The sequence below is a fragment of the Curtobacterium sp. Curtsp22 genome, assembly GCF_059492135.1.
The window spans coordinates 1,810,693-2,034,774 of the sequence record NZ_CP168519.1 but is presented as its reverse complement, the minus strand read 5'-3'; the positions used below and the strand labels follow the sequence as shown (position 1 = coordinate 2,034,774).

217 protein-coding genes, 1 tRNA gene and 2 pseudogenes (2 of these 220 cut by a window edge) are annotated in these 224,082 nt (G+C 71.7%); 131 read left to right on the top strand and 89 right to left on the bottom strand.

All coding sequences use genetic code 11. From position 1 onward, the window contains the following. From ACEN8D_RS09680 to ACEN8D_RS09670, 3 genes are all read right to left on the bottom strand, one after another. Nucleotides 1–46, bottom strand: the 5' portion of a protein-coding gene (locus ACEN8D_RS09680; protein ID WP_413398376.1) for a glycoside hydrolase family 15 protein. The gene continues 1,784 nt to the left of window position 1, outside the view; the window shows 46 of its 1,830 coding nt (coding positions 1–46); the start codon lies at nt 44–46; its stop codon lies off the left edge, out of view. Nucleotides 47–140: 94 nt separating this feature from the next. Beyond that, nucleotides 141–905, bottom strand: coding sequence for an alpha/beta fold hydrolase (locus tag ACEN8D_RS09675; RefSeq protein ID WP_309887083.1), 765 nt, complete (start codon nt 903–905; stop codon nt 141–143). Then, the gene (locus ACEN8D_RS09670; RefSeq protein ID WP_309778131.1) at nt 905–1,432 is read right to left on the bottom strand and encodes a phenolic acid decarboxylase; all 528 of its coding nucleotides are present in this window, start codon (nt 1,430–1,432) and stop codon (nt 905–907) included. Before ACEN8D_RS09670 ends, ACEN8D_RS09675 begins: the two co-directional genes overlap by 1 nt. Nucleotides 1,433–1,495: 63 nt before the next feature. Here ACEN8D_RS09670 and ACEN8D_RS09665 point away from each other — a divergent pair, with 63 nt between their 5' ends. The 5 genes and pseudogenes from ACEN8D_RS09665 to ACEN8D_RS09645 all read left to right on the top strand — a co-directional run bounded on the left by ACEN8D_RS09665 (nt 1,496) and on the right by ACEN8D_RS09645 (nt 6,578). Then, nucleotides 1,496–1,969: a MarR family winged helix-turn-helix transcriptional regulator gene (locus ACEN8D_RS09665; RefSeq protein WP_309778132.1), complete on the top strand. Its 474-nt coding sequence runs from the start codon at nt 1,496–1,498 to the stop codon at nt 1,967–1,969. A gap of 392 nt (nt 1,970–2,361) precedes the next feature. After that, nucleotides 2,362–3,528 (top strand): RtcB family protein, encoded by a 1,167-nt coding sequence (locus ACEN8D_RS09660; RefSeq protein ID WP_309778133.1) that lies wholly within the window; start codon nt 2,362–2,364, stop codon nt 3,526–3,528. 123 nt (nt 3,529–3,651) lie between these two features. Next, a complete protein-coding gene (locus tag ACEN8D_RS09655) occupies nt 3,652–4,485 on the top strand; it encodes a DUF1206 domain-containing protein (protein ID WP_309778134.1) in 834 nt (277 codons plus the stop codon). Between the two features lie 141 nt (nt 4,486–4,626). Next, nucleotides 4,627–5,409, top strand: a pseudogene (locus ACEN8D_RS09650) (SMP-30/gluconolactonase/LRE family protein); the annotation flags it as partial. An 89-nt stretch (nt 5,410–5,498) separates the two neighbouring features. After that, nucleotides 5,499–6,578: an alpha/beta fold hydrolase gene (locus ACEN8D_RS09645; RefSeq protein ID WP_309778136.1), complete on the top strand. Its 1,080-nt coding sequence runs from the start codon at nt 5,499–5,501 to the stop codon at nt 6,576–6,578. Between the two features lie 92 nt (nt 6,579–6,670). On the opposite strand, the gene ACEN8D_RS09640 is transcribed toward ACEN8D_RS09645, so the two are convergent. The 5 genes from ACEN8D_RS09640 to ACEN8D_RS09620 all read right to left on the bottom strand — a co-directional run bounded on the left by ACEN8D_RS09640 (nt 6,671) and on the right by ACEN8D_RS09620 (nt 10,491). After that, complete coding sequence (locus tag ACEN8D_RS09640; RefSeq protein ID WP_309778138.1) at nt 6,671–7,864, bottom strand: NAD(P)/FAD-dependent oxidoreductase; 1,194 nt, start codon at nt 7,862–7,864, stop codon at nt 6,671–6,673. An 8-nt stretch (nt 7,865–7,872) separates the two neighbouring features. Next, nucleotides 7,873–8,673: an SDR family NAD(P)-dependent oxidoreductase gene (locus ACEN8D_RS09635; protein WP_261646949.1), complete on the bottom strand. Its 801-nt coding sequence runs from the start codon at nt 8,671–8,673 to the stop codon at nt 7,873–7,875. A 10-nt stretch (nt 8,674–8,683) separates the two neighbouring features. Beyond that, on the bottom strand, nt 8,684–9,190 hold the full coding sequence (locus ACEN8D_RS09630) for a Dps family protein (RefSeq protein WP_144756919.1): 507 nt from the start codon (nt 9,188–9,190) through the stop codon (nt 8,684–8,686). A 92-nt stretch (nt 9,191–9,282) separates the two neighbouring features. Further along, nucleotides 9,283–9,795 carry a MarR family winged helix-turn-helix transcriptional regulator gene (locus ACEN8D_RS09625; protein WP_070417171.1) on the bottom strand — a complete coding sequence of 171 codons (513 nt, stop codon included), beginning with the start codon at nt 9,793–9,795 and terminating at the stop codon, nt 9,283–9,285. 138 nt (nt 9,796–9,933) lie between these two features. Continuing rightward, entirely contained in the window at nt 9,934–10,491 is a 558-nt protein-coding gene (locus ACEN8D_RS09620; RefSeq protein ID WP_413399137.1) for an NADPH-dependent FMN reductase, read from the bottom strand. Between the two features lie 103 nt (nt 10,492–10,594). Between ACEN8D_RS09620 and ACEN8D_RS09615 the strand changes: the two genes are divergently transcribed. The 7 genes from ACEN8D_RS09615 to ACEN8D_RS09585 all read left to right on the top strand — a co-directional run bounded on the left by ACEN8D_RS09615 (nt 10,595) and on the right by ACEN8D_RS09585 (nt 18,191). Beyond that, on the top strand, nt 10,595–12,232 hold the full coding sequence (locus ACEN8D_RS09615; RefSeq protein WP_413399138.1) for a glycoside hydrolase family 13 protein: 1,638 nt from the start codon (nt 10,595–10,597) through the stop codon (nt 12,230–12,232). Nucleotides 12,233–12,330: 98 nt separating this feature from the next. Next, nucleotides 12,331–14,298: a hypothetical protein gene (locus tag ACEN8D_RS09610; protein ID WP_495600995.1), complete on the top strand. Its 1,968-nt coding sequence runs from the start codon at nt 12,331–12,333 to the stop codon at nt 14,296–14,298. Nucleotides 14,299–14,405: 107 nt separating this feature from the next. Then, nucleotides 14,406–15,047: a DUF308 domain-containing protein gene (locus ACEN8D_RS09605; RefSeq protein WP_309778144.1), complete on the top strand. Its 642-nt coding sequence runs from the start codon at nt 14,406–14,408 to the stop codon at nt 15,045–15,047. After that, entirely contained in the window at nt 15,044–15,307 is a 264-nt protein-coding gene (locus ACEN8D_RS09600) for a hypothetical protein (protein WP_309778146.1), read from the top strand. Before ACEN8D_RS09605 ends, ACEN8D_RS09600 begins: the two co-directional genes overlap by 4 nt. A gap of 19 nt (nt 15,308–15,326) precedes the next feature. Then, nucleotides 15,327–16,775: a DHA2 family efflux MFS transporter permease subunit gene (locus tag ACEN8D_RS09595; protein ID WP_495601245.1), complete on the top strand. Its 1,449-nt coding sequence runs from the start codon at nt 15,327–15,329 to the stop codon at nt 16,773–16,775. A gap of 104 nt (nt 16,776–16,879) precedes the next feature. Continuing rightward, nucleotides 16,880–17,419 (top strand): RNA polymerase sigma factor, encoded by a 540-nt coding sequence (locus tag ACEN8D_RS09590; RefSeq protein WP_309888350.1) that lies wholly within the window; start codon nt 16,880–16,882, stop codon nt 17,417–17,419. After that, entirely contained in the window at nt 17,409–18,191 is a 783-nt protein-coding gene (locus tag ACEN8D_RS09585; protein ID WP_413398875.1) for a hypothetical protein, read from the top strand. The genes ACEN8D_RS09590 and ACEN8D_RS09585 overlap by 11 nt, the downstream gene beginning before the upstream one ends. 73 nt (nt 18,192–18,264) lie before the next feature. Here ACEN8D_RS09585 and ACEN8D_RS09580 read toward each other — a convergent pair whose 3' ends face one another. Then, complete coding sequence (locus ACEN8D_RS09580) at nt 18,265–19,194, bottom strand: LysR family transcriptional regulator (protein WP_309778155.1); 930 nt, start codon at nt 19,192–19,194, stop codon at nt 18,265–18,267. A gap of 48 nt (nt 19,195–19,242) precedes the next feature. Here ACEN8D_RS09580 and ACEN8D_RS09575 point away from each other — a divergent pair, with 48 nt between their 5' ends. Next, nucleotides 19,243–20,517 carry an MFS transporter gene (locus tag ACEN8D_RS09575; protein ID WP_413398876.1) on the top strand — a complete coding sequence of 425 codons (1,275 nt, stop codon included), beginning with the start codon at nt 19,243–19,245 and terminating at the stop codon, nt 20,515–20,517. A gap of 167 nt (nt 20,518–20,684) precedes the next feature. Beyond that, on the top strand, nt 20,685–21,296 hold the full coding sequence (locus ACEN8D_RS09570) for a hypothetical protein (RefSeq protein ID WP_309778159.1): 612 nt from the start codon (nt 20,685–20,687) through the stop codon (nt 21,294–21,296). 36 nt (nt 21,297–21,332) lie between these two features. Here the strand turns inward: ACEN8D_RS09570 and ACEN8D_RS09565 are convergent, their stop codons facing one another. Continuing rightward, the gene (locus ACEN8D_RS09565; RefSeq protein ID WP_413398877.1) at nt 21,333–22,253 is read right to left on the bottom strand and encodes a cation diffusion facilitator family transporter; all 921 of its coding nucleotides are present in this window, start codon (nt 22,251–22,253) and stop codon (nt 21,333–21,335) included. A 47-nt stretch (nt 22,254–22,300) separates the two neighbouring features. On the opposite strand from ACEN8D_RS09565, the gene ACEN8D_RS09560 reads away from it, so the two are divergent. Continuing rightward, complete coding sequence (locus tag ACEN8D_RS09560) at nt 22,301–22,966, top strand: DUF4166 domain-containing protein (protein WP_309778161.1); 666 nt, start codon at nt 22,301–22,303, stop codon at nt 22,964–22,966. 1 nt (nt 22,967) lies between these two features. Further along, a complete protein-coding gene (locus ACEN8D_RS09555; RefSeq protein WP_413398878.1) occupies nt 22,968–23,945 on the top strand; it encodes an epimerase in 978 nt (325 codons plus the stop codon). Here the strand turns inward: ACEN8D_RS09555 and ACEN8D_RS09550 are convergent. Continuing rightward, a complete protein-coding gene (locus ACEN8D_RS09550; protein WP_495600994.1) occupies nt 23,914–24,996 on the bottom strand; it encodes an EamA family transporter in 1,083 nt (360 codons plus the stop codon). The two genes, ACEN8D_RS09555 and ACEN8D_RS09550, sit on opposite strands and share 32 nt — an antisense overlap. 72 nt (nt 24,997–25,068) lie before the next feature. Between ACEN8D_RS09550 and ACEN8D_RS09545 the strand changes: the two genes are divergently transcribed. Further along, complete coding sequence (locus ACEN8D_RS09545; RefSeq protein WP_413399042.1) at nt 25,069–25,983, top strand: LysR family transcriptional regulator; 915 nt, start codon at nt 25,069–25,071, stop codon at nt 25,981–25,983. Nucleotides 25,984–26,097: 114 nt separating this feature from the next. Here ACEN8D_RS09545 and purB read toward each other — a convergent pair whose 3' ends face one another. From purB to ACEN8D_RS09530, 3 genes are all read right to left on the bottom strand, one after another. After that, a complete protein-coding gene (gene purB, locus ACEN8D_RS09540; RefSeq protein WP_070417158.1) occupies nt 26,098–27,483 on the bottom strand; it encodes an adenylosuccinate lyase in 1,386 nt (461 codons plus the stop codon). Next, nucleotides 27,480–27,992, bottom strand: a complete 513-nt coding sequence (locus ACEN8D_RS09535) for a low molecular weight protein-tyrosine-phosphatase (protein ID WP_070419277.1) — start codon at nt 27,990–27,992, stop codon at nt 27,480–27,482. The genes purB and ACEN8D_RS09535 overlap by 4 nt, the downstream gene beginning before the upstream one ends. 119 nt (nt 27,993–28,111) lie before the next feature. Further along, nucleotides 28,112–28,510 carry a phage holin family protein gene (locus ACEN8D_RS09530; protein ID WP_309778167.1) on the bottom strand — a complete coding sequence of 133 codons (399 nt, stop codon included), beginning with the start codon at nt 28,508–28,510 and terminating at the stop codon, nt 28,112–28,114. 71 nt (nt 28,511–28,581) lie between these two features. Here ACEN8D_RS09530 and ACEN8D_RS09525 point away from each other — a divergent pair, with 71 nt between their 5' ends. The 5 genes from ACEN8D_RS09525 (at nt 28,582) to ACEN8D_RS09505 (ending at nt 34,156) form a co-directional block, all read left to right on the top strand. Continuing rightward, nucleotides 28,582–29,661, top strand: a complete 1,080-nt coding sequence (locus ACEN8D_RS09525) for a histidinol-phosphate transaminase (RefSeq protein WP_413399041.1) — start codon at nt 28,582–28,584, stop codon at nt 29,659–29,661. 23 nt (nt 29,662–29,684) lie between these two features. Next, nucleotides 29,685–30,821 (top strand): thiamine pyrophosphate-dependent dehydrogenase E1 component subunit alpha, encoded by a 1,137-nt coding sequence (locus tag ACEN8D_RS09520; protein WP_071295537.1) that lies wholly within the window; start codon nt 29,685–29,687, stop codon nt 30,819–30,821. 86 nt (nt 30,822–30,907) lie between these two features. Beyond that, nucleotides 30,908–31,867, top strand: a complete 960-nt coding sequence (locus tag ACEN8D_RS09515) for an alpha-ketoacid dehydrogenase subunit beta (RefSeq protein ID WP_070419276.1) — start codon at nt 30,908–30,910, stop codon at nt 31,865–31,867. A gap of 41 nt (nt 31,868–31,908) precedes the next feature. Then, nucleotides 31,909–33,501, top strand: coding sequence for a dihydrolipoamide acetyltransferase family protein (locus ACEN8D_RS09510; RefSeq protein ID WP_495600993.1), 1,593 nt, complete (start codon nt 31,909–31,911; stop codon nt 33,499–33,501). Nucleotides 33,502–33,580: 79 nt separating this feature from the next. Continuing rightward, the gene (locus ACEN8D_RS09505; RefSeq protein ID WP_413399869.1) at nt 33,581–34,156 is read left to right on the top strand and encodes a GNAT family N-acetyltransferase; all 576 of its coding nucleotides are present in this window, start codon (nt 33,581–33,583) and stop codon (nt 34,154–34,156) included. Between the two features lie 40 nt (nt 34,157–34,196). Here the strand turns inward: ACEN8D_RS09505 and ACEN8D_RS09500 are convergent, their stop codons facing one another. The 5 genes from ACEN8D_RS09500 to ACEN8D_RS09480 all read right to left on the bottom strand — a co-directional run bounded on the left by ACEN8D_RS09500 (nt 34,197) and on the right by ACEN8D_RS09480 (nt 39,587). Continuing rightward, the gene (locus ACEN8D_RS09500; protein ID WP_309778173.1) at nt 34,197–34,358 is read right to left on the bottom strand and encodes a hypothetical protein; all 162 of its coding nucleotides are present in this window, start codon (nt 34,356–34,358) and stop codon (nt 34,197–34,199) included. Continuing rightward, a complete protein-coding gene (locus ACEN8D_RS09495; RefSeq protein WP_413461599.1) occupies nt 34,355–35,635 on the bottom strand; it encodes an alpha/beta hydrolase in 1,281 nt (426 codons plus the stop codon). Before ACEN8D_RS09495 ends, ACEN8D_RS09500 begins: the two co-directional genes overlap by 4 nt. Continuing rightward, entirely contained in the window at nt 35,632–37,671 is a 2,040-nt protein-coding gene (locus ACEN8D_RS09490; protein WP_413461600.1) for a bifunctional lysylphosphatidylglycerol flippase/synthetase MprF, read from the bottom strand. The genes ACEN8D_RS09495 and ACEN8D_RS09490 overlap by 4 nt, the downstream gene beginning before the upstream one ends. Before the next feature lie 97 nt (nt 37,672–37,768). Beyond that, on the bottom strand, nt 37,769–38,971 hold the full coding sequence (locus ACEN8D_RS09485) for a sensor histidine kinase (protein WP_309888372.1): 1,203 nt from the start codon (nt 38,969–38,971) through the stop codon (nt 37,769–37,771). After that, on the bottom strand, nt 38,964–39,587 hold the full coding sequence (locus ACEN8D_RS09480) for a response regulator (protein WP_413399449.1): 624 nt from the start codon (nt 39,585–39,587) through the stop codon (nt 38,964–38,966). Before ACEN8D_RS09480 ends, ACEN8D_RS09485 begins: the two co-directional genes overlap by 8 nt. Before the next feature lie 115 nt (nt 39,588–39,702). Here ACEN8D_RS09480 and ACEN8D_RS09475 point away from each other — a divergent pair, with 115 nt between their 5' ends. Beyond that, nucleotides 39,703–40,434 carry a GntR family transcriptional regulator gene (locus ACEN8D_RS09475; protein WP_309888379.1) on the top strand — a complete coding sequence of 244 codons (732 nt, stop codon included), beginning with the start codon at nt 39,703–39,705 and terminating at the stop codon, nt 40,432–40,434. A 93-nt stretch (nt 40,435–40,527) separates the two neighbouring features. Here the strand turns inward: ACEN8D_RS09475 and ACEN8D_RS09470 are convergent, their stop codons facing one another. After that, a complete protein-coding gene (locus ACEN8D_RS09470) occupies nt 40,528–40,980 on the bottom strand; it encodes a PTS sugar transporter subunit IIA (protein WP_070417149.1) in 453 nt (150 codons plus the stop codon). Then, entirely contained in the window at nt 40,977–41,213 is a 237-nt protein-coding gene (locus ACEN8D_RS09465; protein WP_022907163.1) for a PTS sugar transporter subunit IIB, read from the bottom strand. Before ACEN8D_RS09465 ends, ACEN8D_RS09470 begins: the two co-directional genes overlap by 4 nt. Nucleotides 41,214–41,391: 178 nt before the next feature. Between ACEN8D_RS09465 and ACEN8D_RS09460 the strand changes: the two genes are divergently transcribed. The 12 genes from ACEN8D_RS09460 (at nt 41,392) to ACEN8D_RS09405 (ending at nt 51,633) form a co-directional block, all read left to right on the top strand. Continuing rightward, a complete protein-coding gene (locus ACEN8D_RS09460; RefSeq protein ID WP_070417148.1) occupies nt 41,392–42,657 on the top strand; it encodes a PTS transporter subunit EIIC in 1,266 nt (421 codons plus the stop codon). 115 nt (nt 42,658–42,772) lie between these two features. Then, nucleotides 42,773–43,684 carry a metal ABC transporter solute-binding protein, Zn/Mn family gene (locus ACEN8D_RS09455; protein WP_261646419.1) on the top strand — a complete coding sequence of 304 codons (912 nt, stop codon included), beginning with the start codon at nt 42,773–42,775 and terminating at the stop codon, nt 43,682–43,684. Beyond that, nucleotides 43,681–44,562 carry a metal ABC transporter ATP-binding protein gene (locus tag ACEN8D_RS09450; protein ID WP_092384778.1) on the top strand — a complete coding sequence of 294 codons (882 nt, stop codon included), beginning with the start codon at nt 43,681–43,683 and terminating at the stop codon, nt 44,560–44,562. Before ACEN8D_RS09455 ends, ACEN8D_RS09450 begins: the two co-directional genes overlap by 4 nt. Beyond that, nucleotides 44,562–45,509 (top strand): metal ABC transporter permease, encoded by a 948-nt coding sequence (locus ACEN8D_RS09445; protein ID WP_071303398.1) that lies wholly within the window; start codon nt 44,562–44,564, stop codon nt 45,507–45,509. The genes ACEN8D_RS09450 and ACEN8D_RS09445 overlap by 1 nt, the downstream gene beginning before the upstream one ends. Then, entirely contained in the window at nt 45,506–45,919 is a 414-nt protein-coding gene (locus tag ACEN8D_RS09440; protein ID WP_070417146.1) for a Fur family transcriptional regulator, read from the top strand. The genes ACEN8D_RS09445 and ACEN8D_RS09440 overlap by 4 nt, the downstream gene beginning before the upstream one ends. A 10-nt stretch (nt 45,920–45,929) precedes the next feature. Further along, complete coding sequence (locus ACEN8D_RS09435) at nt 45,930–46,625, top strand: alpha/beta fold hydrolase (RefSeq protein WP_413399722.1); 696 nt, start codon at nt 45,930–45,932, stop codon at nt 46,623–46,625. 297 nt (nt 46,626–46,922) lie between these two features. Next, on the top strand, nt 46,923–47,159 hold the full coding sequence (gene rpmB, locus ACEN8D_RS09430) for a 50S ribosomal protein L28 (RefSeq protein ID WP_022903747.1): 237 nt from the start codon (nt 46,923–46,925) through the stop codon (nt 47,157–47,159). Next, a complete protein-coding gene (gene rpmG / locus ACEN8D_RS09425) occupies nt 47,159–47,329 on the top strand; it encodes a 50S ribosomal protein L33 (protein ID WP_022908193.1) in 171 nt (56 codons plus the stop codon). The genes rpmB and rpmG overlap by 1 nt, the downstream gene beginning before the upstream one ends. A gap of 2 nt (nt 47,330–47,331) precedes the next feature. After that, nucleotides 47,332–47,637, top strand: a complete 306-nt coding sequence (gene rpsN / locus ACEN8D_RS09420) for a 30S ribosomal protein S14 (protein ID WP_070417144.1) — start codon at nt 47,332–47,334, stop codon at nt 47,635–47,637. A 288-nt stretch (nt 47,638–47,925) separates the two neighbouring features. Further along, nucleotides 47,926–48,213: an HU family DNA-binding protein gene (locus ACEN8D_RS09415; RefSeq protein WP_022908191.1), complete on the top strand. Its 288-nt coding sequence runs from the start codon at nt 47,926–47,928 to the stop codon at nt 48,211–48,213. Nucleotides 48,214–48,379: 166 nt separating this feature from the next. Beyond that, nucleotides 48,380–50,314, top strand: a complete 1,935-nt coding sequence (locus ACEN8D_RS09410) for a bifunctional copper resistance protein CopD/cytochrome c oxidase assembly protein (protein WP_413399770.1) — start codon at nt 48,380–48,382, stop codon at nt 50,312–50,314. After that, nucleotides 50,311–51,633, top strand: a complete 1,323-nt coding sequence (locus ACEN8D_RS09405) for an ATP-dependent DNA helicase (RefSeq protein ID WP_309888390.1) — start codon at nt 50,311–50,313, stop codon at nt 51,631–51,633. Before ACEN8D_RS09410 ends, ACEN8D_RS09405 begins: the two co-directional genes overlap by 4 nt. Nucleotides 51,634–51,807: 174 nt before the next feature. Here the strand turns inward: ACEN8D_RS09405 and ACEN8D_RS09400 are convergent, their stop codons facing one another. Continuing rightward, nucleotides 51,808–52,260, bottom strand: coding sequence for a DUF4383 domain-containing protein (locus ACEN8D_RS09400; RefSeq protein WP_175473751.1), 453 nt, complete (start codon nt 52,258–52,260; stop codon nt 51,808–51,810). Nucleotides 52,261–52,600: 340 nt separating this feature from the next. Here ACEN8D_RS09400 and ACEN8D_RS09395 point away from each other — a divergent pair, with 340 nt between their 5' ends. The 4 genes from ACEN8D_RS09395 (at nt 52,601) to ACEN8D_RS09380 (ending at nt 58,101) form a co-directional block, all read left to right on the top strand. Continuing rightward, nucleotides 52,601–53,395 carry a phosphatase PAP2 family protein gene (locus ACEN8D_RS09395; RefSeq protein ID WP_181015154.1) on the top strand — a complete coding sequence of 265 codons (795 nt, stop codon included), beginning with the start codon at nt 52,601–52,603 and terminating at the stop codon, nt 53,393–53,395. A 96-nt stretch (nt 53,396–53,491) separates the two neighbouring features. After that, nucleotides 53,492–55,903, top strand: a complete 2,412-nt coding sequence (locus tag ACEN8D_RS09390; RefSeq protein WP_495600992.1) for a hypothetical protein — start codon at nt 53,492–53,494, stop codon at nt 55,901–55,903. Continuing rightward, entirely contained in the window at nt 55,900–56,856 is a 957-nt protein-coding gene (locus ACEN8D_RS09385; protein WP_413399910.1) for a DUF4436 family protein, read from the top strand. Before ACEN8D_RS09390 ends, ACEN8D_RS09385 begins: the two co-directional genes overlap by 4 nt. Nucleotides 56,857–56,961: 105 nt before the next feature. Beyond that, on the top strand, nt 56,962–58,101 hold the full coding sequence (locus tag ACEN8D_RS09380; protein WP_070417138.1) for an LLM class flavin-dependent oxidoreductase: 1,140 nt from the start codon (nt 56,962–56,964) through the stop codon (nt 58,099–58,101). 99 nt (nt 58,102–58,200) lie between these two features. On the opposite strand, the gene ACEN8D_RS09375 is transcribed toward ACEN8D_RS09380, so the two are convergent. Together ACEN8D_RS09375 and ACEN8D_RS09370 are read right to left on the bottom strand one after the other, a co-directional pair. Beyond that, nucleotides 58,201–58,590: a DMT family transporter gene (locus tag ACEN8D_RS09375; RefSeq protein WP_495600991.1), complete on the bottom strand. Its 390-nt coding sequence runs from the start codon at nt 58,588–58,590 to the stop codon at nt 58,201–58,203. A 1-nt stretch (nt 58,591) separates the two neighbouring features. Continuing rightward, nucleotides 58,592–58,906: a DMT family transporter gene (locus ACEN8D_RS09370; protein ID WP_413400303.1), complete on the bottom strand. Its 315-nt coding sequence runs from the start codon at nt 58,904–58,906 to the stop codon at nt 58,592–58,594. 97 nt (nt 58,907–59,003) lie between these two features. Here ACEN8D_RS09370 and ACEN8D_RS09365 point away from each other — a divergent pair, with 97 nt between their 5' ends. From ACEN8D_RS09365 to ACEN8D_RS09350, 4 genes are all read left to right on the top strand, one after another. Beyond that, nucleotides 59,004–59,582 carry a TetR/AcrR family transcriptional regulator gene (locus ACEN8D_RS09365; RefSeq protein WP_413400302.1) on the top strand — a complete coding sequence of 193 codons (579 nt, stop codon included), beginning with the start codon at nt 59,004–59,006 and terminating at the stop codon, nt 59,580–59,582. A gap of 72 nt (nt 59,583–59,654) precedes the next feature. Continuing rightward, nucleotides 59,655–60,686: a permease gene (locus tag ACEN8D_RS09360; RefSeq protein WP_413399193.1), complete on the top strand. Its 1,032-nt coding sequence runs from the start codon at nt 59,655–59,657 to the stop codon at nt 60,684–60,686. After that, nucleotides 60,673–61,452: a TIGR03943 family putative permease subunit gene (locus tag ACEN8D_RS09355; protein ID WP_309778200.1), complete on the top strand. Its 780-nt coding sequence runs from the start codon at nt 60,673–60,675 to the stop codon at nt 61,450–61,452. The genes ACEN8D_RS09360 and ACEN8D_RS09355 overlap by 14 nt, the downstream gene beginning before the upstream one ends. Continuing rightward, nucleotides 61,442–62,842, top strand: coding sequence for a lactonase family protein (locus ACEN8D_RS09350; RefSeq protein WP_413399194.1), 1,401 nt, complete (start codon nt 61,442–61,444; stop codon nt 62,840–62,842). The genes ACEN8D_RS09355 and ACEN8D_RS09350 overlap by 11 nt, the downstream gene beginning before the upstream one ends. Here ACEN8D_RS09350 and ACEN8D_RS09345 read toward each other — a convergent pair. The 9 genes from ACEN8D_RS09345 to ACEN8D_RS09305 all read right to left on the bottom strand — a co-directional run bounded on the left by ACEN8D_RS09345 (nt 62,839) and on the right by ACEN8D_RS09305 (nt 72,796). Next, nucleotides 62,839–63,798, bottom strand: a complete 960-nt coding sequence (locus ACEN8D_RS09345) for a helix-turn-helix transcriptional regulator (protein WP_309778204.1) — start codon at nt 63,796–63,798, stop codon at nt 62,839–62,841. The genes ACEN8D_RS09350 and ACEN8D_RS09345 overlap by 4 nt on opposite strands. Nucleotides 63,799–63,945: 147 nt before the next feature. After that, the gene (locus ACEN8D_RS09340) at nt 63,946–64,992 is read right to left on the bottom strand and encodes an NAD(P)-dependent alcohol dehydrogenase (RefSeq protein ID WP_413399195.1); all 1,047 of its coding nucleotides are present in this window, start codon (nt 64,990–64,992) and stop codon (nt 63,946–63,948) included. Nucleotides 64,993–65,143: 151 nt separating this feature from the next. Further along, entirely contained in the window at nt 65,144–66,259 is a 1,116-nt protein-coding gene (locus tag ACEN8D_RS09335) for a glycerate kinase (protein ID WP_413399196.1), read from the bottom strand. A gap of 38 nt (nt 66,260–66,297) precedes the next feature. Further along, complete coding sequence (locus ACEN8D_RS09330; protein ID WP_413461644.1) at nt 66,298–67,653, bottom strand: M20/M25/M40 family metallo-hydrolase; 1,356 nt, start codon at nt 67,651–67,653, stop codon at nt 66,298–66,300. Beyond that, on the bottom strand, nt 67,650–69,212 hold the full coding sequence (locus ACEN8D_RS09325) for an ABC transporter substrate-binding protein (protein ID WP_413399346.1): 1,563 nt from the start codon (nt 69,210–69,212) through the stop codon (nt 67,650–67,652). The genes ACEN8D_RS09330 and ACEN8D_RS09325 overlap by 4 nt, the downstream gene beginning before the upstream one ends. Next, nucleotides 69,209–70,339 (bottom strand): FAD-dependent oxidoreductase, encoded by a 1,131-nt coding sequence (locus tag ACEN8D_RS09320; protein WP_413399347.1) that lies wholly within the window; start codon nt 70,337–70,339, stop codon nt 69,209–69,211. Before ACEN8D_RS09320 ends, ACEN8D_RS09325 begins: the two co-directional genes overlap by 4 nt. Next, nucleotides 70,336–71,604, bottom strand: coding sequence for an NAD(P)/FAD-dependent oxidoreductase (locus ACEN8D_RS09315; protein ID WP_413399348.1), 1,269 nt, complete (start codon nt 71,602–71,604; stop codon nt 70,336–70,338). Before ACEN8D_RS09315 ends, ACEN8D_RS09320 begins: the two co-directional genes overlap by 4 nt. Nucleotides 71,605–71,673: 69 nt before the next feature. Next, nucleotides 71,674–72,633: a class A beta-lactamase gene (bla, locus tag ACEN8D_RS09310; protein ID WP_413399349.1), complete on the bottom strand. Its 960-nt coding sequence runs from the start codon at nt 72,631–72,633 to the stop codon at nt 71,674–71,676. A 92-nt stretch (nt 72,634–72,725) separates the two neighbouring features. Beyond that, a tRNA-Gly gene (locus tag ACEN8D_RS09305) sits at nt 72,726–72,796 on the bottom strand. A gap of 209 nt (nt 72,797–73,005) precedes the next feature. On the opposite strand from ACEN8D_RS09305, the gene ACEN8D_RS09300 reads away from it, so the two are divergent. Together ACEN8D_RS09300 and ACEN8D_RS09295 are read left to right on the top strand one after the other, a co-directional pair. Further along, nucleotides 73,006–74,073, top strand: a complete 1,068-nt coding sequence (locus tag ACEN8D_RS09300; RefSeq protein WP_413399008.1) for a DUF6177 family protein — start codon at nt 73,006–73,008, stop codon at nt 74,071–74,073. Further along, nucleotides 74,063–74,410 (top strand): hypothetical protein, encoded by a 348-nt coding sequence (locus ACEN8D_RS09295; protein ID WP_070417120.1) that lies wholly within the window; start codon nt 74,063–74,065, stop codon nt 74,408–74,410. The genes ACEN8D_RS09300 and ACEN8D_RS09295 overlap by 11 nt, the downstream gene beginning before the upstream one ends. Nucleotides 74,411–74,447: 37 nt before the next feature. On the opposite strand, the gene ACEN8D_RS09290 is transcribed toward ACEN8D_RS09295, so the two are convergent. Further along, nucleotides 74,448–76,493: a bifunctional copper resistance protein CopD/cytochrome c oxidase assembly protein gene (locus ACEN8D_RS09290; RefSeq protein ID WP_413399009.1), complete on the bottom strand. Its 2,046-nt coding sequence runs from the start codon at nt 76,491–76,493 to the stop codon at nt 74,448–74,450. Nucleotides 76,494–76,575: 82 nt separating this feature from the next. Continuing rightward, nucleotides 76,576–77,667, bottom strand: a complete 1,092-nt coding sequence (locus tag ACEN8D_RS09285) for a GNAT family N-acetyltransferase (RefSeq protein ID WP_413399010.1) — start codon at nt 77,665–77,667, stop codon at nt 76,576–76,578. 88 nt (nt 77,668–77,755) lie between these two features. Here ACEN8D_RS09285 and dcd point away from each other — a divergent pair, with 88 nt between their 5' ends. Then, nucleotides 77,756–78,343: a dCTP deaminase gene (dcd, locus tag ACEN8D_RS09280; RefSeq protein WP_070417116.1), complete on the top strand. Its 588-nt coding sequence runs from the start codon at nt 77,756–77,758 to the stop codon at nt 78,341–78,343. Between the two features lie 25 nt (nt 78,344–78,368). Here the strand turns inward: dcd and ACEN8D_RS09275 are convergent, their stop codons facing one another. Beyond that, nucleotides 78,369–79,112 carry a hypothetical protein gene (locus tag ACEN8D_RS09275; protein WP_309778223.1) on the bottom strand — a complete coding sequence of 248 codons (744 nt, stop codon included), beginning with the start codon at nt 79,110–79,112 and terminating at the stop codon, nt 78,369–78,371. 5 nt (nt 79,113–79,117) lie between these two features. Continuing rightward, the gene (locus ACEN8D_RS09270; RefSeq protein WP_309778225.1) at nt 79,118–80,119 is read right to left on the bottom strand and encodes a hypothetical protein; all 1,002 of its coding nucleotides are present in this window, start codon (nt 80,117–80,119) and stop codon (nt 79,118–79,120) included. A 154-nt stretch (nt 80,120–80,273) separates the two neighbouring features. Between ACEN8D_RS09270 and ACEN8D_RS09265 the strand changes: the two genes are divergently transcribed. Both ACEN8D_RS09265 and ACEN8D_RS09260 read left to right on the top strand, forming a co-directional pair. Next, nucleotides 80,274–80,789: an XRE family transcriptional regulator gene (locus ACEN8D_RS09265; RefSeq protein WP_083403123.1), complete on the top strand. Its 516-nt coding sequence runs from the start codon at nt 80,274–80,276 to the stop codon at nt 80,787–80,789. Continuing rightward, the gene (locus ACEN8D_RS09260; RefSeq protein WP_413399011.1) at nt 80,786–81,163 is read left to right on the top strand and encodes a HepT-like ribonuclease domain-containing protein; all 378 of its coding nucleotides are present in this window, start codon (nt 80,786–80,788) and stop codon (nt 81,161–81,163) included. The genes ACEN8D_RS09265 and ACEN8D_RS09260 overlap by 4 nt, the downstream gene beginning before the upstream one ends. Nucleotides 81,164–81,285: 122 nt before the next feature. Here the strand turns inward: ACEN8D_RS09260 and ACEN8D_RS09255 are convergent, their stop codons facing one another. The 6 genes from ACEN8D_RS09255 to idi form a co-directional block, all read right to left on the bottom strand. Further along, nucleotides 81,286–82,392 carry a substrate-binding domain-containing protein gene (locus ACEN8D_RS09255; protein WP_309778232.1) on the bottom strand — a complete coding sequence of 369 codons (1,107 nt, stop codon included), beginning with the start codon at nt 82,390–82,392 and terminating at the stop codon, nt 81,286–81,288. A 78-nt stretch (nt 82,393–82,470) separates the two neighbouring features. Next, nucleotides 82,471–83,763 (bottom strand): multiple monosaccharide ABC transporter permease, encoded by a 1,293-nt coding sequence (gene mmsB, locus ACEN8D_RS09250; protein ID WP_309888430.1) that lies wholly within the window; start codon nt 83,761–83,763, stop codon nt 82,471–82,473. Continuing rightward, complete coding sequence (mmsA, locus tag ACEN8D_RS09245; RefSeq protein ID WP_413399641.1) at nt 83,760–85,283, bottom strand: multiple monosaccharide ABC transporter ATP-binding protein; 1,524 nt, start codon at nt 85,281–85,283, stop codon at nt 83,760–83,762. The genes mmsB and mmsA overlap by 4 nt, the downstream gene beginning before the upstream one ends. Nucleotides 85,284–85,718: 435 nt before the next feature. Next, the gene (locus ACEN8D_RS09240; RefSeq protein WP_070417111.1) at nt 85,719–86,741 is read right to left on the bottom strand and encodes a LacI family DNA-binding transcriptional regulator; all 1,023 of its coding nucleotides are present in this window, start codon (nt 86,739–86,741) and stop codon (nt 85,719–85,721) included. A gap of 130 nt (nt 86,742–86,871) precedes the next feature. After that, complete coding sequence (locus ACEN8D_RS09235; protein WP_070417110.1) at nt 86,872–87,921, bottom strand: magnesium and cobalt transport protein CorA; 1,050 nt, start codon at nt 87,919–87,921, stop codon at nt 86,872–86,874. 284 nt (nt 87,922–88,205) lie between these two features. Continuing rightward, entirely contained in the window at nt 88,206–88,748 is a 543-nt protein-coding gene (gene idi / locus ACEN8D_RS09230; RefSeq protein ID WP_413399653.1) for an isopentenyl-diphosphate Delta-isomerase, read from the bottom strand. Between the two features lie 21 nt (nt 88,749–88,769). Here idi and ACEN8D_RS09225 point away from each other — a divergent pair, with 21 nt between their 5' ends. From ACEN8D_RS09225 to ACEN8D_RS09175, 11 genes are all read left to right on the top strand, one after another. After that, on the top strand, nt 88,770–89,828 hold the full coding sequence (locus ACEN8D_RS09225) for a polyprenyl synthetase family protein (RefSeq protein ID WP_413399654.1): 1,059 nt from the start codon (nt 88,770–88,772) through the stop codon (nt 89,826–89,828). After that, nucleotides 89,825–90,757: a phytoene/squalene synthase family protein gene (locus ACEN8D_RS09220; RefSeq protein WP_413461512.1), complete on the top strand. Its 933-nt coding sequence runs from the start codon at nt 89,825–89,827 to the stop codon at nt 90,755–90,757. Before ACEN8D_RS09225 ends, ACEN8D_RS09220 begins: the two co-directional genes overlap by 4 nt. After that, entirely contained in the window at nt 90,754–92,379 is a 1,626-nt protein-coding gene (gene crtI, locus ACEN8D_RS09215) for a phytoene desaturase family protein (RefSeq protein WP_413399587.1), read from the top strand. Before ACEN8D_RS09220 ends, crtI begins: the two co-directional genes overlap by 4 nt. Next, nucleotides 92,379–92,720 (top strand): lycopene cyclase domain-containing protein, encoded by a 342-nt coding sequence (locus tag ACEN8D_RS09210; protein ID WP_413399588.1) that lies wholly within the window; start codon nt 92,379–92,381, stop codon nt 92,718–92,720. The genes crtI and ACEN8D_RS09210 overlap by 1 nt, the downstream gene beginning before the upstream one ends. Beyond that, nucleotides 92,717–93,097 (top strand): lycopene cyclase domain-containing protein, encoded by a 381-nt coding sequence (locus tag ACEN8D_RS09205; RefSeq protein WP_336698061.1) that lies wholly within the window; start codon nt 92,717–92,719, stop codon nt 93,095–93,097. Before ACEN8D_RS09210 ends, ACEN8D_RS09205 begins: the two co-directional genes overlap by 4 nt. After that, nucleotides 93,094–94,020 carry a prenyltransferase gene (locus tag ACEN8D_RS09200; RefSeq protein WP_070417104.1) on the top strand — a complete coding sequence of 309 codons (927 nt, stop codon included), beginning with the start codon at nt 93,094–93,096 and terminating at the stop codon, nt 94,018–94,020. The genes ACEN8D_RS09205 and ACEN8D_RS09200 overlap by 4 nt, the downstream gene beginning before the upstream one ends. 70 nt (nt 94,021–94,090) lie before the next feature. Then, nucleotides 94,091–95,134: a Gfo/Idh/MocA family protein gene (locus ACEN8D_RS09195; RefSeq protein WP_070417103.1), complete on the top strand. Its 1,044-nt coding sequence runs from the start codon at nt 94,091–94,093 to the stop codon at nt 95,132–95,134. Nucleotides 95,135–95,320: 186 nt separating this feature from the next. Next, nucleotides 95,321–95,839, top strand: a complete 519-nt coding sequence (locus ACEN8D_RS09190) for a hypothetical protein (RefSeq protein ID WP_070417102.1) — start codon at nt 95,321–95,323, stop codon at nt 95,837–95,839. 4 nt (nt 95,840–95,843) lie between these two features. Further along, nucleotides 95,844–96,875, top strand: coding sequence for a YihY/virulence factor BrkB family protein (locus ACEN8D_RS09185; protein ID WP_413399484.1), 1,032 nt, complete (start codon nt 95,844–95,846; stop codon nt 96,873–96,875). A 36-nt stretch (nt 96,876–96,911) separates the two neighbouring features. Then, entirely contained in the window at nt 96,912–97,400 is a 489-nt protein-coding gene (locus tag ACEN8D_RS09180) for a DedA family protein (protein ID WP_413399486.1), read from the top strand. Between the two features lie 106 nt (nt 97,401–97,506). Beyond that, entirely contained in the window at nt 97,507–98,202 is a 696-nt protein-coding gene (locus tag ACEN8D_RS09175; protein WP_092384992.1) for an SDR family oxidoreductase, read from the top strand. Nucleotides 98,203–98,224: 22 nt separating this feature from the next. On the opposite strand, the gene ACEN8D_RS09170 is transcribed toward ACEN8D_RS09175, so the two are convergent. Further along, complete coding sequence (locus tag ACEN8D_RS09170) at nt 98,225–99,793, bottom strand: ABC-F family ATP-binding cassette domain-containing protein (protein ID WP_413399487.1); 1,569 nt, start codon at nt 99,791–99,793, stop codon at nt 98,225–98,227. A 288-nt stretch (nt 99,794–100,081) separates the two neighbouring features. Here ACEN8D_RS09170 and ACEN8D_RS09165 point away from each other — a divergent pair, with 288 nt between their 5' ends. Further along, entirely contained in the window at nt 100,082–100,501 is a 420-nt protein-coding gene (locus tag ACEN8D_RS09165) for a DUF3151 domain-containing protein (RefSeq protein ID WP_071294394.1), read from the top strand. Nucleotides 100,502–100,683: 182 nt separating this feature from the next. On the opposite strand, the gene ACEN8D_RS09160 is transcribed toward ACEN8D_RS09165, so the two are convergent. The 5 genes from ACEN8D_RS09160 to ACEN8D_RS09140 form a co-directional block, all read right to left on the bottom strand. Then, nucleotides 100,684–102,648 carry an Ig-like domain-containing protein gene (locus tag ACEN8D_RS09160; RefSeq protein ID WP_495600990.1) on the bottom strand — a complete coding sequence of 655 codons (1,965 nt, stop codon included), beginning with the start codon at nt 102,646–102,648 and terminating at the stop codon, nt 100,684–100,686. Between the two features lie 90 nt (nt 102,649–102,738). Then, on the bottom strand, nt 102,739–105,753 hold the full coding sequence (locus ACEN8D_RS09155) for a glycoside hydrolase family 2 TIM barrel-domain containing protein (RefSeq protein WP_413398904.1): 3,015 nt from the start codon (nt 105,751–105,753) through the stop codon (nt 102,739–102,741). Further along, the gene (locus tag ACEN8D_RS09150; RefSeq protein WP_092384698.1) at nt 105,750–106,685 is read right to left on the bottom strand and encodes a carbohydrate ABC transporter permease; all 936 of its coding nucleotides are present in this window, start codon (nt 106,683–106,685) and stop codon (nt 105,750–105,752) included. Before ACEN8D_RS09150 ends, ACEN8D_RS09155 begins: the two co-directional genes overlap by 4 nt. Continuing rightward, on the bottom strand, nt 106,682–107,779 hold the full coding sequence (locus tag ACEN8D_RS09145; RefSeq protein WP_309888451.1) for a carbohydrate ABC transporter permease: 1,098 nt from the start codon (nt 107,777–107,779) through the stop codon (nt 106,682–106,684). Before ACEN8D_RS09145 ends, ACEN8D_RS09150 begins: the two co-directional genes overlap by 4 nt. Next, on the bottom strand, nt 107,776–109,140 hold the full coding sequence (locus ACEN8D_RS09140) for an extracellular solute-binding protein (RefSeq protein ID WP_071303434.1): 1,365 nt from the start codon (nt 109,138–109,140) through the stop codon (nt 107,776–107,778). Before ACEN8D_RS09140 ends, ACEN8D_RS09145 begins: the two co-directional genes overlap by 4 nt. 193 nt (nt 109,141–109,333) lie before the next feature. Between ACEN8D_RS09140 and ACEN8D_RS09135 the strand changes: the two genes are divergently transcribed. Then, nucleotides 109,334–110,497, top strand: a complete 1,164-nt coding sequence (locus ACEN8D_RS09135; protein WP_413461613.1) for a baeRF2 domain-containing protein — start codon at nt 109,334–109,336, stop codon at nt 110,495–110,497. Nucleotides 110,498–110,565: 68 nt separating this feature from the next. Here ACEN8D_RS09135 and ACEN8D_RS09130 read toward each other — a convergent pair whose 3' ends face one another. Further along, nucleotides 110,566–111,711, bottom strand: coding sequence for an MFS transporter (locus ACEN8D_RS09130; RefSeq protein ID WP_413461570.1), 1,146 nt, complete (start codon nt 111,709–111,711; stop codon nt 110,566–110,568). 107 nt (nt 111,712–111,818) lie between these two features. Between ACEN8D_RS09130 and ACEN8D_RS09125 the strand changes: the two genes are divergently transcribed. Beyond that, nucleotides 111,819–112,520: a GntR family transcriptional regulator gene (locus ACEN8D_RS09125; protein WP_254790679.1), complete on the top strand. Its 702-nt coding sequence runs from the start codon at nt 111,819–111,821 to the stop codon at nt 112,518–112,520. 81 nt (nt 112,521–112,601) lie between these two features. Here ACEN8D_RS09125 and ACEN8D_RS09120 read toward each other — a convergent pair whose 3' ends face one another. Next, nucleotides 112,602–112,757 (bottom strand): hypothetical protein, encoded by a 156-nt coding sequence (locus tag ACEN8D_RS09120; protein ID WP_156794780.1) that lies wholly within the window; start codon nt 112,755–112,757, stop codon nt 112,602–112,604. Between the two features lie 208 nt (nt 112,758–112,965). On the opposite strand from ACEN8D_RS09120, the gene ACEN8D_RS09115 reads away from it, so the two are divergent. From ACEN8D_RS09115 to ACEN8D_RS09085, 7 genes are all read left to right on the top strand, one after another. Continuing rightward, entirely contained in the window at nt 112,966–114,072 is a 1,107-nt protein-coding gene (locus tag ACEN8D_RS09115) for a LacI family DNA-binding transcriptional regulator (RefSeq protein ID WP_070417092.1), read from the top strand. A gap of 118 nt (nt 114,073–114,190) precedes the next feature. Then, nucleotides 114,191–115,921 (top strand): ABC transporter substrate-binding protein, encoded by a 1,731-nt coding sequence (locus ACEN8D_RS09110; RefSeq protein ID WP_413398951.1) that lies wholly within the window; start codon nt 114,191–114,193, stop codon nt 115,919–115,921. Next, nucleotides 115,918–116,898, top strand: coding sequence for an ABC transporter permease (locus ACEN8D_RS09105; protein ID WP_070417091.1), 981 nt, complete (start codon nt 115,918–115,920; stop codon nt 116,896–116,898). The genes ACEN8D_RS09110 and ACEN8D_RS09105 overlap by 4 nt, the downstream gene beginning before the upstream one ends. Beyond that, nucleotides 116,895–117,827 (top strand): ABC transporter permease, encoded by a 933-nt coding sequence (locus tag ACEN8D_RS09100; RefSeq protein ID WP_413398952.1) that lies wholly within the window; start codon nt 116,895–116,897, stop codon nt 117,825–117,827. The genes ACEN8D_RS09105 and ACEN8D_RS09100 overlap by 4 nt, the downstream gene beginning before the upstream one ends. Continuing rightward, nucleotides 117,824–119,611, top strand: a complete 1,788-nt coding sequence (locus tag ACEN8D_RS09095) for an ABC transporter ATP-binding protein (RefSeq protein ID WP_309778256.1) — start codon at nt 117,824–117,826, stop codon at nt 119,609–119,611. Before ACEN8D_RS09100 ends, ACEN8D_RS09095 begins: the two co-directional genes overlap by 4 nt. Continuing rightward, a complete protein-coding gene (locus ACEN8D_RS09090; RefSeq protein WP_309778258.1) occupies nt 119,608–120,480 on the top strand; it encodes an alpha/beta fold hydrolase in 873 nt (290 codons plus the stop codon). Before ACEN8D_RS09095 ends, ACEN8D_RS09090 begins: the two co-directional genes overlap by 4 nt. 8 nt (nt 120,481–120,488) lie before the next feature. Next, nucleotides 120,489–121,676, top strand: coding sequence for a glycoside hydrolase family 1 protein (locus ACEN8D_RS09085; RefSeq protein WP_396127751.1), 1,188 nt, complete (start codon nt 120,489–120,491; stop codon nt 121,674–121,676). 62 nt (nt 121,677–121,738) lie between these two features. Here ACEN8D_RS09085 and ACEN8D_RS09080 read toward each other — a convergent pair whose 3' ends face one another. Then, the gene (locus tag ACEN8D_RS09080) at nt 121,739–122,635 is read right to left on the bottom strand and encodes an ankyrin repeat domain-containing protein (protein WP_413398631.1); all 897 of its coding nucleotides are present in this window, start codon (nt 122,633–122,635) and stop codon (nt 121,739–121,741) included. Nucleotides 122,636–122,675: 40 nt separating this feature from the next. Here ACEN8D_RS09080 and ACEN8D_RS09075 point away from each other — a divergent pair, with 40 nt between their 5' ends. The 4 genes from ACEN8D_RS09075 (at nt 122,676) to ACEN8D_RS09060 (ending at nt 127,696) form a co-directional block, all read left to right on the top strand. Further along, the gene (locus ACEN8D_RS09075; RefSeq protein WP_413398630.1) at nt 122,676–123,593 is read left to right on the top strand and encodes a hypothetical protein; all 918 of its coding nucleotides are present in this window, start codon (nt 122,676–122,678) and stop codon (nt 123,591–123,593) included. Between the two features lie 50 nt (nt 123,594–123,643). Next, complete coding sequence (locus ACEN8D_RS09070; protein ID WP_413398629.1) at nt 123,644–124,927, top strand: O-antigen ligase family protein; 1,284 nt, start codon at nt 123,644–123,646, stop codon at nt 124,925–124,927. After that, nucleotides 124,924–126,234 (top strand): oligosaccharide flippase family protein, encoded by a 1,311-nt coding sequence (locus ACEN8D_RS09065; RefSeq protein WP_413398628.1) that lies wholly within the window; start codon nt 124,924–124,926, stop codon nt 126,232–126,234. The genes ACEN8D_RS09070 and ACEN8D_RS09065 overlap by 4 nt, the downstream gene beginning before the upstream one ends. A gap of 283 nt (nt 126,235–126,517) precedes the next feature. Further along, nucleotides 126,518–127,696, top strand: a complete 1,179-nt coding sequence (locus tag ACEN8D_RS09060; RefSeq protein WP_309887051.1) for a right-handed parallel beta-helix repeat-containing protein — start codon at nt 126,518–126,520, stop codon at nt 127,694–127,696. Between the two features lie 67 nt (nt 127,697–127,763). Here the strand turns inward: ACEN8D_RS09060 and ACEN8D_RS09055 are convergent, their stop codons facing one another. Beyond that, a complete protein-coding gene (locus ACEN8D_RS09055; RefSeq protein ID WP_309778267.1) occupies nt 127,764–129,260 on the bottom strand; it encodes a tyrosine-protein kinase domain-containing protein in 1,497 nt (498 codons plus the stop codon). A 90-nt stretch (nt 129,261–129,350) separates the two neighbouring features. Here ACEN8D_RS09055 and ACEN8D_RS09050 point away from each other — a divergent pair, with 90 nt between their 5' ends. Further along, nucleotides 129,351–131,354, top strand: a complete 2,004-nt coding sequence (locus tag ACEN8D_RS09050) for an acyltransferase family protein (protein ID WP_309778269.1) — start codon at nt 129,351–129,353, stop codon at nt 131,352–131,354. Between the two features lie 6 nt (nt 131,355–131,360). On the opposite strand, the gene ACEN8D_RS09045 is transcribed toward ACEN8D_RS09050, so the two are convergent. From ACEN8D_RS09045 to dnaK, 5 genes are all read right to left on the bottom strand, one after another. Continuing rightward, complete coding sequence (locus ACEN8D_RS09045) at nt 131,361–132,503, bottom strand: class I SAM-dependent methyltransferase (protein WP_309778270.1); 1,143 nt, start codon at nt 132,501–132,503, stop codon at nt 131,361–131,363. 35 nt (nt 132,504–132,538) lie between these two features. Then, nucleotides 132,539–132,949, bottom strand: a complete 411-nt coding sequence (locus tag ACEN8D_RS09040; RefSeq protein ID WP_309780405.1) for a heat shock protein transcriptional repressor HspR — start codon at nt 132,947–132,949, stop codon at nt 132,539–132,541. Nucleotides 132,950–133,075: 126 nt separating this feature from the next. After that, nucleotides 133,076–134,080 carry a DnaJ C-terminal domain-containing protein gene (locus ACEN8D_RS09035; protein WP_309778271.1) on the bottom strand — a complete coding sequence of 335 codons (1,005 nt, stop codon included), beginning with the start codon at nt 134,078–134,080 and terminating at the stop codon, nt 133,076–133,078. Nucleotides 134,081–134,103: 23 nt separating this feature from the next. Next, nucleotides 134,104–134,754 (bottom strand): nucleotide exchange factor GrpE, encoded by a 651-nt coding sequence (locus tag ACEN8D_RS09030; RefSeq protein ID WP_309778273.1) that lies wholly within the window; start codon nt 134,752–134,754, stop codon nt 134,104–134,106. A 2-nt stretch (nt 134,755–134,756) separates the two neighbouring features. Then, a complete protein-coding gene (gene dnaK, locus ACEN8D_RS09025; RefSeq protein WP_413399444.1) occupies nt 134,757–136,616 on the bottom strand; it encodes a molecular chaperone DnaK in 1,860 nt (619 codons plus the stop codon). Between the two features lie 284 nt (nt 136,617–136,900). On the opposite strand from dnaK, the gene ACEN8D_RS09020 reads away from it, so the two are divergent. The 3 genes from ACEN8D_RS09020 (at nt 136,901) to ACEN8D_RS09010 (ending at nt 139,887) form a co-directional block, all read left to right on the top strand. Beyond that, nucleotides 136,901–138,868: an Ig-like domain-containing protein gene (locus tag ACEN8D_RS09020; protein WP_413399445.1), complete on the top strand. Its 1,968-nt coding sequence runs from the start codon at nt 136,901–136,903 to the stop codon at nt 138,866–138,868. Beyond that, complete coding sequence (locus ACEN8D_RS09015; protein ID WP_413399446.1) at nt 138,810–139,310, top strand: Ig-like domain-containing protein; 501 nt, start codon at nt 138,810–138,812, stop codon at nt 139,308–139,310. The genes ACEN8D_RS09020 and ACEN8D_RS09015 overlap by 59 nt, the downstream gene beginning before the upstream one ends. A 106-nt stretch (nt 139,311–139,416) precedes the next feature. Further along, nucleotides 139,417–139,887: a DUF3060 domain-containing protein gene (locus tag ACEN8D_RS09010; protein WP_309778275.1), complete on the top strand. Its 471-nt coding sequence runs from the start codon at nt 139,417–139,419 to the stop codon at nt 139,885–139,887. Nucleotides 139,888–139,942: 55 nt separating this feature from the next. On the opposite strand, the gene ACEN8D_RS09005 is transcribed toward ACEN8D_RS09010, so the two are convergent. Then, nucleotides 139,943–140,773, bottom strand: a complete 831-nt coding sequence (locus tag ACEN8D_RS09005) for an aldo/keto reductase (RefSeq protein ID WP_309778277.1) — start codon at nt 140,771–140,773, stop codon at nt 139,943–139,945. Nucleotides 140,774–140,855: 82 nt separating this feature from the next. After that, nucleotides 140,856–141,254 (bottom strand): pilus assembly protein CpaE, encoded by a 399-nt coding sequence (locus tag ACEN8D_RS09000; protein WP_413398860.1) that lies wholly within the window; start codon nt 141,252–141,254, stop codon nt 140,856–140,858. A gap of 218 nt (nt 141,255–141,472) precedes the next feature. Between ACEN8D_RS09000 and ACEN8D_RS08995 the strand changes: the two genes are divergently transcribed. From ACEN8D_RS08995 to ACEN8D_RS08930, 14 genes are all read left to right on the top strand, one after another. Next, complete coding sequence (locus tag ACEN8D_RS08995) at nt 141,473–144,220, top strand: glycoside hydrolase family 2 protein (RefSeq protein WP_413398861.1); 2,748 nt, start codon at nt 141,473–141,475, stop codon at nt 144,218–144,220. A 110-nt stretch (nt 144,221–144,330) separates the two neighbouring features. Next, nucleotides 144,331–145,818: a sugar transferase gene (locus tag ACEN8D_RS08990; protein ID WP_309778283.1), complete on the top strand. Its 1,488-nt coding sequence runs from the start codon at nt 144,331–144,333 to the stop codon at nt 145,816–145,818. 205 nt (nt 145,819–146,023) lie between these two features. Beyond that, nucleotides 146,024–146,299, top strand: a complete 276-nt coding sequence (gene tatA, locus ACEN8D_RS08985) for a twin-arginine translocase TatA/TatE family subunit (protein WP_413398862.1) — start codon at nt 146,024–146,026, stop codon at nt 146,297–146,299. Nucleotides 146,300–146,429: 130 nt separating this feature from the next. After that, on the top strand, nt 146,430–147,848 hold the full coding sequence (locus ACEN8D_RS08980; RefSeq protein ID WP_413398863.1) for an MFS transporter: 1,419 nt from the start codon (nt 146,430–146,432) through the stop codon (nt 147,846–147,848). 48 nt (nt 147,849–147,896) lie between these two features. Next, nucleotides 147,897–150,065, top strand: a complete 2,169-nt coding sequence (locus ACEN8D_RS08975) for an ATP-dependent Clp protease ATP-binding subunit (protein ID WP_083403134.1) — start codon at nt 147,897–147,899, stop codon at nt 150,063–150,065. Nucleotides 150,066–150,148: 83 nt separating this feature from the next. Continuing rightward, the gene (locus tag ACEN8D_RS08970; RefSeq protein WP_309778289.1) at nt 150,149–150,703 is read left to right on the top strand and encodes a DUF2231 domain-containing protein; all 555 of its coding nucleotides are present in this window, start codon (nt 150,149–150,151) and stop codon (nt 150,701–150,703) included. A 199-nt stretch (nt 150,704–150,902) separates the two neighbouring features. Next, on the top strand, nt 150,903–152,228 hold the full coding sequence (locus tag ACEN8D_RS08965; RefSeq protein WP_413399693.1) for a sugar ABC transporter substrate-binding protein: 1,326 nt from the start codon (nt 150,903–150,905) through the stop codon (nt 152,226–152,228). 4 nt (nt 152,229–152,232) lie between these two features. After that, nucleotides 152,233–153,243, top strand: a complete 1,011-nt coding sequence (locus tag ACEN8D_RS08960; RefSeq protein WP_309887060.1) for a carbohydrate ABC transporter permease — start codon at nt 152,233–152,235, stop codon at nt 153,241–153,243. A 131-nt stretch (nt 153,244–153,374) separates the two neighbouring features. Continuing rightward, the gene (locus tag ACEN8D_RS08955; protein ID WP_254791852.1) at nt 153,375–154,178 is read left to right on the top strand and encodes a carbohydrate ABC transporter permease; all 804 of its coding nucleotides are present in this window, start codon (nt 153,375–153,377) and stop codon (nt 154,176–154,178) included. A gap of 364 nt (nt 154,179–154,542) precedes the next feature. Continuing rightward, entirely contained in the window at nt 154,543–155,331 is a 789-nt protein-coding gene (locus ACEN8D_RS08950; protein WP_309778292.1) for a DeoR/GlpR family DNA-binding transcription regulator, read from the top strand. Continuing rightward, entirely contained in the window at nt 155,328–156,350 is a 1,023-nt protein-coding gene (locus tag ACEN8D_RS08945) for a 1-phosphofructokinase family hexose kinase (protein ID WP_495601239.1), read from the top strand. Before ACEN8D_RS08950 ends, ACEN8D_RS08945 begins: the two co-directional genes overlap by 4 nt. Nucleotides 156,351–156,418: 68 nt before the next feature. Continuing rightward, nucleotides 156,419–158,566 (top strand): PTS fructose transporter subunit IIABC, encoded by a 2,148-nt coding sequence (locus ACEN8D_RS08940; protein ID WP_413461849.1) that lies wholly within the window; start codon nt 156,419–156,421, stop codon nt 158,564–158,566. A 102-nt stretch (nt 158,567–158,668) separates the two neighbouring features. Continuing rightward, nucleotides 158,669–159,520, top strand: coding sequence for a hypothetical protein (locus ACEN8D_RS08935; RefSeq protein WP_413400279.1), 852 nt, complete (start codon nt 158,669–158,671; stop codon nt 159,518–159,520). Between the two features lie 15 nt (nt 159,521–159,535). Then, a complete protein-coding gene (locus ACEN8D_RS08930) occupies nt 159,536–160,225 on the top strand; it encodes a hypothetical protein (RefSeq protein ID WP_495601238.1) in 690 nt (229 codons plus the stop codon). Nucleotides 160,226–160,271: 46 nt separating this feature from the next. Here ACEN8D_RS08930 and ACEN8D_RS08925 read toward each other — a convergent pair whose 3' ends face one another. Further along, complete coding sequence (locus ACEN8D_RS08925; protein ID WP_413399966.1) at nt 160,272–161,984, bottom strand: beta-N-acetylhexosaminidase; 1,713 nt, start codon at nt 161,982–161,984, stop codon at nt 160,272–160,274. A gap of 36 nt (nt 161,985–162,020) precedes the next feature. Between ACEN8D_RS08925 and ACEN8D_RS08920 the strand changes: the two genes are divergently transcribed. Both ACEN8D_RS08920 and ACEN8D_RS08915 read left to right on the top strand, forming a co-directional pair. Next, a complete protein-coding gene (locus ACEN8D_RS08920) occupies nt 162,021–163,163 on the top strand; it encodes an ROK family transcriptional regulator (protein ID WP_495601237.1) in 1,143 nt (380 codons plus the stop codon). A gap of 51 nt (nt 163,164–163,214) precedes the next feature. Beyond that, nucleotides 163,215–163,964, top strand: coding sequence for a DedA family protein (locus ACEN8D_RS08915; protein ID WP_254790685.1), 750 nt, complete (start codon nt 163,215–163,217; stop codon nt 163,962–163,964). A gap of 4 nt (nt 163,965–163,968) precedes the next feature. On the opposite strand, the gene ACEN8D_RS08910 is transcribed toward ACEN8D_RS08915, so the two are convergent. Beyond that, a complete protein-coding gene (locus ACEN8D_RS08910) occupies nt 163,969–164,172 on the bottom strand; it encodes a hypervirulence associated TUDOR domain-containing protein (protein WP_413398686.1) in 204 nt (67 codons plus the stop codon). A 199-nt stretch (nt 164,173–164,371) separates the two neighbouring features. Here ACEN8D_RS08910 and ACEN8D_RS08905 point away from each other — a divergent pair, with 199 nt between their 5' ends. Together ACEN8D_RS08905 and ACEN8D_RS08900 are read left to right on the top strand one after the other, a co-directional pair. Then, on the top strand, nt 164,372–165,424 hold the full coding sequence (locus tag ACEN8D_RS08905; RefSeq protein ID WP_413398685.1) for a serine/threonine-protein kinase: 1,053 nt from the start codon (nt 164,372–164,374) through the stop codon (nt 165,422–165,424). Between the two features lie 76 nt (nt 165,425–165,500). After that, nucleotides 165,501–166,124, top strand: coding sequence for a phosphoribosylanthranilate isomerase (locus tag ACEN8D_RS08900; protein ID WP_070417063.1), 624 nt, complete (start codon nt 165,501–165,503; stop codon nt 166,122–166,124). A gap of 62 nt (nt 166,125–166,186) precedes the next feature. On the opposite strand, the gene ACEN8D_RS08895 is transcribed toward ACEN8D_RS08900, so the two are convergent. The 3 genes from ACEN8D_RS08895 to ACEN8D_RS08885 all read right to left on the bottom strand — a co-directional run bounded on the left by ACEN8D_RS08895 (nt 166,187) and on the right by ACEN8D_RS08885 (nt 168,136). Next, nucleotides 166,187–166,945, bottom strand: coding sequence for an HAD-IIB family hydrolase (locus tag ACEN8D_RS08895; RefSeq protein ID WP_071294424.1), 759 nt, complete (start codon nt 166,943–166,945; stop codon nt 166,187–166,189). 80 nt (nt 166,946–167,025) lie between these two features. Next, on the bottom strand, nt 167,026–167,460 hold the full coding sequence (locus ACEN8D_RS08890) for an acyl-CoA thioesterase (protein WP_083295084.1): 435 nt from the start codon (nt 167,458–167,460) through the stop codon (nt 167,026–167,028). A 79-nt stretch (nt 167,461–167,539) separates the two neighbouring features. Continuing rightward, nucleotides 167,540–168,136 (bottom strand): nitroreductase family protein, encoded by a 597-nt coding sequence (locus ACEN8D_RS08885; protein WP_070417061.1) that lies wholly within the window; start codon nt 168,134–168,136, stop codon nt 167,540–167,542. A 73-nt stretch (nt 168,137–168,209) separates the two neighbouring features. Here ACEN8D_RS08885 and ACEN8D_RS08880 point away from each other — a divergent pair, with 73 nt between their 5' ends. Together ACEN8D_RS08880 and ACEN8D_RS08875 are read left to right on the top strand one after the other, a co-directional pair. Then, nucleotides 168,210–169,133 (top strand): AEC family transporter, encoded by a 924-nt coding sequence (locus tag ACEN8D_RS08880; RefSeq protein WP_071294426.1) that lies wholly within the window; start codon nt 168,210–168,212, stop codon nt 169,131–169,133. A 62-nt stretch (nt 169,134–169,195) separates the two neighbouring features. After that, a complete protein-coding gene (locus ACEN8D_RS08875; protein WP_070417060.1) occupies nt 169,196–169,603 on the top strand; it encodes a four-helix bundle copper-binding protein in 408 nt (135 codons plus the stop codon). A gap of 4 nt (nt 169,604–169,607) precedes the next feature. Here the strand turns inward: ACEN8D_RS08875 and ACEN8D_RS08870 are convergent, their stop codons facing one another. Together ACEN8D_RS08870 and ACEN8D_RS08865 are read right to left on the bottom strand one after the other, a co-directional pair. After that, nucleotides 169,608–169,865 carry a hypothetical protein gene (locus ACEN8D_RS08870; RefSeq protein WP_070417059.1) on the bottom strand — a complete coding sequence of 86 codons (258 nt, stop codon included), beginning with the start codon at nt 169,863–169,865 and terminating at the stop codon, nt 169,608–169,610. 96 nt (nt 169,866–169,961) lie between these two features. After that, nucleotides 169,962–170,798 (bottom strand): exodeoxyribonuclease III, encoded by an 837-nt coding sequence (locus ACEN8D_RS08865; RefSeq protein ID WP_309778307.1) that lies wholly within the window; start codon nt 170,796–170,798, stop codon nt 169,962–169,964. A gap of 120 nt (nt 170,799–170,918) precedes the next feature. Here ACEN8D_RS08865 and ACEN8D_RS08860 point away from each other — a divergent pair, with 120 nt between their 5' ends. The 6 genes from ACEN8D_RS08860 to ACEN8D_RS08835 are packed head-to-tail and all read left to right on the top strand — an operon-like array spanning nt 170,919 to nt 173,990. Next, the gene (locus tag ACEN8D_RS08860; protein ID WP_413398684.1) at nt 170,919–171,365 is read left to right on the top strand and encodes an Asp23/Gls24 family envelope stress response protein; all 447 of its coding nucleotides are present in this window, start codon (nt 170,919–170,921) and stop codon (nt 171,363–171,365) included. Continuing rightward, the gene (locus tag ACEN8D_RS08855) at nt 171,362–171,553 is read left to right on the top strand and encodes a hypothetical protein (protein ID WP_070417057.1); all 192 of its coding nucleotides are present in this window, start codon (nt 171,362–171,364) and stop codon (nt 171,551–171,553) included. The genes ACEN8D_RS08860 and ACEN8D_RS08855 overlap by 4 nt, the downstream gene beginning before the upstream one ends. Then, nucleotides 171,550–171,918, top strand: coding sequence for a hypothetical protein (locus ACEN8D_RS08850; protein WP_402716170.1), 369 nt, complete (start codon nt 171,550–171,552; stop codon nt 171,916–171,918). The genes ACEN8D_RS08855 and ACEN8D_RS08850 overlap by 4 nt, the downstream gene beginning before the upstream one ends. Beyond that, nucleotides 171,915–172,523: a hypothetical protein gene (locus ACEN8D_RS08845; protein ID WP_413398683.1), complete on the top strand. Its 609-nt coding sequence runs from the start codon at nt 171,915–171,917 to the stop codon at nt 172,521–172,523. The genes ACEN8D_RS08850 and ACEN8D_RS08845 overlap by 4 nt, the downstream gene beginning before the upstream one ends. Further along, nucleotides 172,520–173,113: an Asp23/Gls24 family envelope stress response protein gene (locus tag ACEN8D_RS08840; protein ID WP_309778312.1), complete on the top strand. Its 594-nt coding sequence runs from the start codon at nt 172,520–172,522 to the stop codon at nt 173,111–173,113. Before ACEN8D_RS08845 ends, ACEN8D_RS08840 begins: the two co-directional genes overlap by 4 nt. 7 nt (nt 173,114–173,120) lie before the next feature. Next, nucleotides 173,121–173,990: a phosphotransferase gene (locus tag ACEN8D_RS08835; protein ID WP_413398682.1), complete on the top strand. Its 870-nt coding sequence runs from the start codon at nt 173,121–173,123 to the stop codon at nt 173,988–173,990. Here the strand turns inward: ACEN8D_RS08835 and ACEN8D_RS08830 are convergent. Together ACEN8D_RS08830 and ACEN8D_RS08825 are read right to left on the bottom strand one after the other, a co-directional pair. Further along, nucleotides 173,987–175,324 carry a peptidoglycan DD-metalloendopeptidase family protein gene (locus ACEN8D_RS08830; RefSeq protein ID WP_309778316.1) on the bottom strand — a complete coding sequence of 446 codons (1,338 nt, stop codon included), beginning with the start codon at nt 175,322–175,324 and terminating at the stop codon, nt 173,987–173,989. The two genes, ACEN8D_RS08835 and ACEN8D_RS08830, sit on opposite strands and share 4 nt — an antisense overlap. 77 nt (nt 175,325–175,401) lie before the next feature. Beyond that, nucleotides 175,402–177,069 carry a hypothetical protein gene (locus ACEN8D_RS08825; protein ID WP_495601236.1) on the bottom strand — a complete coding sequence of 556 codons (1,668 nt, stop codon included), beginning with the start codon at nt 177,067–177,069 and terminating at the stop codon, nt 175,402–175,404. An 87-nt stretch (nt 177,070–177,156) separates the two neighbouring features. Between ACEN8D_RS08825 and pyrE the strand changes: the two genes are divergently transcribed. Together pyrE and ACEN8D_RS08815 are read left to right on the top strand one after the other, a co-directional pair. Further along, nucleotides 177,157–177,708, top strand: a complete 552-nt coding sequence (gene pyrE, locus ACEN8D_RS08820; RefSeq protein WP_022905654.1) for an orotate phosphoribosyltransferase — start codon at nt 177,157–177,159, stop codon at nt 177,706–177,708. Further along, the gene (locus ACEN8D_RS08815) at nt 177,705–179,879 is read left to right on the top strand and encodes a hypothetical protein (RefSeq protein ID WP_495601235.1); all 2,175 of its coding nucleotides are present in this window, start codon (nt 177,705–177,707) and stop codon (nt 179,877–179,879) included. Before pyrE ends, ACEN8D_RS08815 begins: the two co-directional genes overlap by 4 nt. A gap of 83 nt (nt 179,880–179,962) precedes the next feature. On the opposite strand, the gene ACEN8D_RS08810 is transcribed toward ACEN8D_RS08815, so the two are convergent. Beyond that, nucleotides 179,963–180,916, bottom strand: a complete 954-nt coding sequence (locus ACEN8D_RS08810) for an aldo/keto reductase (protein WP_413400189.1) — start codon at nt 180,914–180,916, stop codon at nt 179,963–179,965. A 105-nt stretch (nt 180,917–181,021) separates the two neighbouring features. Here ACEN8D_RS08810 and ACEN8D_RS08805 point away from each other — a divergent pair, with 105 nt between their 5' ends. Continuing rightward, nucleotides 181,022–181,666 carry a HEAT repeat domain-containing protein gene (locus ACEN8D_RS08805; protein ID WP_413461899.1) on the top strand — a complete coding sequence of 215 codons (645 nt, stop codon included), beginning with the start codon at nt 181,022–181,024 and terminating at the stop codon, nt 181,664–181,666. Nucleotides 181,667–182,104: 438 nt separating this feature from the next. Next, complete coding sequence (locus ACEN8D_RS08800) at nt 182,105–183,397, top strand: sodium/calcium exchanger protein (RefSeq protein ID WP_254791855.1); 1,293 nt, start codon at nt 182,105–182,107, stop codon at nt 183,395–183,397. A gap of 298 nt (nt 183,398–183,695) precedes the next feature. Here ACEN8D_RS08800 and ACEN8D_RS08795 read toward each other — a convergent pair whose 3' ends face one another. Beyond that, complete coding sequence (locus ACEN8D_RS08795; protein WP_309778327.1) at nt 183,696–184,385, bottom strand: metal-dependent transcriptional regulator; 690 nt, start codon at nt 184,383–184,385, stop codon at nt 183,696–183,698. A gap of 22 nt (nt 184,386–184,407) precedes the next feature. On the opposite strand from ACEN8D_RS08795, the gene ACEN8D_RS08790 reads away from it, so the two are divergent. From ACEN8D_RS08790 to ACEN8D_RS08780, 3 genes are all read left to right on the top strand, one after another. Next, entirely contained in the window at nt 184,408–185,295 is an 888-nt protein-coding gene (locus tag ACEN8D_RS08790; protein WP_413399794.1) for a CPBP family intramembrane glutamic endopeptidase, read from the top strand. A 173-nt stretch (nt 185,296–185,468) separates the two neighbouring features. Next, the gene (locus ACEN8D_RS08785; RefSeq protein ID WP_413399793.1) at nt 185,469–187,265 is read left to right on the top strand and encodes a phosphatase PAP2 family protein; all 1,797 of its coding nucleotides are present in this window, start codon (nt 185,469–185,471) and stop codon (nt 187,263–187,265) included. A 78-nt stretch (nt 187,266–187,343) separates the two neighbouring features. Beyond that, nucleotides 187,344–188,210, top strand: a complete 867-nt coding sequence (locus tag ACEN8D_RS08780) for a L,D-transpeptidase (RefSeq protein WP_495601234.1) — start codon at nt 187,344–187,346, stop codon at nt 188,208–188,210. A gap of 18 nt (nt 188,211–188,228) precedes the next feature. Here the strand turns inward: ACEN8D_RS08780 and ACEN8D_RS08775 are convergent, their stop codons facing one another. Both ACEN8D_RS08775 and ACEN8D_RS08770 read right to left on the bottom strand, forming a co-directional pair. Continuing rightward, nucleotides 188,229–189,023 carry a methyltransferase domain-containing protein gene (locus tag ACEN8D_RS08775; protein ID WP_413398545.1) on the bottom strand — a complete coding sequence of 265 codons (795 nt, stop codon included), beginning with the start codon at nt 189,021–189,023 and terminating at the stop codon, nt 188,229–188,231. 2 nt (nt 189,024–189,025) lie between these two features. Further along, a complete protein-coding gene (locus tag ACEN8D_RS08770; RefSeq protein ID WP_070417042.1) occupies nt 189,026–189,823 on the bottom strand; it encodes an HAD-IIA family hydrolase in 798 nt (265 codons plus the stop codon). A 178-nt stretch (nt 189,824–190,001) separates the two neighbouring features. Here ACEN8D_RS08770 and ACEN8D_RS08765 point away from each other — a divergent pair, with 178 nt between their 5' ends. Both ACEN8D_RS08765 and ACEN8D_RS08760 read left to right on the top strand, forming a co-directional pair. Then, a complete protein-coding gene (locus ACEN8D_RS08765) occupies nt 190,002–190,679 on the top strand; it encodes a TetR/AcrR family transcriptional regulator C-terminal domain-containing protein (RefSeq protein WP_413398544.1) in 678 nt (225 codons plus the stop codon). A 28-nt stretch (nt 190,680–190,707) separates the two neighbouring features. Beyond that, nucleotides 190,708–191,373: a TrmH family RNA methyltransferase gene (locus ACEN8D_RS08760; RefSeq protein WP_413398543.1), complete on the top strand. Its 666-nt coding sequence runs from the start codon at nt 190,708–190,710 to the stop codon at nt 191,371–191,373. A 71-nt stretch (nt 191,374–191,444) separates the two neighbouring features. Here ACEN8D_RS08760 and ACEN8D_RS08755 read toward each other — a convergent pair whose 3' ends face one another. Beyond that, entirely contained in the window at nt 191,445–192,443 is a 999-nt protein-coding gene (locus tag ACEN8D_RS08755) for a LacI family DNA-binding transcriptional regulator (RefSeq protein ID WP_254789380.1), read from the bottom strand. 74 nt (nt 192,444–192,517) lie between these two features. Between ACEN8D_RS08755 and ACEN8D_RS08750 the strand changes: the two genes are divergently transcribed. Then, nucleotides 192,518–193,321, top strand: coding sequence for an NAD-dependent epimerase/dehydratase family protein (locus tag ACEN8D_RS08750; RefSeq protein ID WP_413398980.1), 804 nt, complete (start codon nt 192,518–192,520; stop codon nt 193,319–193,321). Between the two features lie 12 nt (nt 193,322–193,333). Here ACEN8D_RS08750 and ACEN8D_RS08745 read toward each other — a convergent pair whose 3' ends face one another. The 3 genes from ACEN8D_RS08745 to ACEN8D_RS08735 are packed head-to-tail and all read right to left on the bottom strand — an operon-like array spanning nt 193,334 to nt 196,763. Beyond that, the gene (locus ACEN8D_RS08745) at nt 193,334–195,403 is read right to left on the bottom strand and encodes a YhgE/Pip family protein (RefSeq protein WP_413398979.1); all 2,070 of its coding nucleotides are present in this window, start codon (nt 195,401–195,403) and stop codon (nt 193,334–193,336) included. Then, the gene (locus tag ACEN8D_RS08740; RefSeq protein WP_413398978.1) at nt 195,400–196,098 is read right to left on the bottom strand and encodes a hypothetical protein; all 699 of its coding nucleotides are present in this window, start codon (nt 196,096–196,098) and stop codon (nt 195,400–195,402) included. The genes ACEN8D_RS08745 and ACEN8D_RS08740 overlap by 4 nt, the downstream gene beginning before the upstream one ends. Further along, a complete protein-coding gene (locus ACEN8D_RS08735) occupies nt 196,095–196,763 on the bottom strand; it encodes a TetR/AcrR family transcriptional regulator (RefSeq protein ID WP_413398977.1) in 669 nt (222 codons plus the stop codon). Before ACEN8D_RS08735 ends, ACEN8D_RS08740 begins: the two co-directional genes overlap by 4 nt. 161 nt (nt 196,764–196,924) lie before the next feature. On the opposite strand from ACEN8D_RS08735, the gene ACEN8D_RS08730 reads away from it, so the two are divergent. The 8 genes from ACEN8D_RS08730 (at nt 196,925) to ACEN8D_RS08695 (ending at nt 205,130) form a co-directional block, all read left to right on the top strand. Then, nucleotides 196,925–200,578, top strand: coding sequence for a S8 family serine peptidase (locus tag ACEN8D_RS08730; protein ID WP_413398976.1), 3,654 nt, complete (start codon nt 196,925–196,927; stop codon nt 200,576–200,578). A gap of 108 nt (nt 200,579–200,686) precedes the next feature. Continuing rightward, nucleotides 200,687–200,857 carry a hypothetical protein gene (locus tag ACEN8D_RS08725; protein ID WP_156794772.1) on the top strand — a complete coding sequence of 57 codons (171 nt, stop codon included), beginning with the start codon at nt 200,687–200,689 and terminating at the stop codon, nt 200,855–200,857. 109 nt (nt 200,858–200,966) lie between these two features. Further along, complete coding sequence (locus ACEN8D_RS08720) at nt 200,967–201,377, top strand: hypothetical protein (protein ID WP_402736234.1); 411 nt, start codon at nt 200,967–200,969, stop codon at nt 201,375–201,377. Nucleotides 201,378–201,462: 85 nt separating this feature from the next. After that, the gene (locus tag ACEN8D_RS08715; protein ID WP_070417034.1) at nt 201,463–202,761 is read left to right on the top strand and encodes an adenylosuccinate synthase; all 1,299 of its coding nucleotides are present in this window, start codon (nt 201,463–201,465) and stop codon (nt 202,759–202,761) included. A 2-nt stretch (nt 202,762–202,763) separates the two neighbouring features. Continuing rightward, entirely contained in the window at nt 202,764–203,321 is a 558-nt protein-coding gene (locus ACEN8D_RS08710) for an arsenate reductase/protein-tyrosine-phosphatase family protein (RefSeq protein WP_495601233.1), read from the top strand. 361 nt (nt 203,322–203,682) lie between these two features. Beyond that, nucleotides 203,683–204,012 carry a hypothetical protein gene (locus ACEN8D_RS08705; RefSeq protein ID WP_070417032.1) on the top strand — a complete coding sequence of 110 codons (330 nt, stop codon included), beginning with the start codon at nt 203,683–203,685 and terminating at the stop codon, nt 204,010–204,012. A gap of 80 nt (nt 204,013–204,092) precedes the next feature. Then, entirely contained in the window at nt 204,093–204,437 is a 345-nt protein-coding gene (locus ACEN8D_RS08700; RefSeq protein ID WP_071294452.1) for a hypothetical protein, read from the top strand. 111 nt (nt 204,438–204,548) lie between these two features. Then, the gene (locus ACEN8D_RS08695) at nt 204,549–205,130 is read left to right on the top strand and encodes a hypothetical protein (protein WP_309889590.1); all 582 of its coding nucleotides are present in this window, start codon (nt 204,549–204,551) and stop codon (nt 205,128–205,130) included. Between the two features lie 9 nt (nt 205,131–205,139). Here ACEN8D_RS08695 and ACEN8D_RS08690 read toward each other — a convergent pair whose 3' ends face one another. From ACEN8D_RS08690 to ACEN8D_RS08680, 3 genes are read right to left on the bottom strand one after another with little or no spacing between them, the layout of a single operon-like run. Further along, on the bottom strand, nt 205,140–205,880 hold the full coding sequence (locus tag ACEN8D_RS08690) for an SOS response-associated peptidase (RefSeq protein WP_413398150.1): 741 nt from the start codon (nt 205,878–205,880) through the stop codon (nt 205,140–205,142). Between the two features lie 49 nt (nt 205,881–205,929). After that, on the bottom strand, nt 205,930–206,652 hold the full coding sequence (locus ACEN8D_RS08685; protein WP_413398151.1) for a hypothetical protein: 723 nt from the start codon (nt 206,650–206,652) through the stop codon (nt 205,930–205,932). After that, nucleotides 206,645–207,310, bottom strand: coding sequence for a hypothetical protein (locus tag ACEN8D_RS08680; RefSeq protein WP_413398153.1), 666 nt, complete (start codon nt 207,308–207,310; stop codon nt 206,645–206,647). Before ACEN8D_RS08680 ends, ACEN8D_RS08685 begins: the two co-directional genes overlap by 8 nt. A 135-nt stretch (nt 207,311–207,445) precedes the next feature. On the opposite strand from ACEN8D_RS08680, the gene ACEN8D_RS08675 reads away from it, so the two are divergent. From ACEN8D_RS08675 to ACEN8D_RS08665, 3 genes are read left to right on the top strand one after another with little or no spacing between them, the layout of a single operon-like run. Then, nucleotides 207,446–207,871 carry an organic hydroperoxide resistance protein gene (locus ACEN8D_RS08675; protein WP_413398154.1) on the top strand — a complete coding sequence of 142 codons (426 nt, stop codon included), beginning with the start codon at nt 207,446–207,448 and terminating at the stop codon, nt 207,869–207,871. Nucleotides 207,872–207,881: 10 nt separating this feature from the next. Then, nucleotides 207,882–208,268 carry a YchJ family protein gene (locus ACEN8D_RS08670; RefSeq protein WP_071294503.1) on the top strand — a complete coding sequence of 129 codons (387 nt, stop codon included), beginning with the start codon at nt 207,882–207,884 and terminating at the stop codon, nt 208,266–208,268. Between the two features lie 29 nt (nt 208,269–208,297). Continuing rightward, entirely contained in the window at nt 208,298–209,251 is a 954-nt protein-coding gene (locus tag ACEN8D_RS08665; RefSeq protein ID WP_413398155.1) for an SDR family NAD(P)-dependent oxidoreductase, read from the top strand. Between the two features lie 7 nt (nt 209,252–209,258). Here the strand turns inward: ACEN8D_RS08665 and ACEN8D_RS08660 are convergent, their stop codons facing one another. After that, complete coding sequence (locus tag ACEN8D_RS08660) at nt 209,259–210,122, bottom strand: shikimate dehydrogenase family protein (protein ID WP_413398156.1); 864 nt, start codon at nt 210,120–210,122, stop codon at nt 209,259–209,261. 59 nt (nt 210,123–210,181) lie between these two features. Here ACEN8D_RS08660 and ACEN8D_RS08655 point away from each other — a divergent pair, with 59 nt between their 5' ends. After that, complete coding sequence (locus ACEN8D_RS08655) at nt 210,182–211,189, top strand: iron-siderophore ABC transporter substrate-binding protein (RefSeq protein WP_413398157.1); 1,008 nt, start codon at nt 210,182–210,184, stop codon at nt 211,187–211,189. Nucleotides 211,190–211,318: 129 nt separating this feature from the next. Here the strand turns inward: ACEN8D_RS08655 and ACEN8D_RS08650 are convergent, their stop codons facing one another. Continuing rightward, nucleotides 211,319–211,723 (bottom strand): DUF1304 domain-containing protein, encoded by a 405-nt coding sequence (locus ACEN8D_RS08650; RefSeq protein WP_083295407.1) that lies wholly within the window; start codon nt 211,721–211,723, stop codon nt 211,319–211,321. 112 nt (nt 211,724–211,835) lie between these two features. Between ACEN8D_RS08650 and ACEN8D_RS08645 the strand changes: the two genes are divergently transcribed. The 3 genes from ACEN8D_RS08645 to ACEN8D_RS08635 are packed head-to-tail and all read left to right on the top strand — an operon-like array spanning nt 211,836 to nt 213,683. Next, nucleotides 211,836–212,159, top strand: a complete 324-nt coding sequence (locus ACEN8D_RS08645) for a chorismate mutase (protein ID WP_070417024.1) — start codon at nt 211,836–211,838, stop codon at nt 212,157–212,159. After that, entirely contained in the window at nt 212,156–213,259 is a 1,104-nt protein-coding gene (locus ACEN8D_RS08640) for a lactonase family protein (protein WP_413398159.1), read from the top strand. Before ACEN8D_RS08645 ends, ACEN8D_RS08640 begins: the two co-directional genes overlap by 4 nt. Beyond that, a complete protein-coding gene (locus tag ACEN8D_RS08635; RefSeq protein ID WP_413398160.1) occupies nt 213,183–213,683 on the top strand; it encodes a GNAT family N-acetyltransferase in 501 nt (166 codons plus the stop codon). Before ACEN8D_RS08640 ends, ACEN8D_RS08635 begins: the two co-directional genes overlap by 77 nt. Before the next feature lie 12 nt (nt 213,684–213,695). Here the strand turns inward: ACEN8D_RS08635 and ACEN8D_RS08630 are convergent, their stop codons facing one another. From ACEN8D_RS08630 to purS, 4 genes are read right to left on the bottom strand one after another with little or no spacing between them, the layout of a single operon-like run. After that, on the bottom strand, nt 213,696–214,616 hold the full coding sequence (locus ACEN8D_RS08630) for a 2-hydroxyacid dehydrogenase (protein WP_413398162.1): 921 nt from the start codon (nt 214,614–214,616) through the stop codon (nt 213,696–213,698). 40 nt (nt 214,617–214,656) lie between these two features. Further along, nucleotides 214,657–217,038, bottom strand: a complete 2,382-nt coding sequence (gene purL / locus ACEN8D_RS08625) for a phosphoribosylformylglycinamidine synthase subunit PurL (RefSeq protein ID WP_413398163.1) — start codon at nt 217,036–217,038, stop codon at nt 214,657–214,659. 47 nt (nt 217,039–217,085) lie between these two features. Then, nucleotides 217,086–217,781: a phosphoribosylformylglycinamidine synthase subunit PurQ gene (gene purQ / locus ACEN8D_RS08620; protein WP_031263015.1), complete on the bottom strand. Its 696-nt coding sequence runs from the start codon at nt 217,779–217,781 to the stop codon at nt 217,086–217,088. 5 nt (nt 217,782–217,786) lie between these two features. Continuing rightward, nucleotides 217,787–218,038 carry a phosphoribosylformylglycinamidine synthase subunit PurS gene (gene purS / locus ACEN8D_RS08615; RefSeq protein ID WP_070417019.1) on the bottom strand — a complete coding sequence of 84 codons (252 nt, stop codon included), beginning with the start codon at nt 218,036–218,038 and terminating at the stop codon, nt 217,787–217,789. Nucleotides 218,039–218,182: 144 nt separating this feature from the next. Between purS and ACEN8D_RS08610 the strand changes: the two genes are divergently transcribed. Next, on the top strand, nt 218,183–218,797 hold the full coding sequence (locus ACEN8D_RS08610) for a PadR family transcriptional regulator (protein ID WP_309889617.1): 615 nt from the start codon (nt 218,183–218,185) through the stop codon (nt 218,795–218,797). Beyond that, on the top strand, nt 218,794–220,434 hold the full coding sequence (locus tag ACEN8D_RS08605) for a DHA2 family efflux MFS transporter permease subunit (protein WP_413398165.1): 1,641 nt from the start codon (nt 218,794–218,796) through the stop codon (nt 220,432–220,434). The genes ACEN8D_RS08610 and ACEN8D_RS08605 overlap by 4 nt, the downstream gene beginning before the upstream one ends. 224 nt (nt 220,435–220,658) lie before the next feature. Here the strand turns inward: ACEN8D_RS08605 and ACEN8D_RS08600 are convergent, their stop codons facing one another. The 3 genes and pseudogenes from ACEN8D_RS08600 to ACEN8D_RS08590 form a co-directional block, all read right to left on the bottom strand. Further along, entirely contained in the window at nt 220,659–221,585 is a 927-nt protein-coding gene (locus tag ACEN8D_RS08600) for a cytochrome c oxidase assembly protein (RefSeq protein ID WP_413398167.1), read from the bottom strand. 35 nt (nt 221,586–221,620) lie between these two features. Next, nucleotides 221,621–222,928: an acyltransferase family protein gene (locus ACEN8D_RS08595; protein WP_413398168.1), complete on the bottom strand. Its 1,308-nt coding sequence runs from the start codon at nt 222,926–222,928 to the stop codon at nt 221,621–221,623. A 186-nt stretch (nt 222,929–223,114) separates the two neighbouring features. Further along, nucleotides 223,115–223,915: pseudogene (locus ACEN8D_RS08590) on the bottom strand (aquaporin). Between the two features lie 83 nt (nt 223,916–223,998). Between ACEN8D_RS08590 and ACEN8D_RS08585 the strand changes: the two are divergent. Next, on the top strand, nt 223,999–224,082 hold the 5' portion of the coding sequence (locus ACEN8D_RS08585; protein ID WP_309778395.1) for a Fur family transcriptional regulator. Its footprint extends 360 nt past the window's final position; the window shows 84 of its 444 coding nt (coding positions 1–84); its start codon is at nt 223,999–224,001; its stop codon lies beyond the right edge, outside the window.

The following is a 224,082-nucleotide window of genomic DNA, read 5'->3' as shown; positions in this document are numbered from 1 at the left end:
CCTCGTGGTCGATCACGTCAGGGGTGTCTCGGGTCCGCTCGGTCATGGTCCCAGCCTGCCCGCGCCCTGGGCCCGACCATCAGGCGGGCGTACCCCGCTGTGGAGGACGCCCGCCGTTCCTCCAGGCTGTGGAGGAGCCGTCAGCGGGCGCCGCCCGTCGAGGCGACCAGGTGGTCGAGCAACGTCCGTCGCCACGGGACGGACGACCAGCCGTGGTCGGCGCCCTCCACCGCAGTGAACGTCGCCCCGGGGAGCACCTCGCCGTAGCGCTGCCCGTACCGGACGGGGACGATCTGGTCCGCGGTGCCGTGCAGGACCTCGGCGGGACCGGTGTAGCGGTCGATCGTCGCGTACACGTCGAGGCCGGCCGTCACCTCGTCGATGAACGCCGTGCCGAGGGCCATGCCGCCGAAGTCGAACCAGCCCTGTTCCCGTGCCCGGGCGAGCGGCTGGCCCTGGATCCGGTCGTGCCGTGCGATGTCGTCCACGACGACACCGGCCGGTGACCACAGGGTCAGCGTCGCGACGAGTTCCGGCACGCGTGCGGCCGCCATGGCGGACTCCACCGCCCCGAGGCTGTGCGCCACGACGTGCACGGGCCCGGCCGCGTCCGCCGCGAGCGTGCGGATCATCGCGACGACCTGGTCGACCTCGTCGCCGATGGTGATGTCGGCGAAGTCGCCGTCGCTCGTCCCGTGCCCGAGCCGGCTGTACGACCGGACCGTGGAGCCGTGCTCGGCCAGGGTGCGCGCGGTCTGCACGAACAGCTGCTGTCCGCCGGTGTCCGTGCTGCCGAAGCCGTGCACGAGCAGGGCCGCGGAGCCGTTCCGCGCGACGGTGCCGAGCTGCCAGCCGCGGAGGGTGCGACCGCCGTGCCCGAGCGTCACCGGGGCGAACGCGCGCATCAGTTGGACCGGTCGGCGAAGCCTGCGGGCAGGTCGCCGGGCGCGGTGTCGACGACAGTCTCGTCGTCCTCGCCGACGTGCTCGAACAGGGTGATGTGCGCGAACTCGGGCACGACGTAGATCGGGTAGGTGGGCCCCTGGTCGCGGTACTCGCGCATGCGGTCGAGGTGGTCGTTCTGGAACAGCACCGTCTTGCTGCCGTCCTCCTCGACCCAGTGCGGGAAGAAGATCGTGCCGTGCAGGACCCGCTCACCGGGGACGACCGTGACGACGACGCTGGTGCCGGTCGGTTCGTTCCAGGACACCTTGTAGACGCCCGCGGTGAGTGCGACGAGGTCGACCTGCTGGTCCTTCACCCATCGTCCGCCGACCATGCCGGAGTGGATGCGGTAGTCGATCGTCGTCGCGTTCTTGACGTACATCTCGTACTGCCACCCGTTGGCGTACGTGTAGATGAAACGGTGCCCGACGATGCCGGAGAGGTCCTGTTCGGGGACGGGGTGTTCGACGCTGGTGGTGATGTCCATGGTTCGAGTTTGCTCCCGAACAGCGTTTGTTGCAAGCGCATTTCCGATGACTACCCTGGGAGTGTGGACGAGCAACCGGACGACCCCGACCTGCCCCGGGTGGCGCGGCGGTTGAGCGCGGAGATCGGCCCGTTCCGTCGGACACTGCTCGCCACGGCCCGCCGCTCGGTGGCCCTGCCCGACATCCCCGACGCGCAGATCGAGGTGCTCCGGCGTCTGGGGGAGGACGGGTGGTCGAGTCCCACCGCGCTGGGCCGGTCGCTCGGGCTCGCGCGCTCGACGGTGAGCAACCTCGTCCAGGCGATGGAGCGGGACGGTCTGGTCGAGCGTCGTCTCGCGCGTGGTGACGGGCGGAGTACCGAGGTCGGGTTGACCGGCCTCGCCGAACGCCGCCTCGCGGACTACGACGCATCCGCCGAGCGGGTCCTCGTCGACGCGATGGACGCGCTCTCCGAGGGCGACCGGCGAGCGCTCGTGGCGGCCGTGCCGGCACTCGAGCGCCTGCGAGCACGACTCGACGAGCGCGGGGGCGCCTGACCCCCCCCGACCACCGGGTCCAGCGCATCCCGGGCGTGTCGCGCTTGTGCACCCCGGGCGTGTCGCACTACTGTCGTCCTCCTGCCCATCGGCAGGACCGCCCGTCCCGGGCACCACCGGAAGGACCGCGCGTGCGCACCGTGCAGCACCACGAACAGCGAGTCGAGCTCCAGCTCGACACGCTCGCCGTGCTGCCCGAACAGCGCAACCAGCAGCAGTCCGACCGCTATCCCGCGTAGGCACGCGACGTCACCCGACGCCCCGTGCCCACCCGGCCCGGGGCGTCCTCTCCACGACGCTGCCCTCCGAACGCCACGCCTCGTGGTGCCGGACGGCAGCAGGACCCCGCTCCGGACCGTCACCGAAGACCGTCACGAAAGCGAGACGAAGCAATGGAGAAGATCACCGACCGGCTGCTGAGCTGGGCCTCGATGCTCGAGGAGAACACCGAGCAGCAGGCCCGCACGACCGCTCGCATGCCGTTCGTGTTCCCGCACCTGGCCCTCATGCCGGACGCCCACCTGGGCCTCGGCGCCACCGTCGGGTCGGTCATCCCGACCCTCGGCGCGGTCATGCCGGCAGCCGTCGGCGTGGACATCGGCTGCGGCATGATCGCGGTCCGGACCCAGTTCACCGAGGCCGACCTGCCCGACGACCTGCAGGAGCTGCGCGAGCAGATCGAGCGGGCGATCCCGCTGTCGGCCGGTGCGTCGAACCGGAAGATCGTCGCCACGGCCGAGCCCCGGATCGCGGAGCTCGAGACCATGGCCGAGGCAGCCGGGTTCGACCCCGCGGGAGCGCACGGCGGCTGGCGCAACCAGCTCGGCACGCTCGGGTCCGGCAACCACTTCATCGAGGTGTCCCTCGACGAGGCGGACCGCGTCTGGCTGTTCCTGCACTCCGGGTCGCGGGGTGTCGGCAACAAGATCGCCCAGCGACACATCGCGGTCGCCAAGAAGGCCATGCAGCGCTGGTGGATCGAGCTGCCCGACCCCGACCTGGCGTACCTGGTCGAGGGGACCCCGGAGTTCGACCGGTACATCGCCGAGCTGCGGTGGGCCCAGCACTTCGCGCTCCTCAACCGCGAGGAGATGATGGACCGCGTCGTGCGGCAGCTGTCCGAGGCCGTCGGCACGCCCGTCGACGAGCAGGAGCGGATCAACTGCCACCACAACTTCACGCAGCGCGAGACGCACTGGGGGAAGTCGGTGTGGGTCTCCCGCAAGGGCGCGATCCAGGCGCGGGCCGGGCAGCCCGGGCTCATCCCCGGGTCGATGGGCACCGCGTCGTACGTCGTCGAGGGGCTCGGCAACAAGCCGTCGCTCGAGTCGTCGCCGCACGGTGCCGGTCGGCTGTTCTCGCGGAGCGCCGCCCGGCGGACGTTCACGCACGACCAGCTGCGCGAGGCGATGGTCGGCATCGAGTACCGCGACACGGACGCGTTCCTCGACGAGATCCCGGCGGCGTACAAGCCGATCGACCAGGTCATGGCCGACGCCTCGGAGCTCGTGTCGATCCGGCACACGCTGCGGCAGGTCGTCAACGTGAAGGGCGACTGACGTCGCCGCCACGCAGGGTCGGGAGGCGCGGTGCGGGCCCGCACCGCGCCTCCCGTCTGCCAGATGGCCGGGTGTCACCGCCCGTGCCGGACACGGCCCGTTCCGTCGGGCACGCTCGATGGCGTGAGTGAACAGGCGGAACAGGCGGCCCGGAAGACCGGTCGTGGAGCGAAGCGCGTGGCCGACAGCCGGTGGTTCGAGCTGACGGCACGCGCCGGGTTCGTCGGCAGCGGCATCGTGCACCTGCTGATCGGCTACCTGGCGATCCTGCTCGGCGTCGGCAACGCGTCGTCGGGCAGCGAGACCGACCAGTCGGGTGCGCTGCAGCAGCTCGCCGCGGTCCCCGGCGGGGTCGTCCTGCTCTGGGTCATGGCCGTCGGTTGTGCTGCGCTGACGATCCGGCTGGTGCTCGAAGCCGTGGTCGGTGGGAGGACGGACAGCGCCCGCGCCTGGGGCAACCGCTTGAAGAACGTCGGGAAGGCCGTGGTCTACGGGGTCATCGCGTACTCCGCGGCGTCCTACGCGGTCGGAGCCGGCACGAGTTCGAGCGGGTCCTCGCGGAGTGCTGCCGCGAAGGCGCTCGCGACGCCCGGCGGCGTGTTCCTCCTGCTGCTCGTCGCCGCGGTGGCCGTCGCGATCGGCGTCGGCCTCGTGGTGATCGGCTGCCGCCGCTCGTTCTGGAAGCAGCTCGTGCGCCCGCGCCAGCCGCTCGAACGCGTCGTCACCGTGCTCGGCGTCGTGGGGTACGTGCTGAAGGGGATCGCCGTGGTGGTCGTCGGCGTGCTCATCGCGGTCGCTGCCTTCCGGAGCGACCCCGACCAGGCGACCGGACTGGACGGGGCGTTCGACGCCCTCCGCTCGATGCCGGGCGGGGCGGTCGTGCTCGTCGCCGTCGGCATCGGGTTCGTGGCCTTCGGCGTCTACAGCTTCTTCCGCGCCCGCTACGCTCGCCTCTGACACGGACACGGTGGACGCGCACGGAGGCGGCACCGGTAGACCGGTGTCATGAGCAGCAGCGCGACGACCGGACCCGTGACCGTCTTCTCCGACGCCGGAGCCGTCCTCGCGGAGAGCATCGTGTAGGACCCCGGGACGAACGAGCTGCGGTGGGTCGACATCACCCTCGGCACCCTCACCACCGCGGACGCCCACGGCACGGTCACGTCCACCGTGCAGCTGCCGCCCCCGCTCGCGAGCTTCCAGCCCCGCGCGGGCGGTGGCTTCGTCGCGGCCCTCGGCGACTCCGTCGTCGTGACGGACGCTCAGGGCGTCGTCGAGCGTGAGATCGCCCGGGTCGAGCACGCCACGGCCGGCCTCCGGTTCAACGAGGGCAAGTGCGACCCGTTCGGCCGGTTCCTCGTCGGCAGCATGAACCTCACCACGGGGGAGCCGGACGGTGCCCTGTACTCGATCGAGCCGGACGGCACCACGAGACTCCTCCGCGGCGGCTTCGGCGTGACGAACGGCATCGAGTGGTCGGAGGACGGCACGGTCATGTACGTCACGGACACGAGCGCGTCGACGATCTACCGCGGGTCGTACGGCCCCGACGGGGAGCTCGGCGAGCTCGAGCCGTTCGTCGTCGGGTCCGCGCACGACGGGCTGGTCCGCGACGACGAGGGCTGCTCGTGGAGCGCGGTCTACGGCGGCGGTCGGGTCGAGCGGTACGGTCCGGACGGATCGCACCTCGAGACCGTCGAGCTCCCGGTGTCGAACGTGACGTCGGTGGCGTTCGGCGGCCCGGACATGTCGACGCTGTTCGTCGCCTCGGCGCGGGAGAACCTCACCGAGGAGCAGCTCGTCGCGCACCCGCACTCCGGTGCCGTCCTCGCGGTGCCGACGCGGGTGCACGGGTTCCCCGCGAACACCTTCAGCGGCTGACGGGGCGCCGACGGCGGGATCGGGGGCACCGCGGGTATCCTGGGCGATCGCCCGAACCGAGGAGCGACGCCCGACCCGAGGAGACCGAAGTGGACGACGAGCACACGGACGCGACACCGGACCCCGCGAAGCGACTGGACGAGGCCGAGAACGCCGACGTCACGGTCGAGGTCGACCGGGTCGCGGTCGACGGCACGTACGTGCGCGTCAGCTCCGTCGGCGAACCCGGCGACCGCGCCTTCCTGCTCGTCGCGGGGCTCGGCATCGCCGCCACGTACTACGAGCGGCTCGCCCCGCACCTCAACGAGAACGGCCCCGTGCACGCCCTCGACCTGCCCGGCTTCGCCGGTGTCCCGCGCTTCCGCGGGAAGGTCTCGATCGAGCGGTACGCCGACGCGGTCGAGAAGGTCATCGACGACCTCCGACTCGTCGACCCGGTGCTCGTCGGCCACTCGATGGGCACCCAGGTCGTGACCGAGGTGGCAGCGCGTCGTCCGGAGATCTCCGACCTGGTGCTCATCAGCCCGGTGGTCGACTCGCACGCGCGCACGGTCCGGCAGTCGGCGTTCCGGTTCCTCCGGTCCACGTTGCACGAGCCGGCAGCCGTCCGCTGGCACGGCATCACGGCGTACGCCCTGTGCGGCTGGCACTGGTTCTCGAAGGTGTTGCCGCGGATGATCGCCTTCCCGATCGAGGAGCGCGCCGCCCACGTGCAGGCACGGACGCTCATCGTGCGCGGCGAGCACGACGCGATGGTCCCGCGGGACTGGGTGCGCCGGCTCGCCCGCGTGTTCCCGTACGCGGTGCTGCGCGAGGTCGTCGACGGCGCGCACTCGGTGATGCACGCGCAGGCGGACGCGGTCGCCCAGCTCGCCGTGGACCACGTGGCCGGACGGCTCCCCGACCGCGGGGTGTCCTCGCTCCAGCGCGTCCGCGACGACTCGACGGCGTCGGACCTGTCCCGGCTCGGCCCCCGCGAGGCCTGGCTGCTCGTCAAGTCGCGCTTCGTCGAACTGCTCGGCATGGCGAAGAACGACGACGAGACGCTCGAGGCGGCGAAGTCGGCGCACGCGGTCGCGATGGCGGACGGCGACGACCTGCCGGTCGACCCGGCGGATCGCCGCGAGATCGTCGACGAGGTGGCTCCGGAGACCCGCAAGGCGGGCTGATCCCGCGGACCGGCCCGCGGACGGACGCGACCGACCGGAGGCGCGGTGCCGGTCTCGTGGACCGGCACCGCGCCTCCAGGGTGGACGCGACGCTACGGCGTGATGCGCCCGATCAGCATGTCCGGCGTGAGCGCGTGGGCATCGGCGAGGACCTTGCGGGCCTCGTCGGTCTTGTCCCAGACGTTCCAGAGCAGGACGCCGCGCACGAGGTCGTCGTCGTCGAGGTAGTAGACGACACCTGTGACGGTCGGTTCCTGCCAGTCCTCGACCGTGCGCAGCTTCGTGGTGACCTGCCCGACCGCCTCGTACCCCATGTCGAAGACGTCGGAGTAGAACATCGGCGTGTGGTCGTACGTCTCGTCGGCGTCGGCGAGGTTGCGCCCCGCCTGCCGGCCCTGCTGCTGGGCGTTGTCGACGTGCTCGACCCGGCGCGTGCCGAGGATCCGGTCGGGGTACTCGGCGACGTCGCCGGCGGCGAACACCGAGTCGTCGTCGGTGAGGAGCGTCGAGGACACGACGATGCCGTCCCGCACGGTGAGTCCGGCGTCCGCGGCGAGGCGGGTGGCCGGTTCGATGCCGAGTCCGACCACGACCGCGTCGGCGGACACCTCGGACCCGTCGTCGAGGGTCAGCGTGACGCCACCCTCGTGCTCGGTCCCGTGGTCGACGCGGCGCCCGAGCCGGAGCTCCACGCCGTGGTCGACGAAGCGCTGCTGGAACGCCCGGGCGAGGTCCTCCGGGAACATCCGGCCGCCGACGACCTCGTCCGGGTCGACGAGCGTCACCCGGGCGCCGTTCTGCACGACGCCGGCCGCGATCTCGGTGCCGATGTACCCGCCACCGACGACGGCCACGTGGGCCCCGGCGTCGGCGAGCTCACGGAGGCGTCGGTAGTCGGTGGCGCTCCGGTAGTCGAGCACCCGGTCGGACGGCGACAGCCCGGGGAGCCCACGGGGCGTGCCGCCGGTCGCGAGGAGCAGCCGCTCGTAGCCGTGGGTCTGCCCGTCCGAGGTCGTGACGGTCTTCGCCGCGCGGTCGATCGCCGTCACCGCGGTGCCGAGCACGAACGTCGCGCCGGTCTCCTCGGTGTGCAGGTCGACCTTCTCGTCCCAGCTGAAGTCCGGGTCGGTCCACAGCTTCTTCGAGAGCGCCGGCCGGGCGTACGGCCGGTCGACGTCCTCGCTGATGATGCCGATCGAGCCGTCGGCATCGAGTTCGCGGACACCGCGGGCAGCGGCGTCGGCGACCATCCCGCCGCCGACGACGAGGTAGCGGAAGTCGGTCATGGCGTCTCCTAGATCGTTGCGACCGAGCCGGAGTCGACCCGGTAGTTCGAGCCGTTCACGAAGCTGGCGAGGTCGGAGCAGAGGAACGCGATGACGTTCGCGACCTCCTCCGGCTCGCCGCGACGCTGCAGCTCCATGTACGGGCGCTCGTCGTCGAGGAACGACGCGATCGCCTCGTCGAAGGTCTGGCCGGTCTCCTCGGCGCGCTTCTTCATCATCGCGTCGGTCATCGGCGTGTGGATGAACGCCGGCGACACGGTGTTCACGAGCAGGCCCTCCTTCGCGTAGGTGCGGGAGAGGCCCTTCGCGAAGGACAGCACCCCGGCCTTGGCCGCGCAGTAGGGGAGCTCGTCGTCGTACGGCTGCGACGCGTCCTCGGACACGAGGTAGACGATGCGACCCCAGCCGCCCTGGCGCAGGTCGCCGATGAACTCACGCGTGATCCGCACCGGCCCCATCAGGTCGACGTCGATGGTGTCGAGCCATCCCTGTTCGTCGATCTCGTGGAACAGGCCCTGGGCGCCCGTGACGCCGGAGGACTGCACGAGGATGTCGATCTCGCCGACGGCGTCGCGCACCCTGGTGTGCAGGTCGGCCAGGCTCGCGGCACTCGTGACGTCCGCGGCGAAGGCGTGCAGCCTGCCGTACGGCGCCTCGAGCTGATCGGCGCTGTTGTCGAGCTGCGACTGGTCGAGGTCCGACACGACCACGGTCGCACCCTCCGCGAGGAGGATGCGAGCCGTGTTCCAGCCGATGCCGGAGTCCGCGCCGAAGACCAGGGCGGTCTTGCCCTGGATCCCGAGGTCCACCTGGTGGCCGCTACGCGTGCGCCGAGGCGTCCGCGACCGCGGGCGTGGTGGCCGAGGCGAGCGGGGTGCTCGGTGCGCGGTTCTCGGCCGAGACCATCCACGCGAGCTGCTCGAGGCGCTCGATGAAGCCGTGCAGCAGGTCGGCCGTCGTCGGGTCTTCCTCGTCGACCTCGTCGTGGACGTCGCGCATGGTGCCGGTCGCCTGGTAGAGGCGGAGCGTCACCTGGTCGATGGCGTCGTGCGTGGTGATCTCGCCCTCGGGGAACTGGTCGAGGTGGCTCGACGCCGCGACGGTGCTCGAGCGGCCGTCCGGGACCGCGTACAGGGCGCGCATGCGCTCGGCGGTGTCGTCGGCGAACTCACGGGCGGCGTCGACGATCTCGTCGAGCTGGAGGTGGAGGTCCCGGAAGTTGGTCCCGAGGATGTTCCAGTGGGCCTGCTTGCCCTGGACGTGCAGGTCGATGAGGTCCACGAGGACCGCCTGGAGGTTCTTGGCGAGCTTGTCCGATGCGTGCATGATCGGTTCCTTCCGCGTTGGTGGCCGGTACCACACCGGTCTACGCGGTGCGGCAGGACGTCCGCTCAGAGGACGCGTCCCCCGTGGTCCGATCAGTGCGTGACGGCGGGGTCGACCTGGTCGACGGCGGAGCGCATCTGCTCGAGGAACACGGCGACGACGCGGGCGTCCTCGGGGGAGAGTCCCTCGGCGATGCCCATCATCCGGCGGTGCATGATGCCGAGGGTCGCGCGGACCTCTTCGTCGGTCTCGGTGGTCGGGGTGATCACGAGGGCGCGGCGGTCGGTCGGGTGCGGGTCGCGGCGGACGTGGTTCGACTTGACGAGGCGATCGATGAGGATCGTGGTCGAGGCGGACGAGATCTTGAGGTACGCCGCCAGGTCCTTCGGCTTCACGGTGCGCCCGGCGCGCTGCGCCTGCAACAGGAAGCGCACCGCGAGCAGGTCGGTCTCGCCCATGCCCATCGAGTCGCGGGTGCGTCGACGCATCGCGGTCTCGGCGGCGCGGTACCGGCGGAGGGCGTTCAGGACGGTGACGCCCCGCTGGGTCGCGTCGTCATCGGGGAACCAGTACCCGGACGCTTCCGTGATCTCCTGCGTGGACATGGCGTTCAGGGTAGCCCGTCTCGTTGCTAGAGCGTCTAGGGATCTCACGGGATGCGGTCTCCCGCACCCGTGGACGGATGGGAGGCGCGGTGCGGGCCCGCACCGCGCCTCCCGTCCGTCGTCACGTGCGTGACGTCGTCAGGCTGCGGCCTGCTCCTCGGTCGCCTCGGCGAGCGCGGTGAGGGCGCCCTGGACGAGCGTGGTGACCTCGGCGTCCTCGCGCGGGTGGGCCTCGGCGAACCGGACCACCGACTGCGGGATGGCGACCTTGACGTCCTCGAGGACCTTCGCGCCGGCGATCCCGGCGACCTTGCGGGCGTCGTCGTGGGCCCAGACGCCGCCGAACTGGCCGAAGGCCGAGCCGATGACGGCGAGCGGCTTGCCGGACAGCGGCGAGGCGCCGAACGGACGCGAACCCCAGTCCAGCGCGTTCTTCAGGACGGCCGGGATGGTGCCGTTGTACTCGGGGGTGACGAGCAGGACGGCGTCGGCGGCGGCCACCGCGTCGCGGAAGGCGACGGCCGAGGCGGGCGGGGTGTCGCCGTCGATGTCCTCGTTGTAGAAGGGCAGGTCGACGATGCCGTCGAAGGTCGTCAGCTCGATGCCCTCCGGGGCGTGGTGCGCAGCCGCCTCGGCGAGCTTGCGGTTGATGGACTCGGCGCGGAGGCTGCCGACGAGGGCGAGGACGTTCGTCATCGGGGATCCTTACTGGTTCTGTGACGGAAAGGTGTCATCGACAACCAATGCGTGCGCGTGGACCCCTATTCCCGGTCCGGTGGATCGTCGGTACGTTGGCGACGTGAGCACGCTTCGGACGCCGGCCAGCACGCCCCGCACGACCGACCCGGACTGGTGGCGGAACGCCGTCGTCTACCAGGTCTACCCACGGAGCTTCGCGGACACGGACGCCGATGGCCTCGGCGACCTCGCGGGCGTGACGAGCCGCGTGCCCTACCTGGCGTCGCTCGGCGTCGACGCGGTCTGGCTGTCGCCGTTCTTCCCCTCCCCGCTGGCGGACGGCGGCTACGACGTCGCCGACTACCGGGACGTCGACGACCGCCTGGGCACACTCGACGACTTCGACGCACTGGTCCGTGCGCTCCACGAGCACGACATCCGGCTGATCGCGGACATCGTCCCGAACCACACCTCGGACGAGCACGCGTGGTTCCGTGCCGCGCTCGCCGCGGCCCCGGGTTCGCCGGAACGCGCTCGGTACGTGTTCCGGGACGGTGCCGGTGCCGACGGGTCGCTCCCGCCGAGCGACTGGGTGTCGAACTTCGGCGGCAGCGCCTGGACCCGCCTGCCCGACGGCCAGTGGTACCTGCACCTGTTCGCCCCCGAGCAGCCGGACCTCGACTGGTCGAACCCGGAGGTCCGTGCCGACTTCGAGGACACGCTGCGCTTCTGGTCCGACCGCGGGGTCGACGGCTTCCGGGTGGACGTCGCGCACGGCCTGGCGAAGGACCTGTCGACCCCGTACCGTCCGTCCGACGAGCACCACCTGCCGCTCGACGGCTCCGATCCGCTCTACGACCGCGACGAGGTGCACGAGATCTTCGCGGCGTGGCGCCGGGTGCTCGACGAGTACGACCCACCACGAGCCGCCGTGGCGGAGGCCTGGGCGCCCGCGCCGCGCCGCGTGCTCTACGCCCGGCCGACCGAGCTCGGGCAGGCGTTCAACTTCGACCTGCTCGAGGCGCCGTTCGACGCCGCGGCGTTCCGGGGCATCATCGAGCGGAACCTGTCGGCGTCGGCGCAGTCCGGGGCGTCGAGCACGTGGGTGCTGTCGAACCACGACGTCGTCCGGCACGCGACCCGCTACGGCCTGCCGGACGGCACGGACACCGACGCGTGGCTCCTGACCGACGGCACGACACCGTCGCTCGATCGTGCGCGGGGGCTCCGGCGGGCGCGGGCGGCGACGCTGCTGATGCTGGCGCTGCCCGGTTCGTCGTACGTCTACCAGGGCGAGGAGCTCGGGCTGCAGGAGGCAGCGGCGATCCCGCACGAGGCGCTGCAGGACCCGAAGTGGATCCGCACCGGGCACACCGTCAAGGGGCGGGACGGGTGTCGCGTGCCGATCCCCTGGACGACGTCCGGGCCGTCGTTCGGGTTCGGGGCGGTCGCACCGCACCTGCCGCAACCGGCCGACTTCGGGGCGTCCTCGGTCGAGGCGGAGGACGGCGACCCCGCGTCGACCCTCTCCCTCTACCGCGCGGCGACCGCCGCCCGACGGGACCTGCAGCGGGGCGAGGACCTCGCGTGGATCGAGGCGCCGGACGGGATCGTGGCGTTCGCGCGGCACGACGGGTGGCGTTCCGTCACGAACTTCGGGACCGAGCCGGTGCGGCTGCCCGCCGGCGAGGTCGTCGTGTCGTCCGGTCCGCTCGGCGACGGGGTGCTCCCCGGGGAGACCACCGTCTGGCTGCGCTGAGCCGGACTCTTCCTCCACAGCCAGGAGGCGCGGGGACGCGTTCCACAGATCGGCCGACGCCCGCCTGACGGGGACCCTCCGGTCGCGACGATCGGGGCATGACAGCTCCCAACACCCCGCCGGGCGGTCGACCGCCCGCCAGGTCACGCCGGCTCCGCCGCGTCGCGGCCGTCGCGTCCGTCCTGACCGTGCTCGGTGTCCTCGCGGCACCCGGCCTCGTGCCGTCCGCCTCCTCGGCCGACGAGCTCGCCTTCCCCTACGAGAACCAGTTCGCCACCGCTGCCGGCGGCGCCCTGCACGGCGACGCGGCGATCGTCGACGGTCGGCTCCGGCTGACCGACGACGTCAAGGACCAGGCGGGGGCGTGGTCGATGCACGACACGTTCCCGTCCGACCTCGGGCTCGAGATCGAGTTCAGCTACGCGATGTACCGCGACGTCGACGACCCGGGTGCCGACGGCCTGCTGCTCTTCCTCGCGGACGGCGCGGCCGAGCAGGGCGTCGGGTCGTTCGGCGCCGGGCTCGGCTACGCGTGCCGGCGCGAGGCGTCCCAGGGCGGTGGCCTGTCCTGCGACCTGCCCGGGGTCCCCGGCGGCTTCGCCGGCATCGCGGTGGACCACTACGGCAACTTCTCGACGCCGATCAACTACTCCGGACCCGGGGCGCGGCCGGACACCGTGTCGATCCGCGGCTCCGGCGACGGGGTGCTCGGCTACCGCTGGGTCGGCGCGGCCCCCGCTCCCGGTGGCACGGAGACCGCCGGGGCGACGCTCCGGAAGGTCCGCGTGACCCTGCTCCCCGGGGACGCCGGGGAACTCGCGGTCACCGTCCGGCTGCAGGACGGGGACCGGATGCGGACCGTGCTCGACCGGGTCCCCCTGCACGGCGACGGCCAGGCACCGCTGCCGAGCACGCTCCGCCTCGGGTTCGCGGGGGCGACGGGCAGCCACGTCAACGTGCACGAAGTCGACGCCCTGCGCGTCTGGACGCCGACGGACGTCACCGTCACACACGACCTCGCGCCGAGCGTCCCGGCGGGTGCCGACGTCGAGTACACGGTGACCGCTCGGAACGCCGGCGTGAACGCGTCGGACCCGAGCGCGCTCGAGGTCGACGTGCCCGACGCCCTGCGCGACGTCACGTGGACCTGCGCGGCGGCCGCTGGGTCGTCGTGCGGGACCGAGTCGGGCGCCGGCGACGTCGCCACCGATCTCGGCCTGCCGCGCAACGGGACGGCCACGGTGACGATCAGCGGCCGCACCGCCGACGACGCGGAGGGCACGCTCGAGAGCGTCGCCACGATCCGACCGGCGCCCCGGACCGCCGACACGAACGAGGACGACAACACCTCGGCGGCGAGCACCACGGTCGCCGCCCGGGTGGACGCGCACGTCGAGACGGACAAGTCCGTGTCCCCCTCGACGGCGGTCGAGCCCGGTGACGAGGTCGAGTACACGATCACCGCCCGCAACCGGGGCCCGGGTACCGCCGAGGACGTCGGGGCGGTCGACGAACTGCCGAGCGCGATGCGGTTCGTCGGGTCGCCGGACGACTGCACGGCCGAGGGGCAGGACGTGACCTGTCGCTCCGGTGCCGCGCTCGCCGCGGGGGAGACCGTGTCGTTCCGAGTCCGGGCGCAGCTCGACCCGGCGTACTCCGGGGACGGGTCGGACGTGGTGAACGTTGCGACCGCGACGTCGCCGAGCGATCCGGACGGCGGCGACCCCTCGCCGGGCGTCGGGATCGTGGTGGTCCCCGGCGGCGGCGGTGGTGACGGCGGCGACGGCGGCTCCGACGGGCCGGGTGACGGCGGGGACGCTGACCCGGGCCCGCGCGACCGGACGCCCGACGGCCGCGGGGCCCGTCCCGCCGGGGACGGTGGAGACGGCGGGGACGCCGGGCCGGCTCGGACCGGAGCGCTCGCCTACACCGGCACGGAGGACCTCGGCGTGGTCGCGGCGGTGGCCGCCGTCGGTGTTGCGGCCGGGGCGACGTGCTGGTGGCTCGCGCGGCGGCGTGCGCGCCGACGTTCGGCGGAAGACGAGGTCGGGTCGACGCCCCGCTGACGCCTGCTGGTTCGAGCATCCTCAGCGGCCGATCGCCCCGCGCGGTCGGCCGCTGCACCGTGCGGCGGTAGGATCGAACCACGATCCGCATGCCCGAAAGAGGTCTCGTGTCCGACTCCGTGGACGACTCCGGCCAGCGCGCGCGGTACTGGCCGATCCCCGTCCTCCGGGCCGTGCCAGCCGCGATCGTGGCCATCGTCATCACCTTCTCGTCCAACCACGCGGCGGGCTACGGCCTGCTGCTGTTCGGTGGGTTCGCGGCGGTGGACGGACTCGTGCTGCTGCTCGCGGGGACGACGCGGCTCCCGGCGGACGGACGGTCGCGCCGGACGACCCTCCTGCAGGCGGTGATCACCCTCGTCGCCGCGGTCGCCGCGTTCGCGTGCAACGGCCTCGGCCTGCCGGCGTTCATCGCGGTCGTCGTCGCCTTCGCCGTCCTCACCGGGGCGTTCGAGCTCACGCAGGGGCTCCGCGCCCGTGGGCGTTCGCCGTTCGCGCGCGACTGGACGACCGTCGGCGGCCTGACGCTGCTGCTCGCCATCGCCTTCCTGGTGACGCCGCCCGACTACTCGCAGGAGCTCGGCGGTGTCGAGCGGGTCACCGGCACGCTGGACGCCTCGATCGTCCTCGTCGGCCTGCTCGGCGCCTACCTCGCCATCACCGCGGTCTTCCACGTGATCGCCGGCCTCTCGCACAAGTGGGGAACGGCGGCCCCGGCCGCAACCCCGGACGGAGCACCACACGCATGACCACCCCCAGCCGTCGCGACCGCCTGCGCCCGGTCGAGCTCCTCGGGATCTCCGCGATCGTTGCGGTCTTCACCGGGCTCGTCGTGCTGCTCGCCACGCGTGAGCTCCAGCTCGCCGCGATCTTCCTCGGCATCGCGTTCATCGTCGTCGTGGTCGTCCTCGCGATGCTGCAGCTCGCGTCGACGAGCGACCAGGACGACAACGACATGCTCGGTGGTCACAAGGCCCCGGGTGAAGGAGACGGCAACGACTTCCACTGAGTCGGAGGCCGCCCCCGCGGTGCCGTCACGGCGGCCGTTCCAGGGCGACCCGGGCCTGCCGCACCGGTACCGGCACCGGTACCTCATCCTCGCGGTCTGTTGCATGAGCCTGTTCATCGTCTCGATGGACGCCACCGTGGTGAACGTCGCCCTGCCCTCGATCGGGCGTGAACTCGGCAGCTCGATCTCCGGGCTGCAGTGGACGATCGACGCCTACACGCTCGTCCTCGCCAGCCTGCTGCTGCTCTCCGGCTCCACCGCCGACCGCATCGGCCGCCGCACCACCTTCCAGATCGGGCTCGCGCTCTTCACGGTCGGGTCGCTGCTCTGCTCGCTCGCGCCCGGCGTGGGCTGGCTCGTCGTCTTCCGCATGGTCCAGGCGGTGGGCGGTTCGATGATGAACCCGGTCGCGATGTCGATCATCACCGCCACCTTCGACGACGCGAAGGAGCGTGCCCGTGCCGTCGGCGTCTGGGGTGCCGTCGTCGGTGTGTCGATGGGGCTCGGTCCGCTGGTCGGCGGCGCGCTGACCGACACCGTCGGCTGGCGCGCGATCTTCTGGATCAACGTGCCGATCGGCATCGCGGCGATCGTGCTGACGTTCCTGTTCGTCCCCGAGTCGAAGTCGCCGGAGCCCCGACGGCTCGACCCCGTCGGCCAGGTGCTCGTCATCGTGCTCCTGGCGACGCTCGTCGGCGGGCTCATCGAGGGGCCGCGGCTCGGCTGGACGTCACCGGCCGCCCTCGGGCTGTTCGTCCTCGCCGCGGCGTCCCTCGTCGTGCTCGTCGCCGTCGAGCGCCGTCGCCGCGAACCGCTCATCGACGTCCGGTTCTTCCGGAGCATCCCGTTCTCGGCCGCGGTCGTCACCGCGATCGGCGCGTTCGGCGCCAACGGGGCGTTCCTCTTCCTCAACGCGCTCTACCTGCAGGAGGTCCGGGGCATGTCGCCGTTCCAGGCCGGCCTGTGGACGCTGCCCGCCGCGGTCGCCACGATGCTCGTCTCGCCGCTCTCCGGGCGTCTCGTCGGCTCGATCGGCACCCGGGTCCCGCTCGTCCTCGCCGGCATCGGCGTCGGCGGCGCCGGGGCGATCCTCACGACGATCGACGCCACGACACCGATGTGGGTGCTCGTCGTCGCCTTCGTGCTGTTCGGGTTCGGGTTCGGCATGGTGAACGCGCCGATCACGAACACGGCCGTCTCGGGCATGCCCCGCGCGCAGTCCGGGTCCGCCGCGGCCGTCGCGTCCACGAGCCGGCAGACGGGGGTGTCGCTCGGGGTCGCACTCGCCGGCACCGTGACCGGCGCGAGTGCGGTCGCGACCGTCGGCGCCGAGTTCGCCGTGGCCACGCACGCGATGTGGTGGATCGTCGTCGGCGTCGGTGTGGGGATCGTCCTCGTCGGGTACCTGTCGACCTCGGCTGCGGCGAAGCGCTCGGTCGCCGGCATCGCGCACCTGCTCGACGCCTGAACCGCTCGGGCGACCGACACGCCCGGGATCACGTTTTCGCCACGGTCCTGTCACGATCGCGCGTGCAGCCGACACCTCTGGAGTGAAGGAGGTGGGATGTGGACGTGACGACCGGCACCGACACGGACGAGGCGATCGTCCGTGCGATGGCACGGGGCGACAAGAGTGCGCTCGCCCGGGCGTTCGACCGGTACGCCGCGACCCTCACCCGCTACGCCTGGGCACTCGTCGACGACCGCCAGGACGTCGAGGAGATCGTGCAGGACGCCTTCTTGACGCTCTGGCAGCGTGCCGAGACCCTCGAGCTGCCCGCGGACACGATGCTCCCGTGGCTGCTCGTCGTGTGCCGGAACCACGCGTTCAACACCGGCCGGAAGCAGGCCCGCCGTCGCGCCGACGAGCTCCCCGAGCAGCTCGCCGCACCCGACGACCACGCCGAGGCCCGTGAGCGCCTCCGCTGGGTCCGCGACGAGATCGCCGCGCTGCCCGAGACCGACCGACGCATCTGCGAACTGTGCCTCCTCGAGGGGCACTCCTACGCCGAGGCCGCCGAGATGCTGGGCCTCAGCGTCGGTGCGGTCACCCAGCGGGTCTCCCGATCCCGACGCCGACTCAAGAAGGTGGTGATGCACGATGAACACTGAGCCCCCCGAGGGAGACGACCTGCAGCGCATGCTCGTCTCGATGAAGCAGAACGTCCTCGAACGTGCCACCCCGCGTCCGAAGCGGCGTCGGTTCCGTCCGGGCATCGCGCTCGGCGTCATCGGCCTGCTGGCGATCGGCACCGCAACGGGCGCCGTGGCCCTGTCGCTGTCGCAGCAGGAGTCGCCCGTCGCCGCACCCACCCGGACGCAGCAGCCGGAGCCGTCGCCCTCCGCGACGACCCCGACGTCCGCGCCGATCACCCAGCGCCCGACACCGCGTCCGACCCCGAAGCCGGTCAACACGACGGCGACGATCCCGACCGACTGCCGTGCGCTCGTCCCGGCGTCCGACTACGACCGGTTCTTCGGCGACGTCCCATTGCAGCGGGTGCTCCCGGTCGCGGAAGGGCTGCCCGCTGAAGCGACGCCTCCGCCGGTGGCGGGTAACGGTTCGGGACTGCCGGAGACCGACCTGTACTGCCTGTGGCGTGATCCGGCTGCGGACATCACCGGGCTCGCCGTGACGATGGGGCACGGCACGCCGGAGGAGCTCGCGAACGGAGAGCGCAGCTACTACCAGGGGTGGTCGCCGACGTGCGAGGAGTCCGACGGCATCCGGATCTGCCGGCAGACCAGGCTCGATCCGCAGTACGGCACGGACTGGAGCAGAACCCGCTACGTCCGCGGCGACACCTGGTTGGAGATCGGCCAGACCAACTTCCCGACCGACAACCTGCTGGGTGCGATCGTCGGGGAGATCTGGGGGGACTGACGGCCTGGAGGCGCGTGGCGGGGACGACCCGCGCCTCCAGTCCGTCGGTGGGGTACGACCGGAATCCGGCCGCTCAGCCCGGCTGCGTAGCGACGTCGACGCGCGCCGCCACGATGTCGCGCGCCAGCGTGCGCACCGCGCGGTTCGGCTCCGGACTCGTCCGCATCGCGAGCCCGATGCGCAGGGGATCGACCTCGTCCTCGAGCTCGAGCACCGCACCGTCGTGGCGCACCCCGGAGTCCGGGACGACGCCGACACCGAGGCCGGCCGACGCGAACCGGATCACCGCGGGCATGTCGTTCATCTCCGCGACGATCCGCCGCCGGATCCCGAGCCGCTCCAGCGCGGTGTCGAGGATGATCCGGTTGCCGAAGCCGTGCGCCGTGTCGATGAACGGCTCGTCGGCGAGCTCCGCGAGCGAGACCGAGCGACGACCGGCGAACCGGTGGTCGGCGGCGGTGAAGACCCGGAACGGCATCTCTCGGAGCGGCGCCACCTCGACCCCGGCCGGGACCGCCGGGAGGCCCGTGTAGGCGATGTCCAGCCGCCCGGCGACCAGGTCCTGCACGAGCCCGGTCGTCCCGGAGGGCGAGGTCATGAGCTCCACCGCGACCAGCGGGTGCCGCTGCCGGAACCGTCGCAGCACGCCCGTGAGGTCGACGATGTCCATGCTCGTGAAGATGCCGAGCCGGACCCGTCCCCGCAGGTCGGCGTCGTCGACGGTCGCGAGGTCGTGCATCCGGTCGAGGGACTCCAGCACGGCGCGGGCGTGGGGGAGCAGGTCCTCACCAGCGGTCGTCAGCACGAGGTGCCGTCCGGTGCGGTCGAACAGCCGGACCCCGAAGCTCCGCTCGAGTGACGCGATCCCCGCGGACACCGTGGACTGCGCCGCCCAGAGCCGTTCGGCGGCGCGGGTGACGCTGCCCTCGGCGGCGACGGTGACGAACTGTTCGAGCAGGCGGGTCTCCACCGGCTCAGTATCGATCAGGTCGATGGACGTCATCAAGAGGATCCGTTGGACTCGATGGGTGTTCGGCGGGACGATCGGAGCATGTCAACCGCCACCGCATCCGCTCCCACGTCGTCGACCGCCGCCACCGCGAGCGAGCGCGTCGCCGCCCCGCGCGGACGACGAGCGCACACGCGCCGTCGGCACGGCGTCGGGTTCTGGGCCGTGGCGTTCGCGTTCCTCGCGGTGATGGCGTTCGCGACCGTGCCCGCACCGCTCTACGTCATCTACCAGGCACGCGACGGCTTCCCGACCTTCACGACGACCGTGGTCTTCGCGGCGTACGGCGTGGGTGTCGTCGGCTCCCTGTACCTCGCCGGACACCTCAGCGACGTGCACGGACGGCGCCCGCTCATCCTCGTGTCGGTGGCGCTCGAGCTCGTCGCAGCGGTGCTCTTCCTGCTCTGGAACGACGTCAGCGGCCTCATCGTCGCCCGGCTCGTGACCGGCCTCGGGGTCGGGCTCCTGACGGCGACGGCGACCGCGCACCTCGGCGAGCTGCGGGTCCGGGCGACGGGCTCGCAGTCGTCGGCCGGTGGGGCGGGCGTGGTCGCGGGGGTCGTGAACCTCGGCGGGCTGTCGCTCGGCGCCCTCGTCGGTGGAGCGCTCGCGGAGTTCGTCGGGCAGCCGCTCATGGTGCCCTACGTCGTGTTCGTCGTGGCGTTGGCCGTCGCGTTCGTGGTGGTGCTCGCCGCCCCGGAGACCGTCGACCGTCCCACGTCGCCCGTGCCCTACCGCCCGCAGCGACTGCAGGCACCGGAGGGGCAGGCCGGCGCGTTCTGGACCGCCGGCACCGCCGCGTTCGCCGCGCTCGCGGTGCAGGGACTCTTCACCTCGGTCGCGCCGACGTTCCTCGGGACGACCTTCCACGTGACCGACCGCCTCGCCGCCGGAGCCACCACGTTCGGGGTGTTCGCCGCGAGCGCGGTGTCGCAGATCGTCTTCGCCCGGCTGTCGCAGCGGGCGCAGATCCGTCTCGGGATGGTCCTGCTCGTCGGTGGCCTGGTCGTCCTGGCCGGTGCCGCGGTGGTGCTGCAGGTCGCCGGGTTCATCGGTGGCGGGGTCGTCGCGGGAGCCGGCGTCGGGCTGCTGTTCCGCGCGTCGATCGGCAGCGCGGGCGCCCTCGTCGGCCCGGAACGTCGCGGCGGTGTCCTCGCCGCGACCTTCCTCATCGCCTACGCCGGGCTGACCGTGCCGGTGGTGGCGGTCGGCGCCGCGCTCCTCGTGCTGCCGACGCTGCCCGTGCTGCTCGGGTACGTCGTGTTCGTGGTCGTACTGGCCGTCGTCGCCGGCACCCGCCTGGCGGCGCGGGCCTGAGCGCTGGTCCGCGTCCCGCGCGTCGGCCGCGTTGCGCGTTCGGCCACGTCGAACCACGTTTCCGACATCGCACCACCGCTGGGGCGCGGTGCGATGTCGGGAACGTGGTTCGACTGCGTCCCGCGGCCGGTCCAGGAGGCGCGACACCCGTCCGGCATACTGGGCGCGTGTCCCAGAAGCGCAACCGTTCCGTCATCACCGGCGTCGCCGCCGTGCTGGCCGCCGGCCTCGTGGCCGGTGGCGTCGCACTGACGGCGCAGCGCGGTGCGGACGACCCGGTGCTCGGGGGCACGGCGGCCAGCGTCGTCCCGAGCGCGACCGCCGGCGGGGACGCGACGAAGGACGGCACGGTGACGATCACCCGCACCGGCCCGGACCTGCCCGGCGACGCCGTCCTCGCCCGCTGCGACACGAGCACCCGCGAGACCGTGGCCCGGTACGACACCGAGGCGCTCGGCACGGTCGTGCTGCAGTGCGGGAACTCCGGCCAGGGCTACGAGCACATCCGCGTCCGCCACACCGCGGACTGGGAGGACGTCGTGACCGGCCACGGCTCCCGGGACTGGGACGACGCCATGCTCACCGCGGTGCAGTCCGCCCTCGAGGCACCGGCGACCGGGTACCCGCAGGACGCCGGCGACGGCAAGGTCTGCTTCGCCGCTCCCGTGCGGTTCGACGACGGGTCCCGCCCCGCGGCCGAGCCGTTCGTCCGCGTGATCGTGTCGGCCACCACCGACCGCGTGATCACGGCGTTCCCCACGAGCGACGGCGGCTGCTGACCTCGTCCCCGGCGACGGTGGCGCGCCGGGCACCGCCTAGGCGTGCACCTCGTGCTCGTGCCGCCGGTGCGACGCCGGCTCCAGCTGGAACGTCGAGTGCTCCACGGGGAGGTCGAAGTGCTCCGCCACGCACTGCTGCAGCTCGTCGAGGATCCGCGGGGCGTGCGCCGTCGAGAAGCACTCGTCGTCCACCACCACGTGCGCGGTCAGGTTCGGCACCCCGGTCGCCACGAGGGTCGCGTGCAGGTCGTGCACGGCGATGACGTGGTCGAGCTCGAGGATGTGCCCCCGGACGTCGTCGAGGTCGAGCCCCGGGGGCGTCGACTCGAGCAGGACGTTGGCGGTCTCGCGCAGCAGCCGGATGGCCCGCGGCAGGATGAGCAGCCCGATCAGGATCGCCGCGACCGAGTCGGCACGCTCCCACCCGGTCAGCATGAGGACGACCGCGGCGGCGATGACCGCGACGGAGCCGAGGGTGTCGTTGAGGACCTCGAGCCGGGCGGCCCGCGAGGTGAACCCCTCGCCGGAGGCCCGCAGCAGCACGGCGTACGCCACGAGGTTGCCGACGAGGCCGATGATCCCGAACACGAGCAGCGGACCGGAGTGGATCTCGGCCGGCACGAACAGCCGCTGGATCGCCGAGATGATCACGTAGACGCCGACGGCGAGCAGGATCGCCGCCTGCGCCGTGGCCCCGAGCACCTCGGCACGCTGGAAGCCCCACGTGCGCTGCGCGGTCGGCGAGCGTCGTGCGAGCCGCGTCGCCACGAGGCCGATGCCGAGCCCGCCGGTGTCGACGACCATGTGCCCGGCGTCGACGAGCAGGGCGAGCGATCCGGTCACGACGGCACCGACGACCTCCGCCAGCAGGATCGTCGCCGAGATGCAGAACGCGATGAGCAGTGCGCGCTCGGACGCGTGCCCGTGCGAGTGCCCTGCTCCGTGGTCGTGTCCCATGCGCATCATCGTAGGGATCCGTACCGACGACATGCCAGGATCGGGACGTGACCCGGTCGCCCTACGAGCTGTCCACACCGCCCGACGTGCTGGCCCGGTTGCACCCGCGACTGTCGACGTACTTCGGTGCGGTCCCGCCCGGACACGTCGGCCGTGGCGAGGGCGTCTTCGACGTCGTCGGCACACCCCGCCGCTGGCTCTGGCCGGTGCTCGCGTGGTTCGCCCGCGACGCCGTCATGTTCCCGGTCTGGGAACGGGACGTCCCCTTCACGGTCGAGAACCGCCCGGCTCGCGTCGGTCGCGGGCCGGCGGTCCAGGAGGGTCGGGTCGCCGTCCGCGCGCACCGCACCTTCCGCTTCCGTTCCGGCACCCGAACGATGGTCGACGCCATCACCGCCGGACCCGACGGGCTCGTCGACCACCTCGGTCGCCGTGGGCGCGTCAGCGCCCTGCTCCGGGCCGAGGTCGACGCGCACGGCCCGGACGCGGGCGCCCTGCGCCTGGTCTCCACCCGTGTGTCGTTCCGTGCGCTGGGACGCGAGGTGCGCCTCCCGAGCCGCATCGCACCGCGTGTGACGCTCGTGGAACGATTCGATGACGATGCCGACCAGCAGCGCGTGTCCCTGGTGCTCTCGGCCCCGCTGGTCGGCACGCTGTACCGGTACGAGGGGGCGTTCCGGTACGAGATCGCGCCGGACACAGGACGGGGATGAGATGAGCGACCACAAGGGCCGCGCCGTGATCGCGGGGGCGAGCGGTTTCGTCGGGCAGTACCTGCAGGACGCCTTCCGCGACGAGGGCTACGAGGTCGTCACGATCGGCCGCACCGGGGACGCCGTGTGGGGCAACACCATGCGGATCCGGGAGCTCGTGGACGGGGCCGCACTCGTCGTGAACATGGCCGGCAAGAGCGTCAACTGCCGGTACGGGCGCCGGAACCGGGCGGAGATCATCCGCTCCCGGGTCGACACCACGCTCGAACTGGCCGAGGCGATCCGCACGAGCGAGCACCCGCCGCCGCTGTGGGTGAACGCCTCGACGGCGACGATCTACCGGCACGCCGACGACCGCCCTCAGGACGAGGCGACCGGGGAACTCGGCGAGGGGTTCTCGGTGTCCGTGGCGACCGCGTGGGAGGACGCCCTGTCCGCGATCGACCTGCCCGGCACCCGCCGCGTGGCGCTCCGGATGGCGATCGTGTTCGGCGACGGCAGCGCCCTCGTGCCGTTGCTCCGGCTGGCGCAGGCGGGACTCGGCGGGCCGCAGTACGACGGCCCGTGGTTCCCGACGCGCTCCCGGCTCCGTGCCGGCACCTACCACGTGAACCGGCACACCCGGGGCCGGCAGCGGTTCAGCTGGGTGCACATCGCGGACGTCCTCGGGGCGATCCGCTTCGTCCGCGACCACGAGGACATCGACGGCGCGGTCAACGTGTCCAGCCCGAACCCGTCGGACAACCGCACCGTGATGGCCACCATCCGGGACGCCGTCGGGCGACGCTTCGGGATCCCGACGTGGCGGTGGATGCTCGAGCTCGGGTCGTTCGCGATCCGGACCGAGACCGAGCTCGTGCTGAAGAGCCGGTGGGTGGTGCCGACGCGCCTGGTCGAGGCCGGGTACGAGTTCCGCTACCCGCACCTGCGCGGCGCACTCGCCGGGATCATCGCGGAGCGTCGGCAGCACCGGGGCTGAGCGCCGGCGTCCGCGTCGGCGTTGGCGGGGGCGGGGGCGGGTCGCCGAGGTCGCTCGAACTGCCGCCCAGCCCGTCGGCGGGCGGCACGTCGTGCGACCTCGGCGGAGCGTCCGCGGCGTGTGGTGCGACCTCGACCGGTGACGACGCCGGGCGGGACCGCGCGGGACGGACCCGTGCCGGCCGGTCCCGTGCCGGGCGGGACGACCACAGCACGGCGGCCACGACGACGACCCCGGCCGCGATCTCCACCACGTCCGGCACCTCCCCGAACGCCACCCACGAGGCGAACACCCCGACCACGGGCACGAGCATCGAGAACGGCGCGACGGTGCTCGACGGGTACGCCGCCATCAGCCGCGACCAGATGCCGTAGCCGACGAGGGTCGCCACCAGCACGATGTAGAGCAGCCCGAGGTCCGCCGGCAGCGCCTCCGCGGTGAACGCCGTCCCGAGCGCGTTCCCGATGCGCGACGGCCCCTCGACCACGAACGACAGGACGGCCATCGGCACCGGCGGCACGATCGACCACCACAGCGTCAGGTGCAGCGGGTTGGCCGCCCCGGCCCGACGGGTCGCGACGTTGCCGATCGCCCACCCGAGCGCCCCGCACAGCGCGAGCACGACGGGCAGCAGCGCCGCCGCCTGCGCCCGGTGCACGGCGATCGCCGCCAGCGCCGCTACCGCAATCGTGACCCCGATCACCTGCCGGCCGGTGAGCCGCTCGCGCAGGAACACCCCGGCGAGCACCACCGTGAACGGCGCCGACGCCTGCAGGACGAGCGACGCCAGCCCGGACGGAAGCCCCGCGGCCATGCCGAGGTACAGGAACGCGAACTGCAGGACCCCGAGCCCGAAGCCGACGAGCAGGAGCCGGCCGAACGGGATCCTCGGGCGCGGGACGAGCAGCACGGTCGGGACCGCGAGCAGCGTGAACCGCAGCGCGGCGAGCAGGAACGGCGGGAAGTGCTCGAGGGCGAGGGCCGTCGCGGGGAAGTTGAGCCCCCACACGACGGCGACGACCACGGCGAGGAGACGGTCACGGGTGCGCACGGGTCGATCGTGACCCAGCCGCACCGTTCAGCACCAGCGAAGAGTTCCGTACCGACGTTGTAGGCTCCCTGAATGGTCGGCTTCGACGTGCAGCTCCTCACCGTCCTCCGCGAACTCGCCGAGCGGGGGAGCGTCACCGCCGTCGCCGAGGCCACCCACCGCACGCCCAGCGCCGTCTCGCAGCAGCTCCAGACCCTGCAGCGCCAGGTCGGCGTCCCCCTCGTCGAACGGGTCGGCCGCGGGGTCCGGCTCACCGAGCACGGCCGGGTGCTCGCCGGGCTGGCGAGCGGCGTCGCGACGGCGATCGCCACGGTGGACGCAGCGTGGCAGGAGCACCTCGGCGGCGCGACCGGGCGGGTGGACCTCGCCGTGTTCCCGTCGGCCGCGGAACTCCTGCTGCCCGGCCTCCTCACCCGGATGCGCGAGCACCCCGGCATCGACCTGGTGCTCGTCGACGTCGACGTCAGCGAGGACGCGTTCGGCCCCCTCGCCGCCGACCACGACGTCGTCATCGGGCACCGGCCGGACGGCGCCCCACCGGCCGGCCGGGAGGCGCTCGAGACCGTCCCGCTCCTCCGCGAGCCGCTCGACGTCGCGCTCCCACTCGACCACCGGCTGGCCGCCCGTGAGCGCGTCCGCATCGACGACGTCGTCGGAGAGTCCTGGATCGGGGTGCCGGAGGGCTACCCGATCGACCGGGTGCTCACGGCCATGGCGGCGGCGACGGACACGCCGCCGAGCGTCGGCTTCCGGACGATCCACCTGCCCGTCATCGAGAACCTCGTCGCCGCCGGACACGGGGTGGCGCTCGTGCCGCGGTACACCTCGGGGACCCGGGCGCCCGGTCGCTTCCACCTCGCCGAGCTCGCCGACGTCCGCGCGGGGCGGCGGATCGAGGCGCTCGTCCGGCCGGACCGTGCGGTCCGCCCCGTGGTCCGGACGGTCCTGGAGGCGCTGGTCGCCGAGGCCCTGGACGTCACCACCTGAGGCGGTGACGCCGCCGGCGGGGCCGACCCGCGCCTCCAGGCCGACGCTTGAATGGCCGGGTCCCTGCTCGGGACCCGACCATGTCTGCTCACGAAGCGAGCGCCGCGCGGCGCGTTACACGTCGAGGTGGTCGACGAGCTCGTCGGCGAGGCCCGTGTAGGTCGCCGGGGTGAGGTTCGTCAGCCGGGCCTTCGCGCCGGACGAGATGTCCAGGCCGTTCACGAACGCGACGAGCTCCGCCTGCCCGATGCGCTTCCCGCGCGTGAGCTCCTTGAGCATCGCGTAGGGGTCCTCGATGTTCGACTGTCCGGCGGTGACCTCGGCGCGGATGACCGTCTGGATGGCCTCGGCGAGCACCTCCCAGTTGCGGTCGAGGTCCTCGGCGAGACGCACCTCGTTCACGGCGATCTCACCCAGGCCACGGCGCAGGTTGTCGAGCGCGAGCAGCGAGTGCCCGAACGCGACGCCGATGTTCCGCTGCGTGGTCGAGTCGGTGAGGTCACGCTGGAGCCGCGACGTCACGAGCGTCTCGGACAGCGTGGAGAACAGCGCCGACGAGATCTCGAGGTTCGCCTCGGCGTTCTCGAACCGGATCGGGTTGATCTTGTGCGGCATCGTCGACGAGCCCGTGGCACCCGCCACCGGGATCTGCGTGAAGTACCCCATCGAGATGTAGGTCCACACGTCGGTCGCGAGGTTGTGCAGGATCCGGTTCGCGTGGCGCACCCGGTCGTACAGCTCGGCCTGCCAGTCGTGCGACTCGATCTGCGTCGTGAGGGGGTTCCAGGTGAGCCCGAGACCCTCGACGAACTCGCGGGAGAGTGCCGGCCAGTCGGCCTCGGGGTCGGCCGCGAGGTGCGCCGAGAACGTGCCGGTCGCGCCGGAGAACTTGCCGAGGTACTCGCCGCCCTCGATCTGGGACAGCACGCGCTCGAGGCGGTACACGACCACGGCGAGCTCCTTGCCGAGCGTCGTCGGCGTCGCCGGCTGCCCGTGCGTGTGCGAGAGCATCGGGACGCTCTTCAGCTCGTCGGCGAGCTCGCGGAGCCTCGCCACGACAGCGCGGTACGCCGGCAGCCACACCTGGTCGACGGTGTCGCGGACGGTCAGCGCGTACGAGAGGTTGTTGACGTCCTCGCTCGTCGCGGCGAAGTGCGTGAGCTCGGCGATCGCGTCGAGCCCGAGCTCGGACAGACGACGACGGACGAAGTACTCGACCGCCTTGACGTCGTGCCGCGTCGTGGCCTCGATCTCGGCGAGTTCGGCGATCTGCTCCTGGCCGAAGGTCTCCACGACCCGGCGGAGCGCGGCCTTGTCGTCGACGCTGAGCGGCGACGTGGTGAACATCGCGTGGTCGGTCAGGAAGATGAGCCACTCGACCTCGACCACGATGCGCGCGCGGTTGAGCCCCGCCTCGGAGAGGTGCTCGCCCACCGTGTGCACGATCGGGTAGTAGCGCCCGTCGAGCGGGCTGATCGGCTGCGGGGGAAGGGGGGTCATGGGGCTCCCTGACGGACTGCCGGCTCGAGTTGGCGGAAGAGCGCCCGGCAGGCCCGTTCGACGGTCGAGAGCACTCGGTCGAACTCGTGCCGGTCCGCGTAGTACGGATCCGGTACGTCGGTCTGCTGGGGCCAGGCGTCGTCGTACCGCAACAGGAGCGTCACCTTCGCGGCGTCGTCCATGGTCGGTGCCCACGAGCGCAGGATGCGTTCGTGGGAGCGGTCGAGTGCGACCACCAGATCGAGGTCCGGGAACCGGTCCGGATCGAACTGACGGGCGCGATGCCTGCTGCCATCGTATCCGCGCGCTGCGAGTGCTGCGATCGTGCGCTCGTCGGCGGGCTCGCCGACGTGCCAGTCGCCGGTGCCGGCGGACTCGACCTGGAACCGGTCGGCCATGCCGGCGTCCGCCGCGAGCTGGGCGAAGACGATGCCGGCCATGGGGGAGCGGCAGATGTTGCCGCTGCAGACGAACGAGACCCGGAAGGGGGCGTCGGCGTCCGGGGTCATGGGGACATCATGGCGCAGGGAGCGTCCGTCCGCGACGCTGCTGCTGTCGGGAGGCGCGGTGCCGGTCCGGTCGTCGGCCCACCCCGACGGGGTGCTCGCCGACGGGTCGTCGGCCAGCGTCACGCGCGCGGGCGGTTCAGCACCGGCCGCACGAACAGCCCGATCAGCCACGCGAACACCGCGAGCACGAAGGCGCCGACGATGCCCCAGCCGAACGACTCGACCTGCAGCCCGAAGCCGAAGGCGTCCGAGATCCCGGCGACGATGAGCAGCAGGATCGCGTTCACGACGAACGAGATGAGCCCGAGCGTGAGGATGTAGATCGGGAAGGCCACGATCCGGATCAGCGTGCCGATGACCGCGTTCACGAGGCCGAACACGAACGCCACGAGCAGGTAGGTGAGCACGGTGGCCGTGGTGCCGCCGTCGCCGAAGGGCGTGACGGAGACGCCGCTGACGATCAGCGTGGTGAGCCAGAGGGCGACGGCGTTGACGACGAGGCGGACGAGGAATCGCATGCGTCCATGATGCCCTCCGGCACCCGGATGGGCACCGCATCGCCGTTCTCCCGGCCGGGTAGCCTGATCCCGTGACTGACGAGCGCGTGCACATCCGGCCCGAGATCGCCGTTCTCCCCGCCTACAAGCAGGGGCGCCAGGCCGCGGCCGACGCCTTCAAGCTGTCGAGCAACGAGAACCCGTTCCCGCCGCTGCCCGGCGTCGTCGAGGCCGTGCAGGCGCAGACCGCGTTCAACCGCTACCCCGACGCCACCGCCCTCGCCGTCCGGGCCGTGCTCGCGAACCGCTTCGGCACCACCGTCGACGAGGTCCACGTCGCCCCCGGCAGCGTCGCGATCCTCCACGAACTCGCCAGGGCCACCTCCGGCCCCGGCGACGAGATCGTCTACGCGTGGCGTTCCTTCGAGGCCTACCCGGGCGTCGTCACGGTCGCCGGCGCCACGAGCGTGCAGGTGCAGAACCGACCCGACGGCGGTCACGACCTCGATGCGATGGCCGCCGCGGTCACGGAGCGCACCCGCCTCGTGATCGTCTGCACGCCGAACAACCCGACCGGCCCGATCGTGACCGGCACGGAGTTCGAGGCGTTCATGGCGCAGGTGCCCGCCACCGTGCTCGTGGTCCTCGACGAGGCCTACGCCGAGTTCGTCACCGAGCCGACCGCCGTCCGTGGTGCACCACTGCTCGAGCGGTACCCGAACCTCGTCGTGCTCCGCACCTTCTCGAAGGCCTACGGGCTGGCCGGACTCCGTGTCGGGTACGCCCTCGGCCCGGCGTACGTGCTCGATGCCGTACGCGCCTGCGCCATCCCGCTCTCGGTCACGGCGCAGGGCCAGGCGGCGGCGCTCGCGAGCCTCGAGCGCGAGTCCGAACTGCTCGAGCGCGTGTCCGAGATCGCTGTCCTGCGGGACCACGTCGTCACGTCGCTCCGCGAGCAGGGCTGGGACGTACCCGACGCCCAGGGCAACTTCGTGTGGCTGCCGACCGGCGAGCTGACGGCGCACGCGACGGAGCGCTTCGAGCAGGCCAGCATCATCGTCCGGGCCTTCGGGAACGAGGGCATCCGCATCTCGATCGGGGAGCACGAGGCTGTGGGAACGCTCCTCGAAACGGCACGGTCGCTTGTGGGGGACCTCCAGGCAGCCGAGTAGTCGCTGCCGCTACGCTGGCCCGCATGTCATTCCGCGCCGCGGCCCCCGCGACGACCACCGTCCGGCTCCTCGACCCCGAGGGCCGGTTCGTGGAGACCGACGAGAACGCCGAGTTCGCCGCCGCCGCGCGGGCGATCCCGGACGAGACCCTGCTGGCGATGCACCGCCGGATGGTCCTCACCCGTCGGTTCGACCACGCCGGTCACAACCTCCAGCGCACCGGTCAGCTCGGCCTCTGGGTGCCGAGCCACGGGCAGGAAGCCGCACAGACCGGTTCCGCCTTCGCCCTCCGTGCGCAGGACCACGTCTTCCCGTCCTACCGCGAGCACGCGGTCACGATGCACCGCGGCGTCGAGCCGATGGAGATCATCGCGATGTACCGCGGCCAGACGCACGGCGGGTGGGACCCGGACGAGCGCGGCAACACCCACATCTCCACCCTGGTGATCGGCTCGCAGACCCTGCACGCCACCGGGTACGCGCTCGGGCAGAAGCTCGACGGCGACGTCGGCACGGGTGACCCCGACCGCGACGCGTGCTCGATCGTCTACTTCGGCGACGGCGCGACGAGCCAGGGCGACGTGAACGAGGCGTACGTGTTCTCGGCCTCGACGAAGGCCCCCGTCGTCTTCTTCCTGCAGAACAACCACTGGGCGATCTCGGTACCGGTGTCGGTGCAGTCGCCGACCCCGCTCGTCGACCGTCCGCGCGGCTTCGGGATCCCGAGCGTCCTCATCGACGGCAACGACATCCTCGCCTCCTACACGGCCTCGGTCGTCGCCACCGACCACGCCCGCAGCGGCCAGGGCCCGGCGTTCATCGAGGCCGACACGTACCGCATCGGCGCGCACACGAGCTCCGACGACCCGAGCCGCTACCGCGCCGAGGGCGAGCTCGAGGACTGGGTCCGCCGCGACCCGATCGTCCGGTCCGAGGCGTACCTGCGCTCCAAGGGCGCGACCGACGAGCAGTTCGCCGCGTTCGACGAAGAGGGCGAGGACATCGCCGCCGACGTCCGCCGTCGCACCGTGGCCCTGACACCGCCGTCCGTCGACGTCATGTTCGACAACGTCTACCGCGAGCCGCACCCACTGATCGCCGAGCAGAAGGCCTGGCTCGAACAGTACGAGGCCGGCTTCGAAGGGGGCGCCCACGCATGAGCACCACCGAGCAGCTCTTCGACTACACCCTGCGCTCCCACCCGGGCGCCGGTGAGGTCCCGAGCGACCCCACCCCGACCCTGACGATGGCCAAGGCGCTCAACGCCGGGCTCGCCGCCGCGATGCAGGCGGACGACAAGGTCCTGCTGATGGGCGAGGACATCGGCGCACTCGGCGGTGTGTTCCGCATCACCGAGGGCCTGCAGGAGAAGTTCGGCCCCGAGCGCGTGCGGGACACCCCGCTCGCCGAGGCCGGCATCATCGGCACCGCGATCGGTCTGGCCCTGCGCGGCTACCGCCCGGTCGTCGAGATCCAGTTCGACGGCTTCGTCTGGCCGGGCTTCGACCAGATCACCTCGCAGCTCGCGAAGATGGCGAACCGGCTGCCGGCGCACATGTCGCTGCCCGTCGTCATCCGCATCCCCTACGGCGGCCACATCGGTGCCGTGGAGCACCACCAGGAGTCGCCCGAGGCGTACTTCGCGCACACCCCTGGTCTCCGTGTGGTCAGCCCGAGCACGCCGAACGACGCCTACTGGATGATCCAGGAAGCAGTGGCCTCGAAGGACCCCGTCGTCTTCCTCGAGCCGAAGTCGCGCTACTGGCCGAAGGGTCAGGTGGACCTCGTCGACGGGCACGTCCCGATGCACACCACGCGCGTCGCCCGCACCGGCACCGAGGTCACCCTCGTCGGCCACGGTGCGATGGTCGCCACGCTCATGCAGGCGGCGGAGATCGCCGAGGGCGAGGGCACGAGCTGCGAGGTCATCGACCTCCGCTCGATCTCGCCGATCGACTGGGAGCCGCTCCTGGCGTCGGTCCGGAAGACCGGTCGTCTCGTCATCGCGCAAGAGGCCTCCGGCTTCGTCAGCGTCGGCAGCGAGATCGCCGCGACCGTCGCCGAGAAGGCGTTCTACACGATGCAGGCACCGCCCCTCCGGGTCTCCGGGTTCGACGTCCCGTTCCCGGTGTCGAAGCTGGAGCACCTGCACCTGCCGGACGCCGACCGCGTCCTCGAGGCCGTCGACCGCGCCCTCGCCTACTGACCTCCCTGTCCGAGCTCGACCAGAACGCCGAAGGAGCCGTAGTGGCCGTCGCCGAATTCCCCCTGCCCGACGTGGGTGAAGGCCTCACCGAGGCCGAGATCGTGCAGTGGCGCGTCGCGATCGGGGACGAGATCGCCGTCGACCAGGTCCTCGTCGAGATCGAGACGGCGAAGTCCCTCGTCGAGCTCCCGTCGCCGTTCTCCGGCACCGTCACCGGCCTGCTCGTCTCCGAGGGCGACACCGTCGAGGTCGGCAAGCCGATCATCCGCGTGGAGTCCGACGCGCAGGTCGCGTCCGGTGCGGCGGTCGCCGGCCCAGGAGGCGCGGCACACGTCGCCCAGAGCGTCCCGACCTCGCCGGACGTCACCGCCACCCCGCCGGCACCGGCCGCGCCCGCCGCCCCGGTCGCGCAGACCCCCGCCGCACCCGCTCCGGTGAGTGCGCCGACCCCGCCGCGGGCCGCCACGGCGCCCGCCACCGCTCCCGCGCAGCCCGCAGCCGCACCCGCCCAGCCGGTCGCCGTCGACGCTTCCGTCGTCGGCACGGACGAGTCCTCCGGCGCCGTCCTCGTCGGCTACGGCTCCGCGACCTCGTCGCCGTCCCGCCGGAAGCCGGGCGCCCGCCGGGCCGCAGCGCTCGCGGCCGAGGCGAGCCGCGCCTCCAGTGCCGACGCCGCAGCTGCCGCCGAAGCCGCCACCGACCCCGGTGAGGAGACCACCGCCGAAGCCATCTCCGCGCAGGGCTCCGGCTCGGCGCGCAAGCTCGGTGTGGCGACCAACGTCCTGGCGAAGCCGCCGATCCGGAAGCTCGCCAAGGACCTCGGCGTCGAGCTGAGCGAGATTGTCGCGACCGGCCTCGCGGGCGAGGTCACCCGCGACGACGTCATCCGGCACGCGAAGCAGGCCAGCGTCTTCCGCAACATCGAGACGCCCGAGTGGGGCGACGTCCGCAGCGAGACGATCCCGGTCAAGGGCGTCCGCAAGGCCATCGCGACCGCGATGACCACGTCGGCGTTCACCGCACCGCACGTCTCGCTGTTCGTCGACGTGGACGCCACCCGCACGATGGAGTTCGTCAAGCGGCTGAAGTCCTCGCCGACGTTCGCGGGCGTGAAGGTGTCGCCGCTGCTCCTCGTGGCGAAGGCCGTGATCTGGGCGGTCCGCCGCAACCGTTCGGTGAACTCCACCTGGACCGACCGCGAGATCATCGTCCACCACTTCGTGAACCTCGGCATCGCCGCGGCCACCCCGCGCGGCCTCATCGTGCCGAACATCAAGGACGCGCAGGACATGTCCCTGCTCGAGCTCGCCCAGGCCCTCGAGCAGCTCACCCTGACCGCCCGCGACGGCAAGACCACGCCGGCGCAGATGGCGAACGGCACGGTGTCGATCACGAACATCGGCGTGTTCGGCATGGACACCGGTACCCCGATCCTCAACCCGGGTGAGGTCGCGATCGTGGCGATGGGCACGATCAAGCCGAAGCCGTGGGTCGTCGACGGCGAGGTCCGGTCGCGCATGGTGACGACGATCGGCGCGTCGTTCGACCACCGGGTCGTCGACGGCGACGTGGCGTCCCGCTTCGTGCACGACGTGGCCTCGGTGCTCGAGGAGCCGGCGCTGCTGCTCGACTGACCGCCACCGCCGTTGCGGACTCCCGCATTCGTCGCGTGGTGTTCACACGGATGTCGGTGGGCGGCGGGATGATCGAGGCATGGTCCACCAGCTCCTGATGCCCTCGCAGGAGATCCGAACGGATCGCCTCCTGCTCACCCCGCTCTCACCGGCGGACATCGACGACGTGCATGCGGTCTTCTCCGACGCCCGGACGTGGACCCACCTCCCCGCGGGACGGCACGCGGTGCGGGCCTCGACGGTCGACCTCGTCCAGCGCAAGATCGGCGGTCGGGCACGACACGGGCTCGGCTCGTGGGCGGTCCGCGCCGCGGTCGACCACGCGTTCCTCGGTGTCGGCGGCGTGGACATGACCGCGGCCGGGGTGTGGAACCTCGGCTACCGGTTGGCACCGGCGGCGTGGGGCAACGGCTACGCGACGGAGATAGCGCTCGCGGCGGTGGCTGCGGCGGCGGACGTCGCTCCCGACGTCGCGGTCACCGGGCGGGTGCTGACGAACAACCCCGCCTCGGCGGCCGTGCTCGACCGCGCGGGGCTGCAGCTGGTGTGGCAGGGCTCGACGTCGTCGACGCTGCCGGACGGTGTCGAGCGGCAGGTCTGGGCCGACCGGGCGCTGTCGCGGACGCAGCGGGCCTGGCTCGTCGCGAACGCCTGACCCGCACCGGCAAGGAGCCCGACGGCCCCGAGTGCACCGGTCAGGAGCCCAACGGCCCCGAGCCGTCGTCCCCGGTCGCGAGGGCAGCAGCACCCACGCAGAGCAGCAGGAGCACCGCGGCGAGCGGCGCCACCGCGACCGGCCCCACCGTCAGCAGCAGCACCGCGACGAGGGCGACCACCGCCAGCACGACGGGCCTCACCCGAGGGCCCCGAACAGGGCGTCGGCCTCGTGCGGCAGCTCCGTGCGCAGCGACCACTGCACGGTGTTCCAGTCGTGCCCGCTCCCCGGCGCGAACGCGACCACGGTGTCCGCGCCGGCCGCCCGGGCCGCACTGCCGAGTGCCCGGGCGTTCCGACTGAACTGATGGTCGGCGGACCCGGCCGTGAGCCAGAGCGCGTGCCCGCCGAGGCCGTTCGCCCGCATCTGCGCGATCGGGGCGGCGGCCTTCCAGCGGGCCACCGACCCACCGAACGCCTGGTCGGCGCTGTGCCGCGGGTTCTGGTCGATCGGCTGCAGTTCGCTGGAGATCGCCAGCGCGGCGCCGAACGACCCCGGGTCGGCGGTGACGAACTGCATCGCGCAGGTCGCCCCCTGCGAGAACCCGACGAGGCCCCAGGCGTGCCGGTCCGGCGTCGCCGGGAGGTGCGCTGCGATCCAGGCGGGCACGTCCTCGGTGACGTAGGTCGCGGACTTCCCGAGCGTCGAGTCGACGCACATCGGGTTCCGACCGGGAGCCGACAGCTGGTCGACGGACACGACGATCGGTGCCGATCCGTGATGCGCGGCCGCGTAGGCGTCGAGCACGGTCCCCATCTGCCCGGCGGTGAACATGTCGCTCGGCGCCCCGGGCTGCCCGGCGAACGCGAGGACGACCGGCAGGCGTGCCGGGTCCCGGACGAGCGCGGCCGGCGGCAGGTAGACGACGGCGGGGCGGGCCGGGAAGCCGGAGCGGGTCCCGGGGATGTCCACCGTCCGGACCTCGCCGTGCGCCGGGAGCGCCGCTGCCGGAGCCGCGTGCAGGTCGAGCGCCGGGTACGGGTCGCTCTGCACCACGGTGCCGAGGGTCGGGTACTTGGCGAACTCGACGTTCACCCCGAGTGCGGGGACGAGCAGCGCCGCCGGGACGAGCACGGCGGCGAGCACCCGGCGTCCGCGACCGCCCTGCACGATGCCGGTGACCGCCAGGGCGAGTGCGGCGGTGGCGATCGCGACCCACATCCGCGTGACCGGACTCAGGGCGACGCCGAACAGGTTCAGGACGTCGCTCAGGACCCAGCAGACGAGGAGCACGGCGACGGCGGCCCCGACGGCGACCACGGCGCGCAGCCGGACGGCACGCCAGGCGGACCCGGACCGGGTGTGCCGGAGAGCGGGCAGCAGCACCGCGACGGCGAGCACCGCGAACGCGATGTCCACCGGGACGAGCTTCGACGGCGCCTGCAGCTGGGTGGCGAGCAGCCACTCGGTCGGACTCACGAGCGCGCCGCACCCGCGGCACGGGCCTCGGCCACCGCTCGGGCGTCCGCCGCCGCACGGTGCGCCTGCCGGAGCGCCCACAGGTGCTTCGGGCGCAGGCCCGGCACGTACGCCGACGCCAGGGCCCGGGCGACCCGCGGCACGTGCAACGGCGTCGGGACGACCAACCACAGGGACTCGTGCCGCGCGCCGAACTTCTCCTTGAAGCGCTGCAGCGACCGGAACCCGTACACCGGCTCGAGCACGCGGGCGAGGAGCACCGACCCACGGACGACCAGCGACCGGGCCCCGGCGTGGGCGGCCAGCGGCGTGCCGGAGAGGCTGATCGTGGTGAGGCCGGCCTCGCGGGCACGGAGCGCCGTCCGGGCGATGAGGAACTCCATCACCCCGGGCATCCCGTCGTCACCGCGGCGCATGACGTCGAGCGTGTAGCCGGTCAGCGCTCCCCGCTCGTGGACGGGCAGCCAGCTCGTGACCGCGGTGACGTGCCCGTCGGCGTCGACGGCGAGCATGAGCCGGACGTCCGGGTCGTCGAGCTCGCGGAACCCACCGAGCGTGAAGCCCATCTCCGGCAGACGCCGATCGGCGGCCCACCGCGTGCAGATCGCCTCGACCTCGGCACGACGGCCGGCGTCGAGCGCGTCGAGGGTGGTCCACTCGTCGCGGAGGCCCTCGCGGTCGGCCCGGTTCGACGCGGTCCGGAGGTCCTGCCGCTTCTTGCCGCGCAGGTCGAACGTCGTCACGTCGAGCACGCACTCGACGCCCACCGGCAGCGCGGTCCACCCCTCGGCACCGAGGATCGCGCGGACGGGTTCGTGGACGCTCGTGAATGCGGGCACCCAGCCGTTGCGCTCGCAGAACGTGGTGAAGCCGGCGAGGACATCGGCGCGGTCGGCGGTGGCGCACGCCGGGTCCGAGACGGCGAGGGCGACCTCGCCGCGCACCCGGTAGGCCACGGCGCCGCGTCCGTCCGGGTGGGTCCAGGCTGCGTTCCCGCGCCAGGTGCCCATGTGCCCGAGGGTCCCGGCGTCGCCGTCGCGGAGCATCTCGACGAGGTCGTCACGGCGGGCACCGGCTGCCCGGAACCGCGCCCGGACGAGCCGCGGTCGGAGGAGGAGTACGGCGAGCATCACGGCGGCTGGGACGATCCACGCGCCGAGCAGGGTGACCTGCCACTCGATCGCGTCGAGCCCGAGCCCCTGCCACTGCACCGCGTCGTCCTTGACCGGCTCGATGAGGAAGACGTCGGCGAGCACGACCGTGAGCGTCAGGAGCACGCCGATCGCCAGGGCGATGCCCGTCCGGCGACCGCGGTGCACGAGCCAGGCGGCCAGGAGCAGCAGCACGCCGACGACGACCACGGAACGGTCCGGCATCGCGTCGGCGAACGGCGAGAGCACGCCGTCCGGGTCCGGCACGATCGGGGTCACCAGGGTGCCGGCACCGAGCGCGATGAGGGCGCTCACCACGACCGTCCGTGCGGTGACGCGGGTGGTGCGGCTCTGGGGCCTGGAGGCGCGGCGCACGATCCACGCGCCGGCTGCGGTCCCGAGCAGGGTCGCCAGTGCGCGGGCCAGGTCCGACCCGTGGCCCGCGAAGAGCACGAGGGTCAGCACCACGGTCCAGAGCGCGGCGCGCGTCCGCCAGCGGCGCTGCGCGGGCATCGCCGCCGACGCGGCCCCGAGCAACGCGGCGGCGACGACGGAGGGGGCGAAGAGCGGCTGTCCGACGGCGAACTCGGCGTGTGCCTCGCCCAGCGCCGATCCGATCGTGACGGTGAGGAGGGTCGCGAGGACCCCGAGCAGCGGCGCGCCGACCCCGATCACGAGGGTCCGGAGCGATCCGAGGGAGCGCTCGGCGAGGACGGTCGTCAGGACCACCGCCACGAGGGCGAGGCACGCGACGGGCGGGTGGTGCGGGAAGTCCGGCTCGGAGTGGGCCATCCGCGCGGTCACGACGAGCGCGACCGCGACCACCGCCACGGCGACGGAGACGGGGGATCGACGGAGTCGTCCGAGGAGCGCTGCTGGTGCCACGGTCCCATCCCAGCCGATCGCCCCCGCCGGGGCATCGCTCCACGGCGTGAACCGCGATGGCCGATCGGCCAGGACGGGCTGGCTCCGAGGATGACCGTCAGACCGCCCGGGCAGCCGGCACGTGCTCCACCGGCAGCCGCAGGTGCAGTGCGAACCCGTCGTCCGGCTGCGGGCCCGACTCCATGCTGCCGCCGAGGAGCGACGCCCGCTCCCCGAGTCCGATCAGGCCGAGCCCGGACCCCGGCAGTTCGAGGCGTTCGGAACGCGCCGGGCCGTTCACGACGTCGACGAGGACGTGCTCGCCGTGGATCCGGCCACTCACCCGGACGGTCGCGTCGGGGGCGTGCTTGCGGACGTTCGTCAGCCCCTCCTGCACGAACCGGTAGACCGCGCGCTGGAGCGGCTGGGCGAGGGTGTCCGGCAGGTCGACGGTCGTGCTCGTCTCGAGCCCGCTCTCCGCGATGAGCCGGGGGAGGTCGGTGAGCACCGGCTGGGGCGCGATCTCGCGGTCGGTGCCGCCGGAGGCGCGGAGCACCTGCACCATCTCGCGGAGCTCCTGCAGGGTGACCACGCACAGCTGCCGGATCGTCCGGGCGAACCCGCGCTCGGCCTCGTCGCGGCCGGCCATCTGCATCGCACCGGCCTGCACCGCGATGAGGGTCACCTGGTGCGAGACGACGTCGTGCATCTCCCGCGCGAGCAGCGCCCGCTCGCGGGACAGGGCGACGGCCGCGGCCTGCCGGCGTTCGTCCTCGCGGGCCCGGCGGGACTCGACGAGCTGGTCGGTCAGCCGCGCACGGGTCTGCACGAGCAGCCCGACGGCGAGCGGTCCGAGCGCGAAGATGAGCGCGTAGACGACGGAGACGACGATCTCGTCGAGGGTCTGCGGCGGCCCGACGAACCCGCTGAAGCCGACGAACTGCACCAGAGCGGCGAGGAGCATCAGCCACCGGCGGCTCGTGCGCTCCCCGAGGGTGAACAGCGCCACGCTCGCCGCCACCACCGCGGAACCGACGAACAACCCGGGCACCGTCAGGGCGAACGCGAGCACGGGGAAGCGACGACGGAGCAACAGGGCGGCGGCCGCGAGCAGCGACAACCACGTCTCGAGGGCGGTCGCCCCGGAGATGTCGAGCACGGCGTCCGCGACGGCGGCGGCGATGAACAGGGCGTCGACCAGCCACCACGGTGCACGGTGGGTGCGCGCCCACCGCAGGCCGACGTCGACGAGGCGGTCGAGCCTCCCGTCGGTCGCCGCGAGCACCCGCCGGACGCGCCCCGACCGCTGCGTGTCAGCCATCCAGGAGTCCCGCCTCGGCCGCGCGCAGCGCGAGCTGGACGCGCGTCGGGACGCCGAACGCGGCGAGCAGCGACCGGATGTCCTCCTTGACGGTCCCGGTGCTCACGCCGAGCCGTCGGCCGATGTCCGGGTTGCTGACGCCGTCCGCGACGAGCCGGAGCACCGCGTGCTCGCGCTCGCTGACGGACGGCGCGGGAGCCGCCGGACGTGCCGCGAACAGCCGGGTCCGATCGACGCCCGGTGCCAGCACGACCCCGCCGTGGGCGAGGACCCGGACGTACTCGGCCAGGCCCTCGGGGTCGGTGTCCTTGAGCAGGAAGCCGGCGGCGCCGAGCTCCATCGCCCGGCCGACGTACTCGTCGGTGTCGAAGGTCGTGAGCATCGCGACCGCCGGTGGTTCGGGGAAGGCCTGCAGCTCGCGGAGGACCTCGAGGCCGTTCACCCGCGGCATCCGCACGTCGAGGAGCACGACGTCGGGCGCGTGCGACCGGATGACCTGCACGGCGTCCACGTCCCCGGTGGTGGCGACGACGTCGATGTCCGGCGCGGCGCCGAGGATCAGCTCGAAGCCGTAGCGGACGAGCGTCTCGTCGTCGACGATCACCACGGTTGTCACGGGCGTCATCTTGTCATGCACGTTGGCGTTCCGAGGGGGACTCGCTACTGTGTCAGGCACTGGTCATGTCCGCGCATGACCACCCGCACGACCAGCGACGGAGCACGAGGACCGCATGACGAGCCGGATCACCGAGGGTGCCGAACCGAAGCACCAGCAGCTGCGGCGCATCCTCCTCGAGCTCGCCACGGTCCGGCTCGCACCCGGGGCGGCGATCCCGTCGGAACGCCAGCTCATCGCCGAGTACGGGGTGTCCCGGATCACCGTGCGCGAGGCCCTCGGTCAGCTCGTGAACGAGGGCTACCTCGAACGCGTGCGCGGCAAGGGCACCTTCGTGGCGCACCGCCCCGTGCAGTCGACGCTGCACCTGGCGTCCTTCACCGAGGAGATGCGGGCGATGGGGCACGTGCCGACGACCGTCGTGCTCGTGCGCGAGGAGCGGGTCCCGCCGTCCGACACCGCCGCGGCCCTGCGACTCGACCCCGACGTCGCGGCCTTCCACGTGAAGCGCCTGCGCATGGCCGACGGGGCGCCGGTGTCGATCGACGACGCCTGGCTCGTCGCGGACGCGTTCCCCGGGTTGCTCGAGCACGACCTATCGGGGTCGGTCTACTCGATCATCGCGACCGAGTACGGCACGCCGATCGACCGCGCGCAGCAGACCGTGGCGGCGAACCCGGCGGCGGACGACGTGGCGACGCTGCTCGGCACGAAGACCGGGGCGCCGCTGCTGGAGTTCGACCGGGTGTCGTACGCGGGGGAGCGCCCCGTCGAACACACGCGGAGCTGGTACCGCTCGGACCGCTACCGGGTCCAGATGGAGGTCACGGCGCACGCGGTCGCGTAGCCGACCGCCGAGACTCGGCCCGGCGGACACATCCGCGACCGATCGGGCCCGAAAGTGTCCGCGGAGCCGAGTCTCGCGGCAGGGTGTTGCGTGCTACGCCTCGAACAGGGTGTCGCCGTCGCGCACCGTGGTGCCGACCGCGTCCTGCGCGATCGAGTCCGGCGCGGAGCCGAGCACGACGACCGGGCAGATCGGCGAGTAGCCGGCGGCCGAGATCACCGAGGGGGTGAACCGGACGACCGGGTCGCCCGCGACGACCGTGTCACCCTCGGCCGCGATGAGCTCGAAGCCCTCGCCCGAGAGCTTCACGGTGTCGATGCCCACGTGCACGAGCACGTCGGTGCCCGCGGCACCCTGCAGCGCGAACGCGTGCGGGTGCAGCTTCACGATCGTGCCGTCGACCGGCGCGACCGCCGTGACGGCACCCTCGACCCCGGTCGGGTCCACCGCGACGCCGGCGCCGACGAGCTGCCCGGCGAACACCGGGTCCGGCACGTCGGCGAGCGAGACGACCGGGCCCTGGAACGGGGTCCGGACGGCGGTCACAGCTCGTCCTGGATGTCCTGCGCGAGGTTGTCGGCGATCGGGCCGACGATGACCTGCCAGCCCGTGCCGCCACCGACGACGGCCTGCGCGCCGGCGGCCTTCAGTGCGTCCTTGTCGACGAGGTCCCCGTCCTCGACCTCGACGCGCAGGCGCGTGATGCAGCCCTCGACCTCGTCGATGTTCTCGGCGCCACCCAGCGCGGCGATGATGTCAGCGGCCTTGATGTCAGCCATCGTTTCCTCCTCGTTACGAAAACGCGTGCCGGGTTGACAGGCGTGTGGTCGCGGTTCAGACTACGGAACTGGTCATGACCGGACAGGACCGGACCTGGCGACACCGCCGAGGTTACCTGCGCTGACTGTACGACTCAACTCACCCCGACAGCTCCACCCAACGACGAGAGGACCTCCGATGAGCACCACCACTGCCACGGATGTGCCGGAGAAGAAGACCCCGAAGAAGCAGTCGCGCGTCTTCGCCAACGCCCAGCGCCTCGGCCGGAGCCTGCTCCTGCCGATCGCGGTCATGCCGGCAGCGGGCATCCTGCTCCGCCTCGGCCAGGCCGACATGCTCGGAGCGATCCCCGGCTTCGAGAAGGGCGCGACGATCATCGCCGCCGCCGGCAACGGTGTCTTCACCTGGCTGCCGCTGCTCTTCGCCGTCGGCATCGCGATCGGCTGGGCGAAGAAGTCGGACGGCACCACGGCGCTCGCCGCGGTCGTCGGCTACATGGTCATGTACCAGGTGTTCGCGGCCATGTCCCCGATCGTGCTCGACGGCGTGAAGGACGCGAACGGCAACCAGGCCACGATCAACTTCGGTGTCCTCGGCGGCATCGTGATGGGGCTCGTGTCGGCGTTCCTGTGGGAGAAGTTCCACCGGACGAAGATGCCCGACTTCCTCGGCTTCTTCTCCGGGCGCCGCCTGGTGCCGATCCTCACCGCGGTCGCCGGTCTCCTCATCGCCGTCGTGATGTCGTTCTTCTACCGGTACTTCGACATCGCCCTGACCGCTGCCGGCCAGGCCGTGGCGGACAACGCCGTCATCGGCGGTGGCATCTTCGGGTTCGTCAACCGCATGCTCATCCCGATCGGGCTGCACCAGCTGCTGAACTTCTTCCCGTGGTTCCAGCTCGGCAGCTTCACCACCGGCGGCACGACCTACCACGGCGACATCGCCCGGTTCCTCGCCGGCGACCCGACCGCCGGCATCTTCCAGACCGGCTTCTTCCCGATCATGATGTTCGCCCTGCCGGCCGGTGCCCTGGCGATCTGGCGCAACGCCAAGCCGCAGAACCGCAAGCTTGTCGGCGGCATCATGCTCTCGGCCGCGCTCACCTCGTTCGTGACCGGCATCACCGAGCCCCTCGAGTACTCGTTCATGTTCGTCGCGTTCCCGCTCTACATCATCCACGCGGTGCTCACGGGTACCTCGCTGGCGCTGGTGAACGCGCTCGGGATCCACGACGGCTTCTCGTTCTCGGCCGGCGCGATCGACTTCGTGCTGAACTTCGGCAAGGCGGACGGAGCCATCTGGCTCATCCCGATCGGCCTCGGCTACGCGGTGATCTACTACTTCCTGTTCAGTTTCGTGATCAAGAAGTGGAACCTCCGCACGCCCGGGCGTGAGGACGACACGATCGCGGAGAACACGATCGAGGCGGCCACGAAGCCGTAGTCGTCACCACCTGACGGACTGGAGGCGCGGTGCCGGCTGGCACCGCGCCTCCCGTCCGTCATCCGGCTGATACTGGTTTTGACAACCGTTATCAACTAGCCCTACGCTCGTCGACATGCACAACCGTCTCCTCGCCCTGCCGCTCGTCGCCGGCGCCGCCGCGCTCGCCCTGACGGGCTGCGCGACGTCCTCCGCCTCCGGCGACGCCTCGGGCGACGGCACCGTCCGGGTCGTCGCCTCCACCAACGTCTACGGCTCGATCGTCGAGGCGATCGGCGGCGACCACGTCTCCGTCACGAGCATCCTGGACGACCCGTCGCAGGACCCCCACTCGTTCGAGTCGAGCGCCACGACACAGCTCGCGGTGTCCAAGGCCGACCTCCTCATCGAGAACGGCGGCGGGTACGACGACTTCATGACGACCCTCGCCGACGCGTCCAGCACGAAGGCGGACACGATCAACGTCGTCGAGCTCTCCGGTCTCGACAAGGGTGGCGACGCCGAGTTCAACGAGCACGTGTTCTACAGCTACCCGACGATGGTGAAGCTCGCCGACGACGTGGCGAAGCGCCTCGGCGACCTCGACCGGGCGGACGCGGACACCTTCACGAAGAACGCAGACGCGCTGACGACGAAGCTCGAGGGGCTCGAGGCGAAGACGGCCGAGCTCGAGAAGACGTACGGCGGCGAGAAGGTCGCGTACACCGAGCCGGTCCCGGGGTACCTCTTCGACGCGATCGGCCTCGACAACGTCACGCCGGACGCCTTCTCCGAGGCGATCGAGGAAGGCGACGACGTGCCGCCGGCGGCGCTCAACGACACGCTCAAGCTGTTCACGAACAAGACCGTGAAGCTCCTCGCCTACAACGACCAGACCTCCAGCCCGGAGACGGAGGAGGTCAAGAAGGCCGCCGACGAGAACGGCGTCCCGGTCGTCGGTGTCACGGAGACGCTCCCGAAGGGGGAGGATTACGTCTCGTGGCAGCAGGCGAACATCGACCAGGTGCAGGCGGCGCTCCAGAAGTGACGACCGTCTCCCACCCGACGACCGAGCGGACCGCCACTGCCCCGGGCAGTGGCGGTTCCGCCGTGCTCGAACTCCGCGACGCCGGGCTGTCGTACGGCTCCCGTGCACTCTGGTCGCACCTCGACCTCGACCTGGCGCCGGGCGAGTTCGTCGCGGTGCTCGGGCCGAACGGGGCGGGCAAGACCTCGCTCCTCCGCACGGTCCTCGGGCAGCAGCGGCTGACGAGCGGCACGATGTCGTTCCTCGGCCAGCCCGTCCGGCGCGGGCACCGCAAGATCGGGTACATCCCACAGCAGCGCCTGATGGACGCTGGCACCCCGCTCCGGGCGCGGGACATGATCGCGCAGGGCGTGACCGGCTCCCGGTGGGGCATCAAGCCCGCGAGCCGTGCCGAACGGTCCCGGGTCGATCGCATCCTCGACGAGGTCGGGGCCACCGCGTTCGCGGACGCTCCGGTCGCCGAGCTGTCCGGCGGCGAGCAGCAGCGCACCCGCGTCGGGCAGGCCATCGCCGCCGACCCCGCGCTGCTCCTCTGCGACGAGCCGCTCATCTCGCTCGACCTCCGGCACCAGCGCGGCGTCACCGAGCTCATCGACCGGCAGCGTCGGCAGCAGGACGCTGCCGTGCTGTTCGTCACCCACGACGTGAACCCGATCCTCGACGTCGTCGACCGGGTGCTCTACATCGCCGGCGGGCGGTTCCGGATCGGATCCCCCGACGAGGTCCTCCGCACGGACGTGCTCTCCGACCTGTACGGCACCCCCGTCGACGTCGTCCGCACGATGGGGCGGATCGTCATCGTGGGCGCGAACGACGCGCACGACCACCACTGCGACGCGGACCCGAACGCCGTGACGCCGGACGACGGGCGGATCTGATGGACATCTGGTCGCAGGTCTTCTCCTTCCAGGACTACGGCGAGCTCGTCGTGCTCGTGCAGAACTCGATCTGGGCCGGCGCGGTGCTCGGCATCGTCGGCGGGCTCATCGGGCCGTTCGTCGTCGCCCGGAACATGCCCTTCGCCGTGCACGGCATCTCGGAGCTCTCGTTCGCGGGCGCCTCGGCATCGCTGCTGCTCGGGGTGAACGTGGTGACCGGGTCGCTCGTCGGGTCGGTGATCGCGGCGCTGCTCATCGGGCTGCTCGGGTCGAGGGCGCGGGACCGCAACTCGATCATCGCCGTGCTCATGCCGTTCGGCCTCGGCCTCGGCATCCTCTGCCTCGCGCTCTACAAGGGCCGCGCCGCGAACAAGTTCGGCCTGCTCACCGGGCAGATCGTCTCGGTCGACAACCCACAGCTGACGTTCCTCGTCGTCGTCGCCGCGATCGTCGTCGTGACGCTGCTCGTGATCTGGCGCCCGCTGATGTTCTCGTCGGTCGACCCGGACGTGGCCGCCGCCGCCGGGGTGCCGGTCCGGACGCTGGCGCTCGTGTTCATGCTCGTGCTCGGACTCGCGACCGCGGTGTCGGTGCAGATCGTCGGCGCGCTGCTCGTGCTCTCGCTGCTCGTCACCCCCGCGGCCGCTGCCCTGCGCCTCAGCTCCCACCCGGTCGTCGTCCCGGTCCTGTCGACGGTGTTCGCCGTCGTCTCGGTCGTCGGCGGCATCCTGCTCGCCCTCGGCGGGGGGCTCCCCATCAGCCCGTACGTCACGACGATCTCGTTCGTGATCTGGGTGGTCTGCCGGATCGTCGGCGGACGCAAGGACAAGCGCGGACGCGACCGGATCGTGCGCCGTGACCAGCGTGACGGAGGCGCACCGCGCCTCCAGGCCGACGATGCGGACCACCGGTCCGCCGCCGGCCGGAAGGAAGGAGCGACCGCATGAACGCCGTGCAGAAGCCGAAGCGGAACACGTGGCAGCGCGAAGCGGTGCGCACCGCGTTGTCCAGCACCGAGGGGTTCGTCAGCGCGCAGGCGTTGCACCAGCACCTGCGGGACGACGGCTCCACGATCGGACTCGCGACCGTCTACCGGGCGCTCTCCGACCTGGCGACCGAGGGCGACGCCGACTCGCTGCAGCAGGACGGCGAGTCGCTGTACCGCGCGTGCACGACCGACGCGCACCACCACCACCTGATCTGCCGGAACTGCGGCCGCACGGTCGAGATCGAGGCGGACCCGGTGGAGCGATGGGCGCAGGAGGTCGCGGCGGCGAACGGGTTCACGAACGCCAGCCACGTGGTGGACATCTTCGGGGAGTGCGCGTCCTGCACGGCCGCACGCACCGGCGCGTAGTCTCCGCCTCATGCACGTGATCCTGGTGCCCGGCTTCTGGCTCGACGCGAGCGCCTGGGACGAGGTGGCCCCGGTGCTCCGAGCCTCGGGCCACTCGGTCGAGGCGATCACCCGCGACGGCGACACGCTCGACGAGCAGGTGGCCGCCCTGGTCGACAAGCTCGACGACGTCGCGACGCCGGACGAGCCCGTGGTGCTGGCGGGACACTCCGGCGCGGGGCCGATCGCGTACATGGCCGCCGACCAGCGGCCCTCGCTCGTCGCGCACCTGCTCTACGTCGACACCTTCCCGGGGCCCGAGGGCAGCTGCGTCAACGACGAGCTGCCCGTGGTGGACGGTGTCGTGCCGCTGCCCTCGTGGGACGTGTGGGAGCCGGCGACCGTGCGGGGGATGACACCGGCACTGCGGTCGGAGTTCGAGCACCGCGCGATCCCGGAGCCCGCTGCGGTGCCGTCCGACCGGTTCCACTACGCCGACGGCGCGCGGCACACGATCCCGGCGACGGTGATCACGTGCGAGATCCCGGCGGCGGACCTCGCGACGATGGTGGCCGACCACCAGGCCTGGGCAGCGGAGCTCGTGGCGACGGAGGAGCTCGCGATCCTCGGGCTCGAGACGGGGCACTGGCCGATGTTCACGGCGCCGCGGGAGCTCGGCGAGCTCATGGTGCAGGCGCTGGCGCCGAGGCCGGCCGAGGCGCCGTAGCGCGGGGCGCGCCTCCAGAGCGACCCACGCAGCTGCGGCAGTTTGCGACACGCCCGGTCGTCGCGTACGCTTGACCCTTGGTTCTCCGCGTCCGCGTGGCGAGCCCAGTTGTTCCAAGCCCTCCGACCGTCGCGTACGCCGCGGTCGCGCGGTGTCCACGGCCCCTTCGACAGGGATCGCGGGCCTGGGCGGTGCGCACAACCCCCTCGCTCCGTCGCTCGGCGACGCAGCGCGTGCGCGCCAGGCAAGTGACCTTGGGTGCGGCCGTCCGGTCGCACGGTACCTCAGGAGGAAACCATGGCAGCAGTGTGCCAGGTGACCGGAGCCACCCCCGGCTTCGGACACAACATCTCGCACTCGCACCGCCGGACGAAGCGTCGCTTCGACCCGAACGTGCAGAAGAAGACGTACTACGTGCCCTCGCTTCGTCGTAACGTCACGCTCACGCTCAGCGCGAAGGGCATCAAGGTGATCGACGCACGCGGCATCGAGTCCGTCGTCAAGGATCTCCTCGCCCGTGGGGAGAAGATCTGATGGCCAAGAAGGGTCAGGACGTTCGTCCGATCATCAAGCTCCGCTCCACGGCGGGCACCGGGTTCACCTACGTGACCAAGAAGAACCGTCGCAACAACCCGGACCGCCTCGTGCTCAAGAAGTACGACCCGGTGATCCGCAAGCACGTCGACTTCCGTGAGGAGCGCTAAGCATGGCGAAGAAGAGCAAGATCGCGAAGAACAACCAGCGCGCCGAGATCATCGCGCGCTACGCCGAGCGTCGTCTCGAGCTGAAGAAGGCCCTCGTGGACCCGAACGGCTCCGACGAGTCGCGTGAGGCCGCCCGCGTCGGCCTGCAGAAGCTCCCGCGCGACGCGTCGCCGGTCCGCTACCGCAACCGCGACGCCATCGACGGTCGCCCCCGTGGCCACCTCGGTGAGTTCGGCATCAGCCGTGTCCGCTTCCGCGACATGGCCCACCGTGGCGAGCTGCCGGGCATCACGAAGAGCTCCTGGTAAGCACCAGCTTCCGCGGACGCCCCGTCACCCCAGTGGTGGCGGGGCGTCCGCCGTTCCCGTGCCGTTTCGGGGGACATCTTCGTCACATCGGTCACTTCTGCCCCTCCAGTACCCCGACAACCCCGGAAATCCGGGCGAGTCGGCAGGTTTCGTCCCTGGTGGCTGGTACGTTCGACTCCGGTTCCGCAGGGTCTCGCGCCCACCGGCACCGTGGCACGGAGCACCCGCTCCGGGCGCCGGACGAGAAGTCGTCCGACCGATACTGCAAGAAGTCCGAGGAGGACATCCATGGCTGACAAGTCCCTGAACCGCACCGAGCTCGTCGCTGCCGTCGCCGCTGAGTCCGGCCAGAGCCAGGCCACCGTCAACGGCGTCGTCGACGCGCTCTTCTCCGTCGTCTCCGGCTCGGTCGCCGACGGCACCAAGGTCACGATCCCCGGTTGGATCGCCTTCGAGAAGACCCACCGTGCCGCCCGCACCGGCCGCAACCCGCAGACCGGCGAGGCCATCGAGATCGCCGCGAGCGACTCGGTCAAGGTCAGCGCCGGCTCGAAGCTCAAGGCTGCCGTCAAGTAAGACTGCTCCCGCGCCACGAAAGGGACGGCTTCGGCCGTCCCTTTCGTCGTTCCCGGCCTGCGATGGGTCCGTGGTCGGTCCTCCACATCCAGGAGGCGCGGATCGCCCTCCACAGGTCGCCCCGCTCGATTCCGTGGCCGGGTGGGGCAGCGCCTAGGCTTGACGGGTGAATCGGATCGCGCGCATCGCCGGCCCCGCCGTGCTGCTGCTCGTCGGGTTCGTGTCACTCCTCGTCGCCCTCGTCATCGGGGGCGGCGCGAACGCCGCGCTCATCGCCGACCCCGGCGCCGTCGTCCGGTTCGGCTTGCCGATCGCCCGACTGGTGGTCGACCTCTCCGCCGCGGCCGCGATCGGTGGTCTCGCGCTCGCGACCGTCGGGCTGTCCCGCACCGCGCCCGAGTGGAACCGCGCGATCGACGTGGCCGCCGGTGCGGCGGGTGTCTGGACCGTGTCGTCGGCCGTCACGACGTTCTTCACCTTCCTCAGCGTCGCCGGCTCGAGGATCAGCATCGACGAGCAGTTCGGGCAGTCGATGGGGGTGTTCCTCACGGGGACGGACCTCGGCCTCGCCTGGCTCGTCACCGTCCTCGTCGCCGCGGCCGTCACGGTGCTGTGCTTCGCCGTGCGCTCCCGCGGGATGGTCGCCCTGACCGCGGGCGTCGCCATGATCGGGCTCGTCCCGCTCGCCCAGCAGGGGCACGCCGCGGGCACGGCGAGCCACGACGCGGCCGTCACCGCACTCGGGCTGCACCTGGTCGGCGCCGCGCTCTGGGTCGGCGGACTCGTGATGCTCGTGCTGTTGCGCCCGGTGATCGACGGCGACCGCCTGCCCGTCGTCGTCGGGCGCTACTCGAGCATCGCGCTCGGGTGCTTCGTGCTCGTCGCCGTGTCCGGTGTGGCCTCGGCGCAGATCCGGGTCGGGGCGCTCTCGAACCTCTTCACCGCGTACGGGGTCCTGGTGCTCGTGAAGATCGCGGCCATCGTCGCGATGGGTGTGCTCGGGGTCGTGCAGCGTCGACGGGCGATCCGTGCGCTCGGCACCGCCCGCGAGCGCCGTCGTCCGTTCTGGTTCCTCGTCGTGGCGGAGCTCGCCGTGATGGGCGTCGCCAGCGGGTTCGCCGCGGCGCTCGGCCGCACCGCGACCCCCGTCGACCAGGTCGCGCTGAGCAAGACCACGAACCCGTCGCCGGCCGAGCTGCTGACCGACGACGCCCTGCCGCACGCGCCGGGTGCCTGGGGATGGCTGACGGCGTGGAACATCGACCTGTTCTGGCTGATGGCCGCTGTCCTGCTCGCAGCGACCTACACCGCCGGCATCGTCCGCCTGCGTCGCGCCGGTGTGCGCTGGCCCGTGCGTCGGACGGTCGCCGCCGGCATCGCGATCGTGTCGCTCGTCGTCGCGACCTCGGGCTCGCTGCACACCTACGACCGCTTCCTCGTGTCCGCCAACGTCGGGTCGCACGTGCTCCTCGGGCTCGTCGTGCCGGCGCTCGTCTGGGCGTCGGCACCCGTGCAGCTCATCCGTGCCGCCGTGCACCCCCGCCACGACGGCAGCACCGGTGTCCGCGAGTGGACGGGCGTCCTGGTCGACAACCCGGCGGTGCGGTACCTCGTGCAGCCGTTCCCGGCGTTCCTGTTCCTGGCGGCGGCGTGGTGGGCGTTCTTCGTGACCGACGCACTCCGGTGGTCGGTCAGCGACTCGACCGGCCGCACCGTCATCGACGTCGGGTTCCTGCTCGTCGGGCTCCTCGCCGTCCCCACCCTGCTCACGCCGATCGCGGTCGGCGCCCGGCGCGCTTCGATGCCCGCGGCGCTCGTCCGGATCGCCGGGGCGGTGGTCGTCGCGGCCGGCCTGGTGTCGATCGGCATCGCGATGCGCGGGCCGCTCGGGCTCCTGCAGGCGTCGTGGTTCGGTGCGATGGGCCGGACGTGGGGACCCGATCCGCTCGTCGACCAGGCCCGGGCGGGCGCGCTGCTCGTGGTCGCCGGTGTCGCCGTCGTCGTGACCGTCGTCGTGGTGGTGCTGGTCCGGGTGCGCCGTGCCGTGGCGGAGCCCGCCGTCGACGGACCGCGCAGCGACGACCGGGTGGCGACCCGATGAGCGTCGAGCTCAGTGCCGAGCAGCGGGCCGTCTTCGAGTACATCGAGCACACCCGCGACCACGTGTTCATCACCGGGCGTGCGGGCACGGGCAAGTCGACGCTCCTGAACCACCTGTCGTGGAACACCGAGAAGCAGGTCGTGATCTGCGCGCCGACCGGTGTCGCGGCGCTGAACGTCGGTGGGCAGACGATCCACTCGCTCTTCCGCCTGCCGATCGGGCTCATCGCCGACGCCGAACTCCGGCAGGGGCCCGACACCCGCAAGCTCCTCAACACGATCGACACCCTCGTGATCGACGAGGTCTCGATGGTGAACGCCGACCTCCTCGACGCCATGGACCGCTCGCTGCGCAAGGCCCGCGGGCGTCAGTTCGAGGCGTTCGGCGGCGTGCAGGTGGTCATGTTCGGCGACCCGTACCAGCTGCCGCCGGTGCCGGGCGACGGGGACGAGCGCGCGTACTTCACCGACCACTACCGCTCGATGTGGTTCTTCGACGCCAAGGTCTGGCTCGAGGCGGAGCTCAACATCGTCGAGCTCGCGACCGTCCACCGGCAGCGCGACGACGCCTTCGCCGCGATGCTGACGGCCGTGCGGCACGGGCGGGTGACGGCCGACGTCGCCGGGCAGCTCAACGCGGCGGGCGCCCGACCCGCTCCGGACGACGCGATCACCCTGGCGACCCGGAACGACACCGTGGCGCGCATCAACAAGGCCGCACTCGACCGGCTGCCCGGCAAGGTGCGGACCGCGCGGGCCGACGTCAACGGTGACTTCGGCGGACGGAACTTCCCGGCGGACGAAGCTCTCGAGTTGAAACCCGGCGCGCACGTGATGTTCCTGCGCAACGACCCCGACCAGCGCTGGGTGAACGGCACCCTCGGGGTCGTGCAGACGATCCGCGACACCGTGTGGGTGGACGTCGACGGGGAGTCGTTCGAGGTCCAGCCGTCGGTGTGGGAGAAGTTCAAGTACTCCTACGACGCCGACAAGAAGGAACTCAAGAAGGACACCGTCGGCGAGTTCCAGCAGTTCCCGCTCCGGCTCGCGTGGGCGGTGACGATCCACAAGTCGCAGGGCAGCACCTACGACCGGGCGGTGGTCGACCTCGGCAACCGGGTGTTCAGCGCCGGGCAGACGTACGTGGCGCTGTCACGGCTGACCTCGCTCGAGGGGCTGTACCTCACGCGTCCGCTGCGGCCGCAGGACATCATCGTGGACCTCGACGTCCGGCGGTTCATGTCCGAGGCGCCGCGGGTGGTGGCGACGGAGCTCGAGGCGGCTCCCGCTCCCGCCCCGGACGCCGACGGCGGCGACTGACCCGCCCCCGCGCGACGGCCTAGGCGCGCGACGGCCGGGACGTGCGACGGCGCGGGCGCGCGGCGGCGCGGGCGTGCGGCGGCCCGGGCGCGCGGCGGCCCGGGCGTGCGACGGCACGGACGCACGACGCCCCGCCGGCCACGAGGGGCGGGCGGGGCGTCGGGACGCGCTGGATCAGGCCCGGGCGGTGTCCGCACGCAGCGCGCGGAGGTTCTCCTTGTCGGCGCCGAACGCCGTGAGGAGCAGGATGACACCGACGATCGCGTGGAAGACGTTGTCGGTCGTGTTGAGCGCGAACACGTTCGCCGAGGTGTTCACGAACACGAAGCCGTAGACCGCCAGCACGACGAGGACGGCGCCCACGAGGACGTTCGCGTTCCGCGACCCGATCGTGTTGCCGAGCCCGACGATGAGCAGCACGGCCGCGAGCAGGACCCACAGCAGTGCCAGCGGCGGGTTGACGCCGAACGCGTTCCAGAGCATGCCGCCCTTGCGGCTGAAGAAGCCGGGGTCGCCGTCGGCGGCGAAGAAGAACCCGAGGATGCCCCAGATGAGGAGCAGCGCGCCCACGGTGAGCGCGAGACCGCGGTTCGGGGAAGCGGTGATGCTCGGTTCCTTGATGGCCACTTCGGTTTCCTCCTCGTACGCAGCCGACGCCGTGTACGTCGGTCCGGCGATGCGCGCCGGTGCGTTCGCCCGCGCGCGGCCGGTCGGTGCGTTGCCGGATCCGAAGGTCGCTGTCCCGCGGTTCCCAGGCTCCGACCGGCGTCCCAACGGTATCGTGTCGGACCCCGACCGTCCGAATCGCACGCGCGTGAACAGGCGTGCGACGACACCGACGACCAGCACCCCGAGGAGGACCAGCCCGGTGACCCGAACGCCCGAACGCAGCGCACCCGAGTCGCGTGGACCGAGCGTCTCACGGCGGTTGCGGTGGGGACTGTTGTCGGCTCTGGGGTTCGTGATCGTGCCTCTCGTCTACGCGGTGGCGGTGCTGACGCCGGTGGGGCAGCGGGTCGAGGACGCCGCACTCGGCGGAGTCCGGGAATCTGACCTGTTCTCGTCGGACACTGCCCTGAACGTCATCTCGGTACCGGTGATCCTGTTGCTCGTGGTCGTGATCGCCGCCGTCGCGCTCGCTCGGCGCCGGCTCGCAGTGGGGCTCGGAGCCGGTGTCGTCGTGCTCGCTTCGGCGGCCACCTCGACGCTCGTCAAGCGTATCGCCGAGCGCCCGGAGATCGCCCAGTCGACCACGCCGAACTCGTTCCCGTCCGGTCACGCCACGATCGCCCTCGCCGCCCTGTTCGCCGTGCTCATGGTCACGCCGCGTCGGTTCCGCCCGCTCGTCGTGATCGTCGGCGCCGCCTACGCGGTCTTCGTCGCGAACCAGACCGTGGTCTACGGCTGGCACCGGGTCAGCGACATCATCGGCGCGTGCGCGATCGCGCTCTTCTGGGTCGGGGCCGTGCGGGCGTTCGGACCACGGGTCGACCGTGGCGCGCGGGGCGACCGCGACGGCCACCGCGGTCCGCGTCGGTTGGTGACCTGGGTCCTCCTCGTCGCCACCGGGGTGACGTTCCTGGTCGGTGTCGCGGCGCTCGTGTACGGCATCTCGGGCGGGGCACACGACCACGGTGCGATCCTCGTCGCGGGCCGGATGGCGTCGAGCGCGAGCGTGCTGGCCGTCGTGACGATCGTGTGGATCGCCGACGGCATGCACCACGCGGCACGGACGGACTCCGAGGCGCTCCCGGGCCGGTAGCCATCGCATCCTCAAGGGTTACAGGCCTGTAACGCCTCCGGACCGGACGACCGTTGTCCGACTAGCGTCGTCCACACGCCGGCCTCGGGAGCCGGCGTGGACGGGGAACACATGCGGGTGGAGCACACCCCGACGCGGGCACGTCGGGTCCGTGGCACCGTGGCCGCTGCCCTCGGGGCGCTCCTCGTCGCCACCGGGGTGCTCGTCCCCGCGACCTCCGCATCCGCCATGGTCCAGGTCCCGAACGGGCCGGCCGACGAAGGAACACCCGGTGGTACCGCCACGGCGATCGTGCAGAACCAGTCCGCCAGCACCGGGACCTGGACGATCACCGCGCCGCCCAACACGACGATCACGGCTGCGCAGTCGGTCCCCGCACCCGGGCTCGGACAGTTCACCTGCGTGCCCACGAACGGCGGGACGCAGGCGGCGTGCGGCGCCAGCACGTGGGGCACCGGCAACCAGGTCGCCATCACGATGACGATCGATCCGGCTTCGCCGCTCGGGACCGTCGCCGGTTTGTCCGAGATCAGCCCGTTCGAGGCAGCCGCGCCCTACTCGATCACGGTCGTCGCGCCCCCGGCCCCCGCTGCCCCCACCATCACCGCCCCGCCCGCGGGCGACGAGTCGATCGCGACGCAGCCGACGATCACCGGCACGAAGGTGGCCGGTGCGGCGGACACGACGGGAACGACCCTCGCGGCCACGATCGACGGCGAGCCGCTGTGCACGGTCGACCCGGCGACGACCCCGGACTGGTCGTGCACGCCGACCGAGCCGCTCGCGGTCGGAGAGCACACCATCAGCGCGACGCAGACGGACCGCTTCGGGCAGGTCTCCCCGGCGGTGACGAGCACGTTCACCGTCCTGGCGCCGGCCGGCCTCAGCGTGACCCAGGCCGGTGCGACGCAGCTCTACGCGGGCTTCCCGGCGATCCGGACGGTCACACTGGCCAACACCGGCGAGGGCGAGGCGAGAGGCGTCCTCCTCACCGCCGACACCGGCGGCCTGCAGGTCCCCGTGTGCGAGCTCGACGACGCCACGATCGACTGCGCCGGCCTCGCCGCCGGGGTCGACCTCGGCACGATCGCTCCCGGCGACCGGCACGTCCTCCGGCTGACGGTCGCCGCCCGGTCCGGGACCGTCCCCGCGTCGGCGTTCACCATCACAGCCCGGGCGTCCTCCATCACCGCGGCCGTCTCGCCCGTCGAGTCCGGCAGCACCGTCCGCACGATCGCTCCCGGAGCGCCGGTGATCACCGCCCCGGGCAACCGCACGTCGACGACGGACCGCACACCCGAGGTCCGTGGCCGCGGCGTGATCCCGAACGCGGTGGTGACCGTCCGGCAGGGCGGGACCGTGGTCTGCACGGCCACCGCGACGCGGGCCACCTCCTTCGCCTGCACGCCGGAGCGCGCATTCGCCCTCGGTGCGGTCGCCCTGACGGCGACCCAGACGTACGGGGGCGTCGAGTCCGCGCGCGCGTCGACCGCCTTCACCGTGACGGTCGCGACACCGTCCCCTCCAGGAGGCGCGGGTGGCCTCCCCGGCACCGGCGGCGGTTCCACGGGCGGTCCCGGCGGCGCTGGTGGCGGGACCGCGCCGACCGCGCCGAGCACGCCCGGCAGCCCGAGTACGGGAGCCGGGAGCGGTTCCGGCACCGGCCAGGGGGTCGGGTCGGGAGACGTGGGCGGCAGCACCGGCCCGTCGTCGTCGCCTTCGACCACACCGCCCGCGCCGGGGGAGAGCGCCGGCAACGGCAACGGCAACGGCAGCGGGGGCGGCGGCGGCACCGGCGGTGCTGGCGTGGGCAGCGGCGGCACGGACGACGGTCCCCTCGCGATGGACCTCCGCTTCGGCACGCAGCGCATCGTGCCCGGCACCGCGGCCGACATGCGGGGCACGCTCGGCCCGAACGCCTCCGGGGCGACCGTCGCGATCACGTTCGAGGCCCGGATCACCCCCGGCATGGTCTACCGGAACGTGAACGTCGAGGTCGACGACTCCCTGCTCGACTGCACCGTCGCCACGAGCTCGTTCTCGTGCATGATCCCGCTCGACCCCGGGCAGCAGGCGGATGTTGACGTCCGGGTGTACGCCGACCCGGTGAACGCGCCGGACACCGCCGTCCAGCAGATCTCGCTCGCGTCGAACCGGGCGTCGCAGTCCAATGCGATGACGGTGACCACAGCCGTCGCGAAGGGCGAGACCGAGGCGTCGCAGCTGGCCGACCAGATCACGACCTTCAACGCCACGGAGTTCCCCGGCGCGATGGTGCCGCTCCTCGCGATGCTGCTCTTCGCGCTCGCCGCGACCGTCGTCGGCCGGCGGGCGACGAGCGGCCCCGCCGTAGCGGCGACCGCCTCGCCGACCGGGGCCGGTCCGTCGGACCCGAGCCGCGCCTCCAGTCCGACCGCCGCACCGAACGGTCCGACCGCCGCACCGAACGGCCCCGCCACCGACCCGAGCCGACCCGCCACCGACCCACCGTCCGGGAGCAACCGATGACCCACACGACCGACGCACCGCCCGACGCACCCGGCGCACCCGGCGCTCCGACCGCGAAGCGCACCCGCAGGAACCCCGCGCCGGTCATCCTGCTCGTGGCGGTGGTCGTCCTGGCCGTCTACTACGTCGTGATCGGCCTCTCCGGAGCGCTCAAGACGACGACCGCCGTCCCGGTGAGCGGGTCGAACAGCCAGTCCGGCGACTACATGACCCTGCGGATGAGCGTGCAGGACGTCGACCTCTCGAACCGGGTGATGCAGGCGAACGTCCTGCCGATCCCGCACGGCTCGTTCGAGGGCGAGAAGGCCGGTGAGATCTCGCAGCCGCTCCGCATCGAGGTCTCGAGCGGCGGGGTGACGACGAGCGTCGTGACGTTCCCGGGGCAGTCGGTGGTGGACGCGACCTCGTTGACGCTGACGCTCGACCGTGGCGACACCTCGTACCCGTTCGACCAGCCGTTCGCGAACTTCCAGCTGAGCGTGCAGGACGACGACTCCGGGGACGCCGTGCCGTTCGAGGTCGACATGTCGAACTCCGCCCGGCCGTGGGTGATGAACGCCGAGCGGAGCGCCGCCGAGGTGCAGAGCGACCGCACCCTCGTCCCGATGCAGATCGACGGGCACCGAGACACCCTGAGCGTCGTGATCGTGTCGTTCTACATCATGGCGATCCTCTTCACGACGCTGATGGCCGTCGTGACGATCGGCAGCGCGATCCTCCGGCGGAAGCTCGAGTTCGCGAACGTGATCTGGCTGAGCGCCACGCTGCTGTCGTTCCCGGCGCTCCGGTCGGCGATGCCCGGCGCCCCGCCGATCGGGACGACGCTCGACTTCGTCTTCCTCTTCCCCTGCCTGGCGCTGGTGGCGATCATGTTCGTGTGGACCGGCGCGTACATGCTGTGGCGGGAGTCGAAGGTGCTGCGGAACCGCGTGCTGGACGACGACGCCGCGTAGTCGCCGCTGGCGGGAATGCCTCGGCCTGCGCTACGTTGTACCGAGCAAGTCGATGCAAACGCATCGAAATCGCAGGCGGAGGGACTCCGCGGAAGGCGGCGCATCATGCAGTTCGGCATCTTCACGGTCAGTGACGTCACGACCGACCCGGTCACCGGCCGGACCCCCGACGACACCCAGCGGGTCCGCGACATCCTGACGATCGCCGAGCACGCCGACCAGGCCGGACTCGACGTCTTCGCCACCGGTGAGCACCACAACCCGCCGTTCGTCGCCTCGAGCCCGACGACGATGCTCGGCTACCTCGCCGGACGCACGAAGCACATCACACTCTCGACGTCGACGACCCTCATCACCACGAACGACCCGGTGCGCATCGCCGAGGAGTACGCGATGCTCCAGGTCATCTCCGACGGCCGCATGGACCTCATGATGGGCCGCGGCAACACCGGGCCGGTCTACCCGTGGTTCGGGCAGGACATCCGCCAGGGCGTCAACCTCGCGATCGAGAACTACGCGCTCGTCCGCCAGCTCTGGGAGAACGACGTCGTCAACTGGCAGGGCAAGTTCCGGACGCCGCTGCAGGGCTTCACCTCGACGCCGCGTCCGCTCGACGGTGTCGCGCCCTTCGTGTGGCACGGGTCGATCCGCACGCCGGAGATCGCGGAGCAGGCCGCCTACTACGGCGACGGATTCCTCCACAACAACATCTTCTGGCCGATCCAGCACACCGAGCAGATGGTGGGCCTGTACCGCCAGCGCTTCGAGCACTACGGGCACGGCCGCGCCGACCAGGCGATCGTGGGACTCGGTGGCCAGTTCTTCGCGCGGAAGAACTCGCAGGACGCCATCGACGAGTTCCGCCCGTACTTCGACAACGCCCCGGTCTACGGGCACGGCCCCTCGATGGAGGACTTCACCGAGCAGACCCCGCTCACGGTCGGTTCGCCGCAGCAGGTGATCGACCGGTACGCCGCCATGAAGGACCACGTCGGGCACTACCAGCGCCAGCTGTTCCTCGTCGACCACGCCGGGCTGCCGCTCAAGACGGTGCTCGAGCAGATCGACATCCTGGCCGAGGACATCGTCCCCGAGCTGCGGAAGATCAACGAGGAGGGCCGCCCGGAAGGCGTCCCCTCGAACCCGCCGTCGCACGCCGACCGCGTGGCCGCGGCGATGGCCGCCGGCACCCTGGGCAGCGACCACGTCGCCGCCGAGGACGAGTGGACGGGTGCGTCCGTCTGATCGCGTGACCGCTTGACGGACTGGAGGCGCGGTGCCAGCTGGCACCGCGCCTCGAGTCCGTCTCGGGTCGCCACCCACCTCGCCGTCGCGAGTCTCGGGCTACCGGACAGAACTCGCGCGTTCCTCGCGCGGAAGTGTCCGCGGGGCCGAGCCTCGCGGGTTGGTAGCGGCGCGCGCTGGGACGAGCTTCAGGCCGACCACGCAGCCGACGATCCCGGCGATGAGCAGCAGGCGGAGTGCGGTCACGGGCTCCGCGCCGGTGGCCATTCCCCAGAGGACCGTGAGGGCCGCTCCGGTCCCCGTCCACACCGCGTAGGCGGTGCTGATCGGGATGTGCTCGAGCACGTACCCGAAGGCCCCGAGGCTCACCACGATGGTGATCGCGAAGACGATCGTCGGACGGAGCTCGGTGAAGCCGTCGCTCGCACCGAGGGCGGTGGCCCACACGGTCTCGAGCGCGGCGCTGACGAACAGGACGATCCACGGCACCTCAGCTCACCACCTTCAGGCCGACGACGCAGGCGACGAGCCCGAGCACGAGGGCGATCCGGGCGATGGACGCGGCCTCCTGCCGGCGGAGGATCGCGACGATCACGGTGAGCGATGCGCCGATGCCGACCCAGACCGCGTAGGCGGTGCCGACCGGGATCTCCTTCATGGCGAACGCCAGCCCCACCATGCTGAGTGCCATGCCGACGACGAACACGACCGTCGGTACGACCTTCTTGAAGCCGTTCGATGCGCTCAGTGCAGTGGCCCACACTGCCTCGAGCACGCCCGACAGGACGAGGACTGTCCACGCCACGACGGTCTCCCTTCGATCTCGATCCGCAAGTCGCACGACTGTGCGACAGCGAACTCCACGGTAGCACGAACTCGTACGACTGTGCGAGTATTGGCCCGTGGCCAGGAGCATCGACATCGAGGAACGACGTCGCTCCGTGTCCGAGGCGGCGTGGCGGGTCCTCGCCCGTGACGGCCTCGGCGCGTTGAGCGTGCGGAACGTCGCGGCCGAGGCCGGGCTGCCGCCGAGCACCGTCCGCTACGTCTTCCCGACGCAGTCGAGCCTGCGCGAGCACACCATCACGCTCGTGTTCGACCGCACCCGGGAACGGATCGCCGCGATCCCCGACGGGCTGCCGACCCGCGAGCGCGCGCACCAGCTCCTGCTCGAGCTGCTGCCCCTCGACGACGAGCGGGTCATCGAGCTCGAGGTGTACCTGGCGCTCGCGAACGCGGCCCTCACGGACGCCGAACTGCGGCCGGCGCTCGACCTGGTCGTGGTCGAGATGCGGGAGTGGAGCGAGGAGGTGCTCGAGCTCGTGGGCGTCCCGGCGGCCGACCGCGAGTACGAGGCCCGCCGGCTGCACGCGCTGATCGACGGGCTCGCGATGCACCTCGTGCGGCTCGCCCCGGGGGAGTCCGGCGACTGGGCGATCGACGTGCTCGACCGGCACCTCGACGGGCTCGCGCGGCGCTGAGCGCGGGACGGCGCGCGCCCAGCGCCGCCGCGCCACCACCCCGGCGCACCGCGCGTCGCCTATCCTTGCCCGGTGACGACGACCACGCCGCCGCAGCAGCGCCCCACCGCCGCGTCCCGCTCCCGGAGCCTCACCGGCCCCGGGCTGGTGCTGCTCGCCGTCGCCGTGCTCCTCGGGATCCGCCTGCTCTCGCCGGCCGTCGGCACCGCGGGTCTGCCCGACGTCGTGCAGGACTTTCTCACGCTCGCGATCAGCGTCGTCGTCGAGTCCCTGCCGTTCGTGGTGCTCGGCATCCTGCTGTCCATCGTCGTCGAGGTGTGGGTCCCCGTCGGCGCGCTCGAGAAGGTCCTGCCGCAGCGCCCGATCCCGCGCCGGGCCGTGATCTCCCTGATCGGCATGCTCTTCCCGGTGTGCGAGTGCGGGAACGTGCCCCTCGCCCGCGGCCTCATGATGCGCGGCTTCACGCCCGCCGAGGCCGTCACCTTCCTCGTCGCCGCCCCGATCCTCAACCCGCTCGTGATCATCAGCACCGCCCAGGCGTTCGGGTGGTCCGGCTGGATCCTGCCCGTGCGCATCGTCGGCGGCTTCGTCATCGCGAACCTCGTCGGCTGGATCGTCGCCGCGCACCGTCGTCCGACCGAGCTGCTGCTGCCCGCGTTCGAGGCCCGCTGCCGAGCGGCTGTCGGCGCCCCTCGGTCCCGGAACCGCTGGCGGGACAGCGCTGCGCAGTTCGGCGGCGAGACCGCGACGATGATGCCCGCGCTGTTCGTCGGCGCCGGGCTCGCCGCAGCGATCCAGGTCGCCGTGCCCCGGTCCACGCTCGTGTCGATCGGCGCGAACCCGGTGCTCTCCGTTGTGGCGATGATGCTCCTCGCGATGACGGTCTCCCTGTGCTCGAACGTCGACGCCTTCTTCGCGCTGTCCTTCGCGTCGACGTTCCTCCCCGGGTCGATCACCGCGTTCCTCATCATCGGGCCGATCATCGACGTGAAGATGATCGCCCTGCTCCGGACGACGTTCCGTGCGCGCTTCCTGGTGCTGCTCGCCGTCGTCTGCGTCCTGTTCGCCGCGACCGTCGGGTTGGTGATGAATGTCCTCGTCTGAGTCCCGCCTGTCGTCGTCCCTCGGCCTCGGGTCCGTGCTCGCGGTGGCGCTGTGCACGCTGTGGCTCGCCCTCGCCGGACACCTCGACCTGTACATCAACCCGCGCTACTCGGTCTTCACGGTCGTGCTCGCGGCCGTCGCGGTGCCCGCGTCGATCGCCGGCCTGGTGGTGACCGCGCGCGGACACGGGCACGATCACGACGAGGGGCACGACCACCGCCCAGGAGGCGCGGCTCGGCGCACACGGATCGTCCTCAGCGGCGTGGCCGCCCTCGTCACCGTCGGGGTCACCGCCGCCATGCTGGTCCTGCCCCCGACGACGCTGTCCGCACGCACGGCACAGCAGCGGAGCGTCGACTCGGCGACCCTGTCGAACGCCACCGGGTCCCAGGCCGCGGTGTCCCTGCTCGGCAGCACCTCGGTCGACACCTCCGAGTACGGCGTCAAGGACTGGGCCGCCCTCATCCGGCAGACGACCGACACCACGTCGCTCGTCGGCAAGCGGGTCGACCTGACGGGCTTCGTCGTCCCGGGCGCGGACGGTTCCTTCACCCTCACCCGGTTCGTGATCAGCTGCTGCGCGGTGGACGCCCAACCCGTCGGGATCGGGGTCGACACCGACGGGACGGTCCCGGCCCAGGGTGCATGGGTCCGGGTCCGCGGAGCGCTCGCCGCCAACCCGGACCAGTCCGCCGACGCCCGCATCGTCATCCGCGCCGCCACGGTGCGGGGCGTCGAGCAGCCCGAGGACCCGTATGAGTACTGAGCTGCGAGAACGCCCCCGGAACCGCTTCCGCCGTCGACTCGTCGCGACCGTGCTGGTGTTCGTCGTCGTCGGCACCGCGGCCGCGGTCGTCGGGTCGCAGCAGGGCCCACGGCTGCGCGACGTGTCGTACGACGCCTCCGGCCTGGTGTCCCGACCGGCACAGCGCGTGATCCTCACCGCGAACCAGGCGATCGAGCGCGTGTCGGCGCAGGACGTCCGGGTCAGTCCGGCAGCGGCGCACACCGTGACGTCGAGCGGCAACACCATCGCGGTCGAGTTCACCGGACCCCTGGCCTACGACCGCTCGTACGAGATCTCGGTCGCGGGCGTCCGGGCGCCGGGGCAGCGCGCGACCGCCGACCTCCGCACCTCGATCCGCACGGGCACCACGGACGTGCTCGCGCTGGTCCCGGGTGGCGCCGGCGGGAAGGACCGCATCGTCCGCCGGTCCCTCGACGCCGGGGGAGCGACCACCGTGTACGAGGGCACCGGCATCTCGGAGTACGTCCGCCTCGGCCGGTCGCTCGTCGTGGTGAGCGGCACGGACGCCGGGTCGTCGGTCGACATCGTGCCGCTCGCCGGCGGGGTGCAGGACGAGGACCTCCCGGTCGAGCACCTGACGCTCCCGACCGCCGAGGGACGCGTCACGGCCCTGCACGCCGCCGACGACGGCGCCTCGTTCGGCTTCGAGTACGCCGACACGTCCACCGGTCAGTCGCGCAACGTCGGGCTCTACGTCGTCGACATGACCGGCACCCACCTGCCGACGGCGATCGACGCGAGCGGGAAGCCGAGGACGGGGGCGGTCCCGATGAGCGTCGGGCAGTGGGCCTACGTGCCCCGCACGGAGAGCGCCCTCGTCCGCACCGGCAGCGACGACCTCGTGCTCGTCGACATGAGCGGGCGGACCGACCCCGTCCGGCTGGGGAGCGCCACGTACCTGCACGGCTTCGTCGGCACCGGCACCACGGCGGTGGTCGAGACCGGCACGGGGATCGTCCGCCTCGACCTGACCGACGGGAAGCGCACCGAGCTGCGGGCACCGGCCGGCAGCACCGACGCGGCGTACCTCGGCCGGATCGCCCCGCTCACCGACGACGGCTACCTGCGCGTGGTGGGCGACGTGCGTGCCGACGGGACACTCGCGCAACGCATCGTGCGCGTGGAGGGGAGCCGCGCCTCCAGGCTGCCCGTCTCCGTCCCCGACGACGCGAGCGTCACGGCCGTCTGCCCGTCCCCGAACGGGCAGTTCGTCGCCGTGGCGACGAAGTCGGCCGGCGGTGTGCTCGTGAGCATCGTCGACGCGGCGTCCGGCGCACTCGAGGCGAGCGTCGTCGCCGGGTCCGTGGACTGGTGCACGGCGCTGCCGTCCGGCGACGAGGTCGGTTAGCGGCGGAGCGTCTGCTTCGGGTACTCCCCGAACCGACGCAGGTACTCGCCCGAGAAGCGGCCCATGTGCGTGAAACCCCACCGGGCGGCGACATCCGCGACGGAGACCTGACCGACGTGGGAGGCCACGAGGTCCTCGTGGGCGCGACGGAGGCGGACCTCTCGCAGGTACTGCATCGGCGACCGGTCCAGGGTGCGTTGGAACGCCTCCTGCAGCCCGCGGACGCTGAGGTCGGAAGCCCGTGCGAGGTCCGACACCGTCAACGGCTCGTGCGCGTGGGCGTGCAGGTACTCGACGGCCGCCCGGATGCGTGCGTTGCGGTGCTGTCCCCATCCCGCCGGGACCGCCTCGGCGCGGAAACGGTACAGGTCGAGGAGCGCCGACGCGACCCCGCGCTGCGCCTCGTGCCAGGCGAGCGACTCGTTCCCCGACGTGCGCAGTGCCTGCACGGACTGCGCGACCGCTCGGCGCCACTCGGCGATCGCCGCGGGCGTCGGCGGCGTCGTCCGGTCGAAGTCGACCGTGCGGTCGACGAGGTACCGCTCCGACGCGACGTCGAGCACGAGGTCACGGTCGAGGTGCACGAGCCGCTGGTCCCAGTCGCGGTAGTCCATGTCGAAGCGTCGCTCGATCGGGAACAGTGTCGGGACACCGTGCTGCAGGCGGATCTCGTCGCGGCCGACGTCGATGGACGCGGAGCCGCTGTCGATCCACTGGACGACGACCTCGCCCTCGACGGCGACGTCCCCGCGGAGCGATCCGTGCATCTGTGACCGTCGGATGCTCATCCGCTCGTCGCCGATCCCGACGTAGCGGTACCAGTAGTCGCCGTCGGTGCGGCCGGAGTGCCAAGCACGGCCGGCGTACATGCCGGCGAGGTCGGCGACAGCGGTGTCGGTGTCCGTCCCGGCGACGGACACGAGGGATGCGGGGCCCTCCTCCGCCGTGCTGCTCATGCATCGAGTCTGGCGTGAACGGCTGTCCCCGGCCCGTCAGCTGCGCCAGCCGGACGACCGGCTCGCGTTGTGGGGACAGACCGCTGGACGCACGGGAGGCGCGGTGCCAGCTGGCACCGCGCCTCCCGTCGCGTTGGTGGTCGCGTACTAGGCGAGCGTCGCCGCGTCGATCACGAAGCGGTAGCGGACGTCCGAGCTGAGGACGCGCTCGTAGGCCTCGTTGATCTGGTCGGCGCTGATGAGCTCGGTCTCCGGCAGGATGTCGTGCTCGGCGCAGAAGTCGAGCATTTCCTGGGTCTCACGGATGCCGCCGATCGCGGACCCGGCCCAGCTCAGCCGGCGGGGGATCAGGGCGAACGCCGGGACCTCGAGCGGCTCGGACGGTGCGCCGACGTTGACGAGGGTGCCGTCGACCTTGAGGAGGCCGAGGTAGGCGCCCATCGGGATCTTCGCGGAGACCGTGTTGATGATCAGCTCGAAGGAGCTCGCGAGCTTCTCGAACGTCTCCGGGTCCTTCGTCGCGTAGTGGGCCTTCGCGCCGAAGCGGAGCGAGTCCTCCTGCTTGGAGGTGGTCTGCGACAGGACGGTGACCTCGGCGCCGAGTGCGACGGCGATCTTCACGGCCATGTGGCCGAGCCCGCCCATGCCGATCACGGCGACCTTCGAGCCGGGGCCGACGCCCCAGTGGTGCAGCGGCGAGTAGGTGGTGATGCCGGCGCACAGCAGCGGTGCGACCTTCTCGATGTCGAGCGACTCGGGGACGCGGAGGACGAAGTCCTCGTTCACGACGACGGCCTGCGAGTAGCCGCCCTGGGTGATGCTGCCGTCGGCGGGGTCGACGCCGGCGTAGGTCTGGATGTTGCCCTTGAGGCAGTACTGCTCCTCGCCCTTGACGCAGTTCTCGCACTCGCCGCAGGAGTTCACCATGCAGCCGACGCCGACGCGGTCGCCGACCTGGTGCTTGGTGACGTTCTCCCCGACGGAGGTGACGTGGCCGACGATCTCATGGCCGACGACCTGCGGGTACTGGATCTCGCCCCACTCGCCGCGGACGGTGTGGATGTCCGAGTGGCAGATGCCGGCGTAGGCGATGTCGATCTCGACGTCGTTCGGGCCGACGTCGCGACGGGTGATGGTGGTCTTGACGAGCGGCTCGGTGGCCGACGGTGCGGCGTACGCGTTGACGGTGCGCATGGTCTCCTCGTGGGTGGTGCGTCCGGGCCGGTTCCGGCCCTCCACCAGTGTGGTGGAGCGCGCCATCGGGTGGGAGGTCCCGTTGGGGCACCCCTGCACGGAATGCGGGCGTGTCGCGCGCGGGCGCCGGGCTCGCCGGGCTCGCCGTGCGTCAGGCCAGGCGGGCGAGTCGCTGGCCGGCGATCCGGGCGAAGCGCAGCGGGTCGGCGAGGGCATCGTCCGGCTCGCCCGTCGTCTGCGTGGCCAGCACGGTGAGCGAGGCGGCAGCGTCGAAGTCGTCGAGCGCGGCTTCGATCGCCCCGGCCACGAGCATCGCCCGGGCACCCGGTGCGTGCGTCGACGCGAGGGTCCGCACCACGCTCGGCACCTTGCCGGCCGCGGACTGCCCGTCGTACCGGCCCTCGCCGGTGATCACGACGTCGGCGCCGTCGAGGAGCGCCGGCAGTCCGAGGACCTCGGCGACGGCGGCCGCTCCGCCCGCCAGCGTCGCACCCCAGGCGAGCAGTCCGAACCCGACTCCGCCGGCCGCTCCGGCGCCGGGGGTCGTCGGGTCGACGTCGGGGAAGCAGCGCGCCCAGTCGGCCAGCCGGGCGTCGAAGGCGGCGATCCGTTCCGGTGCGATGCCCTTCTGCGGGCCGAACACCGCCGCGGCGCCGGTCGGTCCGAGCAGGGGCGAGGTCACGTCGGTCAGCACGACGGCGCCGTGCTCCGGCAGCCGGCGCATCCACGTGGTGTCGACGCCGGTGACGTCGTCGAGCAGCTCGGCACCCTGACGCGGTCGCGGCGGGTGTTCGGGGACCGCGGGATCGATATGGATGAGTGCTCCCAGCCCGATCAGGGCGTCGGCACCGCCGTCGGTCGAGGCGCTGCCGCCGATGCCGAGCACGAGCCCGGTCGCGCCGTCGTCGAGGGCGGCGGCGATCGCCTCGCCGAAGCCCCGGCTCGTCGCGGTGTCGGGCAGCGGCTCGGACAGCAGGGGGAGCCCGCTCGTGGCGGCGAGCTCGACCACGGCGCGGCCGTCGGGCAGCTGCAGCCAGTGCGTGTCGACGGGGGTGCCGGCGGGGCCGGTGACGGTGATCGGCACCCGGACGGTCAGCGGGATCGCCGTCTCGAAGGCATCGAGCGTGCCCTCGCCGCCGTCCGCCATCGGTGCCAGGACGACCTCGTCGCCCGGACGTTCGGCGAGCCAGCCGTCGCGCACGGCCGCTGCGATCTCGGCCGCCGTCGCGGTCCCCTTGAACGAGTCCGGAGCCACCACGATGCGCACGGCACCACCGTAGCGGACGGCCCGCGCGCCGCACGGGGTCAGGGGGTGGTCAGCGAGGTGAGGAAGAGCGCCTCGGCCAGGGCCAGGTGCTCGATCTCGGACGGGTCGACGCTCTCGTCCGGGCCGTGCACGTTCGCCGCCGGCTCGGACACCCCGGCCAGGATCACCTCGACGTCCGGGATCGCCCGCTCGAGCGTCGCGCACAGCGGGATCGAGCCGCCGCCGCCGAGCGACCCGACCGGGGCCCCGTCGTACGCTTCCGAGAGCGCCGCGCGGAACGTCGCCGACGACGGACCGCCCTCGGCACGGAACCCGGCGCCCACCCCGGTGACCCGAGCCGTCACCTCGACGCCGGCCGGTGCGCGACGCAGCAGGTGCGCGACGAGCAGCTCGCCGGCCGCCGCGGGGTCGACACCCGGCGGCACGCGGAGGTTCAGCGCGGCACCGGCGGTCGCCTGCACGGACGGCGAGGACCCCGCGACCGCCGGGGCGTCGATGCCCACGACCGTGAGGGCCGGCCGTGCCCAGACCTGGGACGCCGGATCCGCCGAGCCGATCGGCACCGCGCCGTCGAGCAGCCCGGCGTCGGCGGCGAACCGGTCGGCGTCGTACGGCAGGCCGTCCCAGGTCTGCGAGGCGTCGAGGCCGTCCACCGTGGTGTCGCCGGCCTCGTCCCGGAGCGTGGCGAGGAGCGCGACCAGCACCGCGATCGCGTCCGGCGCCGCCCCGCCGAACATCCCGGAGTGCACGGTGCCCCGCAGCGCGCGGACCCGGAGCTCGACGAACGCCGTGCCCCGGAGCGTCGTCACGAGCGCCGGCACCCCGGCCGCGGCGTTCCCGGCGTCCATCACGACGGCGGTGTCCACGTGCCGGAAGTCGGCGGCGTGCGACGACACGTACTGCTCGAGGCCGTCGGTGCCCTGCTCCTCCGAGCCCTCGACGACCACGACGAGCCCGACCGGGAACGCCCCGTGCACGTCGAGCAGCGCCCGGAGTGCCACGAGGTGCGTGACGATCCCGCCCTTGCAGTCCGCCGCGCCGCGGCCGTACAGCCGCCCGTCCCGCGGTGTCAGGGTCCACGGATCGCTCGTCCAGGCCGCGAGGTCACCCGCGGGCTGCACGTCGTGGTGCGCGTAGAGCAGCACCGTCGGTGCCCCGGCCGGCGCGGGGTGGGTCGCGATGACCGCCTGCGAGCCGTCCGCGGTGGTGGCGAGTCGCGCCTCCAGGCCGAGGTCGCCGAACGCGACACGCACGGCCTCCGCGACCCGGTGACAGTCGTCGAGCGACTGCACGGCGGGGTCGTGGACCGACGGGATCGCGACGAGCGCGGCGAGGTCGTCGAGCCCGGCGGGCATGCGGGCGCGGACGGCGGCGCGCAGCGGGGAGCTGCTCACGAGCGCCCGATCTCCCAGATCCGGAACTCGCCGGACGCGTCGACCGACTTCGACAGCCCGGTCAGCGACCCCTGCCCGATGACGTTCTCCTGCCCGGCGAGCAGCGGGATGAGCGGCACCGACTCGGCGGTGTCCTGCTGGATCTGCTCGATCTGCTGCTTCCGCTGGGCCGCGTCCGGCTCGACGGCCTGCGACGCGACGAGGCCGTTCACCGTGGCGTCGTCGAAGTGGTTCGCGAGCAGGTTCACGTCGGTCGCGCCGTAGGCCGGGGTCAGGTACGACGAGGCGTCCGGGTAGTCCTGGAAGAAGCCGAGCTGGAACACGGGGTACTCGCCCTTGCCGACGTTCCCGACGTAGGTGTCCCAGCTGGCCGACTGCAGGTCGACCGTGAACAGGCCGGTGTCCTCGAGCTGCTGCTGGATGAGCGCGTACTCGTCGTCGGAGCCCGAGCCGTAGTGGTCGGTCGTGTACTCGATCGGCAGCCGCACCGGAGTGGTCACGCCGGCATCACGCAGGATCGACTTCGCGTCGGCGCCGTCGTACGCGTCCTCGAACGTCTCTGTGGCGCCCTGGAACCCGTTCGGCACGATCGAGTACGCCGGGGTGTAGGTGCCCTGGTAGACGTCCTTCGCGATCGCCTCGCGGTCGATCGTCGCCGCGACGGCCTGCCGGATCGCCTGCTTCTGCGCGGCGTCCTTCCCGGGCATCGTCTGCAGGTTGAACGCCAGGAACCGGACCTCGCCGGAGTCGCCGTGCACGGTCTGCAGCGAGTCGTCCGAGGACAGCGACGTCACCTCGGTCGGGGTGAGCTGGCGGTAGGCGACGTCGGCGTCGCCCTTCTGCACGGCGAGCTTGAGGTCCGCGGACTTCGTGTACTGCTTGATCGTCACGCTCTTCGTGGCCGGCGCGTCGCCGTCGTACCGGGTGTTCGCGGTGAGGGCGATCGTCGCACCGCCGTCCGCGGCGTCCTGCAGCGCGTAGGGCCCGGAGCCCACCACCCCGTCGTTCGCGTGCACCTTCGTCGCGGAGAACACCTTCGAGTCCACGATCGCCCCCGCCATGCTCGCGAGCACGTACGGGAACGTCTGGTCGTCCGCCTGCTTCAGGGTGAACGTCACGGTGCTGCCCGACGCCGACACGGACGCCATGTTGGCCAGCAGCGAGCCCGGGCCGTTCGTCGACCCGAGGGACACCTGGCGCTCGAACGAGAACACCACGTCCTTGGCGGTCAGGTCGTCGCCGTTCGAGAACGTGAGGCCGTCCCGGATCTCGCACACGTAGTGCGTGCCGTCGGTGAAGTCGCAGGACTTCGCGACCTCGGGGCTGGTCGTGGTCTTCCCGGCGGGGTAGGTGAGCAGGTGCTGGTAGAGCTGCGTCTGCACCGTGTAGCTCCCGCGGTCCCAGGCGCCGGCCGGGTCGAGGGACGTCACGACGTCGGTGGTGCCGACGACGAGCCCGTCGACGGCGTCCGTGCCGGACGAGCCGGTGGACGCGCAACCGGTGAGCACGGCGGCGGCGGTGGCGGTGAGCGCGATGGCGCTGAGGAGTCGGGTCGTCATGGTCCTGAGGGAGTGGGGTGGTGCTTCGAGAGGGAGAAGCGGGCCGGGGGTGGTGGCCCGTCGGTCGCGAGGTCGGCGATCATGTCGCCGAGCAACGGAGCGAACTTGAAGCCGTGGCCGGAGAACCCGGTCGCGACCGTGACCGGACCTCGACGGTCGATCACGAAGTCCTCGTCGGGGGAGTTGTCGTACAGGCAGCTGATGAACGTCGGCTTCGTCGCGTCGACCCCCGGCACGTACCGGGCGACGTACGCCTGCAGGCGCTCGGCCTCGGCGGGCACGGGGGTGAAGTCGCGGTGGTCGGGGTCGACCACGGGGCCGGTGCCGTGGAACCCGACCTTGACGCCCTCGCCCGGGGTGAGCAGCCCGTACACGTCGTCGCCGTCGGCCCAGTGCACGAAGCTCGGCCAGGCCTCGTCCGGCAGGTGGCTGGGGAAGTGGGCGGGCTGCTCCTGCGTGACACGGAGGGCCGGGAGGCGCGCCCCGCGTTCCGCGAGCAGGTCGCCCACCAGCGTGGGTGCCCACGACCCCACGGCCGCGATCACCGAGGACGTGCGGTGGGTGGACCCGTCGGACAGCGCCACCGTCACCTCGTCGCCGTGGTCCTCGAGCCCGGTGACCCGGGTGTCGAAGCGGAGGTCGGCGAGCCCCGTGCGGTCGGCCAGTGTGAGGAACACCTCGATCGCGCGGTCGGACCGGATCCGCCCCGCGGTCGCGTGCGTCAGGACGTGCCTCTCGAACGCGATGCCCGGCCAGCGCGCGGCGGCGGCGTCCGGGCTGAGGGTCTCGTGGGGGATGCCGGCGTCCGCGAGCGCCGTGGCGATGGCGTCGACGACCTCGGGCCGCCCGTGGTCGACGGCGCCCGTGCGGACGATCAGCTCCTCGCCCGCCGCGGCCTCGAGCGCCTCCCACAGGGCGAGCGCCCGGGTGGTCAGTGCGACGTACTCGGCATCGGCGTAGCCCTGCCGGAAGATCCGGGTGGCGCCGTGCGACGACCCCCGGTGGTGCCCCCGCTCGTGCTGCTCGACGAGCACGACGCGCTCGCCGCGGAGCGTGAGGGCGTACGCGGTGGCGGCACCGACGACCCCGCCGCCGATCACGACGTGCGTCGTCGCCCGGTTGCTCATGCCGTCGCTCCGGCTCGTCGGGCATCGGCCTCGCGTCGGGCCGGCATCATCGCGACGACGTCGGCCTCGCTCGGTGCACGGGCCGGGAAGCGTGCGGGGTCGTACCGGCTCGCGTCGCCGAGGGTGGTCGTCCCCGTGACGCTCAGCTCGGCGGCGATCCGGCCGAGACCGGGGCCGTGGGTGACGCCGGACTCGTTGTCCCCGCCGGCCACCACGAGCCCGGCGAGCTCGGGGACCGGGCCGACGATGAAGTTCCGGTCCACGGTCATCGACACCACGCCCTGCGTCGGGGTCTCGTCCGCTCCGAGCACGCTCGCCGCCGCTGGGAGGAGCCGCGCGACGATCGGGTGCACGGAGGTCCGCATGGCGTCGAGCAGGTCCGTCCGGACCGGGCGGCGCGCGGGATCGGTGCCCCGGTCCGCGCCACCGACGTGCAGCGCCTCGTACCCGCTCCCGGCGCCGTAGGTCAGGCCCCCGCGGTGCTCCCGGATCCAGAGCCCCTCGAGCTCGGGGAGCATCAGGGTCGGCAGCGTGCCCGGCAGGCCGAACGGCTTCGTGACGAGGCGACTCGCGACCACACGCACCGTCGGGAGCTCGCGACCGAGGGGCGCGAGCAGGGCGTTCGTCCAGCTGCCGGCGGCGAGGACGACCCGCGCGGCGTCGATGACCTCGCCACCCGCGGTCCGGACGCCCGTGACGGAGCCGTCCCGCGCCTCCAGGCCCGCGACCGCGGTGTGCTCACGGATCGCGACGCCCTTCGCACGCAGCTCACCGACCAGCGCGGCGGCCGTGTCGGGCGCGCTGATCTGGATGCCGTCCGGGTGCAGGAAGCCGGCCGTCACGGCCGACGGGTCGAGTCCGGGGACGAGGTCGGCCGCCTCGGCCGGGCTGAGCGTCCGCGCACCGGCGGGCCGCAGTGGGTGGTCCTCGAACGGCGGGATGTGGTCCGCGCGGCCCTGTTCGGTGACCGTCAACCAGACGTTCCCGTTGCGGCGGTAGCCCGTCGGACCGTGGCCGGACTCGGCCAGCCGCCGGTAGAAGTCGATGCCGTACTGCTCGACGTCGCGTTCGGACTCGTTCCAGTACCAGGCGTACCCGGCCGCCCACTGTCCCACGAACCCGGCGCCGGCGGTCGTCGTGCCACCGGCGGCGGGGCCGCTGTCGACGAGGACGACGCGCTGCCCGAGGTCGGCGAGGTGCCACGCGGTGCTCAGACCGATGATGCCGGCGCCGACGACGACCGTGGGGGAGTCGGGGGAGGACATGACCAGATCGTAGTTGCCCGGTGTCCCCGACAGGTGTCGTGCATGACGCCGTGTGACGCCGGGCGGCCGTCAGCCGTCGAACGCGTCGAGCACCGCTGCGGCGGACCGAGCGACGAGGGCGTCGTCGTAGGCGGTGTCGGGGGCGTTGCGGGTCGTGAGGACGGCGATGACGATCGGGCCGCCGTCCGGCCGGGTCACGCGTGCGACGTCGTTCCGGATGCCGCCCGCGCCGCCGGACTTGTCGACCACCGTCCAGCCGTCGGGAGCGCCTGCACGGACGAGGGTGTCGCCGGTGGTGTTGCCGCTCATCCAGTGCTCGAGCAGCGCGGTGTCGGAGCGTCCGAGCGTCCGGCCGTCGAGCACCGTGGCGAGCGTCGCCGCGAACGCCGCCGGGGTCGTGGTGTCCTCGGTGCTGCCGGGCTCGATCGTGTTGAGGGCCGGTTCGTCGTGCACGACCTCGGTGGTGCGGTCCCCGAGCTCCGCCAGTGCTCGGTCCAGCCCAGCGGGGCCACCGATGCGGTCGAGGACGAGGTTCAGGGCCAGGTTGTCGCTCTGCCGGACCGCGGCCTCGGCGAGCTGGGCGAGCGTCAGGCCGTCGGCGACGTGCTCGCTCGTGACGGGGGAGTGGCCGGCGGCGGTGGCGTCCGCCGCACTCCAGCGCACCCGCTCGTCCCGGTCGGTGCCGTGCACCGCGCGGAGGAACTGCGCCGCCGCGAACGCCTTGAGGGTCGACGCGTAGCCGAAGCGGCGGTCGCCGTTGTACGCGACAGTCTCGCCGGTGGTGGTGTCGGTCGCGACGACGCCGACCGTGGCGTCGTACTCCCGCTCGAGGTCGGCGAGGGTGCGGGCGACGGCAGCCCGGTCGGCGGCGGCGATGGTCGGGGTCGGCGAGGGCATCGGCGTCGGTGACGACGTGGGTGCGCGCGTCGGTGACGGTGCCGTCGCGGTGGTGCCCGGGCTCCCGCCGCTGCAGCCGGTCAGGGCGAGTGCGGCGACGATGCCGGCGACGAGTCGGGCGGTGGCGCGCATGGCAGCACTCTCGCGTGCGGTCCTGGACGGTGCCCGCACGCTCCGGGGCCACACGCAGAAGGGCCGCCCGGTCGGGCGGCCCTTCGTGTCGGAGCGAGTGACGGGAATCGAACCCGCGCTACCAGCTTGGGAAGCTGGAGTTCTACCATTGAACTACACTCGCGCACCCCGCTCAGCGGGACGTCGCAAGCCTAGCGGATTCTGCGCTGGACGCCAGCCGAGTGTCCGCCGAGCCAGGTGCTGCCGACCCGCACCGCGCCTCCTGGCCGGACCCGTGTCTCCGCTGTGAGCCGGTCCGTCTGACGGACAGGTGTCGCCCCCGTGTGTACCGTCCAGGTGGATCGAGCGACAGCGAACCCGAGGAGGACCCGGATGGTCAGACATCCCCTCATCGACGACGTGGTCGGCCCCGCGATCGTGGTCGACTCGGCCTCGCCGGTGGTGTGGCTGACCGAGGCGCTCGCCTCCCTGCTCCGTCGGGCATCCGAGTCCGGACGCTTCGTCGTCCTCCGCACCGGGCCCGGCTCCGCGCTCACACCGGCGCTCCGGCACGCCCTCGGCGCGTACGGGGCCGCGTGGGCCGTCACCGATCCCGACGGCACGCTCCGCGACGGACGGACCGGCGTCGCAGCCTCCCGCATCGAGGACTTCGTGCACCGCGGCCCCGAGCTCGTCGGCACGCCCTCGCCGGAGCACCCCGTCGCGCGCGACTCGGTGCGGCAGATCAGCATCGACCTCACGCTGCGCCACCACGCCGAACGCGCGATCGACATCGGGTCCGCGATCGAGGCCCTGTGCAAGACGGTCGGCACCTGCCCGACGCGCTGGGGCACCGCCGAACCGCTCACCGTGCCGTGGGACCGCTGGGTCGTCACGCAGTACGCCAAGCACGAGGCCCCGGCGGTGTCGACGTCGTACGCCGTGGGCGAGGGCTTCTCGGCGACGATGACCGCGCACCTGCTCGACGGCGTGGTCGTCGAGACGATGTCCGCCGTGCTCACGATCCCCGAGGACGGCGCCGACCAGACGCTCGCGCCGCGGCTCCTCGACGCCGTGCACCGCGTCGCCGAGGACGTCGAACCCGTCTTCGGTGTGGTGATGCAGCGTCGTGGCGATGCCGACCACCTCGTCCGTGCCGTCTCGCACGGCGAACCCGCTCCGCTGGCGGTCGTGGTCGGGCCCGAGGCGACCGAGTTCCTCGACCGGGACGGCGTGTGGCCCCCGCCGCGCACGACCACCTCGACGTTCGGTGGCGGCGGTCTCGTCGTGCGATTCGACGACGGCTGGGAAGCGCTCGAAGCGTTCCTCGATCGCATCGACGAGGACCGGTTCCTGCAGCTCGTCGGTGGTGCCCCGCTCGACCCGGCGCACGACGAGGGCACGCTGGACGGCCACGTCGGGGACGGTTCGCACGTGTTCGGCGGTCACCGTGCCCCGTGACGTCACCCTGCTCTGCCGCGGGCCGGTGGAGACGCGCGACGTCGCCGAGGCGCTGCTCCTGCACGACGAGTCCTGGGGTGTCCGGGCGCTCGACGACGGCCCGATGATGCAGGTCTGCCGGGACGCCACGCACCCCGTGATCACGGTGCTCGCGGTGCGGCGCGTGGACGCCCTCGACGAGGTCGAGCGGATCCTGCCGGACGCCCCGACGCTGTCGACGCCGCTGTGGTGGGTGGACACCGTGACGCCCGAGGGGGCGGACGGCGAGTCCGGGATCTCCGCCGCGCTCGAGGCCGCGATGGACCTCGACGCGGTCTGCATCGTCCACGGCGACTGAGCGGGCGCCGCGCGGCGCCGCGTCGCGCCGCGCCGCGTCAGTCGCGGTCGTGCATCGCGGCGAGGCGCTCGTTGTACGCCTTGAGGTCTGCGTCCCCGTCTCGCTCCGCCTTGCGGTCGAGGCGCTTCGCGTCCCGGGTGTCCGACTTCACCCAGTTGCGCACGACGAGCAGCGCGACGAACACCATCGGCAGCTCGGACGCACCCCACGCGATCCCGCCGCCGGTGTGCTGGTCGGCCAGGAGCGCGGCGTCGTTCGTCTGTCCGAGCGCGTGGAACCAGTCGATCGCGAAGACCGACTCCGACGTCATCACGGCGACGCCGAAGAACGCGTGGAACGCCAGGGTCGCGAGCAGGGCGATGATGAGGATCGGGTACTGCGGCCGCTTCGGGCCCGGGTCGACGCCGATGAACACCCAGAAGAACAGGTACCCGCTGAAGACGAAGTGCACGACCATCGCCACGTGCCACTCGTGCGACTGCATGGCGTACTGGTACGCGGGCGTGAAGTAGAACACCACGAGGGACCCGGCGAAGATCACCCCGGCGACGGCCGGCTTCGCGAGGAACTGCATGTACCGCGAGTGCGTGAAGAGCATGAGCCACTCACGGGCACCGCGCGAGCCGTCGTTCCGCACCGGCAGGGTCCGCAGCGCGAGGAGCACGGGGCCACCGAGCACGAGCGGCAGCGGCACGAACATCATCAGCAGCATGTGCTGGATCATGTGCGACGAGAAGTGGATCATGCCGTAGACCGCCGGGCCCGCCGAGGTCGTCCAGATGAACAGCGCGCACCCGAGCAGCCACGCGATCGTGCGTCCGACGGGCCACTTGTCCCCGCGCTTCCGGAGCTTCCGGACGGCGAGCAGGTACCAGCCGGCCCCGACGACCGCGAGCGCCAGCCACACCCAGTCGATGTGCCACTGGGTCAGGTAGGTCTGCACGGTCTGCGCGGGCGGGTACGGGAACCCGATGAGTCCGGAGCGGGTGTCGTCCCCGGTCTCCGGCGTCTGCGGGATCGGCGGCTGCGAGCGGGAGACGGCGACGGAGACCCCGATGGCGATCGCCATGAACACGATCTCGGCGAGGGCGAATCGCACGAACACGCGGCGGTCGAGCGGCGCGCGGAGGAGCCCCGGCACGAGCCGCCGGCGCTGGACGACCCCGGCGAGCCCGAGCAGCACGAGGATCATGGCCTTGACCGTGATGAGCCACCCGTAGGTCGTCGTGAACAGGTCGAGCGGGCCGGTCAGTCGGAGCGACGCGTTCACGATGCCCGAGAACGCGACCGCGGCGAACGCCCACCCCGCGAGCGTCGAGTACCGCGACACGACCCGCCCGGTGGCGCCCTTCGTCCGGGTGCGCAGGACGAGCACGGCGACGAGGCCACCGGCCCAGACGCACACGGCGACGAGGTGGACCGCGAGCGAGTTCACCGCGTTCGCGTGCTCGAGCGACCCGGCCGCGTGCCCGGACAGGGCGAGCGGCAGCAGCGCGAACAGCCCGGCGACCGTCGCCACCGCGAGCGTCGTCACCCGGGTGGCGAACGCGGCGACCACGGTCGCGACGAGGATCGCCACGGCCGACACCACGAGCGCCTGCCCGATCTCGACCTGGAACGCGAAGAGGGTGAAGTTCCGCGCGAACACCGGGTTCGTCAGTGGGACGCCGAGGGTGTTCGCGCCCGTCAGCACGATGCTCACCACGGCCGCGAGGAACCACACCGAACCCGTCGCGGCAGCCCAGCGCGCGGCGCGGTGCTGCACGCTCGACATCGCCCGGTGGTCCTTCTTCTGCGCCGGGAGTGCGAACGCCGCGACGACGAGCAGGCCGATCGTCAGTGCCGCCATGGTGTCGTGCACGACGCGCGCGACGGGCAGTCCGTACTCGACGAGGTCGCCGGCGGACACCAGTTGCTGGTTCGCGGTGAAGGCGCCGGTGAGCGTCATCCCGAGGATCGAGCACGCCACCGCGAGCGGGACGGCGACGACGAGGACCGTCGCGACGGTGGACGTGCGCGCGGTGACGGGCGCCGATTCCGGCGCCGCGCCTCCTGGCTGGGTTTCGGGTGACGTGACGGTCATGACCGTCCAATCGTAGGCGTGTGGGCCTGGAGGCGCGGCGTGCGTCGCGCGCACCGGCTGCGGCCCGCCTCAGGTCGCGTCGTCAGACGCGGCGCTCCCAGATGCCCTCGCTCCTGACGCCCACGAACCCGACGGCCTCGTTGACGTCGAGCATCGGGCGGTTCTCCTCGGCGTTGAACGTGATGATCGAGGGTCGCCCCGGGAAGTCCTGCTCGACGCGTTCGATCCCGGCCACCTTGAGCAGCCATCCGAGCCGGTGCCCGCGGTGCTCCCGGAGCACGAGGGTGTCGCCCTGCATGACCGGCTGGTGCACCGCGTCCGGCACTGCCAGCTGCGTGAAACCGGCCAAGGTGGTCGTCGGGAGGTGTTCGACCGCGACCGTGACCATCGTGCGCGGCGAGCGTTGCAGCTGCGCCTCGTGCTCCTGCAGGCGCTCGCGCGTCCAGACGTCCTCCGGCTCCTCCATGTCGCCCTCGGGGGCGTCGGTGCTCATCCGGGTCTCGAGCAGCGCGATGCCGTCGAGCCACTGCTCCGGCGTCGGCCCGGCCCACGCGTGCACCCGGTAGTCGGGCCCGGCGGCGGCCGCTGCCCGGTCGTGGAGCTCGCGCACCACGGAGTGGTCGGCCGGCAGTGCCAGGCGACTGATCCGGTTGACCTGCCCGAAGCGCCAGCCGCGCCCGCTGAGGAACCGTGCGCCGGCTTCGTCCTCGGGCACGGCGCCGTGGCCGGTGGGCGGGACGAGGTACCCCGGTCCGGACGCAGGCCCGACCTGCCGTGACACCGCGTACGTCTTCCACTGGGTGCGACCGTCGTCGCGGGCGATGCCCTCGAGGTGCTCGGCCAGCAGCGTGCCGATGCCCCGCCGCTGGTGGTCCGGCGCGACGGCGACCGCGATCCAGCAGTTCGGGGTCCCCGGTGCCTGCTTGGTGTCGTAGGAGCCGGCGGCCACCACCTCGCCGTCGGGATCGCGCACGACGAAGAGGCGACTCGGTGCCTCGGGGTCGAGCAGGTACGGCAGCTGTTCCTCGGGCGTCCAGAGGATCTCGGGCAACCGGGTGACGGCGACCTCGGCGGCGTTCTGCACGCGGACCCAGTCGCGGAAGGCCTGCACCGTCACGGCGTCGTCGTCCATGGTGGCGGGCACGTCGAGTTCGTGCACGGTGTACGCGGTCATGTCGGTTCCTCCTGGCCGTGTGACGCCGCCCGACGCTGGGCAGCCTCGCAGCTTACCGGTGCCGTTCCGCTGCCGCTAGGCTCGTCGCGTGCTGCTCTCCGACCGCGACATCACCGCCCAGCTGGCCGAGGGCCGGATCGGCCTCGACCCGTACGACGCCTCGCTCGTCCAGCCGTCGAGCATCGACGTCCGGCTCGACAAGTTCTTCCGGTTGTTCGACAACCACAAGTACCCGCACATCGATCCGGCGGTCGACCAGCCCGACCTGACCCGGCTGGTCGAGACCGACCCGGACGAGGCGTTCGTCCTGCACCCGGGGGAATTCGTGCTCGGGTCGACGTACGAGGTCGTCACGCTGCCCGACGACATCGCGGCACGGCTCGAGGGCAAGAGCTCGCTCGGGCGCCTCGGCCTCCTGACCCACTCCACGGCCGGCTTCATCGACCCGGGCTTCTCCGGGCACGTCACCCTCGAGCTCTCGAACGTGGCGACCCTGCCGATCAAGCTCTGGCCGGGCATGAAGATCGGCCAGCTCTGCTTCTTCCAGCTGTCGAGCCCGGCCGACAAGCCGTACGGCTCCGCCGAGTACCAGTCGCGGTACCAGGGGCAGCGCGGTCCGACGCCGTCGCGCTCGGCGCAGAACTTCCTTCGGACGGACGTCTCCCGCCGCTCCTGACCGGCACCCGGGTGGACGTCGGACGTCAGACCACCGCGACGTACTCCCGGATCAGCGCAACGAAGCGTGGCCCGGCGATCCCGGAGTCCGCGAATCGTGCATCGGCCGGCCTGATGCTCCGGAGGGTTCGTGCGGTGTCCAGCCGGCGCCCGCTCACCGGTTCGGTGTCGAGGGCCCACCCGCCGACGGCGGCGGCACCGTGTGCATGACGGATCTCCAGCAGGTGCCCGAGGTCTGCGAGGTCCTTCGTGGAGCGGCGCGAAGCCCAGGCGTACGTCTTGAGGATCGTCGCCATCTCGACGGTCGGGACCCGGGCCACGAAGCGCTCTTCGCGACCGTGGGTGTCGACCACGGTCGTGTCGACCTCGATCGGGTCCTGTGCGAGGACAACGTCGAGGCCGGGACTCGCGTCGAAGTGCCGCCCGCCGAGGTGCCGTGGGCGAAAGCGTCCGTCGAGCGACTCCACGAGCAGGTCGATCGTTCGGCCGTCCCGCTCGAACCGGTTTCCGGCGGTTGCCCGGTACCCGTCGGCGAGCAGCCTGTCGACCACGTCACCGCGGGCCGCGATCTCAGTGCTCACGCCCGCGTCAGCGTCGACGGTCCGCCGCGCCGCGAGGCCGTCGACCGGGAACGCTGTCAGGAGCAGTCCGACCATGTGGCCTCCGACGATGCGCGCGGCGCTGCGATCGGCGATCGCGCGTACTGCGTCACCGAGCGAGGCGAAAGCGAGTTCGTCGGCGACCGAGGTGCACGGGACCACCACGCTCACACGGATCACCGTTCGTCCCGCCCGTCGAGCGTGACGCGGCGCAGTGCCAAGACCGCGTCGTCGCGGTCGGGACCCCGGGAGTTGGCGACCTCCCATGCCGTGACCAGCGGATCCGTGAGCGTCGGTGCGCCGTGCGGGTCCCAGGCTCGAGCGGTCGCGAAGACGGTGGGATCTGCGGGGACGACCACCGCGAGCGTCTCGTCACCGGGTGGTGCCGTGGTGAAGCGTGCCGCGAGGTCGAGGTCGGCCTCGCTGTAGAGGACCGCGACGACCGGGCGACGAACCGGCGCGAGGGTGTCGGCGGCCGAGTCGCCGGAGACGAGCACCGAACGTGACTCGGAGCGCGCTGCCTCGACTGCCCGCTGCCGCTGGAGGTCGAGCGCGGCCACGCTCGTCCAGCGTCGGCGTACCCCCGACGGGCCCGGGTACGCCGACAGGAACTCGTCCCACAGTGCTGAGGCATCACGACCGACCCATCCTCCGGCCGTTCGCTCCACGCCGAGGCTGTGCAACGCGGGCAGGGCGAGCGCGATCGCCTGCTGGGTGACGCCCGTCTCGCTCGCGAGTTCGGACTGTGTTCGCGGAGCGCCGGTGCGCACGAGCGCTCGCATCAGCGCGAACCGTCCCCAGGGCGTGCGGCCGCGTGAGCCACGCACCGGGGCCGGAACGGGCGTCCGCGACCACTCGGTGCCGTCGATCAGTACGGCACCTTGGTCGACGGCCGCGACGATCACCCGCGAGTCAGCGAGCGCGATCGCGCGGAGGGAGGCGGTCGATCGTGGAACGACGTACAGCAGCGCTTCAGCCGCCATCGCGCCTCGGCCGAGAGTGCCCAGCTCACGCATCACGCGCGCCGGGGTCGGAGGGGTGTCGAGCGCCCGGATGAGCACGTGGCGGAGCCCCTGCCGAGACGTCAGACTGGCGGTCCGTGACGAGGTCGCACGGACGGAGAGGTCCAGGTCGGGCGCAACTGTCTCGAGCAGCTCGAGGCCTCGCACGACGTCCATGGCGTGATCGTACAAGCAAAGCGGACGTCGAGAGGAAAAACTTGTATTCGGCGTAACGCGGCCCGCGATATCGCCCGACGCAATCTCCTGGACGCGGCACTCCGAATCGCAGGATGTGCGTAAAGAAATGTCGCATTCTGTGTATCGTGGCCGCATGTCCGCAGTACTCCCACGACCCGCGCCGCCAGTGTCGGCAGCCGGGCTCATCCGGGACGCCCGCCTCCGCGCCGAACTCACCCAGGTGCAGCTCGCCGACCGCGCCGGCGTCACGCAGAGCGTCATCAGCACCTACGAGAACGGACGCCGCGAGCCGTCCCTCGCCGCACTGCAGCGGCTCCTGCTCGCAGCGGGGTTCACGGCCGCGATCGACCTGCACCCCGTCGAGGAACCGCCGCCCCTCCGCGAACGGGTGATGGCCGCACGGCGGGAACTCGTCGCGATCGTGCAGCGCCTCGGTGGCCGCAACCCCCGGCTCTTCGGCAGCGTGGCCCGGGGCGAGGACGGCCCGGCGAGCGACGTCGACCTGATGGTGGACCTCGACCCCGGGCTCGGCATCTTCGCGCTCATGCGGATCCAGGACGAGGCGGAACAGCTCCTCGGCGTGCGGGTGGACGTGGTGGACGCCGCCGGCATGGGCGCCGACGCCGTCCGGGACGCGGTGCCGCTGTGAGCCGCGACGTCGGGGACCGGCTCGACGACGTGATCCGTGCCTGCGGGGTGATCCGTGCCTACGTCGACGACGACGCACTGCCGGAGGGCCTCGTGTACGACGCGGTCCGGATGCGACTGGTCGAGATCGGCGAGGCGGTCCGGATGCTCCCGAGCGCGGTGACGTCGACCGAGCCGAGCATCCCGTGGTCGCGGGTGTCGCTCCTCGGCGAACGCCTCACCCGGCGGTACTTCGACACGACGCCGGCCGTCGTGTTCGGGACGGCCCGGGTGGACGTGCCGTCGCTCTGCGAGGCGGTCCACCGCCTGCGCGCCGCGCACGCAGCGCGCGGTGACCGTCGGGGCGCGGCAAGGGCAGTGGACTTGACGCAGTGACGGACGGGAGGCGCGGGTCGGCCCCGGACCGCGCCTCCCGTCCGACCGTGGCCCCGCCGCGAACGCGGGACGGCCCCGTCTCGCCGGAGCGAGACGGGGCCGTCGTCGTGTGATCGGGGAGATCAGCCCTTCTTGGCGAGTGCCTCGAGGGTGTCGTTGCCCTTGTAGGCCTCGACGGCGTTCTCCTTGGTCACGAGGATCGGGGTGAGCTCGATCGCCGGGACCGTCTTGACGCCGTTGTAGTTGTTCGTCTTGTCGATCTTGGTGTCGGGCTTGTTGCCCTTCGAGAGGTCGGACACCAGGTCGATGGCGGCCTGGGCCTCCTCGGTGGTGTTCTTGTAGATCGTCGAGTACTGCGTGCCCTGCATGATGAGCGGGATCGACGCGGTCTCCGAGTCCTGGCCGGTGACGACCGGGTTCGGCTTGCCGGCGGCCTTCGTCGCGGTCAGGATCGCACGGGCGAGGGTGTCGTTCGGCGACAGGACGCCGTCGAGCTTGGTGTCACCCGAGTAGTACTGCGACAGCAGGTCGGTCATGCGGGACTGGGCGTTCTGCGCGAGCCAACCCTTGGTCTGGACCTTCTGGAAGGTCTCCTGGCCGGACGTGACCTTGACGGTGCCGTCCTTGATCTTCGGCTCGAGGACGTTCATCGCACCGTTGAAGAACACGGTGGCGTTCGCGTCGTCCGCCGAACCGGCGAACAGCTCGATGTTGTAGGGGCCGTCACCCTTCTCGGCCTTGAGGCCGTCGAGGAGTGCCTGCGCCTGCAGCTGGCCGACCTTGTAGTTGTTGAACGCCACGTAGTAGTCGACGTTCTTGGTGTTCAGGATGTTGCGGTCCCAGGCGATGACGGTGACGCCCTTCGCCTTGGCGGCCTTGACCTGCGAGCCGAGCTGCGAACCGTCGGCGGCACCGATGATGACGACCTTGGCGCCCTTGGTGACCATGCCCGAGATCTGCGACTGCTGGTCCGGGACGGGGTTGCCGGCGTTGGCGTACTGGATGTCGGCCTTGAAGCCGGCGTCCTCGATCGACTTCTCGAACGCGGCGCCCGCGAGCACCCAGTTCTGCGACGTCTTGGCCGGCAGGGCGACGCCGATGAGGTCGCCCTTCTTGATCTCGGTGCTCGAGCCCGAGTCCGAGCCGGAGGTGCCGCGAGCCGAGCAGCCGCTGAGGGCGAGGCCCGCGACGAGCGCCAGGCCGATGCCGGCGATGAGCTTCTTGCGCATGTGAGTGCTTTCTCTTCGTTGAGGGGTGGTGCTGTGGTGAGGGGTTCGTGCGCCCCGGTCGCCCGGGGCGCCACGTCTTTACTGGGTGTTGACCTTCTCCGGCTGGTCCTGGATGGACTGCGGTTGCTGGGCCGCCACCGTGTTCTGCTCGGTGTCCTTCTTCTGGAACTGCCGCATCATGCCGCCGATGAGCGACGGGCGGCCCTGGGACTTCGAGTAGACGTCGAAGGCGACCGCGACGAGGAGGACGAGACCACGGATGATCTGCACCTTGTTCGACTCGATGCCCATGAGCTGGAGGCCGTTGGACAGGAGCGCCATCACGAGGCCACCGATGATCGACCCGGAGATCGTGCCGATGCCACCCGCGACCGCGGCGCCACCGACGAACACGGCGGCGATCGCGTCGAGCTCCCAGCCGGTGCCGTCAGCCGGACCCGAGGCGTTCGAGTAGCCGACGAACACCATGCCGGCGACCGCGGCGAGCACGGACATGTTCGCCATGACGAAGAAGTTGACCTTGCGGGCGCTGACACCGGAGAGCACCGCGGCGCTCGCGTTGCCACCGACCGCGTAGACCTGGCGACCGAAGATCGTGTTCTTCGTGATGAAGCCGTAGATGATCGTGAGGACACCGAGGATGATCGCGACGATCGGGATCGACGTACCGACGGGGCCGGCGCCGAACAGGTAGGTCGCGACGAGCGTGACGGCGACGAGGACGCCCGTGCGGACGATCGACACCCACAGCGGCGGGACCTCGGCCTGCATCTTCTTGCGGCGGGAGCGGCCGCGGGCCTCGATGACGATCAGGGCGATGATCGTGGCCAGACCGATGAGCAGCGTGCCGTTGGAGTACCCGAAGTCCGGGCCGAAGTCACCGAGGTAGCCGGCGCCGATGGCGTTGTACGAGTCCGGGGTCGGCACCGAGGTCGACTGACCGATGATCTGGTTCGCACCGCGGAAGATGAGCTGACCGGCGAGCGTCACGATGAACGCGGGGACCCGGACGAACGCCACCCAGAAGCCCTGCCAGGCACCGACGAGGGCACCGACGGCCAGGCCGAGGATGATCGCGGCCCACGCCGGCCAGTGCCACACGGACATCGACTGCGCGACGATGATGCCGACGAACGCCGCGACCGAACCGACCGACAGGTCGATGTGGCCGGCGATGATCACCATCACCATCCCCAGCGCGAGGATGAGGATGTAGGAGTACTGCAGGAACAGGTTGATGACGTTCGTCGGCTCGAGGATCAGGCCCTTGGTCGTGATCGAGAAGAAGATCACGATCGCGATCAACGCGATGATCATGCCGTACTGGCCGATGCTGTTGCCCTTGCCGAACAGCAGTTTCAGGTTCTTCATGAGACGAGAGCGCCCTTCCGCGCGGAGGTCATGCTGCGCATGAGCGTTTCTGGATCGGCCTGTTCCGAGGGGATGTCGGCCGTGATCTGGCCCTCGAAGATCGTGTAGATCCGGTCGGAGAGGCCGAGGAGTTCGGGGAGCTCGGAGGAGATGAGGATGATGCCCTTCCCCGCGGCTGCGAGCTGCTGGATGATGCCGTAGATCTCGAACTTGGCGCCCACGTCGATGCCGCGAGTCGGTTCGTCGAGGATGAGGATGTCCGGGTCGGTGAACATCCACTTCGACAGGACGACCTTCTGCTGGTTGCCGCCGGAGAGCTTGCCGACGTTCTCCTCGACGGTCGGCACCTTCGTGCGGAGCAGCTTCCGGTACTTCTCGGCGACGTTGTACTCCTCGAGGGAGTCCACGACGCCGGCCTTCGAGATCTTCTGGAGGTCGGCGGCGACGGTCGACCGCTTGACGGTGTCGAGCAGGTTGAGGCCGAGCGCCTTGCGGTCCTCGGAGACGTAGCCGATGCCGTGCTCGATCGCCTGCTGGACGTTGGTGACCTTGATCTCCTCGCCGTCCTTGATGATCTGGCCGCCGAGCCAGGTGCCGTAGGAGCGGCCGAAGATGCTCATCGCGAGCTCGGTGCGGCCGGCGCCCATCAGACCCGCGAAGCCGACGATCTCGCCGCGCTTCACGTGGAAGTTCGAGCCCTTGCAGACCAGGCGCGAGGAGTCGAGCGGGTGCTGGACGGTCCAGTCGCGGACCTCGAAGAACGTCTCACCGATCTTCGGGGTGCGGTCCGGGAAGCGGCTCTCGAGCGACCGGCCGACCATGCCGCGGATGATGCGGTCCTCGTTGACGCCGTCGCCCTTGACGTTCAGCGTCTCGATGGTCTTGCCGTCGCGGATGATCGTGATCTCGTCGGCGATCTGCTCGATCTCGTTCAGCTTGTGGCTGATGATGATGCTCGAGATGCCCTTGGCCTTCAGCCCGACGATGAGGTCGAGGAGGTGCTGCGAGTCGTTCTCGTTGAGCGCCGCGGTCGGCTCGTCGAGGATGAGGAGCTTGACGTCCTTGTGCAGGGCCTTGGCGATCTCGACGAGCTGCTGCTTGCCGACGCCGATGTTCTTGATCTGCGTGTCCGGGTCGTCGGCGAGGCCGACGCGGGCGAGCAGGTCCTGTGCACGGAGCTGGGCGCTCGTCCAGTCGATGACGCCGAACTTGCCCGGCTCGTTGCCGAGGAACAGGTTCTCGGTGATCGAGAGCTCCGGGATCAGCGCGAGCTCCTGGTGGATGATCACGATGCCGGACTGCTCGGACTGCTTGATGTCCTTGAACCGGACCTCTTCGCCCTCGAAGACGATCTCGCCGTCGTAGGTGCCGTACGGGTAGACGCCGGACAGGACCTTCATGAGGGTCGACTTGCCGGCGCCGTTCTCGCCGCAGATCGCGTGGATCTCGCCGGCACGGACGCTGAGCGAGACGTCGGACAGCGCCTTGACACCAGGGAACTCCTTGGTGATCGAGCGCATCTCGAGGATCGTCTCGGGTGCGGTGATCGACCGGGTCTCGAGGCCGGTGTCGATCGGGGTTGACGCCACGGTGCATCTCCTTCTGCCGCTGCGATGCGGCAGTCCTTCGGGTGGTTCTGCGAGCGGCAGCGAAGGCACAGGAGGTCTGTGTGGACTTCGTTGTCGCGTCCGGAGATCCGCGTCGTGACGGTCATGTGACCGTTCACATCGGCGGAACGGAGGTAATACTACGCACGCGATCGGCGCGCCTGTCAATTCGGTTTGGTCGCGTTTGTGTAACGGGCCGCGTGATCTGGCGGAACCGGGCACCGCACGTCCCCCGCGTTGGGGTACCCGGGTGGGTCGATGACGGCCTGGAGGCGCGGGGCGGCGCCGCCCCGCGCCTCCCGTCCGCGCACGGGCGCGCCCACCCCGCGCGGCCGGGCGGCGCTGCGCTCAGCGCTTGCGCGGGGCGCCCGTGGAACCGCGCACCACGAGCTGGGGCACGATGTCGATCGGCCGCAGGACGGCGTCGTCGTCGCCGGGCAGGAGCAGGTCCACGCACCGTCGGCCGAGTTCGGCGAAGTCCACCTGCACGGTCGTGAGCGGCGGCCAGAAGTGCTTCGCCTCGGGGATGTCGTCGTAGCCGACCACCGACAGGTCCCCGGGCACGTCGAGGCCGTACGAGCGCGCGGCGTGCACCACCCCGAGCGCCATCGCGTCGTTCGAGCAGAAGATCGCGGTGCAGTCCCGCCAGCGCAGGAGCTCCCGGCCGGCGTGGTACCCGAAGTCGGCGGACCAGTCGCCCAGGATCGGCGGGACGACGGGCATGTCGCGGTCGGACATCTCGCGCAGGAAGCCCTGCATCCGGGCGTCCGCCTCGATCCAGTCCTGGGGTCCGGCGATGTGCCGGACGTACTCGTGCCCGAGGTCGAGCAGGTGCGCCGTCGCGAGCCGGGCGCCCTCCATCTGGTCGACCCAGAGTGCGGTCGGGTCCTCGCCGACGCTCGAGCGCATCGTGACGTACGGCGTCCGGATCCCGAGCTCCTCGATGAGGTCGAACACCCGCTGCTGCGGCGCGATGACCACGATCCCCTCGACGTCCTGGTCGAGCAGGTGCCCGAGGCCGTCGCGGACGGCGGTGTCGGTCGGCTCGGCGATGTTCGCCGTCGTCACGGAGTACCCGCGGCTGACCGCGGCGTCCTCGATCGCCTGCATCGTCACGGCCGGCCCGTAGTGCGAGCGCTGCGCGGTGAGCACACCGATCGTCCGCGTCCGGCTGGTGACCAGTGCCCGTGCGGCACGGTTCGGCCGGTACTGCAGCTGCTCCATCGCCGCGAGGACACGGTCGCGGGTCTCGGCCCGGATCGCGTCCGAGTTGTTGAGCACCCGAGACACCGTCTGGTGGGACACACCGGCAACCCGCGCGACGTCGCGGATGCTGGGCGACCGCGGTTGCTGTGCCCGCGTCGACGCCATTGCTACTCGTTTCCTGCCCGGGGCCGTGGCACGCCCATGTGCACGTTCACATTCCGAGCCAGATCATTATGCACGCCTCGAGCGTCCACGCCAGCTGAGCCGTCGCTGCCTGGCCGGGTACAGGACGTGCCTAGAGCCAGTTGCGCTTGCGGAAGATCGCCCAGAGCACGCCCATCAGGGCGAGCATCCCGAGGATCGCGACCGGGTAGCCGTACCGCCAGTGGAGCTCGGGCATGTGGTCGAAGTTCATCCCGTAGACCCCCGCGATGAGTCCCGGGGCGAAGAGGATCGCGGCCCACGAGGAGATCTTCTTGACCTCCTCGCCCTGCCGGTGTGCGGCGCGTGCGAGCTGGCGGCTCTCCTCGCCCTGCGCGAGGCTGGCGCTCGTCATGCGGCGCATCGCCTCGTTCTGCTCCTGCGACACCAGGGTCGCGTGCAGCGTCAGGGCGTTCTCGAGCAGGGCCCGGAACGAGTCCACCCGCTCGGTGACCCGCAGTGCGTGGTCGAGCACGTTCCGCAGGCGGTGCTGGACCTCGTCGTCGACGCCGTACTTGTCGGCGCCGCGGAGCAGCCCCTTCACCATCGCGGGCACCGGCTTCGTGGCGCGCTGGAAGGCCAGGACCTCGCTGAGGAGCTGGTAGATCCGCTTCGAGACGCCGGGGTCGACCTGCCCGGCGAACAGCTGGTCCTCGATGGCGTCGACGTGGTCCTGCAGGATCTCGACCACGGGGGCGTAGCCGTCGACGACCTCGTCGAGCACGGCGGCGGTGACGGCTTCGGAGCCCCGGGCGAGGAACTCCGGGTCGGCCTCGACCCGGGCACGGAGCGCCGCCAGGTCGGGACGCTCGGCGTGCCGGACGCTCACCACGAACCGGTCGCCGACGAACAGGTGCACCTCGCCGAACTCGACGGTCTCGGCCGTGGTGTCGAACCACGCGGGCCGGAGCACGAGGAAGAGCGTGTCGCCGTACCGCTCGAGCTTCGCGCGCTGGTGTCCCTTGCGGGCGTCCTCGACCGCGTTCTCGTGCAGGTCGAACTCGGTCGCGACGGCCTCGAGCTCGGTGTCGTCGGGGCGGAAGAGCCCGATCCAGGCGAGGTCGCCCCCGGTGGCGAGCGACAGGGTCGACGGCGACCCGACGCGACGTCCCTCGACGTAGATCGCGTTGTCGATCAGTGCCATGTGCGTGCTCCTCTCGGGAGCAGGCAGGCGCGAAGTGACCCCGGAGTGTTCCGGGGGAGGGGTTGCTCAGCGAACGGGCTCGGCGACGACCGTCAGGGGCGGCCGGCCCGATCGAGGATGGTCACCCGACATCGCGCCTCACCTGCCCTTCTGCTGGTCCGTCGGCCGCGGTGCGCAGCCTCGTGGCCACACCCGTGACCGACGCTCGACCCTACTCCGTCGGGTCGGCGGAGCCAAGTGAACGAACGCTCACACACCGCTGCCTCGGCGGCCCGCGGTGGGGGTCAGCGGGTGATGTGCAGACCGGCCGTCGCGAGCTCGGTGAGCTGCCACCCGAGCCACGGGCTCCACGCGAACGGGGCACCGGCGACCGACTCCCGCAACGCGGCCTCGGAGACCCAGGCGTACTCGGCGACCTCGTCGTCGGCCGGAGCCGGCACGTCGTCCGTGACCGCGCGGAAGACCGGGCAGACCTCGTTCTCGACGATCCCGGAGGCGTCCACCGCGCGGTACCGGAAGTCGGGCAGCACGAGCTCGACGTCACGGACGGTGATGCCGAGTTCACGCGCGGCCCGTCGGGCGATCGCGTCCTCGAACGACTCGTCCGGTCCGGGGTGGCCGCAGAAGGTGTTCGTCCACACCCCGGGCCACGTCTTCTTGGACAGCGCGCGACGGGTCACCAGGACGTCGCCGTCGGTGTTCCGCACGTGGCACGAGAAGGCCAGGTGGAGGGGCGTGTGGTCGGTGTGCACCGTGAACTTGTCCGCCGTGCCGATCGGGGTACGGTCATCGGCCAGGAGCACCACGGATTCAGGGAAAGTCGTCATCTGCATCGATAGGTTAGGCCAATGAGCGAGGAAGCGGCCACCGTGGCGCACATCGACCTCGCGCTCGTCGACGACTGCCTCGAGCGCTTCTTCGCCGTGTCGTCGGCTCGCGCCGAGCGGTACGGACGACCATCGGGGGAACTCTGGCGAGTGCTCCGCAAGGCGAGCATGGGCGGGAAGCGGTTCCGCCCGCGCATGGTCCTCACCGCGTACACGGGTCTCGGCGGCACCGACCTGCACGCGGCAGCGCACGTCGGCGCAGCGTACGAGCTGCTGCACACCGCGCTCGTCGTGCACGACGACGTCATCGACCGCGACTGGTCGCGCCGCGGGCAGCCGAACGTCGCCGGGTCCTTCCGCGACACCGGGACGACGGGCGGTCTGCCGCTGCCCACCGCGGAGCACCGCGGCATGAGCGCCGCGGTCATCGCGGGTGACCTCGCCCTCGCCGGAGCGCCCCGGTTCATCGAGTCCGCCGGCGTGACGGGCGACCGCCGGGCACGCCTGCTCGAGCTCCTCGACGAGGCCGTGTTCGCCAGCGCTGCCGGCGAGATGACCGACGTCGACCTCGCGCTCGGCGTGATGCCGACCGTGGACGAGGTCCTGCAGATGGAGCGTGCGAAGACGAGCGTCTACTCGTTCGAGGCGCCGCTGCAGTCCGGCGCGGTCCTGGCCGGTGCTGCCGAACCGATCGTCGAGGCGCTCGGCGCCTTCGGTCGCGAGATCGGGATCGCCTACCAGATCGTCGACGACCTGCTGGGGGTCTTCGGGGACGAGGGCACGACGGGCAAGACCGTGCTCGGGGACCTGCGCGAGGGCAAGCGCACCATGCTGATCGCCCACGCCGCGACCACCGATTGCTGGCCGGACATCGCGCCGTACCTGGGCGACCCGGACCTCAGCGAGGAGCGCGCGGCCGAACTCCGTGCGACCCTGGTCACCTGCGGTGCTCGAGCCGCCGCCGAAGCGCGGATCGCCGAGCACACCGCTCTCGCCCGTGCCGAGCTCGCCGGACTGCCGTACGACCTCGCCGACCGCCTGGAGACCCTCGTGACCGAACTCGTGGAGCGCGCCCGGTGAGCCACAGCCGAACGGAGCCGCGTCCCTCGACCCGGCTCCCGCTGTACGACGCCACGGCCGAGGCCGCCTCGGGCGTCGTCATCGACCGGTACTCGACGTCCTTCGGGCTCGCGAGCCGGCTGCTCACGAAGGACACGCGCGAGCACATCCGCAACGTGTACGCCCTCGTCCGGGTCGCCGACGAGGTCGTCGACGGACCCGCGACCGAGGCCGGACTCGACCAGGACCTCGCCCGGACCGTCCTCGACGAGCTCGAGGCCGACACCGAGCGGGCGATCGCGCTCGGCTTCTCCGTCAACCCGGTGGTGCACGCGTTCGCCCGGACCGCCCGCGTCACCGGGTTCGGCCCGGAGCTCACGCGGCCGTTCTTCGCCTCGATGCGGATGGACCTCGAGCGGACCGAGCACGACCAGGAGTCCTTCGACCGCTACGTCTACGGTTCGGCCGAGGTCGTGGGCCTGATGTGCCTGCGCGCGTTCGTCCACCGCGCCGGTCGGCCGACGTTCGACGGCACCGTGCTCGTCGACGGCGCCCGGGCGCTCGGTGCCGCGTTCCAGAAGGTGAACTTCCTGCGCGACCTGCACGCCGACTTCGAGGTGCTGGGCCGCTCCTACTTCCCGGGGGTCGACATCCGCAGCTTCGACGAGGCGACGAAGGAACGACTGGTCGCCGACGTCCAGTCGGACCTCGACCTGGCCGCCCGCACCGTCCGGCTGCTGCCGGCCGACGCGCGGAACGCCGTCGGTCTCGCGCACGCGCTCTTCCAGGAGCTCAACGACCGCATCGCCGCCACGCCGGCCGACCGTCTGGTCACCACCCGGGTGCGCGTGCCGAACCCGGTGAAGGCGCGCCTCGCCGCGCAGGTGCTCGCCGGACGTGCGCCGCTGCGGTCGCGCGCGACCCACCACCGGACGGGAGGCACGGCGTGACCCCGCCCCGCGCCTCCGGTCAGCAGGCCCCCGTCTCCAAGCGGAAGGTGCCCGCCCGACGCGCCGTCGTCATCGGCGGCGGCATCAGCGGACTCGCGTCCGCCGCGCTGCTCGCGCGGGACGGCTTCGCGGTGACCGTGCTCGAGCAGCGCGGGCAGCTCGGCGGCCGCGCCGGGTCGTGGGAGCAGGACGGCTTCCGGTTCGACACCGGTCCGTCCTGGTACCTCATGCCCGAGGTGTTCGACCACTTCTTCCAGCTGCTCGGCACCTCGGCGGACGCCGAACTCGACCTCGAGAAGCTCGACCCCGGGTACCGCGTGTACAGCGAGGGACACGACGACCCGATCGACCTCCGGGCCGACAGGGAAGCGAACATCGCCCTGTTCGAGTCCGTCGAACCGGGCGCCGGCCGGCGGATGCGGAAGTACCTGGCCTCGTCCGAGGACACCTACGCGATGGCGATCCGCCGGTTCCTCTACACGACCTTCCAGGACCTCACGAAGCTCGCGGCCCCGGACGTCCTCCGACGGCTGCCGAAGCTCGCGCGCCTCCTCATCGAGCCGCTCTCCACCTTCGCCGAGTCCGCGGTCAAGGACCGCCGCCTGTGGCAGGTCCTCGGCTACCCGGCGGTCTTCCTCGGCACGAGCCCGTACGCGGCGCCGAGCATGTACCACCTCATGAGCCACCTCGACCTCGCCGACGGGGTGCTCTACCCGAAGGGCGGCATCACCGAGGTCATCTCCGCCGTCGAACGCGTCGCCCGCCGTGAGGGCGCGAAGATCATCGCCGGCGCCAAGGTCGAGCGGATCGTCGTCGAGGACGGCCACGTCACCGGTGTCGTCCACCGCGACCGCGCGGGTGCGCAGCACACGGCGCCCGCCGACCTCGTGGTGAGCGCCGCCGACCTCCGGCACACCGAGCTGCAGCTGCTCGACGCGGAGCACCGCACGTACCCCGCAGCACACTGGGCGAAGCGCGACCCGGGGCCGAGCGCCGTGCTCGTCTACCTCGGCGTCGACGGGCCCGTGCCGGGGCTGCTGCACCACACGCTGGTGTTCACCGAGGACTGGAAGGCGAACTTCGGTGCGATCTTCGGCGCCGACCGGCACGTCCCCGACCCGGCGTCGATCTACGTCTGCGCTCCGTCGGAGACCGACGCCTCGGTCGCCCCGCGGGGATCGAGCAACCTGTTCATCCTCGTGCCGCTGCCCGCCGACCTGTCGATCGGCAAGGGCGGCATCGACGGTGCCGGGGACTACGAGGTCGAGCGGATCGCCGACCGCGCCATCGACGTCGTCGCGGAGCGTGCCGGGGTGCCGGACCTCCGCGACCGGATCCGGGTCCGCCGGACGATCGGTCCCCGGGACTTCGCCGACGACTACAACGCCTGGAGCGGCTCGATGCTCGGGCCGGCGCACACCCTGAAGCAGAGCGCGTTCTTCCGCGAGAAGAACGCCTCGGCCAAGGTCGACGGGCTCTACTACGCCGGTGCCTCGACGATCCCGGGCATCGGGTTGCCGATGTGCCTGATCAGCGCCGAGGTGCTCCTCAAGCGCATCCACGGGGACACCAGCACCGAACCGCTCCCGGCACCGCTCCGGCGGCCCGGCGCCACTGACTGATGCCCGGGCTCTACCTCGCCGGGCTGCTGGTGTCGCTCGTCGGCATGACCGTCCTCGACGCCCGGCTGCACCTGTTCTTCTGGCGGGCGCCGTGGCGGGCGGCGGCCGTGATGGTCGTCGGCGTCGCGTTCTTCATGCTGTGGGACGTGCTCGGGGTCGCCCTCGGCATCTTCTTCATCGGGCCGCAGACCCTGCTGACGGGGGTCCTCCTCGCGCCGGACGTCCCGCTCGAGGAGCTCTTCTTCCTCCTGCTGCTCTGCTACACGACCATGAACCTGGTCGGCTTCGTGCAGCCCCTCGTCGCGCGGGGCCTGCGGCGGGACGAGCGGAGCCGATCGTGACCGGCTCCGGCGCGTACGCCCTGCTCGCACTGCCGTTCTTCGCCGCGGTCGCGGTGGTCGCCGTCGCCGCCGGGATCGTCGCCGCACGACGTGCTCGTGCCCGGGGCCGCCGCGCACCGACCGGCCGACGCATCGCCCTCGTGACCGGGCTCGTCGCCGGCATCGCGCTGCTCGTCATGACGATCGTGTTCGACAACGTCATCGTGACGCTGCGGATCGTGGCGTACGACCCGGCGCTCATCAGTGGTGCGAAGATCGGGGCGATCCCGGTCGAGGACCTCGCGTACTCGATCGCCGCGATCGTGCTGCTCCCCAGCCTGTGGGTCCTGTTCGACCGACCCACCCGGCCATCCCACGAAGAGGAACCGACCCGATGAACGCGAGCACCGCCTCCAGGCCGTCGACCCTGCGCGCCCTGTTCGTGTCGTCCCGGCCGATCAGCTGGGTGAACACCGCCTACCCGTTCGGCGCCGCGTACCTGCTCGGCAGCGGGGTCGGCGTCGAGGGCGGCGGCGGGTTCTCGCTCGTCGCGTTCCTCGTCGGCGTCGTGTACTTCCTCGTGCCCTACAACCTGGCGATGTACGGCATCAACGACGTCTTCGACTACGAGTCCGACCTGCGGAACCCGCGCAAGGGCGGGGTCGAGGGTGCCCTGCTCGACAAGAGCGTGCACCGCACCACGCTGTGGGCCGTCGTCGTCACGAACGTGCCGTTCCTGGTCGCGCTCGTCGTGCTCGGCGCGGTGTCCGGCAACGGGCCGTGGTCGTGGCTCGTCCTCGCGATCAGCGTGTTCGCCGTCATCGCCTACTCGGCACCGGGGCTGCGCTTCAAGGAGAAGCCGTTCCTCGACTCGCTCACGTCGAGCACCCACTTCGTGTCGCCGGCGATCTACGGCCTGGCGCTCGCCGGCCCGCACTGGACCGGGCAGCTCGTCGCCGTGTGCGTGGCGTTCTTCCTGTGGGGCGTGGCGTCGCACGCGTTCGGTGCCGTGCAGGACGTCCTCGCCGACCGGGCCGGTGGGATCGGCTCCGTGGCGACCGTCATCGGTGCCCGCGCCACCGTGCGCCTGGCGTTCGTGGCGTACCTCGTCGCCGGTGTCGCACTGCTGTTCTCGGCGTTCCCTGGTCCGATCGCCGCGATCGTCGTCGTGCCGTACGCCCTCAACGTGCTGCCGTGGTGGAACGTCACCGACGCGGGCGCCGAGTCCGCGAACGCCGGGTGGAAGCGGTTCCTCTGGATCAACTACCTCGCCGGGTTCATCGTGACGATGGCACTCATCGCGTACGCGTTCACGCACTGACCCGTGCCCTGACAGACTGGACGCACGCGCCGCGGGAGTCGTGGGGCGTCAGCCACGAAGGAGTGCACGCATGACGGTCCGGATCATCCACGTCGGTCTCGGAGGGTGGGGCGGCAACTGGGCCCGCACCGCCATCCCGGAGGTCACCGAAGTGGAGGTGGTCGGGATCGTCGACCCGGTCCCGGCGACACTGGACGCCGTGCGGTCGGACCTCGGCCTGCCGGAGTCGGCGGCGTTCGCGTCCCTCACCGAGGCGCTCGCCGGGGTCGAAGCCGATGCCGTCGTGATCACCGCCCCCGCCGTGACGCACGTGCCGCTCGCCCTCGAGGCGCTCGAGGCCGGCAAGCACGTCCTCGTCGAGAAGCCCTTCGCCAACACCACGGACGAGGCCGTCACCGCAGTCCGTCGAGCCGAGGAGCTCGGGCTCGTGCTGCAGGTCAGCCAGAACTACCGCTGGTACCCGGCGCCCCGGGTCGTGCAGGACCTGCTCGCCGCGAGCACCGTCGGCGAGCTCTCGGCGATCAACGTCGACTTCCGGCAGTGGGACAACGACCTCGCGTTCGAGGAGCACCCGCACTACCGGTTCCCGCACGCGATGATCAACGACATGGCGATCCACCACTTCGACCTCCTCCGGATGATCACCGGTCGCGAGGCCGTCCGCGTGTTCGCGAAGTCGTCGTACCCGTCGTACAGCAAGTACCAGGACGAAGCCGTCGCCTCGATGATCATCGAGCTCGACGACGGCCTCGTGGTCAGCTACCGCGGCAGCTGGCTCTCGCGCGGCCCCCGGACGGCCTGGGCGGGCGAGTGGAGCATCCAGGGCGAGGACGGCGAACTGTGGTTCACGAGCCGCTCGGGGGAGCCGAACGCGGTGGCCGGGGACCGCGTGACGGTCCGCCGGACGCAGGACGACGAGGCCGAGGCGGTCGAGCTGCCGACGATGGCGCACACCGACCGGCAGGGCGGGCTGCAGGCGTTCGCGCGCTCAGTGTCCGGTGGTCCCGCGCCGGCGACGAGCGGTCGCGACAACCTGCGGAGCCTCGCGTTGATGGAGGCGGCGGGCCGCTCCGCGGCGTCCGGCCTGCCCGAGGACGTCGTCGTCCCGTCCTGACGCCCGGCGGTCCGGCCACGGGTCGGTCGCTCCGGCGGCACGGACTGGAGGCGCGGTGCGGGCCCGACCCGCGCCTCCAGGCCGCCGTCCGGTCGCGCCCACCGCACGCCGCCGGCCGCGTCCACCGTGCGCGGGACACGCCCGGGGCTGGACACGACCCCGGCCCGAGCGTGTACGAAATGGGGAATGGCCAAGGACAGTCTCCCCGAGCTCGAACTCGCGAACGTCCGCACACGTGAGGGCATCACGGACACCGTGACCGAGATCCGTCGTCGTGCGGACATCCCGGCGCGCACCCGCCTGGCGATCGCGAAGACCAAGCAGCGCTGGCACCGCGACCCCACCCCGCTCGTGGCGATGGGCGTGACCGCTGCAGCGGGTGTCGCGGCGATCGTCGTCGGCATCGCGATCCGCAACAACCCCGCCGGGCACCTCGCCGAGCCGCCCGCGTCGTCGGCCTTCACCGCGCTGCTGCCGTTCGGGGCCCGTGGTGGCGACGGCCCGGGCGCCGCCGAGCAGAGCCAGCCCGGACGCAAGGGGCGGAAGGCCCGCGCGAAGGCCGCCGAGGAGTCGCTCGAACGCGACCCGCAGCACCGCGCACGCGTCAAGCAGCGTGCCGGCATCGCCGCGGTCCAGCGCCGGGCGACGAAGAACCGCAAGCAGGCCGCCAAGCGTTCGAAGCAGGCGCTGAAGGCGAGGGGGTAGTCCCGTGGCACGCGAGCAGCACAAGCCCGACGCCGACGACCCGCGCAAGCCCGACAGCCCGGCGGACCTCACCAAGCCCACGCTGGTCTACACGCTGAAGAAGACGCTCCGCGAGTTCTCCAGCGACCAGTGCACCGACCTCGCCGCGAGCCTGACGTACTACACCGTGCTCGCGCTGTTCCCCGGTCTGCTGGCCGTCGTGTCGATCCTCGGGCTCGTGTCCGACCCGAAGAAGACGATCGACACGCTGCTCGACCTCGTGAACAACATCGGGGGCGAACAGGTCGTCAGCCTGCTCCGGGACCCCATCGAGGGACTCGTCCGCTCGCCCGCTGCGCCGATCACGTTCATCGTCGGTGTCGTCGGTGCGCTCTGGTCGGCCTCCGGGTACGTCGGCGCGTTCGGCCGCGCGATGAACCGGATCTACAACGTCCGCGAGGGGCGTCCGATCTGGAAGCTCCGCCCGACCATGCTCGGCGTCACGCTCTTCACCGTCGTCCTGCTCGTCCTCGGGCTGCTCGCGCTCGTGTCCGGCCCGCTCGCCCGCAGCTTCGGCGACGTGATCGGCCTCGGCGACGCCGCCGCGACCGTCCTGAGCATCGTGCAGTGGCCGATCCTGCTCGTCATCGCGATCATCGTCGTCGCAGTGCTCTACTACTGGGCGCCGAACGTCAAGCAGCCGAAGTTCCGGTGGGTCAGCGGTGGATCGATCCTCGCCATCCTGATCCTCATCGTCGCCAGCGTCGGGTTCGGCTTCTACGTCGGGAACTTCTCGAACTACAACGCCACGTACGGATCCCTCGGTGGGGTGATCGTCTTCCTGCTGTGGGTGTGGATCACGAACAACGCGCTGCTCTTCGGCGCGGAGTTCGACGCCGAGCTCGAGCGTGGACGGCAGCTGCAGGCCGGTATCCGCGCCGAGGAGGACATCCAGCTCCCCGAACGCGACACCCGGCAGATCGAGAAGCAGGACGAGAAGCGCGCGCAGGACGTCCTGGACGGCATCAAGATCCGCGAGGACGCCGACCGCCGCTGACGGGACATTCCCGGTCGGGGTCGCTACGGTTCGCCCGTGCCGTCCTTCCTCGAGGGGCTCCCGTTCTGGTGGCTGGTCCTCGCGCTCTTCGTCGTGGTGCTCTGCCGCGCGCAGGCGACCTACTGGCTGGCACGGCTCGCGGTCACCGGCGCGGCGCGGTCCCGCTGGGGCCGCTGGCTCGACTCTGCGGCGGTCCGTCGGGGTTCGGCGCTGCTCGACCGCTGGGGGCTTCCCGTCGTCGCGGTCAGCTTCCTCACCGTGGGGCTGCAGACGATCATGAACGCGGCCGCCGGCATCGCCCGGGTGCCGTGGTGGCGGTACACGATCGCGATGGTCCCGGGCTGCGTGGCGTGGGCGTTCGTGTACGCGACGGTGGGGATCGCGCTGTTCTGGGCGGTGCTCGCGGCGTTCGCGGGGTCGCCGTGGGGCGTGATCGTGCTCGTCGTGCTGGCGGCGGCCGCCTCGGTCGCCGTGTGGACGGTCCGGCGTCGTCGCCGGCTCGCCGCGGACACGTCCCGGGTCTGACGGCCAGGAGGCGCGGTGTCGGCCCGCCCCGCGGCCGTCGTCCGGTTCTCCACAGTCCAGGAGGCGCGGTGCCAGCTCGCCCCGCGGCTTCCGTAGGGTGGTGCGCATGACCGACACCGCGCCTCCCGTCCGTCCGACCGCACTCGTCACGGGCGCGACCCGTGGGATCGGCCGGGCCATCGCGCTCGACCTGGGACGCACGCACCACGTGCTCGTCGGCGGCCGGACCGCCGCCGCCGTGGACGCGCTCGTCGCCGAGCTGCCCAGCGCGTCGCCGTTCGTGGGCGACCTCGGCGCGGGCGAGTTCCCGCCGCTGCCGGAGCGCCTCGACGTCCTCGTGCACTCCGCCGGGGTCGAGCAGGGCACGACCGTCGCGGACACCCCGCGCGAGGTGTGGGAGCAGGTCTTCGCCACGAACGTGTTCGCGGTCGCCGAGCTGACGCGGCTCGCCCTCCCGGCCCTCCGCGCGGCGCGGGGCATCGTCGTGCCGATCAACAGCGGGTCTGGGTTCCACTCCGGCCCGGGCGGCGGGGTGTACGCGGCGTCGAAGTTCGCGCTGCGGGCGTTCGCCGACGCCCTGCGGGAAGAGGAACGGGCGAACGGCGTCCGGGTGTCGAGCGTGCACCCGGGCCGGACGGACTCGGACATGCAGCGGGCGCTGACCGAGAAGCTCGGCGAGGACTACGACACCGACTACTACCTCGCGCCCTCGGACGTGGCCGACGCCGTCCGGACCGTGGTCGACCTGCCGGAGCGGGGCACGATCGAGTCGCTGGCGATCCGGCCGACGCGGCGGCGCTGACCCGCTGCGGCCAGGGGGCGGGTCAGCGCAGCTCGATCCTCGTGGTGAGGTCGAGGCGGTCGAGGAACGTCTCGTCGTGACTGACCAGGACGAGGGCTCCCCGGTAGGCCCGAAGCGCGTCCACGAGCTGGTCGACACTCGTCAGGTCGAGGTCGTTCGTCGGCTCGTCGAGCACCAGCAGCTGCGGCGGCGGATCCGCGAGCACGAGGCTCGCCAGCGCCACCCGGAACCGCTCCCCGCCCGAGAGCGCGCCAGCCGGGCGGTCGACGGTGTCCCCGCGGACCAGGAACTTCGCCAGCCGGTTCCGCACCTCGGCCGGCGGGACGTGCGGGGCATCCCGCCGGACGTTCTCGAGCACCGACAGCGCGTCGTCGAGTGAGTCCTTCCGCTGCGGCAGGTAGCCGATGCGGTCGACGTGCGGGACCGCAGTCGTGTCGGGCAACGGGTGCGCCCGCGCGCCGGGGACCCCGACGAGCTGCTCGAGCAGCGTCGTCTTGCCGACGCCGTTGTCCCCGGCGATCGCGATGCGCTCCGGACCCTGCACGATCGTCGCCCGCCCGCGCAGCGTGATGGTCGCGATCTGCCGCGACGCCGGCACGTCCGGGTCGGGGAGCGTCACGTGGATGGACTCGTCCGCGCGCAGCCGTCCCTCGGCCTCGCGCTTGGTGGCGAGCGCGGCGGCCTCGTCCTCGGCGTACCCGGTACGGAGCCGCCCGGCGGTCTGTTCGCCGCGCTTCCGCATCTCGTTCGCGAAGATCTTCGGCATCCCCTCGGCGGCCTTCACCCCGGACCGGGCCCGACGGGCGATCTTCGTCTCGGCCTCGATGCGCTGCCGCTTCTCGGTGCGGTGTCGCTGCTCGGCGACCCGGACCTCGCGTTCGACGGCGGCCTGCTGCACCGCGAGGTGCTCCTCGAAGGCGCTGAAGGTCCCGCCGAACACGGTCATGCCGCCCGCGCGGAGCTCGGCGACCTCGTCGACGTGTTCCAGGAGCTCGCGATCGTGGCTGACGACGACGAGGGTGCCCGGCCAGTCGTCGACCATGTCGAGCAACATGCTTCGCGCACGGCGGTCGAGGTTGTTCGTCGGCTCGTCGAGGAACGCGATCGGGAGCCCCCGCAGCCGGATGCCGGCGACCGCCACGAGGACGGCCTGGCCTCCGGACAGGGTGCTCACCGGACGCTCGAGGTCGGCGCCGAGGCCGATGCCGTCGAGCGCCGCAGCCGTACGTTCCTCGAGGTCCCAGTCGTCGCCCACGGCGTCGAAGTGCTCCGGAGCGGCGTCACCGCCGAGGATCGCGCGGAGGGCCGTCAGGGTCGGACGGATGCGCAGGAGGTCGGCGACCGCGTCGTCGTTCTGCGGTTGCAGGCGTTGCGGCAGGTGGTCGACGGGGCCGGATGTCGTGATGGTGCCCGACGTGGGGTGGAGCCGACCCGTGACCAGCCGGACGAGGGTCGACTTGCCGGCACCGTTCCTCCCGACCAGGCCGGTCCGGCCACGGCCGAAGGCGGTGGTGAGGTGGCTCAGCGCGACGGTGCCGTCGGGCCAGGCGAAACTGAGGTCGTTCAGGACGACGGACGGATTGATGGGCATACGGGTGCCTCCCCGGTGGTCGATGCTGGGCGCACGACACCGGACCCGCCACGGGAGGGCGGAGCGCCCGACGGGGCGCGACGACCACGGTGTCAGCGCGAGGGCTGAGCAGATCCGGTGATCGACAGCAATTCGTCCACTTCCGTCGGGGAGCCCTGCGTGACCGCCACCCGCACCGCCGGTCGGTCGTCCCGCACCGGTGGCCTCGCGATGACGACGAGGACCCGCCCACGGTACGCCGGGAGTCTCGCGCCGCGCAAGGCCCTCGAGCCGTGACAGGCTGGGGGCATGCCGGAGAACCTGCTGCCGAACCCGACCGCGAACCCCGAGACGCTCTTGCCCGCCGAGCCGGAGGTGACCGCCGCCCTCGCCGCCGACGCCCCCGTCGCGAGCGTCGTCGTGTCGCACCCGGCGTCGAGCCTGGCGTGGGCACTACTCGCCGACGAGGCGTGGGAGCGTGGGGCGACCCTCGAGTCCTACGCCTACGCGCGGGTGGGGTACCACCGTGGGCTCGATGCGCTGCGGAAGGCGGGCTGGCGCGGCGCCGGGCCGGTGCCGTGGTCGCACGAGCCGAACCGGGGCGTGCTGCGGGCGCTGTTCGCGTTGCGGCGGGCGGCTTCGGCGATCGAGGAGCCGGGCGAGCCCGAGCGGCTGACGGAGTTCCTCGATGCGTCCGACCCGGCCGCGATCCCGGCGCTGAGCGCGTAGGGCGCCCCGCGCCCCGCGCCCCGCGGCCCGCGCGCTCGCGCGCTCGCGCTGGCGCGCCCGGCCGTCGCACAACGAAAGTCATCTCGAACCACGCTTCCGCCTGGTTCGAGGTGACTTCCGTTGTGCGAGCCGCGCCGCCTCGCGGCGAGCCGCCGGCGGCTAGCGCGCGACCGCGGCCGCGGCTAGCGCGCGACCGCGGTCGCGCCGCGCCGCCGCGCGAGCAGCACCCACGCACCCGCGGCGAGCAGCAGTGCCGCCACGGCCCCGGTGACGAGGACGGCCGGCCCGGACACGCCCGTGTACGCCAGCACGCCCCGCGCGCTCGCCCGCTCGGCCACGGCGTCGGACGCTCCGCGGCCACCAGCGCCTGAGGCACCGCCCGGCCCCGCGCCCGAGCCGGCCCCCGGTCCCGCGCCGCCGCCCGGGCCCGTGCCCGGGCCCGGCGTCGGCGGTACGACCACCGACTCGACCGGCTCCACGACGACCCGGACGACCGCCAGCACGGTCTGCCCCGCGTGCGTCGTCACCTGGTACCGCACTGCCGTCGCCGGTCCGGAGAACGACGACTCCGGGGTGAACGTCACCTGCACGCCCTCGACCGTCCAGACGCCCTCGCCGGGGACGCGGAGCCGCTTGCCGTCCGCCGAGAGCTCCGCCCCCTCGATCCCGTCGCCGCTCAAGCGCAGGGAGTCCGGGTCCGCCGAGCTCCCGTCGAGCGGGTCGTTCCCGAGGACGTCGATCGTCACCGGCTCGCCCTGCTTCGTCGTGCCCTCGTCGTCGACCGCGACGGCCTCGGGCAGGACGACCTCGAACGCGGTCCGGTCGGCGTTGTTCGACAGCTCGACGTCGGTCACCGAACCGTCGAGCGCGATCGCGGGGCGGGCTGCGTCGAGACGGTCGGTCGTGAAGTCCGTGACGCTCTCGACGGGCATCGTGTGGAGGCCGGAGCGGGTCGTCACCGGCACCGTCCCCCGCACCGCGATCGTGACCGCACCACCGGGCGGGCCCGACCAGTCGGCGGCGACCGCACCCTGTCCCGCAGCGGCGCCGCACGTCGCTCCGGCCTCCGCACGGCACGTCCACCGCACGTCCGTCAGCGGCAGTCCCTCGGTCACCGCCACCGTGCGCGCGACGGCGTCGACCGCTCCGCCGATCGTCGCCGGCCCGTCGTTCACCGACCGCAGCTCGAACGTGACGTCCTCGCCGGGGGTGACCGGCGCGTTCGTCAGCGTGTGGGCGGTCGTGACGACGTCGGTCGGCTGCGTCGCCCGCAGGTTGCGGATCTCGTGGAACTGCGTCCGGCCCCCGGTCGATGCGCTGAAGCCGAACCGCACCTGTTCCGGCAGCGCCGTGGCGGGGAGGTCGGCGCTGACGACCTCGCGCAGCTCGCCCGCGTCGGCGCCGGGGGCGGTCGGCTCGGACATCGCGACGAGCACCCGTATCCCGCCGGCGTCGGTCGGCAGCAGATCGATCTGCACGTGGCGGTGCGTGGCCGCCTCGGCCGTGGTCTCGCGGTCTTCGAGGAACCCGTCGCCGAGGTCCCCGGTGGTCGCGAGGACGGGGTAGCACTCGCGCTCCGGACCCCGGACGGTGATCGCGTTCGGGACGACGTCGGGACGCGCGAAGTTGCCGAACCGGTCGAACCCGATCCCGACCACCCCGCCGTCGAGGCCTTCCTCGCAGGGACGGGTGCCGTCGTGGTAGCCGAGGCCGGCACCGGCCGGACCGATCGCGTCGAGCGAGACGGCGGCGTCCTGCAGGAAGAACCCGATCCCGTCCGCGTACCCGGTGTCCGTCGTGCTCCACATCCGCTGATCGAACTCGACCGTCAGGCCGTGGCTCGAGTCGTAGGGCGACTCGTTGTACACGGCGGAACTCACCCGTTTCGTGTCGTCGATCAGCCGCAGCCACCGTCCGGCGGCGCCGTGGTCGACGATCGCCGCCTGTCCGTCGTCCGTCGCGATCCGGGTCCAGCCGGCCGGCATCGTCGTGCCGACCGGCAGTCCGACGAAGGGGTCGGTGACCGGGAACGGCGCGACCGCGTGCGCGGGGGACGTCGTGGCGACCGCGGTCGCGAAGCCGCCGCCGACCACCACGAAGGCGGTCAGGGCGGCACTCGCGACGGCGCGCCTGGGAGTGATGTGCATGGGGTCCTCTCTGCTGGTGGAGAAGACCCTTCCGGACGCCCGACGAAGGCACAAGGAATATGTATCAGATATACGACTTCCGGGCTGCGCTCAGCCGAGCACGACGCTCCACGAGAACGCCTGCGGCCAGAGCTGGTGCTCCGGCAGCACGTCGAGGCCGCACGCACGCGACCCCAGGCCGTGCTGCGCGGCGTCGAGGTACAGGTACAGGTGCTCCGACACCGGCAGCTCGTAGGGGTGCATCGCGCGACCGATCTGCTGCGCGGTCCACGGCGACAGGGTGAACCCCGCACGGTGCGAGCCGACGGTCGACACGGTGAACGGCCCGACCGACAGCTCGCGCAGCGACGGCCGGTGCCCGGTCTCCTGCGGCATCGAGTACTCGACGCCGAGCGACCGCACCGGTGCCGAGAAGCGTCCGACGCGGGCGGCGTGCGACGAGTCGGCGTACGACTCGAGCGGCCCCGTGCCGAACCACGACGCGTCCGAGTCGGCCAGGGACGCTGGCAGGTCGAACCGCACCCCGATCCGTGGCCACGTGACGTCCCACGCGCCGAACGGCACCGCGTCGGTCTGCAGCAGCAGCCCGGCGTCGGTCAGGGCCCAGCGGTGCGTGACGTCGACGCCCCAGCCGCTGTTCGCCGCCGCGACGCGGACCCGCTGCTCGAGCCCGGAGTCCGTCCGCGACACCGACACGAGCCGGTGCGTGAGCCGGTCCAAACCGCGTTCGCGCCAGCGTGTGGCCGACGGGGGAGCGTCCGGGTCGCCCACGCCGTGCGTCAGCACCGGGTCGGCCGTCTCGTACCCGCCCTGCGACGCGAGACTGTCGTTGTCGGTCGGTGCCCGCCACAGCTCGAGCCGCGGCCCGGCCACCTCGTGCCCCTTCCAGGACACCAGGTCACCGCGGGCCGAGAACGTCCCGTCCCCGAGTCGGTCGCCGTCCCACCCCTGACCGGAGGCCCGTGGCACGTCCGCCTCGCGCGATGCGACGAGCGTCTGGGTGCGTGCCAGGACGTGGCCGGTGTCCGCCCACGCGGTCGGCCCCGCCAGTTCCGCCGTGACGTCGAACCACAGCTCGTCACCGGGGGCGAGCGCCGCGGTCGCGGCCTCGAGCACCTCGTCGGGCACCGGCACCGTGGCGGACGACCGCGCCGCGACGACACCGGGCGTGAACCGGCCCTCGTGCTCCACGACGCCGTTCCGGGACAGCGTCCAGTGGAACCGGAGTCCCGCGGTCGAGGCCGAGTGGTACCGGTTCTCGATGAGCACGGTGGTGTCCGACGCGGACAGCCGGATCGGTGCCACGACGGCCGCGAACTCGGCCAGCCCCGGCGTCGGGGTGTCGTCCGGCAGCACCAGGCCGTCCATCACGAAGTTGCCGTCGTGGACGACCTCGTGGAAGTCGCCGCCGTACGCGTGGTAGGGCCGTCCGTCCGGGGTGTGGGCGAGCAGCCCGTGGTCCCGCCACTCCCACACGAACCCACCGTGCAGGCGCGGGTACTTGTCCACGAGGGCCTCGTACTCGGCGATCTGGCCGGGTCCGTTGCCCATCGCGTGCACGTACTCGCAGTGGATGAACGGCTTCGACCGCTGGCGAGCCGCCTCGGCCGGGCCGCAGCCGAGCAGGGGCGTTGCCGGACCGCCGCCGATCGACTCGGTCTCCTGCAGCGACGGGTACATGCGGGAGTACACGTCGGTGTAGGCGCCGGTGTAGTCGCCCTCGTAGTGGACCGGACGTTCGTCGTCGCGGTCATGTACCCACTGCGACATCGCGGCGAGGTTGCGGCCGGTCCCGGACTCGTTGCCGAGCGACCACATCACGATCGACGCGTGGTTCTTGTCGCGCTCGACGGTCCGCGCGATGCGGTCGAGGTACGCCTCGCGCCAGGCCGGGTCGTCCGACGGGTTGCCGACCCAGCTGGTGAAGATGAACCCGTGCGTCTCGAGGTCGCACTCCAGGATCACCCAGAAGCCCAGCTCGTCGGCGAGGTCGAGCACGCGGGGGTGGGGCGGGTAGTGCGACGTCCGGATGGCGTTGACGTTGTTCCGCTTCATGAGCGCCATGTCGGCGCGTGCGTGCTCCTCGTCGAACACCCGACCGCGCACGGGGTGGGTCTCGTGCCGGTTCACGCCGTGGAACACCACGCGCTCGCCGTTCACCAGGAACCGATCGCCCTCGATCGACACGGTGCGGAAGCCGAGCCGCAGCGACACGGTCTCACCACCGGCGCTCCCACCGGCTGCGGTCCCGGTGGACAGCGTCGCGTCGTACAGCGTCGGGAGCTCGGCGCTCCACGGCTCGACTCCCTCGACGGTGATCGGTCCGACCTCGTCGGCGGACGCCCACGAGACGTCGACGCCGAGCGCGGGCACCGTGAAGCGCACCGGGAACGCAGCATCGACGGTCGGGAACGAGATCGTCCCCGTGCCGGTCGACGGTCGGCCGGACGCTGCCGTGCCCGCGGTCGCGGCGGATCCGAGCGTCGAGGTCCACCCGGCGCGGACGAACACGTCGTCGATCGGGGCGGTCGGCCGCGCCAGCAGCGTGACGTCGCGGAAGATCCCGGGCAGCCACCACTGGTCCTGGTCCTCGAGGTACGAGGCCGCCGACCACTGGTGCACGCGGACGCGGACCTCGTTCGACCCCTGTCGCAGTACGGACGTGACGTCGAACTCCGTCGCGAGCCGCGACCCGGTCGACCATCCGATGAGGACGCCGTTCACCCACACCCGGAAGTGCGACTCCACCCCGTCGAACCGGAGCAGCACCCGGGCCGCGGCGTCGAAGGACATCGGGACGTCGAAGGTGCGGCGGTAGTCGCCGGTCGGGTTCTCCTCCGGCGGGTGCGGCGGGTCGATCGGGAAGGGGTACTGCAGGTTCGTGTAGCTCGGCGCGCCGTGCCCGTGCAGCACCCAGTGCGCCGGCACCGGGATCGTGCCCCACTCGTCCTCCGGCCCCGGTTCGGGGACGTCCGCGACGGGCGACCACCGGAAGTCCCACTCCCCGCTCAACGACAGGGCGGGGGCGTCCGTGTGCAGCCAGGCCCGCGGGGCCAGCCGGGTGTCCGAACCGGGGGTGGTGGAGGAGAGTGCGGCGATGGTCAACCCTTGACCGATCCTTCCGTGAGGCCCCCGCGCCAGAAGCGCTGCAGGACGATGATGGCGATGACGAGCGGGATGACCGAGACGAGCACCCCGCCGGTGGTGAGCTGGTAGAACTCCGGCAGCCGGTCCACCTGCGAGCGCCAGTTGTTGAGTCCCAGTGTGATCGGGTAGAGCTTCTGGTCGGCCAGCATGATGAGCGGCAGGAAGAAGTTGTTCCAGATGCCGACGACCTGGAACAGGAACACGGTGACGAGTGCCGGCGTCATCTGCCGGAGCACGATCGTGTGGAAGATCCGGAGCTCGCCGGCCCCGTCGATGCGTGCCTGCTCGAGGAGTGCCGTGTCCACCGACGCCGCGGCGTACACCCGGCAGAGGAACAGGCCGAACGGCGAGACGAGGCTCGGGATGAGCACGCTCCAGTACGTGTCGGTCAGGCCCAGCGTCGAGAACAGCAGGAACAGCGGCAGGGCCGTCGCCGTCCCCGGCACGAGCACGCCGCCGAGGATCGTGCCGAACACGAGCTGCCGACCCCGGAACTCGTACTTCGCGAGTGCGTAGCCACCCGCCGCGGCGAAGTACGTCGCGAGGACGGCGCCGACGCCCGAGTACAGGATGCTGTTCGCGATCCAGCGGACGAAGATGCCGCCGTCGTACGTGAACACCTGCTGGAGGTTGCTGAACAGCGCGAAGTCGCCGCCGAACCAGAACCCGTTCGTGGCGAACAGTGCGCCGGTGGTCTTCGTCGCGGCGATGATCACCCAGTACAGCGGGACGAGGAAGTAGATCGCGACGATCACGAGGATGCCCGTCACCACGATCTGCGACTTGCCGGATCGGTCGAGCTTGCGGCGCTGGTGCGCCGAGATCGACGTGGTGTCCACCGGGACCGCGGTCTTCGCGGTGGCCGGCGCTTCGATGGCTTCGCTGCTCATGCGTCCGCCCCCTTCGTGACGGTGGTGCCGTGGTCCGGACCGGATCGGCCCTGGAGGCGCGGTGCGGCCTGGGTGGTGACCGTCCCGGCCGACGCGACGCGCGTCTGGAGCGCGACCCGCGCCTCCTGGCCGTCCCGCTTCGCCCGCTTGCGGCGATCCCGCTCGTCCTTCGGCGGACGGTTCGTCAACGCGAGGAACGCGAACGACAGGATGAACGCGGCCAGGGCGATGATGACCGCCTGCGCACTCGCGACGCCGTACTCGTTGAACGCGAACGCGTTCGTGTAGGCGGCGTAGTTCGGCGTGTACTCGGTGTCGATCGCGGGGGCGACCGTGGACAGGATCTGCGGCTCCGCGAAGAGCTGCAGCGTGCCGATGATCGAGAACACCGTCGTGAGCACGAGTGCCGGCGCGATGAGCGGGATCTGGATCCGCCACGCGACCTGGAACGCGTTCGCGCCGTCGACCTTGGCGGCCTCGTAGACCTCGCCGGGGATGGACTTCAGCTGCGCCACGATGATGAGCATGTTGTAGCCGGTGTACGTCCACGTGACGATGTTCGCGATCGACCAGAGCACGCTGTTCGCGCCGAGGAAGTCCGGCTGGAGCCCGATCCCCTGCAGCAGCGACACGATCGGCGACAGGCCCGGCACGTACAGGAACGACCACAGGATCGTCGCGATGACGCCGGGGACGCCGTACGGCATGAAGTAGATCGCACGGAAGAAGCCCGGCCAGCGGGCGCTCGCCGACTCGAGCAGCAGCGCGAGGATCGTGCACGCGATGATCATCACCGGGACCTGCACGATGCCGAACAGCAGCATGCGGCCGATCGAGGCGACGAAGCCGGCGTCCTGCAGGGCGATCGCGTAGTTGTCGAACCCGGCGAACCTGCCGACGACGCCGTCCTCGCCGAAGAGCCCCTCGCGGTCGACGGTCGTGAACGACTGGAACAGCGCGCTGATGATCGGGATGATGAACGTCAGCACGAACAGGGCGAGGAAGGGTGCGAGCAGGATCCACGGGGCGCGCTTCTGGGCGACCGTGGCCTTCGTGCTCGTGCGGAAGCCGTTCTTCGGCTGCGTCGTGGTCATCGTGCCGTCCTCACGCTGAGGCCCTTGTCCTTGAAGGACTGGACGATCTCCTTCTGGGCGAGCTCCACCGCGTCGGTGAGCTTCAGCCCACTCGTGAGCTTGCGGCGGAACTGGTTCTGCAGACTCGTGAACGCCGACTGCGTCACGGGCGACCAGGACCACTCGACGTTCTGCTCCTTGGCGGCGGGGACGAAGACGTCCTCGTTGTAGTTCTGCCCGGAGAACCACTTGCTCGGCTGCTCGCGCTGTGCCCCGATGTAGTCCTTCGCGGGCGACCACCCGATGCCGCAGTACTTGATCATCGCGTCGATGCCCTCCTTGGAGGTGGTCATCCACGTGATGAACTCGAGCGCTTCCTTCGGGTGCTTCGCGTTGGCGAGCACCGCGGCCGTCGAACCGCCGATCGCGCTCGACCCGAACCCGGTGTCGCCCCACTTCTGCATGGGTGCGACCTTCCACTTGCCCTCGCCGCCCTGGACGGACTCGATGAGGGCGTCGCCCCAGCTCGCGCTCGTGACGGCCGCGATCTTGCCGCTCGCGGCCGAGGCGTACCAGCCGGGGGAGTACGCGCCGGCGCTCGTGTCGACGAGCTTGTCGTCGATGACGCCGTCGAAGAACTCGGCGACCATCAGGGTCTTCTCGTCGGTCATGTCGACGACCCACTCGTCGCCGTCGACCTTGAACCACCGGGCGCCGGCCTGCTGTGCGTACGCGGCGAAGGGGGAGGCGTCCGAGACCGGGAAGACCTCGAGGTAGTTCTGCGCCCCGGTCTTCCGGACCTTCTCGGCGAGGTCGCGCCACTCGTCCCACGTCGTCGGGGGTTCGCCGCCGGCCTGCTCGAGGAGCGCCGTCTGGTAGTAGAAGCCCATGGGGCCGGTGTCCTGGGGGATGCCGTAGATGCCGTCCACGAACGAGACCTGCGCCCAGGCGGCGTCGTCGTACTTCGACTCGAAGTCCTTCGCGCCGTAGCGGGCGAGGTCGACCAGGCCGTTGGCGAGCATGAACTCGGGGATCTGCCGGAGCTCGACCTGCCCGATGTCCGGGCCACCACCGGCCGCGAGCGCGGAGTACATCTTCTGGTACCCGCCGCTGTTGCCGCCCGGGATCCAGTTCGCGGTCACCTGGATGTCCGGGTGCGTCTTGTTCCAGACGTCGCAGACCTTCTGCAGGTCCTTGAGCCAGGCCCAGTAGGTCAGTTCGACCTTCTGCCCGCTCGCGGCGGCGGGGATGAGCGCCGCCTTGTTCACGTTCGTCGAGCCCGGCACCGCGCAGCCGGCGAGCAGTCCGGTCGCGGCCGCGCCGAGGCCGAAGCCCAGCAGTTGTCGTCGGGAGATGGGCCGTCGGTTCGGTGGAGGCGTCATTGCCGGGACTCCGGTTCGTCGTCGAGCGGGATGCCTCCAACCCAACCACAAAACCGAGCGCAGCTGTACTTTCACGAAGACTCTGGACGTTCCCTCCGGACGTGGAACACCGTGCCCCGCCGGGGTGGAGTGTGGGCCAACACGAAACGTCGGGGTCCGTGACAGCCCCGGCATCCGTCCGAGAGGAGCTGCCATGACGTCGACCAACGCGACGAGCGAACTGCACGGGATCCTGGGACAGCGGCTGGAGGGCGGTGGGACCTGGGCCTGGGCGTACGCCGACGTCTCCGGCAACGTGGAGGACCCCCGACGGCAGGCGGCGCTGAAGCTGCGTGCGGTCGAGGAGGCCCTCCGTGCGCAGGGTGCGACCGACGACGTGGTCGACCTCGTCGCCGGCGAGTTCGAGCAGGAACCCGGCGTCCCCTCGCCCGTCACCCGGTACGTGCTGGTCCACGACGGCGCGCTCGTGCTGAGCGAGGTCCTGCCCGGGCACCTGCACGGCGCGGAGTCGGTCGGCGTCGGTGCCGTCCCCGACCTCGTGCCGCTCGTCGCCCACCGGCCCGTCGACTTGCCGTTCCTGGTGGTGCACGCCGGCAAGGAGGGCGGAGCCTTCCGTGCCTACCGACTCGGGCACGCGCCGCTCGACGCAACCGGCGGTGAGCAGCAGGTCCAGGGGCGCAACGACACCCTGCACTACGCCAAGGCCGGGACCGGGTGGAAGCAGCCGCACTGGCAGCAGCACACCGAGGAGATCTGGAAGCAGAACTCGTCGGAGACCGCCGCCGCCGTGGACGAGGCCGTCCGGACACTCCGACCCGGACTCGTCGTGGTCGCCGGGGACGTCACCGCGCGGGAGCTCCTCGTGAAGGCGCTGTCGTCGGAGACCCGTGCGCTGACCTCCGTCTTCCCGGGCGACCCACGCGCCGACGCCTCGTCGAAGCAGGCGTTCGTCGAGCACTTCGAGACCGCGCTGGCCCGGGTCGTCGCCACACGACGCCACGACCTCGAGGACCTGCTCCGCACCCACGTCGGTCGGGGCGACAACCTCGCGGTGACCGGGCTCGGAGCAGTCGTCGGGGCGCTGCAACAGGCGCAGGGATCGGTCGTCGCGCTCGACGCCGTGGCGGTCGGGGAGCGGACGCTCCTCGCGCTCGCCGGTGCCCCGTGGGTGGCGACGGCGCCGGAACAGGCTGCCGGGACGCCCGTCATCGGAGCGGTGCCGGCGGTGTGCGCGCTCGTGCGTGCGGCGGTGCTGACGGACGCGGAGCTCGTGCTCGTCAACGCGGCGTCGCTGCCGGGCGGGGTCGCGGCGGCGGCGTTGCTGCGGTGGCCGGTGGGGCCGGCCGTGCCCGCCTGATGCGGTGACCACCTGACGGACGGGAGACGCGGTGCCGGCTGGCACCGCGCCTCCCGTCCGTCCCGCGGTCAGTCGTGGGAACGATCGCGCCGGGGCACCAGCGGCAGCGCCAGGAGCGGCAGCACCCCCACGATCGAGAACGACGCCGCGAACCCGAGTGCCCCGACGAGCGCGCCGACCCCGGGGCCCACGGCGCTCGCCGCGATGAACTGCCCGGTGTTCTGCGCCCCGAGCGCCCGCCCGGACCAGAACGGCCCCGCGGCCTCGGCCACCGACGTGTACGCGAGCCCGTTGTCCGCGACGGTGACGCTCGTGGCGACGACGAGGAACACCGCGGCGGCGGCGAGGTGCGTGGCGTCCACCAGCGCCAGCAGCCCCATCACCACGGCGGCGCTCACCGCGACGATCCGCAGCGGGCCGACGCGCGAGGCGGCGCGGTCGCTCCAGGCACCGACGAGGATCCTCCCGACAGCGCCGACGAACTGTGACGCCCCGACGAGCAGTCCCGCGGCCGGGGTCGACCAGCCGAGGCCGACGAGCCACACCAGGCCGTACGTGGACAGTGTGAACTGCGGCACGACGAGCAGGATCGACACCGCATGGATCCGCCACAGGAACCCGTTCGCCCGGTACGGGTTCGCGACGTGCTCCACCGGGGCGTCCGCTCGGGCGGGTCGGGGCGGGTTCGCGATGCCGGTCGCGCACAGCACGGCGAGCACGGCGCACAGGACGACGGGCAGGACGAGGGCCGCGCGGATGCCGTCCGCCTCGGCGAGCTGCGGGACCGTGACGGCCGCGAGCGTCACCCCGAGCGGCTGCGACATCTGCCGGATGCCCATCGCGAGGCCGCGCCGCTCCTTCGGGAACCACCCCACCACGACCCGTCCGCTCGCGGCGTTCGTCGAGGCGCTCGTCATGCCGGCGGCGAGGAACGCCAGGCCGAGCAGCACTGGGTCACCCGCTGCCAGCCAGGCCCCGACGACCGCGAGGGTCGTGAGGACGAGCCCGCCCGCGATGACGACGCGCTCGCCGACGCGGTCGGTGATCGCGCCCCAGGCGATGAGCGTCAGGACCATGCCGAACGTCGGCGCGGCGGCCAGGAGTCCGGCGAGGGTCAGCGTCGTGCCGTGGGCGTGCAGGTACGGGATGAGCAGCGCGGGGGCGGACACCACGAGGGTGCCGGCGGCCTGGGCGGCGACGCCGAGGCCGAGCATCGTCCAGGCGCGGGAGGTGGTGGTCACGAGATCGTTTCAGTGTGGAACGGATTGGTATACCATTACGGTATACCATCCGGTCCGGATCGCCGCTAGGCTGGATCGCCGTGACCGAGACGACCGATGCAGCGCCCGTGTCGCAGACGAGCCAGCTCTACGACAACCTCCGAGCCGCGATCCTCACGCTCGAGATCGCCCCGGGGGAGCGCATCTCCGAGCGGGGGCTCGAGGCGCGGTTCCATGCCTCACGGACCCCCGTGCGCGCAGCCCTGTCGCGGCTCGAGCGCGAAGGGCTCATCCTGCACGAAGGCCGCTCGTGGACGGTCACCCCGATCGACCTCGACGAGATCGCCTCGCTCGCGGAACTCCGCGGTGTCCTCGAACCCGCCGCCGCCCGGCTCGCGGTGGCACGCGCGTCCGAGGAGCAGCTCGCCGAGGTCCGCGGCCACCTCGACACCCTCCGGCCGACGCCCGACCAGCAGGCCGGCATCCGGATGGGCTCGACGTTCCACCTCGACCTCGCCGCGCTCGGCGGCAACCGGTTCATCACCGACGCCATCGCCGACGCACTCACCCGTCTGGAGCGCACGCGCTGGATCGAGGTGCGGACGCCCGAGGCCCGCGACGCCGCGTGGGAGGAGCACAGCGCCATCATCGACGCCGTGCGCTCCGGGGACGCGGACCGCGCGGCCGAGCTGCTCGCGGCGCACGTCGCCGGCACGAACGACCGGCTCCTGGCGTGGATCGCGCAGGAGCGCCGGCGTCTGCGGGGCGCCGGCATGGCGATCGTGGGCAGCACCGAGCGCTGACGCGATGGCCGTGCCGTGGACGCGCCCACCTGCGGAGGGCGCGGTGCGGGGCGGACCCGCACCGCGCCTCCGGGAAGGCCGCTACGGTTTCGTCGCCGCGTCCTCGGCCGCGTCGATCTGGTCGAAGATCCAGGCGTTGCCGCCGTCGGAGTGGTCGAGCAGTGCGTCGCGCACCTCGGCCTCGTCGGTGGTCAGCCGGATCGCGCTCTTGCTGCCGGACCGTGTCGATTGGGACATCGCGTCTTCTCCTGTGTGTGTGGGCACCGTCGTTGGTGCGCTTCCTCACGGGACGTGCTGAGGTCGTGACAGTGTTGCGCGCGCTGTCCGGATCGCGCAAGGGGTTTCCGTCACATGTGGGAAAGTCCCGGTCGGCACCATGCCTAGGATGGTCCGGCCGCGCGGCTCGCGGCACGACACCAGCGGACGTCGGACAGGAGGGACGGGCTTGGCCGAGCAGCGCACCGCACCTCCCACGGTCTACGACGTGGCCTCCGCGGCGGGTGTCTCCATCGCCACCGTCTCCCGTGTGCTCCGCACGCCGGACGCCGTCCGCGAGGGCACGCGCGACCGGGTCCAGGCGGCGATCCGGACGCTCGGGTACGTGCCCTCCGGGAACGCACGGGCCCTCGCGGGCAAGCGCACCGGCGTGGTCGGACTGCTGCTGCCCGGGTTCGACGTCGTGCCGGACGAACGCCCCGACCTCGTCACGGACGGCGGCGTGCGGGTCGTCGACGACCGGCGGCACGTGACGCAGCCGTTCTCGTCCAACCTGTACTTCGACGAGGTCCTGCGCGGCGCCGAGACCGAGGCGTGGCAGCGGGGTCTGGCGCTGATGGTGGCCGCGGGGCGGGGGTCCTCGCGGGACGTGATCGTGAACGACGTCGCCGGCCGGGTCGACGGTCTCGCGGTGCTCGCCCAGACGGTGCCGGACGACCTGCTCGAACACGTCGCCCGACGGATCCCGGTCGTGGTGCTCGCCGACGACCGGCGCTCGCACGGGTTCGACTCGGTGAGCGTGGACAACGCCGCGGGCATGCGGACACTCGGCGCGCACGTGATCGGGCGCCTCGGCATCCGGTCGTCGCTCGTGTACCTGGCAGGGCCGATCGACTCGCCGGACGACATCGAACGCTCCGCGGGGTTCCGCCAGGCGCTCGAGGACCACGGGGTGCCGGCGTCGTCGGTGCGTGTCGTGCACGGCGACTTCGGGCGTGCGCGGGCCCGGGAGCTCGCGGCCCAGCTGCTCGACGGGGACGCCGTCCCGCGGGCGATCGTCTGCTCGAACGACCAGTCGGCGCTCGGGGTGCTCGACGCCGCGGGGGCGCGGGGTGTGCGGGTGCCGGAGGACCTCGTCGTGACGGGCTTCGACGGCATCGACGCGGGTCGGTTCTCGTCGCCGCGCCTGACCACCGTGCACCAGCCGATGGGGGAGCTCGGGCGCGCGGCGGTGCGGGCGATCGTGGACCGGCTGGAGCGCCGCGAGGGGCCGCCGCGGGCGATGCGCCTGCCGGTCGAGGTGCTCCTGCGCGAGAGCTGCCCGCCGGCGCTGTAGGCGGCGGCTGCGCCGCGCCCACACGTGCCACCCCGCGAAACAACCCACCCGGTTGCGCGACGCGATGTAAGCGCATACATTGTCTCCGTACCGACTCGACACGGAGGTCGACCGAGCAATGACGCTTCCCCCACAGCGCGTCCCAGCGCGCACCCCGGGCACCCGCCGGGGACGGAGAGGCCGCCTCATCGCGGCCATCGCCGGCATCGCGGTCGTGGCCCTCGCGGCCACCGGCTGCAGCATCCAGGTCCGGTCCCAGCCGGACCCGAGCATCGGCAAGGACACGATGCTCATCAACGCGGACCACGGCAACCCGCTGTTCGACCGCAACTTCAACCCGTACATCGCGAACGCCCGCACGGCGAGCAAGTGGATGTACGAGCCGCTCATCGAGATCAACCCCCTCGACGGCAAGGGCACCCCGTGGCTCGCGAGCAGCTGGGACCAGCCGGACGCGCGCACGATCGACATGACGATCCGCAAGGGTGTCGAGTGGTCGGACGGCTCGCCGTTCAGCGCGAAGGACGTCGTCTTCACGTTCGACCTGCTCAAGAAGTTCCCGGCGATGGACGTCAAGGGCGCCTGGCAGCACATCGACAGCATCGAGAGCAAGGACGGCCACGTCGTCTTCCACCTCAAGGGCGACGACGTGCCGAGCCTGAACATCATCGGCGCGACGTACATCCTCGGTGAGAAGCACTACGGCGGTGTGAAGGACCCGACGACGTGGCGTGACCCGAACCCCGTGGGGACCGGTCCGTTCGTGCTCGGCAACTACACCGACCAGCAGTACTCGATGAACAAGAACCCGAAGTACTGGCAGGCCGACAAGATCGCCATCAAGCACCTGATCCTCCCGGCGACGAACACGCAGCTCGACACCGTCACGCGCGGCTACGACTGGGCGTACTCCTTCATCTCCGACGTGAAGGGCACCTGGGGAGCGGCGTCGAAGACGAACACGTGGTGGTTCCCGGCGGGCGGCGTCATCGGTCTCATCCCGAACCTGACGAAGGCGCCGTACAACGACGTCAACGTCCGGAAGGGCATCTCCCTCGCCCTGGACCGCGACGACATCGCCGAGACCGCGTCCGAGGGCAACCTGGCGGCGGCGGGCCAGACCGGCCTGATCCTGCCGAACCAGGAGAAGTACCTCAACCCGGACATCCCCGACCAGGGCATGATCGCGCAGGACGTCGACGCCGCGAAGCAGGCGTTCGCGAAGTCCGGCTGGACCGAGCAGGACGGCAAGATCATGAAGGACGGCAAGCAGCTGTCCATCACGATCATGACCGCGAACGGCTACTCGGACTGGCTCCGCGCCGCGCAGACCGTGCAGCGCAACCTCACGGCCATCGGCATCAAGGTGTCGATCCAGGCGCCGCAGCCCGCCGGTTACCAGTCGAACATCAACAACGGACAGTTCGACATGGCGATGGGCGGCATGGGCAACGGTGACGTCTACCAGGCGCTCAACTCCTTGCTCAGCAGCGACTTCTACCAGCCGGTCGGCAAGTCGACGGTGAACAACTTCGAGCGGTACCAGAACGCCGACACACAGAAGCTCCTCGACGAGTACAAGGCGACGACGGACACCGCGAAGCAGCAGGAGATCCTGAACCAGCTGCAGGAGATCGTGTACGACGACCTGCCGGTGATCGGCATGTACTACGGCGGACTCTGGGGCCTGTTCAACACCGGCAAGTTCGTCGGCTGGCCCAGCGCCGAGGACCCCTACATGGCGCCGCAGAACTACGACTCGGCACCGCTGCTCATCTTCTCGAAGCTGCGGCTCCGCGACAGCGCAGCCGGCCGGGCGATCATCAAGGCCGAAGAGGACCAGAAGTGAAGTACATCCTCCAGAAACTCGTCCTCTTCGTCCTGACCCTCTGGGCCGCGGTCACGCTGAACTTCGTGCTCCCGCGACTCATGCCCGGCAGCCCGACCGACGCCGCCCTCGCGAAGCTCAGCCAGAACGGCCCGGTCACCGACGCCACCAAGAAGGCCATCGAGGCCCAGCTCGGCGTCCCGAGCGGCAACCTCTGGGACCAGTACGTCAGCTACCTGCACCAGGTCATCACCCTCGACTTCGGCACGAGCTACACGTTCTACCCGCAGCCCGTCGGCGACCTCGTGGCCCAGGCCCTGCCGTACACGCTGATCCTCGTCGGCGTCGTGACGATCCTCGCGTTCGTGCTCGGCACCCTGATCGGTGTCGGCGCGGCCTGGAAGCGCGGCACCTGGCTGGACTCGCTGCCGACCCTGTCGGGCTCGTTCATGTCGACGTTCCCGTACTTCTGGACGGCGCTCCTGCTGCTGTTCTTCCTCGGCTACGTCCTGCACTGGTTCCCGACCACGGGCGCCTACTCCGCGACGACGACCCCGGGCCTGAACGGTGCGTTCCTCGGGGACGCCCTGCAGCACGCGGTCCTGCCGGCGATCACGATCCTCGTGACGAGCCTCGGCGGCTGGATCATCGGCATGCGCAACGCCATGATCAACACCCTCGGTGACGACTACGTGACCTTCGCCGAGGCGAACGGTCTCCGCGGTCGCACCGTGGCGATCCGGTACGCGGCCCGCAACGCGATCCTGCCGAACCTGACCGGCTTCGGTCTGGCCCTCGGTGGTGTGGTCGGCGGTTCGGTCCTGGTCGAGCAGGTGTTCGGCTACCCGGGCATCGGCTACCTGCTGTTCAACGCCGTGATCGGGCAGGACTACCCGCTCATGCAGGCCCTCTTCCTGATGATCACCGTGTCGGTGCTCATCGCCAACTTCATCGTGGACGTCCTCTACGGCGTCCTGGACCCGAGGACGCGCCGATGACCACGATCGCAGTTCGCACGCAAGCAGAAGAACCCACCGCCCCGAGCAAACTCCGAGCCGCCGCCCGCCAGTTCGGCGTCGTCTGGAGCAACACCAAGGCCCGGATCGGCATCATCATCCTCGCCGTCTTAGTGATTGTGGCGATCTTCGCCCCGCTCCTCGCCCCGTACGGCGCGAGCCAGAACGGGTTCGCCCGGAGCGCCGACGCCACCGGCGCGCACTGGATGGGCACGACCGCCGCCGGCGAGGACGTCCTGTCGCAGATCATCTACGGCGCCCGGATCTCCGTGCTCGTGGGTGCCGTCGCGGGGCTGCTGTCCACGCTGGTCGCCGTCGCGATCGGCCTGAGCTGGGGCTACGTCCGCGGCTGGATCGCCGAGGTCATCGGGTTCATCGTGAACCTCTTCCTCGTCATCCCCGGTCTGCCGCTCATGATCGTCATCGCCGCGTACCTGCAGAACGGCGGCATCGCGGTCATCATCGCGGTGATCGTGGTCACCGGCTGGGCCTGGGGCGCGCGCGTCCTGCGCAGCCAGACGCAGTCCCTCCGCGGTCGTGACTTCGTGACGGCGGCCCAGTTCTCCGGCGACGGTGCGACGCGCATCGTGTTCCGCGAGATCCTGCCGAACATGACGAGCCTCATCGTCGGCTCGTTCTTCGGTGCGGCCACGAGCGCGATCCTCGCCGAGGCGGGCCTCGAGTTCCTCGGACTCGGTGACTCGTCCATCGTGAGCTGGGGCACGATCCTCTACTGGGCGCAGAACTCGAACGCCCTGCTGACCGGTCAGTGGATCCTGCTGTTCGCCCCGGGTCTCTGCATCGCGCTCCTCGCGATGAGCCTGACCCTGATCAACTTCGGCGTCGACGCCGTGTCCAACCCGCGACTGCGCGAAGGCGCGCGTCGCAAGCGCAAGGAGGCCACCGCATGAGCGGCTCGCGTTCCGAACCGATCGACGGCCTGGAGGCGCGGGACGGCGCCGCCACGCGCCTCCCGTCCGACGCCACGAGCGCCACGCAGGACGTGCTGCTCGACGTCCGCGACCTGTCGGTCGTGTACGAATCGGCCGGCCAGGAGGCCGTCCAGGCGGTCGACCACGTGTCCTTCCAGCTGCGGAAGGGCGAGTTCGTCGGCCTGGTGGGGGAGTCGGGTTCCGGCAAGTCGACCCTCGGCTACGCGCTGACCCGGCTGCAGAAGCCGCCGGCTCGGACCAACGGCGGCAACATCTTCTTCGGCGGCCACGACATCCGCGACCTCGACGAGGAAGCCCTCCGGCAGCAGCGCCAGGGCGGGTTCGCGATGGTGCTGCAGTCCGGTATGAACGCGCTCAACCCGGTGCGGACCATCCGCAACCACTTCATCGACATCTTCAGGGCCCACGGCCACGTGTCGCGTGATCGCTGGGACGCCCGGATGAAGGAGCTCATCGAGAAGGTGAAGCTCCCCACCGCCATGCTGGCCCGGTACCCGGGAGAGCTGTCCGGCGGCATGCGGCAGCGCGTGTCGATCGCCCTGGCGCTCTCGCTCGAGCCGCAGCTCATGGTGTTCGACGAGCCGACCACCGCGCTCGACGTCCTCGTGCAGCACGCCGTGATGGACACCATCATCGAGCTGCAGCAGTCCGAGGGGTTCACGGCCATCCTGATCAGCCACGACCTCGGCATCGTCCTCGAGGCGACTGAGCGCGTGCTCGTCATGCACGAGGGCCGCATCGTCGAGGACGGTGGCTCGAAGGAGATCCTCCGCGACCCGCAGGACGAGTACACGCAGATGCTGCTGTCGCACTACGCCGACCCGCGGGCGTCGGTCGTGTCGCTGCCGGGGTTCCCGGACCGGGCGGTCCGTGCTGCTTCAGGCGAGAAGCGGCAGGAGACGACCTCGTCGTTCAGCACGGTCGGCTCCCGCGAGCGCAGCGCCGCCCGCAACCCGATCGTGGTCGAGCACCTCGTCAAGACCTACCCGGCACCCCGTCGCGGCGAGCAGCCGGTGCAGGCGGTGCGCGACGTGTCGTTCACCCTCGAACCCGGGCAGTCGCTCGCCCTCGTCGGCCAGTCCGGTTCGGGCAAGTCGACGATCGCGAAGATGCTGACCGGCGTCGAGAAGCCGACGACCGGCACGGTCCGGTTCGGCGACACGGACGTGGCGAAGCTCGGGAGACGGGGGTTGAAGGACCTCCGCTCCGAGGTGCAGATGGTGTTCCAGGATCCCTACGCCGCGCTCAACCCGCTGCACACGGTCGAGTACACGCTGTCCCGCCCCGTCGCGAACTACACGAACCTGCGCGGGCGCGATGCCCGGAAGCGCGTGCTCGAGCTGCTCGAGACCGTGGGCCTGACCCCGGTGGAACAGTTCGCGCAGAAGCTCCCGCACCAGCTCTCGGGTGGCCAGCGCCAGCGCGTGGTCATCGCCCGGGCGCTCGCGTCCGACCCGCAGGTGATCATCGCCGACGAGCCGGTCTCGATGCTCGACGTGACGCTCCGTGCCGGGGTGCTCGCCCTGCTCGAGGACCTCCGCGAGCAGTGGGGCGTCTCGCTCCTCTACATCACCCACGACCTGCTCAGTGCGCGGCTCATCACGGACGACATCATGGTGCTGCACGACGGCGCCGTGGTCGAACGGGGCCGCACGGCCGAGGTGCTGCAGCACCCGCAGGACGACTACACGGTGGCGCTGCTCGACGCGGTGCCGAACCCACGACGGGCGCTGCTGGCATGAGCACGCTCCGCGACTTCCCGTCCGTCCCGCCGTTCGGACACCTGCCCACCCCCGAGGGGGTCGACGTCGTCGGCATCGACCTCCCCGTCGGCCGGCTCACCGCATACCGCGTCGTGCCTCCCGGGCCGTCGAAGGGCACCGTCCTCGTCGTCCCCGGGTACACCGGTTCGAAGGAGGACTGGCGCACGTTCATGCCGCTCCTCCGGGACGCCGGCTGGACCGCGGTGGCGATCAGCCGCCGCGGCCAGGCCGACTCGGCGCGCGCATCGGGGCCGTCCGGCTACACGCTGGCGGAAGAGGCCGCCGATGTCGTCCGGGTCGCACGGCTGCTCGACGACGGCGCTCCCGTGCACCTCATCGGCCACTCGCTCGGCGGCGTGATCGTCCGCGAGGCGGCCATCGCCGACCCGAGCGCCTTCCGCGACGTGGTGCAGTTCTGCTCCGGACCGTACGGCTGGCCATACCGCAAGGTCGCCGAGTTGACGATCCTGCACGACACCGGCGGCAACCTCCGCCAGCTGTTCGACTCCACCAACCCGCTCTGGGCGTACCGGCCGGACGAGGAACTCCCCGACGACCCACGGTTCGTCCGTGACCGCTTCGACGCGCACGACCCCGCGAGCGTCGTCGCCGGCGGGCACATCCTCGAGGACCACACCGACTCCTCCGCCGCACTCCGCGCCACCGGGCTCCCGGTGCTCGTGACCCACGGCGAGTGGGACGGCGCCTGGCCGATCCCCTGGCAGCGGCAGATGGCGGAGGACACCGGAGCCGCCTACGAGGTGATCCCCGAGAGCTACCACGGCCCGCAGGTCGAGAACCCGTCGGCGACGCTCCACACCTTCGACCGCTTCCTGTCACAGCACTGAAAGGCACGATCATCACCACGCTGCAGTTCCCGAAGGGCTTCCTCTGGGGTGCCGCCACCGCCGCGCACCAGATCGAGGGCAACAACGTCAACAGCAACTGGTGGGTGCACGAGCACGAGCCCGACACCACCATCGTCGAGCCCTCGGGTGACGCCGCCGACAGCTACCACCGGTACCGGGAGGACATCCGCATCGCGGCCGACCTCGGGCTGAACTCCTACCGGTTCAGCATCGAGTGGGCACGGATCGAACCCGAGCGCGGGTTCGTCAGCAGGGCCGAGATCGACCACTACCGCCGCATGGTCGAGACCTGCCACGAGTTCGGCATCGAACCGATCGTCACGCTCATGCACTTCACCGTGCCGCGCTGGTTCGAACGCGACGGCTTCTGGCGCGCTCCCGACGCCGCCGACCTCTTCGCCCGCTACACCGAGGCCGCGCTCCCCGTCGTGCAGGACGGCGTCCGCTACGTCTGCACGATCAACGAGCCGAACATCGCGGCGATGCTCGCCGGCGGTGAGGACGCGGCGAACCTGGTCGCCTACGGCCTGCCGAACCCGGACCTCGGGGTCGCCGACGCCCTGCTCGCCTCGCACAAGCGGTCCCGCGAGGTCCTGTCGCAGGTGTCCGGCCTGCAGTCCGGCTGGACCATCGCGACGCAGGCGTTCCGGTCGAACGGGGAGCCCGGTGCCGACGAGATGCTCCGCGAGTACGGGTACCCGCGCGACGACTGGTACCTCGAGAACGCCGCCGGTGACGACTTCCTGGGCGTGCAGGCCTACACCCGCACCTTCATCGGACCGTCGGGCCCCCTCCCGGTGGCCGACGACGTCGAGACGACCCTGACCGGGTGGGAGTTCTACCCCGAGGCCTCGGCCGACGGGCTCCGCAGCGCGTGGGAGCTCTCCGGGCACGTGCCGATGATGATCACCGAGAACGGGATCGCCACCGCCGACGACTCCCGCCGGGTGGCCTACACGCAGGGTGCCCTCGAGGGGATCCACGCCTGCATCGAGGACGGCATCGAGGTCCTCGGCTACCAGCACTGGTCGCTGCTCGACAACTACGAGTGGGCGTCGGGCTTCCGCCCGACGTTCGGGCTCGTGTCGTGGGACCCGGTGACGTTCGCCCGGACGCCGAAGGACTCGGCGCGGTGGTACGGGCGGGTCGCCGCCGCCAACGCGCTCACGGTCTGAGACCCAGCCGGAGGGCGGACGGGAGGCGCGGTGCCAGCTGGCACCGCGCCTCCCGTCCGTCGTCAGTCGCCTTGGGGCGGCTCGTGCGCCGGCCGGTCGAACCAGGCCAGGAGGATCTCCTCCGCCCGGCGAGAGCCGCGCTCGTGGGCGATGTCCATCGCGGTGCGCCCCTCGGCGTCCTCGACCCGGACGTCCGCACCGCGTTCGAGCAGTGCCTCGGTCGTGCCGCGGTTGTCGAACCAGACGGCCGCGTGCAGCGGCGCGAAGCCCCACCGCGGGTCGACCTCGTCGATGCCAGCGGGGTCCTGACCGATGCCGTCGAGCGCCAGCGAGAGGCCGCCGACGTCTCCGTGCGCCGCAGCCCGCACCGCCGGGGTCGCCCACTCGACCCAGCCGTCCGGGACCGGGCCGTGCCAGCCGTGGGCAGGGCGTGACTCGAGCGCTGCCCAGTCCTCTTCGTCGACCGGCCGCACCTCGATCACGACGTCGCGGAAGTGGATCGCGAGCTCGCCGGTGGGGGAGACGAGCAGGCGCAGTTCCCAGACGTCGGCGTCCACGTGTGCGATCTCGCCGCGGGAGACGTGGACGTCACCGGCGAGCAGGTCGAGCGCCTCCGTGTCGGACGGATCGAGCACGGCGCGGTCGAAGCGGAGGGACACCCGCGCGTGGTTCCACCGGCGCCAGAGGCCGTCCGGAGTGTCGAGCACCTCGTCGTTGCGGACGACGAACACGGCGTTGACGGTGTGGGTCGGTGTGGCGTCGACGCCAGCGTCGCCGTGGCGGCCGGCCTCCTCGATGCGCCAGCTCTGGATGCGGGACTCGCTCCACGTGACGGACGCGAGGGCGGCCACGGACGGCGGGGCGTCGGTCACCAGGCGCGCGAGGTGCTCGGGGTAGCCGTCGACGTCCTCGAGGGAGACGTACCCGACGGCGGGCCAGCCCACTCGACTCCATCGCACGGTGACGACCTTAGCGGCAACCTGATTCGACCCTGTGTATATGACATGCAGAAAGCTCGGATCGGCCGATCTGATCATCCAGGCTGGAGTCATGCGCCGACTTCCTCGCGACCCGATCCGCCTCCTCTCCTCGTACCTCCGCATGGGCTCGGCGGCGATCCGGGTCCGCTTCGGTCGCCGGTCGCTGGTCGCTCCCGGGGGGCCGGTGGTGTCACTCACGACCTTCGGCGTGCGGGCGAGATCGGTCCATCTCACGCTCGCCTCGATCGGACGCGGCTCGGTTCGACCTTCGCGGCTCATCGTCTGGATAGACGATGCGGAGGTCGTCCGTTCACCGCCTCGGGGTCTGTCCAGGCTTCGCCGTCGCGGGGTCGAGGTGCGGCTCTGCGACGACCTCGGGCCGCACAAGAAGTACTTCCCGTACGTGTCGAGCATCGCTCGGCATCGCGTGGCGATGGTCACCGCCGACGACGACGTGCTCTACCCGCCGCGGTGGTTGGAGACGCTCGTCGCGGACCACCGTCGGCACCCGGACGCGATCGTTGCGCACCGGGTGAACCGCATCGTGGTGGACGGGGCCGCCGTGGCGCCGTACGAGCGCTGGGGGCGGGCGACCTCGGAGCGACGAACGCCGCGCAACTACGCAGTGGGGGTCAAGGGGATCCTCTACCCGCCGCAGTTCCTCGACGTGCTGCGCGAGCGGGGTGACGGGTTCACGGAAGTCGCTCCGGGATCCTCGGACACGTGGCTCCACCACTGCTCCCTCCGCGCAGGCGTCCCCGTGCTCCCGGTCGTGGCGCTCGGCGGCGCGGGGTTCTGGCCGGTCCGAGGACTGCGCCGCTCGCCCGCGTTGCTCGAACAGAACGTCCGGGCGGGTCGGAACGACCGCGTCCGCGCGGCATTGTGGTCGTCCGCCGACCTGCAGATCGTGCTTCAAGATCACTGGGATAGCTGTTGATATAACACATTTCATGTTGTAATGAAGAGTACAGACGGGAAGGTGACCGAATGCTCTTCATCGCGCAACTCGTGCTGTCGCTCGTCGTCGGGGTCGTCGGACTCCGGCGCCCCACGTGGGCGATCGGTGCCGTACTCGTCGCCGCGTCGGTCCTGCCGTTCGAGGTTGTTCGAACCTCCGTCGGAACGAGCTGGCAGCCAGCCACGACGTTCACGCTCGCCATCGTCATCGTCGAGTGCATCCGTGACCCGCGTGGGATCGCACGGGTCGTCGCGCAGCACTTGGTCGTCTGCGTGATGCTCGGGACGTTCCTCGTCATCGCGTTCGCCACGTCGTGGTTCACCGGACGCGCCGGCGACCTCGGCACACTGGTGCTCCAGATCCTCGGGCCAGCACTGCTCTTCCTGTGGATCCGGAGCCGCGGCATGGACGACGCCGAGTTCCCCCGCCGCGCTGCACGGCTGCTGGTCCTGATCGGGAGTGCCCAAGCCGCGCTCGTCCTGACCGTCTGGGCCGGCGCTGTTCCCCAGCCGTGGCTCACCACGCTCGAAGGCCTCCGGTGGTGGAAGACCGATCCCGGACGCATGGTGGGGACCTTCGACCACCCCCTCGTCGCCGCACTCTGGATGTCCGCTGCGGTCCCGCTCAGTGCCGCACTCCGCTCAGGGTGGCTGCGCCTGGCTGCGCCGGTCCTGCTCATCGTGGGGATCGCCCTCACCGGATCCCGGTTCGCGCTGCTCGCCGCGATCGTCGCGGTAGCGGTGATGATCCTGCGGGCCCGTGTCGGTGTCCTGGCGAAGGCAGGGGGTACCGCGCTCGCGTCGATCGGAGCTGTCGGGTTCCTGGCGAGCGAAGCGAGCATGACCGTCACGGAGCGATTCGCCGACGACGGGGGATCGTCGTCGGCCAGGCTCAAGACCGTCGGCCTCGCGGTGGAGCGCTGGGCCGACACGATGATCGTCGGCCAGGGCTTCGGTGCGAGCGAGCAGGTCACCCGCAACGCGCTCATCGGCACGACCTTCGAGAACCCGTTCCTGATGTTCTCGATCGACTTCGGACTCTTCGCGACCCTGCTGTTCTTCGGGGCCCTGGTCACCCTCGCGCTCAGCGGTGCGCGGGGTGACACCAATGGTGCGCGGGGGGCTCGGCTCGGCTCCCTCGTCGTCCTGACATCGATCCTGGGCTTCAACTCCCTCAGCGCGAACGCTCCGACCGGCGTCCTCGTCTTGGTCCTGCTCGCACTCGTGCCGACACCCAACGGGCATTCGGCGCGTGTGGGCCCCTCCCTCAACGGCCTCGTTCGGCCCACGCGACCTGCCACGGTGCCCCTGTGAGTGCTGGCGGACGCAATCGGGTCGGCAACATCGTCGCCGCACTGATCGGCAACGTGTTCCCCCCGATCGCTTCGATAGCCACAGCGCCGATCCTCGCGCAGACCCTCGGAGTCGACGGGCGAGGAGCGGTCGCAGCGGTGACGGCACCACTCTTCCTCGCCACGGCGGTCGCGACGTTCGGCGTCCCGGCCGCCGTCACCCGGACGATCGCACGGCACCCGTCGTCGCACGGCGGATTCGTGCGGCGTGCCGTCGCGGTCCTGGGCGGCGCAGGCGTGGTCGTCACCGTGCTCCTGATCGCCGCCGCGCCGTTCTCCGCCGCCGGAGACCGAGACCTGGTCCGCCTCGTCACCCTCGCATCGGTCATGTTGGTGCCGACGCTGATGGTGGCGTTGCTCCAGGCCGTCGCCGCGGGCATGCACCGGTGGCGGTTGGTGACCGTGGAACGAGCCATCACGGCCGGAGTGCGGCTCATCGCGCTCGGGTCGTTCGCCGCAGCCGGATCCCTCGACGTCGCCCACGCGGTCGGGGTGCTCGCCGTGGCGCCGATCATCGGAGCCGTCGCGTACGTCGGACTGCGACGCGGAACAGGAGCGGCGTGTCCCGAAGGCGCCGAGACGCCGAGCACCCGTGCTCTGATGTCGTTCGGGGCTAGGGTCTGGCTCGGATCCATTGCTGGAGTGCTCCTGACCCGCCTCGACCAGGCGTTGATCGCGCCGTTGTCCGACGCCGCGGAACTCGGCTTGTACGTCGTCGCGGTGAACGTCGCCGACCTGCCGCTCGTCATCAGCGACGCCGTCCGGGACGTCTCCTTCGCCGCTGACGCCGCCGAGCAGGACGACGCCCGGATGCTCGCCGCCTCACGGATCTCCTCGGCACTGACCATCGTGGCGGCCGGTGCCCTCGCCGCGAGCGCCTGGTGGTGGGTCCCGCTCGTCTTCGGTGCCGAGTTCGTCGACGCCATGCCGGCCTGCTTGGTGCTGCTGCTCGCGACGGCGGTCGGCGGACAGGGTGCCCTCGCAGGAGTCACGCTCAGCGCGAGAGGCGCTCCAGGCCGCCGCAGCGCGTCGCTCGTCGTCGCTGCGCTCGTCAACACGGCGCTCCTCGTCGCTCTGGTGCCGTCCCTCGGGGCCCTCGGGGCAGCCATCGGAACCCTGGCCGGTTGCTTCGTCTCGAGCTCGCTCAACGTGCTGCAGGTGTGGCACCGCCACGGGATCCACCCGAAGTCGTTCTACGGCGTTCGACGCAGTGACATCCGGTCGTTTCTCCGAGCGATCCGTCGACTTTCGCGGCGCAACACGATGTGACATACCGGAAGCTGGTGTCGAAGAACGCGGAGCGAATAGTTTCCCCTCGGCGTCGCCACCGGAGCGGCGCGGAGAGGCACAGATGGAACACCGACCAATCCCCCGAGCGACCGTCCTGAGCCGGAGGACCCTGCTGACCGGGGCCGCAATCGGAAGCGCCTCGGTCGGTCTGAGCCTGTTGACTCGGCCGGCGAGAGCCGCGGCTTCGACGACCTACTACGTCGACCCCGCTGCTGGCGATGATGCGGACGACGGGACGGCTGCCAAGCGACCGTGGGCCTCCTTGGCGCGGGTCAACGCAGCACTCGCGGCGTCGGCCATCCCGCCGGGCAGCACGGTGCGGCTCCGGCGCGGGCGACGGCACCCGGGAGTCATCCGCCCGGGCGCGGTCGGCGCGCTGCGGTTCGCGTCGTGGGGAGATGAGCCGGAGCCGCCCGTCGTCACGGCGTACAAGTACGTTCAGAGCGCTGCATGCTGGACGAGGGCGGGGGACGATCTCTGGTCGGTCGACATCAGTGCGGCGAACGTCGGACGGACGCACCACGGCTACGTGAGCCCGTGGACGACCGAGGTCGGATTCCTCAAAGTCGATTCGACCTTCCACGGTGATCGCAAGACCGATCTGGCCGCGCTCGAACGGGATTGGCAGTTCCGGTCGAGGGGCTCCCTCGTCACCGTGCGCTGCGCCACGAACCCGAGCGCCGGTGGGCGTCGTGTGTGGCTCGCCGTCGCCGATCCCATCGTGGAAGTCCGGTCTCGGCTCGTCATCCAGGACCTCGCGGTCATCGGAACGGGGCGGAACGCGGTCCAGACGACGTCGGCCAGCCGGACCGAGGGGGCGGTCGTCCGGGACTGCGTCATCGGGGAGGCCGGTGGTGCCCTGGCGTCGGACGGGGTGTCGCGGATGGGCAACGGAGTCCAGGTCTGGTCCGGCGCGTCCGGCGTGCTCGTCAGCGGGAACACCATCGTCGACTGCTGGGACAGCGCGATGACGATCCAGGGTCCGGGCGTCTCGAAAGGTGTGTCGTGGTCGGACGTCGAGTTCACCGGCAACACCGTCGAACGGACGATGCAGACCTTCGAGTACTGGTCGACCGGCGGAGCCGAGAGTCCCGGGTCCTCGACGTGCAGCGTGCGGGGGAACCGGGCGTACGACGCAGGCTCGAGCTGGAGCGCTGCCGTCCGGCCGGACAAGGCTGGAAAGGGGAGCCACCTGCTGTTCTACGTGGACGGCGTGCGGCCGACCCTCACGGTGCGTGGGAACGTCTTCTCCGGTGCCGCTCACGCGTACCTGTACGCGCACGACGGCGTTCCCGCTGGGCTGAACAGTAACGAGAACACGATCGCGCTTGCCGACTCCGTCCGGCTGCAGTGGCAGCGGGCTGAACGCCTGCCCGAGTACCGGGCATGGAGCGCGGCCACCGGTCTGGAGCATCGATCGACCTTCATGTCGCTCCCGTGAAACCCAGACGAGCGAACGCCCGCGCCGACCCTCGTCTGAGGATGTCGACGCGGGCGCTCGCCTCTGATCAGGGAGTCGTTCCGCGCTGTGGACGTGCGGGCGTCGCCGGTGCGACAGGGAAGGTCGCGGAGTCTTCGTCGCGCAGCCGGCGACCGCGCTTCGGCGTGGCAGCTGAGAGGTCGACCGTCTCCTGACCGCCGTAGTAGGTGCCGTACGCGCTGCTGTACGCACCGCCGTACCGCTGGCGTCGACGGAACGCGGCCATGCTGACCACGACGCCGAGCACCGTTGCCCCGACCCGCTCGAGCCGGTCGACGGCAGCACGGAGCTGCGGCGTCCTGCTGCTCCGAGCGGACGTCACCACGACCGCGCCGGAGGTCATCGTGGCGAGCACAGCGGCGTCCGTGACCGGCAGGATCGGTGGAGCGTCGAGCAGGACGTGGTCGTACTGGGCGGTCAAGAGCTCGAGCAGCGCCTGCATCGCCGTCGAACCGAGCAGCTCGCTCGGATTCGGCGGGACCAGTCCCGCGGGCAGGACGTCGAGCTTGGTGTGTCCCCAGGGCTGCACCACGTCGTCGAGTTCGGCACGGCCGATGAGCAGGTCGGTGAGGCCGGCGGAGTTCTCCAGCCCCATCACCTCGGCGACACGGGGGCGCCGGAGGTCGGCGTCGATGAGGACGACGCGCGCGCCGGTCTCGGCGAGAGCGATCGCGAGATTCGCGGTCGACGTGGTCTTGCCCTCGCTCGGCATCGCCGACGTGACGACGAAGCTGCCGTTGCCGGCGCCGAGGTCGACGAACTGCAGGTTGGTCCGGAGGAGGCGGTACGCCTCGGCGAGAGGGCTGCGCCCCTTCGTGGACACGACGAGGGGCTGACGCTTGGCCTCGGAGTCGAAGCCGAGTGTCGCCAGCAGTGGGGCGTCCGTGGCCGCGGCGACGTCGCGGGGACCGTGGATGCGCGTGTCGACGAGTCCCCGGAGCAGCGCCGCAGCGAACCCCAGGAAGGCCCCGGCCGCGAGTCCGACGACCATGTTCAGCGTCCTGTTCGGAGATGACGGAGCTGATGGCACGACCGCGCTCTGGACGGTCGACGCGCGCACGAGGCTCGCGGAGTCCGCGCTCGGCTTCTCCAACCGCTCCACCACCCGGACGAAGCTGCGGCCGATGCTGTTCGCGATCTGTGCTGACCGGGCCGCCGACTCGTCGCTGACCGCGATGGAGATGACGACGGTGTTGGTGTTGATGGTGGGCTGCACCCGTCGAGCGAGTCTGGCCGGCGTGGTGTCCAGCGCGAGTTCCTCGATGACGGGTTGCAGGATGCTCTCCGTCAGGACGACGTCTGCGTAGGAGCGCACCTTCTGCTGGGCCGCGGAGTTGCCCTGCGAGACGTCGGTCGCTGACGCCGCGTCCGAGGTTCGCACGGAGACGAACAGTTTGGTCGTCGCTGAGTACTCCGGCGTTGCCAGCACCGCGGCGGCGAACCCTCCACCCGCGCCGAGGAGTGCGCCGATGAGGATGAGCAGCCAGCCCTTGCGGAAGGCCTTGAGCAGGTTCGTGGTCTCCACGGTGCCTCCGATCGATGTCGAGCGGCCCTGACGCCGCTCGTTAAATATATCACATGGTAGTATTACGGTGACCACGAGATCGGAGCAGCCATGACACGCACCTCCCCGACGTTCCGCCCGGACATCCAGGGCCTCCGGGCCATCGCGGTGGCGCTCGTGCTCCTCGAGCACGCGCACCTCGGTGTCACCGGCGGCTTCGTCGGGGTGGACGTCTTCTTCGTGATCTCCGGGTTCCTCATCACCGGGCACCTGATCCGTGAGCTGAGCACTCGCGGACGCATCGATCTCCTCGGGTTCTGGGCTCGACGGGTTCGCCGGATCCTCCCGTCGGCGCTCCTCGTTGCACTCGTGACCCTCGCCGGTGCGGCAGTCCTGATGCCTCCACTCGTGCGACAGCAGCTCGTCGAGGCCGGGATCGCAGCACTGCTCTCGATCCCGAACCTCTACTTCGCCGCCGAGGGCACCGACTACCTCACCGGCGGCGCACCGTCGCCGTTCCAGCACTTCTGGTCCCTCGGGGTCGAAGAGCAGTTCTACCTGCTCTGGCCGATGATGCTCGCCAGCGTCTGGTGGCTCGCCCGTCGGTTGCCCGTCCGGCAACGCTTCGCGGTCATCACGACCACGCTCGCGGTCGCGGTCGTGGTCTCCCTGACACTCGGGATCGTCCTGACTTCGTACGCCCAACCGTGGGCGTTCTTCTCATTGCCGTCTCGCGCGTGGGAGCTCGGGCTGGGTGGTGTCGTCGCCATCGCGGTGCACCGCGGCGCCGTTCTCCGAGGACGCTGGACGCCGATCGTCGGGTGGCTCGGGCTCGCGGGGATCCTGACCGCGGCGCTCGGGTTCGATGCGCGCACGTCCTACCCAGGGGCCGCCATCCTGCTGCCGGTCCTCGCCACGGCTGCGCTCGTGTGGGCCGGGGCGTCGCGACACGTCGCCGGTCCCGGATGCCTCCTCGGCCTGCGCCCGCTGCAGTACGTCGGCGGCGTCTCCTTCTCGCTCTACCTCTGGCACTGGCCGCTCCTGGTGATCCCGCAGGCCGCGATCGGGCTCGCGACGCCCCTGCCGCTCTGGGCACGCTGTGCCGCACTGGCGGTCGCGGTCGTGCTCGCACACGTCACGACGCGCTTCGTCGAGCACCCGTTCCGGGCAGCTGGGCGCACGGACGGACGGGCCGTGCTCGCGGGGGTGGCTTCGACCGTGACCGCGATCGCCGTGGTCCTCGCCGGGAACGCGGTCATCCCGCAGCCCGTCCTCACGAGCCAGCGGACCGCCGCGCAGACCGTCCCGGTACCGGAGCCGCTCTTCACACCGTTCGTCCCCGAGAACGTGCGCCCGCGACTCGACGCCGCGACCGGGGCGGACTCCGCACCGCGCAGCGTCCGGTGTCACAACGTGGGTGCCCGTGACACGTCGGTGAACACGTGCGTGTTGGGTGATCCGTCCGGCTCGATGACGGTCGCGATCGTCGGGGATTCGCACGCAGCACACTGGGTGCCCGCCGTCGAGGCGCTCGCAGCCAGGACGGCCGGGATGCGTGTCCTCGCATTCACCAAGAACGCCTGCACGATGGTCGACGTGCCCGTGCGAGCGATGGGCCGGCACTCCGTCGAGTGCGACACCTGGCGGGGCAAGGTCCTGGACCGGTTGCGAGCGGAGCAGCCCGATGTCGTCCTCGTCACCGGATCGGCCCACCTCGACCTCGTGCACGCCGAGGACCGGGCTACGCAGTGGCGCGAGGGGCTCGCCCGGACGCTCGCAGCGCTTCCTCGCGACTCGCGGGTGAGTGTCCTCCGTGACACGCCCGAGTTCGCCGAGTCCGTACCGCGATGTCTCTCGGCGAACCTCGAGAACGCCGACGCCTGCGCGATCGACCGATCTGAGGGCCTCGACGACGCATGGGCTGCCATGGAGCGCGAGACCGCCGAATCGGCGGGCCACACCTACGCCGACCTGAACGACTGGTTCTGCTCAGCGTCACGGTGCGGTGTCATCTCGGGGGACACGCTGATGTACCGGGATCACGGCCACCTCACGCGGGAGTGGGCGCGTGCGATGGTGACACCGATCGGCGAGGTGGTCCAGGCCGCACGGTGAGGACGGTCACGCTCGCCGCGACGCCGTCACCGTGAACTTCGGCGTCCGCACCACCTGCCGCGTCTCCCCCACGAACCGCTCCAGCACCGGCCGGTACCGCAGGTGGGAGTTCCAGACGCACCAGAGCTCCCCGCCGGACTGGAGGATCGTGGCCGCGTTCCGGAACATCGCCTCGGCCGCGTCCGTGGTCACGGTCGTGTCCGCGTGGAACGGCGGGTTGCAGAGGACGAGCTGCGCGGAGCCCTCGTCGAGTTCGTCGCCGGCGTCGCTCCGGACGACGAGCACCCGGTCCGCCACGCCGTTGGCCTCGGCCGTGGCGATCGTCGATGCCACGGCGATCTGCGACACGTCCGTGGCGATCACCCGGATGCCCGGTCGACGCCGCGCGAGTGCGGTGGCGATCACCCCGTTCCCGCAGCCGAGGTCGACGGCGGTCCGAGCGCCGGGCACCGCATCGTCCATCGCGTCGAGCAGCACCCGGGTGCCCTGGTCGAGCGAGGTCCCGGCGAACACCCCGCCGTGGGCCACGAGCGTCATCCCGAGGTCGTCGACGTGCACCGACCGCGGCCACGGGTTCGTCGCGTCCGCCCGGGTCGCCTGGGCGCGGAGCGGGTCCTGCGCGATCAGCAGCCGCGACTTCCCACGGCCGCGGGACGCCGTCACCTCGCCGAAGTACCGGCGCAGGACGTCGTTCTGCGAGAGGTTCATGTGCTTCGACACCCCGCCGCACAGCAGCACGACGTCGGGCGCGGCGAACCGGGCGACGGCGCGGGCGAGCTCGTCGAGCCGGTCGTTCGACTTCGACAGCCGGAGCAGCACGAGCCGGACGTCGCGGAACGCCTGCTCGAGCGACGAGGGGTGGTGGAAGCCCCGGCGTCCGAAGGTGCCTGCATTGGCCTCGAGCGCACGCACCCCGACGAGGGAGTCCTGCACGACCCGGACGTCCGACGCACCGTGCACCGTGATCGCCCCGAGGGTCAGCACGCCGTACCGGTCGTCGACGACGGCGACCTCGCCGGGCTGCCGGAGCGCGTCGCCGTGCACGTGCGGAGCCTCGTCGAGGATGAAGCGGTCCGTGCCGTCGATCGCGATGAGGTCCGGCGCGTCGTCGTCGCGGCGGCGGAAGAAGTCGGCGAAGTCCGGTGGCACGGCGCCAGCGTACCGATGGTCCCGGTGCGGACGGGTCAGCGAGGCCCGCGGTAGAGCACGATCTGCGTGTTCCGCTGCGGCCGCATGCCGGCACGGAGCGGCACCGCTCCGCCGGTGGTGGTCGCCGCGAACACGCGGGCGCCCGGCCGGTTGATGAGCTGGTCGGCGAGGGCCGTCTCCAGCTCGCTGACGCGCTCGCGCAGGGCGCGGTTCTCGTTCTCGAGCTCGAGGACACGGCGGATACCCTCGAGCGAGACACCCTCGGACCCGAGGCGCGCGATCTCGCGCAGCTGCGCGACGTCACGCATCGAGTACCGGCGCGACCCGCCGCGCGTACGGCCGGGCACGACCAGGCCGAGCCGGTCGTACTGTCGCAGCGTCTGCGGGTGCATCTCGGCGAGCTCCGCCGCCATCGCGATCGCGAAGACGGGCGAGTTCTCGTCCATGTCGGTCATGGCGTGTTCCTTTCCGTCGTTCGCATGGTCCGGAAACCAGACTGGAGGCACGGCGCGCGTTCCTGACGGAGCCGCGCCGCGCCTCCAGGCCGGGTCTACTGCTGGTGTTGCGCGCCGCTAGCTGCGCGCCTTGGCGAGGAGGTCCGCACGGGGGTCCTCGTCGGGCAGGACCTCGGCGAGGGCCTCGACCGCTTCCCGCTGCTTGTCCGTCAGATGCGACGGCACCGCGACCTGGACGGTCGCGAGCAGGTCGCCCGTCCCGTTCTTGGTGGCGACGCCGCGGCCCTTGACGCGCAGGACGCGACCCGACGGCGTGCCGGGCGCGACCTTCAGTTTGACGGTGGAGCCGCCGAGCGTCGGGACCTCGATCGTCGCGCCGAGTGCCGCCTCGACGAACGTCACGGGGACGTCCAGCCGCAGGTTCTGCCCGTCGCGCTCGAACACCGGGTGCTTGCGGACGGTGACGGTGACCACGAGGTCACCGGCCTCCCCGCCGTCGGGCGAGGATTCGCCGCGCCCACGGAGCCGGATCTTCTGCCCGTCCGCGACCCCCGCGGGGATCCGGACGTTCACCGGACGGCCGTTGCCCTGCGAGAGCTTGACGGTGTCGCCGGCGATCGCGGTGGTGAAGTCGAGGGTCGTCGTCGCGGTGACGTCGCGGCCCTTCGTCGGCCCACCGAAGCCGCGGTAGCCGCCGGTGGTCTGGCCGAAGCCGCCGCCACCGCCGAACATCCCGCCGAGGATGTCCTCGAAGCCACCGGCGCCACCTGCTCCGCCCTGGCCGAAGCGGACACGCTGTCCGCCCCCGCCCTGACCGAACATGCCGCCGAAGACGTCCTCGAAGCCGCCGCCCTGGCCCGGGCCACCCGCGGTGAAGCGGGCGCCGGAGCCCATGGCGCGGACCTGGTCGTACTCCTGGCGCTGCTCCTTGTCGGAGAGCACCGAGTACGCCTCGCTGATCTCCTTGAAGCGGTTCTCGGCGGCGGCGTCACCCGGGTTGGAGTCCGGGTGGTACTGCCGCGCGAGCTTCCGGTAGGTCTTCTTCAGCTCAGCGTCACTCGCCGTCTTGTCGACGCCGAGGACCTTGTAGAAGTCCTTGTCGAACCAGTCCTGACTGGCCATGAATCCCTACCTCCTCCCCGCGCTCAGGCCGGGACCGCCACCGCGACCTTGGCCGCACGGAGGACGCGCTCACCGAGCTTGTAGCCCGGCTCGACGACGTCCGCCACGGTCTGGCCGGTGGCGCCCGGTGTCGGGAGCTGCACGATCGCCTCGTGGATGTTCGGGTCGAAGGACTCACCCTTCTCGCCGATCTGCACGAGCTTGAACTTCTCGAAGCCGCCGCGGATCTTCTGCCCGATGACCTGCATGGGGCCCTCGGCGAGGTCACCGTGCGCCTCGGCGCGGGTGAGGTCGTCGAGCGCCGGCAGGAGTGCCCGGACGACCTCGGCGATGGCGACCTCGCGGTTGGCCTCGCGGTCGCGCTCGACGCGCTTCCGGAAGTTCACCAGCTCGGCCTGCGCACGGAGCATGTCCGCACGCATCTCGGCGACCAGGTCGCGGTCCTCCGTGCTGAGCTTGTCCTCCGCGATGCCACGGGCGGCGTCGGCGAGGAGTGCCTCGTCCTCGGGGGAGAGGTCGTTCGCCGCCGGGCCCCCGGCGGCGGGGCCGTCGGTCGGTACTTCGACGTCGGGCCCCTCCGCCTCGATGAGGTCCTCGGGCTCGGCCGCGTTCGTGGCGTCGCCCTCGACCTGGGGCTCGTCCTCGTTCGGCACGTTGTCCTTGGGATCCGTCATCGTTATTTCTTGTCCTTGTCGTCCTCGTCGTCCACGACCTCGGCGTCGACGATGTCCTCGTCCTGTGCCGCCTGGTCGGCGGTGGGCTGCTCACCGGCCGGGGCGCCTGCGTCCTGCTGGGCGTAGATGGCCTGGCCGAGCTTGCCCTGCGACTCGTTGAGCTTGTCGAAGGCGGTCTTCACGGCCTCGTCGTCCTCGCCGGCGAGCGCGGACTTGAGGGCGTCGACGTCGGCCTGCACCTCGGACTTGACGTCCGCGGGGAGCTTCTCGTCGTTCTCCTTGATGAGCTTCTCGATCGAGTAGACGAGCTGCTCGGCCTGGTTGCGACGCTCGTTGGCCTCACGGCGGGCCTTGTCCTCGGCCGCGTGCTCCTCGGCTTCGCGGACCATGCGCTCGATGTCCTCCTTCGGCAGCGACGACCCGCCGGAGATGACCATCGACTGCTCCTTGCCGGTGCCCTTGTCCTTCGCGGACACGTGCACGATGCCGTTCGCGTCGATGTCGAAGGTGACCTCGACCTGCGGGACGCCACGGGGAGCCGGCGCGATGCCGGTGAGCTCGAAGGTGCCGAGCGGCTTGTTGTCGCGGGTGAACTCGCGCTCGCCCTGGAAGACCTGGATCGCGACCGACGGCTGGTTGTCGTCAGCGGTCGTGAAGGTCTCGCTGCGCTTCGTCGGGATCGCGGTGTTGCGGTCGATGAGCTTCGTCATCAGGCCGCCCTTGGTCTCGATGCCGAGCGACAGCGGCGTGACGTCGATGAGGAGGACGTCCTTGCGCTCGCCCTTCAGGACACCGGCCTGCAACGCGGCGCCGACGGCCACGACCTCGTCCGGGTTGACGCCCTGGTTCGGGGACTTGCCGCCGGTCAGCGACTTGACGACCTCGGCCACGGCGGGCATGCGGGTCGAGCCACCGACGAGCACCACGTGCGCGATGTCGTTGACGGAGACACCGGCTTCCTTGATGACGTCGTTGAACGGCTTCTTCGTGCGGTCGAGCAGGTCGGAGGTCATCTGCTCGAACTGGGCGCGCGAGATGGTCTCGTCGAGGTTGAGCGGACCGTCGGCCGTCAGCGTCAGGTACGGGAGCTGGATGCTCGCCGACATCTGCGACGACAGTTCCTTCTTCGCCTGCTCGGCGGCTTCCTTGAGGCGCTGCTTGGCGATCTTGTCCGTCGAGAGGTCGACGCCGTGCTCGTCCTTGAACTTCTTCACGAGGTAGTCGACGATGCGCTGGTCCCAGTCGTCACCACCGAGGCGGTTGTCACCGGAGGTCGCACGGACCTGGATCGTGGAGAAGTCGTCGTCCTTGCCCACCTCGAGCAGGGAGACGTCGAACGTGCCGCCACCGAGGTCGAAGACCAGGATGAGCTCGTCTTCCTTGCCCTTGTCGAGGCCGTACGCCAGAGCAGCGGCGGTCGGCTCGTTGATGATGCGGAGGACGTTGAGACCGGCGATCTCACCGGCGTCCTTCGTGGCCTGGCGCTCGGCGTCGTTGAAGTACGCCGGCACGGTGATGACCGCGTCGGTGACGTCTTCACCGAGGTACTGCTCGGCGTCGCGCTTGAGCTTGCCCAGGATGCGGGCCGAGATCTCCTGCGGGGTGTACTTCTTGCCGTCGATGTCCGTCGTCCAGTCGGTGCCGATGTGGCGCTTGACACTCGCGATCGTCCGGTCCACGTTCGTCACGGCCTGGCGCTTGGCGGTCTCGCCGACCAGTACCTCGCCGTCCTTGGTGAAGGCGACGATCGACGGCGTGGTGCGCATGCCCTCGGCGTTGGCGATGACCGTGGGCTCACCGCCCTCGAGCACGCTGACGACCGAGTTGGTGGTTCCGAGGTCGATGCCTACTGCACGTCCCATGTGTGGGTGCTCCTTCTGTTGGTGCGGGTACTGCTGAAGTCGTTGGACTTGCGTCCGATGGACTCAACTCTACTCAGGACTGGAGGCGCGTCAACTCTGGGAGCTGGACGTTGCGTCCGAATGACTCAAGTTGTTGCCATGATGAGTGTTGTATTTCACGCCGGTGTTTGATATTGTGGTATGGCAGCGGGGTGTCCCGCGACCACGATGACCGCAGATCGCGGGCGACCCGATCGTTCCGAGCGAGAGCACGCGGCCTGATCCCCTCGAAAGGGACCTTCACCATGTCAAGCAAGAAGAAGCGGTTCGCGAAGGGTCTGGGTGCTTCGGTGCTCACCGTCGCGACCCTCGCCTCCGGCCTGTCCTTCGGGGCAGCACCTGCCTCCGCCCTTACACGGACTCCTGGCATCGATCCGGACAAGCCCGCCCATTCGTCTTCCTACGGTGCGCTGTACGGAAAGTACGGTGGTACGTACGTCGCATACATCATGTCGGGTGGCGACTTGTCCTACAGGCACTTCAGCACCGCTGATGAGGCTCGAGATGCGGCGGTGCGGGTCAGTGTCCCCGCCGGGTCGTTCGCGCAACAGCTCCGAGTGGAGGCAACGGATCTCTGCCTCAGCCTCACTGCCACGTATTTTGTGTCCTGCGATCCCTCTGATGCCGCGCAGCGGTTCTTCGTGGAGGATGCGTCGGGCCCCCGGCCACTCGACCGCCCGAACAGCTGGCTCGTACCCTGGAACACGTCCTGGGCGGAGTTCACGGAGTCAGGCCAGAAGACAGAGTTCGCTGCCCCCTTCTCCGGCTTTTACGGGGCGGTCGACTCGATCGACGTTCCGGCGCGCGAGGCACTTGTCAGCGGAATCGCCGCCCCTGCTGCGGATGTGGTGTTGCAGTGGGGCGATGGCGAGTTCGAGGACCAGACACGTGTGAACGATGACGGCGTGTGGGACTTCCGTCTCGACGAGTTGGAGCTGGGGTCGAACCCGGTGAAGCTGCTGCAGTACGAGAACCAGGAAATCACCGCGGAATACGACCTTCATGTCGAGCTGAGGATCGCGGACCTGGTCGTGGACCACGCGTTCGGCACGGATCGTGATGACCTCGTCACGCTTTCCGGGACCGCGCACCCTGGCGCGGTCGTACAGGTGTTCAACGAGGACGACCAGATGGTCGTTGCCTCGGAGCCGGCGAACGCGATCTCGGGTGCGTGGTCGGTTGAACTGCCTGCCCCGAACAAGGGTGGCAAGTACGACCTCAATGTGTACCAGTCGCTCCAGGGCGAGCGGGCCAGCAAGACTGCCGTGTCGGTCGATTACGGGAGGCAGCTTCTCATCGAGCGTCCCGAGGACGGGTTCTTGCACCCGGGCGGGCAGGTCGATGTGCGCGGCAAGGGTGAGCCTGGCGCTGTCGTCGAGGTGCGAGAAGGGGACCGGCTCGTGGGTGGGCCCGCAACGGTCCGTGACACTCAGAACTGGAGCTTGAAGACCGCGGACCTCAACGAGAACGAGCATGAGCTGAAGGTCACGCAGAAGTCGAAGGGCGGCAACGTCCAGACCGAGACCATCGTGGTCAACCCGGGCGAGGGCACGGTCGAGCTCACTGCCGACGGTCGTTTCGACGCGGCCGATCCGACGAAGCCGGCGACGGCGTTCGGCGCCGCCCCGACCGGATCGAGCGTCGTGCTGCGCAACTCGATCGAACAGGAGATCGGCCGGACGGTCGCGAAGGGCGACGGGTACGAGATCCCGATCGACCCCGACAAGGCGACCTCCGGCGCGAACTCGTTCAGTGTCGTCATCGAGGGTGCGCCGGAGGACGTGAAGTCGTTCACCCTGAATTACGGCGCGCCCGCTGCGCCGGTGGTCGTGACGACGCCGGCGAAGGACGGCACGGTCGCTCCGGGGGCGGTCGCATTCGCGGGGGACCGGGCAGGCCGGCTCGAAGGTCGTGGTCCGAGGCTCGACGCGCGAGGTCGCGTCCGCGAAGGTGAACGGGGAAGGCGCCTGGTCGGCGAACTCCACGATGGAGCTGGGGACGGGCGACTACGACCTGTACTTCGACCAAATCGGCAAGGGCGGGCTGACGTCCACGATCCGTCACCGGTTCACGATCGGTGCGGTGACCCCGATCGTGACGCCGCACACGGTCACCAGCCCGGGCGAAGGGGAGGTCCTCGACACCCTCGCACCGGTGTTCCGGGGTACCGGGCACGAGGGCGCGACGATCTCGGTGCGTGGGTCCTCGCGTGAGGTCGCCTCGGGCACGGTGGTGGACGGTCAGTGGGTCGCGAAGACCGATCCGAACAAGCCGCTGGCGCCGGGGGAGTACAACCTCTACGTCGACCAGTCGATCCGCGGCACGCTCGTCGGCACGATCCGCGTGCACTTCATCGTCTCGAACGAGTCCTTCCGGCAGTTGACGCTCTCGGCGCCGGCCCAGGACGAGCAGGTGATGGTGCTGCGTCCCACGTTCGTCGGGACCGCCACTCCGGGGGCGGAGATCCGGGTCGCCTCGTCGCGGACCGAAGTCGCCACGACCACGGTCGGGCAGGACGGCACCTGGCGTGCCACCGCTGACTTCGACCTCAAGCGGGGCGGCGAGTACAGGGGTCTCGAGGTGAAGCAGACCACCGCGTCGGGCAAGACCTCGACCGTGTCGGCCAACTTCACGGTCGACCGCAACGCCCAGTAACACCACACCGCAGCCCATGCGCTGCACCGGGAGGGCCCGACGACCGGTCGGGCCCTCCCACCCCATCACTTCCGACAGAGCCCCATCCCGAACGAAAGGCGCCGTCATGCGCACGTCCCGAATCCTTGCTCCCACTCTTGCCGCCGTCGCGCTCGTGGTCGTGCTCGCCGGCTGCTCCGCCACGGACGAGCGGAAGTCGTCGTCAGCGGCCGGATCCGAGTCCTCGGCGTCGGCCTCCGCGAAGACCTCGGTGCTCCGCGACGCCGAGGTGCGCGTGCCGGAGACGAAGAAGACCGTCACGTGCGCCGAGGGAGCTGCCGTCGTGGACCAGTCCGGGGCGGAGGTCACCGTGGACGGCGCCTGCGCCAAGGTGACGGTGTCGGGCAACGACTCGATCGTGCACCTCGGCGATGTCGAGGAACTGATCGTCGAGAGCGCGATCTCCCGGATCACCGTCGGGACCGCCGACAGGGTCGTGCTGTCGGGCAACGCCAACGACGTCCTCTACTCCGGTGCGGCGCCGTCGAAGGTCGACGACCGCGGCGCCCAGAACATCATCGAGAAGCAGGGCGAGTAGCTCGGCACACACGCAGAAGGCCCCCGCTAACGCGGGGGCCTTCTGCGTGTCCGGATCAGGCCGGGACGTAGTCGAACGTGTCCGGGTCCGGACCGGTGCGGTGCCCCTTGTCGAGCGACGAGATCGCCGTCATGTCCTCGTCGGAGAGCTCGAAGTCGAAGATCGTGAAGTTCTCCTCGACGCGGGCGCGGGTGACCGACTTCGGGAAGACGATGTCACCGCGCTGGATGTGCCAGCGGAGGACGACCTGCGCCGCGGACTTGCCGACGTTGCCGGCGATGCGGGTGATCGTCTCGTCGTCGAGCACGAGGCCCTGCGCGATGGGCGACCAGGCCTCGGTCGCGATGCCGTGCTCGCGGTCGTAGGCGCGGAGCTCGTCCTGCGTGAGGTACGGGTGCACCTCGATCTGGTTCACGGCCGGGGTGATCGTGGTCTCGGCGGCGAGGCGGTTGAGGTGGTGGGCCTGGAAGTTGCTCACGCCGATCGAGCGGGCGGTGCCGCCGCGGTAGAGCTCCTCCATCGCCTTCCACGTCGGCACGAAGTCCGACACGGTGGGCAGCGGCCAGTGGATGAGGAAGAGGTCGGTGTAGCCGCCGAGCAGGTCGGCCGACTTCTTGCCGTTCTCCAGCGCTGCCTCGGGGTCGTGGAAGCCGTTGTTGAGCTTCGACGTGACGAAGATCTCCTCGCGCGGGATGCCCGAGGCCTCGATGGCCTCGCCGACCTCCTTCTCGTTGCCGTACATCTCAGCGGTGTCGATGTGGCGGTAGCCGACCTCGAGCGCCGCGAGCGTCGCTTCCTTCGTCTCGGAGGGGTCGATCTGGAAGACGCCGAAGCCGAGCTGCGGGATGGTCTTGCCGTCGTTCAGGGTGATGTTCGGAACGGTCATGGTCCGAGTCAACCAAAGGGCACCCAGCAGGCATTCCGGCAACGTTCAGCCCGGGCGAGCCGTCGCCGCCCGACGTACCCCGCTACGCCAGCGCCGCCGTGATGTACGCCTGCAGCGCCAGCCCGTACGCCTCTGCCGCGTCGTCGGACGTGAACGAACGATCAGCGCCGTCGACCGTCGCCACCACCGTGGACCCCGCCGACAGGGACACGAACGCCGGCCCGAGCAGTTCACGCAGCTGGTCCTCGCGCGGGAGCCAGAGGGACTCCGCGGCGTCGACCGAGTCGAGCGCCCACTCGGTCGTCCCGTTGAAGCCGAGCACCGTCCCCGAGGGGTAGTCGTGCCGCTCCACGGTCATCTCGGACACCGTGTAGACGTCGTCGTCGACACCCGGCTTGTCGATCACGAACCGGTCACCGGTCGTCGGGTGCCACCGCAGGCCGGCGTCGCGCAGGGCGGTGGCGAGTGCAACACTGATCACGTCTTCCAGCCTGCCACTCGCAGTCCTGCAAGGTCGCCGTACTAGCATCGCCGAGCACCCCGACGCGCGACCGCACCAGCGTTCCGCGCGCGCGACGCGACGACGCCCGGGCAACCGGTGCCGCGCCTCCCGGCCGAGAACCCGGCCACGAGGCGGGCCCCCGGCCGGCGTCCCGACCGCAGCGGACACCAACCCGTCCGCCGAAGAGAAGGACCCGCATGACCCTCGAACGCGAGGAACTCCGCGACGGCTGGACCGTGACCATGGCGGGTGAGGCGCCGCCAGCAGGCGCGCCGGCCGACGTCGTGGGCCGGACCATCGGCGCCACCGTGCCGGGGCAGGTCCACACCGACCTCGAGCGCGAGGGGCTGCTGGCGGACCCCACGTTCGACCGCAACGAGGACGGCGCCAAGTGGGTCGGCCGGGCCGACTGGTCCTACCAGCGCACCGTCGACGTCGACCCGCGGGGCTTCGAGCGCGTGGACCTCGTGTGCGACGGGCTCGACACCGTCGCCGAGCTCAGCCTCGACGGCGTGGTGGTGGGGACGACGCGGAACATGCACCGCCGCTACCGGTTCGACGCCCGGGACAGCACCGGCGGCGTCGGCCGCGGGGAGAAGACGCTCGAGCTCCTGTTCGAGTCGCCCTACCGCGAGGCCGGACGCGTCGCGGCGAAGGCCGGCAGCATGCCCGGTCCGTACGACGAACCGTTCCCGTACATCCGCAAGATGGCATCGAACTTCGGGTGGGACTGGGGGCTGACGGCGGTCACGAGCGGCCCGTGGCGACCGGTCGCGATCGAGCGCTGGTCGACCGCCAGGCTGCGCGACGTCCGGCCACTGGTCGACGTCGAGGCGGGCGAGGGCGTGCTGGACGCGCACATCACCGTCGAGCGCTCCGGGCTGAACGACCTCGACCAGGACGGCGAGGACGACGACCTCGTGCTCGTCGTGACGGTCAGCGGAGCGACGGCCGAGGGCGGCACCACCCGCCAGCGCTCCCGCGCGCAGCTGACCCCGCGCGACGACGAGACCGTCGTCACCGTGCGGGTGCCGGAGGTCCAGCGGTGGTGGCCGCGTGGCTACGGCGCGCAGGACCTGTACGACGTCGTGGTCGAGCTGCAGACGGTCGACGGCGAGGTCCTCGACCGCTCGACGTTCCGCACCGGTTTCCGCTCGACGCGCATCGAGACGACGTCCGACAGCATCGGCAAGCCGTTCAACGTGCACGTCAACGGCACGCTCATCGACGTCCGCGGCGTGAACTGGATCCCGGACGACGTCATCGTCTCGCGGGTGTCGCGCGACCGGGTCGAGGACCGTCTGCGCGCGGCAGCCGACCTCAACGTCAACCTCGTGCGCGTCTGGGGCGGCGGGGTCTACGAGTCGAACGACTTCTACGAGGTCTGCGACGAGCTCGGACTGCTCGTCTGGCAGGACTTCCCGTTCGCCTGCTCGGCCTACCCCGAGGGCGAGCCGATCCGCAGCGAGGTCATCGCCGAGGCCCGGGACAACGTCGCCCGGCTCGCACGGCACCCCTCGCTCGTGCTCTGGAACGGCAACAACGAGAACATCTGGCTGCACGAGGTCGACGGCTGGGAGGCCTCGCTCGAGGGCCGCGGCTGGGGTCTGGACTACTACCTCGACCTCCTGCCGACGATCGTCGACGCGGTCGACCCCTCGCGCTTCTACACGGTCGCCTCGCCGTGGTCGGGCTCCGAGTCGCTCCCCGCGAACGACGTCGACCACGAGACGCACCACTCGTGGGACGTCTGGAACCGGCTCCCGGACACCGCCTACCGCGACTCGGTGCCGCGGTTCGTCTCGGAATTCGGCTGGCAGGCGCCGCCCGCGTGGCGCACGCTGCGCGACGCGGTGCGGGACTCGCCGCTCGCGGTGGACTCGCCCGGGGTCGTCCACCACCAGAAGGCCGCGGACGGCATGGGGAAGCTCGCGCGGGGCCTCGCGCCGCGGTTCGGCTCCGTGGCGCCGGCCGAGTTCGACCGGTGGCACTACCTGACGCAGCTGCAGCAGGCGCGCGCCATCGCGACGGGCGTCGAGCACTGGCGGACGCACTGGCCTCGGAACACCGGCGTCGTCGTGTGGCAGCTGAACGACCTCTGGCCGGTCTCGTCGTGGTCGGCGATCGACTCGGCCGGGCGGCTGAAGCCGCTGGCGCACGAGCTGCGGCGGCTCTACGACGACGTGCTGCTGACGATCCGTCCGGTGTCCTCGGTCGCGGCTGCGGTCGCGTCCGGTCCGGCGGGCGGGTCCGGTCCGGCGGGCGGGTCCGGTCCGGCAGGCGCGTCCGGTTCTGCGGGCGAGCCGTCGGGGCAGCCAGGAGGCGCGGATCGCCCGACCACGTCGGCCTCCGTCGGTGAGACGGCCGATCTGGGCGATCTGGCGGACACGCTCTCGCTCGGGGTGTCGCCCGGGGCGTTCGGCAACGCGCCCATCGAGGTCGCCGTCCGCTCGACCCGCACGGGGCACGACAGCGTCGTCCGCGTGCGGCGGGTCACCCTCGCGGGGACGGTCCTCGCCGAGGCGTCGCTGCCCGTCCGCCTCTCCGCCGCCGGTGTCGCCGTGGTGGCACTGCCGGAGTCGGTCGGCGTGGTGGACGACCCGACGAACGAGCTCGTCGTCGCGGACATGGACTGGCGTCGGGCGGTGTGGACTCCCGGGCCCGACACGGACATGCGCTGGGAGCCGGCACAGTACCGGACCACGTTCACTCCCGCCTCCGACGGCGACGGCCTCGACCTCGTCGTCGAGGCGGAGGGTCTCGTGCGTGACCTCCTCTTCCAGCCAGACCGGGTCGCGCCCGGAGGCACCGTCGACCGCGGGTTCATGACCCTGCTGCCGGGGGAGCGGGTCGCCTACCGACTGCGCGGCGTGACCGAGGCGGACATCCCGGCGCTCACCGCGGCTCCCGTCGTGTGGACCCTCGCGGACGTGCTCGGCCATTGATATGCATAACTCCAGCGTGATATTCTGATTGGAGTGCCGTTCCGTCGTCCCGGATGACGGCGGCACCCGGTCGGTCCTTCCCCGGCCGGTGGCCGACAGGAGGGCTCCCGATGTCACTCGCGATGCGACCGCTGAGCGCGGTGTCCCGTTCCGTCGAGGTCGTCGGGCGTCCGACCCGTAGCCGGACCCGTCGCAGTCGTGCGACGGGCTTCGGCCTGGCCGGGCTCGACCTGGGGTTGTTGCTCGTCGCGTTCGCCGTCGCCCACGTGGTCCGGTTCCCTGGTGAGCTCCCGGCGGGTTCGAGCGCTGCCGGGTGGACCGAGTTCGTGGTCGCCCCCGTGATGATCGTGGCCTGGATGGTCCTGCTCACGGTGTCCCGCAGCCGCGACCCACGCATCGTCGGTGTCGGCGGCGACGAGTTCCGGCGACTCATCACCGCGAGTCTGGTCACCGTCGCGACGGTGGCCGGGGTCGCGTACGCCGTCCAGGTCGACCTCGCCCGTGGCTACGTCGCCATCGCGTTCCCGCTCGGGCTGCTCCTCCTCGCGATCGGTCGGAAGGCCGTCCGGACCGTGCTCGCTCGACGTCGCTGCCGGGGCGAGGGGCTGCAGGACGTCCTACTCGTCGGCGACCTCGACGACGTGACCTACGTCGGGCGGCGCATCGCGGCCACCCCCGCGGCGGGGTACCGCGTCCGGGCGGTCATCTCCGACTGCGTCCGCGCCGGGTCCCGGGTGCCGCTCGGGGACACGAGCGTCCCGGTGATCGACGGGGTCGACGCCGTCCTCGACCGGGCCCAGAGCGAACCGGTGGCCGCCGTGGTGGTCGCCGGCGCGATCCGGGGCGGGCACGAGCGACTCCGGCGGCTCGGGTGGCAACTGGAAGCGCACGGCGTCGAACTCGTGGTGTCCTCGCCGCTGGCGGACATCGCCGCCGGCCGGGTGCACGAGCGACCCGTCGACGGCCTGCCGCTCATGCACGTCGAGACGCCCGACTACCGGCGGCGGATCGGCAAGCGGACGCTCGACGTCCTCGGTGCCGGCATCGGTCTGCTGCTCCTCGCGCCGGTGTTCGCCGTCATCGCCCTGGTCATCCGCGCGGATGACCGAGGCCCCGTGTTCTTCCGCCAGACCCGCGTGGGGCGCGACGGGCGGGAGTTCCCGATCCTCAAGTTCCGGACGATGTGTGTCGACGCCGAAGCCCGGATGGCCGCGCTCGAGCAGGAGAACGAGGGCGCGGGGCCGCTCTTCAAGATGAAGCACGACCCGCGCATCACCCGGGTCGGTGCGTTCCTGCGTCGGACGTCCCTCGACGAGCTGCCGCAGCTGTGGAACGTCCTGACCGGTTCGATGAGCCTGGTGGGCCCCCGACCCGCCCTCCCGCGCGAGGTCGCCCTGTACGAGGACTTCGCTGACCGCCGGCTGCTCGTGACCCCGGGCATCACCGGGCTCTGGCAGGTGAGCGGCCGCTCGGACCTCGACTGGGCCGACGGTGTCCGGCTCGACCTGCACTACGTCGAGAACTGGTCCTTCGTCCACGACGTCGTCATCCTCGCCCGGACCATCCCGTCCGTGCTGCGCTCCCGAGGCGCCTACTGACCCGGTCGCGCCTGACCCGCGACCGGCACGCGCACCCCCCGGCTGCAACGGCAGTCCGGGGGTGCTGCCTGTGCGAACGGTGTCCGTTCGGGTGCCCGGCCTGGGTTTCCCGACCGGTGCGAGTTACGATGGGTGCACGACGGACTTCCGCCGCACGCGTCGACGGTGACTCGGAGACGGCGACCAGATCCAGATTCAAGGAGTCATGATGCTCGGAAACCTCGGTGGCGTACACCTGCTGATCATTCTCGGAATCGTCATCCTGCTGTTCGGTGCGACCAAGCTCCCGGCACTCGCCAAGGGCCTCGGGCAGTCGATCAACATCTTCAAGAAGGAGATGGGCGAGGATGACAAGAAGAAGCCGGGTACCGACGCTGGCGTGCAGACCACGACGGTGACGAACACCGCGGCCGAGCCGACTCCGCAGCCGGTCGTCAACCCCGGCCCGTCGGTCCAGCCGAACTCGGACTCCAGGAACTAGGACCCCAGCCCCGTCCTGTCGGCAGCCCCCGCGACCCCATCGGTCGCGGGGGCTTCGTCGTGTCCGGCGAGTTGTCCACAGGTGCTCCCCGGGGCAGGCGGGACCGCGCGCGGTGGCGGAGGATGGGCACATGACGACCCCAGCCCCGGCGGCCACGGCCCCGCTCCGTGACGACCGCCGTGTCGTGCTCGTCGTCGCGATCCTGTCGTCCTTTGTCGTGGGACTCGACTCGAGCGTCGTGAACGTGGCGCTCCCCGCCATCCGCGACGAACTCGGCGGGGGGCTGGTCGTACAGCAGTGGACGGTGGACGCGTACCTCGTGACGCTCGGTTCGCTCATCCTCGTGGCCGGCAGTCTGTCCGACCTGTTCGGCCGCGTCCGCATCATCACGTGGGGCCTCGTGGTCTTCGGGATCGCCTCGATCGTGTGCGCGATCGCCCCCACGGGCGAGGTCCTCATCGTCGCCCGGGCGCTGCAGGGCGTCGGTGGTGCGCTCGTGACCCCGAGTGCCCTCGCGCTCATCGTGGCGGCGTTCCGCGGTGCGGCCCAGGCGAAGGCGATCGGCACGTGGACGGCGTGGTCGAGCGCGGCGACGATCCTCGGTCCGGTCGTCGGCGGCCTCGTCGTGGACGGCGTCGGCTGGCGGTGGATCTTCGTGCTGACGGCCGTGCCGATCGCGGTGACGATCCCGCTCGTGTCGCGGATCTCGGCGGACGTCCGGGTGGGGCCGCGGGCGCACGTGGACGTGGTCGGCGCCGTGCTGGCGGTCGTGGGCGTCGGTGGTGTCGTCCTCGGCTTGATCGAGCAGGAGCGTCTCGGGTGGGGCGCGCCGGTCGTCCTCGCCGCGCTGGTGCTCGGCGGGGCCGCGCTCGTGGCGTTCGTGCCGTGGGAGCTCCGCGTCACCCGCAGGCACGGTGCACCCCTGGTCCCGCTCGAGCTCTTCCGTGCGCGGAACTTCACCGTCGGCAACCTCGCGACGCTGTCGATCTACGGGGCCCTCGGGATGGTGTTCTTCGTCGTGACGCTGTTCCTGCAAGAGGTCTGGCGGTTCCCGGCCTGGCTCGCCGGCCTCGCGACGCTGCCCCCGACCGTGATGCTCCTGCTCCTCTCCACCACGGTCGGGTCGCTGGCCGACCGCTGGGGTCCGCGGTGGTTCATGGCCGCCGGTCCTGCGATCGCCGCGGTCGGGGCGCTCCTGCTGCTCTTCGCCGGTGACGAGCCGATCGGATACTGGTGGTCGGTGCTCCCCGGTCTGGTGCTCGTCGGAGCGGGGATCGCGTTGATGGTGACGCCGCTGACGAGTGCGGTCCTCGGGTCGGTCCCGCAGTCGGAGGCGGGTGCGGGCTCGGCCGTCAACAACGCGATCGCGCGGATCGCCGGGCTCGTCATGGTCGCGCTCGCCGGGATCGTCCTCGGCGGTGCCGTGAGCGTCGAGGGACTGCACCGCGCGATGGTCGTGATGGCGCTGCTGCTCCTCGCCGGCGCACTCGTGAGTGCCGTCGGCATCCGGAACCCGCGGCGGGAATCTCCCGCTGCGAACGCAAGTTGAGTGGAGTAGACTCAACTACAGGACCACCGCAACGAAAGGACGGAACGCATGGCGAACCTCCAGGGCGCTCCTGACTCGCAAGAGCGACAGAAGACCGCCCTCGAGCAGTACGGCGTCGACCTCACGGCGATCGCCCGCAACGGCAAGCTCGACCCGGTGATCGGGCGGGACGCCGAGATCCGACGCGTCTCCCAGGTGCTGACGCGTCGCACCAAGAACAACCCCGTGCTCATCGGGGAACCCGGCGTCGGCAAGACGGCCGTCGTCGAAGGACTCGCCCAGCGGATCGTCGCGGGTGACGTCGCCGACTCCCTCAAGGACAAGCGGCTCGTGTCGCTCGACATGTCCGCCCTCATCGCCGGCGCGAAGTACCGCGGCGAGTTCGAGGAGCGGCTCAAGGCCGTGCTCAAGGAGATCAACGACTCCGACGGGCAGGTCATCACGTTCATCGACGAGCTGCACACGCTCATGGGCGCCGGTGGGGGCGAAGGCTCCGTGGCCGCGTCGAACATGCTCAAGCCGATGCTCGCGCGCGGAGAGCTCCGACTCATCGGCGCGACGACGCTCGACGAGTACCGCGAGTACATCGAGAAGGACGCCGCCCTCGAACGGCGCTTCCAGCAGGTCTTCGTGGGGGAGCCCAGCGTCGAGGACACCGTGGCGATCCTCCGCGGCCTGAAGGAGCGCTACGAGGCGCACCACAAGGTCACGATCAACGACTCAGCGCTCGTGGCCGCGTCGAGCCTGTCGAACCGGTACATCTCCGGTCGGCAGCTGCCCGACAAGGCGATCGACCTCATCGACGAAGCCGCGAGCCGGCTCCGGATGGAGATCGACTCGAGCCCGGTCGAGATCGACGAGCTCAAGCGCACCGTGGACCGGTTGCGCGTCGAGGAGTTCGCGCTGAAGCAGGAGAAGGACGACGCGTCGAAGGCCCGGCTGGAGACGCTGCGGGCCGAGCTCGCGAGCCGCGAGACCCTGCTCGGCGAACTCGAGCAGCGGTGGCAGGCCGAACGCGCCAGCCTCAACCGCATCGGTGAACTCAAGCAGCAGCTCGACGACCTCAACATGCGCTCCCAGCGGGCACAGCGCGAGGCCGACTACGAACTCGTGTCGCGCATCGAGTACAGCGAGAAGCCCCGGATCGAGGCCGAGCTCGCCGCCGCCGAACAAGCCGAGCAGGCCGACCGGATGGTGAACGACAGCGTCACCGACGAGGACATCGCCGCCGTGATCGCGCAGTGGACGGGCATCCCCCTCGGGCGCCTGCTGCAGGGCGAGACCGAGAAGCTCCTGCACCTCGAGAACGAACTCGGCCGTCGGATCATCGGGCAGCGCTCCGCCGTCTCGACCGTGTCGGAAGCGGTCCGTCGCACCCGCGCGGGCATCTCCGACCCGGACCGTCCGACGGGCTCGTTCCTGTTCCTCGGCCCCACCGGCGTCGGCAAGACCGAGCTGGCCAAGGCGCTCGCCGAGTTCCTGTTCGACGACGAGAAGGCACTCGTCCGGATCGACATGAGCGAGTACGGCGAGAAGCACTCGGTCGCGCGGCTCATCGGCGCCCCGCCCGGGTACGTCGGCTACGAGGCCGGCGGGCAGCTCACCGAGACCGTCCGGCGTCGCCCGTACTCCGTGGTGCTGCTCGACGAGATCGAGAAGGCCCACCCCGAGGTCTTCGACGTGCTCCTGCAGGTCCTCGACGACGGCCGCCTGACCGACGGTCAGGGCCGGACGGTGGACTTCCGGAACACGATCCTCATCCTGACGTCGAACCTCGGGTCGCAGTTCATGACCGACCAGTCGATCACCGACGTGCAGCGCGAGGAGGCTGTCCGCGAGCTCGTCCAGCAGGCCTTCCGGCCCGAGTTCATCAACCGACTCGACGACATCGTCGTGTTCCAGGCGCTCACGCAAGAGGACCTCGGCCAGATCGTGTCGCTCTACGTCGACCGGCTCGCACGCCGGCTGACCGACCGCCGACTGGAGCTGGCCGTCACCCCGGACGCCCGTGCCTGGCTCGCCGAGCGCGGGTACGACCCGGTGTACGGAGCGCGTCCGCTCCGCCGGCTCATGCAGCGGCAGATCGACGACCGGTTGGCGCGGGCGATCCTCGCCGGTGACGTGCGTGACGGGGACACCGTCCGCGTCGACGTCGCCGCAGGCGGCGACGAGCTGACGGTGGAGCCGTTCGAACTCGCGGAGATCGTCGAGGAGTAGGCGGCGCACTGGACGTGACGACCTGGAGGGGCGGTGCCGGTTCCTGGGACCGGCACCGCGCCTCCAGGCCTACGGTCCAGGGCATGCCTGAGATCCGAGCGTTCCGTCGCCTCACCGACGCCGTCGAGCACGCGAGCGTGCTCGACAAGGCCGTCGACATCGATCGTTCCGTGGTGAACGCCCTCGCGAAGCCGAAGGCACTGCGCCAGCTGCTCCACGGCGTGCCGTTCGGGCACCCGCTGCACCCGCTCATGGTGCAGGTGCCGCTCGGTGCGTGGATCTCGGCGGCGGTGCTCGACCTGATCGGCGGGAAGGGGAACGCGCGGGCGGCGAAGACCCTCGTCGGTGTGGGGCTGGTGTCGTCGGGCAGCGCCTCGGTGGCCGGCTACGTCGACTGGTCGGAGCTCGATCGTGCGCAACTCCGCACCGGTTGGGTGCACCAGGCCGTGAACTGGGTGGGCATCTCGCTGTACGGGCTGTCGTGGATGCAACGGAAGTCCGGGAACCACGGGGCAGGCAAGCTCCTCGGGTTCGCGGGGCTCGCGGTCGTCGGCGTCGGCGGGTACCTCGGTGGGCACCTGGCCTACCGGCAGCGTGCGGGTGTGAGCCAGCACGGCGAGGTGCCGTTCGACGCCTGAGCGTGGGTGCTGATCATGCCTGGTCATGACCAGTTCGTCAAGCGCCGTCGATCATCCGTTCCACATCCGTGATCCCCCGGAAACATGCGGATCGCGATTGTCCACAGCCTGCCGATTCGTGGTTGACATCCCCGCGTGATGGGTCTTTACTCACCATTACGCAACGTCCTTTCATAAAGGTCGGACCAAGGGAGTCAACGTGACACGCACGCGTTTCGCCGCACTCGGTGCGCTCGCCCTCGCAGGCGCGCTCGCCCTCACCGGGTGCTCCGCCGGAAGCAACGGAGCTTCCGACGGCGGCACGAAGTCCATCGGCACACCCGATGGCAAGGGCAAGACCCTCACCGTCTGGATCATGAACGGCGACCTCAGCCCGAAGATCCTCGACGTCGCCGAGAAGCAGTTCACCAAGGCCACCGGTGCCAAGGTGAAGCTGCAGCTCCAGCAGTGGGACGGCATCACCACGAAGCTCACCACGGCCCTCGCGCAGAAGGACGCGCCGGACGTGGTCGACCTCGGCAACACGCAGGTGCCGGTGTACGCGGCGACGGGTGGCCTGATGGACCTCTCGCCGTACAAGGACGAGCTGGCCGACGGGCAGACGTGGCTCTCCGGGCTCGAGGGCCCGGCGACCGTGGACGGCAAGCTGTACGGCGCCCCGCTCTTCGCCGGCAACCGCGCGGTGATCTACAACAAGAAGATGTGGGCGGACGCCGGGGTGACCGACGTCCCGAAGTCCTACGACGGGCTCACGGCCGACCTCGACAAGGTCAAGGCGAAGAACCCGCAGGCGGACTTCTCGGCGTTCTACATGCCGGGGCAGTACTGGTACGGCGGGCTGCAGTGGGTGTGGGACGCCGGTGGGCAGATCGCCACCGAGAAGGACGGCAAGTGGAAGGGCGCGATCGACTCCGCCGACGCCGTGAAGGGCCTCACCGCGTGGAAGGACTTCCAGAACTCGTACTCGGCGAAGTCCACGCAGGACATCAACACCGACAAGCCGGCCGAGTCCGACGTCTTCGCGCAGGGCAACACCTCGGCGATCCTCGGGTCCGCGTGGGAGATCGGTTCGATCACCACGGCGAAGCCCGAGCTCAAGGACCAGATCGGCACGTTCGCGATGCCGTCGAGCACGGCGGGCAAGACGCAGCCGGTGTTCCTCGGTGGCTCGGACCTCGGCATCCCGTCGAAGTCCGCCAACCAGGACCTCGCGCTGTACTACACGAAGATCCTGACCTCGAAGAAGTTCCAGCAGGACCAGGTGTTCGGGGTCGACGGCTGGGAGCCGAACTCCACGCAGCTGCTCGACGCGGTCGCCGGTGACGTGGACGAGCTCCACAAGCCGTACTTCGAGGCGGCTTCCACGAGCCGTCCGACGCCGGCGACCCCGGGCTGGGCGACGATCGAGGGCGACTCGACGTTCCAGACGATGTTCGCGGACGTCGCCACCGGTCGGAAGACGCCGAAGCAGGCAGCCGAGGGCTTCTCGGAGCACCTCACGACCGCGCTCAACGCGCAGCAGTAGTTCGATGACCTCCACTGCGGAGCGGGTCCCCGGTTCGGCGCAGGCCGAGCCGGGGACCCGGCGTGGGTCGACGGGGCGTCGCGGTCCCACCGGGCCGGGCGGTCGCGCAGGGCGTCGATCGCTCACCTCGTCACGAGCGCCGCTGGTCCTGCTCGCACCGGCTGCGCTGCTGCTCCTCGCGCTCGTCGTCTACCCGCTCGTCCGCCTGGTGGCCATCTCCTTCCAGGACTACGGGCTGCGGGCGATCTTCACCGGGCAGGCCGGGTTCGCCGGCTTCACGAACTACACGAACGTCCTCACCGACGCCAGCTTCTGGCCGGTCATGCTGCGCACCGTGCTCGTCACCGGCGCGATGGTGATCGGGACCATCGGCATCGGCATGGCGGTGTCCCAGCTGTTGACCCGGCTCGGTGTCGTCATGCGCACGGTCGTGAGCGTCGTGCTCGTGCTGGCGTGGGCGATGCCGAACGTCGCGTCGAGCCTGGTCTGGCAGTGGCTCTTCCAGCCCTTCTACGGCGTGCTCAACTGGCTCATCACCCAGCTCGGGGTGTTCGGCGACCACACGCAGGACAACTGGGCGTCGAGTCCCGGGCAGGCACTGACGATCGTGCTCTCGCTCGTGATCTGGCAGGCGGTGCCGTTCGTCGCGCTGACGCTGTACGCCGCGCAGTCCCAGATCGCGCCCGAGTACTACGAGGCCGGGGCGCTCGACGGGGCATCCGCGTGGGCGATGTACCGCTCGATCACCCTGCCGGCGCTCGTGCCGACGCTGCTGCTCGTGACGATCCTCTCGGTGATCTGGGACTTCAACGTCTTCAACCAGATCTGGCTGCTCACCAAGGGCGGGCCCGAGGACACCACGCTCACCCTCGGCATCTGGACGTTCGTGAAGTCCTTCGTGTCGAACGCGTACGGGCAGGGCGCGGCGATCGCCGTCATCTCGACGCTGATCCTCGGGGCGCTCACCAGCTACTACATCCGCCGGCTGGTCCGGAGCGGGGAGGAAGACCTGTGACGACGACGACCACCCCCGGTGTCACCGGGGCGACCGCTTCCGAGGCGCAACCCGACGTGACGGGGGCAGGCCGCGCCTCCCGGCCCGGTCCGATCGCGCCGGTGCGTGCGCGCCGACGCAAGCCACGGGTCGTGGCGAACACGATCGCGGTGGTCTTCTGCCTGGTCTGGGTGTTCCCGATCTACTGGATGGTGAACACGGCGTTCAAGCCGTCGGACGAGGTGACGACCCTCACGCCGATCTGGCTGCCGTTGCGGCCGACGCTCGAGAACTTCACGCGGGCGCTGACGCAGGACGGGTTCCTCGTGTACCTGCGGAACTCGGCGATCGTGGTCGTGGCGGCCGTGCTGCTGTCCATCGTCGTCGGGTTCCTGGCGTCGGCGGCGCTGTCGCGCTTCCGGTTCCGTGGGCGGCGGGCGATCCTCGTGGCGATCCTCTTCGTGCAGATGATCCCGTCGGGTGCTCTGCTCATCCCGCTGTTCCTGTCGTTCCAGTCGCTCGGGCTGCTCAACAGCTACATCGGGCTGATCCTCGCCTACGTCGCGAGCGTGCTGCCGTTCTCGATCTGGGTCATGCGCGGGTTCTTCGTCGCGGTGCCGGTCGAGATCGAGGAAGCCGCGAAGGTCGACGGTGCGGGGACGTTCCGGATCCTGTGGAGCGTGCTGTTCCCGCTGGTGATGCCGGGGGTCATCGCCACGAGTGTGTTCGCGTTCATCGCTGCGTGGAACGACTACCTGACGGCCTACGTGATGCTCAAGGACCAGGGGATGTACACGCTGCCGGTGTGGCTCGCGGGGTTCTCGACGAACAAGGGGACGGACTTCGGCGGGCTCATGGCGGCGAGTGTGCTGTTCTCGATCCCGGTGGTGGTGTTCTTCCTCATCGTGCAGCGGCGGCTCGTGAGCGGGATGACCGCGGGGGCCGTCAAGGGCTGACGCGCTCCGACTTCCGGGACGACCGTGCCCCGACCTGCTCCGGCGGGTCGGGGCGTCGTCGTGTCCGGGGTGTGTGTCGGGCGCGCGGGTGGGGCGATGCCGAGGTCGCACGACCTGCCGTCTGCGTTCTGCCGAGGTCGCACGACGTGCCGTTCGGGGGCGTGCGGGCGGCAGTTCGTGCGACCTCGGCCGTGGGTGGGACCGGCCTGGGCGGGCTGCGGGACCGGGCGGGCGGGACCGGGCGGACCGGGCGGAGGTGGGCCCGCCGACCTGCGGCCGTGTTGGTTCCGGCACGGAACGGTTGCGTTTGTGTGGCATCCGGACGTACTCTTCTCGAAACCCACGGGAACGAAGGAGTTCGGGCATGTACGCAACCGAGCGGCACGACGCGATCGCAGCAGCGTTGCAGGACGCCGGCCGCGTGTCCGTGGCCGACCTCGCCGAGCACTTCGACGTCACGACCGAGACCGTCCGCCGTGACCTCGACGCCCTCGAGTCCGCCGGCCTCCTGCGCCGCGTGCACGGGGGAGCGGTCCCGGTCGGACGATCGAGCGTCGTCGAGCTCACCGTCGCCGAGCGCGAGGGGCAGCACAACTCCGCCAAGTCCGCCATCGCCCGGGCCGCGATGCGACTGGTCCCGCCGACCTTCACCGGCTCGATCGCCCTCGACGCCGGCACCACCTGCGCCGCGGTCGCCGCCGAGCTCGCCCGGTGGGAACCCGCGACGGCCGGGGCGACCCTCACGGTCATCACGAACTCGGTCCCGATCGCCGCGACCCTGCAGCACAGCGAGCACGTCGAACTGCACCTGCTCGGCGGCCGCGTCCGCGGGGTGACGAGCGCCGCCGTCGGGACGGCCACGGTCGAGCAGATCGGCGCGCTGCGTCCGGACATCGCCTTCGTGGGGACGAACGGCCTGTCCGCGGGCTTCGGCCTGAGCACACCGGACGAGTACGAGGCGGCGGTGAAGGGGGCGTACGTGCTCGCGGCCCGGCGCAGCGTGGTGCTCGCGGACGCGGCGAAGCACGGGGTCGAGGCGCTCATGCGGTTCGCCCGGCTCGACGAGATCGACACGATCGTCACCGACGAGGAGCCGCCGGCCGACCTCGCCGGAGCGCTCGCCGAAGCCGACGTCGAGGTGGTCGTCGCATGACCACGAACACGAACACGACACGCAGCACCACGAGCACCCGCATCGTCACCGTCACCCCGAACCCGAGCCTCGACCGCACGATCGAGCTCGCCGGCGAACTCCAGCGCGGCGCCGTCCAGCGCGCCACCCGCTCCACGGCCGAGCCCGGCGGCAAGGGCGTCAACGTCTCCCGGGTCGTCGTCGCGAGCGGCGGCGACACCGTGGCGGTGCTGCCCGGCGACGAGCTCGACCCGGTGCTGCTCGGCCTCGCGACGCGCGGGATCCCGACCGCGGCACTCCCGATCGGTGCGCCGCTCCGCTCGAACGTCACGGTGACCGAGCCGACCGGCACGACGACGAAGCTCAACGAGCCCGGTCCGTCGCTCGCGGGTCGCCTCGAGGACCTCGCGGCCCTCGTCGCCGACACCGCCGGTGCCACCGCGACCGGACCCGTCGCACGCTGGGTGGTCCTCGCCGGCTCCCTGCCCCCGGGGTTGCCGGACGACGCCCTCGCGGTCCTCGTCCGAGCCGTCCGGCAGCGCCACGGCGACGACGTCCGGATCGCGGTCGACTCCTCGGGCGTCCCCTTCACCGCGCTGCTGCAGTCGGGCGAGCGGATCGACCTCGTGAAGCCGAACGCCGAGGAGCTCGCCGAGGTCGTTGGCGGCGACCCGGACGAGTTCGAGCGGGACGTCGACGCGGCAGCGATCGCGGCGCAGCGCCTCCGCGACAAGAACGTCGGCACCGTGCTCCTGACGCTCGGCAGCGCCGGAGCCGTCCTCGTGACGGAGGACGGGAGCTACGCGGCCGCAGCACCCCGGATCGTGGCGCGCTCGACCGTCGGCGCGGGGGACTCCTCCCTCGCCGGCTACCTGCTCGCCGAGGTCGCCGGGCAGTCGCCCGAGCAGCGCCTCGCCCAGGCCGTCGCCACCGGAGCGGCAGCCGCTGCCCTCCCCGGCAGCGACGTCCCCGCCCTCGACCACACCGACCCGTCGGGCATCGAGGTCCGAGCGCTCGAGCGAGCGCCCGAACCCGCCTGACCCACCCCCGCACACACACTCAACCCCGCAGCACCCGCGCCCCCAGCGCCATTGCAAAGGAGCAACCCATGTCCGTCAACACGAGTCCACGCCTCATCAGCGTCCAGCTCGTCGGTCTCGACGAGGACCTCGGCGCCACCTCGAGCGACGTCATCCGCGTCCTCGCCGACCGCGTCGCCGCCACCGGCCGCGCGGCGGACGGGGCGTCCCTCGCCGCTGACGCGATCAAGCGCGAGGCCAGCGTCGGCACCGGCGTCCCCGGTGGCATCGCGATCCCGCACGCCCGGTCCGCGTCGGTCTCCGAGCCGACCCTGGCGATGAGCCGCCTCGCCCGGACGGTGTCGTTCGGCGCCCCGGACGGCGACGCCGACATCGTCTTCATGATCGCCGTGCCCGAGGGGGCCGACAAGGACCACCTCACGGTCCTCTCGACCCTGGCCCGTGCGCTCATCCGCGAGGACTTCACCGCCGCCCTCCGCGCCGCCGCCACCCCGCAGGAGATCGTGGACCTCGTCGACCGCGAGGTGAGCGGCGAGGTCGCGCAGGCCGGCGTCGGCACCGCGAGCAGCGCCTCCAGTGCGACCGCCACCGGCCAGGAGGCGCGACCCGCCGCCGCCACGCACGCCGCGGACGGCGACGCGGCCGGGTCCACCGCCGGAGCACGCAAGGTGCTCGTCGGCGTCACCGCGTGCCCGACCGGCATCGCGCACACCTACATGGCAGCCGACGCCCTCGTCGCCGCGGCCCAGCGCGCGGGTGCCGAGATGCACATCGAGACGCAGGGGTCCTCGCAGGTCGAGCCGCTCGACCCGGCCCTCATCGCCCGCGCCGACGCCGTCGTCTTCGCGGTCGACGTGGACGTCCGCGACCGCGGCCGCTTCGCCGGCAAGCCCCTCGTGGCCGGCCCGGTCAAGCGCGGTGTCGACGAGCCGGACAAGATGATCGCCGAGGCCCTCCGAGCCGCCGACGACCCCAACGCCGCACGCGTGCACGGCAACACCGCCGAGGCCGGCTCGAGCACCGCCAAGGACGAGCACTTCGGGCAGGCGCTCAAGCGCTGGCTGCTCACGGGTGTGAGCTACATGATCCCGTTCGTCGCGGGCGGCGGGCTCCTCATCGCGCTCGGCTTCCTGCTCGCCGGCTACGGCATCGCGCTGACCCACGGTGACTCGGGGCAGAACAACGCGGTCTACACGCTGACGAACTACACGCTCCTGAACCTGCCGCCGGAGGGTCTGGCGTACTACCTCGGTGCCGCCGCGTTCCAGATCGGTGGCGTGTCGCTCGGGTTCCTGGTGGCGGCGCTCGCCGGGTACATCGCCTACGCCATGGCCGACCGACCCGGCATCGCGCCCGGCTTCGTCGCCGGTTCCATCGCCGTCTTCATGAACGCCGGGTTCCTCGGTGGTCTGATCGGTGGCCTCATCGCCGGCGCCGCCGCCTACTGGATCGGCCGCATCCCGACCTGGCGGTGGCTGCGTGGTCTGATGCCCGTCGTCATCATCCCGCTGTTCGCGTCGATCATCGCCTCGGGGCTCATGCTGCTCGTGCTCGGCGGTCCCATCGCCTGGCTGATGACCCAGCTGACCGAGTTCCTCAACTCGCTGTCCGGTGCCTCGGCGATCCTGCTCGGCATCATCCTCGGCCTGATGATGGCGTTCGACCTCGGTGGCCCGGTCAACAAGGTGGCGTACGCGTTCGCGGTCGCCGGCCTCGGCGCCGGATCCGCGACGAACGTCGTCCCGTTCGAGATCATGGCGGCCGTGATGGCCGCGGGCATGGTCCCGCCGCTGGCCCTGGCGCTCGCCTCGACCGTGCTCTACCGCAAGGGGTTCACGAAGCCCGAGCGCGAGAACGGCAAGGCCGCCTGGCTGCTCGGAGCGTCCTTCATCTCCGAGGGCGCGATCCCGTTCGCCGCCGCCGACCCGCTGCGCGTCATCCCGGCGTCGATGGTCGGGGCCGCGGTGACGGGTGCGATCTCGATGGCGGCCGGTGTGACCTCGCGGGCGCCGCACGGTGGGATCTTCGTGTTCTTCGCCATCGGCGACGTCGCGATGTTCATCGTCGCGATCCTCGCGGGCACCGTGGTGTCGGCGCTCGTGCTCGTCGGGCTGAAGAAGTGGGTGCGGCGTCGTCCGGTCGACGAGGCCGCCGCGGGCAGCGAGGCCGCGGTCGCGGCCGAGACCGTCGGTCAGCGCGCGCCGGTCGCCGCGTAGCCGACGTCACGACGGACGGGAGGCACGGTGCCAGCTGGCACCGTGCCTCCCGTCCGTCACGGCCCAGTACGCTGGTCGGCGCCCCAGAGACGAACGGATCCGATGCGAGCAGCAGCCGCCCCTGACGCGCCGCCGCGCGACGGTGGCTCCCGTGCCGGTGGTCGCCCGGAGCGGGTCGGCGCCGTCGGGGTGTTCGTCCTCGCGGTGGTCCTCGCCTGGTCGCGGATGCCGGCAGCGGTGCGCGACGTGCTGTGGGCCGAGGACGGTCGGACGTTCCTCGGCGAGGGCGTGCAGTACGGCACGCTCGGGACGCTCACCCGCAGCTACGCGGGGTACCTGCACCAGTACCCGCGGATCGTGGCGGGCATCGTGCAGCACGTGCTGCCGGTCGAGGGCTGGGCGACCGGCATCGCGTTCGGTGCCGTGGTCGGGACGGGCCTCGTCGCGACGGTGGTCTTCGTCTGCACCCGGGACCTGACCGCGCGACTGACGCCGGCCGCCGCGCTCGCCGCCCGGGTGGGGATCGCGCTCGCGGTGGTGCTCGTCCCGATCGCGACGAACGAGGTCCTCGGCAACCTGGCGAACGTGCACGCGTACTTCCTCTGGATGATGCCGTTCGTGCTCCTGTACCGGCCGCGCAGCTGGTGGTCGAGTGTCGCGTTGGCCGCCATGACCCTGCTCGGCGCCCTGACCGAGACCCAGGCGATCGTGTTCGCGCCGCTGCTCGTCCTCGGGCTGCGGGCTCGTCGGACCTGGCCCGTCACGGCCGCCTTCCTCGTCGGAGCCGGTCTGCAGCTCGCCGTCTGGCTCGGCTCGGACCGGCACCGCGGACAGGTGGGGCGCGCGACGATCGACCTCGCGTCGCTCGTGGACGGGTTCGGGCTGAACGCCGGGATGTCGACCTTCCTCTCGCGGGCCGCGTCTGGCGAGGTCCTCGCGACCGTCGGACCCTAGGCGGGGCTGCTCTTCGTGGTGCCCTTCGTCGTCGCGTTCGTCTGGGTGCTCGTCCGCGGCGACCGCCCGCAGCGGACCCTCGCCGTCGTCCTCGCGCTGTCCGCCGTCGTGCTCTGGTGCGCCGCGGTCGTGCTCAACCCGAAGCCCGCCTACGCCTACGCCGGCATGTCGCCGGAGTTCCTCCGGTACGCGTGGGTGAGTCGGTACGGGATGTTCCCCGCCGCTGCCGGACTCGTGCTCGTCGTCCTGGCGCTCGTGACACCCCGGCGCCGGAGCCGCACGTCGGTCGACGCCGGGGCGGCGGAGCGGGTGTCCACCGATCCGTCGCGACGGTCGCTGCGTCCCCGGCCCACCGCGCGCCGTCCCACACTCGGCGTGGCCCTGCGGTCGACCGTGGCCGTGGCCCTGCTCGTGCTCGTGCTCGTGCAGTTCCGGCCGTGGGGGCCGGTCCTGCGCACCGACGGCCCGCGCTACACCGCCGCCGTGGCAGCCGCCCGCGAGGCCTGCCGGACGCTGCCGGCCGACCGCGCGATCCGGATCCGGAGCGCGCCGCAGACGCAGCAGGACACCCCGGGGCCACCGACGCGGCAGGAGCCCACCTCGTTCTGGAGCCTGTCGATGAGCTGCGCGGTCGTCACCGGGGCGAGGACCTCGGACGTCGGGCACGAGGTCGTGCAGGACCGTCCGGTGCCCACCTTCGGCTGAGCGACCACGCGGAAGGACGACGGACCGCCCCCGCGCGCCTGCTCGGCTACTCGGCGATGTTGGCCGTGACCGCGTCGATGTAGGCCGCACGCTCCTCGCGCGAGTGCGGCCGCCCCGGCACCCCCGGCCGCTGCTCCCAGGGGAACGGCCCGGCGTCGTGCCGGTACTCGATCCCCATCGCCTCGAGCCGAGCGAGGTGCTCGGCGAGCCGCCCCCGGAACTCGGCGACGTCGCGCGGCCCGGCGACGTCGGCCGACCAGAGCGCCTCGGCGAGGGCGGCGACCCGCGGGAAGAGCTGGTAGTCGAGCTTGCGGGCGGTGTCCACGTGCTCGGTCCACATGTTGCCCTGGCCACCGATCACGTGGGCGCGCTCGGCGTCGGTGAGGTCCGCCGGCACCGGGTCGAAGGCGAACACGTCGTCGACGGACAGGACGATCGACACCGGGATGGGCTCGGTCTCGAGGTCGCTCTGCCGGTAGTCGAGGTACACCTGGTCGTCCGGGGCGGAGATCACGTCGTGGCCCCGCTTCGCCGCGGTCCGGGCGCCGGTGAGCCCACGCCACGAGAGCACGGTCGCGGACTTCGAGAGCGTGCCGCCCTCGAGGATCTCGTCCCACCCGAACGCCCGCCGCCCGTGCGACTCGACGTGGGAGGCGAGCCGGCCGATGATCCACGCCTGGAGCTGCTCCTCGTCGTCGAGGCCGAGCTCGCGGATGCGTTCCTGCGTGCGGGGGTCGTCCTCCCACTGGACCTTGGGGCACTCGTCGCCGCCGACGCCGATGTACTCGGAGGGGAACAGTGCGATGACCTCGTCGAGGACGTCCTGGAAGAAGGCGATCGTGGACTCCTCGGCGTTGAGGACGTCCTCGGCGATGCCCCACTCCGTCCACACGTCGATCGGCTCGCCCGAGACGCCGAGCGACGGGTAGGCGGCGAGGGCGGCGCGGACGTGCCCGGGCGTCTCGATCTCGGGGACGACGGTGACGAACCGGTCGGCCGCGTAGGCGACGATCTCGCGGATGTCGTCCTGCGTGTAGTAGCCGCCGTGCGGACGGCCGTCGAACGCCGCCGGGTGCAGCACCCCGTCGGCGTCCGGCACGTGCGCCCCGACCTGCGACTCCTTCCGCCACGAGCCGACCTCGGTCAGGCGCGGGTACTTCCGGATCTCGATGCGCCACCCCTGGTCCTCGGTGAGGTGGAAGTGCAGTCGGTTGAGCCGGTGCGCGGCGAGCTGGTCGATCACCCGCATGACCTCGTGCTTGGTGCGGAAGTGCCGGGCGACGTCGAGCATGACGCCGCGCCAGGCGAACGCCGGGGCGTCCTCGACGGTGACCGCCGGGACCGTCCACGGACAGGTGCCGACCCGGCCCTTGCGGTAGACGTCGGCCGGTAGCGACTGCAGGAGCGCCTGGACGCCGTAGAAGACGCCCGCCGGACCCCCGCCGGTGATCTCGACCCGGTCGGCCGTGACCCGCAGTCGGAACGACTCGGAGCGGTCACCGGCCGGTCCGGCGGGGAGCGTGTCGTCGTCGGCGACACGGAGTGCGATCACGCCCGAGTGCGCGGTGTCGATCCCGGCCGCGTCGTCGGCGTCGCGCACCGGCAGCCCGGTCGACCCCCGCAGGGTCTGCTGCAGGTACAGTCGGACCGACTCGCTCGCGGCGTCTGCGGCGATGCGGGTCGACGGGGTGATCGCGAAGGCGCCGGCACCCGGTTCGGTGCGGCGCGGCCGTGGGATGAGCATGTCGGAGTCCACCATTCCTCAATGATCTTTCGTAATATGGAGGCTATGGCCGTGGACGAGACCGTGTCAACGCTTCCGAACGGTGTCGTCGGCAGCACACCGGGGATGCTCCGACTCATCAACTCGCGTGCGCTCCTCGCGGAGCTCTTCCGTGACGACGGCTCGCACACCGTCACCGAGCTCGGGCAGACCGTGGGCCTGTCGCGCCCCACGGTCGAGGCAGCGCTGGCCGACCTCGTCGACGAGGGGTGGGTCACCGAGGCCGAGGCGATCGCCACGCCGAACAAGGCGGGTCGCCGCGCGAAGCGTTTCCGCGCGGACGCCGGCGCCGGGTCGGTGCTCGGGGTCGACCTCGGGCTGCACGGCATCGTGGGGCTCCGCTCGGACCTCCGCGGTCGGCAGCTCGCCCGGGTCGAGGAGGTCTACACCGACCTCGCCTCCGCCGAGCAGGCGTGGGAGAGCGTCCAGGACGTCGTCCGTCGTCTGGTCGAGAGCACCGACCCGTCGCGGCTCCTCGCCGCCACCTTCGGGGTCCCGGCCGTCGTGGACCGTTCCGGTGAGATCGACTACACGGTCGCGGTCCCGCAGTGGGTCGAGCGACGGGTCCCCGGCCGGATCGGCGACCTGTTCCCCACGGCCACCACGTTCTTCGACAACGACGCCAAGCTCGCCGCCACCGCCGAGGCGATGTGGGGACGCTTCCGCGGCGTGCAGGACGGCCTGTACCTGGTGATGGGTCGCCAGATCGGCGCGGCCTACCTGGTCGACGGGTCCCTCGCACGCGGTGCGCGCGGGGCGGCCGGCGAGATGGGCGGCCTGGCGTCGACCGGCTGGCCCGGCGCACCCGCCCGACTGGAGGCGCGGATCGCCCCCGGTACGGACGTCGAGTCCGTCATGGCGTCGGCCGGGCAAGGCGACCCGGACGCCGCCGCGGCCGTGCGGGCGCTCGCCGCGGACGTCGCGCCCGGGGTCGTGCAGCTCATCGCGACGATCGACCCCGAGGTGGTCGTCGTCGGGGGCGAGGTCCTGCCGGCGGCCCCGGTGTTCTGCGAGGCACTGACCGAGATCGTCGCGCCGCAGCTCCGGCACCCCGTCGAGATCGTTCCCTCGACGGTCGGCCGCGACGCCGTGGCCCGCGGCGCCCTCGCCCGTTCCCTGACCCACGTCCGGACGACGCACATGGGACTCGGCTGACGTCCAGGCTGCGTGCCGGGTCCTGACAGGGCACTCAGGCACCATCGGGGGATGACGACTGCCGTGGCTGCGCCTGCCCACACCATGACCGTCGCCGCCGGCGACTCCGCCGCGGACCCCGAGATGGGCGGGTTGTCCGGCCTCGTGCTGCAGCTCATCGACGCCCTGGGGGAGTGGGGCGTCGCGCTGATGCTCTTCGTCGAGACGGTCTTCCCGCCGATCCCGTCCGAGGTGATCCTACCGCTGGCCGGGTTCCTGGCGGGTGCCGGCCGGATGAACCTCGTGTTGGTCCTCCTGCTCGCGACGCTCGGCTCCTACCTCGGCGCACTGGTGCTGTACTGGCTCGGCGCCGTCATCGGCTTCGAACGGACGACGCGCTGGCTCGGCAAGCTGCCCCTCGTCGACGAGGACGACTTCCGCACGGCGGCGGACTGGTTCCACCGGCACGGCAAGAGCGCGGTCTTCTTCGGCCGGTTCGTGCCGATCGTCCGCAGCCTCATCTCGCTGCCGGCCGGAGCGGACCGGATGCACCTCGGGACGTTCTCGGTGTTCACGATCATCGCGAGCGGGATCTGGAACAGCGCCCTGGTGCTGCTCGGAGCGGCCTTCGGGACCCAGTACGACAAGGTCGAGCAGTACACCGAGTGGATCGACCGGGTGCTCTACGTGGCGATCGCCGTCGTCGTGGTGACGTTCGTCGTCCGACGGGTCCGACGCATCCGGGCCGAGCGGAACCAGCGCGCCGAGCACGGCGCAGTGGCCGCCCGAGGCCGTCGTCGCGCCGAGCCCGCCGGCGACTGAGCGCTCACGCCTTCGTCAGCGCCGACTCCTTGTGGGCGGCGCGCTTGCCGGACTTCTCCGACTCGACGATCCAGTACGGGTCGTCGTCGGCCGGCTTGAACGACTGGCCGTCGAACTCGAAGTCCGAGACCCGCTTCTGCACGAGCGTGCCGGTCGTCTTCCCCTGCGACGTGTTCCAGTGCACGGTGTCGCCCTTCGTCAGCGCCATGGTGTCCTCCTTGCGTGATCGCTCACCTGTTCGGACGTCGGACTGTACCCCGATGCATCCGCATGAACACAGGGAAGTAGGCCGATCACGATGTCATAACGTCCGCGCGGATCACTACTCGGACGCGTACCGTAGTGGATGAGCCACCACGTCGGCAACTGCCGCGGAACACCGGGCTCTGAACGGAACGACATCAGCCATGACCCTGCTGAACGACACACGGTCGGACACGGTCCTCTCGGGCCGCTACCGACTCGTGAAGCTCATCGGCACGGGCGGCATGGGATCCGTCTACGAAGCACGTGACGAGCACACCTACCGTGCCGTCGCCGTGAAGCTCTTCGCCACGCCCGAGTCGATGACCACGGCCGACCGGGTCCGCCAAGAGCGCGAGATCCGGCTGCTCAGCATGCTGTCGCACCCGGGGCTCATCCCGCTGTACGACGCCGGCACCCATGACTTCGAGGACGGTCCGCACCGGTACATCGTGATGGAGCTCATCGCGGACACGACGCTCCTGCGCCGGCTCGCCGGGGGCGCCCTGCACAACTACGAGGTGGCCGATCTCGGCGCCCAGCTGGCCGACGCGCTGGCGTACGTGCACTCGCGCGGCATCGTCCACCGCGACGTCAAGCCGGCGAACATCCTCATCAGCGACGAGGGCTCGTCGGGCTTCGCGCGCACCGTGAAGCTCACCGACTTCGGCGTCGCCCACTTCGTCGACGGCTCGCGCCTGACGAACGACGGCACGATCATCGGCACGGCCGCGTACCTCAGCCCCGAGCAGGTCGCCGGGGAGCCGATCGGCTTCGCCACCGACGTCTACTCGCTCGGACTGGTGCTGCTCGAGGCACTGACCGGCAAGCAGGAGTACTCCGGCACCCTCATCGAGGCGGCACTCGCACGGCTCCGCCACGACCCCGAGATCCCGGACGGCATCGCGCCGGAGTGGCGGGACCTCCTCGCGAAGATGACCGCGCGCGACCCCGACCGCCGCCCGACCGCGGTGGCGATCGCGAACGCCCTGCGCGGTGGTTCGGCCCAGATAACCGGCCCGGTGCCGCTGGGGCCGCAGCGCGTGAAGCACAAGCGCGACCACCGCCTGCACCGCGCCGCGCACCGGCACGCCCGGCGCGGGACGTTCGTCACCGTGCGGCGCTGGCGCCGGCGGAACGTGCTCGTCGGGTCGTTCGCGGCCTTCGGCGTCCTGGTCGCCTGCGCGGCGTCGTACATCGCCGGCACCCTGCACTAGCCCGCTCGCACGGCCGCTGCGCACCCCGTACCGGCGGCCGCTCCGCACCTCCGGGGTCCCTGGCAGGATGGACGGCATGACCGACCAGCGATGGATCAAGATCTGCGGCCTGTCGACCCCTGCGACCGTGGACGCCGCCATCGACGCCGGTGCGGACGCGGTCGGGTTCGTCTTCGCCGCCGGCAGCCCGCGCACCGTGACAGCGGACCTCGCGAAGGAGCTCGTCGAGCGGGTGCCGGATGGCATCGACGCGGTCGGGGTCTTCCGTGACCAGGAGATCGACGAGGTCGTGGGCATCGCGTCGGCAGTGGGGCTCACCACGTTGCAGCTGCACGGCGGCGAGTCGGCCACGGACTTCGCGCGCGCCCGTGACGCCGGGTTCTTCACGATCCGGGCGGTCGCGGCCGAGGACTACCTGGCCGAGACGCCGGAACAGCGCGCGTCGTACGACCACGACCTGCTCCTGCTCGACGCCGCGGTGCCGGGCAGCGGGCGGCTCATCGACCCCGCCTCGATCACGGGGAAGGTCGACGAGGCGTGGATCCTCGCGGGCGGGCTGACGCCGGCCAACGTGGTCGCGGCGATCGAGTCGCTCGACCCGGACGGCGTGGACGTGTCGAGCGGTGTCGAGTCCGAACGCGGCGTGAAGGACGAGGCGAAGATCCGGGCGTTCGTCGAGGCGGTCCGCAGCATCCCCTGAGTCGTTCGCCGTGCCTCCCGTCCGTCGGCGCGTCAGCGCCCGTACCGCCGGCGCTCGTTCCGTCAGCGCAGGGTGGGGATCAGCTCCGTGAGGAACGCATCGGTGTCCTCCCAGCCCTCGACCGCGTGGCAGGGGACGCCGAGGGCCTTCACCGGGTAGTCGTTGCCCTCGGGGTCGAGGCGGTCGCCGACGAACAGCATGTCGTCGAGCGCGACGCTCGTGATCTCGGCCAGGCGCTGCATGCCGTACGCCTTGTCGATGCCCTTGCGGGTGATGTCGACGCTCGTCGAGCCACCGGAACGGACCTCGAGGTCGGGCAGCTCGGCCTGGACGCGCCGACGGAGCTCGTCCTTCTTCGCGCCCGTCGGGTCCCACTGCTTCTTCACGTCCACCGGAGCGGACTGGCCGAGCGCGGAGAACGTGATCTGGGACCCGCGGTCCTCGAGGATGGGGCCCCACGTCTCGGACTCCCAGAACCCGGCGGCCTTTGCCTCGGCCTCGACCGCGGCCAGGGCGCGCGCCTTCTGCTCGTCGGTGAGGTCCTCGGCGTACTGGAGCGCCCAGTCGTCGCCGGTCCACCGGTAGTAGGCGGTGCCGCAGGTCGGCAGGAGGTGCAGGTCGTCGAGCACGAGCCCGTCGCGACGCCGCAGGGGTGCGACCAGCTGCTGCTCGAACTGTTGGAAGTTGCCGCCGGAGATCACCGCGACCGGCACGACCTCGAGCAGGGACGCGAAGGTCTCGAGCATCCGGGGGTCCAGCGCGGACTTCGAGGGGGCGAGGGTGTCGTCCAGGTCGAAGGCGACGAGGCGGGGCGTGGTCATGCCCCGATCCTGCCAGAGGCCCCCGATCACATGCCGGGTGCGATGCCCTGCCCGGACGGCGCTGCGCGATGTCTGCGGTGTCACGCGCGGTGCGTGGCGGGCACCCGGTCGCGGTCGTACGTGATGTCGGTGTAGCCGTGCGGCGCCGGGGAGCCGTCCTCGTCGAGGTTCACGAACACGACCTCGTCGATGGTGAGGATGCTGCGGTGCGTGAAGAGGTTCCGTGCCTCGGCCCGCATCGTCAGCGAGGTGCGGCCGAAGCGGGTGGCGACGAGACCGATCTCGACGATGTCGCCCTCGCGCGCGGACGACACGAACACGATCTCGGACATGTACTTCGTGACGACCTTGCCGTTGCCGAGCTGGATGATCGCGTAGACGGCGGCTTCCTCGTCGATCCAGCGGAGGAGGCTGCCGCCGAACAGGGTGCCGTTGGCGTTGAGGTCCTCCGGACGGACCCACTTGCGGGTGTAGAAGTTCATCTCGGGGCCGGGGGTGTTCGCGTCGTGCTGCATGTCAGTACATGCTACGCCCCGCCGCACACGGCAGCGGCCGCACCCCGGTGGGGATGCGGCCGCGTGCGGTGGTGCAGGACTACTCCTTGACGAGCACGACCTCGTCGAGGGGGAGACGGGTGCGCGGGGCGACCTCGCGCTCGGCGGCCTTGTCGTCGAGCTGCGACGGGTCCGCCACGGTGCCGATCGCGGTGACCGTGTACGGCAGGAACCGCTCCGGCAGGTCGAACGCGGCACGGAGGCCCTCGGCGTCGATGCCCGCCATCTGGTGCACGTGCAGGCCCTCGGCGTGCGCCTGGACGGTCAGGGCCGCGAGGGACTGGCCGAGGTCGTACTGGGCGAAGGGGCGTTCGTCGCCGTCCTCGGTGACGGTCTCGAGCACGCCGACGACCAGGGCGCTGGCGCGGAAGGCCCAGGCGGCGTTGAACCCGAGCAGGTTCTCGTTGATCTTCCGGAACGTCTCGGTGCCACGGCGGCCGGCGATGAAGCGGCGCGGCTGGAAGTTCATGGCCGACGGGGCCCAGCGAGCGGCTTCGAGGACCGCGTCGTACGCCGCGTCGTCGATCGTCGCGGTCTCGTCGTAGGAACGGGGGCTCCACCGCTCCTCGAGCAACGGGACGAGGGGCTGGCTGGAGTCGGTCGAACGCGTGAGCGTGCTGGAGTTCGTCGAGGTCATGGTGGGCACAACGGTATTCCATGCGTTCGCATTTCCGGCCTGAGCAACGTCACATGGTGCAAGGATGGAGCCGATGGGTGGCGTGTTGACCGGGTTCGCGATCATCGGCGCGATCATCGCCGCCGGGTACGTCGTCGGACGCATCGGACTGCTCGGCCAGCACGCCCAGTTCGTGATGAGCCGGCTCGCGTTCTTCGTGCTCATGCCCTGCCTGCTCTTCCACACGATCGCCACGGCGGACATCCACGTCCTGCTGTCGCCCATGCTGTGGGTGTCCCTGCTCAGCGCGGTCGTGGTGGCCATCGGCGCCGGCGTGGTCTTCCGGGTCGTCCTGCGCCGGCCGCTCGCGACCACGACGGTCGGGGCGCTCGCCGCGAGCTACGTCAACGCGAACAACATCGGGTTGCCGGTCGCCGTGTACGTCCTCGGGCAGGCCACCGCGGTCGTGCCGGTCATCCTGCTGCAGCTCATCGTGCTCGCGCCGATCGCGCTGACGATCCTGGACACCGCGACCTCGGCGGGCGGGAGCTGGTGGCGCCGGGTCTCGGGGCCGTTCCGGAACCCGATCATCATCGCCTCGCTCGTGGGCCTGGTCTTCTCGGCGACGGGCATCGACCTCCCGACGCCCGTGCTCGAGCCGTTCTCGCTCGTCGGGGCGGCCGCCGTGCCCGTGGTCCTGCTGTCGTTCGGGATGAGCCTGCACGGGGCGACCCCGCTCCGCGACCCGGCGATCCGGACGGACGTCATCGTGGCGTCGGCGATCAAGCTCGTCGTGATGCCGGCCGTGGCGTTCGTGTTCGCCCGGTTCGTGTTCGGGCTGGGGGACCAGGACGTCTTCGTGCTCACGACCCTCGGGGCGCTGCCGGCAGCGCAGAACGTGTTCAACTACGCGCAGCGGTACGGGGCGGCGGTGCCGGTCGCGCGGGACGTGGTGCTCATCTCGACGATCGGTTCCGTGCCGGTGCTGGTCGCGGTCGCCGCGCTCCTGCACCCGTAGCCGCGTCACGCATCGGGGCGGCGCGTACCGTGGGCGCCACCGAACGGAAGAGGAGGTCCCCGATGGACACCATGGCGATGATGAAGACCATGTCCACGAGCGAGATGCCCGTGGCGATGGACGCTGAGCTCATGCAGGACACGATGATGGCGATGAACGCCGCGTCGATGGCCGCGACGATGTGCTCCGCGAGCGACATGCAGATGGGTGCCGACATGGCCACCTGTGCCGCGATGTGCTCGAACACGGCGATGATGGCCGACACCGGCATGCGGATGATGATGCGTCCGATGGGCATGGACGTCGACAGCATGCGCGCGATGCTCACGGCCTGCGTCGCGATGGGCACGGCGTGTGCCGCGGAGTGCCGCAGCCACGCGGACATGGACGAGTCGTGCCGCTACTGCGCCATGGCGTGCGACGAGATGGTCGCGAAGTGCGAGGCGATGATGGCCTCGATGACCGCCTGACGCGTCACGCGGTGCGCGCGGTGGTCTTCCGACCGCCGGCGCTGAGGATCTCCGCGGCCGGGTGGTGGGCGACCGGGTCGCCGACCGACACGAGCGTGTCGGCGTCCGCCACCCGCAGCTGCGTCACGCCGCCGTCGAGGAACGCGACCACCACGTCGGCGGGGCGTGTCTCGACGACGATGCCGTCCCTCCAGGCACGGGGCGTGGCGTCGGCCATGACGCGCTGGATCGGAAGGATCGTCGACGGGGTCGTGCGGGACATGGCTTCACCTGCTCTCGAAGGGGTTCGGTGCAGGCAACGTACGTCGCTGGGTCCGCCCCGCTCAACGAGGGCGGACGCGGGGAGTAACAGAAGGCGTCAGAAGATCATCGGCCGGTCGTCGTCGAGCGAGGTCTCGAGGTCGAGGTCGACCGACACCGGGACGTGGTCGCTCGGCGCGTCGCCCTTGCGCTCGTCGCGGTGGATGCGGGCGTCCGTCACGACGTCCGAGAACGCCTGCGAGCCCATGATGAAGTCGATGCGCATGCCCTCGTTGCGGGGGAAGCGCAGCTGCTTGTAGTCCCAGTAGGTGTAGCCGTCCGGCACGATCGGGCGGACGACGTCCTGCAGGCCACGCGCCTCGAACTCCCGGAAGGCCGCGCGCTCGGGTTCGGTGACGTGCGTGTGCCCCTCGAAGACCGAGACGTCCCACACGTCGGAGTCGAGCGGCGCCACGTTCCAGTCGCCCATCAGCGCGAGCGGCTGCTCGGGGTGCGCGGTGAGCCACTCCGAGGTGCGGTCGGCCAACTGCCCGAGCCAGTCGAGCTTGTACGTGTAGTGCGGGTCGCCGACCTCGCGCCCGTTCGGCACGTAGAGGCTCCACAGGCGGACACCGTCGACCGTGACACCGAGGGCGCGGGCCTCCACCGGGAGGTCGGGGCCCTCGTGCCCCTTGAGGAACCCGGGCTGGCCGGGGAAGTCGCGGGTGACGTCCTCGAGCGGGAGGCGGCTGGCGAAGGCCACCCCGTTCCACTGGTTCAGGCCGTGCGCCTCGACCTGGTACCCGGCGGCCTCGAACGCCTCGACCGGGAACTGCTCCGGCTTGCACTTGATCTCCTGCATGCCGAGGACGTCGACGTCCTCGCGCACCAGCCAGTCGACGATCCGACCCACTCGGGTGCGGACGGAGTTCACGTTCCAGGTCGCCACGCGCATGGGTCCGAACCTACCGTGCGCCGGCCCGGCGGGGCTCCGCGTGCCGGGCCCTGCTCCCGGGCGGTGCACGGCACGATGGTGTTCGCTGGACCACAGGACGAGACTGCATCGGAGGCACTCATGGCATCGACGACGAACCGCGTCGACGGGACCGCGACGACCGGCACCACGACGACGCAGGTCACCACCAAGGGCCGGACGATCATCGACGACACGGTCGTCGCGAAGGTCGCCGGCATCGCCGCCCGGGACGTCCCCGGCGTCTTCGCGCTCGGCGGCAACGCGGCCCGGGCGTTCGGCGCGATCCGTGACGCGATCGGCTCGAGCGCGCTCGGCCAGGGCGTCCGCGTCGAGGTCGGCGAGACACAGGTCGCGGTCGACCTGACGATCGTCGTGGACTACCCGACGCCGATGATGGACGTCGCCACCGCGGTGCGCGCGGCCGTCACGGCCGCGGTCACCGAGCTCGTCGGGCTCGAGGTCACCGAGGTCAACATCGCCATCAACGACGTGAACATCCCCGCCCTCAACGGTGTCGCCGACGACGCCGAGGGCCGCGTCCGGTGAACGCCACCGTCGTCGGCATGGGTGTCGGCGCACTGCTCGCGATCGTCGCCGTGACGCTCGGTGCCTGGGCGTTCGTCGTGGTCGCCGTCTGCATGCTCGTGGGCGGGATCGTCGCCCGCATCGTCACCGGCGACGTCGACGTGCGCCGACTCCTCGACGTGCTGCGCGGACGCCGGAGCTCGTCGTGAGCACGCCCGCCGTCGCCGGTCCCGGCAGCGGCGGACGGGTCCCCGGCTCCGACCGGATCGGTTCGGCAGCCCTCGTGCACACTGCGCAGGCGGTCGCTGCGGAAGCGCTCCGGGTGCCGTTCCAGGAGGCGCGTGCCCGGGTCGCCGACGACGGCCGCGGTGGGCTGGCGGTCGAGATCACCGCACCGCTCGCCGTCCCCGTGCTGGGGAGCCACGCGGTCCCCGACGAACCCGTCACCACCTCGGCGCACCGCGCCCGCGGCACGATCGCCGAGCGGCTCCGCGCCATCACCGGCCGACAGGTCGAACGGGTGACCGTGACGTTCTCGTCGTCCGTCGTCGACACCCCGAGGAGGGTCCGGTGACCGAGCGTTCCCTGCCGGCCGGCCCGACCCACGACCGGGTGTACCGCCGGATCGTCCGCCGCGAGACGAACGCCTCGCGGTCCGGAGCGGTCGTCGTCGCGATGCTCGTCACCCTCCTGCTCGCCGCGGCCGCCGTGTTCGCCGCCGCACTCGTGTTCCTCGACCAGCGTGCGCTCGGTGTCGACCCCCGTGCGGTCGTGGACGCCGCCGCCCGGGCGCCCCGCGGGCTCGACGCGACCGTCGTGGTCGGCATCGCGGCGATCGTCGCGCTGGTCGGACTCGTGTTCCTCGCGCAGGGCCTCCTGCCGCAGCGTCGCCCCCGGCACGCGATGTCGTCGTCGCGGCTCGCTGTGGTCGTCGACGACGAGGTGCTCGCATCGGCCGCCGCGCGGGCCGCTCGGTCGGCCACCCGGCTCGGTCAGGACGCGGCCATCGGTACCGTCGGCCGTCGGACCGTCGACGTCGTGCTCCGCCCGCCTGCGGGGGCCGACGTCCCCGCGGTCGCCGCGACCGAGGCCGTGACCGCGGAGTTCGCCGCGATCGACGCGCAGCCCGGCGTCACCGCGCGGGTCCGCGTGCAGCCGACCGGACGGGTGGACGGATGAACGCGACGAACCGCGTCGTCGGACGGACGGCGCTCGTGCTGGTCGGACTCGCGCTGCTCGTGCTCGGCGTCGGGGCGATCCTCGTCCAGACGCTGCCGTGGGCGGCCACGGCGTGGCACGAGCGTGCCGGCGTGCTCGACGCCCTCGGCGCGGATGCCCCGCGCGAGACCTCGGTGACGGCGTGGACCTGGGTCCTCGGCGGCGCGGTGGTGCTCGGGGTCCTGGCGATCGTGGTGCTGTCGACGCTCGGTGGCGGTCGGGTCGGCACCGTGGTCGAGGACGACGGGTCCGCCGGCGGGGTCGCCGGTTCGGTCCGGATCGACGCCGCCGCGGTGCAGCACGCGCTGTCGTCGGCGATCGGTGCCATGCCGCAGGTGGGCTCGCTCGCGGTCGACGTGTTCCGGGTCCGGGGCGGCCGGGCGATCCGGATCCGCGTCCGACCCCGTCGCGGAGCCTCGCCGCGCGACATCACGACCGGGGTGGAGGACATCGTCGCCGACCTGGACGCCCTGCTCGGGGACCGTCTGCCGGTCCTGCTCGAGATCGCCCGGGGTGGCGCGGGCTCCGGCCGCACGGACCGGGTGCACTGAGGTCGGCATGCCGCGCTCGATCGACGGACTGTCCCGTGCGCGGGGTGGCGTCGCGGTGCCCGCGGTCGTCCGTCGCGTCGCACGGGGTCGTCCGGTGCAGGCTGTGTGGGTCAACGAGATCGGTGGCCGGACGTTCCGCATCGGTGCGGACGGCCTGGCCGAGGAGTACGTCAAGGTGCTCCCGCACGCCTATGCGCCCTGGATCGTCGGCGAGGCCGCACGCTTGACCTGGGCCTCCCGGTACGCGCGCGTCCCGGAACTCCTCGACCACGGGGTCGACGACGAGGGGGCCTGGGTCCGCACCCGCGCGCTGCCGGGGTGGAGCGCGGTCGACCCGCGGTGGCACGACGAACCGCGCACGGCCGTGATCGCGGCCGGCGAGGGACTGCGGACGCTGCACGACACCCTGCCCGTGCTCGACTGCCCGTTCGAGTGGTCCACCGTGCAGCGGGCCGGACGGGCCCGCGCTGCCGGCGCCGACCCCGAGGCGCTCGGTCCGGAGCCGCCCGTGGACCGCGTGGTGGTGTGCCACGGCGACCCGTGCACGCCGAACACCCTGATCGGCGCGGACGGTCGGTTCGCCGGGCACGTCGACCTCGACGCCCTCGGCATCGCCGACCGCTGGGCGGACCTGGGCGTGGCGACGATGGCGCTCGGGTGGAACTACGGCCCCGGGTGGGACGGACTCTTCCACGAGGCGTACGGGCTGCCCGTCGACGAGGAGCGGACGGCCTGGTACCGGGCGCTGTGGAACCTGGACGACGACGGCATCGAGACCGCGTCCGGCATCGAGACCGCGTCCGGCACGGAGATCGCGTCCGGCACGGAGACCGCCGACGGGACGAGCGCCGGACCGGATGCCCGACGGGACGGCTAGAAGGCCACGCCCCGCGCCTGCATGAACGGCACCGGGTCGACCGTGGCGCCGTTCACGTGGACCTCGAAGTGCGTGTGGCAGCCGGTCGAGTTGCCGGTGGAGCCGACGAGCGCGATCAGCTGCCCGGCCGACACCTGCTGGCCGGGGCTCACCCGGAACCCGCCGTTCACGATGTGCCCGTAGGCCGTCTGGACCCCGCCGCCGTGGCTGATCCGGACGTAGTTGCCGTACCCGCCGTACCAGCCGGCGTAGTCGACCGTGCCGGCGGCCGCCGCGACGATGGGCGTCGAGCACCCGCTCGCGAGGTCGGCGCCGTCGTGCTTGATCACGGTGCCGTAGATCGGGTGCACGCGGTACCCGTAGGGGCTGATCACGTACCCGCTGGCCGGACGGACCCACCCGGTCCCCGAGCCGGACCCCGGCGAACCGCTGGAACCCGAGCCGCTGCTGCCGGTACCGCCACCCCCGCCGCCGCTGCCGGCGTTGGCCGCGTTCGCGGCGTTCTGGGCGGCGATGGCCCGGAGGTAGGCCTCGCGCGCGGCCTTCTCCTCCGCCGCCTTGCGCACGGCCTCGCCCTTGGCGAACTCGGCCTCGGTCCGGACCCGGCCGGAGGTCAGCGTCGCGAGCTGGGCGTCGAGCCGTGCCTTGTTGGTCTGCTGCTCGTCGTAGGCGGCCTGCACCTTGTCCGCCGCGGCCTGGGAGGCCTGCATGCGGCGCTCGGCCTCGGCAGCGAGGTCGTCGAGCGCCTCGGACGCACGGTCGGCCTGGGCGGTGAGGGACCGGGCGACGGCGGCGTCGGCGGTGGCGGCGGCCTCGACGCGTTCGGCCTGCTCGGAGAGCTTGCTGAGCGCACCGAGGTTGTAGAGGAGGTCGCTGGCGTCCTGGCCGCCGGAGATCACGGACGCGGTGACGTCGGCGCCGCCGGACCGGGCCATCTGGGCGGCGAACTGGCCCGCCTGGGCGGCGCTCTGCTCGGCGACCTCGGCGTGGTCGTCGGCGTCGGCGCGGAGCCGCTGTTCCTTCTCGGCGGCGTCCTGCGCCTTGCTCTGCGCATCGAAGAACTCGGTGCCGAGGCGCTCGGCCTCGGCCTCGGCCGCTTTCACCTTGCTCGACAGCCCGGAGATGATGCCGCGGATCTCGGTGATCTGGTCCTGCTTGTCGGACTCCTGCCCGCGCGCGGCCATGACCTCGTCCCACGAGGGGTAGGTCGCCGCGCTCGCCACCGGCGCGTCGAACACCACCGTGCCGACGAGGCCCGCGAGCGCGAGGCCGGTGGCGGCGAGACGGAGTCGGACGGTGGCACGGGGACGGGAGTGGCTGGTGGGACGAGTCACGGGCACGAGCCTATACATCCGTTCAGGCACGATCGGCCGTCGCCGCGCGGCTGTGGACAACTTCGCAGGGCGGGCGTTCAGAAGCCGCGTTCCCGCCGGATGGCATCGGCACTGTCGACGACGTCCCGCTGCAGGACGGCGGCGCCCGACGTGCCGGCGTAGTCGTACACGTCGAACCCGGTGCAGTGCGTGATCGTCGCGGGCGGCCCGAGGGAGTCCTCGACGGCGGTCGTCCAGACGTCGCCGGACCCGATCACCACGAAGGTCGGTGTGGCGTCGCGGTAGGCCCCCAGGTCGACGAGCCACGGGTAGGTCTGGAACGTGTCCCGCACCTGCAGCAGCTGCACGTTCGTGGACGCGTACGCGGCGAGCGGGCGGACCGTCCAGAACTGCCCGACCCCGACGACGTCCCGCCCGTCGGCCCAGCGGTCGAGGCAGGCCGCCGGGTCGTAGCGCGCCTGTGCGACCGCGCGGGCGGTGCTCGGTGCGGTGGCGATCCCGGCGAGCAGCACCCCGGCGGCCGCGAGGGCGAGCACGGCCCGGATGCCGCGTCGCGGCCGGTGCACCTGGGTCCGGCGGACGGCGGTGCGGGCGAGCTCGGCGACCGCGACCAGGGCGAGCAGCGGCGCCGTGACGATCGGCTCGAGGTACCGCGGGGTCTCCGATCCCGCGACGACGACCCCGACCGACACCGCCACGACGGTGACGAGCGGGAGCGCTGCGGCGACGAGGACGGTCCGCGAGGTCCGGACCCGCCACGCCCAGACGGTCCCGCCGACCGACAGGAGCACCCCCACGAGCAGCAGGAGCAGCCCCGCGTCGCCCGCCGCCGACCCCGCGCGGTCGTCGGTGAGCGCGGCGAAGAACCCGAGCGTCTCGCCGGCCCGCGACGGCTGGACGTAGGTCGACGGGTCGAGGGACACGAACGGCCGCAGCGGGATCCGCAGCAGGTACCCGACGACGGACCCGAGGGTGAGCGTCCCGGCGAGCAGCCCGACCGGACGCCACGGGAGCCGGCGGGTGAGTGCCAGGAGCACGAGGGTCACGACGACCGGGGCGGCCGACCACGGGACGTACAGCGGGTTCGACGCCGTCGTGCACGCGGCGACGAGGCCGAGCACGACGAGGACCGTGACGGACGCCCGCCCGAGCCGCACCGCACGGAGCACGAGCACCGCGGTGCCGAGCATCGCCAGCACCGCGCCGTAGTAGTACGTCGTCGTGAGGAGCAGGGAGGCGAGCTCCAACGAGGTCGCGGTGGCCGACGACTCGGTGAGCACCAGGAGCGTCACGGACCCGAGGGCGACCGCGGACACCGCGATCCGGGCCGACCGCCGGGCCGCCGGCATGAGCTCGTTCGCCGCGGCCCGGACGAGCGCGTACACGGCGAGCAGCACGAGGACGCCGTTCAGCGCGAGCGCCTGCTGCGGCGTGGCCGTCACGAGGGAGCACAGGAGGTAGACCGGCAGCTCCGGGAAGAAGAACAGCGCCGGGGACATCGCCCACTCGAACGGCTGCCCGAGCTGCATCGACCGTTCGACGAGCGGCAGCAGCACCGAGTCCCCGTCGTACCAGAGCAGGGCGACCCTGGAGGTCGCGACGACGTGGCGCAGGGCGATGACGGCCAGGGCCAGCGCGACCAGGGCGCCCAGGGCCTCCTGGCCGACCGCGAGCCGTCGCGCGCGCCACCGCGAGCCGCCCGTCGGACGCACGACCTCGCTGACCGGGCGCGCGTCGGAGGACATGACCGGAGCGTACCGAGCGTGGCTCGCAGCGCACCCCACCCACACGGGGCAGCGCGCTGCGGGGACGACCGGCTACCCTTGTGGGCTGTGACCGACGCGCGCGACCAGCTCATCCAGTTCATCACGGACGAAGCGGTGTTCCACGGAGACTTCACCCTCACCAGCGGGAAGAAGGCGACGTACTACATCGACCTCCGCAAGGTGAGCCTGGACCACCGTGTCGCCCCCCTCATCGGTCAGGTGATGACCGACCTCATCGGCCAGGTGCCGGACGTCGCCGCCGTCGGCGGGCTGACCATGGGCGCCGACCCCATCGCGAGCGCCGTGCTGCACCAGGCCGCCGCCCGCGGACTCGCCTACGACGCGTTCGTCGTGCGCAAGGAGCCGAAGGACCACGGCCGAGGCAAGCAGGTCGAGGGGCCGGACCTCGCCGGCAAGCGCGTGATCGTGCTCGAGGACACCTCGACGACGGGCGGCTCGCCGCTCAAGGCCGCCGAGGCACTGGAGCGCGAGGGCGCGATCATCGCCGCCGTGGCCGTCGTCGTCGACCGCGACACCGGCGCGAAGGAGAAGATCGAGGCTGCCGGGTACCCGTACTTCGCGGCGATCGGGCTGGCTGATCTGGGGCTGAGCGCGTGACCGAGGAGCGTCCGGACGACGCGCACGAGCCCGACCAGACCGCCGGTCCCGCAGACGGGGACGACGGACTGGAGGCACGGCGCGACTCCGCCCCGGACGCTCCGTTCCACGGTCTCCGCAGTGCCGCCGACATCTTCGGTGCGCCGCGGGGTGCGGACGACTGGCCCTCGCGCCGTGAGCGGCGCGAGGCGGAGAAGACCGCGCGCGAGACCGGCGCACCCCTGCCGGACCCGTTCGAGCCGGTGGTGTCCGACGAGCCCGTGACCCCCGCGTCGTCCGCATCGCCCGCGTCGTCCGCGTCGTCCGCCGAGGACGACTCCACGCAGGCGATCTCGATGCCCGAGCAGCTCGAGGCACCGTCCGAGAACCCCCAGGCCGATGCCGAGGCCGAGCGGGCCACCCTCTCCGACCGGATCCCCGCAGCGGCCCCGGTCCCGCCGTCGTCGACCGCACCGCACCCGTCGTCGATCAGCCTGCCGACCGCCCAGTCCCACCGCGACCAGCGTGCGGCCGAGAACCGCGCGATCGACGAGGAGCGGCGCCGCACCGACCCGTTCGGCGCCGGGCGCGAGGACGTCGACTGGCTCGGTCGGGCCACGGGCTCGCAGCCGGCCGACGCACCCGCTGCCCCCGCATTCCCCGTCGTGCCGCAGCCGGTCGGCGTGGAGAACGTCCTGCCGGCCACCGACGAACCGCCGAGCTTCACGGAGCTGCTCCGCATCGCCGACGGCGAGGGCGAGGGCACCGGTGGGCAGGAGCGCCCGTTCGACTGGGCGATCCGCGACGACGAGGCCGGCGAGGTCCCGGCGACCCTGACCACGAACGCGTTCGACACGACGGCGCTGGCCGGTGGCTCGTGGAGCCTGGCGGACGACTCGGACGACTCGGACGACCCGGACGACGACGTCGTCGCGGGTGCGCTGCCGACCCCGGTCGGCGGGACGCCCGTCGTCGAGCCGACCGCGGCGGTGGAGCCCGGGCGCCCCGCCGACGCGACGGCGGCGCCGGAGGACGAGCCGCGCCTCCAGGCCGACGAACCGACCACGGCGCTGCCCGTCGCCGGCGGCCCGTGGTGGGCCGAGCCGGACGGCACCGTGCCGCCCACGGCTGCCCCGCCGCTGGTCGAACCGGCCGCGTCCGAGGCTGAGCCGAGCGCGTACCCCGCGCACCTGCCTCCGGCGGTCGGGCAGGACCTCGACGCCGTGATGGGCATCCGCGGTCACGAGCCGGCGCCGCAGCGCGACGAGCCGGCACCGCTCCCGGCCGCCGCGCCGGACGACCTCGACCAGTCCGAGTGGGACGGTCGCGAGACCAGCGACACGAGTGCGATCAAGGACCTCTTCGGGACCGAGGCGGTCGGGCAGCTCGGTGGGACCGGGTACGACCCGCACGACACCGGAACGCGCATGATGCCGGCCGTCGGTGCCACGCCGGCGCACGCACCCGCGCCCGAGCGCACGCCCGAGCCACCCGTGGCGCCGGTGCCGTCGGCCTCCGCGGGCGGTGGCGACCGCGACAACTTCATCAACGAGGGCTTCGCCAAGCTCCGGAACGAGGGACAGCGCGGGAAGCGGCTGCTCATCTGGGGCTCGGTGGCGCTCATCGTCGTGCTGCTCGTCGCCGTGTTCGCGCTGACGCGGTGGATCCTCGGCAACTCGATCGAGGAGCGCACGCCGGCGCCGACCTCGACGTCAGCGGCCTCGGCGGCGGCGACCCCGAAGGAGACGCCGTCCGCCGCGGCGTCGCAGCCCTCGTCGGCATCGACCTCGCTCGAGACGCTGCAGTTCGCGACGACGCCGGCGACCCCCGGCGAGCACGCGTGGACCGACCTCGCCGGCGGGGAGTGCCTGTCGCCGTTCACGAACGCGTGGGCGCAGACCTACACGGTCGTCGACTGCCAGACGCCGCACGTCGCCCAGCTCACCGCGCGGCTGCCCGTCTCGGCGAACCAGTGGCCCGGGCCGGACGCGCTCGCGGCCCAGGCGGCCGAGCAGTGCCAGACCTCGGCGGCGTTGAACGCCTCGGCCGCGGCGGCGTACGGCGACGTGCAGGTCCAAGGCTCCTACGCGCCCGACCAGGCGACGTGGGACCAGGGGGACACGTTCATCTCGTGCTTCGTCACCCGGTCGTCGGGCGAAACCATGACGGGGTCGGTCGCGCCGAGCGCGTGAGGGGTCGGGCCGGGCGGACCCGGAACGACATCACCGAGGTCGTACGACATCGATGATGTCGTCCCGGGTCGACCGCGCCGGTGTCAGGCCGCGGCCGATACCTTCCCCGACACGTCGGAGAGGGTCCGCAGCTCGTCGGCGCTGAGCTCCAGCTCCGCCGACGCCAGCAGTGCCGGCAGCTGCTCGGTGTTGCGTGCGCTGGCGATCGGCGCGACGACGTCCGGCTGCGCCTGCAGCCACGCGAGGGCGACCGTCGCGACCTCGGTACCGCGGTCCTGGGCGATCGTGGCGAGGGCGTCGACCACCGCGAGCCCCGCCTCGTTGAAGTAGCCGGAGACCTGGCCCTCGCGGTCCTTGCCGGCGAAGTCCTCCTTCGTGCGGTACTTGCCGGTGAGGAAGCCCGCCGCGAGCGAGAAGTAGGGCACGACCCCGAGGTGCTCGGTGGCGGCCAGGGGAGCGATGTCCGACTCGTACGGCTCGCGGGTGACGAGGTTGTAGTGCGGCTGGATCGCGACGGGCAGGGCGAGGTCGTTCTCCCGCGCGACGCGGATCCACTCCGCCGCCCGCTCCTTCGAGTAGTTCGAGATGGCCGTGTACCGGACGAGACCGTCGCGCACGAGCTGGTCGAACGCGCGCACGGTCTCCTCGAGCGGGGTCGACTCGTCGTCGAAGTGCGCGTAGTACAGGTCGATCCGGTCGGTGCCGAGCCGCTCGAGGCTCGCGCGTGCGGCCGCGGCGACGTTCGCAGCGGAGAGGCCCTGGAACTGCGGGTGCTGGGAGACCTTCGTGGCGATGACGACGTCGTCGCGCTTGCCGGACTTCGCGAACCACGAGCCGATGACCTGCTCGGACTCGCCGCCGGAGTTCCCGGGTGCCCAGGCGGAGTAGACGTCCGCGGTGTCGACGAAGTCACCGCCGGCCGCGGTGTAGGCGTCGAGCACCTGGTGGGAGGTCTGCTCGTCGGCCGTCCAACCGAAGACGTTGCCGCCGAGGGCGAGGGGGAACACCGTGAGGTCACTGGTACCGATGCGGGGCATGGGGATCCTTTCGTGGTCGTGTCGAACGAACCCGCCCACGCTATGCCTCGACCCTTGGCGGGCGGTCTCCGGACGTCACGCAGGACGGTGCGCTTGCATGGGACCATGTCCGCGCTCACCACCGCACTCGCCGACCCGCGCTCGTCCGTCCGCCTCCGCGCCGTCATGGCAGCGGGGACGCACCCGGACCCGGCGGACCTCGACGTGCTGGTGGAGCAGTGCGCCGTCGAGCCGGACTTCTTCGTCCGCGACATGCTCACGTGGGCGCTCATCCGGCTCCCCGCCGACGCGGTCGTCCGTCGGGTGCTGCCCGAGCTCGACCGACCGCTGCCGCAGGCCCGGAGCCAGGCGCTGCACACCCTCTCGAAGATCGGCGACCCCGCGGTCTGGCCGTCGGTGCGGCCCCTGCTGCGGGACTCCGACGTCGGGGTCCTCCGAGCAGCGTGGCGCACCGCTGCCGCACTCGTCCCGGACGCCGAGCGGGACGCTCTCGCCCGGACGCTCGCGGAGCACCTCGGCCGTGGCGACCAGGAGACCCGGCTCAGTCTGTCCCGCGCCCTGGTCGCACTCGGCGAGGACGCCGTGCGACCGATCCTCGGCGACGCCTCGGCGCGCGGTGCGGACGACGTCCGTGCGCACGTGGCCGAGGTCGACCGCCTGCTCCGCGACCCGGACGCCGCGAGTGCCCTCGCCGTCGAGCGCGCCCGCCGCGAGGTCGCCCTCGGCCGCACCCGCTCCGCGAAGGGGTAGCGCGCGCGGCGCCGCGCGTCCCGCGCCGCGCGTCCCGCGCGGCGCGTCCCGCGCGGGGTCGTTCGGTGAGCAGGAACGGTCGAGTCGGCGGGGGTGACCCGACCGTTTCTGCGCACGAAACGCGGTGGGCGCGACCCGATGACGGACGGGAGGCGCGGTGCGGCGCCGCCACGCGCCTCCAGGCCGTTCCGGGGCGGGTCGGGGAACACCCGGATTCGGGACGCCGAACAGGCCGGATCGGCTTGCGCACGCGGATCGGAGCGCGCCAAGGTGGGTGGCGAAGGGGAGTAGCTCCCAGCGCGTGCATCGACACACTGGCCATCACGACGATCGGCCCGGTGCACGTGGCCCTCGAGGCGAGCGAGACCTTCGGCCGTTCCGCCATGGCCGAAGCCGCTCGAGTGTGTGCAGCGTCATGGCTCGACCACGAGGACCACCATGACCGACACCCTGTCTCCCGCTCCGACGCCCGGCGTCGTGGCATCCCGGATGGGCGCCAGCGCCTGGGGCCGCATCGCGATCTGCATCGCCATCGCCCTGCCCGCCGTCGTCTTCCGGATCGGCGGGTTCGCGCCGAACCCCGTCGTCGACCTGCTCGTCTTCGGCGGTGCCGTCGTCGCCGCCTCGTTCCTGCTCGCCTGGGCCGCCGAGGCCGCGCAGAAGGACATAGCCGGCGCCCTCGCGATCGCGATCCTCGCCCTGATCGCCGTGCTGCCCGAGTACGCGGTCGACCTGTACTACGCGTTCCGCTCCGGGTACGACCCCTCGTACGAGCAGTTCGCCGCGGCCAACATGACCGGCTCGAACCGGCTGCTGCTCGGGTTCGGGTGGCCCCTCGTCGTGATCATCTCGCTGCTCGTGGCGCGCCGGTTCGTCCGGACCGGGTCGCTCCCCGCCTCGGCCACCCGGGTGTTGGAGCTCGAACGGTCCTCGCGACTCGACATCGGGTTCCTCGCGCTCCTGGCCCTCGTCGCGTTCCTCATCCCGCTGATGGGCTCGATCCCGATGTGGTTCGGGTTCGTGCTGCTCGCCGCGTTCGTCTGGTACCTCTGGCGGGCGTCGAAGGTCGAGGACGGCGACGACGACGAGGAGGAGATGGTCGGCATGGCGGGCAACATCGCCTCGATGCCGCAGCGTGGGCGTCGCTGGACGATCGTGGCGCTGTTCGTCGTCGCCGCGGCCGTGATCCTGTCCTCGGCGGAGCCGTTCGCGGACGCGCTCGTGCAGTCCGGCAGCGCGCTCGGGATCGACAGCTACTTCCTCGTGCAGTGGCTCGCGCCGCTCGCCACGGAGGCGCCGGAGTTCATCGTCGCCGCGCTCTTCGCGCTGCGGGGGATGGGCGGGGCGGCGATCGGCACGCTCATCGCGTCGAAGGTCAACCAGTGGTCGCTGCTCGTCGGGTCGCTGCCGATCGCGCACGTGCTCGGCGGTGGCACCTCGGGCGGGCTGCCGCTCGACGGTCGGCAGGTCGAGGAGTTCATGCTGACCGCGTCGCAGACCGTGCTCGGCGTGGCGATCATCATCGCGCTGCGGTTCCACCGGTGGTCGGCGATCGGGCTCGCGGCGCTGTTCGCGGTGCAGTTCTTCGTGACGGACACGAACGGGCGGTGGGTGCTCAGCATCGTGCACCTCGTGGCGGCGGTCGTGGTGTTCTGGATCAACCGGCGGGAGATCCTGCCGACGGTGACGGCGCCGTTCCGCCGGGCGTCGTCCCCCGTGCTGCGCGGCTGACGCGCGGGCGCGAGGCGCCGAGGTCGCGTTTTCTGCCGGATGGCGGGCGTGCGGGCGGCGCTTCGTGCGATCTCGGCGGACGTGAGCGGCATGTCGTGCGACCGCGGTGCGCGGCCGACGGGAGGCGCGGTGCGGGCTGGCACCGCGCCTCCCGTCCGTCCCGTGGGCGCGTTCCGGACCTCGTGAGGTCGCGTGTTCTGCCGGATGGCGGGCGGCCGGGCGGCGCTTCGTGCGATCTCGGCGGACGTGAGCGGCATGTCGTGCGACCGCGGTGCGCGGCGCGACGGGCGCGCGGGCGTCAGTCGGCGTCGGGGGCGAGCCAGATCGCGGACGCCGCCGCCGCGGGCAGGTCCACGAGGGACTCCGACCCGTCCGACGACCGCCGGGACACCGCGATGACGCCCGCGTAGTCACGCACCTGCTCCACGCGCAGGTGCGTCCCGAGCCCGACCCCGAGCTCGTCGAAGTACCGCAGCAGCGAGGGGTCGTCGTCGGACACCCGGTCGACGGTGCCGCACGCCCCGGGCTCGACGGCCCCGAGCAGGGTCCCGGGGGAGTCCGGCACGGTGCCGTCCGCGCGGGGGATCGGGTCGCCGTGCGGGTCGTGCGTCGGGTGCCCGAGGTCGGCGTCGACCCGGTCGAGGAAGGTCTCCGACACCGCGTGCTCGAGCGCCTCGGCCTCGGTGTGGACCTCGTCCCACGAGTACCCCAGCCGCTGCACGAGGAACGTCTCGATCAGCCGGTGCCGCCGGACCATCGCCACGGCGACCTGCTGGCCGAGCGGGGTGAGCACGACGCCGTAGTACGGGGTGTGCTCGATGAGGCCGTCGCGGTCGAGCTTCCGGAGGTTGCCCGAGACCGTCGACGCGGACACCTTGAGCGCCGCGGCGATGTCGCGGGTGGCCAGGCCCGTCCCGCCGCGCTCACTCGCCTTCCAGACGAGCTTCACGTAGTCCTCCGCCATCGTGGACAGGGAGGGCAAGCGCATGCCCCAATGGTACAAACGGCAGGTGACCGCCGCCGACCCCTCCCGCCGCCGCCGCTGGCCCGTTCCGCCGTCGCTGCTCGTCGGCCTCGCGCCGCTCGTGGTGTTCGCGGCCGTCAGCGCCTGGCGGGCCCGGCCGAGCGACGACTACCCGACCCTCGGACAGACGGTGGACAGCGTCGTCCGGTCGCTCGTCGTCCCGGAGGGCATCGCCGCCGTCGCACTCTGCGTCGTCGTGACCGGGCTCGGCTGGTGGCGCATCGCGACCGTCGACCCGACGCGCACGCGCCTGCGGTGGACGATGGTGGCGCCGATCCTCATCGCGGTCGTGTGCATCGTGCGGCTGCCGCTCGTGGACTGGTCGGCGCTGCCGGTCCGCTACTTCCTGCTGCTCGCCGTGGGGGTGCTGCTCGTCGGGGTCTTCGAGGAGCTGATGACCCGCGGCGTCCTGCTCGTCGGGCTCCGGCGGCGCCTGCCCGAGTTCGGGGTGTGGATCGCGTCGTGCGCGCTGTTCGGGGTGCTGCACCTGCTCAACGCCCTCGCCGGGGCCGGTCTCGGAGTGACGCTCGTGCAGGTCGTGTTCGCGGCGTCGTTCGGTTCGACGCTCTACGTCACGCGTCGGCTGACCGGGAACCTGCTCCTGCCGGTGCTGCTGCACGCGTTCTGGGACTTCGGGTCGATCGGCCTCTCGGCGACGACGGACGTGCAGGACCCGTCGAAGCTCGTCGTCGTCGGCGTGATCGGGCTGCTGTCCTTCGCTGTCCTCGCGTTCGGGGTCGTCGCCGGCGGGGTGATCGCGTGGCGGGACGACCGGCCGCGCCGCCTGCGGCGCCGGTGGCGGAACGTGCCGCCCATGGGGGCGTACGCGGTGCTGGGCGACGAGCCCCGCCTCTCCCCACTCGGCACGGCCTGACCGCCGCTGACGCGTCGTTCAGGGACCGGCGAGCGTGGGCCCAGTCCGCCGTGTGGTGACGACGGACGGACGGGAGGCGCGGTGCTGCGAGTGCGCACAGGCTGCGGTCCGGTTCACCTCGGCTTGGTGCACCGTTCCCCGCTCGGCAACCACCCGTCCTTAGCGTTCGGCGCATGCACAGATCAGCACTCCGCGGGGTGACCGTCGCCGCCGTCGCGACCGCCCTCGTCGTCGGCTCGCCCCTCGTCGCCACCGCGGCGGGGTACCCGAGCGACACCGCCAAGCCCGACCTCGTCTCCCTGCTGAGCGGGTACGACCAGTACTGGAAGTCGAGCGGGACGAACGACCTGCACGGCACCGTGCTCGATGCCGGGACGCTGGCGGAGAACGACCGGCTGACCTCGTGGATCAACCAGCACGCCACGAAGGCGCAGCAGCTGAAGGCGCTGCAGGACTCCGAGTACCAGAACGCCACGAACACCGCCTACGACCAGTCGATGACGGTGTCGCAGGGCCTCGGTCCGGCACTCGAGAAGATCTACGTCGAGGGTCGGAACGCCGGGAAGCTGCCGCTGACCTCGGCGGTGGTGAACTCCTCGAACGGCACGAGCGGCGCGTACGTCAGCACGGGTGACGCGAAGGCGCACTACAGCTACCCGCGGCCGTACCTGCCGGCGAGCAGCACCGCGACGCTGCCCGCGACCGACGACCAGACCGGCTGCGCCCCGGCGAAGGTGAACGCGTCGTCGCTCGCCGCGAATCGCGCCGGCAAGGCCTGGGCGTCGGCGGACGGGACGCTCGACATCACGCGGGTGCCGGTCGCCACGGACACGTCGCACGAGTTCTCGCCGAACGACGTCGTGCTCGACCCCGGGTACGGCACCGCCGGCATCTGCACGGGCGGCTCGTACCCGAGCGGTCACACCACCACGGCGTACCAGGCAGGCATCACCCTCGCCACCCTCGTGCCGGAGCTGGCACCCGAGCTGCTCGCCCGCGCTTCCGAGGCCGGCAACGACCGCATCGTGCTCGGCGTCCACTACCCACTCGACATCATGGGCGGGCGCATCGACGGCGAAGCGGCACTCGCGGCCCGCTGGTCGGACACCCAGTACCGCACCGAGGTCCTCGAGCCGGCGCGGAAGGAACTCGTCTCGTACCTCGAGCAGCAGTGCGGCGACACGCTCGCGAACTGCATCGCCCACTCGACGGCGTACTCGGACGACCCGTACGGCGGGGCCGCGATCCCCGGTGGCACCGCCCAGGTGGTCACCGACCGCGCCTCGGCCGCGGCGGTCTACCGCGAGCGGATGACCTACGGCTTCGCGGCGACCGGCACCACCGGGCTCGCCCCCTCGGTGCCGACCGGTGCGTCGAACCTGCTCCTCACCGCGTTCCCGACCCTGACCGACGCGCAGCGCACCGCCGTGCTCGCCCAGACCGAGATCGCGTCGGGCTACCCGCTCGACCAGTCCGGTTCGGCCGCGGGCTCGTGGGAGCGTCTCGACCTCGCCGCCGCCACGAGCGCCACGGTCGCGGTGTCGGCCGACGGCACCGCCAAGGTCCTCTCGACCGGCGGCACCGCTCGCGTCGTGACCGGCGTCCTCACGGCGCCGAAGGGCACCTCGGTCGCTGCCGGAGGGTCGCTCGCGCTGGCCGGCACCGGGTTCACCCCGGGGGCCTCGGTCCGGGTCGTCCTGCACTCCACCCCGGTCACGGTGGGCACGCTCACCGTCGCGGCGGACGGCACGGTGTCCGGCAGTGTCACCATCCCGGCCGGCACGGCCACGGGAGCGCACACCATCGACGTGGTCGACGCCTCCGGCGCCTCGGCGCTCGTCGCACCGCTCGCGATCACGGTGACCCCGGCCGCTGCCGGTTCGGGCACGGGCACGGGAACCGGGAGCGGCGGCACCGGCACCGTCGTCGACCCGGGCACGGGCATCCACCTGCCGGTCGTCTCCGGCTGACCGCGGGCCGGCCGGCGTCCGTCCCGTGCGACGGCGCCGGCCGCCTTCCCGTTCCCGTCACCCCTGGAGCACCCCCCCATGCGCACACGCACCCTCTGGACCGCGACCGGCATCGCTGCCGCGGTCGTCCTCGCCGGGGCGGTCGCCGTCCCGTTGCTCGGGTCCACCCCGGTCGCCTCGGAGCCCGTTCCGTCGGCGTCGGCGACGCGGTCCCACGTCGCCCCGGCCGTCCCGCACGTCGGGGCCGCCGCGCTCGCCGCACTGCCGGAGGCGCAGTACTCGGCGGTCATCGGCGGGCTCATGCCGTTCGACCGGACGATCACCTCGGACACCGTGTTCCGGCTCCGGGCCGACGCACCCCTGTTCGGCGCGGCGCGGACCACACCGGTCGCACGGTTCGCCGCCTCCGACTTCCTCCGGCAGCCCACCACGGTCGTCGGGGTCGAGCGCGACGGGGACTGGGAGCGTGTCCTCACCCCGGCGCGCCAGCAGCTGCCCTCGGCCGCCGGGGGATCGGCGGCGGCGCAGACCTCGGCGTGGGTACCGGTGGCGTCGCTCCGGGAGGTGTCGACCCCGACCTCCCGCGTCGTCATCTCGACGACGGACCAGTCCGTGTCGATCGTCTCGTCGGACGGCGGGGCCGTGCAGCGGTTCCGCGCCGGCGTCGGCACGGCGGACACCCCGACGCCGACCGGGGTCACCGGCTACCTCGAGCAGCGGTACGTCGACCCCGCGCAGGGGACCGGCGACCACCCGATCCAGCTGACCTCGCTGCACTCGAGCGCGGCGGACGAGCCGTACGGCGGGCACGACGGCGGGCTGATCGGGCTGCACTGGAACGCGACGACCTCGGGCACGGTGTCGCACGGATGCGTGCGGCTCGACGCCGAGGCGGTGGCGGCGGTGGACGCCCTGCCGCTCGGCACCCTCGTCACGGTCGAGTAGGGCGCCGAGCGGCGGCGATCAGGGCTTGCGGCCGACGGCGAAGACCCGCCGGAACGGGTACACCGTGCCGTGCGCCCCCGCCGGGTACGCCGACCGCAGCGCCGCCGCGTACTCCGCCTCGTACGCCCCGGTCAGGGCGCCGGACGGGTCCGCGGCGTCCAGCGCCTGCAGCGCCGGCCGGAGCCCGGTCCCGCGCACCCAGTCGAGCACCGGATCGACGCCCGGCAGGAGCTGGGTGTAGGTGGTCTCCCACGCGCGGGCCTCGAACCCGGCGTCGAGCATGATGCCGAGGTAGCCCGCCGGGTCGAGCACCGGGTCCTCGCGGAGGACACCGGCCAACGCCGGCGCCCACGGCCCGGAGGCGGCGACGGACCGCATGAGCGCGTGCGACGTCGACCCGAAGTTGCCCGGCACCTGCATCGCGAACCACGACCCGGACGGCATCGCGTCGAGCCACCGCGGCAACAGCGACACGTGCGACGGCACCCACTGGAGCGCCGCGTTCGTCACGACGACGTCGTCCGTGGGACCTGGCGTCCAGTCCTCGATCGAGCCCAGCTCGAACGACAACCCGGGGCCGGTCGGCGCCGACGCCAGCATCTGCGCCGAGCTGTCGATCCCGACCACCGACGCGGAAGGCCACCGCGCTGCCAACGTGGCGGTGAGGGTCCCGGGGCCGCAGCCGAGGTCGACGACGCGACGTGGCGCCTCCTGGCCCGCACCCGCCGGCCACGCGATCTGCGCGACGAGGTCGTGGAAGGGCCGCGCGCGGTCGTCCGCGAAGGCGGCGTAGCGCGACGGATCCCAGCGCATCGCTACAGCTCCACCTCGAAGGGTTCGGTGCGGACGAGCTCGTGGACGCCGGAGATGACCTCGCTCGGGCGGAAGGGGTAGCGGTCGATCTCGGCCTGGTCGCTGATGCCGGTCATGACGAGGACGGTGTGGAGTCCTGCTTCGATGCCGGCCTGCACGTCGGTGTCCATCCGGTCGCCGATCATGCCGGTGTTCTCGGAGTGGGCGCCGATCCGGTTCATCGCCGAGCGGAACATCATCGGGTTCGGCTTGCCGACCACGTACGGCTGCTTGCCGGTGGCCTTCTCGATCATCGCGGCGATGGCGCCGGTCGCCGGGAGGACCCCCTCGGCCGACGGGCCCGTCGCGTCGGGGTTCGTGACGATGAAGCGGGCGCCGTCGCGGATGAGGCGCACGGCCTTGGTGATCGCCTCGAACGAGTAGTTGCGGGTCTCACCGACGACGACGTAGTCGGGGGCGGTCTCGGTCATGATGAAGCCGGCCTCGTGCAGGGCCGTGGTCATGCCGGCCTCGCCGATGACGAACGCGGAGCCACCGGGCATCTGGGACTTGCAGAAGTCGGCGGTGGCGAGGGCGCTCGTCCAGATGCGCTCCTCGGGGACGTGGATGCCGGACCAGCGGAGCCGGGCGCTGAGGTCGCGCGGGGTGAAGATCGAGTTGTTCGTCAGGACGAGGAACTCCGTGCCCTCGTCGAGCCACTGCTGGATCAGCTCCGGCGCCCCGGGGAGCGCCTGGTTCTCGTGCACGAGCACGCCGTCCATGTCGGTCAGCCAGCACTCGACCTCGTCGCGGGTTGCCATGCCCCTCACCCTAGTGCGCGCCCGTGACGGCCCGGCTCGGCGTCGGCTCGGAGAAGGCCGGGAGGCACGGATCGGCTCTTGCGCGCCGGTCGCGGACCCGAGATGGTCGAGACACCGAACGCCGGTCGGCTTTGCCCTAGGCTTTTCGGGACACGTATTGGAAGAAGGAGGACGCCCCGTGCTCGTCGAACCCGGAACCCCGCCCGTCGCACCCCGGCCCGTCACGGCGCCGGAGCAGGCCGAGGCGACCCCGCGACGACGCCGTGGCCGCCCCAACGTCCTCAGCCGCGAGCAGGTGATCGACGCCGCGACGGCCATCGCGAACGAGGACGGCCTCGACCGGCTGTCCTTCCGCGCGCTCGGCGTCCGGCTCGGCGTCGCACCTATGACCGTGCACCGGACGATCGGCGGCCTCGACGACCTGCACGCCGAGCTCGTCCGCCGCACGGTCGACGAGTTCACCGCGACGTTCGTCTGGCCGGACGAGTGGCACGCGGTCGTCCGGACGTTCGCCACGACCTTCCGCGACCTCATGCTGACCCACCCCCTCGTGCTCGAGTCGCACAGTCGCCGCGGGGCCCTGGTGTCGACGGAGTCCGACGCCGTCGTGGCGAAGGTCGTCGGTGCGCTCCGGTCGGCCGGCCTGCCCGACGCCGAGGCGATGTACGCGTTCTTTGTCGTGTACGACTTCGTGGTCGGGCACACCGGCGTGCAGGTCGGCCGAGGCTCGGCCGCGGCCGGTCGTCCGGAGCGGCACCAGCTCGTGGCGGAGATCCTCGGTTCGCACTCGTACCAGGACCGGTTCGCGCTGGGGCTCGACGTCCTCATCGCGGGGATCGAGTCCCGGATCCGGTGACCGGCGACCCCGCCGTACGCTTGGGGGCGTGACCGCAGTCCCCGAACCGTCCCACGAGCGGACGACGAACGGGGTCGGGCCGCACCCCGAGCCCTGGCCGGACGATCCGCGGCTCGACCCGGAGCTCCTGGCGACCGGGGACACCCGCAACGTCGTCGACGGGTTCCGCTACTGGTCGATGGACGCCATCGTCGCCGAGCTCGACACGCACCGCCACGCGTTCGACGTGGCGATCGAGAACTGGCAGCACGACCTCAACATCGGATCGATCGTGCGGAGCGCCAACGCGTTCCTCGCCGGCACCGTGCACATCGTCGGGCGCCGTCGGTGGAACAAGCGCGGCGCGATGGTCACCGACCGGTACCAGCACGTGCGGTACCACCCCGACGTCGCCGCCTTCCTCGAGGCCATGCGCGACGAGGGGCGCCCGGTGATCGCGATCGACAACACCCCCGGGGCCTCCCGCATCGAGACGGCGCCGATCCCGGAACGGTGCGTGTTCCTGTTCGGCCAGGAGGGCCCCGGGCTGACCGACGAGGCCGTCGCCGGGGCGGACGGACACCTCGAGATCACGCAGTTCGGGTCGACGCGGAGCATCAACGCCTCGGCGGCCGCGGCGATCGTCATGCACAGCTGGGTCGTCCAGCACGCGGAGATCGACCGCACCAGCCGGGCCGACGGCACCGCGCGCTGAACCCTGCACCTGTCGGCCGCAGCCGGCGGGGCGGGGGTGAGCCGCGCCTCCAGTCCGCTGCCGCGTCGGCGTCAGCGCGCCGCGGTGGTGCGCCGCGCGACCAACCGGGGCTCGACCAGGACCTCGGTCGCCGCCGACGTCGGGTCGGCGATCCGCGCGAGGAGCCGCTCGCCGGCGCCGCGCCCGATCTCGACACTGCGGTCGTCGATGCTCGTGAGCCCCACGTACCGCGTCGCCGCGAGCGGGGTGTCGTCGTAGCCCATGACCGACACGTCCTCGGGGACGCGCAGCCCACGCTCGGCGAGCTCGGACAGGGCGCCGAGCGCCATCACGTCGTTCGCGGCGAAGACGGCCGTCACCTCGGGGTGCGCGTCGAGGAGTTGCGCCAGGGCGCGCGACCCGGCCTCCTCGGTGGGCTCGCCCGGGAGCACGACCGTCGTGACCTCGGCGCGGCCGTCGACACCGGCGCTGAACCCCGTGCGTCGTTCGTCGGACGCGGCCGACGAGGCGCCGACGAACCCGAGGCGCGTGTGGCCGAGGGCGAGCAGGTGCTCCGCGGCCATCGCCCCGCCCGCGCGGTCGTCGTTCGCCACGGTGTCCGCGCGGGGGATCGCGACGCGGCCGCCGGCGATGACGAGCGGGGTCGAGGCGGGGATCGCGAGGTCGGTGTCGGGCTCGCCGGCGATCACGATCCCCTCGACGCGCATGGACAGGAAGCCCTCGACCGGCGAGGCGTCGAGTCCGGTGTTGAGGAAGCGGTCCGCGACGACGAGTCGGTGGCCCTGGTCCTGCAGTGCCTCGCGCAGCCCGGTCAGCAGGTCGACGAACCACTGGTTCCGGAAGTCGTCGAGGACGACGCCGATCGTCCGGGAGCGCGTACCCGCGAGCGACACCGCGGCCGTCGAGGGGCGGTAGTCGAGCTCCTGGATCGCCTTGAGCACCGCGTCACGCCGCTGCTGGCTCACCCGCGGGGAGCGCTGCAGGACGAGCGACACGAGGGACTTCGAGACCCCGGCGCGCGCGGCGACGTCGTAGATGGTCGCGGGTTTGCCGGCTCCCATGATCTGCATCGACCTCCGTGGCTCTCCCGTCGATGGTAGCGGGGGCGGCGCGCGGGCGGCGCGCCGGGGGTAGCGTCCGGGCAATGGCGACGCTGCTCATCACCGGGGCCGCAGGACGGATCGGCGCTGCACTCCGGCCCCGACTCCTCGCGGCCGGTCACGACCTCGTGCTGCTCGACGAGCGGACCCCGGACGACCCACCGACCGGTGGTGAGCGCTTCGTGCCCGGGTCGGTGCACGATGCCGATGCCCTCGACGACGCGCTGATCGGCGTCGACACCGTCGTCCACCTGGCGGGCATCCCGACCGAGGCCGCGTGGGACGACCTCGTCGCGGCGAACCTCACCGGGACGAAGAACGTGCTCGAGCGAGCGGCCGCGGCCGGGGTCCTCCGGATCGTCCAGGCGAGCTCGATCCACGCCGTCGGCCGAGTGCCCGAGCCGCTCGACGAACCGGGGAGCGTGCCCGGGGACCGGCTGCCCCGTCCGGACACGTACTACGGCGTGACGAAAGCCGGGATGGAGCTCCTCGGCAGTCTCTTCGCCGACCGGTTCGGGATGTCGATCGTCTCGGCACGCATCGGGGCGTTCGGCGAGCAGCCGTCGTCCGGTCGTGCGCTCCTGATGTGGAGCTCGCCGGACGACCTGGTGCGGTTGGTGCTGGCGACGGTCGCGCTCCGGGACCCGGGGCACCACGTCGTGTGGGCGCTGTCCCGGAACACCGGGTCCCCGGCCGACCTCACCGCGGGGGAGCGGATCGGCTTCGTGCCGGTCGACGACGCCTCGGGCGTGCTGGACCCCGACGCCCGTGCGGCCCTGCCCGCCGAGGACCTCCGCTACCTCGGCGGCGACATGGTCGAGCTGCCGCTCGGCCGGAGCCGTCCCTGAGCAGCCTCCGCGCTACCCGATCAGGCTCGGGCGCAGGTCGCGCAGTGTCCGCGACCGCGTCTGCCGCGCCGTCACGACGAACGACACCAGGAGCGCCCCGAGCAGCCAGCACGCGAGCACGCCCGCGTCCGACCACGCCGCACCGAGGTCCCCGCCGTACATCGTCTGCCGGATCGCGTCGACCGAGTACGTCATCGGCAGCGCGAAGTGCAGCGCCGCCAACGGCCCCGGCAGCGTCTGCCACGGGAACGTCCCGCCGGCGGTGACGAGCTGCACGAGCATGAGCACCAGGCCGAGGAACTGCCCCACCGAGCCGAGCAGCACGTTCAGCGCCATGATGATCGCCGCGAACGTGGCCGATGCCAGCACCATGACCCCGATCGTCGCCCCGGCGTGCACGACGTTCAGGTCGAGGGCGAACCGGACGATGAAGAAGAGCGCCACCATCTGCACGAGTCCGAGCAGCGCCGGCGTCAGCCATCCGCCGAACACCACCGCGAGGGGCTTCCGCACCGCGGTGATCGCCCGCTTCGAGATCGGCTTGAGGATGAGGAACAGCGCGTACATGCCGATCCAGGCCGCGAGGGAGATGAAGAACGGCGCGAGACCGGCCCCGTAGTTGTCCGCCGCCGCGACGTTGTCGTCCCCGACCTTGACCGGGTCCGAGATCACCGACGCCTGGTCCTCACGCTGCGAGGCGTTCGACGCCGGGATCTTCGTGCGGCCCTCGTCGAGCTTCGAGGCGAGCTCGGACGAGCCGCTCTGCAGCTTCGTCAGCCCGGACGCCAACGACTTCGCGCCGTCGTCGGCCGAGGCCGCTCCGGACGCCAACGAAGCCGCACCGGACGACAGCGTGGGCGCTGCCGACGCGAGCTGCGAGGTGCCAGAGGCCACCTGCGACGAGCCCGACGCCAACTGCGCAGCACCGTCCGCAGCGGAGGAGACCCCGCCGGCCAGGGTGGGGGCCGCCGTCGCCAGGGCGGAGGTGCCGGCCGCGACCTGGGCGGACCCGTCGCGCAGCTGGTCGACGCCCTCGAGCGCGGCCTTGGCCTTCGCGAGGTCGGCCTTCGTCTTGTCGTCACCGAGCTGCGCCTCGACGGTGGAGGTGATGACCGCCTGCACCTCCGGCGTCAGTTCCACCCCACGGTCCGCGGCGGCCTTCGTGATCGCCGCCGTCACGGTGTCGGGGGAGAGGCCGTTCAGCGCGTCGAGCGCCGGATCGGTCTGGTCGGCAAGTGCCTTGTTGCCGGCCGCGACCTGCTGTGCACCGTCGTTCAGCTGCGCGGTCTGCGCCGGCAGCGACGCGGTCTGCTGCTTGGCCGTCTGCAGCCCCGAGGACAGCGTCGCCGCCCCGGAGGCGACCTGCTGGGCGCCCTGGTCGAGCGCAGCGGTCTGCGACGGCAACGCGGCGGTCCCGTCCGCAAGCGTCGCCGCGCCGGAAGCGAGCTTGCCGGTTCCGTCCGCGAGCGTGGCCGCGCCCGACGCAGCGGACTTCGCACCGGAGGCGAGCTGCCCCGCGCCGTCGACCGCGTCGCCCAGGCTGTCGCGCACGTCGGCGAGGCCCACGAGCAGGGTCTTCGCCGCCTGCTTCCCGACCCGCTCGGCGACGGCGGTGCGCATCGTCTTGCCCGCCTGCTCCGCGATGGTCGAGGCGAGGTACGAGTTCGTGTCCGCCGTCGTCATCACGAGCTCGGCACGCTTCGGGTCGTCGGACTGTGCGGAGACGAGGGACTCAGAGAAGTCGTGCGGGATCGTCACGACGAAGTCGTACGTGCCGTTCCGGACGCCGGAGCGCGCGTCGGCCGCGGTCGTCTTCGTCCACCTGAAGTCGGCGCCGTCGATGGCCTCCTTCGTGACGTCCTTGCCGTAGTCGACGTGGTCGCCGTCGAGCGTCGCCCCGGCGTCCTGGTCGACGATGGCGGCGGGGACCTGGTCGAGCTTCGCGTACGGGTCGCGGTTCGCCCAGAGGTAGGCGCCGCCGTACAGCAGCGGCACGACCATGAGCGCGATGAACGCGAGTCGTGCGAGCGGGGTCGCGGTGAGTCGCGCCAGTTCGGCGCGGACGAGCGAGGTGGTGGTCACGCGGTCGCCTCCGTGGGCAGGTGGTCGGTGTCGGACTGGAGGCGCGGGTCGTCTCCGTCAGGTCGGGCCACGTCCTCGGGGTCCTCGGTCTGGATGGTGTCGAGCAGGTGTTCGACGGTCGCGGCTGCGGCCTTGGATGTCACGAGCACGACGGTCACGCCGCGGCGGGCGACGTCGCGGACGACCGCGAACCACCCCTCCACGGCGCCGCCGTGCCGTTCGGGCGAGGTGACGACGAGCCCGGTCACCCCGTCCCGCAGCAGGGCGAGTTCGACGAGGAGCCGGACCCGCACGTCGGTCGGGACCCGCTGCACGTGCGTGTCGGCGTAGTCCCGCAGCCCGAGCTCGTCGAGCACGGTGTCGACGTGCTCACGGGAGGGCCGCTGTCCGGCGAAGGCGAGCTCCTCGCGCACGATGCGCTTGAGGCTCATCACGGGGAAGGGCTCGGCGATGCCCGGCGTGTCCACGAGGGCGAACGTCCTCCGGACCGCCGCGGCGTCGTCGTGCCCGTCGAGCAGCACGCGACCGGTCTCGGGCCGCATGCGCCCGCCGGCGACGAGCGAGGCGAGCACGGGTGCCTGCTCCGTCTCGACGGCGACGACACCCGGGCGGCCGGGGGCGGCGACGGCGGAGACGACGGGCAGCGCGGCACCGGGCTCGTCGCCGATGCCGACGTGGTCGAGTTCGAGCGTCATGCGCGGTCCTTCTCTGTGGAGGCCTTCGTGGTGGTGGTGGTGGAGGCGGCCGGCTCGGAGAGCGAAGCGGTGCGCCAGTCGATGCCGGCCATCCCCAGCGCCGAGAGGACGACCATGCGGCGTCCGTCGTCGTCGGAGGTGCCGGAGCGCGTGGCCTCGTCGAGCACGGCGATGCAGGCGCCCTCGACGAGCCGGCCGAGCGTCGCGGGGTCGACGTCGTCGCGCATGGTGCCGTCGGCGATCCCGAGGGCGCACGCGTCGCGGACCTGGGCGCGCAGGGGTGCGAACACCGCGGCCACGGACTCGCTGAACGGGCTGCGGATCGCGACCCTGGCCATCGATCGGACGTGGGACACCTCGGACCACAGCGTCACCGCGATGGCGGCGAGCCGAGCGGCCGGTGGGAGTGCACCGAGGTCGGCCGCGGTCGGCATCGCACCGGCGACACGGGCGGCCCCGGCGGTGACGACCTCGCGCACGAGGTCGTCACGGGAGGGGAAGTGTCCGTAGACCGCACGCCGGGAGAGTCCCGCGGCGGACGCGATCGTCTCGAGCGAGACGTCCGGGTCTGCCTGCAGTGCGGTCTTCGCCGCCTCGATCAGGGCGGCCCGGTTCTCCGTCGCGTCCCGGCGGGGAGCGCGTGCGGGCTGGTCAGGAGTGGTCACGCACCCCATCGTAATAACGTGCACACACGTGTGCAAGTTATCAGTTCCAACACCCCCGTCAGGGGGTGGTCCCCCAAAGTGCCGACTGCGCTCCCTGAGAGCAAGCGCATAACTTCACAGCAATTCCATGAAGAACACGGACGGAGCCAGGAGTGCGCCTTTTGAACCGTGCAACACCGAACGACAACCCGAACCCGAACCCGCATCGCATCGCACGCGTCCTGACCGCCGGCATCGCCGCCGCGGCCCTCGCGTGCGGTGGGCTCGCCGTCGGTGGGGCGGCCTCCGCGGCACCGTCCGGCCTCTCGCCCGCCGACCTGAAGATCGCGCAGCCGCTGCGTGACGCGAAGCCCCAGAAGACGATCGCGGCGTTCGTGCGCACGACCGGCCAGGGCGCCCTCGAGGTCGACGCGAAGGCCAAGGGCGGCGACCTGACGAAGTCGAAGACGCAGTCCTCGGCCGCGAAGCAGCGCGTCAAGGCGATCGGCTCGACCGTCGACGCGGTCCGCGCTGCCGTCAAGCAGTCCGACGCGGACGCCACCGAGCTCTACTCGACCGAGTACACCGTCCCGGGCATCGCCGTCGTCGCCGACGTCGAGGCGCTTCGGAAGGTCGCGGCGCGCTCCGACGTCGCGAGCATCATCCCGCTCACGCCGAAGAAGGTCGTCGAGCCGACGGTCAACGAGGACGCTTCGGCGGCCCCGTCCGGCGTCGACCCGAGCCTCGCGAAGCCGGGAGCGGACGGCGTCAGCCCGAAGAACGCGGCGAGCGACGTGTACACGCGGGCGCTCAACGCGTGGCAGCAGACCGGCCACACCGGCAAGGGCGTCAACGTCGCCGTGCTGGACACCGGCCTCGACTACACCCAGGCGGACTTCGGCGGCCCCGGCACCACGGCCGCCTACGACGCTGCCCTCGCCTCGACGAGTGCACCTGCCGAGGGCTCGTACGACCCGCAGAAGTTCCTCGGCGGGTACGACTTCGCCGGGCCGACCTACAACGCGGACCCGACCGACCCCGACACCTACCAGCCGGTGCCCGCGCCGGACGACAACCCGATCGACGGCAAGGGCGGCGACCACGGCACGCACGTGTCCGGCACGATCGCCGGCTACGGCCTCGACGCCGACAAGCAGACCTTCGACGGCGACTACACCAAGCTCACCACGCAGCAGGTGCAGGACATGTGGATCGGTCCGGGCACCGCGCCCGAGGCCGGCCTCTACGCCCTCAAGGTGTTCGGTGACAACGGCGGCTCGACCGACCTCACCGGCGCCGCACTCGACTGGGTCGGCCAGTCGCTGACCGAGGGCAAGGACATCAACGTCCTCAACCTGTCGCTCGGCTCCGACTACGGCGCGCCGGACGACCCCGACAACGCGAAGATCGACGCGCTCACCGCCCGCGGTGTCCTGCCCGTGATCGCCTCGGGCAACGCTGACGACTTCACCGACATCGGTGGCTCGCCCGGGAACGCCGAGGGTGCCCTGACGGTCGCCGCCAGCGCCACCGGCCAGTCGCTCTACGACGGTGTCCAGGTGACCGCCCCGTCCGCCGTCGCGAAGAACTACCGCGCGCAGTACTCCCAGAACTTCCAGGGCACGCTGCCGGTCGAGGGCGACGTCGTCGTCCCGACCACGAACGTCGACGGCTGCACGCCCTTCACGGGTGCGGACGCCGCTGCCGTCGCGGGCAAGGTCGTCTGGCTCAAGTGGACCGACGCCGCGCTCGAGTGCGGGTCCGGGGTCCGGTTCGGCAACGTCCAGGCAGCCGGCGGCGTCGGCGTGCTCCTCGCGGGCACGATCAACACCTTCAGCTCGGGCATCGCGGGGAACGCGACCATCCCGGGTGCCGAGCTGACCAAGGACAGCGTGACGAGCCTCCTGGCCTCTGCCAAGGCCGGGACCCTGCACGTGAAGTTCGCCGACGAGCTCAAGGGCTTCGAACTCGCCACCGACCCCGAGGCCGTGAACACGCTGGCGTCGTTCACCAGCCGCGGTGTCCACGGTTCGTTCGGTGACATCGTCAAGCCGGACATCGCCGGCCCCGGGGTCAACGTGATCTCCGCGGCCAACGGCACCGGTGACGACCGCATGTCGATGAGCGGCACGTCGATGGCGACGCCGGACGTGGCGGGCATCGCCGCGCTGACGTTCGAGTCGCACCCGACCTGGTCGGCCCCGGACGTCAAGGCCGCGCTCATGAACACGGCCACGCACGACGTCAAGGACGGCTCCGGCACGGCGACCCTGCTGCGCCAGGGCACCGGTCGCGTCGACGCCCTGCAGGCCGTCACCGCCGACACCACCGTGAAGAGCGTGGAGAACGGTCAGCTCGTGACCGCCTCGTTCGGTGTCGTCGAGGTCGCGGGCAAGACCAGCGAGACCCGGTCGCTCCTCATCGAGAACACCGACTCCACGGCCCACACCTACGACGTGGCCTACCAGCCGCAGGTGTCCCAGCCGGGTGTCGCGTTCTCGCTCAGCACGAAGCGCGTCACCGTCGGCCCCGGTCGCGGTGCCGTCGTGGACCTGACCTTCACGGTCGCCGACCCGACGCAGCTCCGCCGCGTCATCGACCCCACCCAGGAGTCGGTGCAGCAGGGCTACCAGCGGGAGTTCGTCACCGCCGCGACCGGTCTCGTGACCTTCACCCCGACCGACAAGACGCTCGACCCGCTGCGCCTCGGCACGTACGTCGCGCCGAAGCCGGTCAGCGCCGTGCGCGGTTCGGGTGTGTCGTTCACCGGGTCCCAGAAGACCGCGAACCTCGCGCTGAGCGGCCGCACGGTCGACCAGGGCGGCCTGACCTCGGGCTACCACGCCGCGGTCGCGCCGTTCGTGCTCGGCGGGACGGACGGCGTGGAGTCGTTCCCGACCGGTTCGGCGTCGCAGTCGCTCAAGGCCGCCGACGTCCGTGCCTACGGCGTCAGCTACGACAAGGCGTCGGACACCCTCGCGTTCGGTGTGCAGACGGCCGGCCCCGACGCCAACCCGGGCGCCGTGACCAACGTCGAGGTGTTCATCGACACGAACGGCGACGGCAAGGACGACTACCTCGTCTACGACGCGAAGTCGTCCGTGGTCGACGCGACGCTCGTCACGACGATCGACCTCAACGCGACGTCCGACGACGACGCCGTGGTCGACGCCTTCCCGCTCAACGGCGGTGCCCCCGGCCAGGACGTCAACACGTTCGACAGTGCCGTCAAGGTGCTGCCGGTGACGGCCTCGGCGATCGGTGCCGCGGGCAAGACCATCTCGTACCGGGTGGAGACCGAGTCGGCGTACGCGCCGGGCGCGGCCACCAGCGGGTCCTCGGTGGTCGACGTGACCTCGACGGCGAAGTTCAACCTCGCCAAGCCGACGCTCACGTTCGCCCAGGGCGGTCAGGGCGGCACGCTGTTCGCCGACAAGGGTTCGCTCCAGGTGACCCGCGGCGCCGGTGTGGCCAGCGCCCGGATCCTGCTGCTGCACCTCGGCAACGCGGTCGGCAGCCAGGCCCAGAGCGCCGCGGCGACCTGGGTGGCCCCGGCACTGACGCTCGTCAAGGGCAGTGCGGTCTCCATCAGCGGCAAGCCGACGGTCGGCACGAAGCTCAAGGCGAACCACGGCACGTGGAACGGCTCGGGCGTCACGTACTCGTACCAGTGGCTCCGTGACGGCAAGGCGGTGAAGAGCGCGACGAGCTCGTCCTACAAGCTCGGCACGCCCGACGCCGGCCACACCTTCTCGGTGAAGGTCGTCGCGACGGCGAAGGGCTACCAGGACGGCACGTCGACCTCGAAGTCGACCGCCAAGGTCGCTCGCCGCTAGGCACCGACACCACCACTCGGGCCCCGTCGCACCCCAGCGGCGGGGCCCGCAGTGCGTCAAAAGGACATGTAGTTAGACAAACTAGTTATCCGGTGGGAGGGTTGCAGCATGCAGACGCAGACCACCCTGAAGCAGCTCCGGGCCAACCCGATGGAGTGGCGTCGCCGTGGGCTCACCCCGCCGGACGTCATCCAGTCGATGATCGAGGAGCGCCTCGCCGAGCCCGGCCACTCGGCCCCGGTGGGCGACCCGTCGTACCAGGACTTCTTCCGCAGCTGAGCGCGCGAGCGCGACCCGCTCGGGGACTGGAGGCGCGGTGCCGGCTGGCACCGCGCCTCCAGTCCGTCCCGGGGTGGCGTCCGGACCGCACCTCCGGCATCATCGGGTGATGGGGTGGACGGTCGCGAGGGCGTGTGTCGTCGTGGTGTGCGCACTCGCAGCCCTCTGGCTCACCGAGGGAGCAGCCGTCGCGTGCCCGGCGGTGTACCCGGCCCCGGCGTCCTGTTCCGGCGACGCCCGGACGGCGGTCGCCACCGGGGGCACCTGGGCCGTGTCGGGGCTCTTCGCCGCCGTCGTCGCCGCGATCGCCCTGCGGGTGCACCGGGCGGCGCGGGCACTGCTCGCGGCGGTCTGGCTGGGCGTCTGTCTCGTCGTCCCGGTGTGGGCGCTCCTCGCCTCGGGCTTCGGCGCGGACGCCCGGGTCCTGCTCGTCGCACTGCTCCTGCTCGCCGTCCTGGCGGTGGGGTGGCCGCTCGTCGCCGGTGTGCGCGAGCGCTCCGACCGGGCGACCGGCAGGTAGCGTGCCGGTGGCCGTCCGATAGACTCGGGTGGACCACCGGCCCGACTGGTCGTGTGAGGTCCTCCGCCAACGTGAGGAGAACCAGATGCCCGCTGCAGTGATCATCGGAGCCCAGTGGGGCGACGAGGGCAAGGGGAAGGCCACCGACCTCCTCGGGTCCCGCATCGACTACGTCGTGAAGTTCAACGGCGGCAACAACGCCGGGCACACGGTCGTCGTCGGCGGCGAGAAGTACGCCCTGCACCTGCTGCCCTCCGGCATCCTCACGCCCGGCGTCACGCCCGTCATCGGCAACGGCGTGGTCGTCGACCTCGAGGTCCTCTTCCAGGAGCTCGACGCGCTGAAGGCCCGCGGCGTCGACACCTCGAAGCTGCTCGTGTCGGCGAACGCCCACGTCATCACGCACTACCACCGCACCATCGACAAGGTGACCGAGCGGTTCCTCGGCAAGCGCCAGATCGGCACCACCGGCCGCGGCATCGGCCCGACCTACGCCGATAAGATCAACCGCGTCGGGATCCGCATCCAGGACATCTTCGACGAGAACATCCTGCGCCAGAAGGTCGAAGCGGCCCTCGACCAGAAGAACCACCTGCTGGTGAAGGTCTTCAACCGGCGCGCGATCGACGCCGACGAGGTCGTCGAGTCGCTGCTGTCCTTCGCGGACCGCCTGCGTCCGATGGTCGCCGACACCGGGCTCGAGATCCACCGTGCGCTCGAGCGCGGGGAGACCGTCCTGTTCGAGGCCGGCCAGGCCACCATGCTCGACGTCGACCACGGCACCTACCCGTTCGTGACGTCCTCGTCGGCGACGGCGGGTGGCGCGGCGACCGGTTCGGGCATCGGCCCGGGCAAGCTCGAGCGCATCATCGGCATCGTCAAGGCGTACACGACCCGCGTCGGCGCCGGTCCGTTCCCGACCGAGCTGTTCGACGAGTCGGGGGAGTTCCTCCGGGCCAACGGCTTCGAGTTCGGCACCACCACGGGTCGCCCGCGCCGCTGCGGCTGGTACGACGCCCCGATCGCCCGCTACACGGCGCGCGTCAACGGCGTGACGGACTTCGTGCTGACGAAGCTCGACGTCCTCACGGGGCTGTCGACGATCCCCGTCTGCGTTGCCTACGAGGTCGACGGCGTCCGCGTGGACGAGGTCCCGGTGAACCAGTCGGACTTCCACCACGCGAAGCCCGTCTACGAGGAGTTCCCCGGCTGGACCGAGGACATCACGGGTGCCCGCTCGTTCGAGGACCTGCCGAAGAACGCGCAGGACTACGTGCTCGCGGTCGAGGCGATGTCCGGGGCGCGGATCTCCGCGATCGGTGTCGGCCCCGGGCGTGATGCCATCGTCGTGCGGCACGACCTGCTCGGCGACACCGCAGCCTGACGATGCGCGTCCTGTTCGTCTGCAGCGGCAACATCTGCCGTTCGCCGCTCGGCGCACAGGTCCTCACGGCGCGACTCGGCCCGGACGCACCCGCGTTCGTGGTCGAGTCCGCCGGCACCATCGCGCAGGACGGCGCATCGATGGACGATGCCGCCGCAGCGCAGTCCGTGCGGCTCGGCGGGTCGCCCGACGGGCACCGTGCGCGGTACCTCACCGCGGTGATCGCGGGGTCGGCGGACCTCGTCCTCACCGCCGAGCGCTCGCACCGTGCGGCCGTGGTCTCGCTCGCACCCCGGACGGCGAAGCGCGCGTTCACGGTCAAGCAGTTCGCCCGGGTGCTCGACGGGCTCGAGCCGGCCGAGCTCGCCGGCGTGTCCACGCCCGAGGAGCTCGTCGCACTCGTCGCCCGACTGCGGGGGACGGTGCCGCCGCTCGCGGACCCGGCGGACGACGACGTCGACGACCCGTACCGCCGGTCGACGGCGACGCACGAGCGGGTGGCGGACGAGATCGCCGCGGCGCTCGTGGTGGTCGCGGACGCGCTGCGCGCCGTGCGCTGACGCGCGGGCACTGGCGCTGGCGCGCGGCGCGCTGACGCGCCGCGCCCTGCGCCAGCAATGTGCGAGGTTCCGGCCAGCGTGCGGGGATCGCGCGCTCCCACCGTGCGCGGAACCTCGCACACTGCAGCGCTGTGCGGCATCGACGCATCCCGAGGCCTCCAGCGGAATGGCCGGAGAACGAGTACCCCGATCTGTCCCCTGTACCCCGGAAGTGCGACGCCTGACCCCGGAAACCCGGGCTTCGCCGATGGGGCGCATTGACGGAACCCGTGAATCGGCGGGCGTCGCTGGCGGGTGGAGGGGTCGGTCTCGTAGCGTTCTCATGTCAGCCGATGTACCCCGGATCGCGAAGGAGAGCGACATGAGCACCACCGTCAGCACCGACACCCGAGCCGAGGTCACGCTCGACACCGAGACCGTCGACACGATCGCCATCCTCGAAGCCCAGGCCGAACCGCACGCCCGCCCGGCCCGCGCCAAGCTCACCTGGACGCAGGAGGACGACGGCGAGTGGGTCGCCAACTACGGCGGGTACTTCGGCGGATCGGTGGACAAGCGCGACGACCGCTACGTCGCCTCGGACACGTTCGGCCTCGTCGTCGGCGACTTCGCGTCGCTCGAGCAGGCACAGGCGAAGCTCGCGGACCAGCTGCACGTGATGCTGCCGTCCGTGATCCGCCCGGTCGACTAGCACGTCGCTCCCCGGAGCACCGCACCACCCGCACCACGGAACGCCGCACCACAGCAGCACGCACCAAGAGGAGCACGACCATGAGCACGCCCGTCGACCACCACCAGCACACCGAGGTGACCGTCGACACCGCCACCATGGTCGCGATCACCGGCATGGACGCCCACGTCGACCTCGTCGTCGACACCGACGTCGACGAGCCGGTCCACCCGCGCATCCTCTGGTCGCGGCCGGACACGGGGCTCTGGGCGGCGAACTACGGCGGCTACTACGGCGGGACCGTCGACCGCCAGGGTGCGCACTACTTCGTGTCCGACACCTTCGGGCAGTACGTCGGCGACTTCCGGTCGCTCGAGGAAGCCCAGCTGCGGCTCGCCGAGCGGCTCCACGTGCTCCTGCCGGACGTGCGTCGCGACGGCGCCTGACGCTCTGGACTGCGGGCCCGGACCACGTCAGCCGATCGGCTGACGTGATCCGGGCCTCCTGTCTGTCATGCTCTCGACGTGGGCCGACGCTCGGCCCGGACCGGGGGGACCATGACATCGGACGAGCACGCGACCATCCCGCACCGAGCGGGCCCGTCTGCACGCGCGGTGCTGGCGACGTGCGTCGTCGCGGCACTCGTCCTGCTCGCCGGGCTCGTCGTCGTCACCTCGTCGCCCGCGCCGCTGCGCGCGCTGGGCGCGAGCGGCGTCTGCGGCGGGTGGTCGGACGACGAGGCCGGACGTGACGAGACCCGGATGTCCGCCGGGTTCGTCCTGCGGAACCCGTCCGACCGGCCCGTGACGCTCCGGGGCGTCCGCGCGACGTGGGACTCCGGGCTCCGCTCGGTGCGCGTCGTCCTCGCGGAGAAGGTCCGGGGATCCGGCACGGGCGCACTGATGGGCGACACCGCGAGCGTCGTCGACGGCGCGCAGGTCCTCGACGCCGACGGCACGGTGATCGCGCCGCACCACGACGTCCGGGTCGTCGCCGAGATGCGCTCGAGGAGCCTGGCGCACGGCGGACACCTGACCGGGCTCCGGGTGACGACGACCGGGCCGCTGGGGACCCTGCGGACCCAGGACCTGTCGGACGTGACCGTGGGGATGACCACGCCGGGGTCCGACGACTGCTGAGCGGGGTGGCTAGGCGACCCGCTCGACGAGCTGCGGCCCGTCGTTCCTGACGCTGTTCACCGCACGCGAGACCTCGTACTGCTCGAGGCCCGCCGCGACCGTCAGCGACTCGTGGTCGAGCAGGGCGAGCAGGTCGTCCTGTCCGAGGCCGCCCTGCTCGGTGTCCAACCAGGCGTCGTAGCCGTCCGGGGTGAGGAACGCCGGCATGCGATCGTGCACCTCGCCCGGGGCCACGTGGGCGTCCCGCGTGATGATCGCCAGGGACAGCCGCCACTTGTCCGGGTCGCCGTCGGGCTTCGTGGGGTCGGGCCACGCGCTCACGACGCCGGCCATCGCGAGGGCACCGCCGGGTTCGTGGACGAAGTGCGGTTCCTTGCCGTCCTCGCGCACGACCCACTCGTAGTAGCCCTGGGCGGGGATGATGCAGCGGTTCGTCGCGAACGCCCGCTTGAACATGCCGCTCGTCGCGACGGTCTCGATGCGGGCGTTGATCGGCTTCGGACGCTGCTTCTGGAAGTCCTTCGCCCAGCTCGGCACGAACCCCCAGCTGATCTGCGGGAGTTCGCGCTGCCCGTGCCGCTGCCGGACCGCGAAGACCGGGTCGGTCGGTGCGACGTTCCAGCTCGGGACCAGGCCGGTGCCGACCACGCCGGTGTCCTCGTCGACGTGCTCGGTCCGGTCGGCGAGCTCACCGATCAGTTCCGGCAGCAGATCGGCCGTGGTGTCGGAGACGACGAACCTTCCACACATGCGCCCAGTGTGCCCGGTGCTACCGACACGCGCTCACGCGCTCATGCGCTCACTCGCCCGGGAGCGCCAGCTTGCTGCCGCTCGGGCTGTCGGGGCGTCCTCGGCGCGGCGCGGACGGGACGGGCGGCAACGCCTCGGCCTCGACGCGGAGTTGCTCCTGGCGCCCGAGTGTGCGGATGCCGACGATGCCGGTCCCTGTCGTGAACAGGATGGAGAACAGCCAGACGCCCGGGAACAGGATCACGGTGTCGCTGTCCACGCGTGCGGTCAGGTCGTACACGAGGGTGCCGAGGACGATGCCGGTCCAGCCGCCCACGACGAACAGCGAGCGGTAGATCGTGCGGACCAGCAGGTCACGGGTCGCCGGCATGCCCTGCAGGACGGCGTCGCGGTGCTCCGGCGCGACCGGCGGCGGGTTGCGCCGGTGGTACCGGGCGATCGCCTCCTGGGTGCGCCACCCGATGCCGGACACGGGCGCGAGTGCCCATCCCCGGGGGCCGATCGGCACGAGGGCGGCACCGACGCACCCGATGCCGCCGGAGACCAGGAGCGCCACGATGATTCCGGCCGGGCCGGGGACGGAACCGTCGAGGCGCTCGACGAACCACCCCAGGGCCAGCAGTCCGGCGAACGCGACGACCGCGACGACGATCCCGACGCGGAGGGCACGGCGGTGGTGGCGCTGGTCGACGAGCTCGGGGAGTCGCTCGCGGTACACCTGCCACCCGGAGCGGAAGACGGTCCGGGGTTCCTGCTCGCGGGCCTCAGTCACCGGGGAGCCGCACCTTCGAGCCGTCGACCCCGTGCTTCCCCGTATCGGCGTCTCCGGCCGGCGGATCGACCGCGAGGGCTGCGAGCCGCGCGCGCTCCGAGCGGCCGAGCCGCACCACGAGGTCGGGCAGCGTGCAGACGTACACCGCTGCCCACAGCAGCCCGATCGGCCGCACGTCGCTGCTCGCGGAGGCGGCGATCCCGAGCAGTGCGACCCCGCCGAGGAGCGGGGCGAGCCGCGTCAGCCGCCGGACCAGCCCGCGCTGCAGGAGTCCGACGTCGGTCAGCACCGCCGCACGGTCCTCGGGGGTCACCGGGAGCTGCCGTCTCGCCAGGTAGGGCTGCACCGACCACCGCACACTCATCTGCCAGTCCGGCCGGACCTGTCGCCCGTTGATGGTCGCTGCCGGGTCGAGCGGACGGTCGGTCCGGAAGGCGGAGAACACGATCGAGCCGAGCCCGAGGGACACGAGTGCGATGACCACGACCGGACGGACGGCCCCCGTGCCGGCCCAGCCGAACGCGAGCTGCAGCGCGACGGCGCCGACCAGCACGACCACGGAGCACGCGGCGGCGATCCACACGGCGCGACGGGCGCGTGCGGGATCGACCACCGTGGGGATCCGCTCCCGCAGCACCTGCCACCCGAGTCTGAACACGAGGTTCCGTCTACTCCGCGAAGCTGACAGCGGCGGGGCCGGACACGCCCGACGTGTCCTCATCGACCGATCGCCGCCGCCCGCCGTTGCGCCCCGCTCCAGCGGTCGTCCAGGAACGCACGATGCGCTCGTGCCATGAGTCTCGACATCGTCTACACCGCCGCCGCCCACGCCACCGGAGGCGGCCGCGACGGACACGTGCGCAGCGAGGACGACCGCCTCGACCTCGACACCCGTCCGCCGAAGGAGATGGGCGGCAGCGGCGAGGGCACGAACCCCGAGCAGCTCTTCGCCGCCGGGTGCGCCGCGTGCTTCCTCGGGGCGCTCCACGCCGCGGGCCGGGAGCTCGACGTCGACACGACCGGCGCCGAGGTCTCGGCCGAGGTCGGCATCGGCGGCACCGGCAACGGGGGCTTCGGCCTCGCGGTCGAGCTCGACGTGTACGCGCCGGCCGCCCGACCCGAGCAGCGCCAGCGTCTCGCCGAGCGCGCGCACGAGATCTGCCCCTACTCGAACGCCACCCGCGGCAACATCACCGTCGCGCTGTCCATCGTCGACTAGCGTGCCGCCCGTGGTCACCGACGAGTCGCGCTGCCCCTGCTTGAGCGGCAACCCCTACGGCGAGTGCTGCGGCCCGCTGCACGCGGGCGCCGCGGCCCCGACCGCCGAGCGGCTCATGCGGTCGCGGTTCAGCGCGTTCGCCCTCGGCCTGCCCGAGTACCTGCTGCAGACGTGGCACCCGCGCACCCGCCCGGCGAGCCTCGAGCTCGACCCGGCCCAGCGCTGGACGCGGTTGGACGTCCTGTCGACGGAGTCCGGCGGCCCGTTCGACTCCCGCGGCACCGTCGCCTTCCGCGCGTGGTGGCGCACCGACGACGAGCGGGGCACACTCGAGGAGACGAGCGACTTCGTGCGCGAGCACGGCCGGTGGTCCTACGTGGACGGCACGGTGTCCTGAGCGCCTCCGTCCCCAGACAGGAGCACACCGTGCCGGACCGTGACCTCGCCGCCTTCGGAGCCCACACCACCGCCGCCGAGGTCGTGGCGGGGCTCGACCTCCGGGGACGGACCGCCGTCGTGACCGGTGCCGCCTCCGGAATCGGCGTCGAGACGGCCCGAGCGCTCGCCGGGGCCGGCGCGACCGTGACCCTGGCGGTCCGCGACGTCGAGGCCGGACAGCGGGTCGCGGCGGACATCGCCCGCACCACCGGACGCACCGCGCCCGACGTCGCCGAGCTCCACCTCGACCGCCCGGCCTCCGTGGAAGCGTTCGCGGCGTCGTGGTCCGGGCCCCTCGACGTCCTGGTCGCCAACGCCGGGCTGATGGACAGCCCGGAGTCGTACACCTCGGCCGGGTGGGAGACGCAGTTCGCCACGAACCACCTCGGGCACTTCGCGCTGACCCTCGGGCTGCACGAGGCGCTCGCCGCGGCGACCGGTGCGCGGATCGTCTCGCTGTCGTCGAGCGGGCACGGCAGCTCGCCGGTCGTGTTCGAGGACCTGTTCTTCCGGCGTCGCCCGTACGAGCCCGGGCTCGCCTACGCCCAGTCCAAGACCGCCAACGTCCTCTTCGCCGTCGAGGTCGGACGACGATGGGCCGCCGACGGGATCACGGCGAACGCATGCATGCCCGGAGGGATCTGGACGGGGCTGCAGAAGCACTGGGACCCGGAGGTGCTCGCGGCGACGAAGGTCTCCGCGGCGGACGTCGTCAAGTCCCCGGAGCAGGGCGCGGCGACGTCGGTGCTCCTCGCCACCGCTCCCGAGCTCGACGGCGTGAGCGGCCGGTACTTCGAGGACTGCCACGAGGCCGCCGTCGTCGACCGCATCACCGACGGGCTGCACGGCGTGCTCCCGTGGGCGCTCGACCCGGCCGCCGCCGAGCGGCTCTGGGACGTCTCGGTCGCGTTGCTCGACGCCGAGGCACGAGCTCGACGCTGACCGAGGCTCAGGCCCCGATGGTCTCCGGCAGGCCCACGGAGGCGCGCATCGCCCTCCGCACGTCGGCCTCGGCCGGCAGGAGCTCGTCCTGGTCACCGCTCAGGAAGAACCGGATCTGCCCGAGGGCCTGCTCGGCGAGCATGTCGAGCCCGTTCAGCACGCGTCCGCCGGCACTCGCCCACCGGGTCGCGACGGCGGTCGGCCAGGGCTCGTAGGCCACGTCGAAGAGCACCGCGTCCGGCCCCGACGGCACGAGGTCGAGCGTGTCCGCCGCACCCCCGGGCAGCGTCGAGACGACGAACCCGTGACGGGTCCCCGGCAGCTCGGTCAGCGGGAGCACCTCGAGCGAGACCCCGAGCCGCACGGCCAGGTCGACGAGGTGTCCGGCCTTCGCGGTGTCGCGGAGGAACACCCGCACGAGCGACGCCCCGAGCCGCACAGCCGCGGTGAGGGCGCTCGCCGCGGTCGCACCGCCGCCGAGGACGGTCGCCTCGCCGGGGAGGTGTCCGAGCGCCTCGACCGGGCGCACGATCCCCTCGACGTCGGTGTTCGCGCCGGACCGCAGGACGGTGTCGCCGACCGTGCGGAACGCGATGGTGTTGGCGACCCCGAGCTCGTCGACGAGCGGGGTCGTCCGGTCGAGCATCGGCAGGACCTCGCGCTTGAGCGGCATGGTGAGGCTCAGGCCGCGCCAGTCGGGACCCAGCCCCGCGACGAACGCGTCCAGTCCGCCGGACGCGACCTCGTGCCTCCCGTACGTGAACGGCACCCCGAGCACGTCGTAGGCCGCTGCGTGCAGCGTGGGGGAGAGGGAGTGGGCGATGGGGGAGCCGAGCACCGCGAGGCGGGTCCGGGAGGGGTCGGAGTACATGTCCCCGTCAGCCTATCCAGGCGTGTTCCGCGCCGAGCGCTTAGGTTAGGCTTACCTTCGTGATCCGAACTCCCTCCCGCTTCCGCCGAGCGCTCGCCGCTGCCGGCACCGTCGTCGCAGCGTCCCTCGTCCTCGCCGGGTGCGCCTCCGGCTCCGGTTCGTCGTCCGACGACGCCGCGACCACGTCCGCCGACGGCCAGTTCCCGGTGTCCATCACCACCGCCCTCGGCACCACGAAGATCGACTCGCAGCCGAAGCGCGTCGTCGCCCTCGGCTGGGGCGACGCCGAGACCGCGCTCGAACTCGGCGTGCAGCCCGTCGGCGCGAGCGACTGGCTCGCGTTCGGTGGCGACGGCGTCGGGCCGTGGCTCAAGGGCGCGTACACGAAGTCGCCGAAGATCATCCAGACGCTCGAGCCGAGCTACGAGGACATCCTCAAGCTCAAGCCCGACGTGATCCTCGACGTGAAGTCGTCGGGTGACAAGGACCGTTACGCGAAGCTCTCCGCGATCGCACCGACCGTGGCGATCCCGGAGGGCGGCGAGAACTACCTCGCGTCGACCGAGCAGCAGACCACGATGATCGCGAAGGCGCTCGGCAAGGAGGCTGCGGGCAAGAAGCTCCTCGCCGGCCTCGACGACGCCTACGCCGCCGCCCGCAAGGCGCACCCGGACTTCGAGGGCAAGTCGGCGGTCGTCGGTGCCTACACGTCCGAGGGCTTCGGGGCCTACGCCTCGACGGACAGCCGCTCGACGTTCATGCGGAACCTCGGCTTCACGATCCCGAAGGCGATCGACGAGCAGGCCGGCAAGGCGTTCTCGGTGCACCTGTCGGACGAGAACCTCGACCTGCTGGACGCCGATCTCACGCTGATCCTGCCGATCTACGTCGAGGCGTCCAAGGCCGAGTCCGACCCGCTCTTCCAGAAGGTGCCGTCGGTCGAGGCCGGGCACGCCATCGTGTTCGACGACCCGGACGTGTCGTCGGCGTTCTCGATGGGGACCACCGCCGCGATCGAGTGGGCGCTCGAGAAGCTGCCGGACGAGTTCCAGGCGAAGCTCGGCTGACGCCGGGCGGGACGCGCCTGCGAGACGCTGACGCGGAACGACGGGAGGCGCGGTGCCAGCTGGCACCGCGCCTCCCGTCGTTCTGTGGTCGCGTCCCGAGCCGGCGTCCGGCCCGTCGCGACGCTGCGGTCAGGCGCCGAACGTCGAACCGAGGAACGCGAAGAGCAGGGCGATCAGCGGGAACGACCCCTGCACGAACGCGGAGTTGAGGTACCGGCGACCCGTCCCGAGCAGGACCACGGCGGCACCGAGCATCGACGCCGTCGAGAACACTACGAGCGTCCACCCGGTGGCCCCGTTGCCCGTGACGGCGAGCACCACACCGAGGATCGCGCCGATCGCGAGGAACAGGTTGTAGAAGCCCTGGTTGAACGCCATCGAGCGGGTGGCCTGGACCTCGGTCTCGGACGACAGGCCGAAGATCTTCCGCACGCGGGGACTCGTCCACGCGACGGACTCGAGGAAGAAGATGTACACGTGCACGAGGCCCGCGAGGACCGCGAACACGCACGAGATCACGAGCAGGACCGACATGGTCTCCATTCTCGCAGTTCCGAAGGCGTGCTCAGGTCCCGCTCAGGTTCCGGTCGCCGGCCACCGTCGTAACCGACACCTGCCGAGCGGTCGCGGCCGTTAGGCTCGGGGCATGAGCGACGACGACACCACGCCCCAGTACGACCCGGCGGCCGTCGCCGAACTGGCCAGCATCCGCCAGAGCATCGACAACATCGACGCCGCGGTCATCCACATGCTCGCCGAGCGCTTCAAGTACACCCAGCGGGTCGGTTACCTCAAGGCAGCTGCGGGGATGCCGGCGGCCGACCCGGGGCGCGAGCAGATCCAGGTCGCACGACTCCGCTCCCTCGCCGCCGAGTCGCACCTCGACCCCGCCTTCGCGGAGAAGTTCCTGAACTTCATCGTCGCCGAGGTCATCCACCACCACGAGCAGATCGCCGGCGGCGACGAGTGAGCGACGCGCTCCCGACGCTGCTCGTCGGCTCCTACACGGCCACCGGCGGCGGGAACGCGACGGGCATCTCGATCGTGCCCGGCGGACCGGTCGGGGGTGCGGACAGCGGCGCGCCGACCGCTCGCACCGTCGCGGTCATCGACGACCCGTCGTTCCTGGCCGTCTCCGGCGACCGGGTCTACGCCGTGTCCGAGACGGCCGACGGCGGTGTCTCGGCCTTCCGCCTGGGCGGCTCGTCGCTCGAGCACCTCTGGGACGCTCCGGCCGGCGGCGACGCCCCGTGCCACGTGCGCGTCGACCCGTCCGGTGCACTCGTCGTCACCAACTACGTCTCCGGTACCGTCACGGCGGTCTCGCTCGCCGCAGCGGAGTCGCACGCCGCGTCGGTGCTCGGCAGCGACGGGCTGATCGGCGCGCACGGCAGCGACGACCAGGTGACGGTGCCCGCGTCGGCGCTCGTCACCGAGGTCCTCCCCGACGCCACCGGCCCCGTCGAGGACCGGCAAGAGGGCCCGCACGCCCACCAGTCGACCGCGACGCCGGACGGCACCGTGCTCGTGGCGGACCTCGGCGGCGACGCCCTGCACGAGTTCCGGATCACGGACGCCCCGAGCATCGAGCAGGTCCGCGTCCACCACGTCACCCCGGGTGTCGGACCGCGGCACCTCGCCTGGTACGAGGGCGACCTCATCGTGGCCGGTGAGCTCGACGGCCGGGTCCACCGCCTCCGCCGCGACGGCTCGGGGTCGTTCGTGTCGGTGGCCTCCGCGGCGACCTTCACCGGCGAGGTCGGCGGGTCGCTCCTCAGCCACATCGAGGTCGACGACGCCGGGCGCGTGTACGTCGCGGTGCGCGGGCGCGACCTCGTGGTGGTGCTCGACGCATCCGACGGCGGGCTGTCGCTCGTGGGCTCGGCGTCCTCCGGTGGGGTGTGGCCCCGGCACTTCGCCCGGGTGCCCGGCTTCCTCCTCGTGGCGAACCAGATGTCCGACGCGATCGCGGTCCTGCCCCTCGGCGAGGACGGTGTACCGGGCGAGGCCGTCGCGCAGATCGCGGTCGGCACGCCGGCGTGCGTCGTCCCGGTCGTCGTGCCGGCCTGAGACTGACCCCACGGACGCGTCCTACACCCTCGTCCCCGGCCCGCCTCCCCTCGACGACTACCTCCGGCTGCGCCGTGACTCCGGCCTGACGCCGAAGAACGCCGACCAGGGCGCCGGAGCGATCGCCGGCAGCTGGTCCGCCTGCCACGTCCTCGATCCCGACGGGCGGCCCGTCGCGATGGGCCGGACGATCGGCGACGGCGGCTGGTACTTCCACATCGCCGACATCGCGACCGACCCGGCGCACCAACGCCGGGGGATCGGTCGTGCGGTGGTCGCCTGGCTCGTCGCGGACATCCGCTCCCGGGCACCCCGTGGCGCGTACGTCACCCTCGTCGGCGACCCGCCCGGGCAGCGGCTCTACCGATCGCTCGGCTTCGACGATGTGGCACCGAGCCTCGGGATGGCGCTGCTGACCGAATGACCGGCCGGGTGGTCAGGACTCGATGACGTTCTCGAACGGTCGGCCCTCGGCCAGCGCGGCCACCTGGCGGCGCATCAGCTCGATCGACCGCGGCACACTGAGGTCCGTGTTGCCGCCGACGTGCGGCGTCAGGACCGTGTTCGGCGTCGTCCAGAGCGGGTGCCCGTCGGGCAGGGGTTCGGGATCGGTGACGTCGAGCGCTGCCGAGAGCCGTCCGGACCGCAGCTCGGCGACGAGGGCATCGGTGTCGACGACCTTGCCGCGGGCGACGTTCACCACGAGGGCGCCGTCGGGCAGCGCGGCGAGCAGGTCGGCGTCCACCAGCCGTTCGGTCTCGTCGGTCAGCGGGGCGATGAGCACCAGGACGTCGGTGGTCGCGGCGAGCTCCGGGAGCTCGCCGAACGCGTGGACCTGCCGACCGTCCTGCTCACGCGCGGTCCGCGCCACCACGGTGACCTCGGTGCGGAACGCCTCGAAGCGGGTCGCGATGGCGGACCCGATCGCGCCGTAGCCGACCACGGTCACGCGACGGTCGGCGAGGGACCGGGTGGTCCGGGCGTCCCAGACGCCGTTCGCACGGTCGGCCTGGAACGCCCCGAGCTCGCGCAGTGACGTGAGCGCGAGCCCCACCGCGAGTTCGGCGGTCTCGTCGTCGTGGATGCCGCGGCCGTTCGCGAGCTGCGCGTGGCCGGGGACGTGCGGGACCGCGTGCTCGTACCCGGCGCTCGGCAGCTGCAGGAGCCGCAGGTTCGGCAGGTCGTGCACGTACTGCCACCGGTGCCGGCCACCGAAGTAGAACGGCAGGAACGCGATGGCGACGTCGTCGGTGCGTCCGTACGGTGCCTCGACGTCCCACACGTCGAGCTCGATGCCCTCCGGCACGGGGCCGAAGCGATCGACGAGTTCGCGGAACGGCAGGGTGACGACGGGCATCAGTCGGTGCCCTTCGTCGTGGCGCTCCGGTCCGGCCCGTTCAGGAGTCGGTCCGCGGCGAGAACGAGCCGTGGTCGTCGAGCGGACCCCGACCGACGTAGCCCTCCGTCACGTCCTCGACGATGACGTCCCCGAAGCGGCTCGGGAGCGTGGCGCCGTGGGTGCCGCGCAGCTCGTCGAGCGTCGCCTCGAACGCACCCTGGACCTCGAGCGACCCGCTCGTGGCGTCCGTGACACCGATGCGGAGCACCGGGAAGCCGCGGCCGTCGCAGAGGCCCTGGAAGCGGACGTCGTCCTCGCGCCGGACGGTCACGATGACGCGGCCGGTCGACTCGGAGAACAGCGCGGTGGCGGTGTCGACGCCGTCGCGGGCCTCGAGCTCGTCGAGCACGACGCGGGCGCCGAGCCCGAACCGGAGCACCGACTCGGCGAGGGTCTGGCCGAGGCCGCCGTCCGCCAGGTCGTGGGCGCTCGTGAGCAGCTGCTCGTTCGCCGCGGCGTGCAGGAGGTCCGCGAGGGCCTTCTCACGCTCGAGGTCGACCGCCGGCGGACGGCCACCGAGGTGTCCGTGCACGGTGCCGGCCCAGGCCGACCCGTCGAGCTCGAGCGACGTGGTGCCGAGCAGGTAGATGTTGTGGCCGTCGTCCTGCCAGCCGGAGGGCACGCGCAGCGCGACGTCCTCGATCACGCCGAGGACACCGACGACCGGGGTCGGGTGGATCGGGGTGGTGCCGGTCTGGTTGTAGAACGACACGTTGCCGCCCGTGACCGGGATCCCGAGCTCCATGCAGCCGTCGGCGAGCCCCTCGACCGCTTCGGAGAACTGCCACATGACCTCGGGGTTCTCGGGGGAGCCGAAGTTCAGGCAGTCGGTCACGGCGGCCGGGACGGCACCGGTGACGGCGACGTTCCGGTACGCCTCGGCGAGGGCGAGCCGGGCGCCCTGCTTCGGGTCGAGCTGGCAGTAGCGGCCGTTCGCGTCGGTGGCGATCGTGACGCCGAGCCCGGTCTCCTCGTCGACGCGGATCATGCCGCCGTCGTCGGGGAAGGAGAGCGCCGTGTTGCCGAGCACGTAGGTGTCGTACTGGTTCGTCACCCAGTTCTTCGACGCCAGGTTCGGGGAGCCGAGCAGCTGCAGGAACTGCGCCTTGAGGGCGGGGCCGTCGGCCGGGCGGTCGAGCGATGCGGCCGAGTCGGCCTGCAGTGCGTCGATCCAGGCCGGGTAGGCCACGGGGCGGTCGTAGACCGGGCCGTCGACGGCGACCGTGCGCGGGTCGACGTTCACGATCTCCTGGCCCTGCCAGTCGATGACGAGCCGGCCGGTGCCGGTGACCTCGCCGAGGACGCTGGTCTCGACCTCCCACTTGCCGACGACGCTGAGGAACTCGTCGAGCTTCTCGGGGCGGACGACCGCCATCATGCGCTCCTGGCTCTCCGACATGAGGATCTCCTCGGCGGTGAGCGTGGGGTCGCGCAGCAGGACGTCGTCGAGCGAGATGTGCATGCCGCCGTCGCCGTTCGACGCGAGCTCGCTCGTGGCGCACGAGATGCCGGCGGCACCGAGGTCCTGGATGCCCTCGACGAGTTCCTTCTGGAACAGCTCGAGGCAGCACTCGATGAGGACCTTCTCGGCGAAGGGGTCGCCGACCTGGACGGCGGGACGCTTGGTCGGGCCGCCCTCGGTGAAGGTGTCGGAGGCCAGGATCGACGCGCCGCCGATGCCGTCCCCACCGGTGCGGGCACCGAAGAGCACGACCTTGTTGCCGGCACCCGAGGCGTTCGCGAGGTGCAGGTCCTCGTGGCGGAGGACCCCGACCGCGAGGGCGTTCACCAGCGGGTTGCCCTGGTACACCGGGTCGAAGTAGGTCTCGCCGCCGATGTTCGGCAGGCCGAGGCAGTTGCCGTAGAACGAGATGCCGCCGACCACACCGTGGACGACGCGCTGCGTGTCCTCGTGGTCGATCGCGCCGAAGCGGAGCTGGTCCATCACGGCGACCGGGCGGGCGCCCATCGAGATGATGTCGCGGACGATGCCGCCGACACCGGTCGCGGCGCCCTGGTACGGCTCGACGTAGGACGGGTGGTTGTGCGACTCGACCTTGAAGGTCACCGCCCAGCCGTTGCCGACGTCGATGACACCGGCGTTCTCGCCCATGCCCACCATGAGGTTCTTCGTCATCTCCGGCGTGACCTTCTTGCCGAACTGCCGGAGGTAGTTCTTCGAGGACTTGTACGAGCAGTGCTCGGACCACATCACGGAGTACATCGCCAGCTCGCCCGAGGTGGGGCGGCGGCCGAGGATCTCGCGGATCTTCGCGTACTCGTCGGCCTTCAGCCCGAGCGCCTCGTACGGCTGCTCCTTGTCGGGCGTGGCTGCGGCGTCCTGGACGGTGTCGGGCTTCGGGCGGACGTGTGTCGTCACGGTGGTGTCGTTCCCTGTCACTGGAGTCGTGTTCGTCGGCGTGGTCGTCACTTGACGAGCGTCGACTCGATCACGGAGGTGAAGAAGGTGAGGCCGTCCGTGCCGGAGGCCATCGCCGCGGGGGTGTCCGGGCCGAACCCGGGCTCCGTCGCGTGCTCGGGGTGCGGCATCAGGCCGACGACGTTGCCGCGCTCGTTGGAGACGCCCGCGATGTCGTCGATCGACCCGTTCGGGTTCACGCCGACGTAGCGGAACACGACCTGGCCGTTGTCCTCGATGCGCTTGATCTCGTCGGCGTCCGCGACGAAGCGGCCGTCGGCGTTCTTCAGCGGGATGGTGATCTCCTGCTGGGCCGTGAAGCCGCTCGTCCACGCCGTGGCGGTGGTCTCGACGCGGAGCTTCTGGTCGCGCCGGATGAACTGCTGGTGCGCGTTGCGGGTGTGCGCGCCCGGGACGAGTCGCGCTTCGGCGAGCATCTGGAAGCCGTTGCAGATGCCGAGCACGGGCATCCCCTTGCCCGCGGCGTCGATGACCTCGGCCATGATCGGGGCCTTCGCCGCGATCGCACCGGCGCGCAGGTAGTCGCCGTAGGAGAACCCGCCGGGCAGCACGATCGCGTCGACGCCCTGCAGGTCGTGGTCGCCGTGCCAGAGCGCGACGGGGTCGGCGCCGGCGAGACGGACCGCGCGCTGGGCGTCGCGGTCGTCGAGCGAGCCCGGGAACGTGATGACGCCGATGCGCACCGGTGTCACTCGCCTTCGACCGTCACGGACACGACGTCCTCGATGACGGCGTTGGAGAAGACGTCGGCGGCGATCTCGCGGACCTCGGCCAGCTTCTGGTCGTCGACCGGGCCGTCGACGGCCACCTCGAAGCGCTTGCCGATGCGGACGTTGGTCAGGTCTGCCTTGCCGAGACGGGCGAGGGCGTTGCCCACCGCCTTGCCCTGGGGGTCGAGGATCTCGGCCTTCGGCATGACCTCGACGACGATCGTTGGCACGTGTTCACTCCAGCACTTCGGGGATGGGTGGGACGCGAACAGTCTACGGGGCGCGCGCGGCGCGTCGGACGCGCTTGCGCTCGGTTGTTCGAAGGCGTACATTCCACTTGGAATAATCGGTACGGACCAGTCCAGGAGGCACGGATGGCGTCGCTCACGCCCCTCGCGTTCGCCGCGCTCGGGCTCCTCGCGGAGTCACCCATGCACCCCTACGAGATGTTCCAGACGATGCTGCAGCGTCGCGAGGACCAGAACGTCAAGGTCCGACCGGGCACGCTCTACCACCAGATCGGTCGCCTGGTGGACCTCGGCTACGCCGAGGCGCTCGGCACCGCGCGGGAGGGCAACCGACCGGAACGCACCACCTACGCGATCACCGACCACGGGCGCTCCGCGCTCGAGGACGGCCTCCGCCGGATGATCGCCGAGCCCGCCGACGAGTACCCGGAGTTCCAGCTCGCGGTCTCGCACGTCGACAACCTGAGCGCCGAGGACGCGGCGACCGCCCTGCGCGCCCGCGCCCGCGCACTCCGGACGGAACGCGAGCAGTACGACGAAGCCGCCACGGGCCTCCAGGCCAAGCGTCTCGCGGACCGCTTCTGGCTGGACGTGTCGTACGTCCGTGCCATGCTCACCGCGCAGATCGAGTGGCTCGACGCCGCGGCCGACCGGATCGCGAGCGGCGACATCCCCTGGGACGGCCCGGCCGTCCCCACCGACACAGGCACCACCACGAACAGCAAGGAACCCACTCGATGACCTCCGTCTCGACCATCACCGAGAAGAAGCCGTGGCCGGCCCTCTGGGCCCTCGTCGTCGGCTTCTTCATGATCCTCGTCGACTCGACGATCGTGTCCGTCGCGACGCCGACCATCGCCGCGAAGCTCGACGCCGACATCAACTCCGTCATCTGGGTGACGAGCGCTTACCTGCTCGCGTACGCCGTCCCGCTCCTCATCACCGGCCGCCTCGGTGACCGCTTCGGCCCGAAGGTCATGTACCAGACCGGGCTCGTGGTGTTCACGCTCTCGAGCCTCTGGTGCGGGCTCGCCGGCTCGATCGAGGTGCTCATCGTGGCGCGCGTGGTCCAGGGGCTCGGCGCGGCGATGATGACGCCGCAGACGATGGCCGTGATCACGCGCATCTTCCCGCCGCAGAACCGCGGCGCGGCGATGGGCCTCTGGGGTGCCGTCGCCGGTGTCGCCTCGCTCGTCGGTCCGATCGTCGGCGGCCTGCTCGTCGACGGCTTCGGCTGGGAGTGGATCTTCTTCGTCAACGTCCCGGTCGGTGTGGTCGCGTTCGTGCTCGCGCAGCGCTTCGTCCCGTCGTTCGACCGGCACGGGCACCGCTTCGACACCCTCGGCATCGTCCTGAGTGCCGTCGGCATGTTCCTGCTCGTGTTCGGCATCCAGGAGGGCGAGACCTACGACTGGGGCACCATCACCGGTCCGATCTCGGTGTGGTCGCTGATCATCGCGGGCCTCGTCGTGCTCGCCGCCTTCGTGGTGTGGCAGGGCGTGCAGAAGGGTGAGCCGCTGCTGCCGCTCGGCCTCTTCAAGGACCGCAACTTCACGCTCGCGAACATCGCCATCACCGCGGTCGGCGTCGCCATCTCGTCGTTCGCCCTGCCGATCATGCTCTGGGCCCAGGACGTGCTGACGTTCAGCCCGACCCAGGCGGCGCTGCTCCTCGTCCCGCAGGCCGTGCTCTCAGCGGGTCTCGCGCCGCTCGTCGGCAAGAACCTCAACCGGTGGAGCCTCCGCTGGGTCGCGGCGTTCGGGCTCGCGTGCTTCTCCGGCGCGCTGTTCTGGTTCGGGTCGCTCCTGGCCTCCGGCGCCGACTGGGGCTGGGTGCTCCTGCCGTCGACGCTCCTCGGCCTCGCGAACGCGTGCATGTGGGGGCCGCTCTCGGTCTCTGCCACGCGCAACCTGCCGCCGAAGCTCGCCGGCGCCGGCTCGGGCGTCTACAACACCACGCGGCAGATCGGTGCCGTCCTCGGCTCGGCCGGCATCGCGGCGCTGATCGAGGCGCGGATCACGGCGAACTTCCCGGCGTCCTCCGGCGGATCGAGCGCCGGCGGTGCGGAGCAGCAGGTCGGGAAGCTCCCGGAGTTCCTGCAGCAGCCGTTCGCCACCGCGATGGGACAGTCGCTCGTGCTGCCGGCCGTGGTGCTCGGCATCGGGATCGTCGCCGCGCTGTTCCTGGCGAAGCCGAAGCAGACCGTGGCGTGGCAGCAGACCGGCGGCACGTCCGACGGGTCGCCCGCGTCTGCGTCCGACGGCAGCGTGGTGGGGTCCGAGCAGCGTCACGGTGTCCATGCCGCGGCGCCCGCGCCGGAGACCGCCGAGGCCGAGCTCGCCGCGACCGACCACCACGGGCGGCACGCCGACGCCTAGCCCGAGCCAGCCCGGAGCCCCGGAGCCCCGTGTCGCACTCGTGCGGCGCGGGGCTCCGTCGCGTGCGGGGCGACTTCGCGACAAGACACGTCGTGATCGACTCGTGGAACGTCGTTCTCTGCGCGTGCATCCACTGCGTGTGCATCGGTCGACAAGACACCCGTCGATCGACCGGCACGATGTCGATGTCGCGGCGTCACGACCGACACCGACACCGCACCGCGTCACCCGCGGCGCTGCAGGTGCGCCCGGGTGAGCTCCGCCATCTCCTCGTCGGTGAGGGCGTCGACGGTGCGGGCTTCGCGGCGGTCGGACCGCTGCCACCGGATGAACAGCGAGATGAGCACCGGCACGTCCGCGACCTCGGCGATGAACCACAGCAGGTCCCCGGCGAGGTGCTGGTCGCGCAGGGGCGACGGGAACCACGGCTGCCCGACCGCCGCCGTGACCGACCCGTCGAGCACGTGGTTCGTGATCCGGAGCACGATGCCCGGGATCGCGTCCGCCATGAGCTCGACGAACGCGAGCAGGAACTCCATCGTGACGAACGTCGACGAGCGGAGGATCCCCGGCTCGGACAGCGGGGTCAGCAGGGCGAACCCGAGCATCGGCACGAACACCGTGATCGCCGTCGCCCAGACCGGGGACTCGCGGATCGTCGCCGAGAACGGGGTGAGCAGCACGCAGAACAGCGCGAGGGCGATCAGCGGCGAGACGACCGCGTTGCCGAGGACCCGTGCCGGACGCGATGCGAGCGCTGCGGAGGCTGCGTGCGCGAGGCGAGCCGGGCCTCCCGAGCGGAGCAACGAGACGGGCGCGGCGAACGCGGCGAAGGTGGGGACCGCGAAGAAGAGCAGGGCCAACCGCAGCACGAACGCCCACCGGAGGTCCTGGTCGTGGATGCCGACGATCCCGAACTGCAGGATGCCGAACAGGACGAGCGCCCCGACGAAGGCGAGCGTCCGCCACCACGGCCACCGGGTGCCCCGCCTGGCGGCACCGACGACCCACCAGCCGTAGGTGATCGCGGCCACGGCGATGAGGACGGCCGCGAGCGGGTCGAGGTGCCACGTGCTCCAGAACTCGGGTGTCGACGGCGTGGGGTGCCTCCTCGAGGATCGTGCGGCCGACCACAATCCTCCGCCCGGCACGCGCCCCGGAGCAGCCCCTGCCGGTGAGAACCGGTTCAGATCCGGGCGGTGCTCCGGGTCGGCACGGTCCTCGTCAGGAGCCGGACCCCGAGCGGCACGGCCAGTGCACCGAGCAGGGCGACCCCGAACGACAGGTGCAGCTGCATCACCGCGAAGGCGGGCCCGATCGTGCAGAGCGCCGCGACGGCGAGTACGGGCCAGGCCGGGCGATCGGTGCCGGGGACCAGCCGGGGGAGCGGCCGGTCGAACCGGCGCAGCGCCCGGGCGGTGCCGAGGGCGACCGCGAGGAGGACGACGAGGGCCACCCCACGGGTCGCCCACCACGTCGGCGACCCCGGCGCCGGGAACGGCACGCCGACGAGCAGGGCGACCCCGTTCAGCGCGATGAACAGCGGCAGGTGCCAGAGGTAGATCGTCATCCCGTCCCGGCCGAGCAGGAAGACGGCGCCCTGGGCCGCGCGGGTGCGCATCAGCCGGGTGAGCGGGGCGTGCACGACCTGCACGAGGCAGGCCTGGGCGATGGCCAGTACGGCGAGCGGGAGCATCGGCGGGTTGAGGTCCTGCAGCATGTCCGGAGCCCAGAGCCCGATCGACGTCAGGGGCACGAGCACCCCGTACCCGGCCGCGGCGACGGCGACGAGCAGCACCCGCGATCGTCGGGCGAACCAGCCGTCGGCCCAGAGGAAGCCGATCTGCTGCGCGAAGAGCCACACCGGGCCGAGGTTGAGGAGACCGACCGCTGCCGTCCCGGTGGCGAACCGCACGCCGTCGACGGCCGCGGCGAGCACGAGCAGTGCGCCGAGCGTGCGCCACGGAGCGCGTTCGTGGAGTCGCATCATGACCGGCACGCAGCACTGGGTGATCCCGTACGCGGCGAGGAACCAGAGCGGGGAGCCGATGCCGAACGCGACCTCGGCGAGGAGCCCCGGCGGCGTGCCGAGCAGCGTGGCGACGCCCAGGCCGAGCGCGAGCACCGCGAAGAGCGGGATCGCCGGCCGGAAGAGCCGCACGAGCCGCGTCGCCACGAAGTCCCGCGCGCCGCCGCCCCGCGCGACCGTGGAACGCCACCCCACGGCGCTGGCGAAGCCGGCGACCACGAAGAAGAGCGGCATCACCTGGCCGATCCAGGTCGCGGCGACGTACCAGGGGAGTTCCTGGAGCGGACTCGTCACCGCGATGCCGTCCGCCCCCGCGGCGACACCGACCATCGTGACGTGCACGAAGACGACGAGGACGACGCAGGCCGTCCGGATGAGGTCGACGACCAGGTCCCGCTGCGCGATGATCCCCCGGACGTCCTGAGCGCTGTGCGCCTGCTGCGGCAGGCCCTGCTGCGTGGACATGTCGGGACGGTAGCGCGGGTTCCCGCCCTCCCAGCGTCGTTCCAGCCGATCGCGACCGGATCGTGACACATCGTATTCCGCCACGGGCATGCGTCCGGCAGCGTCCGGCCCGTCGCGCCGGTGCGGACGAGCTCCGGGAGGCGCGGGTCGAGCCGGTCGCCCGGCCCGCCCGCGCCCCGGGTCGGCTCAGGCCCGCGGTGCGTCGGGCTCGACCGTCGCGTCGTCCGCGCGTGACGTCCGCCCGATCCGACCGATCCGACCGATCGCACCCGCGACGACGGCGCCGAGCACGGGGAAGACCAGGAACACCCACCACTGCGCGAGCCAGTCCGGCCCCGCGAAGACCGCGGTGGCGAACGACCGCGCCGGGTTCAGCGACGCGTTCGAGATCGGGATGAGCGTCAGCAGCAGGATCGTGAGGGTCGCGCCGATGACCACGGGCGCCGGGACCGCGCTCCCGCGGGCTCCGGTCACGCGGAGGATCACCGTCACGAGGACGGCCGTCGCGATCGTCTCGGCGAGGGCGACGCCGAGCAGGGTGGAACCGCCGGGACTCTGCGCGTCGAAGCCGTTCGAGGCGAAGCCGCCGTCGAGCGTGCTCTGCAGGGCGGTGGCCGGTCCGAGTCCGGCGAACAGCACGAGGACGGCAGCCCCGGCCGTGCCGCCGACGAACTGGGCGACGACCTACGGGCCGACGTCCGCCCACCGGTGCCGGCCGGCGACCGCGAGGCCGATCGTCACCGCGGGGTTGAAGTGCCCCCCGCTGACGGGGCCGAACGCACTCGCGCCGATCATCACCACGAGGCCGAGGGTGAGCGCGACCCCGAGCAGCCCGATCCCGAGGGTGTTGTGCTCGTCGGGGAACACGGCGGTGGAGGTCGCGGCGCCGACGAGGGCGAACACGAGCAGGAAGGTCCCCGCGGCCTCGGCGACGAGGCGGGCGGGGAGTGCAGCGGGGACGGGGGTGACTGGTGGTGCATCTGTCATGACCCACCGTTCGCGCTCGACCATCGGATCGCCTGGTGTACAGTGGCGGTGTTGTCTTGATCTCTGCAAAAGAAAGGCTCAGCATGGACGTCGACGCCGACCTGCTCCGCGCCTCCGGTCTCCGGGTCACGACACCACGCCTGGCGGTCCTCCGCGCGACGGAGACC

What these genes read in the sequence shown, in the direction of transcription:
- ACEN8D_RS08860 (WP_413398684.1), top strand. Translation starts at nt 170,919, where the DNA reads ATGGCATCGACGACGAACCGCGTCGACGGGACCGCGACGACCGGCACC.
- ACEN8D_RS08630 (WP_413398162.1), bottom strand. Translation starts at nt 214,616, where the DNA reads ATGCCCGTCGTCACCCTGCCGTTCCGCGAACTCGTCGATCGCTTCGGC.
- ACEN8D_RS08645 (WP_070417024.1), top strand. Translation starts at nt 211,836, where the DNA reads ATGAGCGACGACGACACCACGCCCCAGTACGACCCGGCGGCCGTCGCC.
- ACEN8D_RS08905 (WP_413398685.1), top strand. Translation starts at nt 164,372, where the DNA reads ATGACCCTGCTGAACGACACACGGTCGGACACGGTCCTCTCGGGCCGC.
- ACEN8D_RS09600 (WP_309778146.1), top strand. Translation starts at nt 15,044, where the DNA reads ATGACCACCCCCAGCCGTCGCGACCGCCTGCGCCCGGTCGAGCTCCTC.
- ACEN8D_RS09355 (WP_309778200.1), top strand. Translation starts at nt 60,673, where the DNA reads ATGTCCTCGTCTGAGTCCCGCCTGTCGTCGTCCCTCGGCCTCGGGTCC.
- ACEN8D_RS09405 (WP_309888390.1), top strand. Translation starts at nt 50,311, where the DNA reads ATGAGCGTCGAGCTCAGTGCCGAGCAGCGGGCCGTCTTCGAGTACATC.
- ACEN8D_RS09350 (WP_413399194.1), top strand. Translation starts at nt 61,442, where the DNA reads ATGAGTACTGAGCTGCGAGAACGCCCCCGGAACCGCTTCCGCCGTCGA.
- ACEN8D_RS09675 (WP_309887083.1), bottom strand. Translation starts at nt 905, where the DNA reads ATGCGCGCGTTCGCCCCGGTGACGCTCGGGCACGGCGGTCGCACCCTC.
- ACEN8D_RS08880 (WP_071294426.1), top strand. Translation starts at nt 168,210, where the DNA reads ATGGGTGGCGTGTTGACCGGGTTCGCGATCATCGGCGCGATCATCGCC.
- ACEN8D_RS09235 (WP_070417110.1), bottom strand. Translation starts at nt 87,921, where the DNA reads ATGGCACTGATCGACAACGCGATCTACGTCGAGGGACGTCGCGTCGGG.
- ACEN8D_RS08870 (WP_070417059.1), bottom strand. Translation starts at nt 169,865, where the DNA reads ATGTCCCGCACGACCCCGTCGACGATCCTTCCGATCCAGCGCGTCATG.
- ACEN8D_RS09225 (WP_413399654.1), top strand. Translation starts at nt 88,770, where the DNA reads ATGAGCGAGGAAGCGGCCACCGTGGCGCACATCGACCTCGCGCTCGTC.
- ACEN8D_RS09100 (WP_413398952.1), top strand. Translation starts at nt 116,895, where the DNA reads ATGACCACGATCGCAGTTCGCACGCAAGCAGAAGAACCCACCGCCCCG.
- ACEN8D_RS09580 (WP_309778155.1), bottom strand. Translation starts at nt 19,194, where the DNA reads ATGACGTCCATCGACCTGATCGATACTGAGCCGGTGGAGACCCGCCTG.
- ACEN8D_RS09610 (WP_495600995.1), top strand. Translation starts at nt 12,331, where the DNA reads ATGACAGCTCCCAACACCCCGCCGGGCGGTCGACCGCCCGCCAGGTCA.
- ACEN8D_RS09095 (WP_309778256.1), top strand. Translation starts at nt 117,824, where the DNA reads ATGAGCGGCTCGCGTTCCGAACCGATCGACGGCCTGGAGGCGCGGGAC.
- ACEN8D_RS08810 (WP_413400189.1), bottom strand. Translation starts at nt 180,916, where the DNA reads ATGCCCCGCATCGGTACCAGTGACCTCACGGTGTTCCCCCTCGCCCTC.
- ACEN8D_RS08975 (WP_083403134.1), top strand. Translation starts at nt 147,897, where the DNA reads ATGGCGAACCTCCAGGGCGCTCCTGACTCGCAAGAGCGACAGAAGACC.
- ACEN8D_RS08610 (WP_309889617.1), top strand. Translation starts at nt 218,183, where the DNA reads ATGGCGTCGCTCACGCCCCTCGCGTTCGCCGCGCTCGGGCTCCTCGCG.
- bla (WP_413399349.1), bottom strand. Translation starts at nt 72,633, where the DNA reads ATGCGCGCCACCGCCCGACTCGTCGCCGGCATCGTCGCCGCACTCGCC.
- ACEN8D_RS08805 (WP_413461899.1), top strand. Translation starts at nt 181,022, where the DNA reads ATGTCCGCGCTCACCACCGCACTCGCCGACCCGCGCTCGTCCGTCCGC.
- ACEN8D_RS08865 (WP_309778307.1), bottom strand. Translation starts at nt 170,798, where the DNA reads ATGCGCGTGGCGACCTGGAACGTGAACTCCGTCCGCACCCGAGTGGGT.
- ACEN8D_RS09485 (WP_309888372.1), bottom strand. Translation starts at nt 38,971, where the DNA reads ATGGCTGACACGCAGCGGTCGGGGCGCGTCCGGCGGGTGCTCGCGGCG.
- ACEN8D_RS08895 (WP_071294424.1), bottom strand. Translation starts at nt 166,945, where the DNA reads ATGACCACGCCCCGCCTCGTCGCCTTCGACCTGGACGACACCCTCGCC.
- ACEN8D_RS09515 (WP_070419276.1), top strand. Translation starts at nt 30,908, where the DNA reads ATGGCCAAGGCGCTCAACGCCGGGCTCGCCGCCGCGATGCAGGCGGAC.
- ACEN8D_RS09010 (WP_309778275.1), top strand. Translation starts at nt 139,417, where the DNA reads ATGCGCACGTCCCGAATCCTTGCTCCCACTCTTGCCGCCGTCGCGCTC.
- ACEN8D_RS09555 (WP_413398878.1), top strand. Translation starts at nt 22,968, where the DNA reads ATGAGCGACCACAAGGGCCGCGCCGTGATCGCGGGGGCGAGCGGTTTC.
- ACEN8D_RS09075 (WP_413398630.1), top strand. Translation starts at nt 122,676, where the DNA reads ATGACATGCAGAAAGCTCGGATCGGCCGATCTGATCATCCAGGCTGGA.
- tatA (WP_413398862.1), top strand. Translation starts at nt 146,024, where the DNA reads ATGATGCTCGGAAACCTCGGTGGCGTACACCTGCTGATCATTCTCGGA.
- idi (WP_413399653.1), bottom strand. Translation starts at nt 88,748, where the DNA reads ATGACGACTTTCCCTGAATCCGTGGTGCTCCTGGCCGATGACCGTACC.
- ACEN8D_RS09160 (WP_495600990.1), bottom strand. Translation starts at nt 102,648, where the DNA reads ATGCACATCACTCCCAGGCGCGCCGTCGCGAGTGCCGCCCTGACCGCC.
- ACEN8D_RS09120 (WP_156794780.1), bottom strand. Translation starts at nt 112,757, where the DNA reads ATGTCCCAATCGACACGGTCCGGCAGCAAGAGCGCGATCCGGCTGACC.
- ACEN8D_RS08750 (WP_413398980.1), top strand. Translation starts at nt 192,518, where the DNA reads ATGGCGACGCTGCTCATCACCGGGGCCGCAGGACGGATCGGCGCTGCA.
- ACEN8D_RS09465 (WP_022907163.1), bottom strand. Translation starts at nt 41,213, where the DNA reads ATGGCTGACATCAAGGCCGCTGACATCATCGCCGCGCTGGGTGGCGCC.
- ACEN8D_RS09565 (WP_413398877.1), bottom strand. Translation starts at nt 22,253, where the DNA reads ATGGGACACGACCACGGAGCAGGGCACTCGCACGGGCACGCGTCCGAG.
- ACEN8D_RS09320 (WP_413399347.1), bottom strand. Translation starts at nt 70,339, where the DNA reads ATGAGCAACCGGGCGACGACGCACGTCGTGATCGGCGGCGGGGTCGTC.
- ACEN8D_RS08945 (WP_495601239.1), top strand. Translation starts at nt 155,328, where the DNA reads ATGACCACGAACACGAACACGACACGCAGCACCACGAGCACCCGCATC.
- rpmB (WP_022903747.1), top strand. Translation starts at nt 46,923, where the DNA reads ATGGCAGCAGTGTGCCAGGTGACCGGAGCCACCCCCGGCTTCGGACAC.
- ACEN8D_RS09150 (WP_092384698.1), bottom strand. Translation starts at nt 106,685, where the DNA reads ATGAGCAGCGAAGCCATCGAAGCGCCGGCCACCGCGAAGACCGCGGTC.
- ACEN8D_RS08970 (WP_309778289.1), top strand. Translation starts at nt 150,149, where the DNA reads ATGCCTGAGATCCGAGCGTTCCGTCGCCTCACCGACGCCGTCGAGCAC.
- ACEN8D_RS09040 (WP_309780405.1), bottom strand. Translation starts at nt 132,949, where the DNA reads ATGGACGAGAACTCGCCCGTCTTCGCGATCGCGATGGCGGCGGAGCTC.
- ACEN8D_RS09165 (WP_071294394.1), top strand. Translation starts at nt 100,082, where the DNA reads ATGCCGGAGAACCTGCTGCCGAACCCGACCGCGAACCCCGAGACGCTC.
- ACEN8D_RS08840 (WP_309778312.1), top strand. Translation starts at nt 172,520, where the DNA reads ATGAACGCGACGAACCGCGTCGTCGGACGGACGGCGCTCGTGCTGGTC.
- ACEN8D_RS09445 (WP_071303398.1), top strand. Translation starts at nt 44,562, where the DNA reads ATGGACATCTGGTCGCAGGTCTTCTCCTTCCAGGACTACGGCGAGCTC.
- purB (WP_070417158.1), bottom strand. Translation starts at nt 27,483, where the DNA reads ATGACCCCCCTTCCCCCGCAGCCGATCAGCCCGCTCGACGGGCGCTAC.
- ACEN8D_RS08775 (WP_413398545.1), bottom strand. Translation starts at nt 189,023, where the DNA reads ATGCGCTGGGATCCGTCGCGCTACGCCGCCTTCGCGGACGACCGCGCG.
- ACEN8D_RS08925 (WP_413399966.1), bottom strand. Translation starts at nt 161,984, where the DNA reads ATGGTGGACTCCGACATGCTCATCCCACGGCCGCGCCGCACCGAACCG.
- ACEN8D_RS09520 (WP_071295537.1), top strand. Translation starts at nt 29,685, where the DNA reads ATGTCATTCCGCGCCGCGGCCCCCGCGACGACCACCGTCCGGCTCCTC.
- ACEN8D_RS08795 (WP_309778327.1), bottom strand. Translation starts at nt 184,385, where the DNA reads ATGCGCTTGCCCTCCCTGTCCACGATGGCGGAGGACTACGTGAAGCTC.
- ACEN8D_RS09200 (WP_070417104.1), top strand. Translation starts at nt 93,094, where the DNA reads ATGAACGCGAGCACCGCCTCCAGGCCGTCGACCCTGCGCGCCCTGTTC.
- ACEN8D_RS09270 (WP_309778225.1), bottom strand. Translation starts at nt 80,119, where the DNA reads ATGGACGTCGTGCGAGGCCTCGAGCTGCTCGAGACAGTTGCGCCCGAC.
- ACEN8D_RS09090 (WP_309778258.1), top strand. Translation starts at nt 119,608, where the DNA reads ATGAGCACGCTCCGCGACTTCCCGTCCGTCCCGCCGTTCGGACACCTG.
- ACEN8D_RS09135 (WP_413461613.1), top strand. Translation starts at nt 109,334, where the DNA reads ATGACGTCGACCAACGCGACGAGCGAACTGCACGGGATCCTGGGACAG.
- ACEN8D_RS09070 (WP_413398629.1), top strand. Translation starts at nt 123,644, where the DNA reads ATGCTCTTCATCGCGCAACTCGTGCTGTCGCTCGTCGTCGGGGTCGTC.
- ACEN8D_RS09505 (WP_413399869.1), top strand. Translation starts at nt 33,581, where the DNA reads ATGGTCCACCAGCTCCTGATGCCCTCGCAGGAGATCCGAACGGATCGC.
- ACEN8D_RS08875 (WP_070417060.1), top strand. Translation starts at nt 169,196, where the DNA reads ATGGACACCATGGCGATGATGAAGACCATGTCCACGAGCGAGATGCCC.
- ACEN8D_RS09575 (WP_413398876.1), top strand. Translation starts at nt 19,243, where the DNA reads ATGTCAACCGCCACCGCATCCGCTCCCACGTCGTCGACCGCCGCCACC.
- ACEN8D_RS09170 (WP_413399487.1), bottom strand. Translation starts at nt 99,793, where the DNA reads ATGCCCATCAATCCGTCCGTCGTCCTGAACGACCTCAGTTTCGCCTGG.
- ACEN8D_RS09380 (WP_070417138.1), top strand. Translation starts at nt 56,962, where the DNA reads ATGCAGTTCGGCATCTTCACGGTCAGTGACGTCACGACCGACCCGGTC.
- ACEN8D_RS09460 (WP_070417148.1), top strand. Translation starts at nt 41,392, where the DNA reads ATGAGCACCACCACTGCCACGGATGTGCCGGAGAAGAAGACCCCGAAG.
- ACEN8D_RS08705 (WP_070417032.1), top strand. Translation starts at nt 203,683, where the DNA reads ATGAGCACCACCGTCAGCACCGACACCCGAGCCGAGGTCACGCTCGAC.
- ACEN8D_RS09345 (WP_309778204.1), bottom strand. Translation starts at nt 63,798, where the DNA reads ATGAGCAGCACGGCGGAGGAGGGCCCCGCATCCCTCGTGTCCGTCGCC.
- ACEN8D_RS09640 (WP_309778138.1), bottom strand. Translation starts at nt 7,864, where the DNA reads ATGACCGACTTCCGCTACCTCGTCGTCGGCGGCGGGATGGTCGCCGAC.
- ACEN8D_RS08700 (WP_071294452.1), top strand. Translation starts at nt 204,093, where the DNA reads ATGAGCACGCCCGTCGACCACCACCAGCACACCGAGGTGACCGTCGAC.
- ACEN8D_RS08650 (WP_083295407.1), bottom strand. Translation starts at nt 211,723, where the DNA reads ATGTCGGTCCTGCTCGTGATCTCGTGCGTGTTCGCGGTCCTCGCGGGC.
- ACEN8D_RS09195 (WP_070417103.1), top strand. Translation starts at nt 94,091, where the DNA reads ATGACGGTCCGGATCATCCACGTCGGTCTCGGAGGGTGGGGCGGCAAC.
- rpsN (WP_070417144.1), top strand. Translation starts at nt 47,332, where the DNA reads ATGGCGAAGAAGAGCAAGATCGCGAAGAACAACCAGCGCGCCGAGATC.
- dnaK (WP_413399444.1), bottom strand. Translation starts at nt 136,616, where the DNA reads ATGGGACGTGCAGTAGGCATCGACCTCGGAACCACCAACTCGGTCGTC.
- ACEN8D_RS09660 (WP_309778133.1), top strand. Translation starts at nt 2,362, where the DNA reads ATGGAGAAGATCACCGACCGGCTGCTGAGCTGGGCCTCGATGCTCGAG.
- ACEN8D_RS09020 (WP_413399445.1), top strand. Translation starts at nt 136,901, where the DNA reads ATGTCAAGCAAGAAGAAGCGGTTCGCGAAGGGTCTGGGTGCTTCGGTG.
- ACEN8D_RS09035 (WP_309778271.1), bottom strand. Translation starts at nt 134,080, where the DNA reads ATGGCCAGTCAGGACTGGTTCGACAAGGACTTCTACAAGGTCCTCGGC.
- ACEN8D_RS09340 (WP_413399195.1), bottom strand. Translation starts at nt 64,992, where the DNA reads ATGCGCACCGTCAACGCGTACGCCGCACCGTCGGCCACCGAGCCGCTC.
- ACEN8D_RS09440 (WP_070417146.1), top strand. Translation starts at nt 45,506, where the DNA reads ATGAACGCCGTGCAGAAGCCGAAGCGGAACACGTGGCAGCGCGAAGCG.
- ACEN8D_RS09545 (WP_413399042.1), top strand. Translation starts at nt 25,069, where the DNA reads ATGGTCGGCTTCGACGTGCAGCTCCTCACCGTCCTCCGCGAACTCGCC.
- ACEN8D_RS09670 (WP_309778131.1), bottom strand. Translation starts at nt 1,432, where the DNA reads ATGGACATCACCACCAGCGTCGAACACCCCGTCCCCGAACAGGACCTC.
- mmsB (WP_309888430.1), bottom strand. Translation starts at nt 83,763, where the DNA reads ATGAAGAACCTGAAACTGCTGTTCGGCAAGGGCAACAGCATCGGCCAG.
- ACEN8D_RS08910 (WP_413398686.1), bottom strand. Translation starts at nt 164,172, where the DNA reads ATGGCGCTGACGAAGGGCGACACCGTGCACTGGAACACGTCGCAGGGG.
- ACEN8D_RS08960 (WP_309887060.1), top strand. Translation starts at nt 152,233, where the DNA reads ATGACCTCCACTGCGGAGCGGGTCCCCGGTTCGGCGCAGGCCGAGCCG.
- ACEN8D_RS09630 (WP_144756919.1), bottom strand. Translation starts at nt 9,190, where the DNA reads ATGCACGCATCGGACAAGCTCGCCAAGAACCTCCAGGCGGTCCTCGTG.
- ACEN8D_RS09210 (WP_413399588.1), top strand. Translation starts at nt 92,379, where the DNA reads ATGCCCGGGCTCTACCTCGCCGGGCTGCTGGTGTCGCTCGTCGGCATG.
- ACEN8D_RS08785 (WP_413399793.1), top strand. Translation starts at nt 185,469, where the DNA reads ATGCACAGATCAGCACTCCGCGGGGTGACCGTCGCCGCCGTCGCGACC.
- ACEN8D_RS09535 (WP_070419277.1), bottom strand. Translation starts at nt 27,992, where the DNA reads ATGACCCCGGACGCCGACGCCCCCTTCCGGGTCTCGTTCGTCTGCAGC.
- ACEN8D_RS08990 (WP_309778283.1), top strand. Translation starts at nt 144,331, where the DNA reads ATGTCACTCGCGATGCGACCGCTGAGCGCGGTGTCCCGTTCCGTCGAG.
- ACEN8D_RS08770 (WP_070417042.1), bottom strand. Translation starts at nt 189,823, where the DNA reads ATGGCAACCCGCGACGAGGTCGAGTGCTGGCTGACCGACATGGACGGC.
- ACEN8D_RS09620 (WP_413399137.1), bottom strand. Translation starts at nt 10,491, where the DNA reads ATGACGAACGTCCTCGCCCTCGTCGGCAGCCTCCGCGCCGAGTCCATC.
- ACEN8D_RS08825 (WP_495601236.1), bottom strand. Translation starts at nt 177,069, where the DNA reads ATGTCCTCCGACGCGCGCCCGGTCAGCGAGGTCGTGCGTCCGACGGGC.
- ACEN8D_RS09265 (WP_083403123.1), top strand. Translation starts at nt 80,274, where the DNA reads ATGTCCGCAGTACTCCCACGACCCGCGCCGCCAGTGTCGGCAGCCGGG.
- ACEN8D_RS08675 (WP_413398154.1), top strand. Translation starts at nt 207,446, where the DNA reads ATGAGTCTCGACATCGTCTACACCGCCGCCGCCCACGCCACCGGAGGC.
- ACEN8D_RS08725 (WP_156794772.1), top strand. Translation starts at nt 200,687, where the DNA reads ATGCAGACGCAGACCACCCTGAAGCAGCTCCGGGCCAACCCGATGGAG.
- rpmG (WP_022908193.1), top strand. Translation starts at nt 47,159, where the DNA reads ATGGCCAAGAAGGGTCAGGACGTTCGTCCGATCATCAAGCTCCGCTCC.
- ACEN8D_RS08715 (WP_070417034.1), top strand. Translation starts at nt 201,463, where the DNA reads ATGCCCGCTGCAGTGATCATCGGAGCCCAGTGGGGCGACGAGGGCAAG.
- ACEN8D_RS09585 (WP_413398875.1), top strand. Translation starts at nt 17,409, where the DNA reads ATGAACACTGAGCCCCCCGAGGGAGACGACCTGCAGCGCATGCTCGTC.
- ACEN8D_RS09190 (WP_070417102.1), top strand. Translation starts at nt 95,321, where the DNA reads ATGGCCAAGGACAGTCTCCCCGAGCTCGAACTCGCGAACGTCCGCACA.
- ACEN8D_RS08720 (WP_402736234.1), top strand. Translation starts at nt 200,967, where the DNA reads ATGGGGTGGACGGTCGCGAGGGCGTGTGTCGTCGTGGTGTGCGCACTC.
- ACEN8D_RS08780 (WP_495601234.1), top strand. Translation starts at nt 187,344, where the DNA reads ATGCGCACACGCACCCTCTGGACCGCGACCGGCATCGCTGCCGCGGTC.
- ACEN8D_RS09255 (WP_309778232.1), bottom strand. Translation starts at nt 82,392, where the DNA reads ATGCGCAAGAAGCTCATCGCCGGCATCGGCCTGGCGCTCGTCGCGGGC.
- ACEN8D_RS08980 (WP_413398863.1), top strand. Translation starts at nt 146,430, where the DNA reads ATGACGACCCCAGCCCCGGCGGCCACGGCCCCGCTCCGTGACGACCGC.
- ACEN8D_RS09110 (WP_413398951.1), top strand. Translation starts at nt 114,191, where the DNA reads ATGACGCTTCCCCCACAGCGCGTCCCAGCGCGCACCCCGGGCACCCGC.
- ACEN8D_RS08935 (WP_413400279.1), top strand. Translation starts at nt 158,669, where the DNA reads ATGCGAGCAGCAGCCGCCCCTGACGCGCCGCCGCGCGACGGTGGCTCC.
- ACEN8D_RS09300 (WP_413399008.1), top strand. Translation starts at nt 73,006, where the DNA reads ATGGTCAGACATCCCCTCATCGACGACGTGGTCGGCCCCGCGATCGTG.
- ACEN8D_RS08915 (WP_254790685.1), top strand. Translation starts at nt 163,215, where the DNA reads ATGACGACTGCCGTGGCTGCGCCTGCCCACACCATGACCGTCGCCGCC.
- ACEN8D_RS08595 (WP_413398168.1), bottom strand. Translation starts at nt 222,928, where the DNA reads ATGTCCACGCAGCAGGGCCTGCCGCAGCAGGCGCACAGCGCTCAGGAC.
- ACEN8D_RS08710 (WP_495601233.1), top strand. Translation starts at nt 202,764, where the DNA reads ATGCGCGTCCTGTTCGTCTGCAGCGGCAACATCTGCCGTTCGCCGCTC.
- ACEN8D_RS08885 (WP_070417061.1), bottom strand. Translation starts at nt 168,136, where the DNA reads ATGACCTCGACGAACTCCAGCACGCTCACGCGTTCGACCGACTCCAGC.
- ACEN8D_RS09140 (WP_071303434.1), bottom strand. Translation starts at nt 109,140, where the DNA reads ATGACGCCTCCACCGAACCGACGGCCCATCTCCCGACGACAACTGCTG.
- ACEN8D_RS08835 (WP_413398682.1), top strand. Translation starts at nt 173,121, where the DNA reads ATGCCGCGCTCGATCGACGGACTGTCCCGTGCGCGGGGTGGCGTCGCG.
- ACEN8D_RS09415 (WP_022908191.1), top strand. Translation starts at nt 47,926, where the DNA reads ATGGCTGACAAGTCCCTGAACCGCACCGAGCTCGTCGCTGCCGTCGCC.
- ACEN8D_RS09385 (WP_413399910.1), top strand. Translation starts at nt 55,900, where the DNA reads ATGACCCACACGACCGACGCACCGCCCGACGCACCCGGCGCACCCGGC.
- ACEN8D_RS09130 (WP_413461570.1), bottom strand. Translation starts at nt 111,711, where the DNA reads ATGCTCGGCCTCGGCGTCGCCGCCCAGGCCGCCGGCACCCTCGTGGTG.
- ACEN8D_RS09625 (WP_070417171.1), bottom strand. Translation starts at nt 9,795, where the DNA reads ATGTCCACGCAGGAGATCACGGAAGCGTCCGGGTACTGGTTCCCCGAT.
- ACEN8D_RS09325 (WP_413399346.1), bottom strand. Translation starts at nt 69,212, where the DNA reads ATGACGACCCGACTCCTCAGCGCCATCGCGCTCACCGCCACCGCCGCC.
- ACEN8D_RS09145 (WP_309888451.1), bottom strand. Translation starts at nt 107,779, where the DNA reads ATGACCACGACGCAGCCGAAGAACGGCTTCCGCACGAGCACGAAGGCC.
- ACEN8D_RS08940 (WP_413461849.1), top strand. Translation starts at nt 156,419, where the DNA reads ATGTCCGTCAACACGAGTCCACGCCTCATCAGCGTCCAGCTCGTCGGT.
- ACEN8D_RS09030 (WP_309778273.1), bottom strand. Translation starts at nt 134,754, where the DNA reads ATGACGGATCCCAAGGACAACGTGCCGAACGAGGACGAGCCCCAGGTC.
- ACEN8D_RS08890 (WP_083295084.1), bottom strand. Translation starts at nt 167,460, where the DNA reads ATGCAGCACGACGCGAACACCCCCGGCCCCGAGATGAACTTCTACACC.
- ACEN8D_RS08950 (WP_309778292.1), top strand. Translation starts at nt 154,543, where the DNA reads ATGTACGCAACCGAGCGGCACGACGCGATCGCAGCAGCGTTGCAGGAC.
- ACEN8D_RS09455 (WP_261646419.1), top strand. Translation starts at nt 42,773, where the DNA reads ATGCACAACCGTCTCCTCGCCCTGCCGCTCGTCGCCGGCGCCGCCGCG.
- ACEN8D_RS08800 (WP_254791855.1), top strand. Translation starts at nt 182,105, where the DNA reads ATGACCGACACCCTGTCTCCCGCTCCGACGCCCGGCGTCGTGGCATCC.
- ACEN8D_RS09475 (WP_309888379.1), top strand. Translation starts at nt 39,703, where the DNA reads ATGACGAGCCGGATCACCGAGGGTGCCGAACCGAAGCACCAGCAGCTG.
- ACEN8D_RS09175 (WP_092384992.1), top strand. Translation starts at nt 97,507, where the DNA reads ATGACCGACACCGCGCCTCCCGTCCGTCCGACCGCACTCGTCACGGGC.
- ACEN8D_RS09050 (WP_309778269.1), top strand. Translation starts at nt 129,351, where the DNA reads ATGACACGCACCTCCCCGACGTTCCGCCCGGACATCCAGGGCCTCCGG.
- mmsA (WP_413399641.1), bottom strand. Translation starts at nt 85,283, where the DNA reads ATGCGCTCGATCACCAAGGAGTTCCCTGGTGTCAAGGCGCTGTCCGAC.
- ACEN8D_RS08690 (WP_413398150.1), bottom strand. Translation starts at nt 205,880, where the DNA reads ATGTGTGGAAGGTTCGTCGTCTCCGACACCACGGCCGATCTGCTGCCG.
- ACEN8D_RS09315 (WP_413399348.1), bottom strand. Translation starts at nt 71,604, where the DNA reads ATGTCCTCCCCCGACTCCCCCACGGTCGTCGTCGGCGCCGGCATCATC.
- ACEN8D_RS08695 (WP_309889590.1), top strand. Translation starts at nt 204,549, where the DNA reads ATGACATCGGACGAGCACGCGACCATCCCGCACCGAGCGGGCCCGTCT.
- ACEN8D_RS08740 (WP_413398978.1), bottom strand. Translation starts at nt 196,098, where the DNA reads ATGACGCTCGAACTCGACCACGTCGGCATCGGCGACGAGCCCGGTGCC.
- ACEN8D_RS09290 (WP_413399009.1), bottom strand. Translation starts at nt 76,493, where the DNA reads ATGACCGTCACGTCACCCGAAACCCAGCCAGGAGGCGCGGCGCCGGAA.
- ACEN8D_RS08995 (WP_413398861.1), top strand. Translation starts at nt 141,473, where the DNA reads ATGACCCTCGAACGCGAGGAACTCCGCGACGGCTGGACCGTGACCATG.
- ACEN8D_RS09005 (WP_309778277.1), bottom strand. Translation starts at nt 140,773, where the DNA reads ATGACCGTTCCGAACATCACCCTGAACGACGGCAAGACCATCCCGCAG.
- ACEN8D_RS08900 (WP_070417063.1), top strand. Translation starts at nt 165,501, where the DNA reads ATGACCGACCAGCGATGGATCAAGATCTGCGGCCTGTCGACCCCTGCG.
- ACEN8D_RS09285 (WP_413399010.1), bottom strand. Translation starts at nt 77,667, where the DNA reads ATGACCGCGTACACCGTGCACGAACTCGACGTGCCCGCCACCATGGAC.
- ACEN8D_RS09530 (WP_309778167.1), bottom strand. Translation starts at nt 28,510, where the DNA reads ATGCGATTCCTCGTCCGCCTCGTCGTCAACGCCGTCGCCCTCTGGCTC.
- ACEN8D_RS09240 (WP_070417111.1), bottom strand. Translation starts at nt 86,741, where the DNA reads ATGGCGTCGACGCGGGCACAGCAACCGCGGTCGCCCAGCATCCGCGAC.
- ACEN8D_RS08605 (WP_413398165.1), top strand. Translation starts at nt 218,794, where the DNA reads ATGACCTCCGTCTCGACCATCACCGAGAAGAAGCCGTGGCCGGCCCTC.
- ACEN8D_RS09435 (WP_413399722.1), top strand. Translation starts at nt 45,930, where the DNA reads ATGCACGTGATCCTGGTGCCCGGCTTCTGGCTCGACGCGAGCGCCTGG.
- ACEN8D_RS08660 (WP_413398156.1), bottom strand. Translation starts at nt 210,122, where the DNA reads ATGTACTCCGACCCCTCCCGGACCCGCCTCGCGGTGCTCGGCTCCCCC.
- ACEN8D_RS08755 (WP_254789380.1), bottom strand. Translation starts at nt 192,443, where the DNA reads ATGCAGATCATGGGAGCCGGCAAACCCGCGACCATCTACGACGTCGCC.